At 65.1% G+C, this 182,348-nt stretch carries 160 protein-coding genes, 1 tRNA gene, 1 rRNA gene and 1 riboswitch (1 of these 163 cut by a window edge); of the genes, 78 read left to right on the plus strand and 84 right to left on the minus strand.

The features are described 5' to 3' along the window. Nucleotides 1-160 carry the 5' portion of an outer membrane protein gene (locus OUZ49_RS11910; protein ID WP_266150629.1) on the minus strand. It extends 425 nt beyond the left edge of the window, so only the first 160 of its 585 coding nucleotides appear in the window; it begins with the start codon at nt 158-160; its stop codon lies beyond the left edge, outside the window. A gap of 259 nt (nt 161-419) precedes the next feature. Here OUZ49_RS11910 and OUZ49_RS11915 point away from each other — a divergent pair, with 259 nt between their 5' ends. The 3 genes from OUZ49_RS11915 (at nt 420) to OUZ49_RS11925 (ending at nt 5,026) form a co-directional block, all read left to right on the plus strand. Beyond that, complete coding sequence (locus OUZ49_RS11915; protein WP_266150630.1) at nt 420-2,318, plus strand: M61 family metallopeptidase; 1,899 nt, start codon at nt 420-422, stop codon at nt 2,316-2,318. 246 nt (nt 2,319-2,564) lie between these two features. Further along, nucleotides 2,565-2,641 (plus strand) — tRNA-Arg (locus OUZ49_RS11920). 345 nt (nt 2,642-2,986) lie between these two features. Then, nucleotides 2,987-5,026 carry an MGH1-like glycoside hydrolase domain-containing protein gene (locus OUZ49_RS11925; RefSeq protein ID WP_266150631.1) on the plus strand — a complete coding sequence of 680 codons (2,040 nt, stop codon included), beginning with the start codon at nt 2,987-2,989 and terminating at the stop codon, nt 5,024-5,026. A 56-nt stretch (nt 5,027-5,082) separates the two neighbouring features. Here the strand turns inward: OUZ49_RS11925 and OUZ49_RS11930 are convergent, their stop codons facing one another. Continuing rightward, nucleotides 5,083-5,766: a TetR/AcrR family transcriptional regulator gene (locus OUZ49_RS11930; protein ID WP_266150632.1), complete on the minus strand. Its 684-nt coding sequence runs from the start codon at nt 5,764-5,766 to the stop codon at nt 5,083-5,085. An 87-nt stretch (nt 5,767-5,853) separates the two neighbouring features. On the opposite strand from OUZ49_RS11930, the gene OUZ49_RS11935 reads away from it, so the two are divergent. The 5 genes from OUZ49_RS11935 to OUZ49_RS11955 all read left to right on the plus strand — a co-directional run bounded on the left by OUZ49_RS11935 (nt 5,854) and on the right by OUZ49_RS11955 (nt 11,494). Next, complete coding sequence (locus OUZ49_RS11935; protein ID WP_266150634.1) at nt 5,854-7,482, plus strand: xylulokinase; 1,629 nt, start codon at nt 5,854-5,856, stop codon at nt 7,480-7,482. Further along, nucleotides 7,479-8,141, plus strand: a complete 663-nt coding sequence (locus tag OUZ49_RS11940) for a class II aldolase/adducin family protein (protein WP_266150636.1) — start codon at nt 7,479-7,481, stop codon at nt 8,139-8,141. The genes OUZ49_RS11935 and OUZ49_RS11940 overlap by 4 nt, the downstream gene beginning before the upstream one ends. Continuing rightward, nucleotides 8,138-9,610, plus strand: a complete 1,473-nt coding sequence (locus tag OUZ49_RS11945; protein WP_266150638.1) for an aspartate aminotransferase family protein — start codon at nt 8,138-8,140, stop codon at nt 9,608-9,610. Before OUZ49_RS11940 ends, OUZ49_RS11945 begins: the two co-directional genes overlap by 4 nt. Continuing rightward, nucleotides 9,607-10,236, plus strand: a complete 630-nt coding sequence (locus OUZ49_RS11950) for a class II aldolase/adducin family protein (protein ID WP_266150639.1) — start codon at nt 9,607-9,609, stop codon at nt 10,234-10,236. Before OUZ49_RS11945 ends, OUZ49_RS11950 begins: the two co-directional genes overlap by 4 nt. A 67-nt stretch (nt 10,237-10,303) precedes the next feature. Continuing rightward, nucleotides 10,304-11,494 (plus strand): MFS transporter, encoded by a 1,191-nt coding sequence (locus OUZ49_RS11955; protein WP_266150640.1) that lies wholly within the window; start codon nt 10,304-10,306, stop codon nt 11,492-11,494. Between the two features lie 205 nt (nt 11,495-11,699). Here OUZ49_RS11955 and OUZ49_RS11960 read toward each other — a convergent pair whose 3' ends face one another. From OUZ49_RS11960 to OUZ49_RS11990, 7 genes are read right to left on the minus strand one after another with little or no spacing between them, the layout of a single operon-like run. Further along, complete coding sequence (locus OUZ49_RS11960; RefSeq protein ID WP_266150641.1) at nt 11,700-13,091, minus strand: sugar porter family MFS transporter; 1,392 nt, start codon at nt 13,089-13,091, stop codon at nt 11,700-11,702. 59 nt (nt 13,092-13,150) lie between these two features. Then, entirely contained in the window at nt 13,151-14,065 is a 915-nt protein-coding gene (locus tag OUZ49_RS11965) for an SMP-30/gluconolactonase/LRE family protein (protein ID WP_266150642.1), read from the minus strand. Beyond that, nucleotides 14,062-14,826, minus strand: a complete 765-nt coding sequence (locus OUZ49_RS11970; RefSeq protein ID WP_266150643.1) for an SDR family NAD(P)-dependent oxidoreductase — start codon at nt 14,824-14,826, stop codon at nt 14,062-14,064. Before OUZ49_RS11970 ends, OUZ49_RS11965 begins: the two co-directional genes overlap by 4 nt. 2 nt (nt 14,827-14,828) lie before the next feature. Further along, a complete protein-coding gene (gene dgoD / locus OUZ49_RS11975; RefSeq protein ID WP_266150644.1) occupies nt 14,829-15,977 on the minus strand; it encodes a galactonate dehydratase in 1,149 nt (382 codons plus the stop codon). Beyond that, nucleotides 15,974-16,612, minus strand: coding sequence for a 2-dehydro-3-deoxy-6-phosphogalactonate aldolase (locus OUZ49_RS11980; protein WP_266150645.1), 639 nt, complete (start codon nt 16,610-16,612; stop codon nt 15,974-15,976). Before OUZ49_RS11980 ends, dgoD begins: the two co-directional genes overlap by 4 nt. Next, nucleotides 16,612-17,535: a 2-dehydro-3-deoxygalactonokinase gene (locus tag OUZ49_RS11985; protein WP_266150646.1), complete on the minus strand. Its 924-nt coding sequence runs from the start codon at nt 17,533-17,535 to the stop codon at nt 16,612-16,614. The genes OUZ49_RS11980 and OUZ49_RS11985 overlap by 1 nt, the downstream gene beginning before the upstream one ends. A 2-nt stretch (nt 17,536-17,537) precedes the next feature. After that, the gene (locus OUZ49_RS11990) at nt 17,538-18,257 is read right to left on the minus strand and encodes a FadR/GntR family transcriptional regulator (protein ID WP_266150647.1); all 720 of its coding nucleotides are present in this window, start codon (nt 18,255-18,257) and stop codon (nt 17,538-17,540) included. Between the two features lie 746 nt (nt 18,258-19,003). On the opposite strand from OUZ49_RS11990, the gene OUZ49_RS11995 reads away from it, so the two are divergent. From OUZ49_RS11995 to OUZ49_RS12015, 5 genes are all read left to right on the plus strand, one after another. Beyond that, nucleotides 19,004-21,478 carry a TonB-dependent receptor gene (locus OUZ49_RS11995; RefSeq protein ID WP_266150648.1) on the plus strand — a complete coding sequence of 825 codons (2,475 nt, stop codon included), beginning with the start codon at nt 19,004-19,006 and terminating at the stop codon, nt 21,476-21,478. Between the two features lie 85 nt (nt 21,479-21,563). Beyond that, complete coding sequence (locus OUZ49_RS12000) at nt 21,564-23,219, plus strand: GH35 family beta-galactosidase (RefSeq protein WP_266150649.1); 1,656 nt, start codon at nt 21,564-21,566, stop codon at nt 23,217-23,219. Between the two features lie 130 nt (nt 23,220-23,349). Then, nucleotides 23,350-24,558: a glycoside hydrolase family 27 protein gene (locus tag OUZ49_RS12005; RefSeq protein WP_266150650.1), complete on the plus strand. Its 1,209-nt coding sequence runs from the start codon at nt 23,350-23,352 to the stop codon at nt 24,556-24,558. Nucleotides 24,559-24,730: 172 nt separating this feature from the next. Then, nucleotides 24,731-26,584 carry a glycoside hydrolase family 35 protein gene (locus OUZ49_RS12010; RefSeq protein WP_266150651.1) on the plus strand — a complete coding sequence of 618 codons (1,854 nt, stop codon included), beginning with the start codon at nt 24,731-24,733 and terminating at the stop codon, nt 26,582-26,584. Between the two features lie 88 nt (nt 26,585-26,672). Next, nucleotides 26,673-29,132: a GH92 family glycosyl hydrolase gene (locus OUZ49_RS12015; RefSeq protein ID WP_266150652.1), complete on the plus strand. Its 2,460-nt coding sequence runs from the start codon at nt 26,673-26,675 to the stop codon at nt 29,130-29,132. A gap of 42 nt (nt 29,133-29,174) precedes the next feature. Here the strand turns inward: OUZ49_RS12015 and OUZ49_RS12020 are convergent, their stop codons facing one another. The 5 genes from OUZ49_RS12020 to OUZ49_RS12040 are packed head-to-tail and all read right to left on the minus strand — an operon-like array spanning nt 29,175 to nt 34,511. Beyond that, nucleotides 29,175-29,582, minus strand: a complete 408-nt coding sequence (locus OUZ49_RS12020) for a potassium channel family protein (protein ID WP_266150654.1) — start codon at nt 29,580-29,582, stop codon at nt 29,175-29,177. Nucleotides 29,583-29,641: 59 nt separating this feature from the next. Continuing rightward, a complete protein-coding gene (locus OUZ49_RS12025) occupies nt 29,642-30,616 on the minus strand; it encodes a DUF2955 domain-containing protein (protein ID WP_266150655.1) in 975 nt (324 codons plus the stop codon). Nucleotides 30,617-30,660: 44 nt separating this feature from the next. Next, on the minus strand, nt 30,661-31,785 hold the full coding sequence (locus OUZ49_RS12030) for an HlyD family secretion protein (protein ID WP_266150656.1): 1,125 nt from the start codon (nt 31,783-31,785) through the stop codon (nt 30,661-30,663). Further along, on the minus strand, nt 31,782-33,365 hold the full coding sequence (locus OUZ49_RS12035) for an efflux transporter outer membrane subunit (protein WP_266150657.1): 1,584 nt from the start codon (nt 33,363-33,365) through the stop codon (nt 31,782-31,784). The genes OUZ49_RS12030 and OUZ49_RS12035 overlap by 4 nt, the downstream gene beginning before the upstream one ends. Nucleotides 33,366-33,383: 18 nt before the next feature. Continuing rightward, nucleotides 33,384-34,511, minus strand: a complete 1,128-nt coding sequence (locus OUZ49_RS12040) for an AI-2E family transporter (RefSeq protein ID WP_266150658.1) — start codon at nt 34,509-34,511, stop codon at nt 33,384-33,386. Nucleotides 34,512-34,847: 336 nt separating this feature from the next. Between OUZ49_RS12040 and OUZ49_RS12045 the strand changes: the two genes are divergently transcribed. From OUZ49_RS12045 to OUZ49_RS12065, 5 genes are read left to right on the plus strand one after another with little or no spacing between them, the layout of a single operon-like run. Continuing rightward, nucleotides 34,848-35,786 carry a transporter gene (locus OUZ49_RS12045; protein WP_266150659.1) on the plus strand — a complete coding sequence of 313 codons (939 nt, stop codon included), beginning with the start codon at nt 34,848-34,850 and terminating at the stop codon, nt 35,784-35,786. Between the two features lie 50 nt (nt 35,787-35,836). Further along, entirely contained in the window at nt 35,837-36,274 is a 438-nt protein-coding gene (locus OUZ49_RS12050) for a YeeE/YedE family protein (RefSeq protein WP_323134932.1), read from the plus strand. Beyond that, on the plus strand, nt 36,271-36,702 hold the full coding sequence (locus OUZ49_RS12055; RefSeq protein ID WP_266150660.1) for a DUF6691 family protein: 432 nt from the start codon (nt 36,271-36,273) through the stop codon (nt 36,700-36,702). Before OUZ49_RS12050 ends, OUZ49_RS12055 begins: the two co-directional genes overlap by 4 nt. A 10-nt stretch (nt 36,703-36,712) precedes the next feature. Next, entirely contained in the window at nt 36,713-37,579 is an 867-nt protein-coding gene (locus OUZ49_RS12060; RefSeq protein WP_266150661.1) for an MBL fold metallo-hydrolase, read from the plus strand. Nucleotides 37,580-37,630: 51 nt separating this feature from the next. Then, complete coding sequence (locus OUZ49_RS12065; protein ID WP_266150662.1) at nt 37,631-37,984, plus strand: ArsR/SmtB family transcription factor; 354 nt, start codon at nt 37,631-37,633, stop codon at nt 37,982-37,984. 63 nt (nt 37,985-38,047) lie between these two features. On the opposite strand, the gene OUZ49_RS12070 is transcribed toward OUZ49_RS12065, so the two are convergent. Then, on the minus strand, nt 38,048-38,254 hold the full coding sequence (locus tag OUZ49_RS12070; RefSeq protein WP_266150664.1) for a CsbD family protein: 207 nt from the start codon (nt 38,252-38,254) through the stop codon (nt 38,048-38,050). A gap of 290 nt (nt 38,255-38,544) precedes the next feature. Here OUZ49_RS12070 and OUZ49_RS12075 point away from each other — a divergent pair, with 290 nt between their 5' ends. Then, nucleotides 38,545-39,096: an HdeD family acid-resistance protein gene (locus OUZ49_RS12075; RefSeq protein ID WP_266150665.1), complete on the plus strand. Its 552-nt coding sequence runs from the start codon at nt 38,545-38,547 to the stop codon at nt 39,094-39,096. An 81-nt stretch (nt 39,097-39,177) separates the two neighbouring features. Here the strand turns inward: OUZ49_RS12075 and OUZ49_RS12080 are convergent, their stop codons facing one another. Continuing rightward, complete coding sequence (locus tag OUZ49_RS12080; protein WP_266150667.1) at nt 39,178-39,777, minus strand: hypothetical protein; 600 nt, start codon at nt 39,775-39,777, stop codon at nt 39,178-39,180. A 158-nt stretch (nt 39,778-39,935) separates the two neighbouring features. Further along, nucleotides 39,936-40,760: an NADPH-dependent 7-cyano-7-deazaguanine reductase QueF gene (queF, locus tag OUZ49_RS12085; RefSeq protein ID WP_266150668.1), complete on the minus strand. Its 825-nt coding sequence runs from the start codon at nt 40,758-40,760 to the stop codon at nt 39,936-39,938. A 150-nt stretch (nt 40,761-40,910) separates the two neighbouring features. Here queF and OUZ49_RS12090 point away from each other — a divergent pair, with 150 nt between their 5' ends. Both OUZ49_RS12090 and OUZ49_RS12095 read left to right on the plus strand, forming a co-directional pair. Continuing rightward, nucleotides 40,911-42,878 carry a M1 family metallopeptidase gene (locus OUZ49_RS12090; RefSeq protein ID WP_266150669.1) on the plus strand — a complete coding sequence of 656 codons (1,968 nt, stop codon included), beginning with the start codon at nt 40,911-40,913 and terminating at the stop codon, nt 42,876-42,878. Between the two features lie 241 nt (nt 42,879-43,119). Further along, a complete protein-coding gene (locus OUZ49_RS12095) occupies nt 43,120-45,324 on the plus strand; it encodes a penicillin acylase family protein (protein ID WP_266150670.1) in 2,205 nt (734 codons plus the stop codon). A 51-nt stretch (nt 45,325-45,375) separates the two neighbouring features. On the opposite strand, the gene OUZ49_RS12100 is transcribed toward OUZ49_RS12095, so the two are convergent. The 3 genes from OUZ49_RS12100 to OUZ49_RS12110 all read right to left on the minus strand — a co-directional run bounded on the left by OUZ49_RS12100 (nt 45,376) and on the right by OUZ49_RS12110 (nt 48,618). Then, on the minus strand, nt 45,376-46,947 hold the full coding sequence (locus OUZ49_RS12100; protein WP_266150671.1) for a hypothetical protein: 1,572 nt from the start codon (nt 46,945-46,947) through the stop codon (nt 45,376-45,378). Between the two features lie 267 nt (nt 46,948-47,214). Further along, entirely contained in the window at nt 47,215-48,417 is a 1,203-nt protein-coding gene (locus tag OUZ49_RS12105; protein ID WP_266150672.1) for an FAD-dependent oxidoreductase, read from the minus strand. A 66-nt stretch (nt 48,418-48,483) separates the two neighbouring features. After that, the gene (locus OUZ49_RS12110; protein ID WP_266150673.1) at nt 48,484-48,618 is read right to left on the minus strand and encodes a hypothetical protein; all 135 of its coding nucleotides are present in this window, start codon (nt 48,616-48,618) and stop codon (nt 48,484-48,486) included. A 42-nt stretch (nt 48,619-48,660) separates the two neighbouring features. Between OUZ49_RS12110 and OUZ49_RS12115 the strand changes: the two genes are divergently transcribed. The 3 genes from OUZ49_RS12115 to OUZ49_RS12125 all read left to right on the plus strand — a co-directional run bounded on the left by OUZ49_RS12115 (nt 48,661) and on the right by OUZ49_RS12125 (nt 50,290). Continuing rightward, nucleotides 48,661-49,200: a DUF6630 family protein gene (locus tag OUZ49_RS12115; RefSeq protein ID WP_266150674.1), complete on the plus strand. Its 540-nt coding sequence runs from the start codon at nt 48,661-48,663 to the stop codon at nt 49,198-49,200. An 85-nt stretch (nt 49,201-49,285) separates the two neighbouring features. Further along, nucleotides 49,286-49,669, plus strand: coding sequence for a YidH family protein (locus tag OUZ49_RS12120; RefSeq protein WP_266150675.1), 384 nt, complete (start codon nt 49,286-49,288; stop codon nt 49,667-49,669). Nucleotides 49,670-49,759: 90 nt separating this feature from the next. Further along, nucleotides 49,760-50,290, plus strand: coding sequence for a DUF2501 domain-containing protein (locus OUZ49_RS12125; protein WP_266150676.1), 531 nt, complete (start codon nt 49,760-49,762; stop codon nt 50,288-50,290). An 89-nt stretch (nt 50,291-50,379) separates the two neighbouring features. On the opposite strand, the gene OUZ49_RS12130 is transcribed toward OUZ49_RS12125, so the two are convergent. The 4 genes from OUZ49_RS12130 to OUZ49_RS12145 all read right to left on the minus strand — a co-directional run bounded on the left by OUZ49_RS12130 (nt 50,380) and on the right by OUZ49_RS12145 (nt 52,988). Further along, nucleotides 50,380-51,261: a patatin-like phospholipase family protein gene (locus OUZ49_RS12130; protein ID WP_266150677.1), complete on the minus strand. Its 882-nt coding sequence runs from the start codon at nt 51,259-51,261 to the stop codon at nt 50,380-50,382. A 41-nt stretch (nt 51,262-51,302) separates the two neighbouring features. After that, entirely contained in the window at nt 51,303-52,031 is a 729-nt protein-coding gene (locus OUZ49_RS12135; protein ID WP_266150678.1) for a cytochrome c biogenesis CcdA family protein, read from the minus strand. After that, the gene (locus OUZ49_RS12140; protein WP_266150679.1) at nt 52,031-52,417 is read right to left on the minus strand and encodes a thioredoxin family protein; all 387 of its coding nucleotides are present in this window, start codon (nt 52,415-52,417) and stop codon (nt 52,031-52,033) included. Before OUZ49_RS12140 ends, OUZ49_RS12135 begins: the two co-directional genes overlap by 1 nt. A gap of 109 nt (nt 52,418-52,526) precedes the next feature. Beyond that, nucleotides 52,527-52,988 carry a DoxX family protein gene (locus OUZ49_RS12145; protein WP_266150680.1) on the minus strand — a complete coding sequence of 154 codons (462 nt, stop codon included), beginning with the start codon at nt 52,986-52,988 and terminating at the stop codon, nt 52,527-52,529. 295 nt (nt 52,989-53,283) lie between these two features. Here OUZ49_RS12145 and bufA2 point away from each other — a divergent pair, with 295 nt between their 5' ends. From bufA2 to OUZ49_RS12170, 5 genes are all read left to right on the plus strand, one after another. Next, on the plus strand, nt 53,284-53,559 hold the full coding sequence (gene bufA2, locus OUZ49_RS12150) for a BufA2 family periplasmic bufferin-type metallophore (protein ID WP_266150681.1): 276 nt from the start codon (nt 53,284-53,286) through the stop codon (nt 53,557-53,559). A gap of 50 nt (nt 53,560-53,609) precedes the next feature. Continuing rightward, complete coding sequence (bufB, locus tag OUZ49_RS12155) at nt 53,610-54,461, plus strand: MNIO family bufferin maturase (RefSeq protein WP_266150682.1); 852 nt, start codon at nt 53,610-53,612, stop codon at nt 54,459-54,461. Next, complete coding sequence (locus OUZ49_RS12160; protein ID WP_266150683.1) at nt 54,458-55,270, plus strand: HvfC/BufC N-terminal domain-containing protein; 813 nt, start codon at nt 54,458-54,460, stop codon at nt 55,268-55,270. Before bufB ends, OUZ49_RS12160 begins: the two co-directional genes overlap by 4 nt. 58 nt (nt 55,271-55,328) lie before the next feature. Beyond that, on the plus strand, nt 55,329-56,252 hold the full coding sequence (locus tag OUZ49_RS12165; protein WP_266150685.1) for an AraC family transcriptional regulator: 924 nt from the start codon (nt 55,329-55,331) through the stop codon (nt 56,250-56,252). A 404-nt stretch (nt 56,253-56,656) separates the two neighbouring features. Further along, nucleotides 56,657-57,520: a MipA/OmpV family protein gene (locus tag OUZ49_RS12170; RefSeq protein ID WP_266150686.1), complete on the plus strand. Its 864-nt coding sequence runs from the start codon at nt 56,657-56,659 to the stop codon at nt 57,518-57,520. Between the two features lie 95 nt (nt 57,521-57,615). Here OUZ49_RS12170 and OUZ49_RS12175 read toward each other — a convergent pair whose 3' ends face one another. From OUZ49_RS12175 to OUZ49_RS12185, 3 genes are all read right to left on the minus strand, one after another. Beyond that, nucleotides 57,616-59,193 carry an alpha/beta hydrolase gene (locus tag OUZ49_RS12175; RefSeq protein ID WP_266150687.1) on the minus strand — a complete coding sequence of 526 codons (1,578 nt, stop codon included), beginning with the start codon at nt 59,191-59,193 and terminating at the stop codon, nt 57,616-57,618. A 201-nt stretch (nt 59,194-59,394) separates the two neighbouring features. Continuing rightward, on the minus strand, nt 59,395-59,592 hold the full coding sequence (locus OUZ49_RS12180) for a hypothetical protein (protein WP_266150688.1): 198 nt from the start codon (nt 59,590-59,592) through the stop codon (nt 59,395-59,397). Between the two features lie 56 nt (nt 59,593-59,648). Then, a complete protein-coding gene (locus OUZ49_RS12185) occupies nt 59,649-60,281 on the minus strand; it encodes a glutathione S-transferase family protein (protein ID WP_266150689.1) in 633 nt (210 codons plus the stop codon). A 157-nt stretch (nt 60,282-60,438) separates the two neighbouring features. On the opposite strand from OUZ49_RS12185, the gene OUZ49_RS12190 reads away from it, so the two are divergent. Next, nucleotides 60,439-60,909, plus strand: a complete 471-nt coding sequence (locus OUZ49_RS12190) for an Lrp/AsnC family transcriptional regulator (RefSeq protein ID WP_266150690.1) — start codon at nt 60,439-60,441, stop codon at nt 60,907-60,909. A 42-nt stretch (nt 60,910-60,951) separates the two neighbouring features. On the opposite strand, the gene OUZ49_RS12195 is transcribed toward OUZ49_RS12190, so the two are convergent. The 10 genes from OUZ49_RS12195 to OUZ49_RS12240 form a co-directional block, all read right to left on the minus strand. Continuing rightward, a complete protein-coding gene (locus tag OUZ49_RS12195; RefSeq protein WP_266150691.1) occupies nt 60,952-61,572 on the minus strand; it encodes a DUF2894 domain-containing protein in 621 nt (206 codons plus the stop codon). Continuing rightward, complete coding sequence (locus OUZ49_RS12200) at nt 61,562-62,212, minus strand: OmpA family protein (RefSeq protein ID WP_266150692.1); 651 nt, start codon at nt 62,210-62,212, stop codon at nt 61,562-61,564. The genes OUZ49_RS12195 and OUZ49_RS12200 overlap by 11 nt, the downstream gene beginning before the upstream one ends. Then, nucleotides 62,209-64,305 (minus strand): DUF802 domain-containing protein, encoded by a 2,097-nt coding sequence (locus OUZ49_RS12205; protein ID WP_266150693.1) that lies wholly within the window; start codon nt 64,303-64,305, stop codon nt 62,209-62,211. The genes OUZ49_RS12200 and OUZ49_RS12205 overlap by 4 nt, the downstream gene beginning before the upstream one ends. Before the next feature lie 10 nt (nt 64,306-64,315). Continuing rightward, entirely contained in the window at nt 64,316-65,032 is a 717-nt protein-coding gene (locus OUZ49_RS12210) for a DUF3348 domain-containing protein (RefSeq protein ID WP_266150694.1), read from the minus strand. A gap of 150 nt (nt 65,033-65,182) precedes the next feature. Continuing rightward, nucleotides 65,183-66,631 (minus strand): DNA recombination protein RmuC, encoded by a 1,449-nt coding sequence (locus OUZ49_RS12215; RefSeq protein WP_266150695.1) that lies wholly within the window; start codon nt 66,629-66,631, stop codon nt 65,183-65,185. A 92-nt stretch (nt 66,632-66,723) separates the two neighbouring features. Further along, the gene (locus OUZ49_RS12220; RefSeq protein WP_266150696.1) at nt 66,724-67,926 is read right to left on the minus strand and encodes a DUF2252 domain-containing protein; all 1,203 of its coding nucleotides are present in this window, start codon (nt 67,924-67,926) and stop codon (nt 66,724-66,726) included. 21 nt (nt 67,927-67,947) lie between these two features. Continuing rightward, entirely contained in the window at nt 67,948-69,123 is a 1,176-nt protein-coding gene (locus tag OUZ49_RS12225) for a class I SAM-dependent rRNA methyltransferase (protein ID WP_266150697.1), read from the minus strand. Between the two features lie 48 nt (nt 69,124-69,171). Continuing rightward, nucleotides 69,172-69,609, minus strand: a complete 438-nt coding sequence (locus OUZ49_RS12230) for a hypothetical protein (RefSeq protein WP_266150698.1) — start codon at nt 69,607-69,609, stop codon at nt 69,172-69,174. Nucleotides 69,610-69,811: 202 nt separating this feature from the next. Beyond that, on the minus strand, nt 69,812-70,756 hold the full coding sequence (locus OUZ49_RS12235) for a serine/threonine protein kinase (protein ID WP_266150699.1): 945 nt from the start codon (nt 70,754-70,756) through the stop codon (nt 69,812-69,814). Continuing rightward, entirely contained in the window at nt 70,753-71,193 is a 441-nt protein-coding gene (locus OUZ49_RS12240) for a hotdog fold thioesterase (protein ID WP_266150700.1), read from the minus strand. Before OUZ49_RS12240 ends, OUZ49_RS12235 begins: the two co-directional genes overlap by 4 nt. Nucleotides 71,194-71,289: 96 nt before the next feature. Here OUZ49_RS12240 and OUZ49_RS12245 point away from each other — a divergent pair, with 96 nt between their 5' ends. Further along, on the plus strand, nt 71,290-72,348 hold the full coding sequence (locus tag OUZ49_RS12245) for a 2Fe-2S iron-sulfur cluster-binding protein (protein WP_266150808.1): 1,059 nt from the start codon (nt 71,290-71,292) through the stop codon (nt 72,346-72,348). Between the two features lie 50 nt (nt 72,349-72,398). Next, on the plus strand, nt 72,399-72,701 hold the full coding sequence (locus OUZ49_RS12250; protein ID WP_266150701.1) for a DUF3861 domain-containing protein: 303 nt from the start codon (nt 72,399-72,401) through the stop codon (nt 72,699-72,701). A gap of 30 nt (nt 72,702-72,731) precedes the next feature. Here the strand turns inward: OUZ49_RS12250 and OUZ49_RS12255 are convergent, their stop codons facing one another. The 3 genes from OUZ49_RS12255 to OUZ49_RS12265 form a co-directional block, all read right to left on the minus strand. Further along, nucleotides 72,732-73,181 carry a rhodanese-like domain-containing protein gene (locus OUZ49_RS12255; RefSeq protein WP_266150702.1) on the minus strand — a complete coding sequence of 150 codons (450 nt, stop codon included), beginning with the start codon at nt 73,179-73,181 and terminating at the stop codon, nt 72,732-72,734. Between the two features lie 80 nt (nt 73,182-73,261). Next, a complete protein-coding gene (locus OUZ49_RS12260) occupies nt 73,262-73,675 on the minus strand; it encodes a hypothetical protein (protein ID WP_266150703.1) in 414 nt (137 codons plus the stop codon). A gap of 52 nt (nt 73,676-73,727) precedes the next feature. Next, entirely contained in the window at nt 73,728-74,210 is a 483-nt protein-coding gene (locus tag OUZ49_RS12265) for a YiiD C-terminal domain-containing protein (protein ID WP_266150704.1), read from the minus strand. 105 nt (nt 74,211-74,315) lie between these two features. Here OUZ49_RS12265 and OUZ49_RS12270 point away from each other — a divergent pair, with 105 nt between their 5' ends. The 3 genes from OUZ49_RS12270 to OUZ49_RS12280 all read left to right on the plus strand — a co-directional run bounded on the left by OUZ49_RS12270 (nt 74,316) and on the right by OUZ49_RS12280 (nt 77,581). Continuing rightward, on the plus strand, nt 74,316-75,083 hold the full coding sequence (locus tag OUZ49_RS12270; protein WP_266150705.1) for a uroporphyrinogen-III synthase: 768 nt from the start codon (nt 74,316-74,318) through the stop codon (nt 75,081-75,083). A 138-nt stretch (nt 75,084-75,221) separates the two neighbouring features. Continuing rightward, nucleotides 75,222-76,328, plus strand: coding sequence for a uroporphyrinogen-III C-methyltransferase (locus OUZ49_RS12275; RefSeq protein WP_266150706.1), 1,107 nt, complete (start codon nt 75,222-75,224; stop codon nt 76,326-76,328). Further along, entirely contained in the window at nt 76,325-77,581 is a 1,257-nt protein-coding gene (locus OUZ49_RS12280) for a heme biosynthesis protein HemY (protein ID WP_266150708.1), read from the plus strand. Before OUZ49_RS12275 ends, OUZ49_RS12280 begins: the two co-directional genes overlap by 4 nt. 207 nt (nt 77,582-77,788) lie before the next feature. Here the strand turns inward: OUZ49_RS12280 and OUZ49_RS12285 are convergent, their stop codons facing one another. From OUZ49_RS12285 to OUZ49_RS12305, 5 genes are all read right to left on the minus strand, one after another. Then, the gene (locus OUZ49_RS12285; RefSeq protein WP_266150709.1) at nt 77,789-78,367 is read right to left on the minus strand and encodes an FUSC family protein; all 579 of its coding nucleotides are present in this window, start codon (nt 78,365-78,367) and stop codon (nt 77,789-77,791) included. A 34-nt stretch (nt 78,368-78,401) separates the two neighbouring features. Further along, nucleotides 78,402-80,597, minus strand: coding sequence for a DNA helicase II (gene uvrD, locus OUZ49_RS12290; protein WP_266150710.1), 2,196 nt, complete (start codon nt 80,595-80,597; stop codon nt 78,402-78,404). A gap of 53 nt (nt 80,598-80,650) precedes the next feature. Next, nucleotides 80,651-82,636 carry a serine hydrolase domain-containing protein gene (locus tag OUZ49_RS12295; RefSeq protein WP_266150711.1) on the minus strand — a complete coding sequence of 662 codons (1,986 nt, stop codon included), beginning with the start codon at nt 82,634-82,636 and terminating at the stop codon, nt 80,651-80,653. 88 nt (nt 82,637-82,724) lie between these two features. Further along, on the minus strand, nt 82,725-82,943 hold the full coding sequence (locus tag OUZ49_RS12300; protein WP_266150712.1) for a hypothetical protein: 219 nt from the start codon (nt 82,941-82,943) through the stop codon (nt 82,725-82,727). Between the two features lie 107 nt (nt 82,944-83,050). Beyond that, on the minus strand, nt 83,051-84,667 hold the full coding sequence (locus tag OUZ49_RS12305; RefSeq protein ID WP_266150713.1) for an alpha-glucosidase family protein: 1,617 nt from the start codon (nt 84,665-84,667) through the stop codon (nt 83,051-83,053). Nucleotides 84,668-85,169: 502 nt separating this feature from the next. On the opposite strand from OUZ49_RS12305, the gene OUZ49_RS12310 reads away from it, so the two are divergent. The 6 genes from OUZ49_RS12310 (at nt 85,170) to OUZ49_RS12335 (ending at nt 97,672) form a co-directional block, all read left to right on the plus strand. After that, complete coding sequence (locus tag OUZ49_RS12310; protein ID WP_266150714.1) at nt 85,170-88,085, plus strand: TonB-dependent receptor; 2,916 nt, start codon at nt 85,170-85,172, stop codon at nt 88,083-88,085. A gap of 181 nt (nt 88,086-88,266) precedes the next feature. Then, entirely contained in the window at nt 88,267-89,847 is a 1,581-nt protein-coding gene (locus OUZ49_RS12315) for an alpha-amylase family glycosyl hydrolase (RefSeq protein ID WP_266150715.1), read from the plus strand. Further along, complete coding sequence (locus OUZ49_RS12320) at nt 89,847-92,234, plus strand: glycoside hydrolase family 31 protein (RefSeq protein WP_266150716.1); 2,388 nt, start codon at nt 89,847-89,849, stop codon at nt 92,232-92,234. The genes OUZ49_RS12315 and OUZ49_RS12320 overlap by 1 nt, the downstream gene beginning before the upstream one ends. Next, a complete protein-coding gene (locus tag OUZ49_RS12325; protein ID WP_266150717.1) occupies nt 92,231-94,474 on the plus strand; it encodes an alpha-L-rhamnosidase-related protein in 2,244 nt (747 codons plus the stop codon). The genes OUZ49_RS12320 and OUZ49_RS12325 overlap by 4 nt, the downstream gene beginning before the upstream one ends. After that, entirely contained in the window at nt 94,471-95,970 is a 1,500-nt protein-coding gene (locus OUZ49_RS12330) for an MFS transporter (protein ID WP_266150718.1), read from the plus strand. The genes OUZ49_RS12325 and OUZ49_RS12330 overlap by 4 nt, the downstream gene beginning before the upstream one ends. Before the next feature lie 4 nt (nt 95,971-95,974). Beyond that, complete coding sequence (locus OUZ49_RS12335; protein ID WP_266150719.1) at nt 95,975-97,672, plus strand: alpha-amylase family glycosyl hydrolase; 1,698 nt, start codon at nt 95,975-95,977, stop codon at nt 97,670-97,672. Between the two features lie 77 nt (nt 97,673-97,749). On the opposite strand, the gene OUZ49_RS12340 is transcribed toward OUZ49_RS12335, so the two are convergent. Both OUZ49_RS12340 and polA read right to left on the minus strand, forming a co-directional pair. Next, nucleotides 97,750-98,778, minus strand: coding sequence for a LacI family DNA-binding transcriptional regulator (locus OUZ49_RS12340; RefSeq protein WP_266150809.1), 1,029 nt, complete (start codon nt 98,776-98,778; stop codon nt 97,750-97,752). A 430-nt stretch (nt 98,779-99,208) separates the two neighbouring features. Then, the gene (polA, locus tag OUZ49_RS12345) at nt 99,209-101,980 is read right to left on the minus strand and encodes a DNA polymerase I (RefSeq protein ID WP_266150720.1); all 2,772 of its coding nucleotides are present in this window, start codon (nt 101,978-101,980) and stop codon (nt 99,209-99,211) included. A 256-nt stretch (nt 101,981-102,236) separates the two neighbouring features. On the opposite strand from polA, the gene OUZ49_RS12350 reads away from it, so the two are divergent. Both OUZ49_RS12350 and OUZ49_RS12355 read left to right on the plus strand, forming a co-directional pair. After that, the gene (locus OUZ49_RS12350) at nt 102,237-102,746 is read left to right on the plus strand and encodes a DUF2782 domain-containing protein (RefSeq protein WP_266150721.1); all 510 of its coding nucleotides are present in this window, start codon (nt 102,237-102,239) and stop codon (nt 102,744-102,746) included. A gap of 57 nt (nt 102,747-102,803) precedes the next feature. Further along, nucleotides 102,804-103,235 (plus strand): EamA family transporter, encoded by a 432-nt coding sequence (locus OUZ49_RS12355; protein ID WP_266150722.1) that lies wholly within the window; start codon nt 102,804-102,806, stop codon nt 103,233-103,235. 6 nt (nt 103,236-103,241) lie between these two features. Here the strand turns inward: OUZ49_RS12355 and OUZ49_RS12360 are convergent, their stop codons facing one another. Together OUZ49_RS12360 and OUZ49_RS12365 are read right to left on the minus strand one after the other, a co-directional pair. Next, nucleotides 103,242-103,952 (minus strand): glutathione S-transferase, encoded by a 711-nt coding sequence (locus OUZ49_RS12360; protein ID WP_266150723.1) that lies wholly within the window; start codon nt 103,950-103,952, stop codon nt 103,242-103,244. A gap of 63 nt (nt 103,953-104,015) precedes the next feature. Further along, a complete protein-coding gene (locus tag OUZ49_RS12365; protein WP_266150724.1) occupies nt 104,016-104,915 on the minus strand; it encodes a LysR family transcriptional regulator in 900 nt (299 codons plus the stop codon). 94 nt (nt 104,916-105,009) lie between these two features. Here OUZ49_RS12365 and OUZ49_RS12370 point away from each other — a divergent pair, with 94 nt between their 5' ends. Further along, the gene (locus OUZ49_RS12370) at nt 105,010-106,017 is read left to right on the plus strand and encodes a bile acid:sodium symporter family protein (protein ID WP_266150725.1); all 1,008 of its coding nucleotides are present in this window, start codon (nt 105,010-105,012) and stop codon (nt 106,015-106,017) included. Between the two features lie 912 nt (nt 106,018-106,929). Here OUZ49_RS12370 and purH read toward each other — a convergent pair. The 12 genes from purH to OUZ49_RS12430 form a co-directional block, all read right to left on the minus strand. Continuing rightward, nucleotides 106,930-108,540, minus strand: a complete 1,611-nt coding sequence (gene purH / locus OUZ49_RS12375) for a bifunctional phosphoribosylaminoimidazolecarboxamide formyltransferase/IMP cyclohydrolase (RefSeq protein WP_266150726.1) — start codon at nt 108,538-108,540, stop codon at nt 106,930-106,932. A 164-nt stretch (nt 108,541-108,704) separates the two neighbouring features. Further along, the gene (locus OUZ49_RS12380) at nt 108,705-108,992 is read right to left on the minus strand and encodes a helix-turn-helix domain-containing protein (RefSeq protein WP_046970233.1); all 288 of its coding nucleotides are present in this window, start codon (nt 108,990-108,992) and stop codon (nt 108,705-108,707) included. 300 nt (nt 108,993-109,292) lie between these two features. After that, nucleotides 109,293-110,084: a zinc-ribbon and DUF3426 domain-containing protein gene (locus tag OUZ49_RS12385; RefSeq protein ID WP_266150729.1), complete on the minus strand. Its 792-nt coding sequence runs from the start codon at nt 110,082-110,084 to the stop codon at nt 109,293-109,295. A 245-nt stretch (nt 110,085-110,329) separates the two neighbouring features. After that, complete coding sequence (gene prmA, locus OUZ49_RS12390; RefSeq protein WP_266150731.1) at nt 110,330-111,235, minus strand: 50S ribosomal protein L11 methyltransferase; 906 nt, start codon at nt 111,233-111,235, stop codon at nt 110,330-110,332. Between the two features lie 61 nt (nt 111,236-111,296). Further along, nucleotides 111,297-111,656 (minus strand): DUF7716 domain-containing protein, encoded by a 360-nt coding sequence (locus OUZ49_RS12395; protein ID WP_266150732.1) that lies wholly within the window; start codon nt 111,654-111,656, stop codon nt 111,297-111,299. An 80-nt stretch (nt 111,657-111,736) separates the two neighbouring features. After that, the gene (gene accC / locus OUZ49_RS12400) at nt 111,737-113,107 is read right to left on the minus strand and encodes an acetyl-CoA carboxylase biotin carboxylase subunit (protein WP_266150733.1); all 1,371 of its coding nucleotides are present in this window, start codon (nt 113,105-113,107) and stop codon (nt 111,737-111,739) included. Nucleotide 113,108: 1 nt separating this feature from the next. Beyond that, the gene (accB, locus tag OUZ49_RS12405; protein ID WP_266150734.1) at nt 113,109-113,564 is read right to left on the minus strand and encodes an acetyl-CoA carboxylase biotin carboxyl carrier protein; all 456 of its coding nucleotides are present in this window, start codon (nt 113,562-113,564) and stop codon (nt 113,109-113,111) included. Nucleotides 113,565-113,632: 68 nt separating this feature from the next. Then, a complete protein-coding gene (gene aroQ / locus OUZ49_RS12410) occupies nt 113,633-114,094 on the minus strand; it encodes a type II 3-dehydroquinate dehydratase (RefSeq protein ID WP_266150735.1) in 462 nt (153 codons plus the stop codon). Between the two features lie 152 nt (nt 114,095-114,246). Next, the gene (locus OUZ49_RS12415; protein ID WP_323134933.1) at nt 114,247-114,792 is read right to left on the minus strand and encodes a peroxiredoxin family protein; all 546 of its coding nucleotides are present in this window, start codon (nt 114,790-114,792) and stop codon (nt 114,247-114,249) included. Beyond that, nucleotides 114,789-117,014: a protein-disulfide reductase DsbD family protein gene (locus OUZ49_RS12420; RefSeq protein WP_266150736.1), complete on the minus strand. Its 2,226-nt coding sequence runs from the start codon at nt 117,012-117,014 to the stop codon at nt 114,789-114,791. The genes OUZ49_RS12415 and OUZ49_RS12420 overlap by 4 nt, the downstream gene beginning before the upstream one ends. A 78-nt stretch (nt 117,015-117,092) precedes the next feature. After that, nucleotides 117,093-118,001 carry a DMT family transporter gene (locus OUZ49_RS12425; RefSeq protein WP_266150737.1) on the minus strand — a complete coding sequence of 303 codons (909 nt, stop codon included), beginning with the start codon at nt 117,999-118,001 and terminating at the stop codon, nt 117,093-117,095. Nucleotides 118,002-118,099: 98 nt separating this feature from the next. Then, the gene (locus OUZ49_RS12430) at nt 118,100-118,804 is read right to left on the minus strand and encodes a glutathione S-transferase N-terminal domain-containing protein (RefSeq protein WP_266150739.1); all 705 of its coding nucleotides are present in this window, start codon (nt 118,802-118,804) and stop codon (nt 118,100-118,102) included. Between the two features lie 123 nt (nt 118,805-118,927). On the opposite strand from OUZ49_RS12430, the gene pdxR reads away from it, so the two are divergent. From pdxR to OUZ49_RS12450, 4 genes are all read left to right on the plus strand, one after another. After that, the gene (pdxR, locus tag OUZ49_RS12435) at nt 118,928-120,379 is read left to right on the plus strand and encodes a MocR-like pyridoxine biosynthesis transcription factor PdxR (RefSeq protein WP_266150740.1); all 1,452 of its coding nucleotides are present in this window, start codon (nt 118,928-118,930) and stop codon (nt 120,377-120,379) included. 112 nt (nt 120,380-120,491) lie between these two features. After that, nucleotides 120,492-121,076, plus strand: a complete 585-nt coding sequence (locus OUZ49_RS12440; RefSeq protein WP_266150741.1) for a TetR/AcrR family transcriptional regulator — start codon at nt 120,492-120,494, stop codon at nt 121,074-121,076. Further along, nucleotides 121,060-122,514, plus strand: coding sequence for a nitrilase-related carbon-nitrogen hydrolase (locus tag OUZ49_RS12445; RefSeq protein WP_266150742.1), 1,455 nt, complete (start codon nt 121,060-121,062; stop codon nt 122,512-122,514). Before OUZ49_RS12440 ends, OUZ49_RS12445 begins: the two co-directional genes overlap by 17 nt. A 247-nt stretch (nt 122,515-122,761) precedes the next feature. After that, nucleotides 122,762-123,019: an FxLYD domain-containing protein gene (locus OUZ49_RS12450; protein WP_266150744.1), complete on the plus strand. Its 258-nt coding sequence runs from the start codon at nt 122,762-122,764 to the stop codon at nt 123,017-123,019. Nucleotides 123,020-123,113: 94 nt separating this feature from the next. Here the strand turns inward: OUZ49_RS12450 and OUZ49_RS12455 are convergent, their stop codons facing one another. Next, complete coding sequence (locus OUZ49_RS12455) at nt 123,114-123,662, minus strand: MarR family winged helix-turn-helix transcriptional regulator (RefSeq protein ID WP_266150745.1); 549 nt, start codon at nt 123,660-123,662, stop codon at nt 123,114-123,116. Nucleotides 123,663-123,747: 85 nt separating this feature from the next. Between OUZ49_RS12455 and OUZ49_RS12460 the strand changes: the two genes are divergently transcribed. Beyond that, on the plus strand, nt 123,748-125,253 hold the full coding sequence (locus OUZ49_RS12460; RefSeq protein WP_266150746.1) for a S41 family peptidase: 1,506 nt from the start codon (nt 123,748-123,750) through the stop codon (nt 125,251-125,253). 59 nt (nt 125,254-125,312) lie between these two features. Here OUZ49_RS12460 and cutA read toward each other — a convergent pair whose 3' ends face one another. After that, entirely contained in the window at nt 125,313-125,633 is a 321-nt protein-coding gene (cutA, locus tag OUZ49_RS12465; RefSeq protein ID WP_266150748.1) for a divalent-cation tolerance protein CutA, read from the minus strand. Beyond that, nucleotides 125,633-126,283 carry a class II aldolase/adducin family protein gene (locus OUZ49_RS12470; RefSeq protein ID WP_266150749.1) on the minus strand — a complete coding sequence of 217 codons (651 nt, stop codon included), beginning with the start codon at nt 126,281-126,283 and terminating at the stop codon, nt 125,633-125,635. Before OUZ49_RS12470 ends, cutA begins: the two co-directional genes overlap by 1 nt. A 258-nt stretch (nt 126,284-126,541) precedes the next feature. Between OUZ49_RS12470 and groES the strand changes: the two genes are divergently transcribed. From groES to OUZ49_RS12500, 6 genes are all read left to right on the plus strand, one after another. Beyond that, complete coding sequence (groES, locus tag OUZ49_RS12475; protein ID WP_049623107.1) at nt 126,542-126,835, plus strand: co-chaperone GroES; 294 nt, start codon at nt 126,542-126,544, stop codon at nt 126,833-126,835. Nucleotides 126,836-126,932: 97 nt separating this feature from the next. After that, nucleotides 126,933-128,579, plus strand: coding sequence for a chaperonin GroEL (groL, locus tag OUZ49_RS12480; protein WP_266150750.1), 1,647 nt, complete (start codon nt 126,933-126,935; stop codon nt 128,577-128,579). Between the two features lie 38 nt (nt 128,580-128,617). Then, nucleotides 128,618-129,877 carry a VirK/YbjX family protein gene (locus OUZ49_RS12485; protein ID WP_266150751.1) on the plus strand — a complete coding sequence of 420 codons (1,260 nt, stop codon included), beginning with the start codon at nt 128,618-128,620 and terminating at the stop codon, nt 129,875-129,877. Then, nucleotides 129,865-130,422 (plus strand): RNA polymerase sigma factor, encoded by a 558-nt coding sequence (locus tag OUZ49_RS12490; RefSeq protein ID WP_266150752.1) that lies wholly within the window; start codon nt 129,865-129,867, stop codon nt 130,420-130,422. The genes OUZ49_RS12485 and OUZ49_RS12490 overlap by 13 nt, the downstream gene beginning before the upstream one ends. Continuing rightward, nucleotides 130,419-131,411, plus strand: a complete 993-nt coding sequence (locus OUZ49_RS12495) for a FecR family protein (protein ID WP_266150753.1) — start codon at nt 130,419-130,421, stop codon at nt 131,409-131,411. Before OUZ49_RS12490 ends, OUZ49_RS12495 begins: the two co-directional genes overlap by 4 nt. A 191-nt stretch (nt 131,412-131,602) precedes the next feature. Further along, nucleotides 131,603-133,990 (plus strand): TonB-dependent siderophore receptor, encoded by a 2,388-nt coding sequence (locus OUZ49_RS12500; RefSeq protein ID WP_266150754.1) that lies wholly within the window; start codon nt 131,603-131,605, stop codon nt 133,988-133,990. Nucleotides 133,991-134,088: 98 nt separating this feature from the next. Here the strand turns inward: OUZ49_RS12500 and OUZ49_RS12505 are convergent, their stop codons facing one another. Then, the gene (locus tag OUZ49_RS12505; RefSeq protein ID WP_266150755.1) at nt 134,089-134,361 is read right to left on the minus strand and encodes a hypothetical protein; all 273 of its coding nucleotides are present in this window, start codon (nt 134,359-134,361) and stop codon (nt 134,089-134,091) included. 232 nt (nt 134,362-134,593) lie between these two features. After that, nucleotides 134,594-136,489 carry an LTA synthase family protein gene (locus OUZ49_RS12510; RefSeq protein ID WP_266150756.1) on the minus strand — a complete coding sequence of 632 codons (1,896 nt, stop codon included), beginning with the start codon at nt 136,487-136,489 and terminating at the stop codon, nt 134,594-134,596. A 207-nt stretch (nt 136,490-136,696) separates the two neighbouring features. Between OUZ49_RS12510 and glnE the strand changes: the two genes are divergently transcribed. Then, nucleotides 136,697-139,537 carry a bifunctional [glutamate--ammonia ligase]-adenylyl-L-tyrosine phosphorylase/[glutamate--ammonia-ligase] adenylyltransferase gene (gene glnE / locus OUZ49_RS12515; protein WP_266150812.1) on the plus strand — a complete coding sequence of 947 codons (2,841 nt, stop codon included), beginning with the start codon at nt 136,697-136,699 and terminating at the stop codon, nt 139,535-139,537. 12 nt (nt 139,538-139,549) lie between these two features. Here the strand turns inward: glnE and OUZ49_RS12520 are convergent, their stop codons facing one another. Beyond that, nucleotides 139,550-140,536, minus strand: coding sequence for a mitochondrial fission ELM1 family protein (locus OUZ49_RS12520; RefSeq protein ID WP_266150757.1), 987 nt, complete (start codon nt 140,534-140,536; stop codon nt 139,550-139,552). Between the two features lie 135 nt (nt 140,537-140,671). Here OUZ49_RS12520 and OUZ49_RS12525 point away from each other — a divergent pair, with 135 nt between their 5' ends. Together OUZ49_RS12525 and OUZ49_RS12530 are read left to right on the plus strand one after the other, a co-directional pair. After that, nucleotides 140,672-141,265, plus strand: a complete 594-nt coding sequence (locus OUZ49_RS12525; RefSeq protein ID WP_266150758.1) for a malonic semialdehyde reductase — start codon at nt 140,672-140,674, stop codon at nt 141,263-141,265. 58 nt (nt 141,266-141,323) lie between these two features. Then, the gene (locus OUZ49_RS12530) at nt 141,324-141,917 is read left to right on the plus strand and encodes a YceI family protein (RefSeq protein WP_266150759.1); all 594 of its coding nucleotides are present in this window, start codon (nt 141,324-141,326) and stop codon (nt 141,915-141,917) included. Nucleotides 141,918-141,982: 65 nt separating this feature from the next. Here OUZ49_RS12530 and OUZ49_RS12535 read toward each other — a convergent pair whose 3' ends face one another. Beyond that, complete coding sequence (locus OUZ49_RS12535; RefSeq protein WP_266150760.1) at nt 141,983-143,161, minus strand: Yip1 family protein; 1,179 nt, start codon at nt 143,159-143,161, stop codon at nt 141,983-141,985. Nucleotides 143,162-143,462: 301 nt separating this feature from the next. On the opposite strand from OUZ49_RS12535, the gene OUZ49_RS12540 reads away from it, so the two are divergent. The 5 genes from OUZ49_RS12540 (at nt 143,463) to OUZ49_RS12560 (ending at nt 149,888) form a co-directional block, all read left to right on the plus strand. Then, nucleotides 143,463-143,669 carry a zinc-finger domain-containing protein gene (locus tag OUZ49_RS12540; protein WP_266150761.1) on the plus strand — a complete coding sequence of 69 codons (207 nt, stop codon included), beginning with the start codon at nt 143,463-143,465 and terminating at the stop codon, nt 143,667-143,669. A gap of 98 nt (nt 143,670-143,767) precedes the next feature. Further along, nucleotides 143,768-144,892, plus strand: coding sequence for a glycosyltransferase (locus tag OUZ49_RS12545; RefSeq protein WP_266150762.1), 1,125 nt, complete (start codon nt 143,768-143,770; stop codon nt 144,890-144,892). A 56-nt stretch (nt 144,893-144,948) separates the two neighbouring features. Next, nucleotides 144,949-146,223: an O-antigen ligase family protein gene (locus tag OUZ49_RS12550; protein WP_266150763.1), complete on the plus strand. Its 1,275-nt coding sequence runs from the start codon at nt 144,949-144,951 to the stop codon at nt 146,221-146,223. Continuing rightward, nucleotides 146,220-146,990, plus strand: coding sequence for a glycosyltransferase family 2 protein (locus tag OUZ49_RS12555; protein ID WP_266150764.1), 771 nt, complete (start codon nt 146,220-146,222; stop codon nt 146,988-146,990). The genes OUZ49_RS12550 and OUZ49_RS12555 overlap by 4 nt, the downstream gene beginning before the upstream one ends. A gap of 606 nt (nt 146,991-147,596) precedes the next feature. Continuing rightward, complete coding sequence (locus tag OUZ49_RS12560; protein ID WP_266150765.1) at nt 147,597-149,888, plus strand: S53 family peptidase; 2,292 nt, start codon at nt 147,597-147,599, stop codon at nt 149,886-149,888. 62 nt (nt 149,889-149,950) lie between these two features. On the opposite strand, the gene lpxL is transcribed toward OUZ49_RS12560, so the two are convergent. Further along, entirely contained in the window at nt 149,951-150,868 is a 918-nt protein-coding gene (lpxL, locus tag OUZ49_RS12565; protein WP_266150766.1) for an LpxL/LpxP family Kdo(2)-lipid IV(A) lauroyl/palmitoleoyl acyltransferase, read from the minus strand. 163 nt (nt 150,869-151,031) lie between these two features. Here lpxL and waaA point away from each other — a divergent pair, with 163 nt between their 5' ends. Then, nucleotides 151,032-152,273 (plus strand): lipid IV(A) 3-deoxy-D-manno-octulosonic acid transferase, encoded by a 1,242-nt coding sequence (gene waaA, locus OUZ49_RS12570; protein ID WP_266150813.1) that lies wholly within the window; start codon nt 151,032-151,034, stop codon nt 152,271-152,273. 81 nt (nt 152,274-152,354) lie between these two features. Here waaA and OUZ49_RS12575 read toward each other — a convergent pair whose 3' ends face one another. The 3 genes from OUZ49_RS12575 to OUZ49_RS12585 all read right to left on the minus strand — a co-directional run bounded on the left by OUZ49_RS12575 (nt 152,355) and on the right by OUZ49_RS12585 (nt 154,890). Further along, nucleotides 152,355-153,695, minus strand: coding sequence for a TolC family outer membrane protein (locus OUZ49_RS12575; protein ID WP_266150767.1), 1,341 nt, complete (start codon nt 153,693-153,695; stop codon nt 152,355-152,357). 35 nt (nt 153,696-153,730) lie between these two features. Next, nucleotides 153,731-154,390, minus strand: coding sequence for a protein-L-isoaspartate O-methyltransferase family protein (locus OUZ49_RS12580; RefSeq protein WP_266150768.1), 660 nt, complete (start codon nt 154,388-154,390; stop codon nt 153,731-153,733). A gap of 164 nt (nt 154,391-154,554) precedes the next feature. Then, on the minus strand, nt 154,555-154,890 hold the full coding sequence (locus tag OUZ49_RS12585; RefSeq protein WP_266150769.1) for a hypothetical protein: 336 nt from the start codon (nt 154,888-154,890) through the stop codon (nt 154,555-154,557). A 98-nt stretch (nt 154,891-154,988) separates the two neighbouring features. Here OUZ49_RS12585 and OUZ49_RS12590 point away from each other — a divergent pair, with 98 nt between their 5' ends. From OUZ49_RS12590 to OUZ49_RS12600, 3 genes are all read left to right on the plus strand, one after another. Continuing rightward, nucleotides 154,989-155,639: a TetR/AcrR family transcriptional regulator gene (locus OUZ49_RS12590; RefSeq protein WP_266150770.1), complete on the plus strand. Its 651-nt coding sequence runs from the start codon at nt 154,989-154,991 to the stop codon at nt 155,637-155,639. Nucleotides 155,640-155,719: 80 nt separating this feature from the next. After that, nucleotides 155,720-155,814, plus strand: a riboswitch (TPP riboswitch). Nucleotides 155,815-155,945: 131 nt separating this feature from the next. Beyond that, nucleotides 155,946-157,823, plus strand: coding sequence for a phosphomethylpyrimidine synthase ThiC (thiC, locus tag OUZ49_RS12595; protein ID WP_266150772.1), 1,878 nt, complete (start codon nt 155,946-155,948; stop codon nt 157,821-157,823). 268 nt (nt 157,824-158,091) lie between these two features. After that, complete coding sequence (locus tag OUZ49_RS12600) at nt 158,092-158,274, plus strand: hypothetical protein (RefSeq protein WP_266150773.1); 183 nt, start codon at nt 158,092-158,094, stop codon at nt 158,272-158,274. Between the two features lie 105 nt (nt 158,275-158,379). On the opposite strand, the gene ppa is transcribed toward OUZ49_RS12600, so the two are convergent. The 6 genes from ppa to OUZ49_RS12630 form a co-directional block, all read right to left on the minus strand. Next, nucleotides 158,380-158,919 (minus strand): inorganic diphosphatase, encoded by a 540-nt coding sequence (gene ppa, locus OUZ49_RS12605; protein ID WP_266150775.1) that lies wholly within the window; start codon nt 158,917-158,919, stop codon nt 158,380-158,382. 158 nt (nt 158,920-159,077) lie between these two features. Continuing rightward, nucleotides 159,078-159,911, minus strand: coding sequence for a 2OG-Fe(II) oxygenase (locus OUZ49_RS12610; RefSeq protein WP_266150776.1), 834 nt, complete (start codon nt 159,909-159,911; stop codon nt 159,078-159,080). 45 nt (nt 159,912-159,956) lie between these two features. Next, complete coding sequence (locus tag OUZ49_RS12615; RefSeq protein ID WP_266150777.1) at nt 159,957-161,246, minus strand: FimV/HubP-related protein; 1,290 nt, start codon at nt 161,244-161,246, stop codon at nt 159,957-159,959. A 148-nt stretch (nt 161,247-161,394) separates the two neighbouring features. Next, complete coding sequence (locus OUZ49_RS12620; protein ID WP_380003776.1) at nt 161,395-163,512, minus strand: prolyl oligopeptidase family serine peptidase; 2,118 nt, start codon at nt 163,510-163,512, stop codon at nt 161,395-161,397. 248 nt (nt 163,513-163,760) lie between these two features. Continuing rightward, nucleotides 163,761-165,809 carry a sodium-translocating pyrophosphatase gene (locus tag OUZ49_RS12625; RefSeq protein WP_266150778.1) on the minus strand — a complete coding sequence of 683 codons (2,049 nt, stop codon included), beginning with the start codon at nt 165,807-165,809 and terminating at the stop codon, nt 163,761-163,763. Between the two features lie 201 nt (nt 165,810-166,010). Then, nucleotides 166,011-166,454, minus strand: coding sequence for an RcnB family protein (locus tag OUZ49_RS12630; RefSeq protein ID WP_266150779.1), 444 nt, complete (start codon nt 166,452-166,454; stop codon nt 166,011-166,013). Nucleotides 166,455-166,653: 199 nt separating this feature from the next. Between OUZ49_RS12630 and OUZ49_RS12635 the strand changes: the two genes are divergently transcribed. Next, on the plus strand, nt 166,654-167,424 hold the full coding sequence (locus OUZ49_RS12635; protein WP_266150780.1) for an alpha/beta hydrolase: 771 nt from the start codon (nt 166,654-166,656) through the stop codon (nt 167,422-167,424). On the opposite strand, the gene OUZ49_RS12640 is transcribed toward OUZ49_RS12635, so the two are convergent. Continuing rightward, nucleotides 167,414-168,685 (minus strand): 6-phosphofructokinase, encoded by a 1,272-nt coding sequence (locus OUZ49_RS12640; RefSeq protein WP_266150781.1) that lies wholly within the window; start codon nt 168,683-168,685, stop codon nt 167,414-167,416. The two genes, OUZ49_RS12635 and OUZ49_RS12640, sit on opposite strands and share 11 nt — an antisense overlap. Before the next feature lie 7 nt (nt 168,686-168,692). Next, nucleotides 168,693-169,121: a VOC family protein gene (locus tag OUZ49_RS12645; RefSeq protein WP_266150782.1), complete on the minus strand. Its 429-nt coding sequence runs from the start codon at nt 169,119-169,121 to the stop codon at nt 168,693-168,695. 225 nt (nt 169,122-169,346) lie between these two features. Between OUZ49_RS12645 and OUZ49_RS12650 the strand changes: the two genes are divergently transcribed. The 8 genes from OUZ49_RS12650 to OUZ49_RS12685 all read left to right on the plus strand — a co-directional run bounded on the left by OUZ49_RS12650 (nt 169,347) and on the right by OUZ49_RS12685 (nt 177,848). Then, the gene (locus tag OUZ49_RS12650; RefSeq protein WP_266150783.1) at nt 169,347-169,928 is read left to right on the plus strand and encodes an adenylate kinase; all 582 of its coding nucleotides are present in this window, start codon (nt 169,347-169,349) and stop codon (nt 169,926-169,928) included. An 86-nt stretch (nt 169,929-170,014) separates the two neighbouring features. Continuing rightward, a complete protein-coding gene (mpl, locus tag OUZ49_RS12655) occupies nt 170,015-171,370 on the plus strand; it encodes a UDP-N-acetylmuramate:L-alanyl-gamma-D-glutamyl-meso-diaminopimelate ligase (RefSeq protein ID WP_266150784.1) in 1,356 nt (451 codons plus the stop codon). Between the two features lie 234 nt (nt 171,371-171,604). Further along, on the plus strand, nt 171,605-172,207 hold the full coding sequence (locus OUZ49_RS12660; protein ID WP_266150785.1) for an LON peptidase substrate-binding domain-containing protein: 603 nt from the start codon (nt 171,605-171,607) through the stop codon (nt 172,205-172,207). Between the two features lie 79 nt (nt 172,208-172,286). Continuing rightward, the gene (locus OUZ49_RS12665) at nt 172,287-173,105 is read left to right on the plus strand and encodes an SDR family oxidoreductase (RefSeq protein WP_266150786.1); all 819 of its coding nucleotides are present in this window, start codon (nt 172,287-172,289) and stop codon (nt 173,103-173,105) included. Beyond that, a complete protein-coding gene (locus tag OUZ49_RS12670; protein ID WP_266150787.1) occupies nt 173,105-173,566 on the plus strand; it encodes an HIT family protein in 462 nt (153 codons plus the stop codon). Before OUZ49_RS12665 ends, OUZ49_RS12670 begins: the two co-directional genes overlap by 1 nt. Further along, nucleotides 173,563-173,982: a VOC family protein gene (locus tag OUZ49_RS12675; RefSeq protein ID WP_266150788.1), complete on the plus strand. Its 420-nt coding sequence runs from the start codon at nt 173,563-173,565 to the stop codon at nt 173,980-173,982. Before OUZ49_RS12670 ends, OUZ49_RS12675 begins: the two co-directional genes overlap by 4 nt. Before the next feature lie 346 nt (nt 173,983-174,328). Next, on the plus strand, nt 174,329-175,669 hold the full coding sequence (locus tag OUZ49_RS12680; RefSeq protein ID WP_266150789.1) for a sigma-54 dependent transcriptional regulator: 1,341 nt from the start codon (nt 174,329-174,331) through the stop codon (nt 175,667-175,669). Nucleotides 175,670-176,612: 943 nt separating this feature from the next. Beyond that, entirely contained in the window at nt 176,613-177,848 is a 1,236-nt protein-coding gene (locus tag OUZ49_RS12685; protein ID WP_266150790.1) for an acetylornithine transaminase, read from the plus strand. A 24-nt stretch (nt 177,849-177,872) separates the two neighbouring features. On the opposite strand, the gene OUZ49_RS12690 is transcribed toward OUZ49_RS12685, so the two are convergent. From OUZ49_RS12690 to thiE, 3 genes are all read right to left on the minus strand, one after another. Next, on the minus strand, nt 177,873-178,739 hold the full coding sequence (locus OUZ49_RS12690; RefSeq protein ID WP_266150791.1) for an ion transporter: 867 nt from the start codon (nt 178,737-178,739) through the stop codon (nt 177,873-177,875). Between the two features lie 149 nt (nt 178,740-178,888). Continuing rightward, nucleotides 178,889-180,175: a glutamate-1-semialdehyde 2,1-aminomutase gene (gene hemL, locus OUZ49_RS12695; protein ID WP_266150792.1), complete on the minus strand. Its 1,287-nt coding sequence runs from the start codon at nt 180,173-180,175 to the stop codon at nt 178,889-178,891. A 10-nt stretch (nt 180,176-180,185) separates the two neighbouring features. After that, nucleotides 180,186-180,809 (minus strand): thiamine phosphate synthase, encoded by a 624-nt coding sequence (gene thiE / locus OUZ49_RS12700; RefSeq protein WP_266150793.1) that lies wholly within the window; start codon nt 180,807-180,809, stop codon nt 180,186-180,188. Between the two features lie 99 nt (nt 180,810-180,908). Here thiE and OUZ49_RS12705 point away from each other — a divergent pair, with 99 nt between their 5' ends. Beyond that, nucleotides 180,909-181,106 (plus strand): rubredoxin, encoded by a 198-nt coding sequence (locus tag OUZ49_RS12705; protein ID WP_266150794.1) that lies wholly within the window; start codon nt 180,909-180,911, stop codon nt 181,104-181,106. A 231-nt stretch (nt 181,107-181,337) separates the two neighbouring features. Here the strand turns inward: OUZ49_RS12705 and OUZ49_RS12710 are convergent, their stop codons facing one another. Then, on the minus strand, nt 181,338-181,787 hold the full coding sequence (locus tag OUZ49_RS12710; protein ID WP_380003781.1) for a DUF192 domain-containing protein: 450 nt from the start codon (nt 181,785-181,787) through the stop codon (nt 181,338-181,340). 446 nt (nt 181,788-182,233) lie between these two features. Here OUZ49_RS12710 and OUZ49_RS12715 point away from each other — a divergent pair. Beyond that, a 16S ribosomal RNA gene (locus tag OUZ49_RS12715) occupies nt 182,234-182,348 on the plus strand; the annotation flags it as partial.

The following is a 182,348-nucleotide window of genomic DNA, read 5'->3' on the forward strand; positions in this document are numbered from 1 at the left end:
ACACGTCGGACTTATCGGAAATACCGCCGATGCGGTAGTTGCTCTGGCCCAGGTTGCCGGCCACGAAGAAGTTGTCGAGCTGGTTGTTTTCGTCGGCCTTGGCGGCGAACGGCGACACAGCGGCGACGGCCAAGACGGCCGCAAGAAGAGGCTTGTGCATGGAATGCTCCATTCTTTTTGTGATGCCGCCACGACGTCTAAGGGGGAGTGTCGTGGCAGTCCGCGTGGGGATCGCGGTCGCAAAAGCATACGGGTTTTTAACGCGTAGGTAGCGTTTCCAAAGCTTCGCGGGACGGGCGAGGTTCAGGCATCGCCATGACCTCTGGCAGGGGTTGCCATGCGCCATCGCCCACTAGCATCGCCTGTTTATGTTCCGCGTGGCTGCAGCGGCGGGGCACGGATTTCGTCAGGAGAAAACTTTGAAAGCCTCGCGTCTCGCTTCCGCCATCCTTGCTTCAGCCCTTGGCCTGGGCAGCTTTGCCGCTCTCGCCGATGTGGCTGCACCGCAGGACGTTCCGTTCAATGGCACGCTCAAGATCAACGTCGATGCCACCGACATCGCGCATCGCGCATTCCGCGTGCACGAAACGGTGCCGGCGCAGCCGGGTCCGCTGACCCTGCTGTATCCGCAGTGGCTGCCGGGCAATCATTCGCCGACGGGTCCGATCGACAAGCTCGCGGGCCTGGTGGTGACGGCGAACGGCAAGACGCTGCCGTGGAAGCGCGATCCGCTCAATGTGTATGCGTTCCATGTCGACGTGCCGGAAGGTGCGAGCAGCGTGGACGTCGAGTTCCAGTTCCTTTCGCCGCAGGACACGCGCCAAGGCCGCGTGGTGATGACGCCGGAAATGCTCAACCTGCAGTGGAACGCGGTGTCGCTGTATCCGGCGGGCTACTACGCCAACCGCATCAAGGCCGAGACCAGCGTGAAGTTCCCCGCCGGCTGGCAGTACGGCAGCGCACTGGAGCTGGCTTCGCGCGATGGCGATACCGTGCATTTCAAGCCGATCGACTATGCCAACCTGGTCGATTCGCCGATCTACGCGGGCAAGTACTTCAAGCGCGTGGACCTGGACCCGGGTGCGAAGACGCCGGTGTTCCTCAACATCGTCGCCGATGATGCGAAATTCCTTGAGATCAAGCCCGAGCAGCTGAAGGTGCATCAGAACCTGGTGCAGCAGATGTACAAGCTGTACGGCGCGCACCACTACGATCACTACGACTTCCTGTTCTCGCTCAGCGACAAGATGTCGGGCAATGGGCTGGAGCATCACCGCTCCAGCGAGAATGGCGTCGGCACCGGCTACTTCACCGAGTGGGACAAGAGTGCGGTGATGCGCGACCTGCTCTCGCACGAGTTCAACCACTCCTGGGACGGCAAGTACCGCCGCGGCGCCGATCTCGCCACGCCGAGCTTCAACGTGCCGATGCAGGACAGCCTGCTGTGGGTGTACGAAGGCCAGACGCAGTTCTGGGGCTATGTGATGGCTGCGCGCTCGGGCCTGTGGAAGGAAGACGAGGCGCGCGACATGCTTGCCCTGGTTGCCGCCACTTACGACAAGGGCCGTCCGGGCCTGCAGCAGTGGCGCACTATCCAGGACACGACTAACGATCCGATCATCGCGATGCGTCGCCCGCTGCCGTACCGCAACTACCAGATGAGCGAGGATTACTATTCCGGCGGCCAGATGATCTGGCTGGACGTGGACGGCAAACTGCGCGACCTCACCGGCGACAAGCGTTCCATCGACGATTTCGCCAAGGCGTTCTTCGGCATGGACAACGGCAGCTGGACCGTCAACACCTACACCTTCGAAGACGTGGTGAAGACGCTCAACGACATCGCGCCGTATGACTGGACCAGCTACCTGCGCGAGCGCCTGGATGGTCATGGCCCGCTGATCGGTGGCTTCGAGGCGAACGGCTGGAAGCTGGTCTACAACGACAAGCCCTCGGCCTCGGCGAAGGCGGTGGAAGCGCGCGTCGGCGGTGCCAACCTCACCTATTCGCTGGGCGTATCGTTCGGCAAGGGTGGCGACACTCTTGACGTGCTGTGGGACGGCCCCGCGTTCAAGGCCGGCCTGTCGCCGGGCATGAAGGTGATTGCGGTGAACGGCAAGGAGTTCTCCAACGATGCCATCAAGGACGCGGTCGACGCGTCGGCGAAGGACAAGAGCCAGCCGGTCGAACTGCTGGTGAAGAACTTCGACGAGTACAAGACCCTGCGCATCGACTACCACGACGGCCTGAAGTACCCGCACCTGGAGCGTATTGCCGGCAAGCCGGATCGCCTGAGCGAATTGCTCAAGGCACGTTGATTGAGCGCTTTTCCCTCTCCCCTTTGGGGACAGGGTAGGGTGAGGGGTCAATCTTGCGAGCGGCTGGATGGAAGCGGGCTTTCTAGCGAGCTTTTCGCGAGCACCCGCCCCTTACCCCCTCTTCGGGGCTCATCCCGGCCTTCTCCCCGAAGGGGAGAAGGAGAAGTGCGAGGCAGCCCCCAACTCCGCTATACTGCGCGTCCGCCGTGCGGCGTGGGTCTGCCCCCTGCACGTGCCGACGCTAATGCGCCCGTAGCTCAGCCGGATAGAGTAGTGGCTTCCGAAGCCATTGGTCGGGGGTTCGAATCCCTCCGGGCGCGCCACTTTCCACGCCTCAAGACGCCACCCGCGCCGGCTACCGGCGTCCGCGCTGACAGCGGAATGCGCTGCGCATCAGAACCTCAAAGCTTCATCGGGACAGCCGGTGGAGCTTTTTTGTTGCGGCATGCCTGGCGACGAGGATGTCGCACGGGCCAGCTTCGGTCCCGAGGCCCCTCCGCAATGGCGAGGTTGGCACGGTGGACCGATCTGCATAATCTCCATGGCAGGCACCCGGAGATATTGACGAGAGGCGTGAGGACGCTGCTCACGCTCGACACGCGGTCACGCCTTGCGCTACCTGTCGTATCAAGCCACTGCCGCACGTCGATGCCGAGGAGCTCCACCCCATGCACCCAGCCGTAAGATCCGTGATCCTTGCCTTGAGCCTCGGTGCATTGGCAGGCGGCAGCGGTCGAGCATGCGCCGATGCGACGGCAGATTCGCATGACACGGATGCGCGCTACTTTGACTTGCTCGATCTGCATGGCACGCCAAGGACAGCCTCGGATCGAAGCTTCAATATCTTTTTCGATGCCGGCTCCTGGCACGGTTACAGCCTGCCTCCCGTCGATGATCCGGCCACGGGCTTTACCGGACCGTTCGTGCACAGCTTGCGCGCCGGCCAGTGGGTCGGCCTGCGCATGGCCGAACTGCAACTGCAGGATGCGGCGACGCATCGGGACATCGCGCTGGTGCCGCTGGAAAGTCATGCAGCGCCCGGCTATCTGGTGCGCAGCTTTCAAGCCCCGGCCTTGGCGGTGAAGCAGGCGCTCTTCTTCGCCGATTCCTGGCATGCGCTGGTGCGTATCGAACTCACCTCATCGACGGCGCAAGACGTCGACCTGGGTATCGCAGGGCAGGTGATGCCGTCGCTGGCAGCAGGTCTCGCCCAGGAAGGCGATAGCGTGGTGCAGACGTTTCCCCGCTCCCGCTCCAGGCTGACCACAAGACTCCATGTTGATGACGCAGCCGCCTATCGCGTCACGCTTGCCGGCGCTAATTACCGCATCGACTCTACGCAGGCGATGCATCTGCAGCCGAACCAGACCGTCGTGGTGTTCGTCGATCAAACCTTGGTCTATGACGCGCAGGCGGAAACACCGCCGCCGGTCGATGACGCCAAGGCCTGGTTGCAGGATCGCGCACGCTGGGCGGATTACCTCAAGTCCATCGCAGCCAGCGAACGTCCCGACCTTGCCGATGACGTGACGCGGCGTGTCGCCGTCAAGGCGGCGATGACGCTGTTGGGCAACTGGCGAGCAGCGCGGGGCGATCTGCACCATGACGGGGTCATACCGTCCTATGCCAACCCCGACTTCAACGGGTTCTGGGCCTGGGACTCCTGGAAGCATGCCGCCGCGCTGGCGCAGTTCGCACCCGAGCTCGCACGCAACCAGATGCGCGCCATGTTCGACTACCAGGCGACCGACGGCATGGTTCCCGACTGCGTCTTTCTCGACCAGGCCGGCAACAACTGGCGCGATAGCAAGCCACCGCTGGCCGCGTGGGCAACGCTGGAAATCTTTCGCGCTACCGGCGACACGGCGTTTCTGGCCGAGATGTACGACAAGCTGGTGCGCTATCACCGCTGGTGGTTCCAGGCGCGCGACCATGATCACAATGGCCTGGCCGAATATGGATCGACCGACGGCACCCGCAAGGCGGCGGCCTGGGAAAGTGGCATGGACAATGCCGTGCGCTTTGATGGCATCCACATGCTGCAGAACGGCAGGAACGCCTGGTCGATCGACCAGGAGTCGGTCGATCTCAATGCTTATCTGTACGCGGAAAAGCGCGATCTCGCTCAGATCGCGGAGAAGCTCGGCCGTGGCCAGGAGCAAAAGCAATGGCTGGAGGAAGCCGCGGCCATGCGACGCGCCATCCAGACGCGCATGTTTGACCCGGCGGACGGTTACTTCTTTGACGCCAAACTTGGGCGCGATGAACGCGTGCGTGTCTATGGTTCGGAAGGCTGGGCTCCGCTGTGGGCGGGCGTGGCCGATGCCGATCAGGCCGCGGCCGTGGTGCGGGTGATGCTCGACCCGGGCAAGTTCGCCACCTTCCTGCCGTTTCCTACCCTGGCAAAGGACGATTCGAAATTCTCACCGATCAAGGGCTACTGGCGCGGGCCGGTATGGCTGGATCAGGCTTATTTCGGGGTCGAGGCGCTTCGGCGTTATGGCTATGAGCAGCAGGCGAACGAGATGACCCACCGGCTGGTGCTCCATGCGAGAGGCCTGACCGAACAGGCGCCGTTCTATGAAAACTACGATCCACTGACCGGTCAGGGCTACCAGTCACGCCATTTCAGCTGGGCCGCCGCCAGCTATCTGTTGCTGTTGCGCCGGAGTGCGAGTGGCGAGCACGGCGATCGTCAAATCGAGTAACGAACCGCGGCACTCGGTGGTCACGCCGCCCGTGGGCAACGGCCCGCGAAACCCGATCAGCGTTTGGACGTCTTCTTCGGCGACGAGGCCAGGCGTTCGACCTGGCTTGCCATGCTCGCGGCGACCACTTGCATGACGGCCATCGGATCCAGCGTCGGATCGTCGAACAGCATTTCCAGGGCAGCATAGGCCATGCTGTCGGCCACCCGGCTGAACAGCTTCATCTGCTCCGGATCAGCGCCAGGAAACGCTTCGGCCAGTTGTGCAGTTACCTGTGCGACCACCTCCCGTGCCGAGGCAAGGCGCACTTCCTGCAACACGGGTATGGCGCGTAGCGCGCGCATGATCCAGATACCGCCCGTGGTCTCGCGCGTGACCTGGAAGGTTGCCAGCAGCAGCGTCGTCAGCGCCTCGTTCAGTTGCCCGGTGGTGCCGCGAAAGGCGTCGGGCGTCAGTGACTCTGCGATCAGCGCATTCTGCTGTTCCATCAAGCGGCGACCCAGTTCGTGGAGCAGGGCGTACTTGTTCGGAAAGTAGCGATACAGCGCTGGCGGCGACAGCTTGGCGCGCTCGCACACCAGGTTGGTGGTGAGCTTCTCGAAGCCCACCTCCGCGAGGACCTGGGCCGCCACGTGCAGCAGGTGTTCGTAGGTTTCCGACGAACGCGCCTGCGCCGGCATCAGCTTCGGCGCTAGTTTGACCTTGGGGCGCTTGACGGCCCCGGAGCGGGACGAAGGCACGGGGTGTGGGTCTTTGAAAGGGGATTGCGCAAATTATAGCAAAAACTATATCGTAGCTAAAACTACCATTTTGACTTCGGATCGATCATGGCAAGCCGGCCGCCAGCAGAGGTGCCTTTGGAGAGCGAACGCCTCGTGCTGGCGGTCGACCTGGGCACGTCCGGGTGCAAGTGCGCCCTGGTTGGGCTGAGTGGCCGCGTGCATGCCTGGGCGTTTCGGCCGGTGCCGCTTTACCTGGTCGGTGAATTTGGCGTGGAGCAGGACGCCGAGGACTGGTGGCGCGCGTTTCTTGGCGCTGCCCAGGAAGTGCTCGAGGGTGATGCGGAGCGTCGCCGGCGCGTCGTGGCGGTTTGTGTTTCCGCCTTCGGCGAATGCACGGTACCGGTGGATGAGGCCGGGCGCGCGCTGGCGCGCGCGATGCTGTGGCTGGACATGCGCGGAGCCGAGTCGATCCGTCGGCGCGCGCGCAGCGGCAAGCTCAACGTGCAGGGCTACGGACCGCTGAAGCTGGCGCGCTGGCTGCGGCTCACCGGTGGTGCGCCGTCGCTGTCGGGCAAGGACCCTGCCGGCCACATCGCCTGGCTGCATGATCATCACCAGCCGCTGGTCGAACGCACGCACAAGTTTCTCAACGCACTGGATTTCATGAACCTGCGCCTCACCGGGCGCTACTGCGCGACGCACGACTCGGCGCTGACCACCTGGGCCACCGACAACCGCGATCTCTCGCGCGTGCGCTATGACGACAAGCTGTTGCGCTTGCTGGAAATCGATCACGAGCGCCTGCCGGAGCTGGTGTCGTCGACCGAGGTCATCGGTCATCTGATGCCGGCGGTCGCCAGTGCACTCGGCCTGGCACCGACCACCAAGGTGGTGGCCGGCGCGGTGGACAATTCCGCGGCGGCGATCGGTGCGGGAACCGTGCGTGACGGCGATTTGCATCTTTACCTTGGCACGTCGTCATGGCTTGGCGCGCACATACCCAGGAAGCGCACGCACCTGAGCGCGTTCATTGCGTCGGTGCCGTGCGCGCAGAAGGATCGCTACCTGGCCATGGCGATGCAGTCGGCGGCCTGCAGCAACCTGACCATGCTACGCGACCGCATCCTGTTCCATGCGGATGAGCTTTCCGGCAACCACGAGCGGCAGGATGACTATGCGCTACTCGATCGCATTGCCGAGCGTGTCCAGCCGGGCGCACGTGGACTGATCTATCTGCCCTGGCTGCAGGGCGAGCGCACGCCAGTGGATGATAGGCACCTGCGTGCCGGCTTGCTGAACCTCTCGCTGGAGCACACGCGGGAAGACATCATTCGCGCGTTCCTCGAAGGCGTGGCGTTGAATACACGCTGGATGCTGGAGCCCATGCTGCGTTTCGTCGGCAGCGAGAAGGGCAGCGCCATGACCATCGTCGGCGGTGGCGCCCAGTCGCAGGTGTGGTGCCAGATCATGGCCGACGTCACCGGCATGGTGATCCGGCAACCGCACATGCCGATCCAGGCCAATGCGATGGGTGCGGCCTTCATTGCCGGCGTCGGCCTGGGCGAATTGTCGTTCTCCGACGTGCCGTCGCTGTGCGGCATCGCCCGTACGTTCGAACCGCGCGACACCGTACGCGGTCTTTACGATGATCGCTTCGGCACCTTCAAGGAGCTTCACCGAAGACTCGCGCCTGTCTATCGCAAAATCCGCCGACAACTGGAGGCGACCGCATGAAGTTTCCGGAGATCCGCGAACAGGTGGTCAGGATGAGCGTGATGCTCGCCGACCACGGTTTCTTCGCCGCGACGGGCGGTAACCTCGCCCTGAAGGTCGACGCCGAGCATATCGCCGTCACGCCTTCGGCCGTGGACTATTACCAGATGGGTCCCGATGACGTGTGCATCCTGCGCTTGCGGGACCTGGCCAAGGTGGATGGTGAGCGCAAGCCGTCGGTGGAAACCGGCATGCATGCCAAGGTCTTGCAGGCACGCCCGGACTGCGCCGCCAGCATCCACACGCATCAACCGATCGCAAGCGCCTGCACGCTGATTGGCAAGCCGCTGCGCGTGACGGGGGCCGGACCGCGGGAGCTGCTTGGCGACAACGTGCCGATCGTGGGATACGCGCCATCGGGCACGTCCTGGTTGTCGAAGAAGCTGGCCAAGGCACTGCGGCCGGATGCAAACGCCTACCTGCTGCGTACGCACGGCGCGATCTGTTGTGGCACCAGCGCCGAGCGCGCCTTGCAGGCGATCGTCGCGCTCGAGGCGCTGGCCCTGGACTACTTGCGTGGCCGCATTGCCGCGCGTGCCGCCCTGCTGCCGCAAGAGGCCGCCTTGCAGCGCCTGCTGACAACGCTCAACACCGAACTCGTCCGGGATATGGTCCTATGAATTTCCACGATACCTCCAGCGCGCCGGCCCAAAGCGGCATCTCCCAGTGGCCCGACACGGATGCGCTGTACCCGCGCTTTGAAGCCTTGGTGAAACAGCCGCTGCGGCCGATCCGGCGCGCCGCGATGACGGACGTGTTGAACTACTTCGAACAGCGCTGCCAAGGCTCCGCGCGCCTGGCGGAGCAGGCCAAGGCGGTGATTCCCGGCGGCGTGCAGCACAACCTCGCGTTCAATTATCCGTTCCCGCTGGCCATCAAGGAGGCGCGCGGGGCGCATATGACGGATGTGGACGGCAATCGCTACATCGACTTCCTGCAAGCCGGCGGGCCGACCTTGCTGGGATCCAATCATCCCGTGGTGCTCGAACGGGTCAAGGGCCTGCTCGACGAATGCGGCCCCACCACCGGCCTCTTGCACGAGTACGAAGTCAAGCTGGCCGAGCTGGTTTGCCAGGTCATGCCTGGCGTGGACATGCTGCGCATGATGGGCTCCGGCACCGAGGCGGTGATGGGCGCCATCCGCCTCGCGCGCGCCTACTCGGGCAAGAAGCGCGTGATCAAGATCGGCGGCGGCTATCACGGCTGGAGCGACCAGATGGTCTACGGCATGCGCTTGCCCAAGACCGGGCGCATGGAGGCGATTGGCATCCCGCGCGGCGCCACCGCGGCCACGCAGGAGAGTCTGCCGAATGACCTGGAAGCGATCCGCCGCAAGCTGAAATGGAACCGCCTGCGCGGCGGTACCGCGGCGGTGATCGTCGAGCCGTTCGGGCCGGAAAGTGGCACGCGGCCGGTCACGCGGAACTTCAATGCAGCCTTGCGCAAGTTGTGCGACGAGTTCGACACCTTGCTCATCTTCGACGAAGTCGTCACCGGATTTCGCGCGGGCATGGGCGGCGCGCAAGGGTACTTCGGCGTTACGCCGGACCTCACCGTGCTCGGCAAGTGCCTCACCGGCGGTTACCCGATGGCCGGCGCGATCGGCGGCCGACGCGACATCATGATGATGCTGGTGGGCGGTATCGGCACCACCACCAAGCGCGCGTTCGTCGGTGGCACGCTGACCGCGAATCCGCTGTCGTGTGCGGCCGGCTATTTCGCCCTGCAGGAAATGCGGCGCACCGATGCGGCCTTCAAGGCCGGCCAGGCGGGCGATCGCATGCGCAACGGCCTCGAGCAAATCATCGAGCGCCTGGGCCTGCCCTATGTTGCCTACAACATGGGTTCCATCGTGCACCTGCAGACCTCGGGCGTCATGCTGCTCGACACCAGCAGCCTGCTGAAACTCGCGCGCGTGAAGAACGAGGCCAAGGAGCGCAAGCACATGATGGAGGAGATGGGCGCCGCCTACAGTGCGCATGGCGTGATCACCCTGGCCGGCAGCCGCATCTACACCAGCCTGGCTGACTCGGACGAGGTCATCGACGATGCGCTCAACCGCTTTGAAGACGTGTTGAAGCTGGTATGACGACCATGCCGATCGCCGCTGAGCTGCAGGACGCGATACGTCGATTGGACGGCAAGCATCTGCTTGGCGATGGCGCCAGCGTTTCCGTGCGCCTACCCGGCAGCGGGGCCATGCTGCTTGGGGTGCCAGACGGCGAGCCGCTACGCATCCTGCTCACCGACGATACGGATGCGGTGGCGCGACAGCACGCCGACGTCTATCGCGCGCGCCCCGATGTCGGGGCCATCGCGCTGGGCGCGGGCACCTATGGGCATCTGCTCCCCGACGTCGCCGGGGTCCTGCCGCAGGTGTTCGATGAACAGGCCAGGCATCTCGGGCGCACCGCACGCACGGCAAGCGGCCGGCCGGACGATATCAAGCGGAGCCTGGCCGACGGTGGCAACGCCTGGGTACATGGATCGAGCCTGCTGGTCTTTGGCACGACCCTGCATCGGCTGGTGTTGAATGCCGAACTGTTGGAGAAATGCGCGAAGGCCTATGTGCTGGCCGCCGGCACCGACGAGCCGTTGCACACCTTGCCCTGGTGGGTATGCCGCATTGCCAATGGGCGCTTGAAGAAGGACCAGAAGCGCGCGGCGGAACGGTTTGCACAAGGCTTGTTGCCGGAAGAAGTGAAGGGCTACTGACGCTCTGCCGCAACTGGGTGCCGGCCTTCGCCGGCTCGACGATCAACAGCGCTGAACCGGAGTGCCCGTGACGACATCCGCTTCGATCGATTTTCGATTCTCGGAAATAACCTCCGCGCTGGTGGTGGGCTGCGTCGCGCTGATGGTGCTTGGACTGCAACCGGCGCTGCTGGGCGACCTGATCGAGCAGCAGCGGATTTCCCTGGAGGGCGTGGGCCTGGTGGCGATGGGCGAAATCTTCGCCCTCGGCGTGGGCGTCGTGCTGGCCGAGAAGTGGCTGCCCCTGCACAGGATCCGCCTGGTAGCCGTGTTGAGCAGCCTTTACCTGGTGGCCGTCAACCTGCTGACCTTGCGCGTGCACGGGGATCTCGCGTGCACGGCGATGCGCGTGGCCGCCGGGCTGGGCGAGGCCAGCCTGTTCTGGATCACCACCGTCGTACTCGTCCGTTCCCGCCAACCCGATCGTCTCTCCGGCATCTTCCTGACCATGCAGACGTTGGCGCAGGCGCTGGTCGCCCTGATGCTGGCGAGGCTGACGATGCCGTTCCTTGGTGGACAGAAGGGCTTTGTGGTGCTCGCCGTCATTTCGGCGCTGCCGCTGCTGCTGGCAGCGCGCCTGCCGGCCACGGTGCCGCCGCATGAGGAGGCAACCAAGCCAGCGGTCGCCACGCTTCGAGGCTTTTTCAGCCTGTTGGTACCCTTCGCGCATTTGTCGGCCGTGGGCACCATCTGGGCCTATTTCGAGCCGCTGGAAAAAGCGGCCGGCGTGGCCGCCAGCCAGGCGAACCTGCTGGTGGCGCTGGTGCTGGTGATGCAGATAGCCGGCGGCGGCATGGCGGCGGTGGCGGTGCGCCATTGGCGCGCGCCACGCGTGGTCGCGGCAAGCGCGGTCGCGTTTGCCGCAATTGGCGTGTTGATGCATCTGCTGGCCGGACACAGTGTGCTGGTCTTCACTGCCTTGTGCGTGGCGTTCGGCTTTCTGTGGCTGTTCCAGATGCCGTTCCACTACCGCCTGGCCTTCGATGTCGACCCCCAGGGGCGCATCGCGATGCTGGTGCCGGCGGCGCAGCTGCTCGGCTCGGGCTTCGGGCCGCTGGCTGCCTCGTTCTTCGTGCGTGGCGAAAACGTGCAAGGCATTCCGCTGATTGCATCCGGGTTTGCTTCCTGCGCGCTGCTTGCCGTGATCCTGGTGGCATCCCGCGTGTTTCAGGGAACCGGGCGGGGCAGGACTTCGCCTTGCGAAGAGAGCCCGCACTGAGCAAGCGTCCAGGGCGGCGCCCGCGATGGGCGCGCGTCCGCTTCGATGGCCTGCAATGGCGGGTCGGCTAGAAGCGCGACCTCGCCATGACCTGTTCGCGCAGCTACCTGATGCTGCCGTTGGCAAGTGCGCGGCGAGGAGTGGTCCGCACCCGTTCAGCGATGCGTTCCGCTCGAGTCACGCGTCCGGCGAACCTGGCGCCGCATCAGCCGCCGATGTCGCGCAAGCGCTTGCCGTGCATCAGGTTGCGTTCGATTTGTTCCAGCGTCGCGCCCTTGGTTTCCGGCACCAGCCAGAACGTCACCACGATGAAGAGCAGGTTGAGCCCGGCGTAGATCAGGAAGGTGGACGAGTTGCCGATGCCGTTGAGCAGGCTGAGGAAGGTTGCGCCCACCACCATGTTGGCGATCCAGTTGGTGAAGGTGGAGCAGCCAATGCCGAAGTCGCGGCCCTTGAGCGGCTGGATCTCCGAGCACAGGGTCCACACCAGCGGTCCGGCGGACATGGCAAAGCCCACGATGAACACCAGCAGCATGCTGACGGTGAAGATCTGCGCGGCATGGCCGGCGATGCCGCCGTGCATCATCACGCCGACGACGCCAAGTCCGGTGGCCATGACCGCGAAGCCGGTGTAGAGAATCGGCTTGCGGCCCCAGCGATCGATCAGCGCAATGGCGATGAAGGTGGCCAGCATGTTGGTGATGCCGACCAGGGCGGTGAACCACATCTGCGCGCTGGTGTCGTAGCCCATCTCCTGGAAGATGCGTGGGGCGTAGTACATCACCACGTTCATGCCGGTGAACTGCTGCATCAGCTGCAGCAGCACGCCCAGGCCCACCGAGCGGCGAAAGTTCGCGTTCTCGAGAAACAGATGCCAGCCGCGCTGCGGCGTCTTGAGCTGCTCTTCGATATCGGCCGCTTCGCGCGCGACGACAGCGGCATCGTTGCGCAGGCGATGCAGGATGCGCATGGCCTCGTCGCGCCGGCCGCGCATGAACAGCCAGCGCGGGCTGTCCGGCAGCACCAGCACGCCCAGCAGGAACAGCACGCCGGGCACCGCAATGATGCCGAGCATCCAGCGCCATGCGCCGGAGTAGCTGAGCACGGTATCGGACAGAAACGCCACCAGGATGCCGACGGTGATCATCAGCTGGTAGGTGGAGATCATTGCGCCGCGGATCCGCTCCGGCGCCACTTCCGCCAGATACAGCGGAGCGGCGAAGGTGGCCACGCCAATGGCCAGGCCGAGCACGACGCGCGCCGCGATCAGCGAGGCGGGCGACCAGGCATAGCCGGAGAGCAGCGAGCCGAGCACGAACAGCATGGCGCCCAGCACGAGCGAGCGCTTGCGCCCCAGGGCTGCCGACAGCCACCCCGCCGCGAGGGCGCCGACCGCGGCGCCGAGCATCATGGCGCTGACGATCCATTCGACGATGTGATCGCTGACCTTGAATTCGGCCTGGATGAACTGGGTGGCCCCGGAGATGACGCCGATGTCCAGGCCGAACATCAGGCCTGCCAGGGCGGCCAGCAGGCAGGTGAAGACCACGGTGGCCCTGGATTGGAAAGTGGATGACGCGATGACTTCGGCGTTCATGAACAATGCTCCCCCGCTTGCTATGAAGAATGGTCTTTCGAGTGGTGCATCCGCGTCCGTCAGCTGGATGCGGTGGCGATGACGTGCTCCGGTGGTCCCGCAAAACGTGGCTCGGGCAGGCCGGCGACGTCGACCTGTGCCGCAAACAACGAGCCGGCCAGCGGCTGGGCCGCGAGCGACCTGGCGTCGAGGCCAAGGCGTGCACTGGTGATATAGAGCGTGGAGCGATCGGCGCCACCGAGGGCCATGCGCGTGGGTTGCGATGCCGGCACCTCGATGCAGCTATCGAGGCGGCCCTCCGGCGTGTAGCGAACGACACGTCCCAGCCCCCACTGGGCATTCCACAGTCCACCGGCGATGTCGACGATCGAGCCATCCGGTTCGCCATGCGCATCGTCGATCCGGGCAAACTCGCTGGTCGCGCCGCAGTCGTCGCCGTAGTCGCAGACCCGGATCACCGGCGTGGTGGAATCGCAGAAATACATGCGCTCGCCGCCGGGACTGAAGGCGATGCTGTTGCTGATCGCCACGCCGGGCAGGGACAGGCGTTCGAGCGAGAGATTGCGGTTGAGGCGATAAAAGGACCCGACCGGCAGGCGGGCGCCACCATCGGCCGGCTCATGGAACGTGCCGAACACGAAGCGACCGCTGCGGTCGCAGGCACCGTCGTTGATGCGCGTGGGCTGTTGCGCCTCCACCTCGGTGATGGGCGTCAGGGTTTGGCTAGCCGGGTGGAAGAACGCCAGCCGGGACGCCAATCCCAGCAGCAGCCAGCCGTCCACCTCGCATAGCGCAAAGCAGCCCAGTCGTTCCGGCAGCAGCCAGTGGTCGAGCGCACCTTCATCGATGCGATAGCGCCACAGCGTCGACGCCTGGATGTCGGTCCAGTACAGCGCCTGCTCCCGCTCGCACCAGACGATGCCTTCGCCCAACTCGTTCTGCAGCAGGACAGCGACGCCAGCGACGTCGTTCATGCCCAGCCGCCATCCACGATGAACTGTTGGCCGGTACACATGCGGCTGTCGTCGGCGGCCAGGAACAGCGCGGCGCGCGCGATGTCATCCGCCAGCAGGTAGCCCGGCAGGCATTGCAGCCGGGCGATGTCCGCCTCGCCGGCGGCATCGAGCCATAGTTCGCGCTGCTTCGGCGTGATCACCCAGCCGGGCACCAGGGCGTTGATGCGGATGCGCTCCTTGCCCAGCTCGCGCGCGAGCCCGTTGACGAGGCCGAGGATGGCGGCCTTGGCCGCGGCATACACCGGGTAGCCGGCGTTCTTCTTCATCCACCCGGTGGAGCCCAGGCAGATCACCGAGCCGGCGCCGAGTTCGCGCATGTCGTCGCGCACCGCCTGCGTGGCGAAGTAGTGGTGCCGCAGGTTGACGGCGATATTGCGATCGAAATCCTGTGGCGTGGTCGCGTCGAACGCGTGGCGCACATCATTGGCGGCGTTGTTGATCAGCACGCCGATGGGGCCATGCGCGGCGCGGGCGGCGTCGATGGCCGCCTTGAGGGCGTCAAGATCGGTGACGTCGCAGCTGAGGAATCGTGGTCGATGGCGTGCATGGCCGAGCGCATCGACGAGTAGCTTGCCGTTGGCCTCGTCGATATCGACGAAGCTCACCCGGCTGCCCTGGTCGGCAAAATGTTCCACCAGGGCCGCGCCGATCCCGCTGGCGCCGCCCGAGATGAAGACGTGCCGATCGACGAGGCTGGGGTAGGTCGCAAAGGGGCTCATGCTCACCACTCCGCCACGCTGCCGTCGGCGTGACGCCAGACGGGGTTGCGCCAGCGATGCCCCACGGCGGCCCGCTCGGCGACGTAGGCCTCATTGACCGTGATGCCGAGGCCCGGGCCGCCCGGAATCGCCACGCAGCCGTCGTGGTAGGCGAATACGCTGCGGTCCTCGACGTAGTCCAGCAGGTCGTTCGTCGCGTTGTAATGGATGCCCAGGCTCTGCTCCTGGATGAAGGCGTTGTGGCACAAGGCATCGAGCTGCAGATTGGCCGCCAGCGCGATCGGGCCGAGCGGGCAGTGAAACGCGACGGCCACGTCATAGGCTTCGGCCATCGCGGCAATCTTGCGCGTTTCGGTGATGCCGCCGGCGTGTGACGGATCGGGCTGCAGGATGTCGACGCCGCCCATCGCCAGCACGCGCTTGAAGTCGGTGCGGTGGTACAGGCGCTCGCCCAGCGCGATCGGCGCCGGCGAGAGCGCGGCCAGTTCGGGCAACGCCTCCAGGTGTTCGGACAGCACTGGCTCTTCGATGAACATCAGCTTGAACGGCGCCAGTTCGCGCATCAGCACCTTGGCCATCGGCTTGTGCACGCGACCATGGAAGTCCAGCCCGATGCCTATCTGCGGTCCTACCGCATCGCGAACCGCCTGCACGTTGGCCAGCACCTGCTCGACCTTGGCGAAAGTGTCGACATACTGCAGTTCTTCCGTGGCATTCATCTTCACCGCGGTGAAACCAGCGGCGACGGCCTGCTGCGCGGCGCGCGCCGTGTCGGCCGGCCGGTCGCCGCCTATCCAGCTATACACGCGTATGCGTTCGCGCACCGGGCCGCCCAGCAAGGCATGCACGGGCTGGCCCAGGTCCTTGCCCTTGATGTCCCACAAAGCCTGGTCGATGCCGGCGATGGCGCTCATCAGCACGGGGCCACCGCGGTAGAAACCGGAGCGATACATCACGCTCCACAGGTCCTCGATATGACGGGGATCCTTGCCGATCAGGTAATCCGACAATTCGTCCACCGCCGCTGCCACGGTGTGGGCGCGCCCTTCGACGATGGGTTCGCCCCATCCGCATAGGCCTTCGTCGGTGTCGATGCGCAGGAACAGCCAGCGCGGCGGGACGATGAAGGTGGTGAGGCCTGTGATCTTCATGCGGCATCGCCCTTGGCAGCGAGGTCGGACTGCCAGGCATCGGCGAAGGCGCGCGCGCGCAAGGCGACGTCGCTGGCTTGGCGGCCTGGTGCGTAGAGGGATGACCCGATGCCGAAACCAGCGGCACCCGCAGCCAGCCATGGCGCCATCGCGTCGGGCGTCACGCCTCCCACTGGCAACACGGCTGTTCCAGGTGGCAGCACGGCAAGCCATGCCTTGAGTGCGGCGGGGCCGATCTGTTCGGCGGGAAACAATTTGAGTGCGTCGGCACCCGCGGCCAGTGCGGCGAACGCTTCGGTAGGTGTCGCCACGCCGGGCACGCAGTACAGGCCGGCCCGCTTGCTTGCGCGGATCACCTCGCCATCGCCGTGCGGCATGACGATCAACCGTCCACCCACGGCGGCGACGTCATGCACCCGGGCGGGATCGATCACGGTGCCCGCGCCGACCAGCGCGCGCTCACCGAAGGCCTCGACCAGGCGGCGAATGCTTTCCACGGGCTCGGGCGAGTTGAGCGGCACTTCGAGCACGCGAAAGCCGGCCTCGATCAGCACGGCGCCGATGTCCACGGCCTCCTCGGGACGGAGTCCGCGTAGGATGGCGACCAGGGGAAAGGATGTCAGCCAGTCGTTCATCAGGTCATCGCGTGAGATGGGAGCAGTGAGGCCAGGCAGGCAAGGTGCCACAGGCCTGCCGCCGCCGTGTCCCCGGCGGCCTTGAGCAGGTGCAGGTCGAAGGTTTCCGCAGCGCGCTGGTAACGCGTGACGAGTGCTTCGTCGCCCACGATGTGCAAGGTGGCCTGCGGTTTCGTCCAGCCGGCAGCCAGCGCAGCGCGGAACTCCTCGCCAATCAACAGGCCGGAGAGGTAGTCGGCCACGGAGGTGGGTGCAAGTTCGCCATCGAGCATCAGCGTGCGGGCCAAAAAAATGCGCGACAACACGCCCGCCGCACCACTCTCCCGTGCCGTCAGCACGCCTTGCCGAAATGCCTGCTCATCGGTCGTGGGCGCCGGCAGCGATGCACCCAGCACCGAGTGCTGATACAGCAAGTGAAACAGCTCGCCGGTCATCGCGGTGGCCAGGCGCGCGACCTTGCCATGGCGCACGCGCACCCATTTGCTGTGCGTGCCCGGAAGGATGATGTCCGACTCGCGCACAGCGCCCGGCTCGCGCGCGAGTAGCCCCGCGATCTGGGTTTCCTCGCCGCGCATCACGTCGGGGCGCGCGGGATCGCGCAGGCCAGGGACGATGTAAAGCTGGCGTCCTTGCGCGGTAGACAGTCGCAGCAGGGACGCCGCCAGAGCGTCGGTGCTGGCCGGCACGTCCAGGTACGGCGCTTCGCGCCAGCCGTTACGACTGCCGACCATGCCGCAGGCGATCACCGGCGTTGGCGGCCAGCCGTCCACCGCCTCGGCGAAGGCACCCTCGAAACCGGTGTCGGGCAAGTGCGCGACACCCCAGGGCAGGGCGCGCGCCTCCAGCACCTCGCCACGCACACCGAGCCGATATGCCCGCAGTTGCGTGCTGCCCCAGTCGAGTGCGATGAGCGCGGTGGTCACGGCTAGGCCTTTTTGCGCTTGCGCTTGCGGTCGCGCTGCAGGCTCGCGTGCGAGTCGGCAATCATGGTCAGCATGGCCTTGCGCGCGGCTTCAGGCTGTTTGCGGCGAATCGCGTCCAGGACCTTCTGGTGGTGCGGCAGCGAATACTTGAAGTCACTCACGTTGCGGGCCGACAGCGTGAAGAACGTGCCGAGCGAAGACTCGACCACCGAGAACAGCGATTGCAGCAACTCGTTGCAGGTCGCGCGCAGCACGGCATCGTGGAACTGCAGGTCGGCCTCGGTCCATGCCTCGAGCGTCTGCGCCGCTTCCATGGCCCGAAACGCCTGCTCGATCTGGGCCAGCTGGGCGCTGGTGCGCCGCCGGGCTGCCGCGGCGGCCGCCGCCGGCTCGATGATTTCGCGCATCTCGACCAGCTTGTCGACGAAGTCGTCGGTGGGCATGGAGGCGCAGCGCCAGGCGAGCACGTCAGCGTCAAGCTGGTTCCAGTGCTGCTCTTCGAGCACGCGGGCACCCACCCCCGTGCGCGATTCGATCAGGCCCTTGGCGGATAGCACCTTGAGTGCTTCACGCAAGGCCGTGCGGCTGACATCGAGGCTTTCCGCCAGCGTCTCTTCGCGCGGCAGCACATCACCCGGCTTGACCTTGCCACTGACGATGCGCTGGCCGAGTTCGTGCATCACGTGTCCGTAAAGGCTGCGGACGGCGTTCGACTTCCTCATGAGATACCCCGGCTCCCCTGTTCCGACCATGCTCGATGTGCTGCGCAGCGCGCTGCTCGAAGCAATTGTCATACAAATTGACTATAAGCATCCGCAGGCGATCTGCCAAGCAATGCTTCGCGCTGCTTGTCATGACGCGATGGGCCCGCCGCGAGCGCGGCACGATCCCTGATGACGCACTGCGATAAGAGGCATCCATTCCATGGATCTCCCGTGTCGCGAACTTGCTGCTCACATCAGGCGCTGCGGTGATGGATCGCTCAGCGCGATCACCCGGTCATGCCCGTGCCGCATCGCACAAGCGGACTCGATCCCGTCGAAAGCTGCTTGCATGATAATCATACAATGTGATTGCATGCTCCCCGTCAGTCATGCGTCAGGGGGCGCTTGATGGATGCGCTACGCAGGGTCGCAGCGCGCGATGCCAGCTTGGTTGCGCCGTCATGTTGGCGCTCGACTGGCGGGCAGCCGGGTCTCCACGACGGAGGCCTGCTGCAGAACGTGAGTGCGGACAACGCCAGCCCGGGGAGGAGCACGCTGGCGATGTTCGGGGAGACGTCCCTCGTATCAGAACAGGGACCTGTCAACCCCGCTTTTTGAGGGGGGCGAACAAGCCGTGGGTAGTGGAAGGTGCGCCGTTGGATGGGGGCGAGGGGGACTTATGCGCCAAACGCCAGCTTCATCCGCATCAAGCCGCCGTCGTTCCAATCATGCGAACTGGCAAGTCAAAGGGGAGATTCTTGCTCATGCGTCAACGACTACTACCGGGATATCTGCGCAGCGTGCTCTATGGCGGCGTGGCGATCGCGCTTTGCGCGCCGTTCACCGCCAGGGCGGACGACACGGGGCAGCAGGCCAAGGGCGATACCGCCACCAGCGCCGCGCCGTCCTCCACGGCGCCTGATGCGAGCAAGGCCAAGCAGCTGGGCAAGATCGTCGTGACGGCGCAGACGCGCAGCCAGGAAATGCAGGAGGTGCCGATTCCGCTGCAGATCATCACCGCGCAGCAGATCCAGACGCTGGCCGCCACCGACCTGAGCAAGATTGCGATCTTCGTGCCCGGCCTGGGCGTGGACGGCAGCCAGCCGACCCAGCCTTCGTATTCCTTGCGCGGCATCAGCACCAGCAATTTCGGCGTGGGCACCGAATCGGCCGTCGGCGTGTACGTCGATGGCGTCTATGCCGCCCGCTCCGGCGGCGCCTTGCTGGCTTTCAACGATATTCAGCGCATCGAGGTGCTGAAGGGGCCGCAGGGCACCTTGTTCGGCCGCAATGCCGCCGGCGGCGCGATCTCGATCGTCACCAACGAGCCGTCCGACAAGTGGGAAGGCAATGCCGTGGTACGCGTGGGCAACGAAGGCCAGCGCTACGGCAGCGCGCTGCTCAACATCCCGCTCAACAACGACATGGCGCTGCGCGTCAGCGTGGTGGACAACCAGAGCGACGGCTGGATCAAGAACCAGGCGAACGGCCAGCGTTACGGCGGCAATGACGATTGGGGCAGCCGCATCGTCTATCGATGGAACATCACGCCGGATACGCGCGTGCTGCTGTCGTGGGACCACGAGCGGCTCGACCAGCTGCCGCGTCCGCAGATCGGCATCGTGCCGCTGTCGAGCGACGTCAATCAGCGACCGCCGTTTCCAGCCGATCCGTCGACGTTCCTCAACCCGCTGCATGCGCCGCTTTACAACGACGCGATCAACGCCGCCGAGACGCGCACGTTCAACGGCGCCAACCTGGTCGTCGACCACTCGTTCTCGTGGGGCAGCCTGACTTCGACCACCGCGTGGCGCGGGTTCGACACCTACAACGACATGGATAACGACGGCACCAACCACGTCGTCAGCTATCTCGATACGGCGAACATCGAGCACAACAACAGCTGGTACCAGGAATTCAAGCTGGCGGGCAACAACGACCTGATGGACTGGGTCAGCGGCGTGAGCTTCTATTCCGAGCAGGCGCGCCAGGGCAGCCAGGTCAATACCAATACCGACAGCCTGGATACGCTCGCGCAAAACGTGCAGGGCGTCGGCCTGCCGCTGACCGAGATCAGCCAGGGCCTGCAGGCCATGGGCCTGCCGTTCTCCTTCCTCGGTGACTCCTGGCGGGAGCAGATCAACAACGACGGCAGGTTCAAGGCCTACGCCGCGTTTGGCGACGTGATCTGGCACCTCAACGACACCTGGGACCTCACCACCGGTCTTCGTTACACCCAGGACCAGAAGTCCTTCACCTGGTACAACATGCCGCGCCAGGCACCAGCCTACGACCAGACCCTGGCCGCACTGCAGGCCAGCGGCATATACGACCTGCTGCCGCCGAGCGCGCAGCAGGCGCTGGGGGTGTTCAGCAGCAATATCGTGTTCCCGAATGCCGTTGGCCAATGGGTGCAGAGCAAGCGTACCTGGCATGACCTGAGCCCGCGCGTGGTGCTCAGCCACAAATTCACGTCCGACGTGATGGGCTACGCCTCGGTCACCAAGGGCTACAAGGCGGGCGGCTACAACAGTCTCGAGATCGGCTCGGTCTACCAGCCGGAAAAGGTCTGGAACTACGAAATCGGCCTGAAGACCGTGCTGCCCGACTACAACCTGCTGTTGAACGCGTCGGCGTACTACTACCGTTACTCGAACCTGCAGTCGAACGTGCTCAATCCGAACTACAGCGGGTCGGGCGTGCCGTTCTACATGGTCAACACGAGTGACCAGCACGCGCACGGCCTGGAGTTCGAGGCACAGTGGGTGCCGATCGACGCCTTGCGCTTCAACCTCACCGGCGCGTACATCAACGCCACCTACCTGAAGGGTCTGTCGAGCTCGGGCGTGGACCTGTCCGGCCAGCCCACGGGCGAGCCGTACTTCTCCGCCACTGCGGGCTTCGATTACACCGTGCATGGCGTCGCCCGCGGCGACCTGGAACTCAGCATGCAGTACGCCTATCGCGGGCCCACCCGCTGCAACGCGGACTCGGGCATCCAGGGCATCTGCTATTCGACCCCGGCCTTCACCATCGGCCAGTCGACCCAGCGCACCGATGCGCGGCTGGACTGGCATACGCCGGACCAGCGCTGGGGTGTGGGCCTGTACGGCAACAACATCTTCAACAAGCGCTATGTGCTCGGCGTGGGCAACGAAACGACCAGCGTGTTCGGCACGCCCTACGCCACGGTCACGCCACCGCGCACCTACGGCATCGAGTTCCGTGCGCGCTTCTAAGCGGATTTGCCTGGCCACGGTGGAAGCCGCTACGGCGGCTTCCACCTTTACAACATCTACCAGCCCTCGATAGGGAACGGCTCTCATGACTACTTACCTGCGCTCAACGAGCGTTCCCTCGCGACTGCCCAAGGTGGCCGCCATCGCGTCAGCCTTGCTTGCCCTCTTCGTGCTGACCACGGCCTGCGTCGCCAAATCCAGCGCTTCGCCCATCCCGACCATCGAGAAGAAGGGAGCGCAGGCGCATCTCATCGTGGATGGCGCGCCGTATCTGATCCTCGGCGGACAGGTGCACAACTCCGATACGTCCAATCCCGAGGACCTCAACAAGGCCATGGACGTGTTGGCTAGCTGGCAAGCCAATACCGTCGAAGTGCCGATTTATTGGGAAGCGCTCGAGCCCACGCCAGGACATTATGATTTCAGTTCGGTCGACCTGGCGGTCAATGCGGCGCGCAAGCACGGCCTGCGCCTGGTGCCGCTGTGGTTCGGCACCTGGAAGAACGGCGAGAGCCAGTATGTGCCGGATTGGATGAAGCAGGACCAGGCGACGTATCCCCGTGCCAAGGGGCTGCGAGGTGAGGTCACGTCCACCATCTCGCCGTTCAGCCAGGCAGCCAGGGAAGCGGATGCGCGCGCGTTCGCGGCCTTGATGCAGCACATCAAGAGCATCGATGAGTCCCAGCGCACGGTACTGATGGTGCAGGTGGAAAACGAGGCGGGCATCGTCAACACCGACCGTGACTATTCCGACGTGGCCAACAAGCAGTTCGAGGCAGCGGTTCCCGCTGAGCTGCTGAGCTACCTCGATGGCCATCGCCAGCAGCTCTCCGCACCGATGGCGGCGGCGTTGAGTCATGCGCCGAAGTCCGGCAACTGGACCCAGGTGTTCGGCGAGAAAGCGCCGGAAGTCTTCAGCGCCTGGGCCATCTCCAACTATGTCAACACGGTGGCCGCCGCCGGCAAGCGCGAGTACGCGTTGCCCATGTACGTCAACGTCTGGCTGATCGAGGGCGTGGAGCGTCCGGGTCGCTGGCCGAGCGGCGGCGCCACGGTCAATACGCTCGATGTGTGGAAGGCGGGTGCGCCAGTCATCGACATGTTGTCACCGGATATCTACTACCCGAAGTTCTACGACGTCGCGGCGCAGTACACCCGCTCCGACAATCCGTTGTACGTGCCGGAAACGAACTTCAATCCGTATTTCGCGGCGTTCGCCTATACAACGTTCGGTGACTTCAACGGCATGGGCTTCAATCCGTTCGGCATCGACGATGTGGTGACCAAGGGCGATATCGGTACGGCCATCGGGATGCGCTTCCAGGATACTTACAGCGTCCTGCGTCCACTGCTGCCGCTGATTGCCAGCAAGCAGTACACCGGCAAGCTGCATCCGGTGCTGCAGGGTCTGGCCAACGGCGAGGACTGGAAGCAGTCGGTGCGACTCACCGATCGACTGGCCGCGAATGTCGACTTCACGGCGACCTTCGACCCGGTCAAGGGCCGCGCGGCGGGCATGATCATCGAGTTGGCCCCGGACGATTTCATCGTGGTGGGATCGGGCTTCGACGTGGTTTTCCGCGAAATGCAAGGTCCGCTGCGCGACGCGGAGCTGATCTCGATCGAGGAGGGCACGTTTCAGGGTGACCAGTGGGTTCGAGCACGACGCCTCAACGGCGACGAGCGCCACGTGTCGCTGCCGGATCACTCCACCATCCTGCGCGTGCGCATTGCGAAGTGAGATGGCCGCCCGTTTCGATCCGTTCGAAACGGGCGTTGCCAAGGCGGTACCGCTGCCGCCATCCAGCCGTTCCATCAACTGACGATCGGTGCGTGATCTGGTTCGCGCGCCGATCAAGAGAGGAATAGTCATGCGTCTTTCGTATACCGCCTTGTTCGCAGCTACCCTTTGTCTCGCCCAGGGCGTCGCCCAGGCGACGGCGCCGATCGCAGCGACGCCACCCATGGGCTGGAACAGCTGGAACTACTTCGCCGACAAGGTCACCGACGCCGACGTGCGCGCGGCCGCTGACGCCATGGTGAGCAGTGGCATGCGCGATGCCGGCTATGTCTACGTGAATATCGACGATGCCTGGCAGGGGCAACGCGATGCGAACGGGGAGATCCACGCCAATGCGCGCTTCCCCGATATGAAGGCGCTGGCCGACTACGTGCATGCACGCGGGCTCAAGCTCGGCATCTACAGCTCGCCGGGCGAGAAGACCTGCGCCGGCTACGCCGGCTCGCTGGGGCACGAGCAGCAGGACGCAAAAACCTATGCCGCCTGGGGCATCGATTACCTCAAGTACGACCTGTGCAGTTTTGGCGAGCTGATGAAGCAACGCGCGCCCAACGATCCTGCGCAGCAGATGCGCATGATGCACGACGCCTATGCCACCATGCGTACCGCGCTCAACCAGGCGGGGCGTCCGATCGTCTACTCGCTATGCCAGTACGGCATGGATGCGGTGTGGGAATGGGCGGCCGACCCGAAGGTGGGCGCCAACCTGTGGCGCACCACCGGCGATATCGCGCCGCATGGTGAGTTCGTCTACGCGATCGCCACCATGCAGGCGGGCCTCGCACACTACGCTGGTCCGGGCCACTGGAACGATCCCGACATGCTGGAAGTGGGCAATGGCGACCTCACCGACGCTGAGAACCGCACGCACTTCAGCTGGTGGGCGATGCTGGCCGCACCACTGCTGGCGGGCAACGACTTGTCGCATATGAAGCCGGAGGTGAGGGACGTCCTCACGCGCCGTGAAGTGATTGCGATCGACCAGGATCCCCTGGGCAAGCAGGGTACCCGTGCCTATACCGACGGCGAGGTCGAGGTGTGGACCAGGCCCCTGAGCCATGGCGCGCTGGCCGTCGCGGTGTTCAACGTGGGCGACACGCGCGTCGCCGGCACGCATCCCTTCCACCTCGATCTCACGCGCCTTGGCCTGCACGGCAAGCAGCAGGGGACGGATCTGTGGAGCGGCAAGTCCGTGAGCATCGATGACCACCAGGCGATCGGGCTGGGGTCGCACGATGTCTGGCTGGTGCGCATCGACGCGCCCCAGGCTGCGCGCTGATCCGCGGCGCGAACAGCGGATGGGCCGGCCGAACGAGGCCGGGCCCTGCGAGCACGGCACCCACCAAGCATGCCGTCATGGCCACCATGAGGCGAGGACCACCCAAGTGACGTATGCCTTACTGAAGTCGATCAAGCTGACGCGGCCCCGCATGGGTGCGGGCGTCAGTCGGATGTCCCTCGGCCTCCGCGGCATCCTGGCCCTCTGCCTGGTCGCAGCATTCGCTTGCCCCGCGGAGCCAGTGCATGCGGCGACCTCGGCCAGCATCGCTATCGAGGGTGACCACTTCGTCCGTGCGGGCCGGCCGCACCAGATCATCTCCGGCTCGATGGATTTCCAGCGCATTCCTCGCGGGTACTGGCAGGACCGGCTGCGCAAGGCGCGCGCCATGGGCCTGAACACGATCACCACCTACGTCTACTGGAATGCGCTCGAAGCACAGCCTGGTCGCTTCGATTTCAGCGGCGACAACGACGTGGCCACCTTCGTGCGCATGGCGCAGCGCGAGGGCCTCGACGTCATCGTTCGCCCCGGTCCCTATGTGTGTGCCGAGTGGGAGGCGGGTGGGCTGCCGGCCTGGCTGTATGCCGATCCGCATCTGCGCGTGCGCACGCGCGATCCGAAATTCCTGCAGCGGGTCGAGCAGTATTTCGGCCGCCTTGGCCAGGAGCTCTCGCCGCTGATGGCTGCGCATGGCGGGCCGATCATCGCGGTGCAGGTGGAGAACGAGTACGGCTCCTACGGCGACGACCGCAGCTACATGGAAGATATCCACCAGGCGCTGATTCGCGCCGGCCTCGGCACCAATCTGATGTTCACCTCTGACGGCGCCGACGGCCTGCAGCACGACGCCTTGCCGGGCGTGCTCGCCGTGGTCAACTTCGGTACCGGCGACGCCAGCAAGGCGTTCGGCGCACTGAAGGCCTTCCGCCCGGGCCAGCCGATGATGGCCGGCGAGTACTGGGACGGCTGGTTCGACCAGTGGGGCGTGGCGCATGTGCACACCGACGCCGACGCGCAAGCCAGGGAGCTGGCATGGATGCTCGCCCAGGGCTACTCGGTGAACATCTATATGTTCGAAGGGGGCACCACGTTCGGATTCATGAACGGCGCGAACTTCCACGATGATGCGACCGATCACTACGCGCCCGAGACCACCAGTTACGACTACGACGCGGTGCTCGACGAGGCCGGCCGGCCCACGCCGAAGTTCGCGAGTTTCCGCGCGGCGATCGCCAAGGCGACCGGCGCCACGCCGCCGCCCCTGCCAGCGCCGACGCCGTTCATGGCGCCGCCCGCATTCGCGCTGGGCGAGCACGCTTCGCTATGGGACAACCTGCCGGCCCCGATCGCCGTCGATACGCCGCAGTCGATGGAGCAGTTCGGCCAGAACTACGGCTACATCCTTTACCGCACGGAGCTGGACGGACCGGCCGCCGGAAAACTCTACCTGGGCGAAGTGCGCGACTACGCGGCTGTCTACGTGGACCAGAAGTTGATCGGCACGGTGGATCGTCGCCTGAAGCAGGTCGGTGTACCCATCACGCTCGACGCCGGCCGACACCGCATCGACGTGCTGGTGGAAAACACCGGCCGCATCAACTACGGGCCACGCCTTGCCGACGGCCGTGCAGGCCTGGTCGATCCCGTGCTGCTCGACGGTAAGGAACTGCACGGCTGGCAGGTCTACCCCTTGCCGATGTCCTCGGTGGCGGCGATTCGTGGCTGGACCACGCAGCCGGTGAACGGTCCCGCCTTTCATCGAGGCAGCTTTCAGGCATCACAGCCGGCCGACACGTTCCTTGACGTAAGTGAACTGGGCAAGGGCCTGCTGTGGGTCAACGGCCACCATCTTGGACGCATCTGGGATATCGGTCCGCAGCAGTCGCTCTATCTGCCGGGGCCTTGGGTGAAGCAGGGTGACAACGCGGTGGTGGCTTTCGATCTGCAGACCCCGAACCAGCCCTCGTTGCGCGGGCTCACTCACGCGCTGTGGTCCAACCCGGCTGCGCAAGCCACCGAGTAACGGTGGATACCGCGCCGATGGGCGCCTGCTGAAGGCGCGCCAGCATCCTTGCGACACAACGAAAGCAACCGCTTGGGGAGAATGCAGCATGGTGTCTCGTCGTCAGTTTCTGCAAGGCCTGGGGGCACTCGGCGTGCTCGGTACGCCGCTGTCCGCGCTGGCCGAGGGCGTGCGGCTGGGCGCAGCGCAAACGCCGCGAGCCGGTGCGCCATCGCCAGCCGCAGGCCTGTCGCAGTACGTCGACGTCTTTGTCGGCACGGCGGGCCACGGCCATACCTTCCCGGGCGCTTCGATGCCGTTTGGCATGGTGCAGCTCAGCCCGGACACCAACGACGCCGATTGGGATGCGTGCGCGGGATACCACCAGCTCGATGGCTCCATCATGGGGTTTTCCCATACGCATCTCAGCGGTACCGGTGATGGCGACCTGCTCGACGTGCTGGTGATGCCGGCGCAAGGCGCCGTCATGCTGCAGCCGGGCAGTCGCGGCCTGCCTGACACGAACCACCACTCGCGCTACGACGGCAAGGTGGGTCCCACCGCCCTGCTGCCGCCGGATGCGACGCCGCATCCGGGCCCAGGCTATCGCTCGCGTTACGATCGCGCCTCCGAGCAGGGGCGTCCTGGTTATTACTGCGTCCAACTGACCGATCACGTCATTCGCGCCGAATTGACCGCCACGCTGCGCGCCGGCATGCATCGGTATACGTTCAAGCACAAGGGCGACGGCCACTTGCTGATCGACCTGGCGCATGGCTTCCACGATCATGCCGAGGTGCCGGCCGTCGTCAGCGACGCGCAGTTGCGCCTGATCGGCAACGACACCCTGGTAGGTGCACGGCGCGTGCATCAATGGGCCAAGGGCCGTTACCTCTACTTCGCCATGAAGGTCTCGAGGCCGCTGTCCCACGCCACGCTCTATGCGGACGATGTCGCCTTGCCGGCGGGTAGTACCGAAGCGAGCGGTGCGCACCTGAAGGCCGCGCTGCATGTCCGCGACATCGCCAGCGCGCCCTTGCTGGTGAAGGTCGGCATTTCCGCCGTCGATATCGAGGGCGCACTGCGCAACCTGGACAGCGAGATGCCGGACTGGGACTTCGGGCGCATCCAGCAAGCCGCAGCGGATGCCTGGGAGCGCGAGCTTGGCCGCATCCGCGTGCAGTCGCCGTCGGCGTCCATCATGCGCAATTTCTACAGCTCGCTCTATCACACCATGCTGGCGCCGACGCTGTTCAGCGATGTCGACGGCCGCTACCGCGGCATGGACGCCGTGGTACATCAGCTTCCCGCGGGGCAGCACAACTACAGCACCTATTCGCTGTGGGACACCTACCGCGCCTTGCATCCGCTGTTTACGCTGTACCAGCCCGAGCGCGTACCCGACCTGGTCAATTGCTTGGTGCGCATGGCGGTGGAAAGCCCCGATGGCCCACCGATCTGGCCGCTTCAGGGCGTGGAGACCGGCTGCATGATCGGCTATCACTCCGCCGTGGTGATCGCCGAAGCACTGGCCAAGGACTTCCAGGGGATCGACTTCGCGAGCGCGTGGCCGGTGTTCCGCCGCCGCGCGATGGAGGACGACTATCGCGGCCTCTACCACTACCGCAAGCTGGGCTACCTGCCCAGCGACAAGGAAGTGGAAGGCGTCAGCAAGACCCTGGAATACGCCTACGACGACTGGGCCATGGCGCAGCTGGCCGAGGCCGTCGGCGCGAAGGATGACGCGACGCAGCTGCGGCAGCGCTCGCGCAACTATCGGCAGCTGTTCGATAAGCGCCTGCAGTTCATGCGTCCGCGGGCCGAGGACGGTCGCTGGCTGGAGCCGTTCGACCCACGCGCGATGGGGCATGCATCGTCCTGGCGGGACTTCTGCGAATCCAACGCATGGCAGGCCACCTTCCTCAATCAGCACGATCTTTACGCCTACATGGGTCTGTTTGGCGGACCCCAGGCGTTCGAAAGCAAGCTGGATGGCTTGTTCACCACCAGCTCCGATTTGCCGTCGGATGCGCCGCCCGATATTGCCGGCATGGTGGGGCAGTACGCGCATGGCAATGAACCCAGCCATCACATGGCCTATCTCTACGCGTATACCGGTGCGCACCACAAAACCCAGCAGCGCGCGCGTATGCTGATGGAAACGATGTACGCGCCCGAACCCGATGGTCTTGCGGGTGACGAAGACTGTGGCCAGATGAGCGCCTGGTATGTGATGAGCGCGCTCGGCCTCTACGCCGTGGACCCGGTCAGCACGCATTACGTCTTCGGCAGTCCTCTGCTCGATGAGGCCGAGGTGGAACTCGCTGGCGGACGCAAGCTGGTGATTCGCACCAGCGGCAATGGGCCGGACCGGCCGTATATCCAGTCGGTGAGCTGGAATGGCCAGCCGTGGACACGCAGCTGGATCAGCCATGCCGAGCTGGCACAAGGTGGCGTGCTGGCCTTCCAGATGTCCGCCACGCCGAACCAGGCATTCGGCTCCTCGTTGGCCGACCGACCGCCGTCTTTCGGCGCGCCGGCCAGTGAGCAGCTCACGCTCAAGGGTTGATGGAGCGACCTGGCAGGCGCAGGGGCACCATGATCCGCGCGGTCACCGATGTTTGTCCGCCGCGTCGTCGCTTGCCCTGATATCGGCCTTGCGCGCTGCTTCCTGCACACCGCGTACGGCGGCGGCAATGACCAGTCCGGTCATCAACATGCCGAGCAGGCCGAGCAGGGTCGCGTCGAGGCGGCCGAACATCGTCGTCGGTACCACGTCGCCATAGCCGATGGTGAGCGCGGTGATGGTGCAGAAGTACACCGTCTCGCCGAGCGGCGAAGGCGCTCGATCCGACGTTTCGACCGGGCCGCCGAAGAAATACATCCCCGTGGTCAGCAAGGCGAACAGCAGCAGCAGGCCGAGCAGGATCGGTTGCAGGTACCACAACGTTGCCGTGAACTCCGCGAGCACGTCGCGGGCCTTCAGCTGGGCACTTCGCGATTTCCACCTCTTGAACATGCGGGACCTCACGATGTTGCATGGCTCGCCATGCGCGTTGTCGCCAACGACGAGACGCCTCAGCGCAGGCGGCGGGTATCGAGCAACTCGACCATCAGGCAGGCATACAGGGTGACGGCGACAAACAACCCCATGCGCACGGCGAACGCGGTATAGACGTCCTTGCCTGCCGCGCTGTCCTGCACCGACTGGCCCAGCAGGATGATCACCGTGACCAGGGTGTTGAGCCAGAAGCTGGGCGTGTAGCGGGTCGGCCTGAGCGAATACAGCTTGCGCGCCACCAGCAAGGCGAACAGCAGCATCCACAGGAAGAACATCCACAGGTGCACGAACCACTTGAGCGCGAACCAGAACAGGATCGCCAGCACGCCGCCGAGCAGGGTGGAGCCCAGCAGCTCGCGTGCCGCGCCGCGCGCGGAGGTGGTGCAGCTCTGCCTGCCCAGGCTGACCGACTTCATGATCACCGGCATATAGCTGGCCGGGTCGGCCAGCGCGAGCAGGAAGGCCGGCAACACCACCAGGGCAGCACGCAGCGCCAGGCGCATGATGTCGTCGTTCGGCAAGACCGGCGTGGCGGGACGAGCCGGCGCACGGGCAGGCTCCGGCAGCAGCCGGTGACAGATGGCCAGCACCAGCACCGCGAGCAGCAGACCCTTGACCAGCGCGCCGACGACCGTCATGGCGAGGTCGATGCTTGCCGTGCCGGCGGCGGAAATCATGGTGAGGCCAACCACCAGGAAGGTGGCGACCAGGTTGTTGCCCCCGCGCAAGCCGTAGCGAAAGGCCAGGAACAGACACAGGCCGATCAGCAACACGCCAGCCAGGGGGTAGTAGCGAAGCAAGGGCACCAGCAGCAGGCCGCTGCCCGTGGTCAGCGCGACCACCATGACCAGGCGCAAGCCGTCCTTCAGCGAAAGCGCCCGGTTGACCGTCACCAGCAGAAACGCGGCGAACACCGGCGCCACCACCGGAATCGGCAGATCCATGGCGAAGCTGACGGCGAGGCACAGCGCCGTGCCCGTGGCCAGGCGCAATGCGCGCTGTCCTCGTAGCCATCGTTGGTCGGCTGCCGTGGTCATCAGTAGAGATAGGAAAGCCAGCTCATCACGCGCAGGAAGAGGCGGCCCAGCGGATTGAGCGGGTTGCCCTGGGTGGGAAATGCCATCACTTCGGCCTGCCCGCCGACGCGGATATCACGAGGCGGCACGGCATCTCCCGGCGCAAACTCCACCACCACCGGAAAGCGCTGGGCCGGGCGCAGCCAGTCGCGACTGTTCTGCACGGTGGGCAGGCTGCCCGGCGGCGCGCTCTGGCCCACGCTGACGCCAAAGCCGATGCTGCGGATGCGACCGCTGTACAGCTCGCCCGGCCGGGAATCCAGCGCGATGGAAACCGGTGTGCCGGGCACCAGATGGCCCAGGTTGTTCTCGGTCATGTCCGCGCTCACCCACACATCGTGGATGGCCACCAGGGTCATCACCGGGCTGCCTGCCGCGGTGAACTGGCCGACCTCGGTGCGCAGATCGGTAATCAGTCCTCCCGTGCGCGCTCGCACGCGGGTATTGGCAAGATCCAGCTGCGCCTTCTCCACCGCGGCGGCAGCGCTGCGCAACTGTGCGTTCTCTGATTCGTTGCCGCCTTGCGTCTCCTTCGCGCGCTCCACCTCGGCACGGGCGCCGTTGACCTGGCTGACCGCCTGGTCGTGCGTGGCCCGCGCCACCTCCAGGCGCCGCAGCGATACCGTGCCCTGGTCCTCGCGATAAAGGCGTTCCAGGCGATCGCTGTCCTGGCGCGCCTTGATCTCGTTCGCGATGGCGGCACTCACGGCCGCCTGGGCCGAATCGATACCGGCGGTGCTCGCGCCAATCTGGCGGCGTGTCGATTCAAGATCGGCGCGCGCGCGGACCAGGGCGATCCGATACGGCTCCGCGTCCACTTCGAACAGGATGTCGCCGGCCTTGACCTCCTGGTTGTTGTGCACGAACACCCCGGTCACGCGCGCCGAAACCTCGGCAGCCACCGGGATCACGTAGGCCTGCACCCGCGCCTGCTGCGTATAAGGGGTGAAGCGGTCGGCCAGCAGGTACCAGACCAAGCTCACGCCGATCAGCACGAGCACCCAGCGCACACCCTTGCTCGAAGGCTCGGCGGCAGGCGGCTGCGCTGGCGGCGCGGCGGCAGCAGGCGACGGCGTGTCACTCATGGGGACGGGCCTCCGCTCGGCGGCGTGGCGGCGGGCGCTTGCGTCTCGTCGATCAGGTGGCCCCAATGGGTGCGCTGTTGCATCTGTTCGCGGGTGGCCGGATCCACCAGCGGTTGCTCGGTGTACCAGCCACCACCAACGGCCTTGTAGAGCGCGATCAGGCTGCCGACCGCATTGCTGCGGTTGACGATGTAGGCATCCTGTTGGGCAGCCAGCGCGCGCTGCGCGTCGAGCACGCGCTGGAAGTCGGAGTAGCCCTCGCGATAAATCGTGTTCGCCAGCGTCAGCGAGCGACCCGCCGCCTGCTCTGCATCGTGCAGGATGTCGTCGCGCTGCGACGCGGCCAGGAACGCGGTGGCGGCATCGTCCGCTTCGCGCGCCGCCTGGCGCACGGTGTCCTGGTAGGCCACGACGAGCTGTTGCAGGCGCGCGTCCTGCACGCGCACGTTGTTGACGATGCGGCCATGGTCGAACACGTTCCAGGTGACGCTGGGGCCGACGGCGAGGGCAAGCTTGCTGGGAGATCCGGCCACCTCACTGGCGCTGAGCAGCGAGCTGGGAGTTCCCGACGACGAATTCGCGCTCCAGGCAAGCGTGCCCAGCAGCGTCACGGTCGGGTAGAGGTCGGCCTTCGCCACGCCGATCAGCGCAGACTGCGAGGCCATGTGCAGTTCGGCGGCACGCACGTCGGGGCGACGCAGCAGCAGGTTGGCCGGCACATCCTGCAGCAAGGCGCGATCGACGATCGGGATCACCCCTTCCTTACCCGGCTGTTGATCCAGCTCGGGCAGCGGACCGGGAGGGCGTCCGATCAGGGCAGACAAGGCATGCCGCGCCAGCGTGATCTGGCTTTCGAAGCTGGGGATGCTGCTCAAGGTGCTGAGGTATTGGGTCTTGGCCTGTTGCAGATCCAGTTCATCGGTTTCGCCGCTTTTGAACAGCTTCTCGGTGATCTCGTAGCTGCGCTTCTGCAGCGCGGCGTTCTCGCGTGCGATGCGCAGGCGCGCCTCGGCCGTACGCATCGTGAAGTAGGTATCGGCCACCTGGGCATGCAGCAGCACCAGCACGGCTTCCCGGTTCGCCTGTGAGGCAAAGTACGCAGCATCCGCCGCCTCGATGGCACGCCTGAAACGGCCCCAGAAATCCAGCTCCCAGCCGATGTCGAAACCAAGGCCGTATTGCCACGAGCCACTCGTATTGCCCTCGCTGCTGCCGGAACGCCGGCTCTTGGTGTAAAGCGCATCGCCGCCGATCTGCTGCACTTGCGGGTAGCGTCCGCTCTGCGCGATGCCCAGTTGGGCGCGTGCCTCGAGCACGCGCAGCCCCGCGATCTTCAAGTCGGCGTTATGCGCATCGGCTTCCGCCATCAGGCGCTCGAGATTCTGGTCGGCGAAGACTTGCCACCACTGGCCTGCATCCGGTTGCGCTTGCTGCGCGGTGGCCTGCTCGACGGCCGGGCTGCTCCAGTGTTCGGCCCACTCCTCGTGTTGTGGATGAAAGTCAGGGCCCACCGTCACGCAGCCAGCGAGGCAGGCTGCGCAGGCCAGCCATAGCCGGAGGGGACCAGTGCGGCGCGACATGGCGGGTGTCCGGCAGCATCAAGGCTGCTTCGGCTCGACCGGCGTCGTGGGCACCACCACAGTCGGGACTTCGGCAGGTGGCTGGTCATCGACCCAGCGCCAGAACAGCTGATAGCCGACTGCCAGCACCACGGGGCCGATAAACAGGCCGATCACGCCACCGGTCACCATGCCACCGAGTGCGCCAATCAGCACCACCGGCATCGGCACGTCGACACCGCGCCCCAGCAACAGGGGCTTGAGCACGTTGTCGGCCAGTCCGGCGATGAAGACATAGATGGCGAACACGATTCCGGCCACGCTGAAGCCTTCCGTGGCGAAGACATAGATGATGACCGGGATGGTGATCAGCGTAGCCGGCAGCTGCATGATGCCGAGCAGCAAGATCGCCAGCGCCAGCAGGCCAGCGCCAGGGATGCCCTTCATCAGGAAGCCGACCCCGACCAGCAGCATCTGGATAAAGGCGATGCCGACGACGCCCTGGGCTACGGCGCGGATGGTGGCGGCACACAGCTCGGTGATCTTCGGGCCGGCCTCGGGGCCAAAGATGCGCGATGCAATGCGGACGGCGGCGTTCCTGGATTCCTCGCCGAAGGCCATGAAGATGCCCGAGATGATCAGCGCGAAGATGAAGATCAACAGCCCCGTGCCGACGCCGGCGGCGGTTTCCAGCAGGACCGCACCCGCCCCCTTGAGTTGCGGTGTCACCTTCTGGATCAGGCCGGTCAGGTCGGTGGACGCTTGCAACCAGAAGGCGTACACGCGCCCACCCACGAGCGGCCAGCCGGCCACCGATTCGGCGGGGCGCGGAATGCGGATGCCGCCGCTCTTGGCCATCTCCATGGCACGGTCGACTGAGTCGACCAAGGCGACACCCAGCAGATACATGGGTATCGCGAGGATGACGAGGGCCAGCACCACGATGAGCGTGGCCGTCAAACCGTCCTTGTTGGACAGGTGCTTGCGTAGTCGCAGATGCAGTGGGTAAAGCGTGACGGCAAGGATCAGCGACCACACCAGCAGGCTGCCGAACGGATAGAAGATCCGGAAGCAAACCACGGCGAGGATGGCGATCAGGCCCGCCCGAATCAGCACGTCGAGCATGCCGCGGGAGAGCGTCCTTTCGGAAATCGGCGTCGTCAGCATCGTTCATCTCCTTGCAAGTTGCAGCAGGGATATCCGAGCGGTAAGCCAGGCTATGGAGGTGCTCGGGAGGCCGGCCCCCGCAGCACGGCGCTCCGATGGTCGGTCACTCGGCGTGTTCGCCGTGAGAAGGTCGGGTTCGTCATGGCGGCGCCAAGGGCATAAGTAGATTTACTTAGCGCCATGCGCAGGCGCCAACCATCCGTCAACACTAGGAGGCGTTAAAGTAAGACCGCTGCCGAAGATGCGCCTGTCCGCTCCCGTGGAACGTGCGCATGACCTGAAGCGTTACTGCCACGCAACGCCTTTTGCTGCGCAAGTCGTCCGTTCGAGCCAACAATGAGCCGATACCTGATATACCCGGCCATGCTGCTGGCCGGCGTCTTCGGATTCCTGCTTCATGCGGGCATGGCGTCTGCGCAGGAACTGGAGCCGCGAACCTATTCGGCGTCGCCGATCGGCACGAACTTCATCGACGTCGGCTATACCCGCCTGACCGGCGACGTGCTGACTGACCCGTCGCTACCCATCACCAATGTCGAGGCGACGATCAACACCTATGCGCTCAGCTATGTGCGCAGCTTCGGGCTGGCCGGCCACTCCGCCTCGCTGGCCGTCGGGCTGCCCTATGTCGACGGCAACCTGCGCGGCAGCGTGATCGACGCCCCGACCGAACTGCATCGCTCCGGCATGGGCGACATGAGGATGCGCTTCGGCTTCAATCTCATCGGCAGTCCCGCCTTGACGCCGGAGGAGTTTGCACGCCGGACACCCACCGCCTCGCTTGGCGTGAGCCTGACCATAGCGGCGCCGACGGGCCAGTACTCGCCGGACCGACTCGTCAACATCAGCACGCATCGATGGGCGTTCAAGCCGGAGATCGGCATCTCGAAGCCGATGGGAAAGTGGTTCCTCGAGGCGTCCGCCGGCGTGTACTTCTTCACCACCAACCACGACTTCTACGGCGGCAACGTGCGCAGCCAGGACCCGCTGGCGACGGTGCAGTTGCATGGCGGCTACACCTTCCATCCCGGGTTCTGGATCGCTGGCGACGTCGGTTACGTGGACGGCGGCGGCTCCAGCGTCAATGGCGTGTCCAAGGCTGACCGGCAGTCGAACGCGCGTTATGGCCTCACGCTCTCGGCGCCGCTCGGCCGTGGCTGGCAGGCCAAGCTCGCATTGTCGAACGGACTGGTGACGCGCATTGGCGGCGACTACAAGTCGATCACGTTTGCGGTGCAATACCGCTGGTTCGATCGCCGCAGCAACGGCATTTGATTTCCTGGTGGTTCGGTTATATATTAGAAATATCGAATATATGAATATACGTGGGTGAGCCTGTGCATCCCTGGATTCTCTCGACGCTTGGAGGCGTGTTGATCGGCTTGTCGGCGGTGATGCTGATGGGCACGCTCGGCCGTATCGCCGGCATCAGCGGTATCGCCAGCGGCTTGTTGACCGGGGCCAGTGATCGCGGCTGGCGCGTGGCTTTCGTGCTGGGGCTGGTCGCTGCACCGCTACTGTTGTTACTGTTGCGAGGCGATGCCGGTATCGGCGCGCCGCAGGTCGGCTGGCCTCTGATGGCCGTGGCGGGCTTGCTGGTCGGCTTCGGTACGCGCCTGGGCAGCGGTTGTACCAGCGGCCATGGCGTATGCGGCATGGCCCGGCTGTCGCCGCGCTCCTTGCTGGCGACGCTCGTTTTCGTCCTGTCTGGCGTGGTCACGGTCTTCGTGATGCGTCATCTGCTGGGGAGTGGCGGCGCATGAAACTCGCGATGGCATGGCTGGCAGGACTATTGTTCGGACTCGGCCTGAGTCTGGGTGGCATGACACAACCGGCCGTGGTGCTGGGCTTCCTGGATCTGTTTGGCGCGTGGAATCCGCGCCTGCTCTTTGTGATGGGCGGTGCCGTGCTGACCACCGCCATCGGTTATCGATGGGTGTTGCATCGTGGCCGGCCGCTGCTTGAATCCACCTTCAAACTGCCGGCGGCGCGTCGGATCGATCGCCGTCTGGTCATTGGCGCAGCCTTGTTTGGCATCGGTTGGGGCGTGGCCGGCTATTGCCCTGGCCCCGCCCTGGCCTCGCTTGGCGCTGGCATGGCACCAGTGTTGTTGCTGGTCGCGACCATGGCCCTGGGTTGGTGGCTGGCGGCGCAATGGCCGGCGTCAGCCCGCTCCGCAGATACAACGTGAGATCGACAGCATGAAGCGTCCCGAAGTGAAGGCTTTCTTTGACGAGCCGACCAACACGTTCAGCTATGTGACCTGGGATCCCGCCACGCGCATGGCGGCCGTGATCGACAGCGTGCTCGATTACGACGCCGCTTCCGGCCGGACGCGTCACGATTCGGCCGATGCGATCGTCGATTTCGTGAAGGCGCAGGGCCTGAGCGTGGCGTGGGTGATCGATACCCATGTGCATGCCGACCACCTCTCGGCCTCGCCGTACGTGCAGGCTTGCGTCGGCGGCAGGACCGGCATCGGTGAACAAGTCCGCACGGTGCAGGATACGTTCGGGCGCCTGTTCAACGCAGGGCCGGGGTTTCCCCGTGACGGCAGCCAGTTCGATCATCTGTTCAAGGACGGCGAGACGTATCGCCTGGGCGATATCGAGGCGGTGGCGCTGCATACGCCGGGCCACACGTCGGCGTGCATGACGCATGTGATCGGCGATGCCGCCTTCGTTGGCGACACCTTGTTCATGCCCGACTTCGGAACCGCGCGCTGCGATTTCCCCGGTGGCGACGCGCGCATGCTTTACCGCTCGATTCAACGCATCTTTGCGTTGCCGGGCGAGACGCGCATCTTCCTTTGCCATGATTACAAGGCACCGGGCCGCAACGTCTTTGTCCACGAGACGACCGTGGGCGAAGAGCGGCGTACCAATATCCATGTGCATGACGGTATCGCCGAGGAAGACTTCGTCAGCATGCGCACTGCGCGCGATGCGACGCTCGCCGTGCCCAAGCTGCTGCTGCCCTCGGTGCAGGTGAATATGTGTGCCGGCAAGCTGCCTCCCGCCGAGGACAACGGCGTCAGCTACTTGAAGATTCCGCTCAATGCGTTTTGACCCTGCCGGCGCGCCGTTGCTGCCCGCCCATGGCAGCGCAGGCACTTGCCCATGAGCCGCTCTGTCAAGCCGATGACGGCGCCGGCGCGTCGCCGTAAAGCCGCGATGAGTGCAGACGCGATGTCGCGCCATGCCGATGATGCGGTTGCCGTGCTGAAGGCGATGGGCAGCCGGCATCGCTTGATGCTGTTGTGCCAGCTGCTGGAGGGCGAGCGCTCAGTCAACCAACTGGCCGATGCGCTGGAGCTGGCGCAAAGCGTGGTGTCGCAGCATCTGTCGCTGCTTCGACGCGATGGGCTGGTGGCGGGTCGCCGTAAAGGGCAGTCCATTTATTACGACATCCGCGATGAGCGCGTACGCGCCCTGATGGCGACGCTGTTCGAACAGTTTTGCGTTGACGATTGACGCCTGCGCTTGCCCAGAACCCTCTCCCCGCAACGGGGAGAGGGAAGAGGAGACGCGCAAGCGTCAGTGATGGCGCAACTTCTTCTCGAATTCCTTGACCTGCTTTTCGGCTTCGTCGCGTGCCATGCCATAGCGCTCTTGCAGCCGACCCGATAGATATTCCGAGTTGCCCTGGGCCACTTTCAGGTCGTCATCAGTGAGCTTGCCCCAGTGCTGCTTGATCTGGCCGCTGAGTTGCTTCCACTGGCCCTGAATGGTGTCTTGATTCATGACAATACCTCGTTGGGTTTCGTAGGGATGCAATGCGCATTGCGGGGCCGATTCGAACAGCGCCGAGGTTAAGGATGCGTGCCATTTCCGTAGCCTGGGGTCGGGACGATTCATCGGCGTATGATCCCGACTGATACGACATTCGCATTACGTCGACATCGATGATGCGTGGATGAACAGGCGGAATGGGGAACCCGGGTCCTGCGGGAGCGTGGCAACTCCAAAGCCGATGCTGTCTACCGCAGCGGGCCGACACCGGCTCGCCTCTCAACGTCACGGAGGGTCGCGATATGGCTTCAGTACTGCAGCAAGGGGTCGGCCGCGCGGGCTGGCTGTTGGTGATCTACGGCATCATCTCGGTGCTGTTTGGACTCAGCACCCTGGTCTGGCCAGGCAAGACGGTCGTCGCGTTGGCGTGGGCATTCGGCATCATGGCCCTGGCCGAGGGCATAGCCAGCCTGTTCCAGTTGTTCAAACGCAACACGACGATTTCGCGCGGCTGGGTCGCGCTATACGCGCTGGCCTCGATCGTGTTCGGCTTGCTTGCCATCGTGCATCCGCTCGCCGTGGTCAGTGTCTTGCTGTTGTTCCTGGCCGCCTGGCTGATCGTGGCCGGCATCTATCGCATCATCTTCGCCATCCGCGTGCGCAAGGAGATCAAGGGCGAATGGCTGATCGCCCTGAGCGGCGTGTTCGCGATCGTGCTCGGCTTCATGTTCGTGGCCTATCCGGCGGCCGCCTTGCTGACCGTGGCGGTGTGGATCGGCGCTGCAGCGCTGGTCTACGGTGTCCTGCAGATCATGGCCGGATGGCGCATGCGTCGCTGGAAGTCGCCGATGTGAGTGGGGCGCTCGGAACAGGGCAGGCATGGAAAAGGCGCCCTTGGGCGCCTTTTCCTCATGCTTGGCAGTGGGCCTCGCGCGTCAGCCGCGCACTTCGAAATTCTCGCTGGCGACGGCTTTGCCGTTGAGCGAGATCACCACCTTGTACTGGCCTACCGGCCACGCATTCGGGTTCTGCACCTTGAACGTGGTCGTCGCCGGCCCGTCCGTGGCAAGCGATTCGGTGGTGCTGCTGAACGGCTGTTCCTTGCCGTCCACATAGCTCCAGTCGGCGCTGAGCGATGCGCGGTCGGTGCTGCCCAGGGTCGTCACGCTGGCGTAGATCGCCTTGTCGGTCGGTGCAAAGCGGCGCTGCACCTTGCTGATGATGTGCGAGGCGTCGACCGCACTGCCGAGGGTGACCGCGGCGACCTTGATGTCATTGGCGGGTTGGATGCTCGCCGATTTGCCGCTGGTGCTCGCGGGAGCCGGCGTCGTGTTGGCCGGAGCTGGCGCGGTGGTCGCTGGCGTTGGCGTCGGCGTGGTCGCGGCCGGCGTCGGTGCGGTCGGTGCCGGAGCCGTGGTCGCTGGTGCGGCTGGCGTTGGGCTGGCTGCCTGCTCGTTCTTGCCGCACGCGCTGAGCATCAGCAGGCCGGCAAGGGTCGCGCAGTACAAAGCAGTGGTGCGTGCCTGAACGTTCATGACTGACCCCATGGCTGGTGGCGGAAAGCATACCCGGGCCGCAGCAATGCGGCCCGGATGGCGGAACACTTTCGAGGCTAGTCCCGCAGGACTGAAGCGTTGATTACTGCGCGGCCGCCTCGACGTAATCTTCACGTTGTCGGGCGTGCTCCGCGACCTTATTGGCGCGCACCGCGGGGATTGCCGGGCATCTCTGCGCTGGTGCTGCGATACGGGTTGATGTCCAGCCCGCCACGGCGCGTATAGCGCGCATAGACGCTCAGTTGCTCGGGTCGGCAGCGCTGCATCACGTCGACGAAGATGCGCTCCACGCATTGCTCGTGAAACTCGTTGTGATTGCGGAACGACACCAGGTAGCGCAACAGGCCGGCCGGGTCGATGGCGGCGCCGCGATAACGGATCTGCACGCTGCCCCAGTCCGGCTGGCCGGTCACCGGACAGTTCGAGCGCAGCAGGTTCGACACCAGGGCCTCCTCGACGACGTGCCCGCTGGTGTCGGCATGCAGATAGTCCGCACGCGGCGGGCCATAGTCGTCGATGTCCAGCGCCTGCTCGTCGATCAACTGGCCTTCCAGGTCGACGACCGCATGGCCGCGCGCGCGTGCATCGCTGAGGATGACGTCGACGGGTGCGCCCGCTGCCGCGGAAAGGTCGCGCACCAGGGTCGCCATCAAGCTGTCGACGTCGGCCACGCGTTCCTGCGAAAAACCATTGAGATAGAGCTTGAACGACTTCGACTCGATGATATGGGGCGAGTCGGCCGGCACGCGGAACTCGGCCAACGCCACCACCGGCTTGCCGCGGACATCCAGCCAGGACAGTTCGTAGGCGTTCCAGATATCCACGCCATGGAACGGCAGCGGCATGGACACGCCGATTTCCTCGCGCTTGGCCGTGCGTGGTATCGGAAACAGCTGGCTAGGGTCGTAACGGTCGGGATAAACCGTGCTTTTGCCCAGGGGAGAGTGTTCGGGAGTGCTCATGCGGCCATTCTACCGGCCCTGGGTCTCGGCCACCGCATGAAACTGCGGGGCCGTAGGGGTCGAACCATGACGACTTACCTAGGTCGCCCGGGCCCGGCCATCCCTATAGTGTCCGTTAGCCCCATACGTGGTCCGAAGGAATCCTCCCGCATGAAGAACCCCGCCTTGGCCTGCCGCTTCGCGGCCGGCCTGCTCGTGGCCGGCACGCTTAGCGCGCCGGTGTTCGCCGACAGCCCGGCCGGCGGCTACGATCCGCAGGCGTTGTTCGCCCCGCTCTCGCTGCCGGATGCAGCCAATGCGTTCCGTGGCGGTGCCGGCAAGCAGGGCCCGTTGTTCTGGCAGAACCGCGCGGACTATGCGATCCAGGCCGAGATCGATCCGGCCAACCATGCGCTGCGCGGCGAGGAAACCATTACCTATACCAACCACAGCCCCGACGCGCTCGACGTGCTGTGGCTGCAGCTGGACCAGAACATCTATCGGCGTGATTCGCGTGCCGCCCTGGGTTCACCCCGCCCGCGCGCGGAGGCCACCGACGGTTACCAGATCGATGCGGTGGAGCTCGACGGCAAACCGGTCCACTTCCTGGTCGACGACACGCGCATGCGCGTGGATCTGCCGCAGGCGCTGGAGAGTGGCGGCAAGCAGCTCAAGCTGCATGTGCGCTACCGCTACACGGTGCCGGGTCCGTGGGGCGGACGTACCGCCGTGACGCCGACGAAGAATGGCGACATCTACGAGATCGCCCAGTGGTTCCCGCGCATGGCGGTGTACGACGATCTGCGCGGCTGGGACACGCTGCCCTACCTGGGCTCGGAGTTCTACCTGGAATACGGCGACATCGACTACGCCGTCACGGTGCCGTGGAACTACCTGGTGGCCGGCTCCGGCGAGCTGACCAATCCGAACGAGGTGCTTACCGCCACCCAGCGCCAGCGCCTGGCGCAGGCCGCGCAGAGCGACCACACGGTGCTGATCCGCACGCCGCAGGAAGTGACCGATCCGGCCAGCCGCCCCAAGCAAAGCGGCACGCAGACCTGGCGCTTCCATATGGCGCACACGCGTGACGTCGCCTTTGCCGCATCACCGGCCTTCGTGTGGGATGCCGCGCGTATCAACCTGCCGGAAGGCAAGCATGCGCTGGCCATGTCGGTGTATCCGGTGGAAGCGGTGGGCAAGGACAAGTGGGACCGCTCCACCGAATACCTCAAGGGCGCGGTCGAGCACTTCTCCGCCAAGTGGTATCCATATCCGTGGCCGGTGGCGGTGAACCTGGCCGGTCACGGCGCCGGCATGGAATATCCCGGCATCGTGTTCGACGGCATCGAGGACAGCGGCCCGATGCTGTTCTGGATCAGCGCGCACGAAATCGGCCACACCTGGTTCCCGATGATCGTGGGCTCCAATGAGCGCCGCAACGCGTTCATGGATGAAGGCTTCAACACCTTCATCGATATCTACGCCTCCGATGCGTTCAACCACGGCGAATACGCGCCGAAGCGCGACAGCGAGTACGCGCCCAAGGGCGGCAACCCGGTGGACGAGATCCTGCCCCTGCTGGCCGATGCGCAGGCACCCACGCTGATGGCGCCGGCCGATTCCGTCGGCGAGAAGTACCGTCACCCGGTGAGCTATTTCAAGGGCGCGCTGGGCCTGGTGCTGCTGCGCGAGCAGATCCTCGGTCCCGAGCGCTTCGACCCGGCCTTCCGCAAGTACATCGCCACCTGGGCCTACCATCACCCCACGCCGTCGGATTTCTTCCGCTTCATGAGCAGCGAGACGGGTGAGGACCTGGCCTGGTGGTGGCGCGGCTGGTACCTCAACAACTGGCAGCTCGACATGGGCGTGAGCGGTGCCTCCTACGTCGACAAGGATCCGGCCAAGGGCGTGACCATCACGTTTGCCAGCAAGCAGAAGCTGGTGATGCCGGCGACCTTGCGCATCGACTTTGTCGACGGCAGTCATCGTGACGTGCGCGTGCCGGTGGAAATCTGGCGACAGAGCGCCACGCCAAGCCTGACCTTGAACACCAGTGCGCGCATCAAGCAGCTCACGCTGGATCCGGATCACAAACTGCCGGATGCGGATCGCAGCAACAACAGCTTTGTGATGCCGTGAGGATGCTTCGTCCGTTGCCAGGGATGCACCAATCACAACCCTCACCCTCAACGTCTCCACCATCCTCACCGTCATCCCAGCGAAAGCTGGGATCCAGCGACTTGGCTTGGCACGGAAGACACTGGATGACCAGCTTCGCTGTTGTGAAGCACCTCCAGCTTTCGCTGGGATGACGGACATTTTGAAGGGTAGGCGGTCTCCCACCGCCGGGCTCCGTAACAACCCGATAAAGAACGACCTGATGACCACCACCCTCAAGCCCCGCCTCCACGCACTATCCGTCGCCACCCTGCTCGCCCTGGGCCTGGTCTCCACGGCGCAGGCCAGCACACCCGACGAAACGCGCTGGCAGAACCAGGCAAAGGCCATCACCATTACCCGCGACGACTGGGGCATCGCCCACGTCCACGGCAAGACCGATGCCGATGCGGTCTTCGGCATGGCCTATGCGCAGGCCGAGGATGATTTCAATCGCGTCGAGACCAACTATCTCAACGCGCTGGGCTGGCTCGCCCAGGCCCAGGGCGAGGGTGAGTCGGCGATCTGGTCCGACCTGCGCCAGCGGCTGTTCGTCGACCAGGAGCAACTTAAGCAGCTCTACAGCAAGAGCCCCGCCTGGCTGCAGAGCTTGATGAACGCCTGGGCTGATGGCCTGAACTATTACCTGGCCACGCATCCCGACGTGCATCCGCGCGTCATCAAGCATTTCGAGCCGTGGATGGCCTTGAGCTTCAGCGAAGGCAGCATCGGCGGTGATATCGAGCGCGTATCGCTCAACGAGCTGCAGGCGTTCTATGGCCAAGCGGGCGAGCCGGTGGCGAGCATCGACACGCCATCGAGCTGGGTGGAACCCACCGGTTCGAACGGCATCGCCATTGCGCCCAAGCTCAGCGCCAGCGGTCATGCGCTGCTGTGGATCAATCCGCATACCTCGTTCTTCTTCCGCTCCGAACTGCAGATGACCAGCGATGCCGGCCTCGACGTGTATGGCGCGGCGACCTGGGGGCAGTTCTTCATCTACCAGGGCTTCAACCATCACATTGGCTGGATGCATACCTCGACCACGGCCGACGTGGTCGATGAATTCGCCGAGACCATCGCGCACAAGGATGGCCAGCTGTTCTATCAGTACGGCAAGGAACAGCGTCCCGTAGCCACGCGCAAGATCAGCGTACCTTTCCGTAAGCCGGATGGTTCGATGGCCGAGCGGACGTTCACCACATACGCCACGCATCATGGTCCGGTCGTGCGCGAACAGGACGGCAAGTGGATCGCCACGGCCTTGATGAACAAGCCCCTGGAAGCGCTGGAGCAGAGCTGGCTGCGCACCAAGGCCAGCGACTTCGCCAGCTTCATGAAGGTGGCCGAGCTGAAGGCGAACTCGTCGAACAACACGATCTTCGCCGACGACAAGGGTGAGATCGCGTATCTGCATCCGCAGTTCATTCCCAAGCGCGACAACCGCTTCGATTACACCAAGCCGGTGGATGGCAGCGATCCGGGCACCGACTGGCAGGGACTGCACGCACTCAACGAAGCACCGCATCTGCTCAATCCGGCCAACGGCTGGATCATGAATACCAACAACTGGCCGTACTCCGCAGCCGGTCCCGACAGCCCGAAACGCGAGAACTATCCGCGCTATATGGACAGCGTGGGCGAGAACCCGCGCGGCATCCACGCCACCATGGTGCTGAGCGGCCGCAAGGATTTCACCATGGCGTCGCTGACCAGCGCGGCGTTCGACTCGTATCTGCCGGCGTTCGCACGACAGATTCCGATCCTGGTAGCCGATTACGATGCGCTGCCGGCCAGCGATCCGCTGAAGCCGAAGCTGGCAGGCCAGATCGCCTTGCTGCGCCACTGGGACTATCGCTGGGGCATCACCTCGATGCCGACTACGCTGGCGGTATTCTGGGGAGACATCCTGTGGGACAAGGTTGACAAGTCCGATGTTTCCGAAGGCCTCTCCGTCTACGACATCATGGCGCAGCGGGCCGGCGCGAAGGCGCGCCTGGAAGCCCTGGCCGAAGCCTCCGATCGACTGGAGAAGGATTTCGGTAGCTGGGGCGTGCCGTGGGGTGAGGTGAACCGCTACCAGCGCATCAACGGCGATATCGTACAAGCCTTCAACGATGGCAAGCCCAGCATCCCGGTGCCGTTCACCTCATCGCGCTGGGGCTCGCTGGCGTCCTTTGGCGCGCATCGCTGGCCCGGCACCAAGCGCTATTACGGCACCAGCGGCAACAGCTTCGTGGCCGTGGTCGAGTTTGGCGAGAAGGTACATGCCCGCGCGATTTCGGTCGGCGGCGAAAGCGGCCATTCGGACTCACCGCATTTCGACGACCAGGCCGAACGCTATACCACCGGCAACCTGCGCGCGGTCTACTTCTGGCCGGAAGATCTCAAGGGCCATACCGAGCGCGTGTATCACCCGGGCTCGTAACGCTTCGCTCGTGCCCGTGGCCGCTCGCCTGGCGGGCGGCCACGGGAGCCATCAGTTGGCTGCCGCGCTCACCAGCTTCAGCACATCGTTCCACGGCGTCGGACCCTCGTGCATCGCGTAGACGGTGTCGACCTGCAGATGTTCGCGTTCGACGGCTTGCACGACTTCATGCATCAGCTGCGGGTCGTACAGGCTGTGATCCGCATTGAGCGCGAGCGTGTCACTGGCGTAGAGCAAGTGATGCTGCGGGAAATACACCATGTACTGGCGTTCCGTCGAGGCGCCGCGCAAGGGATATAGCACGACGCGATTGGCGCCTCGGCCAATCTCGGTCTTCTTCGCCACGTCGATCCAATGTGGCGCCCTGGGCTGGGTCTGCAAGGCGTCAGGATGGAGGCTATGCGGTGACGACACCAGCCGCGCGAGCAGCGGCCGGTTGAGATCGAGCGCATACACCGGCAGCCCCTCGGCGACGGCTTGGCGAACGCCGGCGATATGCGGCCAGGAATCGGAGGAGGTGAGCACGCCCTTGATGGGCGTATTCGGGTACTCGTCGTGGGCCTTGGCCAGGATCCCTTGCGCAAACGTGGACGAGATAGGTGCCTCCAGGACCAGCACGCCATCGTCCTGCTTGATCAGGGTCGTGCTCCACGAACCGCGGTAAAGCTCGATACCGGGTGCAAGTTCAATGCGGGACTTGTCGCTGAACGGGCGGTCCCAGCCCTTGGATTGGGCGCTCTTCGAGGCGACGGCGGCATCCATGGCAAACGATTTATCGTCCAGCTTGTTGTTGAAGTTCGCATCGACGATCTGGGTCGACTGCCACGGCACGTCGTTACGCAGCTCAACCAGGTTGGTCGGAAGCACGAGGCCCTGGAAAAGGTGCCAGTTGTCGAAATAGACGCGCTGCCTGACATCGCCCCAGGCGTACCAGAAGTCGTGGAAGGTCCGCGTGCTTTCCATCGCATCGGGCAGATGGTTGCTGGCATTGAGCAGCACGCGAATCGGCGCACCTTCCCAGGTGAACTCGACCACGCTGTGGGCTGTGCCACGCAACCATTGCGACGGCGCATAGTGCAGGTCCGATGCCGCGGAAGCATTGAGCAGAAGGCGTTCCGGGCCCAGCGCCAAGGCGTCGCGGGTGGTATCGAGGTCGGCCAGCGAGCAGGGGCTGTCGCCCTTTTCGCCGCGGTAAACGCCCGCGTGCGGCGTGGCGACCAGGGTCTGGGTGATTTCAGACTGATGCGGGTCCGATTCCGGCCAGGTGACATGAGCGACGCGAACGAGTCGGCCCTTGTCGAAATCCAGCATGAGGTCATCGCGCTCATACGCCGTGATGAAGGGCTGCTGGCGGTACGACTGCTCGGTTAGCGCGGTGTGGCCGGTAGTCTGGTAATGCACGTTGCCGATCGCACCGAGCTTTTGGCGTCCGCCCATGGCCGTGATGGCCTGGCCGACGCAGGCGCGCGCATCCATGCCATCGCAGCCCAGGTGTGATTTGCCGGGCACGGGATCTCCGTCATGCGGAGCCTCGGTGGCGATCGCCGGTGCGGCGAGCGCCAAGGCCAGGGTGCTGGCCAGGGAAAGGGGAGCGTTAGTGCGACTGCGCTTGCGACAATCCATGGCACATCACCCGATCGCACCCGGGAGTGGGTGTCGCGCAGCGTACGAGCTTCATCGGCGAACGCCGCCTGCGGGAAGTCATGACTGACTTTCGACCTATATCAGTGGCCCGGGGTTCACCTACCTATTTGCGCGAACCCCATGTAGGAGCGCACCCAGTGCGCGAAAATCCTGCGGAGTGGCAACGCTGAAGCGCCTATCGCGCACAGGGTGCGCTCCTACAAAAGAAGCACCGTCGTTTGCCGGCTCACGTTAAGCACGATCGCCTCAGCCGCGACGCATGCTCGCCACCAGATCCGCCAACTGCTTCACCGCGGCCTCCGATGCCGCGCGATTCGGCGTGACATCGCTATTGTTGAAATTGCCGGTCTCGCCAAAGGACTGCACCATCAGGCCATCGCTACGCGGCACCATGCTGAGGTTCCTGGTGGACAGGCCGTAAGTGACTTCAGGTTGGGGAATCAGCCGCGCGGTCTGGCCGCGCACGGGTATCACCGTGTCGTCATTGAACAAGGCGCGGGCGCCATAGCCCGTCGCGTTGATCAGGGTCGTTTCCGGTAGCGCCAGCAGCTCGTGCGGCTGGTGGAATTCGCGCACCTCGATCTTGCCGCCGGCAGCGAGGAAGTCGGCCATCAACAAGCGCGCATACGTGCTGATGTTGAACATCATGGTCGTGTAGCGGCGCACATACGGCTGCGCAAAGGGATGGTTGCCCGGCGGCAAGTCCACCGAGCGTGGCGTCAGGTCACGCACGCGCTCGTGGAAATCGCCGTACTCGGGTTCGTCGGCCACGTCGGTGTGGGACTGGCCCGCCGGCGTATCCGATAGCGCGTAACCCTCGATCCACTCGATCGGCTTGCCCGGCACCCCGAGCAGGCTCTGGTACTTGGCATGCGAGATACGCGTCATCTCCTCCCAGCGCTCGGCAAACGCCGCTGCATGCTGTGCGTCGCAGATGCGCGAGTCGGGCGTCCACAGACCGGACGCGCGCATCGAGTACACATCGGGTGGCAGTGCCTTGGCGTAGATGCGCACCGACATGCCGGCCCGTTGCGCCACCAGGGCCGAGGTGAGGCCCAGCGCGCCGCAGCCGATCACACCCAACTCGCGCACGCCGGTGCTCTGCGCCATGCGCACGGCCAAAGTGCTCGAACCCCAGGACAACGACCAGCCGCTGCCGCCATGCCCGTAGTTGTGCACGATCGCCTTGTGGCCGAGTCGCTCCAGCTCGATGCGTGGCCCTGCCGCACGAAACGGCCGCGTGCAGACGTAGACGCCGGTGATCCGGTCCACCTTCGCCTTGATCGGCGCAAGTTCCACGCCATCGGCAAGAAAGCCCGCGGCAGCGCATGCGCGGCCGCCAGCCGCAGGCGTCGGCACGACCGCTTGTTTCGCGCAGGCCGCCAGCCCTGCCGTGGAAGCCACGGCCAGCGTGGCGCCCGCCTGACGCAGAAATTGACGTCGCTGCATGAAGATTCCCCGGTCGTGAAAGAGTGGCTTGAGCTCCCATCCCGGAGGAATCGGGGGCGCTGGCGGCTACTTCTTATCGGACCCATCTTCCAAAATCAAATGAACCAGCAAGCCCATCACTTGGTGGAAGGAACCCGCCAGGGCCTTCGCCGTGCCCTGGCCTTGACGCGCCGCTTTCGCGGCAAGGCGGATAATGCGCATGGATTGGATATGATGCGCCGCAGCCAACGCCGAGATCCGCCCATGAACCCCTCCGACCACGACTTCGATGCCGAACATGACTTCGACGAGGGCGAAGAAGACGACAACTCGGTCGAGGCCCGCGTCTGGCAGCTGCTGCAGCTGATCAATCCGGGCGACGAAGAGTTGGCGCTGCAGCAGTTCGCGGACTACCGCGATGCCGTCGGCCACCAGGACGAGGAAGCGGTCGACCCGGTCGAGATTGTCTCCCGGGTCATCGACTGGCGCTCGGGCTTTGTCGTCGACGGCCAGGATACGCGGGCGCTGGTGCAGGCGATCGATGAGCTCGCTTCGCGCTGGAACCTGTCCATCGACTGGGATGGCGATCCAGACGACGACGACTTTCATGCCGACGTCGATGCCGCTTCGCTGTTCGCCACGGCGTACGATCGCCTCAATGAGCATGGCTATACCTTGTGGGCGCGCGAAACCGACGACGACAGCTACGCCGGCTGGATCACCCTGAGCCGCGATAACGAACCATTGCGTGAGCTGGCGACCGTGCTGGGCATCAATATGCGGCTGGGTAGTGAAGTCACCTGACAGCGCGGCGGTGGCCGAGGCCGGCCCGAAGGTGTAGATAGCAAGGTGGAAGAGATCCTCTCCACGCTGACCGGAACGGTGCCTCGTGATACCTCATTTCACTGACCATGCAGCGAACGAGCGTACTTACCTGGCATGGGTGCGCACTGCGATATCGGTCATGGCGTTCGGTTTTCTGCTGGAGCGTTTCGATATCTTCCTGACCTACGCGACGAGGGTGAGCGATCGAGCCGTTACCGGCCTGCATACGCGTGCCTCGGAATGGCTAGGTCTGGGGCTGCTCCTGGTTGGGGCGCTCATCATCCTGGGTGCCACCCAGCGCTTCTACCGGAACCGGCGCACCATCGAGGCCGCCGAGAGCTCGCCGTATGGCGACTACTGGATCGCCCGCGTGATGTCCGCTCTGCTGATCATCATGGCGCTGTTTCTGATGCTTTATGTCGCCCGGCAAATCGCCGCGCTCGGTTAGCGCAGGTTCAAGGAAGAATTTATCTACACGCGCTGACGTGGCCGTAACAAACGTTGGTGTTGAATGCGCGCATCTAACGGAGGGATGCTCATGAACATGCGTATTGGCGGCGTGACAACGATTGGCGTGGCAATCGCCCTCAGCCTCGCTTGTGGAACGAGCGGCGCTCAGGACCTGGGCAAGCTAGGTAGCATGATTCCCGGCGGCTCCCTGACATCGGGCAGCATGGGCAACGTGGCGGGGCTGTTGGAGTATTGCGTCAAGAACAACTATCTCGGCGGTAATTCGGGCGCTTCCGGCATCAAGGATCAGCTGCTTGGAAAAATGGGTGGATCGAGCAGCTCCACGGCGAGCAGCGGCGAGAAGTCTTCCAGCGCCAGTGACATGCTGGGTCAGCTGACCGGCAGCAAGGAGAAGCACGCGGCAAGCAGCTCGACGGGCGGGAGTCCGACCAGCGATGCGGGCTACCTTAGCGGTGCGCAGGGCATCCTGCAGGGCAGCGACGGCAAGACCACGGACCTGGCCAGCCTCGGCGGCGGCTCAAGCGACTTGAAGTCGCAGCTCACCACCAAGGCCTGCGACATGGTGCTGAAGCAGGGCAAGTCGTTCCTTGGCCACTGACCGGCACGCGTGAGGCACTGCCGTGGGCATTCACGCATTGGCGCGTTGCGCGCCGATGCGGTGCGCGAGGCCGCAATGACATACGCAGATCAATGATGGTGTTCCTGCAATGGACCCGGTATGTCACCCCGTTCCATGCCACCGTCCTCCAGCCACCGTTCCGTACATGCCTTTGACTGCGCGATGAGTGCGCGGGCCGACGAGTAATCGTAAGGCGATGTATGCAGCGGGCACAGGCTCGGCACGATGCGGAGCTCGACCTGGCTGTTGGCAAAATGCTCCGCGTCGTGCACCAGTTGGCGCGACACCAGCAGGCTGAGCGCATGCAGGGCGCGCACGATCGCGCCCGTGGGGATCTGTCCGATGGCACAGGCAAAACCGGTCGGCAGAACGACGACGCGGGTGGCACCGAGCTTGATCGCCGTCGAGATGGGTGTGTTGTTGGCAACACCGCCGTCGACCAGAAGGCGCGCATCGATGCGCACGGGAGGAAACACGCCCGGGATCGCTGCACTCGCCAGCACCGCGTCCACCACCGATCCGGATGACAGCAACACTTCTTCGCCCGTCAGCATGTCCGACGCCACGATGTGCAGGGGCAACCTGGCATCTTCCAGGCGCTCATAGGCGACATGTTTCTGCAGCAGGGACCGCAGTCCGTAGGAATCCACCAGATAGTCGCGGCGACGCAACAGGCCGATCACGCTGCCCAGGTTGAGCGGGAAGACATCTCGGCGTCGGATCACGCACCAGAGGCGCTCCAGCTTGTCCGCGCCATCGCGGGTGGGGTCTGCCGCAAAGTAGGCCGCATTGATGGCGCCGGCCGAGGCGCCCACCATGAACGACGGCGTCTCACCCCAGTCCAGCAGCGCCTGCAGCATGCCCACCTCGACCGCGGCCAGACTGCCGCCGCCTGCCAACACGAAGGCAGTCCGCCGTGGTGTGCTGCTGATGCTGTCGGTCAGGCTCATGTCCGTCACCAGGGTGCTGTCGCGTGCGCTCGAACATCAGGTCAGAAGGAGGTGGTCAACCGGGTCAGCCAGTCCGGGCTGATGGACAGGATGGCGGCTTCGAATTTTCGATCCAGCCCGGTCAGGATCAGTGCGCCGACCAGCACGAAGCAGCCACCCAGCACGCTCTTGGCGACGCCGCCCATCGATGCCAGAGAACCGCGAAGGCGGGTCATGGTCGCGCCGGATACCAGGCTCAGAGCCAGCAGCGGCAGCCCAGCACCGAGGCCGAACAACATCATCAGCAAGGCTATGTGACCCAGGTTTTTCCCTTGTGCCGCGAGCGTGGTGGCGGCACCGAGCGTGGGACCCACGCACGGGCTCCACACCACGCCCAGCAAGAGTCCAATCAGAAACTGGCTCAACAAGCCCTCGCCCTTGATCAAGCCAAGCGCACGCTGACCGCTGGAACCGACGCCCGCGCTGGCCCTGGAGAAGAGCACCTGCAAGCGTGATGACAGCATCACGATGCCAAAAGCCACCATGAGCGCCGCTGCCACTTGGCGGAAGGTGCCCGCGCTCAGGCCAATGGATGCGCCCAGCGTGGCAATGAAAATGCCCACCAGCGCAAACGAGAGACTGAGCCCGAATGCGAGCATGGTGCTGCCAAGCCGATGCCTGGAGAGCGCGGACGCGATCAGGATCGGCAGGATGGGCAGTACGCACGGCGACAACAAGGTGGCCGCGCCGGCCACAAAACCCAACACGTACGTGCCCAGGCCGAAGTCCATCAGAGTGCCTGTTCCAGCGTCGCGCGTATGGCCTTTTCCTGGGTCTGCCCGGTCGAGCGCGTGACCTCGTGCCCCTGTTTGAACACCACGAAGGTCGACTGCTGGTTCACCTTCAGCGCCTTCTCCAGCGCGGTCTCCTTGTCGAAATCCGCCACGAAGATGGTCACGTCCTTCAGCTGCGGCTCCTTCGACAGTTTGTCGACGATGGGTTGTTGCGCCCGGCAGGTCGGGCACCAGTCTGCATGCAGATAGACCACCACGGGTTTACCGGCGGCCACGGCCTGGTCGTATTGCGCCTGGTTGAATGGCACCTCGCCAGCGAACGCCGAACCTGCCAGCAACAGGCACATCAATCCTCCCAGATAGCTGAGTTTGTGCGCTTTCATATGGGGTCTTGCTCCGTCGTTGGATTGAGTGATGCGAGGCTTGCGCGATCGCGTTGCTTACCTGTTCTTCGCCGATCGCGGGGATGGCGTTACGTGTCACGCTTGTGTCTCACGCCGCGGTGCGAATGCCCAGCATGCGTGCCAGCAAAGTGTCCAGGCTGGCCTTGCCGGGGCCGGCGATCAGCAGCCAGAAGAAGATCAGGCTGTACACGACCTCATCGGCTTCAACATAGTCGTCCAGACCCATCAGGTTGCTGGACACGACCAGGGTCACCGCGACGGCCATATTGATCAGCATCGGGACGCATACCAGCCGCGTAAACAGGCCGAGCATCAGCAGCAGGCCGCCGAGCAGCTCCGTCCAGGCGGATAGTCCCGCACTGAACGCGGGATAGGGTATGCCCCAGCCCATGAAGCGCATGGTGAAGCCTTCGAGGTTCTGCACCTTGGCGATACCAGTCTCGAGCCAGAAATAGCCGAACACCACACGAACCGTGAGTGGTCCCAGCCATTCGATGGTGTGGAGCATCTGAAGCAGGCGCGAAGCGGTGCTGGCGATGAACTGACGCATGGTTGCAGGTCCCGGGGAACGAAGTGCAAACATCATGGGTATGTCGATGAGCCCTCGCCATGTTCGGGCGTCCGCGCTTTCTAGCCCGCCGTCCAATCCTGGGTTGGGCAAGCGCGGCCCACGGCCATGCCGGACGATCGGGCACAAGAACCGGATGCGCGGGAACAGTCAACGACCCCCCGGCTATTGAGAATGCGGGTGCTGGATCCATCGGCAAGATCGGTGTGCCGTATCCGGCAAAACGCTTCCAACGCCGCGAACCATGGCGGCTCTCATGACTTATCAGGAGTGATCCATGAAGACCCACAAACTCAACGGCGCGGCCATGGCGATGATGGTTGCCGGTCTGTTCGCCGTCACAACGATGTCCGCTTCGGCGGCCGACAAGACACCCGCCGGCGACTCCGCCACCGTCAAGTGCATGAACTCCTCATCGTGCAAGGGCCATGGCTCGTGCAAGCAGGCCACCAACTCCTGCAAGGGCCAGAATTCCTGCAAGGGCCAGGGCTTCACCATGCAGAAGTCCCAGCAGGACTGTGCGACCGCTCAGGCCGCTGCGAAGCAGAGCTGATGTGGACGGCGGAGCTTCCTGGTACGTCCGGGAAGCTCCGCACCTTTGTCATGACTATTGAATCGCATACCCACCAGCTTCCCTGTCTCGGCTATGGCCTGGGCCTGCGCGTCGATCACTACGAGGCGCTGCTGGAACACCCGGGCAACGTGGAATGGCTGGAGATCGTTTCCGAGAATTACCTGGTACCCGGCGGACGGCCGCTTGCGTGGCTGGAGAAGTTCCGCGAGCGCTTCCCGCTGGTCATGCACGGCGTATCGATGTCGATCGGCAGCACCGACCCGCTGGACCACGGCTATCTTGCGCGCCTGGCCGGATTGGCGCGCCATCTCGAACCCAGGTGGGTGTCCGATCACCTGTGCTGGACCGGCGTGCAAGGCGTCAACCTGCACGACCTGATGCCGCTGCCGTATACCGAGGAAGCGTTGTCGCACGTGGTGGACCGCGTGCGCCGCGTGCAGGACGTGCTCGGGCGCCGCATCCTGCTCGAGAACGTATCGAGCTACATCAGCTTCGCCCAATCACAATTGACCGAATGGCAATTCCTCGCCGCCGTGGCGGAACGTGCAGACTGCCTGATTCTGCTCGATATCAACAATGTCTACGTCAGCGCGCACAACCACGGGTTCTCGGCGCTGGACTATCTGGACGGTATTCCAGCGGCGCGAGTGCAGCAGTTTCATCTTGCCGGGCATGAGCATGGCGAGCGACTGCTGATCGACACGCACGACGCGCCGATCATCGACTCCGTGTGGGATCTCTACGTCGAAGCGGTGCGCCGTTATGGTCGTGTATCCACCATGATCGAGCGCGACGATCACATTCCACCGTTGGCCGAGCTGCAAGCCGAGCTCGAGCGCGCGCGCCTGCTGGCGGAACCGTTGCTGCGGGAGGCGGCATGACCGATCTGCAGGACCTTCAGCAGCATGTGTTGCAGGCGATGCTGGCGAACGCGCCGCCGCGCATGCGCGAATTGCGCGGCGATGATGCCGCCGATATTGCCAGCCGCCTGGCGGTCTACCGCAACGGCTACCGCATCCGCCTGCGCGATGCACTGGCGACGGAATACACGGGGCTAGCCTTGATGGCGGGGCCTCGCTTTGCCCACCTGCTGGATGGCTATGTGGCCGCGCATCCATCCGAGCACTACAACATCCGCTGGCACGGTGCGGGCCTGCCGGCCTATTTGGAACATGCCTTGCCCTGGCGCGACAAGCCCGAACTGGCCGATATGGCGCGCCTGGACTGGGCCATTTCCACGGCTTTCGACGCGGCCGATGAGTCGGTCCTGGGCGCGGCGGATCTCGCCGCCGTGCCCGCAGAGGCCTGGGCCGATTTGCGCCTCACCCCGCAGGGCCATCTGCAGATCCTGAGCAGCCCCTACAACCTCGATGCGTTCCGCCGCGCGGCCGACCGCGGCCTGAAACGACCGCGCCTGCGGCGCCTTGGCAAGCCCCGTCACCTGCTGGTGTGGCGCCAGTCGCTGGAAGTGCGCTACCGCCTGATCCAGGTCGACGAATGCGCGGCCTTGCACAGCGCCATGCGCGGCGAGGCGTTTTCACAGCTTTGTGAGCACCTGGGGGAGCAGAATGGTCAGTTGGCGGCACTGCCGCGCATGGCGGCACTGCTTTCGCAATGGCTGGATGAGGGGCTGATCGGCGGTTTGCGGGCCCCAGATTGGCCCGCCGTGGCGGGCGAGGTTGCCATGTAACCGCGGGAACCCATCCGGCGAAGTTCAGGTATCGAGCGAACCGTCGGAAGGAAGTCCCGTGTACATCGAACCGAATCCTGTGCTGTCCGCTGGCCCACGTCCCGTGCTCATCGAGCCGGCGCTTGAGTCCCTGCTCAACCACTCCATGCTGCGCGTCGAGGTGATCGCCGAGTTGCATCGCTGTGGCTCGTGGTTCCTCGACGAACCCCGCTATCCCCGTGGGCTTTTTCATCTGGTGGGCGTCGGTCGATGCAGGGTCGAGAGCCCCGCGATCGAACAACCGCTCGATCTGGAGAAGGGCGATCTCGTGGTGTTTCCGCACGGTGACCCGCATCGCCTGAGCGCGCTTGGTCACGCCGACGCCGAGCGTCCAGACCAGACCAGCCTGATCTGTGGCGAGCTTCATTTCATGGGGACGTCGCAACATCCGCTCAGCCAGGCGCTGCCCGCGTGCGTGGTGATTCGCTCGAGGGAGGCCAACCAGACGTTCCAACAATTGTCGAGCATGATGGTCGAGGTGGTGCATGCCGGCCTGGCTGGTCGGCAAGTGTTGTTGAACAAACTCGCCGATGCGCTGTTCACGCTCGCCGTCTGCGATTTCGCCCAACGTGCAGACGAACGCCGCGGGCTGTTTGCTTCGCTGGCCGATCCGCGCATCGCCAGGGTGATGCAGGCGGTCTATGAGAACCCCGGGCTTACCTGGACCATGCAGTCGATGGCGTCACTGGCCTGCATGTCACGCTCCGCCTTTGCCGAGCGCTTCACCCAGCTCATGAAGGTTCCGCCCGTGCAATACGTCACCCAGTGGCGCGTCAGCGTCGCGGAGCAACTTCTGCGCGACCGGCAGCAATCGGTGGCGGGCATTGCCCAGCAGCTCGGCTACAGCAGCGAAGCGGCCTTCCGTCGCCTGTTCAAACGGGTCAGCGGCATCTGCCCCGGGCGCGTCCGCGCGGACAGTTGCCGTGCTGCAGCGCTGAACTGAAAGCGCTTCGCGGCGCCCGGGGTGTGCCGGGCCTCGCCGAACGCGATGGGGCGCCTTGCAGGCCCGCCAACAAGTGTCGGCATGATCGACGTGTCCTCCGTAGTTTTGCGTGATTTTCCTAAGTAAAACTACGGAACCCATGCAGGCATCGCCGAGGCGGAATTGGCGCTGGCAGCCAGGCCCCATATTGACGCGGGACTGACATCTCCATCACTACCTTGGCGGCGCAGGGCCTCGCCAATCACCTGGACAGCGGTCGCTTGAATGTCCCTCCCGCACTGCGGCGGCGGCATTGAGCGGGCAATCGGATCTGGCCAGTCGGGTAGGGCGAGGCTCTGGAGCGTCCGACGGGAGTGCGGCCGCTGCCTTCGCACGTACGTCACCTTATCCACTGGGGATGCGCAATGAGCTCTCGATCGAAACGCCTGGGTATCAGTCTATTGACGGGCTTGGTGTTGTCAGGCGTTGCCGTCACGGCGATGGCGGACGACACGCTGGAGTTGTCAAACAGCATCTACGCACTCTCCAAGCCCCCCGAACCTCAGGGCGGCGAGTGGGACTTCTGGCGCTTCGCGGTAGGTGCCGGCGTGGTCAGCATGCCCACGTTCCCCGGCGCCCGGGACACCAAGGTCGACGGTCTGCCGATACTCAGTGCCGGCTATGGTCGCTGGTTCATCGGTGCGAATCCCGATGCGGGATCGCTGGTGTCGGCTGGCGCGTACCTGTATCACGACGATCACTGGCGGGCCGGCGTCGCGGTGACTTACGACTTCCTCGAACCGCGACAGGAATCCGACGATCCGCACCTGCGCGGCCTGGGCGATGTCAAGCGCACCACCCATGCCGAAGCGTTTGGCGTCTTCACCTATGACTGGTTCGAGGCGCGCAGCAGCGTGATATCGGATATCGGGGGGAACCAGCGCGGCACCGTGGTGACCCTGGACGCGATGGGCGCCTGGGAGGCGACCGAGCAGTGGTCCTTCTCGGCGGGGCCGGGCGTCACCTGGGGCAGCAGCCAATACAACCGGACATTTTTCGGTGTCGACGCCACGCAAAGTGCCCGCTCCGGCCTGGCACCCTACTCGTTGGGTTCGGGCGTCAACGAGGTGCGCGTCACTGTCGGCGCCGCCTATCGGCCCACCAGTCACTGGGTTCTGGGGGCCGATATCACGGCGGCCTGGCTCGAGAACGATGCGGGCGACAGCCCGATCGTGCAGAAGAAGAACCAGATGAGTTATGGCCTGATCGCGACCTACCTGTTCTTCTGACCACACGAGAGGCGTTGCGCCTCCACGCCGCACGCGTTTGATTCAAGGCCCCTCGCACTGAGGGGCTTTGCGCGTGGAAAGCGCGCTGCCTCTGCCTACCAAGGTATCTGGGCGCCGTTGCCATCGATATCGCCGGCTTCCTCGAACGCCTTCTCCATCGCCTTGCGTTCGGCGTCGGACGGCGGCTTTTCGCTGGCCGTTTCGCCATGGGAAGGCGGCGGCGCCGGGTTGGCGATGAGTTCGCGCACACGGTCGAGCACATAGGCGAAGAACGGGTTCGATGCCATGCGCATCATCGCATCGATGTTCAGTACCAACGCGCCGCGTTCGCCGCGGGGCGCCTGCGTGCCCAGATGCGTGCCATAGAACTCATCGGGATTGGGCGTGGTGCCGTAGAGCGAGTCGTCCAATGGGAACGGCAGCGATACGTGCGACATCGAAAACACACCCGGTGGATAGTGCAGGGACAAAGGGCGCGTATGCGATTCGGTGGAGTGCGCCTCGATCGTGGTCTCCACCATGGCGTCGTCCGGCGGCACGCTGCCAAGCACGGTGATGCGGAATCGTTGCGGTCTCGTGGGCAACACGCGGCTGAGTGCGGTCGATGACGAGGGACGCATGAGTACATCGAACGCATGGTCGCGATTCACATCGAACAAGACGATTTCACTGCCGTTGTCAGGCAGCAGCGCGTAGAGGGAGCGCATCACCGCGGCCGTGCTCACGGTGAAATCGACCACCGACTGGAAGGTCAGCACCGGCGCGATATCGCCAAGCTGGTTGCTTTGCCCGAGGCGCTGGAGCTGGCCTTGCAGCACATCGGTGAGCAGATAGGCCTGGCGCGCGCCGTTGACCGGGAAGGAGTTGTATTTGAAGGGATTGAATTCCGGTACCACGTCCAGCCACGAAGCGCGCGCAAACGCCGGCAACAGGGCAGGCAGGCCGGCGATCCCGGCGAAACGCGCAAAGCGCGTAATCCCGATCATGGGGGAAATCAGGATCAGGCGATCGGGGCGCGCGAGCTTTGGATCCTCGATGGCATCGAGCGCATATTTCATCGCCAGCGCCCCGCCATTGGAGAAGCCCACCAGATGCAATGGTGCATGCGGATCGGCATGGCTGCGCGCCTCGCGTACCGCCAGCCGCGTCGCGGCCATCCAGTCGGCCCATTGCACGTGGCTGAGGCCGGAGGGCACGGTGCCATGTCCAGGCAGGCGGATGGCAACGACAAAGAAGCCCTGGTTGCGATACACGCGCGCAATGTGACGAAGACTGTAGGGCGAGTCGGTCAGACCGTGCAGCATCACCACGGTGCCCACCGGTGGGCCATCGGGCGCCATCTGGTAGGAGCGATTCCAGTCGGTGGCAAAGCGTCCCGGGTAGATGGGCGCGCCTGCGTAGTAGCGATTGGTGGCGATCTGGTCCGCAGGCGGAAGCTTGTCCGTGACGTTGCGCTTCACCTCGTCAAAGAGCGCATTCTCGGCGGCCAGGTAGCCCTTCCAGTCGGTGGCATCGATCTGCGCCGCCGTCAGTTCATGCGGTTCGAAGGTATGCCATGTATGCAGCGGAGCGCCACGCCATGCATCCCAGGCGCGCATGCCGAGCACGCTGAGCAGAACCACCAGCACCAGGATCACCAAACGCTTGAGTGCCGTAAGTATCGGTCGATACATCGAACCACCCCACCGGTTTTGGCGCTGAGCAGAGCGCTGTCCGAGCGTATCTCAGCGGCATGCGGCGGACAATCGCACCGCACTGGACGCCTCTGTGACGCCTCGCAGCAGATGGCCTCGTTCACAAGCTCCCCACGGACGCATGCCTACGCTCGCTGTGGGGCGAATCGTCGATTGCCACGCGCCAGCACGACTAAGGACTCATTGCGTACGCAGCTTGCCGTCGCCGATACCCAGGCACAGACGCGCAGACCATGCGCGCAGCTTGTCGCCGGATGAAAGCTTGCGGCGATCGCCTTCGACGTCGCGCTGCCGCTTCGCCTGCGCCAGTCGACGCGCGAGCTTTGCATCGGTGATATGGCCATGCGGGAACAGCAGGTCGGTCCAGAGCGAGCTCATGCGAGCCTCCAGTGCAGGGGAAGGGATGGGGGACGGCTTGCGTCGCGTCGATGTGGTCAATCGACGGTTTCACCGACCAAGGGCGTGGCCAGCATGGACGGGCGTTGCAGAAAGGCGCGATACCATGCCGATAGATGCGGTCGTCCGTGTTCAAATGCCGGCAGCTCGCGAAACGCGAGCCAACTCAGCGCCGTAGCTACCGCAATCGCGCCAATATCAATGACGCGGGTTTCCGCGACGGTGCGGCTGGCGCATTCCCGCTCAAGAAAATCGTACGAGGCAACCAGCTTCTCGATCTGGCCGTCGCGCATCGCGGGGTAGCGATAGGGCGCGGGCCTGCGCACGGTTTCGTGGCGCACGCTGATGCCAGCCTCGCACATGCCTTGCGCCAGTGCCTGCCATTGCAGGCTGCGCCAGCGCGACGTCGGTGCGGCGGGAATCATCTTCGGCCCCTCATGCAGGCTGTCGAGGTATTCGCAGATGACGCTGGAGTCGAACAGCGCGCTGCCATCGTCGCGGACCAGCACGGGCACCTTGCCCAGCGGGTTCAGCTGAAACACCTCTTCATTGCGCAGGGTCGGGCTGGTCTCGTGGTGGATCACTTCGAGGCGATCGGCCATGCCCACTTCGTGGGCCATGACCAGCACCTTGCGCGCGTACGGGGAATGCGTCTGATAGAGAAGTTTCATGGGGCCCGGTCGTGGTTGGCTGGTTGGCTGCGATGCGCATCGCCGGCGCCCGAGGGCGAGCGATGGACCAGCATTTTGCCGAGGCGTCGCGCGGGGTAGCCGCGTATTTGTCTACCTTGCCGTTGCCTGGACGCATTTTTTCGCTTATCTATGCGGCATGACGACAAACTACGTGCTGGACGATTTCGATCGCGAGATCCTTCGCCGCGTGCAGCGGGATGCGCGGGTTACCGGCGAGGAGATTGGCGCGGACATCGGCCTGTCCGCCGCGGCGGTGCAGCGTCGACTCAAGCATCTGCGCAAGCTGGGGGTGATCACGGCCGAAGTGGCGCTGGTGAACCCGGCGGCCGTGGGCCAGGCGATGAGCTTCATCGTCGGCGTGGAGCTGGAGCGCGAGCGGGTGGACATGCTCGATGCGTTCCGCGTGGCCGCGCGCGCCGACCCCAATGTGCAGCAGTGCTACTACGTCACCGGCGAAGCCGACTTCGTGTTGTTCGTCACCGCCAGGGACATGGACGACTTCGAGGCATTTACGCGTCGCCTGCTGTTCGACAACGCGAATATCCGGCGCTTCACCACCAACGTGGTGATGGCGCGCGACAAGGTCGGGAGCGTGGTACCCGTCTAGCCACGCGCGGAACGCTGCACCCTGCCTGGCCGTGACGACTCGTCAGGGCGTGCGCGGTTTGGCCTTGGCGCGCTTCCTGGTACTTGCCGCTCGGGGCGCATCCTTGGCTGACTGGGCACGGGCGTCGTGCAGGCGCTCTATCCACGACAAGTCATCGACGTACGCCAGGAAGTGCTGCAGATACACCGGTGACAGTTCGCGCATGAGCGCGATCGCGCGGTGGGCAAGGGCGCCCGAGTTGAGCGGGCCTGCGTTCACGGGTACCGGCGTGAGCGACTGCCGCAGGTGGCTGTCCGTACGCAGCCTGGACCAGAGTTTTCGAAACGCGTCGAGCGCCGCCAATTCCGGATACGAAACGGGCAGGTCTTCGCCCGGCGTCGTCGGGCGACTGGCCAGGTGATCGACCAGTGCGCCTAGCGCTCCAACCGCGGGCTCACCGCACGACGTCGCCTTGCTCGTCGTCACTTCGACGAGATCGGCGGCATAGCCGTCCAGCAGTTTGGACAGTCGCTCGTCCAGCAGGCGTCGCACCTCGCCGTCGTGGCTGGCCGCGCGCCGCTCCAGTGCCACCATGAACTGGAAGCGCAGCGGATCCAGGCGATCGGCCTGCTGTTCGCGCCACGCATCCAACAGCGTGCCGGCGCGTGTTCCGCTAGGGCTCATGCGCCGTCACCGTGGTCGTCGATGGCTTCGGCACGGGTGCTATCTCCACCCGGCGGTTCCTGGCCCTGCCTTCGTCATCGGCATTGGAGCTGACCGGCTGCTCGGCCCCGAACGCTGCCGCAAATACCGAAGACGAGGAGACCCCGTCCGCGATCAAGGCGCGCGTCACCGTCAACGCGCGCTCGGCCGACAGTTCCCAGTTGTCGGCGAACTGGCGGTTGCCGTCGCGTACCTGTTGGTCGTCGGTGAAGCCGCTCACCATGAGGATTTCGTCGCGGGACTGCAGATAGTTGGCAAGCGGACCCGCCAGGCTCTTCAATACCTCGCGTCCCTCCGGCTGGAGCTGATCGGAATTCAGCGCGAACAACACGCTGCCGCGAATACCGATGCGTCCGTTGACCAGGGTCACGCGGCCCGCCGCCAGCGGGCCCGCAAGGGCCTGCTCCAGCGTCATGCGCCGCTGCGCCTCGGCCTGGCGCTGCTTGACCTCTTCATCCAGTCGGCTGGAGAGTTGCAGTTGCACGCCGATCACGCCGACCAGGATCAGCACGAACGCACCAAGCAATACCGACATCAAGTCGCCGAAGGCGGCCCAGATGGGTGCCGTCGACTCTGCTTCGACGTCAATCTCGTCGTTCATGCCGCTTCGATCTCGGCCGCCGCCCGTTGCCCGGCAAGCTGCTGTAGTTCCTCGATGATCTGCTGCTGCGAGAGCATGCTGAGGTCGATGACCTCCCGCGCCTGCGCCACGTAATACGCCAGCTGTTCGTCACTGCGTGCGAGCGAGTTGTCCAGCGCGCTGGCGACCTGCTGCAAGCGCTCCATCAAGGCCTCGTTGGACTGGCCGAACAGTTGTACCGCGACGCCGAAGGCATCGCCCAGGCTCGCCACTTCGATGGCACTGCCGGTGACCTGGGCGGCCACCGCGCCGAGCTTGCCGGTCTCGGCTTCGATATGGTCGCTGAAGCGGGTGCTGACGCGGTCCAGCAGATCCGCCGAGGTGGTGACCAAGGCATCGACCGCGGTCCGCTGCTCGGTGGACGCATGGTTCACGGCATCGAGCAGGGTTTCCACGGTGGCCAGCAGTCGGCTGCGCTCGTCCAGCATCGCGGTGTCGCGCACCATGCTGTCGGAGAGCTTCTGGCGCAGCTCGGCAATGACTTCGGCCGCCGCCTTGGGCGCTTCGGATGCCGCTTGCACGAGACGGGAGATCTCGCTGATCGTGTCGCTGGCATGTGCCCGCGACTGGGCGGCGATGTCGTGCGACGTTTGCGCGAGCGTGTCGCAAATCGCCTGTTGCTGGCCCGCGGCGTGTTCGCCTGCCTGCTGCCACTGCGCGCCCAAGGCGTCCGTCATCGAGGCGAATGCCGCGGCCCAGCTGGTCAGGCGGCTTTCATCACGCGATTCGAGTGCCGCCTGCAGGTCCGCATGCGATTGCTGCACGACGCGCACCAGCGACGCCGCATGCTCCTCGAACGTGCTGGCGGCAACGGCCAACGCTTGTTGGTTACGAGCGGCCAACGCTTCATTGACCGCATCCTGCCGCGACAGCGCCTGGTTCCACGCGTCCGCCGCGCTGCTCGCGCTACTGTCGAGTCGCGTCGCGACGCCATCCAGCAGACCGGCCGAGCTTTGCTCGAAGGTCTCGCTAAAGCGCTCCAGGGTGATGCGCAGATCCTGCGCAAGCGCCTCGTTCGATTGCCGCTGCGCGACCAGGGCCTGGTTCCAGATGTCCGCCACCGTCGTGGTGGTCGTCGCGAAGCCAGCCGACAGCCCCTCGAGTTGCCGCTGCACGGCCTGCGCGACGGCGTCGTGCAGCGCCGCGGTTTCGCGCGCGAGGCCGGCCATGGTGGACTCGACGACCGGTTGCAGCGCCGAACTCGCGGCGCGGGCGCTCTCGGCCACGCTGGATTGCAACGACTGCTCCACCGAGGCGGCGAGGCGCGTGTAGACGGTCTCGGTGTTGGCATGGAAGGCCGCCTGGCTGGTGGCCTGCCGTTCGCCCGCGGCCACACTGTGCTGCTCGATGGTCGCCATCATTGTCTGCAGGCGATCGATCAGCGCAGGCATCGCTTCGGTCTGCTGTTGCAGCAGCTTGAACGCCTGCTCGCGCTGATGGCTCTGCGAGAAGCCACGCAAGCTGGTGGCGATCTTCACGTCCAGCAGTTGCACGGCGTGCAGGCGCTCGCGCCTGCACAGGGCCGAGAGAAGCCCGAGCATGGCCGAGGTGGCTACGCCCGCAATCGAGGTGCCGAATGCAAATCCCAGCCCCTTCACCGGAGCGGCGAGCGAGCCGCGGATCGCCTGCAGGTCCGTTGCGCTTTCCAGCGCCATGCCGGTGCCCCTGAGCGTGGCCATCATGCCCAGCAGCGTGCCCAGCATGCCCAGCAAGACCAGCAAGCCGACCAGATACGGCGTCAGCGCCGGCGCCGGCATCGCCACGCGCTCACCCTCGATGCGCAGGCGCGTCGCGTTGCGCAGGCTGGGATGCAGGCGTTCGAGCCAGTCACCCAGGCTGGCGGGTGCGGCGGACAAGCCAGTGACGGCCTGATGCAGCGTGGTGGTGGCTTGGCGATAGCGATACAGCTCGAGCGCACCGGCGACGTAGCAGACGCCGATCAAGCCGGCGACGGCCGCGCCCAGCGGATTCGAGCCGACGTAGCCCGCGCCGATCCAGCACACGGCCGCCAGGCCAACAGAGAACACCGCGAGGTTGAGAAGATTTCTGAACATGACGACCCAGTTAGCGGGTGCGAAGCGCTGCAAGCAGGCCTTCGACCGGTTGAAAACGAACATCCAGTTCGGCGAGCAACACGCTCTGCATATCCTTGCGAAACACGTCCAGCCATGCGCCCGGCATGGCCGTTGAGGTGGTTTCCACGGCCGCTGCGTCGGCCAGAGCGATCTGCTCGGCCTGGCGCAGGCGTTCGAAGTGTTCCCCGAGTAAGGCGGGCACGCTGGCCAGCAGCGTTTGCTCGCGCGGACTCAGCGCCAGCTCCATCACGGCATCGACTTCCGCCAGCCGGGCCAGCTCGGCCGATTGCTGGGCGAGCCGGTCCCGCAGACGGCCGCGCAAGTTGCCGGTGGCGGCCTGCATCGTCCGCTGCAGCTGGAGATAGCGCTGGCGAAACACGGTGTAATCGACGGCCCCATCAGCGTCTTCAGCGGCAGACGCGCGCCGAGTCGCGCGCCGGGCTGAGACGGTCGCTTCAGGCTTGCTGGCAATCGCCTCCGCCAACGACGCGCGGAGGCGCGCGCACTCGTCTTCCTCCGAGCTGGCCACGGTGGGCATCTCGGCGGGCGCCGCCGAGGGCTTGCCGTCCAGCGCCGTGGACAGCGCGAGGGCATGCTTCCAGTCGAGCCACTGGCTCAAGCGGTCGGACAGCGATGCGTTCGATTGTGGGGCGTCAACGTCGCTGAGACGAGCAAGTAAGCGGATGAACGTTGGGCCGCGGACCATCGTCCGTCGAGGAGCTTGCACGATTCTGCTGGCTAAAAAACGACCATTTTACACGCGAATGGCGACAGAGCCCGCTGCGTGTCGATCAGCGGGCTGGCGCGGCGGCTGGACCCGCTCGCGGCGGGGCGTGGCCGGGCGTCATGGCGGACCTCAGACCTCGACGTCGTCTTCGCTGCCGTCATCGAGGGCAGGCAGGGCATCGCCCAATAGCTGCTGCGCGGCGTCGTCGGACAGGGTTTCCACGCCGCGCAGCTTGCGCTCGATCGCACGCGTGCGCTGGCCGGCGCTGTCGATGCTGTTGCGCACGGTGTCGAGTTGCTTGCGCGTCTTGTCGAGCACCGCGCCGAACTTGCCGAACTCGCTCTTGACCGCACCTAGCAGGGTCCACACTTCGCTGCTGCGCTTGGCGATCGCCAGCGTGCGGAAACCCATTTGCAGGCTGTTGAGCAAGGCGGTGAGCGTGGTCGGGCCGGCGACCGTCACGTGGTGATCGCGTTGCAGCGTCTCGAACAGGCCGGGGCGGCGGATCACTTCGGCGTACAGGCCCTCGGTGGGCAGGAACAGCACGGCAAAATCGGTGGTATGCGGTGGCGCCACGTACTTGCTGCGGATGCGCTTGGCTTCCTCGCGCACGCGCGTTTCCAGCGCGCGGCCGGCGATGGCGGCGGCCTCGGCATCCGCCGCCTCCTGGGCGTCGAGCAGGCGCTGGTAGTCCTCGATCGGGAATTTCGCGTCGATGGGCAGGTAGAGCGCTTCCTCATCGCCCGGGCCGGGCATGCGCACGGCGAATTCCACGCGCTCGTTGCTGCCCGGCACGGTGGCGACATTCGACTCGTACTGCTCCATGGTGAGCATTTGCTCGAGCAGGGCGCCGAGCTGGACTTCACCGAGGATGCCGCGCGTTTTCACATTGGTCAGCACGCGCTTCAGATCGCCCACCCCGGTGGCCAGGTTCTGCATCTCGCCGAGCCCGCGCTGTACCTGTTCCAGTCGTTCGGACACCAGGGCGAACGACTGGCCGAGCCGCGTTTCCAGGGTGTTCTGTAGCTTTTCGTCCACCGTGGCACGCATTTGTTCCAGCTTGGCGGCGTTGTCGTCCTGGATCGCCTGGAGCTTGGTTTCCAACGTGGCGCGCACTTCGTTGAGGCGCTTCTCGTTGTCCGCGGTGAGCGCGGCGAGGCGCTGTTGCTGCTGCTCGCCGAGGCGGTTGAGCGTGAGCGTGAGTTCCTCGCGGCTGCGGCGCGCGTCTTCGGTCAGCCGCTGTGCCAGCGTTTGCAGGCCGGTATCGGTGCGTTCGGTGAGCACATCGAGCCGTTGGCCGAAGTGGCCAATGCGTTCGTGCTGCTGCTCGCTCATGCCGCCCAACTGTTCCTGCAGCAGGCCCCGGAAGTGACCCAGCGACTGCGTCAGCTCGCCGCGTCCCGCGCGCTGTTCCTGTGCCAGGGCTTCGCGCAGATGGCGGTTGTCGTCCTTCAGGGCGTCCAGGCGTGCGGTCAGGCCGCCATCGCCACGCCCGCGCTGCAGTTGCAGGGTTTGCAGCACGATCAGCACCAGCACGGCGATGACGAGGACAATCAACAGGATTTCAGAAGCGGACATAACGTTCCCAAACAGCACTGGCTGGCAAGTGTACGCGCTGGCGTCTCAGAATCCGGGACGTCATCCCTGGGGGAAACGACGCTGATCAACGCTCAGAGCTTGAACGCGCCCTGGTCGTAGGCCTTGGCATAGGTTTTCCAGTCGCGCCGCACCTGCTTGGTCGCCTCTTTCGCCAGCGTCCGTAGTTGCGCGGGCCAGCGACGTTTTTCGCTGAACGCGATCAGCTCGTCGGTAGTGGCCGAGCCCTGGCGCCCACTGCTGCGCAGCTGGGACCACGCGGTAAGTTTGCCCATTGCGTCCAGCACGCCTTCGAGGCGTTCCAGTTTGCCATCCCACTCGGTGAGCGCGACGCGGTCCTGGGTGGGCTGCAAGCCACGCAAGATATACGATTTGCGCCCCATGTTGACGGCCCGGAAGAACGCTGGCGAGATGGCCTGCATGCGCCGCTGCACGCTGACCACGCGTTCGGCTTCGCTGTCCCACTTCGGTTGGGCGATGCTCAGGTGAGGCACCAGGGACGACGGCACGGCCTGCTTGAGATCGAGCAGGTAGTTGCCATCGGGTGAACCCTTGCCTTCGACCAGGATGGTATAGCGATCGGTGCCGAGGCTGCCGGTGCCGGCAATGCGGCGTGCCACGTCGAGGACGCGATAGAACTTTGGATCGTCCTCTTTCTTGCTGATCCGCTTGATCAGCGCCGTGACTTTCTCGCGCTGCTTGTCGGTCACCGGGAGGGCCCGTTTGCCATCGAGGCGCAACTTGCGTTGCTTGCCCTTGCGCTCGGTGCGGCTGTCGAGAAAGTGGGGGCGCAGACGCCCGCGCAGGCTGCCCAACAGGTCACCTACCATGCCTGTCGCGGTGTCGCGCTCGATCCAGCGCGCCTTGCCGACGCGCAGGGCAGCGACGTACGAGGTCATGAACTGCCCGCACAGACGATCGGCCTGTTCGGCGTTCAGCTGCAGGCTGTCGGCAGCGATATGCACGCTGCTGAGCAGTCGGATCAACTCCCAGGTACAGGGTGCGAGCGCCGCCTCGTCGAAATCATTGAGGTCGAAATAGACGAGTCGGTTGTCGCCCTTGTAGCTGCCCATGTTTTCCAGGTGCAGATCGCCGCAGACCCAGGTCGGCGGCGCCTTGGCCAGCACCTTGGAGTCCGGCAGGCGCGCATAGAACAGATGGCAGGTGCCGCGCAGGAAGGAGAATGGGTCGTGGCGCATGGCGGAGTACTTGCGTGCAAGCCGCTCCGGGTCGCGCTTGGCGTTGTAGCTGCGGATGGACTCGACGACATCGATCATGGCCCGCTCTCCTTCAGGGACTTACATCACGCGGCAGAACACCGCCTTCAAGTAACGGCCTTCCGGCACATCGCTGCGGAACGGATGGTCGGCGCCGGCGCCAGCCACATGCAGCACCTGGATCTCGCGCCCGGCATTGAGCGCCACGCGACGCAACATCTCCAGGAAGTCCGCTTCGCTCACCAGTCCGGTGCACGAACAGGTCAGCAAGAGGCCGCCCGGCGGGATCACGTCGAGCGCCAGGCGATTCATGGCGAAGTACTTCTTCAGCGCGTCCATGATCTTGCTGCGGTCGCGCGTGAGCTTGGCCGGGTCCAGCACGACCGCGTCGTACTGCTCGCCCTGCGCCACGGCATTGCGCAGCCAGTCGAAGATGTCGGCTTGCTCGAAGCGTGCGGCGACGTCATTGGCCGCGGCATTGGCGCGGGCGATCTCCAGGATGCCTGCATCCATGTCCACGCCCACGGCCTCGCTGGCACCGGCGGCCAGGGCGTGCACCGCGAAGCCGCCGGCGTTGCAGCACAGGTCGAGCACGCGCCGGCCCTTGGCCAGTCGCGCAAAGTGATGGCGGTTCTCGCGCTGGTCGGCAAAAAAGCCGGTCTTGTGGCCATAGCCCGGCGCCGCGTGGAAACGCAGGCCGTGCTCGTGCACTTCGACCGGCTCCGGCGCATCGGCCGAGCGGCAGTCGAACGACTCCTGCTTCTGCACATGGCTCTCGGCGAACCAGTACAGCCTTGCGCCGGGGAAGTGGCGCAGCAGCGCGTTATGGATCGCTTCGCGGAAGCGCCACATGCCGGCCGCGAAGTATTCGATCACCAGGATGTCCGCATAGCGGTCGACCACCAGGCCGGACAGGCCATCGCCCTCGCTGTGCACCACGCGCCAGGCGTCGCTCACCCGATCGAGCTGCAGCAGCTCCTGGCGCAGCGCGACGGCGTGGTCGATGCGTGCGGCGATCCAGTCGGCGTCGATGGCCTCGGCCGGGTCGGTGGTCAGCAGTCGCAGCGCGATGCGCGCGTGGCCATTCCAGAAGCCGCGGCCGATGAAGCGTCCCTTCGCATCCACCACGTCGACCACGCTGCCGGGCGGCAGGCGGGTTTCGGGTTTGTGCACCTGGGCGGACCACACCCAGGGATGGCCGGGGGCGCGGTCGGTCTTCAGACGGATGATGGGGAGGGAGGCATCAGGGGTACTCATTCGCCCATGATAACCGCTGCGGGAGGCCAGCCCCGATCCGCGGCTGGTCTAGCGCAGGCGCAAGGCCAGCCAGGACAGCAGGGCGAGCAGGTTGATGCCGATGCGCGACAGGCCAGGGCCGGCCACCGCCAGCACGAAACCCTCGCTGCCAAAATGCCAGTCCAGGCCCAGGCGGACGGGCAGATGCAGGGTGGCATAGACGTTCACGAACGCGCCGCAGTGCAGGGCATAGCTCAGGATCGGCGTGGCAATCAGCGGCAGCTGCAGCAGCTGGGCCCAGCTGGAGAACGCCACGCCGCGCTCGCTGCCTTCCAGCAGCATCACGCCAGCGATCAGCACGAAGCCGTACAGCAACAGTCCGATAACGGCGAGCAGCGATTCATGGGTGGAACCGAGCGGGAACAGGCGCCTCGCCATGTTGACCACGCCGTAGAAGCCGCCGGCCACTTCGAGGATGCCGATCAGTCGGAAGAGGAAGTTGCGCACGTGCCGGCCCTGAGTCGAAAGCGGCGAGCTTACTTGCTTCCTCTCCCCTTCGGGGAGAGGACCGAGGTGAGCCCCGAACAGGGGGTAAAGGGCGGGTGCGTGCGGGAAAGCTTCGACGAGGCTCACATTAGCCTTGGCGTTATCGCTCGACTGACCCCTCATCCCAACCAGTCCCCTCTGGGAAGAGGGGGCAGTCCCTCAATCACAACGCCTCGGCCAGCTCATGCAGGTCGGTGATGTGCTGCTCCCACCAGCGTGCCTCGGCGGCGAACGGAAACGCGGCAGGGAAGGCCGGGTCGTGCCAGCGGGCGGCGATCCAGCCGGCATAGTGCAGCTGGCGCATCGCGCGCAGGGCGGGCACCAGGGCCAGTTCGCTGAAGTCGAAGTCGCGCATCTGCTGGTAGCCGTCGAGCAAGGCGTTCATGGCCGACTCGTCATGGGCCAGCATCCACAGGTCCTGCACGGCAGGGCCCATACGGGCGTCGTCGAGATCGACGAAATGTGGCCCGCCGTCCGTCCACAGCACATTGCCAGGGTGGCAGTCGCCGTGCAGGCGCAACTGGCGCACCGGCCCCACGGTCTCCATGCGCGCAGCGACGGCGCTGTCCACGCGCTCGGCCGCAGCGCGATAAGCCGCGTGCAGCGCGGGTGGCAGCAGGGTCGAGGCGAGCACGGCCTGCATGGGTTGCTCGATCAGCGTGGCGCGATCGATGAGGCCTCGATGCACGAAGGACTGCCGCGCGCCCACGCCATGGATGCGTGCGATCAGGCGGCCCAGCCATTCCAGCTGTTCGTTCGATTCCAGCGATGGCGCGCGTCCGCCGCGCCGCGGTGTGAGCGCGTAGCGAAAACCGTCGTGATGCAGCAAGGTGCGCCCGCCGAACACCAGCGGCGCCACCACGGGCAGCTCGTCGGCGGCCAGTTCCAGTGCGAAAGCGTGTTCTTCCAGGATCGCCGCATCGCTCCAGCGATACGGGCGATAGAACTTGGCAATGACCGGCGCGGCGTCATCCAGGCCCACCTGCCATACGCGGTTCTCGTAACTATTGAGGGCGAGCAGGCGCCCATCAGGCCATAGCCCGCAGGCGGTAACCGCATCGAGCACGCGATCGGGATCGAGCGTGGCGTAGGGAGCTTCAGCGCTCAACGCGGTGCCACGGCGCGGGCGGGAATCACCGCCATGGTGATGCGCGAGATGCACACCAGCTCACCGCCCTCGTTCTCGATGCGGATTTCCCATACCTGGGTGGTGCGGCCCAGGTGCACCACGCGGGCGGTGCCGGTCACCGTGCCGCTGCGCACGCCGCGCACATGGTTGGCATTGATATCCAGGCCTACGGCCAGTTCCTGCGCCGGGTCGAGCGTCAGCATGGCGCCCATGCTGCCGAGGGTTTCGGCCAGCACCACCGACGCGCCACCATGCAGCAGGCCGTACGGCTGGTGGGTGCGATGATCGACCGGCATGGTGCCGCGCAGCCAGTCATCACCGATCTCGGTGAAGCGCATGCCGAGCGTCTCCATCATGGTGTTGGCGCTCCAGTCGTTGATGCGCTCGAGCGAAGGTTCTTGCTTCCAGATGGCCATGGCCGTTGATTCTTGGGGGTGGGGCCCGCATTGTCGGTCGACTACCGTGGCCGCGACAATGTGCGGCGGCACCCGCCGATCCAGCAGAGCAGCCCATTGTTTACCGTTACCCTCCAATCTTCCGATCGCCATTTCCCGGTCGCGCCGGGCGAAAGCGTGCTGGAAGCCGCGCAGCGCGCCGGCATCGCCTTGCCGTACTCCTGCCGTGCCGGCGTCTGCGGCAGCTGCAAGGCCAGCTTGCTGAGCGGGCATTGCGTTTATCCGCGCAACCCGCCCGTGGCGCTGAGCGGCACCGCACCGTCCCAGCACGCCATTCTGCTGTGCCAGGCGGTGCCGACCGAAGACCTGCTGATCGAGGCGCGTGAAGTCACCTCGGTCGAGGACATCATCCGCCGCCAGCTCGATGTCGTGGTGACGCGCAAATGGAAGTTGGCGCCCGACGTGGTCGGCCTGCAGCTGCAGCCCGCTGCAGGGAAGGCCCGCCTGCAATGGCTGCCCGGCCAGTATCTCGACGTGCTGCTCGACGACGGACGGCGTCGTCCGTTCTCCATCGCCAATCATCCGCAGGCGGATGGCGCCATCGAGCTGCACGTGCGGCACGTGGCCGGTGGTGGCTTTACCTCATGGGTGAACGATGGCTTGCAGCTGGGTGATGCGCTGCGCATCGAAGGCCCGTTGGGCACCTTCGTGCCGCGCGAGGACTCGGAACGACCGATGATCTTCATGGCCGGCGGCACCGGTTTTGCGCCGGTCAAGGCCATCGTCGAACACTTCATCGCGCTGGGTACGCGGCGCCCGATGCACGTGTATTGGGGCGCCCGCAGCGCGGCGGACCTGTATCTGCGCGAGATGGCCGAAGCCTGGTCGCGCCAGGCGCACGACCTCAGGTTCCAGGCCGTGCTGTCCGACCCGGAGCAGGCAGCAGGCAGCGGCCTGCGCATGGGACTGGTGCACGAAGCGGTGCTGGAGGATCAGCCCGATCTGTCCGGGCTCGATGTTTATATGAGTGGCCCGCCCGCGATGATCGATGCCGGTCGCAAGCTGTTCATCGACGCAGGCCTGTCCGAAAGCCGCCTCTATTACGACTCCTTCGACTATGCGCCGGATGTGTTGGCGCAGATTCTCTCGGGGCGCGCCGGCATAGCCGGCTTGTAAGCCGCGTGCGGGCGCCTTATCTCGGGGAGACCCCACCGCGGAGCACGCCCATGGCCAGGCATCATCGTTATCGCGTCACCGTCGAGCACCTCGCGCCTGCGAAAGAAGGCGATGCGCTGCATGCGCCCCTGCAGTTCGAGGCGACCAACCATGACGAGATCCTGGCCATCGCCGATCGTCTACGCACGCGGCTGGACTATGGCGACGACGAGGCCGCCCAGCTGGCGATAGGCCTGAAACTCTTTGGCGAAGTCATGCTGAAGCACCGCGAGGATGCGCTGTTTGCGCCATTGCGCGAGAGCTTCAGGGCATTCATCGGCGGCCTGAAGCAGCTGCCGGAACGCGAGGGCTGAGCGCCCCCGCGTGATGATTCAGCCGGGCCTTTACGGGTTCTTGCCCTTGGCCACCGGCAGCTGCGCCTGCTGCCATGCCAGTACGCCACCACCCAGGGTGTAGACCTTGGCGAAACCGGCCTTGACCAGGCGCTGTGCCGCCTTGCTGCTGGCGCCGCGGCCGTCCTTGTCGATCAGCACCACCGGTACGTCCTTGGCCTTGGCCAAGTCCTTGTGCTCGGGATCGAACTGGCTCATCGCCACATGGCGCGAGCCCGGCACATGTGCCTTCTCGTAGTCCGCATACGCCGACAAATCCACCATCAGCGGGCCCTCGCGGTTGATCAGCAGGGTCAGGCCGGCCGGCGTGAGTTCCTTGTACTTGCGGAACAGCGTGAGGATTTCCATCACGATGATCGCCAGCAGCAGGATCAGGAACAGCGCGGCGAGCGCGAGATGGTTGCCGATGAACTCGGGCAGCTTGTGCAGTACATCGCTCATTCGAAAGCTTCCGCAGGCGCGGCCACGGCCGCGCGGATTGAATAGAACGGGCGATTATACGGGCAGAACATCCCCAGGACTTATTGGTGGCTGATATCCGGCAGGCCGCTGACCAGCCACCAGTGCTTGGTTTCGGGGTCGTAGCGCCATTTCTGTTGGTCGACCACGGTGCGCTCGACCTGGGTGTGGATGTTCACCATGTTGATCTGGACGACCTGGGTGACTTCGTTCTCGGCGCCGGGCGCGGCACCCTTGCCCTCGTCGTAGCCGGTGACCTTGTACATGTCATAGCGCGCCATTTCGAGCGACGACGGTGGATGGGCCTCGCGGACCTTCGGATCGACAAACTGGTACGCCGAGGCGAAGTCGCCCCAGCGCACGACGCTCGCGTAAGCCGTAAGCGTGTTGGTAAGGGAATAGTTGCGCTGGTCGCTTTTGCAACCGCCGATGAGCAGCGCGGCAAGCGCAGTGAGCAGGATCAGGATACGGCGCATCAAGGCTTCCCCCAGGACAGTGGGTGCATTGTGCCGCAATCCCGGAGGCTCTTCATACGGCGTCGGCCGGCCGCCGCTTGGCCACAAAACGTGCTGCGAGCGTCGCCGCCGGGCGGTCGCCGGTGCCGGGCACGTGGCAGCTCACCTCGATGCGGGCGCGGCCGCGCGCGGCCAGGGTATCGAAGAAGGTGGCCCAGTTCGCGCCATCGGCCAGTCGCGCCTCGCTGTGGAAATCCGACCATACCGGCTCGAGATAGCGCACCGTCGACTCGCCCACGAACACATCGCAGTCCAGCCCGCGCATGCGCAGCTCCAACTCGACCAGGCCCCAGCCGGTAATCGTCATCACGCTGACCAGGCTGCCGCCGAAGGCGCAGCCCTTGTCGTTGACGTTGGGCACCAGCGGGGCGGCGATGGCCAGGTGCTGCTCATCGCAGCCCTGGAATTGCAGGTCCATGTTCATTGCCAGCGGGATTTCATCGCGTATGAAGCCGACCAGCTTGCGGGCCACGGTTTGTCGTTCGTTACTGCTCATCGGTATCGGGTGGGCTCAGGGGAACGCCTAGTGTACCCACCCCAGCGAAAGCATCCCCAGGGTCGCGCGGCCGCTACACTGCCCAGGCTTTCCAGGGAGGTGGCCATGAGCGTGCGACAGTCGACTTCGGAGCCCGCGCTGGGCGGGCACACGGTGGTCATCACGCGCCCAGCGGGTACCGGTTCGTCCATGGCGCGCCAGGTGCGCCGCTTTGGCGGGGTGCCGTTCCTGCTGCCGGGATTGTCGCTGCGCGAGGTGGCTGACCCTGCGCAGGCTGCCGTAGCGCTGGCCGCAGCGCTCCAAGACGACCTGCTGGTGTTCACCAGCCCCGCGGCGGTGCGCTTCGCCACCCGCCTGGCGTCGCTCCGTACGCATGCGACTGTGCTGGCGGTGGGACAGGGCACCGCGCGCGCGCTGCGTTTGCATGGGGTGAGCGAGCCATTCGCGCCGACGCAGCGGCAGGACAGCGAGGGGCTGCTGGATCATCCAGCCCTCGCTGATCTGCGCGGCAAGCGCGTCGCCTTGATTGGTGCGGCGGGTGGCCGCGGCGTGCTCCGCACCGAACTCGCGGCACGGGCTGCGCAATTGCGCGAGGTTCATGTGTACCGGCGTGCGGCGCCCCGCTGGCAGAAGCGTCAGCTCGGCGCGGTCGCAGCCTTGCCGGCCGATGCGCGCGTGCTGCTGTCTAGCGCCGAGGCGCTGGGCTGTTTGCGTGATGGCTTGCCCGCGAAGGCTTACGCGGCGCTGAGCAGTGCCATTGCGGTGGTCAGTAGCGAGCGGCTGGCCGAGGTTGCCCGCGAGGCGGGCTTCAAGCGCGTGGTGGTGGCTGCGTCGGCGATGGCAGCGGACCTGCTGGAAGCGGCGGCGCGCTGAGGGTTCGGCGCATGCCTTGCAAGGCTGCGCCAAGGCCACGAGTTTGTCGATCGACGACACGCGGTACGTCGATATGGACTCGCGCCTTCACGAACACTTGATTCGAGTCCCGCATCCCAGGCTGTTAGCATGTCGCGCATGAGCCAAGACGACTCCATCCCCAGCCACAGCGCGTCCGCAGGCCCTGCCGCGCCATCCTCGTCCTCCCGCGCCACGCGCGCCACGGCACCTGCACGCGGCGGCGGCACCCTCGCGGTCGCCCTGCTGCTTTCGCTGGTGGCGGTGGGTGGTGCCGGCTACGTCGGTTGGCGCCAGTGGCAGCAGGAGCAGGGCCGTGCGGCGGGCAGTGAAGCGATCGCTGGCATGAAGCAGCGCCTGGACAGCCTGGAAAGCGCCTTCACGGCAAGCGACAGCGAACGCAACTTGTTGCGCCAGCGCCTCGGCGATGCGGACCAGGTCAATCGTTCGCTGCGCGAGGAATTGCTGAGCCAGGCCGAGCGCACGCGCAACCTCGAGGATGCGGTGACCAAGCTCTCGGAAAAGACGCTTTCGGCCCATGACGCCATGCTGCTCGATGAAACCGAATCGCTGTTGCGCATGGCGAAGGAGCGTTACGAGTTGTTCCACGATGCACAGGGCGCGGCGGCGGCGTATGCGATTGCCGACCAGACCCTGGCGGCGGTGGACGATGGTGCGTTTTCCGGCCTGCGCCAGAGCATCGCTGCCGAACGCGAGGCGCTGGCGAAGAGTCAGCCGGTCAGTGTGAGCGCCTCGCTGGGGGCCTTGACCAGCCTGCGCGCGGCCATGACCGACCTGCCGCTCAGGCCACTGGATACACCCGCGTCGGGTTCGAGCAGCGGAAGCTGGACGCGCATCGTTGCCGCGCTCAATAACGTCGTGAAGGTGCAACGGACCAATGGTGCGCCCTTGTCGGTGGCGGACGCGCGGTTTGCACGCGAGCTGGCGGGGATCGATCTGGCCCAGGCCCAGGCAGCGCTGCTCGCGTCCGATCACGATGCCTATGTCGCTGCGCTCAAGCGCGCCGATGCGGGCATTGCTGCCCAGTTCGACGAGAAGTCACCTGCGGTGAAGCAGGCGCGCGAGCAACTGGCGAGCCTGATCGCGCAACAGCCGACCACGCCGGTGCAACTGGGCGCCGCGTTGAGCGAATTGCGCAACCTGCGTTCGGTACACGCGCTGAAGCCCGCCAGCGGCACCAGCGCGCCGGCCGGGGCCAAGCCATGAAGTTGTGGCGCTGGATCCTGCTGCTGGTGATCCTGGCGGCGCTCGCTGCATTCGGTTGGCATTGGGTGGCGGAAGACCCAGGCTACGTGATGGTGCAGTTGCGCGGCTGGCAGGCGGAAACCACCGTCGTCGCCGCGGTGGTCAGCTTGCTGGTAGCGTGGGGATTGCTGAGTGCGCTGTGGTTCCTGCTGCGCTGGCCGTTCGGTGCGTTTTCGCGCCGGCATCGCCGCATCAGCCGCCATCGCATGCGCGAAGGCCTGATAGCCCTGATGGAAGGCCGTCACGGCGATGCCGAGCGCGACCTGCATCGGGCCTCGCGACTGGACGCCTTGCGTGCACCGGCCCTGCTCGCTGCCGCCGAGGCCGCGTCCCGCCGCGGCGAGAACAGCCGTGCACTGGCCACGCTGGACGAGGCGGGCCAGGTCGCGCCGCGCGCCGCCCGCGTGCTGCGGGCCCGGGTGCTTCGACGCGACGGCAAGGCGGCAGAAGCGGTGAATCTGCTGGCCCCCGAAGCCGACAATGGCAATCTCACCCCGGGTGGCTGGCGCGAGCTGGCGCTGGCATCGCTGGCCAGCGGCGACACGCGGCGCGCCCGCCAGGCCCTGGAGCCGCTGCAGAAGAGCGGTGCGTTTGGCATCCGTGGCTTCGCCGCGCTCGAGGGACAGGTGCTTGCCGCCTCCCTGCGCGCGGCGCCGGATGCAGCAGCGCTCAATACCTTGTGGTCGCAACTGCCCAAGGCACAGCGACGAGTACCTGCGGCGATCGACGCGTATGCGCGTCGCGCGGCCGGCTTCGGCATGGTCTTGCCGGCGATGGACGAAGTCGAATCCGCGCTGCGTCGTGAATGGTCGCCGCTGCTGATCGAAACCTATGGCGCCCTGGGTGGCGACGACCTGGAAGCGCGCCTGCGTCGCGCCGAGTCCTGGCTGGATGCGCATCCCAACGATGCCGCGCTCCTGCTCACGCTCGGTCGCATGTGTGCGCGACTGAAACTATGGGGCAAGGCCACGTCCTTCCTGCAACGTTCGCTGGCGCTGTCACCGACGAGTGCTGCGTGGGAAGCGCTTGGTGATGTGCATGCCGGCCAGGACGATGCGGCGCTGGCCCAGCGCTGCTATCGCAATGCCTTGGCGCTGGCGCGCGGCGAATCGATCGAACCGCTGCCGCAGGACGGACGCTCCACCAGGTTGGACACGCGTCCCATCGCGGTGGAAGAACGCAGCGAGCACGGCGTGCCGCGGCTGCCCGAGTAAGGTCACCAAGGAGCCTGTTCAAAGGCTCCACAGCGCCAAGTGTCTGCAGCGCTTACGATGTGTTTGGGGCCCTTCCTCCTAGTCATCCCAGCGAAGGCTGGGGTCCCGCGACTTGCTCTGCTTTACCGCAACCCATCACCGTGCCAAAGGCACTGTATCCCTGCTTGACCAGCCGTTCGGCTGTTGAGAGCCGCTGAGATGACGGTACTAGGCATCAGACGCACGCGGGCGCATCCAGCGCGCCTGCAGGCGCTCGCCAATGCCCACGATCACCAGTGCGCAAGCGATGCCGAGCGCCACTTCGCCGATGCGGGTGAGCGCGATGATCCAGAACGTCCCGGTATGCGGCACCAGCATCACGATGGTGGTGGTGCTGCCGCTGAGCCGCCCGGCGCTGCCGACGCCGAACAACCAGCAGGCGGTGATGGCAACCACGATGGCTGCTGCGTAGGCCAGATAGGTTTCGCCGCCGATCAAGGTGGCGCCCAGGCCCGCGATACCACCGACCAGGGCGCCGATGATCTGGTCGCGCGACGAGGCACGGGTATCGAGATAGTTCTGCTGGGTCACCGCGATGCTGGTCAGTGCGGCCCAGAAAGCCTGCTGGGTATGCAGCAGCAAGCCGAGGCCGTAGGCCGAACTGGCGGCGATCAGTGCGAGCAAGGCCAGCCACAGGCCCTGCACCGCCCGGTGTGTCCACGGCAGGCGACGATAAATCGTCGCCACGCCTTCCTGAAAGCCCAGCAGTTGGCGCAGATTTTCGCGCAGGGACAGGTTGTCGCTCATGGTCACTCCGTGCCGCGCATGGATGGCAAGGTGGCTACACCGGCGTCAGGTTGGCATACGCGTAGACCAGCCACTTGCTGCCGCTGCTGGAGAAATTCACCTGGATGCGCGTATGCGCGCCGCTGCCTTCCGCGCTGACCACTACGCCTTCGCCGAAGCTGGGATGGCTGACGCGCTGGCCCAGTTGCAGCGGCATGCTTTCCTGCAGCGAGCTGGACGCCGCGCCGGGTCGTGCGCCGTACAGCGGGCGACTCACCTGCACGCGCGGACGCACTTCGTCGATCAGCTCCGGGGGAATCTCGGCGAGAAAGCGCGAAGGACGCGCCAGCATCTCGGTGCCGTGCATGCGGCGTGATTCGGCATGGGTAATGAACAACCGTTCGCGCGCGCGGGTGATGCCCACGTAGGCGAGGCGGCGTTCTTCCTCCAGGCGACCCTCGTCTTCCACCGAGCGCTGGCTGGGGAACAGGCCTTCCTCCATGCCGACCAGGAACACGATCGGAAACTCCAGGCCCTTGGCCGAATGCAGCGTCATCAGTTGCACGCAGTCATCCCAGGCTTCGCCCTGGCCCTCGCCGGCTTCCAGCGCGGCATGCGAGAGGAAGGCGGACAGTTCGCTCAGGCCGGCGTCGATATCGTCCTGGGTGAGCTCGAAACGACTGGCCACGTTGACCAGTTCGTCCAGGTTCTCCACGCGTGACTCGGCGTTGCCGCGGCTGTCCTTCTCGTAGAAGTCGCGCAGGCCGGTCTGGGTGATGGCGTGATCGATCTGCTCGGCCAGTGCCAGTGCATCGCCGACGCCGGTGCCGGCAAACGCGCGGGCCATGTCGTCGATCAGTACCAGGAAAGCCTTGACCGCATTCTTGGCGCGGCCAGCCAGTTCCTGGCCGCCGCCGAGTTCGCCCAGCGTGGCTTCCCACATCGAACTGTTTTCGGCGCGGGCGCGTCGACGCAGCACGTCGAGCGTGCGGTCGCCGATGCCGCGCGGCGGGGTGTTCACCGCGCGCTCGAACGCGGCATCGTCATGGCGATTGGACGACAGGCGCAGGTAGGCCAGTGCGTCCTTGATTTCCGCGCGGTCGAAGAAGCGCTGGCCGCCATAGACGCGGAAGCGGATATCGCGCTGCATCAGCTGTTCCTCGAAATTGCGCGACTGCGCATTCGAGCGATACAGGATGGCGCAATCGCGCGCATCGCCGTGTTCGGCAATGTACTCGCGGATGCGCTCGACCACGAAGCGCGCCTCGTCCTGCTCGTTGTACGCCGCATACAGGGCGATGCGCTCGCCTTCGCCGCCATCGGTCCACAGCTGCTTGCCGAGGCGGCCGCCATTGCGCGCGATCACGCTGTTGGCGGCCTTCAGGATGGTCGAGGTGGAGCGGTAGTTCTGTTCCAGCTTGATCGTCTTCGAGCCGGGGAAATCGCGCAGGAATTGCTGCACGTTTTCCACCTTGGCGCCGCGCCAGCCGTAGATGGCCTGGTCGTCGTCGCCGACCACGAAGACCTGGCCGGTGTTGCCGGCAAGTACGCGGATCCAGGCGTACTGCAGCGAGTTGGTGTCCTGGAATTCGTCGATCAGCAGATAGCGCCAGCGTTCGCGGTAGTGCTCGAGTACTTGCGGGTTGCGCAGCCACAGTTCGTGTGCACGCAGCAGCAGCTCGGCGAAATCGACCAGGCCGGCGCGGCGGCAGGCATCCTCGTAGGCCTGGTAGATCTGCACCAGGGTACGTGTCATCGGGTGATCGCGATGCTCGACATTGTCCGGTCGCTTGCCTTCGTCCTTCCAGCTGTTGATCTGCCAGGTCGCCTGGCGCGGCGGGAAGCGCGACTCGTCCAGCCCCAGTCCGGTGATCACCCGCTTGACGATGCGCTGCTGGTCGTCCGCGTCGAGTATCTGGAAACCCTCGGGCAGCCCTGCCTCGCGCCAGTGACGGCGCAGCAGGCGATGAGCGATGCCGTGGAAGGTGCCCACGGTGAGGCCTTGCGTACCGCCAGGGATCAGTTGATCCAGGCGCGCGCGCATCTCGCCGGCGGCCTTGTTGGTGAAGGTGACGGCAAGAATCGCCCACGGCGGCACCTGCTCAACCTGGGTGAGCCAGCCAATCCGGTGCGTGAGCACGCGGGTCTTGCCGGAGCCGGCGCCGGCGAGCACGAGGTAATGGCCGGGCGGGGCGCAGACCGCTTCGCGCTGCGCGTCGTTGAGCTTGTCGATCAGGTGCGAGACATCCATCCGGAGCATTGTACCGGGGTGGTCAAGCGGCGGGCTTTTTGGGTGGGGAAGCGTCAGTAGTAGAGGTGCAGGCTCAGCAGGTGCCACGAGAAGGTAAACCACACGGCAACCAGGGAGGCCACCAACAACGCCAGGCTACCCAGCTTGCACCCCCAGCCATCCGGCTCACGCCACGCATGCCAGGCATTCATCGCCACGGCCATCGTGCCGAGACAGGCGAGCAGGCCGATCAGCTGCAGCAGGCGCAGGCGCGTGTCGAGCTGCGAGGTGCCGGTCTCCAGGCGCGGCAACATGAGCCACCAACCCGCAGCAAACAGCAGCTGCAGGATGGCGGTGACGCAGCTCAGGCGATACCAGCGCCCGGCCCAGTCCGACCACGCCACCGGTTTGTTCAGAACACGGCGCAGCAACACTGCAACCGGCCACGACAGCGCAGCCAGGAGGAACACAGCGAGCACTCCACCCAGCAGCGGCTGCATACGCGTGGGCGACAGCCAGGCCGGCACCGGAAGAAAGACCTGGGTTGGTGCGAGCTCATCGATGGAGATCCAGCGGACCCTGCCATCCTTTACCTCGGCGCCGAGATGGCTGCCGCTGGCGTCGTCGACCCAAAGATACGGCTTCACTTCGCGCCAGTGCGCCGGGCCCACGAGCTGATCGAAGCCCGGCGTGCGCAACGTACCGTCAGCCGCCATGCCGACTTCCACCTGCGTAAACAGATTGCGCAGCGAGCGGAAGTTGCTCACGGACATCTTGCTGCCCAGATAGCGGCCCACGATCACGGCACCGTGGGCGGGTGCGGTCGCCAGCGTGGGTTGCCTGATCTGCGGCAACGGCGGGAAATAGCGATCGGCAAAGCGATTCAGCAGTTGCCGCCGCAAGCCGCCATCGTCGGCACCATCGACCGAGACAAACAAGCCGACATGCGGTTGCCTGAACAGCGCCAACGCGCTGTGGAAGTAGCGGGTGTTGCTGGTCTGGCCGATGATGTCCTGGCCATGGCGGTCCAGGTGATAAAAGCCAAGGCCGATCGCCCGCAGTCCGGGCACGCTGGGGCGCGCGTAGCTGTGCATCTGCTGGACGGTTTCGCCGCGCAGGAGTTGGGCGTCGCCGACACGGCCGTCCTGCAGATGGGCGATCATGAAGCGCGCCATGTCGTTGCCGCTGATCGACAACGCTCCCGCCGGAACCGCGGGCATCCATCCCGGCGGCAAAGGCGGCCCGTTGGGCGACAGGTAGCTTCCGGCCATGTCGGCCTGCAGCGAGGGCGGCAGCGGTTGCCTGAACGTCGCGTGCGTCATGCCCAGTGGCTGGAAGATGTGTTGCTCGATGTACGTCTCGAACGGCACTCCGGATACGCGTTGCACGATATAGCCGGCCAGCGCGGCGCCGTAGTTCGAATACGCGGCCACCTCACCGGCCGGGAAAATGCGTGCCGGTACCCAGCGCTTCAGCCACGCCTCGTTGCTGATCAGCGACGAGGCGTCAGGCACATACAGGTCTTTCACCACGTCCTCGAACCCGGCGGTATGCGTCATCAACTCGCGCAGCGTCACCGGCTTGCCGTCGCGCGACGGGATGCTGAAGTCGAGATAGCGATTGACGTCGGCATCCAGGTCGAGCTTGCCCTGCTCGACCAGTTGCATCACCGCGGTCGCGGTGAACAGCTTGGAGAGGGACCCCGCGCGGAACAGCGTCGTCGCAGGATCGACCGGTCGCTTCACCGCCACGTCGACATAGCCGTAACCCCTGGACCACAGGATGTCGCCGTCCTTGACCACCACGACCACCGCGCCAGCGATGGGCGCGCGCTTCATCGCGTCGGCCACCAGCGGATCCAGCCAGGACGCGGCGTCGGCTGCGGTCAACTCGTTCGCGCCCAGCGGCATGGCCGTCGCGCGCTTTTGCTCCTTGATGGGCGTGATCTGGATCTGTGCCTGCGCGGCGACTTGCAGCGACATCACGCAGAGTGCCAGCAACGCGAGCAGCCGAAGGCGAATAGGGGCGCGTTCCCACGCGGCGCGTGCTGGCCTGCTCATCGTCCGGTTCCCATCAATGCGATCCGGCCAGTATGACGGGGGAGCCGTCGTGTTCGATGTCAACGCCGGACTGACGGGTAGGTACGATTCAGCCTTTGCGCAGGAATCCGCCGAGCGCCAGCACCGCACCCACCACGATGGCGGCGATGCCCACCGATGGCGGCATCGTCTTGTCGTGCGTGGCGGTGATCTTGGCCGAACCGATCTGCACCAGCGTGTCGGTCTGCTGGTAGCTGCCATGGCCGAGCAGGACCCAGATACCCGCGGCGAGCAGGATGAGGCCGACAACGATCAGCAATGCGCGCATGGAAGCCTCCTGTGGACGAGGCTCCGATCATAGGCGGGACGGGGGCAAGGGAAAAGTCGACGGCGGCACGATGGAAGGCCGCCGTCGCTGGGGAAAGTCGATCGGTTTCAGCCGATGCGGGCGAACAGGGCACCGTGGCCCGGCAAGTTCAGCCGGCCGTTGCTCAGGTCACCATGGGCAAGACCGTGGCCGTTGATCGGTATCGCCGCGTCCATGCCCGCGAGCGAGGTTTCGACCGCTTCATGGGACAGGTTGAAGGCAGCGAGCAAGGTGTCGTTGCCATGGCGACGGGTAAACGCCAGTACCGGCTCGGGCGTGTCGAGGAAGCGGATATCACCCCAACGCAAGGCCGGTTGCGACTTGCGCCACGTCATGAAGGCGCGGAAACCATTCAGCGCGGAGTGCGGCTCGGCGTCCTGCAGCGCCACGGCCAGCGCGCGATGCTCGGCCGGCACCGGCAGCCACGGTTCGCCCACGCTGAAACCGGCGTTGACGCCGTCGTTCCAGGGGATCGGCGTGCGGCAGCCATCGCGGCCCTTGAAGGTGGGCCAGAACGTGATGCCGTAGGGATCCTGCAGGTCTTCATAAGGCACGTTGGCTTCGGTGAGGCCGAGTTCTTCGCCCTGGTACACGCATACCGAGCCGCGCAGCGAGCAGACCATCGCGCTCAGCATATTGGCCAGGCGCACCGACGCGTCGCCATTGCCCCAGCGACTGAGCACGCGCTCCACGTCGTGATTGGAGATGGCCCAGCACGGCCAGCCCTCGAGCATCTGCGCTTCAAGGTTCTGCACCGTGCTGCGGATGTAGGCGGCGTTGAAGTCGTTGGTAAGCAGCTCGAAGCTGTAACCCATGTGCAGGCGGCGGCCGCTGGTGTATTCGGCGGTGGTCGCCAGCGAATCCTCCGAGGAGATTTCGCCGATCGCCGCGACGTCCTGGTAGCGATCCATCAACGCACGCAGGTCTTCCAGGAACGCGAGGTTCTCCGGTCGCGTGTTGTTGTAGTAGTGGTACTGGAACGCGTACGGATTGTCCGGGCTGAAGCCCCGGCCCACGCGCTTGTCGGCGGGCTTGGGCGGGTTATCGCGCAGCTCACGGTCGTGGTAGCAGAAGTTGATCGCGTCGAGGCGCAAGCCATCCACGCCCTTGTCCAGCCAGAACTGCACGTTATCGAGCACCGATTGGCGCACGTCCGGGTTGTAGAAGTTGAGGTCCGGCTGCGAGGTCAGGAAGTTGTGCAGGTAGTACTGGCCGCGGCGCGGTTCCCACTGCCAGGCGCAGCCGCCAAACAGCGACAGCCAGTTGTTCGGCGGGGTGCCGTCGTCCTTCGCGTCGGCCCAGACATACCAGTCGGCCTTCGGGTTGTCGCGGCTTTCACGGCTTTCCTTGAACCAGGCGTGCTCGTTCGAGGTATGGCTGAGCACCTGGTCAATCATCACCTTCAGGCCCAGCTGGTGTGCCTTGGCGAGCAGGCGATCGAAGTCGTCCAGCGTGCCGAACAGCGGGTCGACATCGCGGTAGTCGGCGATGTCATAGCCGAAATCGGCCATCGGCGAGCGGAAGAACGGCGCGATCCAGATTGCATCCACGCCCAGTCCAGCCACGTAATCGAGCTTGTCGATGATGCCCGGCAGGTCACCAACGCCATCGCCGTTGGTGTCCATGAAGCTGCGTGGATAGATCTGATAGGTGACGGCCCCTCGCCACCACGGTGCATCACTCATGTCGCATTCCCGATGTTTCCGCCCAATGCCCGCGTCGCGAAGACCCGTGGCCAGCCCGAAGCGCGGGGGCAGCTTAAACGCAGAGCGGTGACGCAATGATTTGACTGCATACGTATTCAAAAAAGCACGATATTGCGGCGCAGCAGGACTCGGGAGGATCTTCGTGCAGCGAAAAAAATTGCGCGTATCACGGCGCGTGAGCGCGCGAAAAAGCCGCACAGATAAGGCACGCAAGGCGATTGGCGGTGGCATGCGGCGCGCGCGGAAGTGGGTGCTGCGAGGGCCGTGAACCGTTATCATTTTGTCAAAGGTGCACAAAAAAACGCGGTAATGAATACGTATGCATAGACCTGTTCGCGTTTTGGCGCAGCCCTACCATGGCCGCCACGCGACTGGGCCCTCCGAGCATCGGCATGCACTGGCGCGTAGCCCGCAGCAGTCTGTGGGGACTGTTGCGGCAACTACATAACAAGCAAGTGCAAACCCGTGGGAGGGGAAGACGGTGATACTGAAACGTAATGTGCTGGCCCTGGCGCTGGCGTCCGGCCTTTGTTTTACCGCCGGCATTCAAGCAGCGCCGGTTGATACGGGTGCGACGGCCGGTGGTTCCGCTGCCAATACGGGCACGGCCAACGACCAGACCACGCCCGCGTCTGCGCAGCAGACCGACCAGAGCAAGAAGGACAACAAGTCGGCTGACCAGTCCAAGCAGACTGAAGATCAGCAGCTGGCCAAGAGCCTGTCCACCATCACGGTGACCGGTTTCAACCAGGGCATGGAGCGGTCGATCGACTACCAGCGCTACGCCGACACCATCCAGAACGTCATCACCTCGGCCGATATCGGTGGTCTTCCCGACCAGTCGATCGCCGACGCGTTGACGCGCCTGCCGGGCGTCTCGGCCGAGCGCATTGCCGGCCAGGCCTCGCAGATCAATATCCGCGGCCTGTCGGGCAACTTCATCCAGACCACGCTCGATGGTCGCGAGCAGCCGTCGACCAGCGGCAGCAACTACATCAACTTCGACCAGTACCCGTCCGAGCTGATCAACATGGCCACGGTGTACAAGTCCTCGCAGGCTTCGCTGGTCACTGGCGGCGTGGGCGGCACCATCGCGCTGCAGACGGCGAACCCGCTGAACGCTCCGCAGGACCAGACGCTCAACGTCGACGCACGCGGCAGCTACAACGGCCAGGCGCATGACGTCGCCGGCGCCAACGCGCTCGGCTATCGCCTGAGCGTGGCCTACCAGGGCAAGTTCCTCGACAACACGCTCGGCGTCGGCATCGGCGTCGCGCAGATGTACCAGCCGCACGTGGCCGAGCAGTTCGTGGGCGAGGCCTCCGATGGCACGCTTTACCAGGTCACGCCGTCGCAGCAGGGCTACCTGACGCAGGGCATCCAGCTGCAGCAGAACGGCGGCACCGAGCGTCGCACGGGCTACCTGACGACGATCGTGTGGAAGCCCACCGACGAACTGCAAGTGACCGCAGACAGCTTCTTCTCGAAGTTCAACAACAGCTCGTTCGGTTACGGTTTCCGCTCGCAGAACTTCTACGGCAATAACGCCACCATCACCAACCCGGTGTTCAGCTCGCTGGGTACCATGATCGGTGGCACGGTGAGCAGCAATCCGCCGGGCGTTGGTGGCGACCAGTTCTCCAACGAGACCACGGCCGACAACTACTCCGCGACCACCTATGTGTTCTCCGGTGGCCTGAACGCGAAGTGGGATCACGATCGTTGGCATGTCGAAGCCGATGCGTCGATGTCGCGCGCGTCGAGCAACGAGATCAACGTCGATACCACGGCTGACCCGTACAGCGGCCTGGGCACCGCCAACCCGCAGCTGATGTCGCAGCAGGTGACCTATGCGCTGGCTGGTCGCCAGATCGGTACGGCGTCGTTCGCCAATCCGGGCATCTATACCAACCTCAACGACCTGGCCTTGTCGCGCTACGGTGTGTATCCGTACATCTATCACGACAAGATGAAGGCCTTCCGCACCAGCGTGAAGTACGACCTGCCGAACAGCTCGTGGCTGTCGGGGCTGGAAGCGGGCGTCTACATCAACAACCACGATTACCAGGCCGATCGCGAAGTCTACGTTTACGGCTCGGAGTGGAACACCTCGCCGGTGGCTGGCCAGCCGCCGCTGACCATCCCCAGCAGCGATGCATCGCTGCGCTGCTGGAAGGGTAATTTCTCCGGCTTCCCCTGCTTTATGCAGCTGAATGGTTCGGCCATCCTTGCGTCGCATGGCATCACGGCCACGCCGGTGAAGGACTGGAACAACAGCTGGTCGGAAATCCAGAGCGGCTCGGTGGACGAAAAGACCCGCGACCTGTTCTTCATGGCCGATATCGATGCGCAGGTGTTCGGGCATGAGCTGACCGGCAATGCCGGCGTGCGTGTCTCGCACCAGTCGCAGTACAGCACCGGCCTGCAGCAGGTGGGTAATGGCGCCGGCGTGCCGATCGCTGACGGTTACGGCGTGATCAGCACCGACTATGCCCCGCTCACCGTCGGCAAGACCTATACCGACTGGCTGCCGTCGATGAACCTGATCTATCACCTGACCGACGACGATCAGATGCGCTTCTCGGTGGCCAAGGTGCTGTCGCGTCCGCCGATCGACAAGATGCTGGCGGGTGCCGGTTCGTGGGTGTCCAACGGCCAGTACAACGTGTGGGGCGGTACCAGCCCGCTGCTGGACCCGCTGCGCGCGACCCAGTACGACCTGGGCTATGAGCACTACTTTGACGATTCGTCGGGTGCGGTCACCGCGGGTGTGTTCTACAAGCACATCCAGTCGTTCATCCAGAGCGTGACTTACGACAACTATGACTTCGCCGCGGCCGGTATCCCCGTGCCGATCGATCCGACCACCGGCAAGCCGTACCTCAATGGCCAGTTCCAGACGGCGTACAACGCCCAGGGCGGCAACGTTCGTGGTCTCGAGCTCGCCGCTTCGAAGAACAAGTTCCTGCCGGGTATCTGGGCTGGCCTGGGTGTGCAGGCGAACTTCGCCTTGACCTCGAGCACGGTGAGCAACCCGACCAACCTCGGTGGTCCGACCACCTACGTCGGCCTGCCGGGCCTGTCGAAGCGTGTGGCCAGCGCGGCGGTGTTCTACGACTACGGTCCGTTCTCGGCCCGCGTGTCCGGCAACTACCGTTCGTCGTTCCTGTCCGATTCGCAGATCGCAGTGAGCAACCAGCTGGTGACGTTTGCGGCGGAGACAGTGTACGACTTCCAGGCGTCGTACAACATCACCCAGCAGCTGAGCGTCGTCTATCAGATGCTCAACATGACGAACGAGCCGACGCGCACCTACTTCGGCGGCAATCCCCAGCAGACCGGCACGATCCAGTACTTCGGTCGTACCAGCTACCTGGGCCTCAACCTGAAGCTGTAATCCTAGATCGCGCCGGCGCCTCCGCAAGGAGCGCCGGCGCGATGCCTTAGGGGCTTTGCTACCGCAAGGATGCAAGGCACCGGCACACCGCGAGGCCTGGCGTGGCGGTTACCGGCCCCGGCGATGGCCGCGTCCGCGTACCGATCCGTCGATGGCCTGCGGCCCTCGAATGGAGCAAGGCATGTCGCGGTATCGCTTATTCACCCCTCTGGCTTTCCTGTTTGCGATGGCTTGTGGTTCGGCTGTCAGCACCACCCTCGTCACCCATGCGACCGATGCGCCAGCGGCGCCCGCTGCGACGGCTCCTGCCTCCGGCGTCTATTACGAAATCTTCGTGCGCGCCTGGTACGACACCAATGGCGATGGCATCGGTGACCTCAATGGCGTCACCGCCAAGCTCGATTACCTGAAATCGCTGGGCATCAGCGGCATCTGGCTGATGCCGATCAACCCTTCGCCCAGTTATCACGGCTACGACATCACCGATTACTACGGCATCAATCCGCAGTACGGCAGCATGCAAGACTTCCAGCACCTGCTCGATGAGGCGCACAAGCGCGGCATCGCGGTGACCATGGACATGGTGATCAACCACACCAGCCAGCAGCATCCCTGGTTCCTCGCCGCCCACGATCCCGCCGACCCGCACCACGACTGGTTCACCTGGGCCGGTGCACACCCGGACCTCAACGCGCAGAGCGCGCCGGGCGGCAGGATCTGGCACAAACTCGGCGACACCTATTACCTGGGCGATTTCGGCGGCGGCATGCCGGACCTCAACTATGACAATCCCGCCGTGCGCGCGGAGATGGTCAAGGTCGGGCAGTTCTGGCTGGCCAAGGGCGTCGACGGCTTCCGCCTGGATGCGGCCAAGCACATCTACGACGACTTCAAGTCGCGCGAGCACGATCCGGACATCGTCACCAAGAATGTCGCCTGGTGGACGGAATTCCATGACGCCATCGCCACGGTGAATCCGCGCGCCACCCTGGTGGGCGAAGTGATGGCCAAGTCGCCCGACGAGCTGGCACCGTATCTGAAGCCGCTGGGTTCGGTGTTTGACTTTCCGCTGGCCGAGCAGTTGATCGTCAGCGCCAAGAGCGAGCGTGTGGGCAAGCTCGACAAGCTGCTGGAAGACACCTACGCCGCCTATCGCGGCGCCGGGGATGTTCCGTATATCGACTCCACCTTCCTCTCCAACCACGACCAGGAACGCGTGATGAGTCGCCTCGACGGCGATGGCCAGCGCATGCGCATGGCCGCGGCGATGCTGCTGACCCTGCCGGGCCGGCCGTATATCTACTACGGCGAAGAGCTGGGCATGGAGGGACGCAAGCCGGACGAGAACCTGCGCGAGCCGATGCGCTGGCAGCGCGAGGCCGAAGTTGGCGAAACGCGGTGGAAGCCGTCGAGCGTGAATCAAGGCGAAGCGGTGTCGGTACAGGCCGAGCAGGACGACCCTGCTTCGATGCTGAATTTCTATCGCATGCTGATCAGCTGGCGCAGCCAGGTCGGCGCGCTGCGTGATGGCGACCTGCGGATGCAGGCCACCGGCAACTCGCACCTACTCGCCTATTGGCGCCAGGACGGCAGCCAGCGTGTGCTGGTCGTGCATAATCTTTCCGGCCAGACCGCCACATGGAAGCCGGCCAGCCAAGTGCTGCCCAAGGACGCCAGCGTGCTGTTGAAGAGCAAGTCCGATGTTTCGCTCACCGGCGATAGCTTGAAGCTCCCCGCCTACAGCAGCGTGGTGCTGCACTGATGCGCGCTCGCCTGCTCGCCTTGGGCCTGCTCGCCGCCATCACCGGCACGCCTGCGCTGGGCGCCGAAAGCCAGGCTGCGGTGACGACGGATCGTCTCTCCCTCGCCTTGCCGCACGGCGATCTGGAGTTGCGTCTGCTGGCGCCGGGCATCGTGCAGCTGCGCGTCGCGGGTGCCGCTGCGGCACCGGCCACGCCGGTGATCGATGCGCAGGCCAGCTTCGCCACGGTGACGGCGACGCTGGAACAGCAGGGCGACGAGCAGGTGTTGCGCTCGGATCAGGTGACGCTGCGCTGGAATCCTCGCCGCGCCGAGTTGCGTATGGAGGACCACGACGGTCGTCTGTTGCTCACGGCAGATCTTGCGCATGCCGTCGAGGGGCGCTGGTCGCTACGCCACGCCAAGGGTGAGCCGCAATACGGCATCGGCGGCCTGAACGCCTTCGATGCCGCAACCGGCGATTTGCTGCGCCAGGGCAAGCAGGTCGCAACGGCGGGCAATCAAGGCCACACTGGCGCGCCGCTGGTATGGAGCAGTGCTGGCTACGGCGTGCTTGCCGACGCCGAGCCAGCACGCTTCGATCTGTCGGATACCACGATCGGCATTCGTGCCGAGCATGCGACGCGCAAGGATGCGCTAGTGCCGCAGGCGCAGGATGCGCAGGAGCGGCCCGTGCGCACGCTTTATCTTCTCGCGGGTCAGCCGGCCGAGCTGTTTGCCGGCTTGCGCCAGCTGAGCGGCGCGGCACCGATGTTCCCGAAGTGGTCGATGGGCTTTACCAACAGCCAATGGGGCATCGACCAGCAGGAGGCGCTGGCGCTGGTGGACACCTATCGCGCCAAGCACATTCCGATCGACAACTTCACCTTCGACTTCGATTGGAAGGCCTGGGGCGAGGATAACGGCGAATTTCGCTGGAACACCGACAAGTTCCCCGGCGGTCCCGATGGCAGCTTGAAGCGGGCCATGGATGGTCGCGGCATGCACATGACCGGCATCATGAAGCCGCGCGTGCACGTGGACACGATCGAAGGTCGCGAGGCGACCGCACACGGCTACTGGCTGGCCCAGTCCAAGCCGGCACCGGACTACTTTTCGCACAAGACCGTGCGCGATATCGACTTCGACAACCCGGCGGCGCGCGCCTGGTTCTTCAACGATGCGCTCAAGCACTCCTACGACACCGGCATCGTGGGCTGGTGGAACGACGAGGCCGACGATAGCGGCATCGACACCCAGTTCCTCAATATGCAGCGCGCGCTATATGACGGCCAGCGTGCCCACAGCGCCCAGCGCGTGTGGTCGGTGAACCGCAACTTCTACCTCGGTTCGCAACGCTACGCGTATGGCGTATGGTCCGGCGATATCCAGAGCGGCTTCGCCAGCATGGCGGCGCAACGCCAGCGCATGCTGGCGGCGTTCGACGTCGGCGCGATGCATTGGGGCATGGACGGCGGCGGCTTCAAGGCGCCTCGTCCCACGGACGAAAATTACGCTCGCTGGATCCAGTTCGGTGCGTTCACGCCGATGTTTCGCGTGCACGGCGATTTTGGCCAGAAGCGTCAGCCCTGGGTCTATGGCCCGGTGGCGGAGAAGGCGGCCACGGAGGCGATCCGCCTGCGCTACGCGCTGATTCCCTATATCTACGCCTACGAATACCAGAACCACCTGCACGGCGTGGGCCTGGTACGACCGCTGCAGTTCGCCTATCCCAACGATCCCGCGCAGCGCGACCGCATCGATGCCTGGATGTTTGGCGATTACCTGCTGGTCTCGCCCGTGGTCGAGCAGGGCCAGACGAGCAAGCAGCTGGCCTTGCCCCCGGGGCGCTGGATCGGCTACGCCGACGGCAAGCGCTACGAGGGAGGCAAGACCGTCACGCTACCGGTCGACGCCAAGGCTTGGAGCGATATACCGCTGTTCATCCGCGAAGGCGCGATCATCCCGCAACAGGTGCCGATGGAGTATGTCGACGAAAAGCCGGTGACCTCGCTCGACGTCAACCTGTTTCCCGCCGGGCAGGAGACGCGCTTCGACTACTACGACGATGACGGCAACACGTATGGCTACGAGCAGGGCAGTTATTTCCTGCAGCCGTTGTCGGTCCAGCGCAACGATGCCGTGGTGACGTTCCACGCGGCCGCCCCGTCCGGCAGCTACCAGCCGGCACTGCGCCACTACGTGCTCGCATTTCACGGCGGCGTGGCAAGTGCTGTGAAGAATGACGGGCAAGCCTTGCCCAGGTTCGATGGCGTGGAGGCCTTGCGTGAGGCACCCGGCGAAGGCTGGGCGCAGGGCAAGGATCGCTACGGCGACGTGACCTATGTGAAGATCGCAGCGGGCGCGGACCGCCATGTGCAACTTACTTCAGCAGCCGACCAGCCATGAGCCTGCGTAAGACTTCCCGGTGGGGCCATCGCAGCGCCTTGGCGCTTGCCTGCGGCGCCTTGCTGTTTACCGGGTTGGCCCACGCCGATGCCGCCGCTCCCGGCGATACCCGGGCCAGCGTGAGCTGGCAGGGCAAGACGGCGAACATCAGCGCGGCATCCGATGGCAGCTACCTGCTGCGCTCGCCACAGGGCGAGCGCCGCATCCCTGCACAGAAGCTCACCGTGCACACCGCCAGCCCGTTGTTCGACGGGCTGTTTGCGATGGCGCAGGACGATTTGCGCCAGGATTCGGTGGCGGCGATCCGCGACGGCGCCTTCGACCACGGTGAGTCGATCGCCTGCAATTGCTTCGAGACCGGCGAGAAATGGCGTTACGTATGGACGCGCGACCTGTCCTATGCCGTGGATCTGGCCTTGTGGCGCATCGATCCGGCGCGTTCGCGCCAATCGCTGCGCTTCAAGTTGTCCGAGGTGCGCGAACCGTCCGCGCCGCAGGGACTTTATGTGATGCAGGACACGGGCTCGGGCGGCAGCTGGCCGATCAGTACCGATCGCGTGGTGTGGTTCCTGGGCGCGCGGCATCTGCTGGACGACCCGGCCTTTGCGGATGAGACCTGGCGGGCGCTGACCGATACGCTGGCCCAGGACCGCCTTTATGTCTTCGACGAGCGGCTCGGCCTCTATCGCGGCGAAACCTCCTTCCTCGACTGGCGCGAGCAGAGCTACCCCGACTGGACCGCGAAGGACGTGCGCTTCATTGCCGAGTCCTATGCGCTATCCACCAATGTGCTGCATTACCAGGCCTTGCAGCTGGCCGCTGGCCTGGCCGAACAGCGTCACGATGCGCTGGCGCCGGCGTATCGCGCCCAGGCCGAGGCGCTGAAGCGCGCGATCAACGCGCATTTCTGGCGTGCCGATCGTGGCATGTACATGAGTTACGTCGGCGCCGGAGCGATGCCGATCGAAGCGTATGACTTGCTCGGCCTGTCGCTGGCCATTACCAGTGGCGTGGCCGACCCGAAGCGCGCGCGGCAGGCGCTGGCCAACTATCCGGCCTGGTCCTCCGGCAGTCCGGTGATTTGGCCGGAGCGCGCCGACCAGCCGATCTATCACAACCGCGCCATCTGGCCGTTCGTTAGTGCCTATGCGTTGCGCGCTGCGCGCAGCGTCAACGATGCACCGCGCATCGCCCATGAGATGGACTCGTTGCTGCGCGGCGCGGCCTTGTCGGCATCCAATATGGAGAACTTCGAGCTGGCCACGCAGTCGGTGCACGTCGAGGACGGTGCCCTCAGCGGACCCGTGGTGGATTCGCCGCGCCAGTTGTGGTCGGTGGCCGGTTATCTCGACATGGTCCTCGGCGGCGTGTTCGGGCTTGGCGACGATGGCAGCATCGCGCCGAAACTGCCGGTGTCGTGGCTGCCGCAGCTGTTCGGTGAGAACAAGCAGATCAGTCTCGACCTGCCGGGCCAGCGCATCACCCTGGTGCGCCCGGAAACCCTGCATGGCGATCTGCTGGTGGCCAAATCGCAGCATCGTGACGGCGACGAAACGGTGGTGGAGCTGACCGCGATGGCATCGGGTGCGGCACCACTGCGCATGGATGCACCGCTGTTCGCGCCGGCCACGCCTGCTGCTCCGGTCGTGGTCGAAACGCCCCAGGGCCGGCAAGTCACGGTGGCCGAGAAGTCCGTGCTGTATGTCGATGGCCGGCGGCATGGCGTGGTGGATGGCAAGACCAGCTTGCCCACGCCTGCGTCCATGCAGTGTCTTCAGGTCGCGACGCTCGGCAAGGACGGGCTGGAGTCGCTGCCGAGCGCGGAAACCTGCAAGGGCCCGGAGATCCATGTCGACAGCGCGTGGCCGCGGGAATGGCAGGCCACGGCGACCGGCAAGTTCCGTGTGTCGCTCGCCTATCGCAACGACCATGGCCCGATCAATACCGGCATCACGGCTGGGGTGAAGCTGCTCGATATACATTGCGATGGTGCCGCGCCGCAGCGCTTCCCGCTGGCGATGCCGCATAGCGATGGCGTGCAGCGTTCCACCTCGGCCATATTCGCGGCGACTGCCGGCGCGCTGTGTCGCTTCAGCCTGGAGCAGGGGTTCAATATGAGTTTTCTGCGCAACAACGCGCATTACACCGGCGGGCAGGGTGGGGCCGAAGGTCCCGTGAACGACGCCACCATCGAAGGGCTGCTGATTGCGCCGGTGGCCAACGGAAACCCGACACCATGACGCGCAAGCCCGAATTGACGTTCTGGCAGATCTGGAACATGTGCTTCGGTTTTCTTGGCATCCAGTTCGGCTTTGCGCTGCAGAATGCGAATGTCAGCCGCATCTTCCAGACGTTGGGCGCCGATGTCGCCGACATTCCCGCGCTGTGGATCGCTGCGCCGCTTACCGGCCTGATCGTGCAGCCGATCGTGGGCTATCTGTCGGACCGCACCTGGACCCGCCTGGGCCGGCGCCGGCCGTACTTCCTGATCGGGGCGGTGCTCACCACGCTGGCCCTGCTGGTCATGCCCAACTCGCCGGCGCTGTGGGTGGCTGCCGGGCTGCTGTGGATCATGGATGCATCGATCAATATCTCGATGGAACCGTTCCGCGCCTTCGTTGGTGACCAATTGCCGCCACGGCAGCGCCCGCTCGGCTACGCCATGCAGAGTTTCTTCATTGGCGTAGGTTCGGTCGTCGCGTCGCTGCTGCCGTGGCTGCTCGCCAGGATCGGCATCAGCAACGTGGCGGGGACGGGCGGCATTCCGGATACGGTGAAGTACGCGTTCTACCTTGGCGCCGCCGTGTTGCTGGTGTCCGTGCTGTGGACCGTGTTGTCCACGCGCGAATATCCGTCCGAGCAGCTCGAATCGTTCGCCGACAACGTGGTGGAAACGCAGGCGACCGATGTGTCGGGCGCCTGGCGCGTCGGCCTGGTGCTGCTGGGCATCGGCGTGGTCTTGCTGGCGGCGATTCGTTTCTATGCGCTGGAGAAGGAGCTTTACCTGCTCGCCGGTGGCTTCACTGCGTTCGGCGTCCTGCTTGCCTGGCTCTCGGCCACGCGCAGCCAGGGCATGCTACGGCAAGTGACGGGCGACCTGTATGGCATGCCGGCGCCGATGCGGCGCCTGGCCTGGGTGCAGTTCTTTTCCTGGTTCGCGTTGTTCGCGCTGTGGATCTACACCACCGCCGCCGTGACGGCCGTGCACTTCGGCAGCACCGATACGCATTCGGCGGCCTACAACGACGGCGCCAACTGGGTGGGCGTGTTGTTCGCCGCCTATAACGGCTTTGCCGCCGTGGCCGCCATCGCGATTCCGTGGATGGTGCGCCGCTGGGGCCTGCGCTTGAGCCACCTGGTGAATCTGTGGCTTGGCGGCGCGGGCCTGCTTTCGTTCCTGCTGATTCGCGATCCGCACTGGCTGCTGCTGTCCATGGTCGGCGTGGGCTTTGCCTGGGCGTCGATTCTGTCCTTGCCGTATGCCTTGCTGTCGGACAACCTGCCGGCCGCGAAGATGGGCGTGTACATGGGCATCTTCAATTTCTTCATCGTGATTCCGCAGCTGCTTGCGGCCAGCGTGCTGGGTCTGTTGCTGCGCGTGTTCTTCCACGGCCAGCCGATCTGGGCACTGGCCATGGGCGGCGCCAGCCTGCTGGTGGCCGGCTTGTTCACGTTGCGCGTGAGCGAGCCCGCGCTCGAGCTCTCCGCCGCTTCTGCCAGCACAGGACGCCATTGACGCCATGCGTATCCGTTTGCCTCTCGCCTCCCTGATTGTTGGCCTCGCAGGCACCGCGCTCGCTGGTTCCGTGCTTGCGGTGGACCATGCGCCGCACGACTTCTACGGCACCGACCTGCCGTTCGCCGCCAACGCGATCTATTTCGTGATGACCGACCGCTTCGTCAACGGCGATCCGTCCAACGATCATCGTGACCAGGGTGGCGCACACCACACCTTCGACATTCCCGTGCAGGGGCCGAATGGCGAGACCGACAACATCGGTTATCTCGGCGGCGACTTCAAAGGTGTACTCGACAACGCCGCTTATATCCGCGGCATGGGCTTTGGCGCGGTGTGGATCACGCCGATCGTGGACAACCCGGATGAAGCGTTTACCGGTGGCGATCCGGTGACCTGGGGTGCTTCGCTGGCCGACCGTGGCAAGGCGGGCTACCACGGCTATTGGGGTGTCAATTTCTACAAGCTCGACGAACACCTGCCCAGCAAGGACCTGGACTTTGCCCAGTTCACGCAGAAGATGCGCGCGCAGGGGCTGAAGACCGTGCTCGACATCGTCGCGAACCATGGCTCGCCATCGTTCAGCATGCCGGTGGCGCAGCCGATGTTCGGCCAGATCTATGACAAGGACGGCAAGCTGGTTGCCGACCACCAGAACCTGGCGCCGTCCGATCTCGACCCGGTGCGCAATCCCCTGCATCGGTTCTATCACGCGTACGACGACCTGGCGCAGCTGTCCAACAACAACGATGAAAATCCGGCGGTGCTGGATTATTTCGTCGGTGCGTACCTGCAATGGGCAGACCAGGGGGCGGACGCGTTCCGCATCGACACCATCAGTCACATGTCGACCGCGTTTTGGAAGCAGTTCGCCACGCGCATCCGCGCCAGGCATCCCGGCTTCTTCATGTTCGGCGAGGCGTTCGACTACAACCCGGACAATATCGGCCAGTACACCTGGCCGCGTAACGGCGGCATCAGCGTGCTGGACTTTCCGCTGCGCCAGCGCGTCGCCGAAGCGTTCGAGCACCCGCATAGCGACTACGCACGCGTGGCCGAGCGCCTGTACCTGCGCAATGGTCCGTACGCGAACCCGTACGAAGTGGTGACGTTCTACGACAACCACGACATGGCACGCCTCAACGCCACCGACGACGGTTTCATCGACGCGCATAACTGGCTGTTCACCGCCCGCGGCATTCCGGCGGTCTACTACGGCTCGGAAGTCGGCTTCATGCGTGGGCGCGCCGAGCACCAGGGCAATCGCAACTACTTCGGCCAGGCGCGCATTGATGCCGCGCCGAAGAGCCGCATCTACCAGCAGCTGGTGCGCATTGCCCAGCTACGCGCGCGCACCCCGGCCTTGCAGAAGGGCTTGATGTTGCCGGTGCAGTTCAAGGGCGACCAGGCGGCGTTCTATCGCGTTTACCAGAAGGGCAATGAACACCAGATCGCGCTGGTGCTGCTCAACAAGGGCGATGCACCCGCGTCGTTCGAGATTGCGGACCATCTGCAGCCCGGCACATGGAAGGCCGCCTTGGGCGGTCCCAACGTCGAGGTGGCCGCTGGCGGTGCGCTGCACGCCACGGTGGGCGCGCATGATGTGCAGGTCTATCTATTGGATGCCGCGGCGACGCGTCCCGACTTCGTCGCGGAGCTCACCCGGCTGATGAATGAGCGCGGCCATCCCGGCGCGGGCTAGGTAGGAGCGCACCCAGTGCGCGATCACGGGGTCACCGCTCCGTTGGCTTTTTGCGCACTGGGTGCACTCCTACAGGTTCAACCCTGGCGCAAGCTGGACCGGCGCACGATCAGCCGCGCCGGCAGCATGGCGCTCTCCGCCGGCTCGCCGCGGATCAGCCGCAGTAGGTTGTCGACCAGGATCTCGCCCGCCTGCTTGGTGTCCTGCAGCACCGTGGTCAGCGGCGGATTGACGAAGCTGGCCATGGTGATGTCGTCGAAGCCGGCCAGCGCGACATCGTCCGGCACCTTCAGCCCGTGATCGGCGAGCGCACGCATGGCGCCGATGGCGATCAGGTCGCTGGCGGCGAATACGGCATCGAAACTGACACCGTGACTGAGCAGCTTCTCGAGCGCGTCGTAGCCCGAGCGTTCGGTGCTCTCGGCGTTCACCTGCAGCAGGGGCTCGGCTTCCAGCCCCGCATCGCCAAGCGCCTTCACGTGGCCGCGGTAGCGGTCGAAGAATTCCGGGTAGTGACTTGAGGCGTCGCCAAGAAAGGCGATGCGCCTACAGCCTTGTGCGATGAGATGAGTGGTCACCGCCTGGCCACCGCTGACGTTGTCGCAACCGACCGATACGTCCGGCTGGTCGTGCAGCACGGCACCCCAGCGCACGCAGCAGGTGCCCTGGTCCACCAGTTTCTGCAGTTTGTCGCGGGTGGCGAGATAGTCGCCGTAGCCCAGCAGGATGATGCCGTCGGCTTTCTTGCTATCCGCGTAGTCCGCATGCCAGTCGCGCGAAAATTGCTGGAACGAGATCAGCAGGTCGTAACCGCGCTGCGCGCTGGCGCGCGTGATCGAGCCCAGCATGGAGAGGAAGAACGGGTTGATATGCGAATCATCCGCGGTCGGGTCCTCGAACAGCAGCAAGGCCAGCGTGCCGGTATGTTTGGCGCGCAGGCTGGAGGCGTTCTTGTCGACCTTGTAGTTGAGTTCGTCCACCGCCGCCTGGATGCGTCGGCGCGTTTCCTCGTTCACTAGCGGGCTGCCGCGCAGCGCGCGCGACACCGTCGACTGCGAGACGCCAGTCAGGTGGGCAATATCGAACGAAGTGACTTTTCCCTTGATCTGCACGCAGCCGTAACCCTTGAGGCAATGACGGCCGAGCTCCCTGTGGCCAGACAAGTTGTTCGCGGCATCCTAGCTGCTTTACGTGGTTCCCGCGCGTCGCGCCGCGACTTTGGTCCGGCGCGTGTCCTAGGCAAAAAAAGCCCCGAGGATTAGGGGGGAATCCTCGGGGCCGGGGTGGAAGCGAAACCCAGGGGAGAGGTTCGCTTACCGGGTGGCTCATCCAGGGAGGTGGTCTGAGCCGGTGGACGCCGTTGCGTGCATCCGAGTACTAAGAACGCACCACGCGGCAAAAGTTGCACTCACCAGGTCAGTTTTAGTTAGCGACGATTCATTTGAAGAAAATCAAACACTTCGCCACCGCCACCGCCACCGCCACCGCCACCGTCGTCGCAGCCGAGGCTGGGACGAGGCCGCTGGGAACAGGCTCTCAGTGCGCCTCGTCCCAGTTCGCTCCCACGCCCGCTTCCACCAGCAGGGGCACGGACAGTTCCGCCGCCCCCGACATGCGTTCGATCACGCCTGCGCGCACCGCCTCGACTGCGTCCTGGCGCACTTCGAAGACCAGTTCGTCGTGCACCTGCATCAGCATGTGCGCGTCGTCCCGCTGCTGCAGCCAGGCATGCACGGCCAGCATGGCGCGCTTGATGATGTCCGCGGCGGTGCCCTGCATGGGCGCATTGACGGCGGCGCGCTCGGCGCCGGCGCGCAAGGCCTGGTTGCGCGAGCTGAGGTTTTCCAGGTACAGCCGGCGACCGAACAGGGTCTGCACATAGCCGTCGCGATGGGCCTGCTCGCGGGTGGCGTCCATGAAGGCGCGCACGCCCGGATAGCGCGAGAAGTAGCGCGCCATATAGTCGCTGGCTTCGCCACGATCCACGCCGAGCTGCCGGGCCAACCCGAACGCGCTCATGCCGTACATCAGGCCGAAGTTGATCGCCTTGGCGGCGCGGCGCTGGTTGGCGCTGACTTCCTCAGGCTTGAGCCCGAACACTTCGGCGGCGGTGGCGCGATGCACGTCGCCGCCTTCGTGGAAGGCCTTGAGCAGCCCTTCGTCGCCGGAGAGGTGGGCCATGATGCGCAACTCGATCTGCGAATAGTCCGCCGCCAGCACCACCCAGCCTGTCGGCGCCACGAAGGCCTGGCGGATGCGCCGGCCTTCCTCGGTGCGCACCGGGATATTCTGCAGGTTGGGATCGGACGAGGAGATGCGCCCCGTCGCCACTGCGCCCTGGTGATAGCTGGTATGCACGCGACCGGTACGCGGGTTGACCATCTCGGCGAGCTTGTCGGTATAGGTCGAGCGCAGCTTGGCCAGGCCGCGGTAGTCGAGGATCAGGCGGGGCAGCGGGTGGTCATCGGCGATGGCGTCCAGCGCTTCCTCGTTCGTCGACGGCTGGCCGGTGGGCGTCTTCAGCTTGGCCGGCAGACCGAGTTCGTCGAACAGGATGGCCTGCAACTGCTTGGGCGAATCGAGATTGAATTCGCGGCCGGCGTTCTTCCAGGCTTCCTGCTGCAGTTCCAGCATGCGCTTGCCCAGCTGCTGGCTTTGCATGCGCAGCTCGTTCACGTCGATCAGCACGCCGCGCTGTTCCATCGCGGCGAGCACGGGTACCAGCGGAATCTCGATATCCTGGTAGACCGCGCGCAGGGCAGGGATGCTTTCCAGCTTTGGCCACAATGCGTGATGCAGGCGCAGGGTGACGTCGGCATCCTCCGCGGCGTAGCGGCAAGCGGTGTCCAGGTCGACCTGGGAGAACGAGATCTGCTTGGCGCCCTTGCCGGCGACCTGCTCGTACTTGATGGTTTCGTAGCCCAGGTACTTGCGCGCCAGCGAATCCATGTCATGCCGCGTGGCGGTGGCGTTCCATACATAGGACTCCAGCATGGAGTCGTGTTTGAGCCCCTGCACGGTGATGCCGTAGTGCGACAGGATGTTGATGTCGTACTTCGCGTGCTGGCCCAGCTTGGGTCGGCTGGGGTCCTCGAAGAACGGCTTCAAGGCCGCCAGCACCTGATCGCGCGGCAGCTGCGCCGGTGCCCCCGGGTAGTCGTGGGTCAGCGGCACGTAGCAGGCATGTCCCGGTTCCACCGACAGGCTGAGGCCGACGATATCGGCCTGCATGGCGTCGATCGAGGTGGTCTCGGTATCGAACGCGATCAGCGGAGCGCTGGCGATCTTCGCCAACCAGCCATCGAATTGAGCCTGCGTGGTCACCAGTTCGTACCGGCCTTCCATCGCCAGATCCGGTGCAGGCGCCTGCTGTAGGAGCGCACCCTGTGCGCGATGCTCTTCAGTGGAGACCGCGGAACCTGGATCGCGCACAGGGTGCGCTCCTACAACAACAGGGGCGGCGGCATCGTTATCGAGCTCCTTCAACGCGGCCTTGAATTCATAGCGCGTGAACAACTCGCGCAGCTGCTCCAAGTGGCGTTCGTGCAGGGCGAGATCCGTCACCGCCACATCCAGCGGCACATCGGTCTTGATTGTCACCAGTTCGCGCGACAGCGGCAGTTGCGGCAGCGCCGCGCGCAGGCTCTCGCCGATCTTGCCGCCGACCTTGTCGGCGTTCGCGATGAGCTGGTCCAGGGTGCCGTATTCGGCCAGCCACTTCGCGGCCGTCTTGGGACCGCACTTGGGCACGCCCGGCACGTTGTCGACGGTGTCGCCGGTGAGTGCGAGGAAGTCGACGATCTGCGCCGGCTCCACGCCGAATTTCTCCATCACGCCCGCGCTGTCGGTGGTCGTGTTGGTCATGGTGTTGACCAGGCTGACGCCGGGTCGCACCAGCTGGGCGAGATCCTTGTCGCCAGTGGAGATTTCCACCTCGATGCCTCGCGCATGCGCCTGCTCGGTCAGCGTGCCGATCACGTCATCCGCTTCCACGCCGCTCACCCGCAGGATCGGGAAGCCCAGCGCGGCTACGATGGCGAGCATGGGATCGACCTGGGCGCGCAGGTCGTCCGGCATCGGCGGGCGATTGGCCTTGTACTGGTCGTAGAGCGCGTTGCGGAAAGTCGGCCCCGGCGCGTCGCTGACGAAGGCGACATGGTCGGGCTTGGCCTTCAGCGTCGCGCGCAGCATGTTGACCACGCCGAACAGCGCACCAGTGGGCTCGCCCTGCGAGTTGCTCAGCGGGGGCAGCGCGTGGAAGGCGCGGTAGAGGTAGGACGAACCGTCGATGAGTATGAGCTTGGCCATGCGGGGGATTGTCGCACGCGAGCGGTGGTAGCCTGCCGCGCCTGGTTTCGGCGTGGGTCACGGGGCGGGGAAAGGGTAGCGGAGGCGTCCGTTGCGGTTCGGTGCAAGTTCGCGAACTTTCACGTGCATTCGCTGCCGCGCGCGGCACCCGGGATTTGCGCCCCTGCTACTGATCCCTCGCCCTATGACCCACCGCGGTTCACGAGCCGCATCGCCACGCGCTGCTATGCTCTGATTTCATCAGGAGGCCGTCATCATGAAACCTGTCGCGTTGCTTATCGTTCTCGGCGCCGCCGTCACATCCCAGGCGTTCGCCCAGACTGCAGGCTTCCCACCCGCGCCGCCGCCGCCGGGCATGAATGATCCCGGCGTGAAAGCCGTGACACCGCCGGCACCGGCACCGGCATCCGCAGCACAGTCCGCTCAGCCTGCCCAGCAAGCACAGGGCGCGTCGAACAGTGCAGCCGCCCGCCCGGGCCAGCCCGCCCTGCCGGCCATGCAGGAGCCGCGTGACGCGACGGGCCAGGCACCGCCGCAGGTGACCGTGCGCAAGCAAGGCGACGACACCATCCAGGAGTACCGCCGTAGCGGCCAGCTCTACATGGTGGTGGTGACGCCGAAGAACGGCATCTCGCAAACCTATATGGTCGACCAGAAGGGCGCCTGGACCAATGCCGGCGGCGAGCCGGTAAAGCCGGTGATGTACAAGGTGCTGGAGTGGGGCAAGGGCAAGTCCGCCGAGGACCAGGACAACGGCGGCCAATGAGCCGCCTGCTGGCACCGATGGACGCCGGTCCATGACGCTTCGCGCGGTGGGCCGGCCGTGAACCTGCGCGAAAGCTGGCTGCTGTTCGCCCTGGGTTCGGCGTTCTTCGCCGCGTTGACGGCGCTGTTTGGCAAGTTGGGCGTGGCGGGGATCAATTCGAATCTCGCCACCTTCATCCGCACCATCGTGATCCTGCTGGTGACGGCCGGCATCCTCAGTTTACGCAATGAATGGGCTCGTCCCACCGGGTTGCCGAACAGCAGCTGGGTCTTCCTGGTCCTCTCGGGCATCGCTACCGGCTTGTCATGGCTTTGCTACTACCGCGCACTGCAATTGGGGCCGGTAAGCAAGGTGGCGCCCATCGACAAGCTCAGCGTGGCCATCGCCATCGTGCTTGGCGTGCTCTTGCTCGGCGAGCAATTGAGCTGGTCACTGGTGATCGGCGGTGGCCTGATCGTTGCCGGCGCCATCGTCATTGCCGTGTTCTGAGCATCCCTAGACATCATCCAATTCCGGATAGTGACGGAAGATGTCGTCCTTGTTGAACGGGACGCGCCGCGACGAGGCGAGATAAGCGGCAAGCCGGGGCCTCGCGGCGACACGCTCGCTCAGTAAGCGCAGTCGTGAGGTGTGCCGGCGAAGTCGATGCATGGCGAGGGGAAAGGCATAGTCCAGCCCCGCCATCAGCTGGAACAGGGATATGTCCACATACGTGTGGTTGCGGCCAACCGCATGCTGCCCGTCGCCGCGCGCCAGCACTTGTTCGAAGTAGTCGATGAACTTCGGCAGCCGCTGCGTGCGAAACGATGCGGCGCGTTTGCGCGCCTCGATCCGCTGGTCCTCGAAGTACTGATCCACGGCAATCGGATGGTGTGTGTCGTGCACCTCCCCGACCAGGTCGGCGATGGTGAGCTGCAGCTGCAGCGCAAAACACTTGCTGGCGACCGATGAGGGCACCAGGCCGTGCCGCGGCGCAAGAAAAGCGAGGATGTTCGGCGTCTGCGCAAGCACCAGCTTGCCCGCCTGCAGAAAGGGAGGAGCGAATGGCAGCGCGCCTGGTTGTTCGCCAGCGAGAAACCTCGTCATGACGCCATCCCCCTGGTCGCGTGCGACATCGACATAGGTCGCACCCGCATCTTCCAGGGCCAGGCGCACGAACTCGCCACGGCCCTGGATACCCGTCCAGTAGAACAGTTCGTAGCGCATCGTCCGGCCCGATGGTGTCGGAGCCCGCAGGCTAATCCTGGCGCATTCAAGCCCGCGTGAGCGTTACCCGACAGGCGCCGCCGGCGACGCGGCCGCGAGTGCGCGCAATCGCTCCCACACCAGTGCCGCGAGCGGAGACAGCGAACGCTGGCGCCGCTTCAGCAGCACGACGTTGCGATGTTCCGTCGGCGTCAGTGGACGCGTCACCAAGGTATCCGGCGCTGGTGACAACGCCGGACTGACACTGATGCCGAGACCTGCCTCCACCATGCGAAACGCCGTGAGGGTATGGCCGGTCTGCTGCACGATGTCGACCTCGATGCCGCGACTGTCGAGTGCATGATCGATCAGTCGACGGCTGCCGGAGGAATAGTCGAGCAGCACCAGGCGCTGGCCGCGCAGCTTGCGCCACGGCACGCGCTCCAGCCGGGCCAGGGGATGGTCGGGCCGGCACACCAGCACGAAGGGGTCGCGCAGGATCAGCTCGCTGTCGAATTCGCCGGTCGCGGGCGGATCGATGGCGAGGCCGAAATCCACTTCGCCGCCGCGCACGCTGTCCAGCACCATGGTTTGCGCTTCGTCATGCAGCTGGATGGTCAGATCGGGATAGCGCCGGATGCAGTCGGCAATGCATTGCGGCATCAGGCCCGCCGACAAGGTGGGTACGGATGCCACGTGCACCTTGCCATGGCGGCGTTCGCTTTCCGAGTGGACATGGCTGAGCACGCCTTCCAGTTCGTCCAGCACCCGGCTGATCGCGTTCTCCAGATAGCGCCCTGCATCCGTGGGCACCACTTCCCGCGTGTTGCGGTCGAACAGCTTCAGGCCCAGCTCCGCCTCCAGCTCGGCCACGTGCCTGCTCACGGCAGGCTGGCTCAGGTGCAGGCTCTCCGCCGCACGCCGGAAATGCTGCTGCTGGGCCACGGCGAGGAATACACGAAGCTGGCGCAAGCTGATATTCATAACGCAATCATATCAATGAATCCGATAATACGAATTGATTAATGAATCGGGCGGCGTTCCAATAGCGCCCTCCCGCGTCATCCGACTCCCGGTCATGTCACTGCGTCGCTTCCTTCCCGATCGCTTCACCTGCGCCCTGGTGGTCACGGTCACCCTGGCCAGTCTGCTGCCGTGTCGCGGCCACGCGGCCAGCGCGTTCGAGGTGCTGACCGACCTGGCCATTGCGCTGCTGTTCTTCCTGCACGGCGCCAAGCTGTCGCGCGATGCGGTGGTGGCCGGCATGACGCACTGGCGCCTGCACCTCACCGTGCTCGCCAGCACCTTCGTGCTGTTTCCCGTGCTGGGCCTGTTGTTGCGTCCGGTGCTGTCGCCGCTGGTGACGCCGGCGCTGTACCTGGGCGTGCTGTTCCTGTGCACCTTGCCTTCGACCGTGCAATCGTCGATCGCCTTCACCTCGATGGCGCGCGGCAATATCCCGGCCGCGATCTGCGCTGCATCCGCGTCCAGCCTGCTTGGCATCTTCGTCACGCCTTTGCTCGTGGGCGTGATGCTGGAGTCGCACGGGCAAGGCGGCATGAGCTGGGATGCCGTCGGCGGCATTGTGCTGCAGCTGCTGGTGCCCTTCGTGGCGGGCCAGGTGGCGCAGCGCTGGATCGGGCCGTGGGTAAGCCGCAATCGTGCACTGCTTGCCTACGTGGACCAGGGATCGATCCTGCTCGTGGTGTACACGGCGTTCAGCGCGGCGGTGCTGCAAGGCCTTTGGAAGCAGATGCCGCTGCCGGTGCTTGGCGGACTGCTGGTGGTCAACGCGGTGCTGCTCACCATCGCCTTGCTGGTGACGCGCTACGGCGCGCGCGCGCTGGGCTTCGATCGCGAGGACGAAATCACCATCGTGTTCTGTGGCTCGAAGAAGAGCCTGGCCAGCGGCGTGCCGATGGCGAAGGTGTTGTTCGCTGGTCATCCGCTGGGCGCGATCGTGTTGCCGATCATGTTGTTCCATCAGATCCAGCTGATGACTTGCGCGGTGCTGGCGCGGCGTTATGCGGAGCGGGCGCGGAAGATTGAACTGGAATTGGAGGCGGATAGCGCTACGCGCGCTTGAGTCGTACGTTCAAAAAACGCCAACCGATTCCATCACCGTCGTTTCCCCACACCGTCATCCCCCGCGAAAGCGGGACAAGCGCGAAGCGCGCAGAACGCCCGTAGGGCGGCCCCGAAGGGGCGAGCGCAGCGAGTCATCCAGCGCCTTTCGCTCTGTCTTGACGCTACCGTGATCGGGCTCGCCTGCGGCGGGCTTCCGAGCCGCTGCCGCGGCCCGGGTTACTTCTCTTTGCGTGGCCAAAGAGAAGTAACCAAGAGAAAGGCCACCCCGATGGCGCGCCTTCCGGGCTACGCCCTCCAGGTGCGCGGGTGGGTTACGGAGGTTTGTCGACAGGGCGTCCTGCCCTGACGACAAACTGGCCGGCATCCTTGCCGGCCACCCTGCGGGCTTTTTCCTCCACCCACCCGCCGCGCCATAGGGGACCCGGAGAGCGGCAGAGCAACCCCCAAGGCCAAAGCCAAAGACAAAGGCAAAGGCAAAGCGAAAGCGAAAGCCAAGTGCGATGAGCAGCGCATCGCGCTGCTCGAGCCTGGTGCTTTTGACGTATGGGGCCCCTGTGCGGCGGTGAGGGGCGGACGATCAGGCCCGACAGGGGGATCGGCATGGATGCCGATCCCTTTTCGTCAGGGCAGGAGCCCTGTCGAAAAGCCCGGCCGACCCTCACGGACTTGCCGAGCGTGAGCTCGGCAAGCGCCAAGCGGGGTGCCTTTTCTCTTGGTTACTTCTCTTTGGGCAAGCAAAGAGAAGTAACCCGACCGTCGGCAGACGGTCGGAAGCCCGCCGCAGGCGAGCAAGCTGGCGCGAAGGCATCAAGTAAACAAAAAAGCCAACAGAATGATCAGCGTTGTCGCGAGCACCCACCCCTCACCCCAACCCTCTCCCCGAAGGGGAGAGGGAGCTGTGGGGCGTCGATCAATGACGGAAGTGGCGAATCCCGGTAAACACCATCGCCATATCGTGCTCATCGGCCGCGGCAATCACTTCCGCATCGCGCATCGAGCCACCCGGCTGGATCACGGCGCGAATGCCTGCGGCGGCGGCGGCGTCGATGCCGTCGCGGAACGGGAAGAACGCGTCCGAGGCCATCACCGAGCCACGCACTTCCAGCTTCTCGTCGGCGGCCTTGATGCCGGCGATCTTCGCGCTATACACGCGGCTCATCTGGCCGGCGCCGATGCCGATGGTCTGGCGGCCGCGGGCATAGACGATGGCATTGCTCTTGACGTACTTGGCCACCTTCCATGCGAAGATCAGGTCGTCGATCTCGGTCGGCGTCGGCGCCCGCTTGGTGACGATCTTCAGATCGTCGGCACCGACCATGGCGCGGTCGGCGGTCTGGATCAGCAGGCCGGAACCGACACGGCGCGTATCGTTGCCCGGATGCGGCTTGGTCAGGTCGCCATCGGCCGGCGGCGGAATCTCGAGCACGCGTACATTGGTCTTCTTGGCGAAGACCTTCAACGCCTCGTCTTCATAGCCGGGTGCCAGCACCACTTCCACGAACTGGCGCTCGACGATGGCGCGCGCCGTAGCTGCGTCCACCGCGCGGTTGAACGCGATGATGCCGCCGAAGGCGGACGTCGGATCGGTCTGGTAGGCGAGATCGTAGGCGCGGCCGATGCCTTCCAGGCTCACCGCGACGCCGCACGGGTTGGCATGCTTGACGATCACGCAGGCCGGCTTGGTGAAGCTGCGCACGCATTCCCACGCGGCATCGGAGTCGGCGATGTTGTTGAACGACAGTTCCTTGCCCTGCAGCTGGCGGAAGGTGGCCAGCGTGCCCGGATGCGGATACATGTCGCGGTAGAACGCGGCCTGCTGGTGCGGGTTCTCGCCGTAGCGCAGATCCATCATCTTCACGAAGCGGCCGTTGGCCTGGGCCGGGAAGGCGTCGTGGCCGGCAATGGCGTCGTAGCCATCGTTGAGCTGCAGCGCGGACAGGTAGTCGCTGATGGCGCCGTCATAGTTCGACACGCGGTTGAACGCGGCGACGGCAAGCTTGAAGCGCGTGGCGCGGGCCAGGCCGCCGTTCGCCTCGATCTCCGCGAGTGCGTCCTCGTACTGGTCGGGCGAGGTCAGCACGCCGACGTCGTTCCAGTTCTTCGCGGCCGAACGCAGCATGGCCGGGCCGCCGATATCGATGTTCTCGATCGCGTCTTCCAGCGTGCACTCCGGCTTGGCCACCGTCTGCTCGAACGGATACAGGTTGAGCACCAGCAGGTCGATCGGTGCGATGCCCAGTTCGGTCATCACCGCGTCGTCGGTGCCGCGCCGGCCGAGCAGGCCGCCATGCACCTTCGGGTGCAGCGTCTTGACGCGACCGTCCATGATCTCCGGGAAACCGGTGACGTCGCTGACGTCCTTGACCGGAATGCCGGCGTCGCGCAGCGCCTTGGCGCTGCCGCCGGTGGAAAGCAGCTCGACGCCGGCCTGGTGCAGCCGTTGACCCAGCGCAATCAGTCCGGTCTTGTCCGAAACGCTGAGCAGCGCACGGCGGATGGGGGTAACGGCAGGGGCAGACATGGCGGCTTCCAAAGCGGGAGAGCCGAGCATTATAGCGGGCTGGGCCGCAACCGGCGGAAAGCGCGGCTTCGACCTGGATGGATGGCTAAATGAAGGGCGGTTGCGTGCTTGCTGACCCGAACGCGAGGTGCGTACGGGGCCGAGTCGCGATGATTTCGTGAGGCTTACAGCAGGCCGTGGGCGGCCAGCTTCTTGCGCAGCGTGGCGCGATTGATACCGAGCACGGCGGCGGCGCGGCTCTGGTTGCCGTCATGCCAGGCCAGCACTTCGCGCAGCAGGGGGCCTTCGACCTCGCGAATCACGAGCGCGTGCAGACCCTCGTCGCATTCGGTATCGCCAATGTCGGCGAGATAGCGGCGTACGGTGCGACTGACGCATTCGCTCAATGCGCTCTGCGACGAAGTCTCCTTAGGGGACTCGCTGGCAGGCAGTCTGACGGCGTTCACTGGCATTTCCCCTCACGTTCTAATGCGGCGGCTGCGTTGGCCACTGCAATTGTTTATGGCAATACCGCGGGCGGCGGCTCGCATGGAACGCCGGGTGCAGCACAAGACGAAGGACCGAGTTTACCCGTGTATGCCGATAATTTTAAGTCCCTTGCATCGTACGAATGGTGAGACTTTGTGCCATCGGTATTTGTCCTATGGACAAATTCGGTGGCGCCTTGACGGGGGCGTGCGACGCCCGCTTCGAACGTATGGATGCCAGCCGGCGATCGCCAGCACGCCTTGTTGCTACAAAGAGTTGGACGGCTATTCGAAGCCGAATTCGAATGCCACGGCCTTGCCGTCGGGGTCTTCCACCTCGAGCACGATGGCCGTACTGCCGCCTGGCGGCAATCCACGTTGTAGCGTGGCCATGTCGCCAAGATATTCGGCGGCACGCAGGCGGCGCATGGCCAGGCGTTTGCCATTGACGTCCGACAGCGTGATGGCCACGACGGGATAGGGCTGGGCAAAGCCGGCGTCGTTGCGCAGGTTGGCGGTAATCAACAAGGCGCCAGGTACCGAGGGATGCGCCTGAACGTCGCGGGCGAGCAGGCTTAATTGTGACGTGTCCTGAACCAACGGTAATTGGCATCCCATGCTGTTGCAGGCTTGCCGCAGCATCGGCCCGATCGTCGGGTCGCTGATCAGGGCATCGCGCTTGGCCCAGGCGATTTGTGCGCCGAGGGCGGATAACAGCAGGACGCACGCCGTTACCCATGGCCAACGCCGCCCGTTGCGTTCCTTGCCGCGCGCAAAGCGGGGTGCAATGACCAGGTTGCTGAAGTCCTCGATCTCGTCCCGCGCGTCGGCCCTGGTTTCGGCAATGGCCGGTGTTTCGGGGCGCGGTCGGTAAACCGCCAGGTCCAGCCGAGGCGAGGCCGCCTGCGTGCGGGGCGACAAATGCTGGAAAGGTTCAGGCGGTAACTGATCGCTGAGGCTGGCCAGCGCATCGAATTCGGTCTCGCAATGACCGCACACGACCAAGCCTCGCGCCTGCGCAAGCGTTTCCGTATTCAAGGAGAACACGGTCAGGCATTCGGGACATTGGGCGTACATGCAGGCCGCTCTATCGAACTGTGGCAAGCCTAGTGCAGCGGCGGTCACAAATCATCCGCGGCGAAGGCGAGATCGTGATCAGCCTCTCAGGGGGCTTCAAAAAACTCGTCATTCCCGCGGCTCTCAACAGCCGAAGGGCTGGTCAAGCGGGAGGCGCTTTACAACAGCGAAGCTGGTCATCCAGTGCCTTTGCGTCAGCGCGTTCCTGCGCGTCGGCCGCTCCTGCGCATCCTGCGCCCGCGGCACTAGCGCGTCCCTGCGCGTCGCCCGCTGATGCGCACCCAGTCTTCCTGGGTGTCGACGCGCAGTTCGTCGAACCATTCGGCGTAGCGTTGCAACAGTTCGTCTTCCTGGCCCTTGAGGATGCCGGAGATGGCGAACGGAGCGCCGGGCTTGGCAGCCTTGGCGAAGGCGGGGGCCAACTCGCCCAGCGGGCCGGCCAGGATGTTGGCGACGAAGATGTCGGCGGGTTCGGCGTCGAGGTCTTCGGGCAGGAACAGGGCGAGCCGGTCAGCCACCTCGTTGCGTTCGGCGTTGTCGGCCGATGCCGTAAGCGCCTGCGGATCGTTGTCCACGCCGATGGCGCTGGCGGCGCCAAGCTTGAGTGCGGCGATGGCGAGGATGCCCGAGCCACAGCCGAAGTCGGTCACGGTCTTGCCGGCAAGATCCTGCCCATCCAGCCAGGCCAGGCACAGCGCCGTGGTGGGATGCGTGCCGCTGCCGAAGGCCAGGCCCGGGTCCAGGCGCACCACCACGATGTCCTCATCGGTCGGCGGCTCGATGTTCCACGGATAGATCCACAGCCGACGGCCAAACGCCATCGGCTTGAACTGGTCCATCCACGCGCGCTCCCAATCCTCGTCGGCGACGTCGCGGAACTGCATATGGTCCGGTTCCAGCCACGGCAGCAGCTCGCTCAGCGCCTCGCTGAGGCCGCGGCGATCGGTTTCTGCTTCGAACAAGGCATTCAGCGTGATGGTCGGCCACAGCGGCAACTCGCCCACACCCGGTTCGAAGATGGCTTGCTCGTCCGGCGTTTCCGCATCCGCGTCCTGCAACGTGATGGACAGCGCGCCGATATCGTCCAGCGCCTCTTCGACGCGAGGCTGCTGTTCGGCGCGGACGGTGAGCGTGAGTTCAAGCCAGGGCATGGGTGGGGAGTCCTGCGGAAAGCATGCATTGTCGCCGAAGTGGTGGCGAGCGGGAGAGGCGTTACAAGGGTGGCGATGGCATGCCGAGGAAGGCATCGTGGCGGCGGTAGTGGTCCAATGCGTTGGCGAAATCGCGCACGCCAGAATCGGGTTCGCGACGCCGTTGCACGAACAACACCTCGGCGAAGTCGGCCGCCTCAAGAAAATGGTGGAGGTGATGTTTGGCGGCGAAGGCAGGCATGGCCTCGCCGTTGTCATCGATCAGCGAGTCGTCCTCGTCCGCCACATGCGAAAGGTAGAGACGGCACGCGGGATCGGTGATCTCGCCGCGGCTATACACCCACGCATAGCGATCCCAGCCATCGCCTTCGTCGAAGGCGTCGGTAATGGCCTCGATGGCTTCTTGCAGGGTCAATAGCATGGACGTCTGGCGCGGTGTGGGCGAGCCGTGTCGCGGCTCGCCCGTTTCGTTCGATGGCGTGTCGTTCGGCAGCCGGTCGATCAGTGACCGCCAGCAGCCTTCTCTTTCTGCTCGGCCATGCGCTTCTCCAGGTAGTGGATATTCTGTCCACCCTGCTGGAAGCCGACGTCGGCCATGATGCGCTGTTGCAGCGGGATATTGCACTTCACGCCTTCGATCACTGTCTCGGCCAGCGCCAGGCGCATGCGCGCGATGGCGGTTTCGCGATCCGGACCGTGCACGATCAGCTTGCCGATCATCGAGTCGTAGTTCGGCGGAATGCGATAGCCGTCGTACAAGTGCGTGTCCACGCGTACGCCCGGGCCACCTGGTGCCTCGAAGCGCTTCACCGTGCCCGGCGAAGGCAGGAAGGAATCCGGGTCTTCGGCGTTGATGCGGCATTCGATCGCATGGCCGTGGATCTGGATGTCTTCCTGGCGGATCGACAGCTTTTCGCCACCGGCGATCAGCAGCTGCTCGCGCACCAAGTCGATGCCGGTGATCAGCTCGGTCACCGGGTGCTCCACCTGGATACGGGTGTTCATCTCGATGAAGTAGAAGCGACCGTCCTCGAACAGGAACTCGAACGTGCCGGCGCCGCGATAACCGATGCGCAGACAGGCTTCCACGCACACCTTGCCGATCTGCTCGCGCAAGGCCGGCGTGATGCCCGGAGCGGGCGCTTCTTCCACCACTTTCTGGTGACGACGCTGCATGGAGCAGTCGCGCTCGCCGAGGTGGATGGCATTGCCCTGGCCGTCGGCCAGTACCTGGATTTCGATGTGGCGAGGGTTCTCCAGGAACTTCTCCATGTACACCTGATCATTGCCGAAGGCCGCCTTGGCCTCCTGCTTGGTCATGGTGATGGCGTTGCCCAGATGTGCCTCGGTGCGCACCACGCGCATGCCGCGACCACCGCCGCCACCGGAGGCCTTGATGATTACGGGATAACCGATCTCACGCGCGATGCGGATGTTCTCGTCGACGTTGTCGCCGAGCGGGCCACCCGAGCCGGGCACGCAAGGCACGCCGGCGGCCTTCATGGCGCGGATCGCCTCGACCTTGTCGCCCATCAGGCGGATCACGTCAGCGGTCGGGCCGATGAAGATGAAGCCGCTCTGTTCCACCTGTTCGGCGAAGTCGGCGCGCTCGGAGAGGAAGCCGTAACCCGGGTGGATGGCCTGGGCGTCGGTGATCTCCGCCGCGGCGATGATGCGCGGGATGTTGAGGTAGCTGTCGGTCGAGGGGCCGGGGCCGATGCAGACCGACTCGTCGGCCAGGCCGACATGCTTCAGGTTGCGGTCCACGGTGGAGTGCACCGCCACGGTCTTGATGCCGAGACTATGGCAGGCGCGCAGCACTCGCAGGGCGATTTCGCCGCGGTTGGCGATGACGACTTTTTCGAGCTTCATGTCAGGCGATCACGAACATCGGTTCGTCGAATTCGACCGGCTGGCCGTTCTCGACCAGGATGGCCTGCACGACGCCGGAAACCTCGGCCTCGATCTGGTTGAACATCTTCATGGCCTCAATGATGCCCAGCGTCTCGCCGGCCTTGACCTGCTGGCCGACCTTGACGAACGGCGGCGCACCCGGGGTGGCCGAGGCATAGAAGGTGCCGACCATCGGCGCCTTGAGCACGTGGCCGGCCGGCAGCGCGGCGACCGCCGGGGCGGCCTCGGCCACCGCTGCGACCGGCGCGGCGACGACGGGTGCGGGCGCGGCCATCACCGGCGCCGGAGCGACGGTCACCGTGCCCTTGGGCACGCGCGACAGGCGCACGACTTCCTCGCCTTCCTTGATCTCAAGTTCCGCGAGGTTGGATTCCTCAAGCAGGTCGATGAGCTTCTTGATCTTGCGCAGGTCCATTGTTCAAACCTTTTCGTGGGTGCCGCCAGCGGCGGCAGGATGTGGAATGGGTGGCCGGTGGCCGTGAATCAGGCGGTGGTGGATGCCGCGGCCCGGTCGAGCCGGTGCAGGGCGGCATCCAATGCCAGCCGGTAGCTGTCCGCGCCGAAGCCGCAGATCACGCCAACGGCGATGTCCGAGAGGTACGAGTGCTGGCGGAAGGACTCGCGCGCATGCACGTTGGACAGGTGCAGCTCGATGAACGGGATCGCCACTCCCGCCAGCGCGTCACGCAAGGCGATGCTGGTATGGGTGAAGGCACCCGGGTTGATCAGGATGATCGCCGTGCCATCCAGCCGCGCCTGATGGATGCGCTCGATCAGGCCGTGCTCGGCGTTGGACTGCAGCGCGACGAGGGTATGGCCGGCGGCCTGCGCGCGGGATGCCAGCAGGGCGTCGATATCGGCCAGGGTCTCGCGGCCGTAGATCTCCGGCTCGCGCACGCCCAGCAGATTGAGATTGGGTCCGTGCAGGACCAGGATCTTCGCCACGCCACTACCCTTGGGTCGAACCGGCTAGGCCGGCTTCCGGCGCGGAGTGTGCGCGTCCTCGCCGATGTTGTCCAGTTCGGCGCAGTTCGGCGATGTTTGAAGGAGAAGTTAACGTTAAGCCGTGCGCAGACGTATGGTGAGGCGAAACCGCATCAGCGCGCGGCTGGCGCCAGCCATTGCTGCAACTGCGTCACGTCCAAGGCACCCCGGCGGCTGGCCAGCACACGGCCGTTCTCATCCAGAAGCACGCTGTAAGGCAGCAATTCGCCGACGTTGCCCAGCTGGAGCGAGGTGCTGGGGCTGTCGAGCCGGCCCAGCAGGACCGGATAGTTGAGCGGATGGCTGGCCAGGAAGGCGCGCACGCGCTCCGGATCGTCCATGGCGATGCCGACGACGATCGCCCCTTTTTCGCCGACGTTGGCCTGGGCTTTGACCAGGGCCGGCATCTCCTGCAGGCAGGGGCCGCACCAGGTCGCCCAGAAGTTCAGCAGCACCCGGCGGCCGCGGTAGTCCGCCAGGCGATGTGGCTTGCCGTCCACATCGGTCAGGGTGAGGTCGGGCGCAAGGTCGCCGTTTTCGGCTACCTGCACGCCGGCAGGAATGTGCGCGCGCTGGCTGGCGTGCTGCATCCAGCCGCCCGCGGCGGCGACCAGCACGGCGAAACCAAGAATGGTCCAGTTGCTGCGGCTCAACATCATGGAGTGGCGGCGACCGGCGTACCCGCCGCCCTGGTCAGGGCGCTTTCGACCAGCGAGGAAGTCAGGACGGTCGGCAGCTTATTGCCGTCGCCGCCGTCCCTCGGGAACACCACATAAAGCGGTACGCCCGGTGAGTGATATTGCTGCAGGAAGGCGGCGATGGTCGGGTTCACGTCGGTCCAGTCGCCCTTCATGTAAACCGCGCCGGTGCGCTTGAGTAGGTCGCGGAAGGCGTCGGTATCGAGCACGGCGTGCTCGTTGGCCTTGCAGGTCACGCACCAGTCGGCGGTCATGTCCACGAACACCGGCGTGCCGGCCTTGCGCAGCTCGGCGAGCTTTTCGGGCGAGTAGGCCACCACGCCATCCTCGGCCACGGCCACGGCGGTGGGCGCGGGGACATGGGCCAGGTAATACAGCGGCACCAGGGTGGCCAGCGCCAACAGCACAACGGCAACGCGCGACAACGCGCCGTGGGAACGGCTGCGCTCGAACCACCACAACGTCATCGCCAGCAGCACGGCAGCCACCAGCACCAGGCCCACCGCATCGGCGCCACGCTGGTGCGCCAGCACCCACACCAGCCATACGGCGGTGAGATACATCGGGAACGCCAGCACCTGCTTGAGCGTTTCCATCCAGGCGCCCGGCCGCGGCAGCAGTCGGCCCAAGGCGGGCACGAAACCGATCAGCAGGAACGGCAGCGCCAGGCCGATGCCCAGGACCAGGAAGACCAGCAAGGCGTTGAGCATCGGCGCGGCGAAGGCATAGGCCAAGGCAGTACCCATCAGCGGCGCCGTGCATGGGCTGGCCACCGCCACGGCGAGCACGCCGGTGAAGAAGTCGCCGGCAGGGCCCGAGCGCGATGCCAGCGAGTTGCCCACATTGCCCAGTGAGGTGCCGAACTGCACGACGCCCGACATCGACAGGCCGACGGCCAGCATCACGCAGGCGAGCACGCCCACCACCAGGGGCTGCTGCAGCTGCGCGCCCCAGCCCAGCGCGTGGCCGGCCGAACGCAGGGCGACGATGGCAATGCCGATCAGCATGAAGCTGCTCAGCACGCCAGCGGTATAGAAGAGTGCATGTTTGCGCACCCTCACCGGGTTCTCGCCGCTTTCCAGCAAACCCACCGCCTTGATCGACAGCACCGGCAGCACGCAAGGCATCAGGTTCAGCACCAGGCCGCCACCGAGGGCGAGCAGCAGGGCGGTGAACAGGCTGACTTCGAGGGCCGGGGCGGCCGGCGGCATTTCCGGCGCCGTTTCGGCCGTTGTGCCCGTGCTGGGCGTCGAGCCGGCGAGATCGATGCTCAGCGCACGCGTCATCAGCGGATAGCACAGCCCGCCGTCCTGGCAACCCTGGAAGCTCGCTTCCAGCGTAAGCGTCTGGCGGCTAGAGGTATCGCCCTGGATCGTCACCGGCAGCTCGACCTGGTCGAAGTACACCGTGGTTTGGCCGAAGTGCGGGTCGTCGTGCATCACGCCGGCTGGCCATGCGGGCGTGGCCAGGGTCAGGCCCTCGGCGTCTTTCAGCCGCAGCGTGGTCTGGTCGCGATACAGGTAATAGCCCTTGGGCAGGGTCCAGCGCAGCAGCAGGTGCTGGCGGTCCTTGGCCAGGGCCTCGAACTTGAAGGCCTGTTCGGCCGGCAGCGGGGCGCTCTCCATGCCCGCCGGAGCGGCCTTGCTGGCAGCCCCCAACTTGCCCAGCGCAGCACCGAGCGAGCCGCTGGCTCCCGTGGCGGCAACGCCACCAGCGGGCAGTGCCAGATCCAGGTGCTCGGTGTTCGGCGGATAGCAGATCTTCGGGTCGACCTCGTGGCAGCCCTGGTACTGCACGCTCAGCTTCAGGCGTGTAGCGCCGGCCGCGAGTGTGTAAGGCACGGTGGCGTCGATGCCGTGGTGATAGGTCTCCACGTCGCCCAGGTATTCGTCGTGGTGCTTCTCACCGTCGGGCAGCTGCGCCTCGCCCAGGGTCACGCCGTCACCGCCCTTGAACTTCATGCGGCCACGGTAGAGGTAGTAGTCGGGCGCGATGGTCCAGTGCAGCTTCACCACGCCCGGGGTCGAGGTGTCGGCACTCAGCTTGTACGCCTCGGTCACCGGCAGCAGGCCATCGGTGTCGTCCTGCGCCAGGGCAGGCAGGGCACCTAGGCAGAGGGCGATCCGCAGGAATAGCAGGACAGAGAATCGAGCGGCCACATGGCCGGGGCGGATCGGACGCATTGCAACTCCAGCTAGGAGGAGCCCGCGTGGGGGCGCAGGCGAAGCACGATTATGGCTCAGCTGGCTGGAAGCCGTTGTTCAGCCTTCATTTGCGGCGGCGACCTTGGTCCCGGGGAAGCGGAATCGCACCAGCCCGGTGGTCAGCGCCACGCCGAGCAGGATGATGATGCAGCCGCCCGCCATGGCCACGGTCACCGGTTCGTGCAGGAAGACCAGCCCCCACAGCACGCCGAACACCGGAATCAGGTAGAGCACGGCCATGGACTTGGTGGCGCCAATACGCGACATCAACCGGTAGAACAGCACATAGGCGATCGAGGTGCAGACGGCGGCGAGGCCGAGCATCGCCAGCCAGGCCTGCACGCCCGGCATCTTCGCCGGCCACAGCCAGACGGTGAACGGCAGCAGCAAGACGGCCGCCGCCACCTGGCTGCCCGTCGCCACCGATAGCGGCGCCACCCCACGCAGGCGTCGCTGGCTGTAATGGGCGCCAAAGGTGTAGCAGACATTGGCGCCGACACAGGCCGCCATGGCCCAGCCGGTCGAGCCGCCGCCATGCTCGAAACCGACCGTGCCGGCGACCAGCCAGACCACGCCGGTGAGGCCTATCACCAGGCCGCTGGCACGCGTGGCATCGAGCCGCTCACCGAGCCACATCCAGCCGGAGGCGGCCACCAGCAGGGGGGCGATGGCATCGGAAATCGCCGAGACACCCGACGGCAGGCTTTGCGCGGCATACGAGAACAACACGAACGGCAGGGCGGAATTGGCCAGACCCACGATGGCGATCGGGCGCCAATGGGTGCGCATCTCGGCCAGTCGCCGGCGCGACAGCAGCAGCGGCAGCGAGCACAGCGCCGCGCCGATGGCGCGCATGCCCGCCAGCGCCATGCCGCCGAACTGGTCAGCGCCCATGCGCATGAACAGGAACGACGCGCCCCAGATGGCACCGAGCAGGAGCAGGGCGGCGAGGTCGGATTTCTTCATGACGGGGGACTCGTGGGGTCTTGCTGCAAGGTAGTGCAGGGTAGTGACGGGATCTGTCAGCAGTCTTTGCGGGGCTGCCGTGGGGCCGCATCAGACACTCAACGGGCCCCAGGGTTTCCGCCCTGGCCGAACAGCACGCGCCGTTCCTCGTCGGAGATGTCCTGCTGGCGGGCGGCATAGACGTTGGCCACGCCCTCATAAGCGCGCAAAGTGGCCGGCCGCTGCGACATCGCCACGAACCAGCGTTCCAGATGGGGGAAATCGGCTAGCGTCTGGCCGTGCGCCTCGTGCGGCACGATCCATGGGTAGCAGGCGATATCGGCGAGGGAGAACGCGCCCGCGATGAACTCGCGATCGGCCAGGCGCTGGTTCAGCACGCCATACAGGCGGGCGGTTTCACGGGTATAGCGATCGATTGCATAAGGCACCTTTTTCGGCGCATACACGTTGAAATGCCCGATCTGCCCGGCCATCGGTCCCAGCCCCGCCATCTGCCAAAACAGCCACTGCAACACCTCGGCACGGCCGTGGATGTCGGTCGGGATCAGGCAACCGGCCTTCTCGGCCAGGTAAAGCATGATCGCGCCCGACTCGAACAGGCTGATCGGCGCGCCGCCGCCTGCCGGGGCGTGATCGACGATGGCGGGAATCTTATTGTTCGGCGAAATGGCCAGGAATTCCGGCCTGAACTGCTCGCCTTTGCCGATATTCACCGGCGTGACGAAGTACGGCAGCCCGGCTTCCTCCAGGAACAGCTTCAGCTTGAGGCCGTTCGGCGTGGCGGCGAAATACAGCTCGATCATGACGGGACTCCTGCAGGTGGCTGAAACGGGCGATGGCTTAGTGTCGATGGTCCACTGGTCTTGAAAAAGATCCAGATAAAGCGAAATCTTTAGGTCCAGTGAGGCAGCCCGGCCAACCCCGCCATGGATCAGCTTTTTGCTTTCCCGCTTGAGATTCCGGCGCGCGGCCGCCTGCAGGCGCTGCACGGGCAGTTGCGTGCGGCGATCCTGGATGGGCGGCTTCGGGGCGGTCAGACCCTGCCTTCGACGCGCGCGCTGGCGGGGTCGCTGGGAGTGTCGCGCAACACCGTGGTGTCGGCCTATGACCGGCTGCTCAGCGAGGGCTACGTGTCGGCACGGCAGGGAGCGAGTTATGTGGTCGCCGATGTCTTGAGCAGCCGCACCGCTACGCCGCATGCGCGGCCGGCTGGCGGTGATTCGCGGCTGCATCCGCGTTGGCGCGAGGTGACCCTGCCGATACCGATCAGCGCCGTGACGCCGGCGCGCTACGACCTGCGGGTGGGCCTGCCCGACACCTCGCGTTTTCCGTTCGAGATCTGGCGGCGGTTGTCCGCGCGGGCGCTGCGCACGCTGTCGCGTACGCCTGCCATCTACGACGCGGCCGAGGGACGCCTGGCGCTGCGTGCTGCCATTGCCGGCCATATCTCGTTTACGCGCGCCGTGGCCTGCAGCGCGGACGACATCATGGTGACCAGCGGCGCGCAGCAGGCGTTCGACCTGCTGGCGCGCGTACTGGTGATGCCAGGCCGCACCGTGATCGCCGTGGAAGACCCGGGCTATCCACCCTTGCGCGCGGCGTTCGAGGCGGCAGGCGCCCGCGTGGTGCCGGTTCCGATCGATGCCGAAGGCCTGGTGGTGGAGCGCATTCCTGCCGAGGCGCGGGTGATCTACGTGACACCCTCGCACCAGTTCCCGCTGGGCATGGTGATGTCGCCTGCGCGTCGCCTGGCGCTGTTGGCATTTGCGCGCCAGCATGGCGCCGTGGTGATCGAGGACGATTACGACGGCGAATTCCGCTACGGTGGTCGTCCGCTTGACGCGTTGCAGACACTCGATCGCGATGGCGTGGTGTTCTATGTGGGCACCTTCTCCAAGAGCCTGTTTCCGGCCTTGCGCCTTGGCTACCTGGTGACGCCGCCGTGGGCGATGGCGGCCCTGGCTCGCGCGCGGCAATTGAGCGACTGGCATGGCGATGTGCTGGCGCAGGACACGCTGGCCTTGTTCATTGCCGAGGGTCATCTCGCACGGCATGTGCGCAAGATGCGACGTATCTACGGCGAGCGCCGCGAAAGCCTGCTCGAGGCCTTGTCGCGGCATGCGGGGGGCATGCTGCTGCCGCTGGCAGCCGACGCCGGGCTGCACCTGGCCACGACGTTGTGCGCACCGACCAGGATCGACGCACTGATCGGTCACGCCGCAGGGCAGGGGCTGCGCATCGAATCGCTGCGCGACTACGCAATGGGCGATGGTGCACCGGACGGTCTCGCCTTTGGCCTCGGCATGATGCCGACAACGCGCATCGAGGAAGCGGCGCGCCTGCTCGGCCGCCTGCTACGTGCGCATCCGGACGCCTGAGCGCATCGACCGCGACGAAGCGGCGTGCGCCGCCTTGCCTGGTTCCTGATCGGCGACAACTAGCCCAAAAGGCCCATTGCGCCGCCGCGGCCATCAAGTATACGGTGTATACATGACTCGCCTGACCACCGCCGAGAAAATCCTCCGGGCCGCGCACAAGCTGTTCGATAACGACGGCGCCGACGCCGTGACCATGCGCCGCGTCGCCGATGCGGTGGGCATCACGCCGATGGCGATCTACCGCCACTTTCCCACCCGCGATGCGCTGCTGAAGCGGCTCTCCGACGACAGCTTCAACGCGGTCGCGCATGAGTGGGAAACGCGCCGCACGCGGCATCGAGACGTGCTGCATCGATTGATGGCACTGGCCGAGCCATATCTGGACTATGCGCTGGCCCATCCGCACCTGTTCGATCACGCGTTTTCCGTGCCTCGAGACGACGCGCGGCGATTTCCCGAGGATTTTCGCGCCGGCCATTCACCCACCTTCAATGTCGTGGTCCATGCCGTGGTCGAGGGCATGGACCAGGGCGTGTTGAAGCAGGACGACCCGTACGACGTGGCGATGGCCATCTGGGCCCAGCAGCACGGCTTGATCGCCCTCTATCGCGCCGGGCGCTTCAGTTGCGACGAAGCACAGTTTCGTGCCTTCTACCTGCAATCGCTGAGGAGATTGTTCGATGGCATCAAGGCCTGATCGTCTCGCGCCGCTGGCATGGCTGGTCGCCACCGCACTGACTGCGCTGGGTTGGTGGTTCGGCAGCGGCGTGCAACCGCTCTGGTGGGTGACCTGGCTCGCGCCCTTGCCCGTGCTATGGCTGGCCCCGCGGGTACCTGCACCGAGGGCAGCGCTGGCGACCTTGCTCGCCTTCGCGCTCGGCGGGCTTAATCAGTGGACTTATTTGCACGCGCATATCGGCTTGCCGATGCCGATCATCGTCTACCTCATCGCCATGCCCAGCCTGGTAATGGCGTTATGCGTGCTGTTGTTCCGGCGCCTGCTCCTGCGTGGCCGTCACCTGGCGGCGACCTTGGCGCTGCCAACGGCATGGGTCGCCGCCGAATACATCAACAGCCTGACGTCGCCGCATGGCACGTTCGGCAGCCTCGCCTATACGCAGATGAATGCCCTCCCGGTCATCCAGGTGGCGGCGATCGCGGGCATCTGGGGTATCACCTTTCTCGTGTTGCTGTTGCCGGCTGCCATCGCCACGCAACTTGCACCGCATGTGGCGAAGCGTGATCGCATCCCGGTGGCAGTGACGGCGGCTTTTTTGATCATCGCTACAGTCGCCTACGGCAGTTGGCGGCTGGAGGCGCCAGCCACGACGACCATGCGCATCGGCTTGGTCTCGCTGGAGAAACCAATCCGACCCGCCTTGGACGATGCGGATGGCCAGGCGCTGGTAGCGCGCTACGTCGAAGCGATCACTCGGCTCGCGAACGCTGGCGCCCAGGCTGTGCTGATCCCGGAAACCTCCTTCGCCACCTCCGCGTCGACCGTGCCAGCCTTCGCCGCGCTGGCGAGGCAGCACAAGGTAATCGTAGGTGTCGGCATCGATTTCAAGGGCGATCCACGCGCTGAACGCAACATGCTGATGGTGTTCCCATCGGGCGCCACGGCGCCGGCTACGTACAGCAAACGGCATCTGATCCCTGGTTTTGAAGATCATTACACGCCAGGCGACAGCTACACCCTGCTGGCTGGCACGCCACGCATTGGATTGACGGTGTGCAAGGACCTGGATTTCCACGATATCGGTCGCGCCTATGCAGAGCGCCATGCGCAACTGCTGCTGGTGCCCGCGTGGGACTTCAGCATGGACGGCTGGCTACACAGCCGCATGGCGATCATGCGCGGTGTGGAAAGCGGTTTCGCCATCGCTCGCGCGGCCCGCTCCGGCCGTCTGACCTTGAGCGATGACCGTGGTCGCGTCGTGGCCGAAGCTTCCAGCGAACAGCATGACGCCGACGTCGTGGGCGATCTGCCGCTGCGTGACACGCGCACCCTGTATGCGCGCTGGGGTGACTGGTTTGCTTGGCTCAGCCTGATGGCGTTGACGGCGTGGCTGGCGCTGGCGTTTCTGCCACGCCGTGCACCGCGATGGATCGAAGCGCCGCTGTCGGCGAGCTAGCCGCAGTTTCCATCAGGGCAGCTCTCGCGCGAAAATTGCGCCAGCGCTGCCCCGTGCGGCGATCAATAGCCGGCCGCAGCGTAGCGCGCCGGTATCTGGAGGTTTGGTGGAAGGTAAGACGTTAGATTCAAATGAGTGGCGCTCGCGGCGCTGGAAGGTTGTTGGTCGGGTTGCGCTGGCGCTGCTTGGCGTCGGTTTGGCGACAAGCGCGACGGCTGCAGCGGCAAGCAAGCCATTGAGGCACGCGGTGCAGATAGGCTCGTATCGCGTGGAGCGCGACGTGACACCAGGGCGCAACAAGGTGGTAGGAACGCTGACCAACGTAAGCCGCGTGCGGATCCACGCCACCCGCGTCAGCTTCCGGTTGTTCGATGCGAAGGGGCATGCCATTGGACGCGCGGTTGACGAGGTGCATGACCTTGGACCTGGCCAGACCTGGAAATTCCATGCCCGCGCGCGTGGCAATGTGAGCCGGGCTCGACTGTTGCGCGTCGAGACCGAGTAGCGCCCCAGCGGGGGCGCTACTCGCTTTTGGTCGAACTTAGGTGTGGCTGCCTAAGCGATGGGAATCGCCTGCGTTCGATCCAGACGCACTTATCTCAAACCACGGGGCGTGGCCTCTTGGGCCCTTGCGGGCCGGCTGACTTTTTCGACGCACCCACGCTGGGTTCGGAAGAAAGTTTCTGTCGCATGCGTTCGTAGAGGGAGGCCTTCTGCAAGGCGAGATCCAGCCGATCAAGGGCCTCGACGACATTGCCGGCTTCGGCGTTGAGTTCAGTCGAGATCGTATTGAGCGCTTCCCACAGGGGTTCCAGGCGCCGAACCAGGTTCTTGCCCAGCGGTGACAGGCGCAGCCGGCGACTACGGGCATCGACCGGGTCAACCTCGGAACTCACCAGGCCGGACTCTTCGAGCGAACGACGCGTCTGACTCACGGATGCATGGCGGATGCCGAGAGCGGCCGCCAATTCGCCGACGGATAACGAGCCATGCAGGGCCAGTTGTTCCAGGATGCCCACCCAGCGTTGCTGGAAGTCGATGCCGAGCTCGGCATAGATTTTTCCGGCGTCCTCGTCGATGACTTCCGAAAGTCGCCGCAGCCGTGCGCCGATGGCGGCTGGCCCGAAGCTGGATGTGGCATCAGTCATGGGTGGAATCTCGCTGGTTGCCGTTGAATGTATGTAGGCGCCTACATAATATGTCGGCCTATCGTGGATGAAAAGGCAGGCCGATATGCGCAGGGCATGGCTGGGAGCGCTTCTCGCAGGCTGGTTGACCGCGGCGGGCGGGGTTGCGGCCCCGCACGGCGGGCAGGCGGCCGATCATGCCGCCGACAAGGATCGGCTATACACGCCTGCGCAGCTGCGCGCTGATTTCGAGCACATGTACCGCGGACTTCAGTCCGCGCACGTCGACCTGTATGCATTTACGTCCAGGCAGGCACTGGACCAGCGCTATCGGCAGTTGTACGCGCAATTGAACCAGCCCTTGACCCTGCTGCAGGCGAAGACCCGGTTCGAACTGTTTGCCGCCGACGTGCGCATGGGCCACACCCGTATCGACTCGCCGGCCTCCGATTGGCGCAACTACCGCGCGGCGGGTGGCAAGGGATTTCCGCTTGAGATCCGCGTGGTGGATGGGCGCGTATACGTTGCCGCGAACCTCAGCGGTGTGGACGCCATCAAGCCGGGCGACGAAATGGCGAGTATCGACGGGCAGAGCGTCCAGCATTGGCTGAAACGCACGGAGCAGCACGTTTCGGCCGAGACATCGTATATGGCGGACTCCCTGATGGAGTACGACTTTGCGATCTATCTATGGATCGAGCTCGGCCCCGTCGACGGCTTCGATGTGGTGCTACAGCGTGACGGATCGGAACCGCAGAGCGTGCGCGTGCCGGCGCGCACCAGCGCGCAGATGGAATCGTCGCGCGCACAGCAGCCACCTTCCCTGGATCTCGAAACGCCTCTGCGCGCGGCGAAGATGCTTGACGACCACGTGGCCTACTTGCGGCCGGGGCCGTTCTACAACGTGGAGGCGAAGACCGAGGCCGAGGGTTGGGATGTGTCGGCATTCCAGCAATTCATCGATCGCTCGTTCGAGAGCTTCCTCGATGCTCATGCGGACAGCCTCATCATCGATTTGCGCGGCAATCCAGGCGGCGACAATCTTTTCAGCGATGTGATGGTGTCCTGGTTCGCGACGCGCCCGTTTCGATTCGCCTCGCAGTTCAAGATCAAAGTAAGTGAGGAATCCACCGCCGCCAATGCGGATCGGCTTGCCAACGACGCAGCGGCGGCGGGACCGATCTCGCGCAAGTTTGCCGAGCTCTATGCGCGATCGAAGGTCGGCGACGTAGTCGACTTCGACATTCCGCTTGCCTATCCGCGTGAGGGCCGGCGCTTCACCGGCAAGGTGTTCGTGCTGGTCGACCGGCACTCCTATTCGAACGCCGTCTCCGTTGCCGCGCTCGTGCAGGATTACAAATTCGGCGTCGTCCTCGGCGAAGCCACGTCCGATATGGCGACGACTTACGGCGCCATGGAGCAGTTCAGGCTGCCCCAGACCGGACTATCCGTTGGCTATCCCAAGGCAAGAATTGTCCGGCCCAACGGCGATCTGGGCGCCAAGGGCGTGACGCCGGACATAGCCATCCGCATCCCGGTCATCCAGACACCGGCGGATGACGTGCTGCAGCAGGCTCAGGCGATCGCACGAGGGAGCCGGCAGGGAGGATGACCGTGCGCCGCATCGGCGCCCTTTTCCGGGACGGCAGGCGGTCTGGCAAGCGTTGCTGATCAGCCCACGCTCGCACGCACCCAATCCAGGTAAGCGGCATGGCCCTGGGCCACCGGCACGGCGATCAGTTCCGGTACTTCGTAGGGATGCAGGGCCAATAGGCGCTGCTTGAGCGCCGCAAAGCGACTTTCGGTGGTCTTGATCAGCAGCAGGACCTCGCTCTCGGTGACTACCTTGCCTTGCCAGCGATAGGTGGAGCTGACGCCGGGCAGGCGGTTGACGCAGGCAGCCAGGCCGTCGCCCACCAGGGCATCGGCCAGCTTTTGCGCGCTGGCGGCATCGGGGCAGGTGCAGTAGCAGATAAGGACCGGGTCGGACATCACGGCCTCGGCGCCATCAGGCCGTAGCTGGCGAATTTTTCCAGCACCTGGGTGACCTCGTCTTCGGTCAGCCGCACCGGCGTGCCGACCTGCAGCGCCAGCGCGTATTGCCTGGCCAGGGTTTCGACCTCGACGGCCCGCCACATCGCCTGCGCCATGCTGGTGCCGGTGGCGATCATGCCGTGGTTGGCCATCAGGCAGGCCAGACGCCCCTCCAGCGCCTGCACGACCGCATCCGAGAGGGCCTGGGTACCGTAGGTGTGGTAGTCCGCGCAGCGGATCGAGTCGCCGCCGCCCACCGCGATCATGTAGTGGGCCGCCGGAATCGCCATGCGGCACATGGCCAGAGCCGTGCTGTAGGGCGGGTGGACGTGGACCACGGCCTGGATATCGGCGCGCGCGGCATAGATATCGCGGTGGAAGCGCCACTCGCTCGATGGGCGCAGCCCTGGATCCCAGTGGCCATCCAGGTCGACCAGGACGACGCTTTCCGGCGTGATGGCCTCGTACGGCGTGCCGCAGGGGGTAATCAGGAAGCCCGGCCCGCAGCGGATGCTGAGGTTGCCGGAGGTGCCCTGGCTCAGGCCGGAGGCGGCCAGTTTGGCGCCCTGGGCGACGATGTCCTTGCGTAGCGTCAGCTCGTCGGTCACGGCGGTCGATGGCCCTGGGGGTGCTGGACCGTCATCGTCGTCGCTCCCGGGGTCGGTGTCGATGGGGCCGCCACCCTTGAAAGGCCAGCCGCTCCCCCCCATTGGAAGAGTCAGCCACCGGACCGGCGCCTCTTGCATGGGGGCTTTGCGTCGTTAGAATTGGCACTCACCTCCGGGGAGTGCTAACAAGCGCCAGTACAGGCGCCGCTCCGGGGTCCCCAATTCGTTCAACCCATCCAACCAAGCTGGAGCCCACCCATGAGCAAACTGCGTCCGCTGCACGATCGCGTCATCGTCAAGCGCCTCGAAGAAGAGCGCGTCTCCGCTGGCGGCATCGTCATTCCTGACAGCGCCACCGAAAAGCCGACCCGCGGCAAGGTCATCGCTGCCGGTACCGGCCGCATCCTGGAAGACGGCAACGTGCGCCCGATGTCGCTGAAGGAAGGCGACGTGGTGCTGTTCGGCAAGTACGCCGGCCAGGAAATCAAGATCGACGGCGAAGAGCTGGTCTTCCTGAAGGAAGACGACATCGTTGCGGTGATCGAAGGTTGATCGGTTCGACGGGGGCTTTAGCGCGATAGCCGCGCTTTGTAGCCATCCCGTCGCCAGCTTTCCCATTCTTATTCAAAATTTTTGAGGCAAAAATTTTATGGCAGCTAAAGAAGTCCGCTTCGGCGAAGATGTACGTGCTCGCATGCTCAAGGGTGTCAACACCCTGGCCAATGCGGTCAAGGTCACCCTGGGTCCGAAGGGCCGCAACGTGGTGATCGAGAAGAGCTTCGGCGCACCGACCGTGACCAAGGACGGCGTGTCCGTGGCCAAGGAAATCGAACTGGCCGACAAGTACGAGAACATCGGCGCCCAGATCGTCAAGGAAGCCGCTTCCAAGACCTCCGACGTCGCCGGCGACGGCACCACCACGGCGACCGTGCTGGCCCAGGCGTTCATCCAGGAAGGCCTCAAGGCTGTGGCCGCCGGCATGAACCCGATGGACCTCAAGCGCGGCATCGACCTGGCCGTGTCCACCGCCGTGGGCGAGCTGAAGAAGCTCTCCAACCCCACCGCTGACGACAAGGCGATTGCCCAGGTCGGCACCATCTCGGCCAACTCCGACGCCAACATCGGCGACATCATCGCCACCGCGATGAAGAAGGTCGGCAAGGAAGGCGTGATCACGGTCGAGGAAGGCTCGGGTCTCGAGAACGAGCTCGACGTCGTCGAAGGCATGCAGTTCGACCGCGGCTACCTGTCGCCGTACTTCATCAACAACCAGCAGTCGCAGCAGGTTGAGCTGGACGACCCGTTCATCCTCATCCACGACAAGAAGGTCTCCAACGTCCGTGAGCTGCTGCCGGTGCTGGAAGCCGTCGCCAAGGCCGGCAAGCCGCTGCTGATCGTGGCCGAGGAAGTCGAGGGCGAAGCCCTGGCGACCCTCGTGGTCAACACCATCCGTGGCATCGTCAAGGTTGCCGCCGTGAAGGCGCCGGGCTTCGGCGACCGTCGCAAGGCGATCCTGGAAGACATCGCCATCCTCACCAATGGCGTGGTGATCTCCGAGGAAGTGGGCCTGGCTCTTGAGAAGGCCACCATCACCGATCTCGGCCGCGCCAAGCGCGTGGTGATCACCAAGGAAAACACCACCATCATCGACGGTGCTGGCGAAGCCGAGCGCATCCAGTCGCGCATCGGCCAGATCAAGGCGCAGATCGAAGAGACCTCGTCGGACTACGACCGCGAGAAGCTGCAGGAGCGCGTGGCCAAGCTGGCTGGCGGCGTGGCGGTCATCAAGGTTGGCGCTGCCACCGAAGTCGAGATGAAGGAAAAGAAGGCCCGCGTCGAAGACGCCCTGCACGCGACCCGTGCGGCGGTGGAAGAAGGCGTGGTGCCCGGCGGTGGCGTGGCGCTGATCCGCTCGCTGAAGGCGCTCGAAGGCCTGAAGGGTCAGAACACCGACCAGGACCTGGGCATTGCCATCACCCGTCGTGCGCTGGAAGCCCCGCTGCGCGCCATCGTGGCGAACGCTGGCGACGAGCCGTCCGTGATCCTCAACAAGGTGAAGGAAGGCAACGGTAACTTCGGTTACAACGCGGCCACCAGCGAGTTCGGCGACATGATTGCCTTCGGCATCCTGGACCCGACCAAGGTGACCCGTTCGGCCCTGCAGTTCGCCGCCTCGGTGGCTGGCTCGATCATCACGACCGAAGCGGCCGTGACCGAAGTGCCGAAGAAGGACGAAGGTCATTCGCACGGCGCGCCGGGCGGTGGCATGGGCGGCATGGGCGGCATGGACTTCTAAGTCCGGCCCTCAAGCCTGCTGTACCGGAAAACCCCGCCTTGTGCGGGGTTTTCTTTTATGGCGACTTTTTTTCGTCATCCATTTCCCTTTTTGCTTTCCCGCACGTCGTAGAGAGGTCACAGCCACTACGCAGATCGCGCGCCATGCAGCAACGGAATCTCTTGTCACGGAATGACATCCTGGACGCGGACCTGGTTTTCGCGGCCAGCGGTTGCGCCTTGGCGGCGCAGCAAAGCCTGGAGCGTGAGCTGCGCGTGGTGGCGGGCGCCTCACGCCCGCACGTGACCGTGCCGTTGAAGGAGCCGGGAGCCAGGGATGGCCTGTTCAAGCCCGCCTTGTGGCTGGGGTCGCTGCGGGATCGCAGCGATTGGGTCGGCAACGGCGTCCAGCGCGCCGTGATGGCCGCGAAATACCTCGTGCGCGCGTCGTCCCTGCCGCGACAGCATCAGCGCTTTCTCGCCTTCGCCGCAGCGCATCCACGCATGCGCGCCTGCATCAAATGCGATCCACGCCTGCTGGAGCGCCATCTGCATCGCTTCATCAACCGCCATTGGCACCGGGCGGCCCGCCTGCGCAGCTTGCAGTGCCACTACCGCCACATGCTGCACCGCTTGCCCGCGACCTTGTTTGACGACATCTATGTGCGCGGGCGCGCCACCCTCGGTCAGTTGACCTTGAAAGACGGCAGCCAGCTGGCGCTGCACCTTCGCCCGCCCGTCTTCATGGGCTGCGAGGGCGAGCTGTGCATCGAGCTCAGCGAGATGGATGGGCGGCCGCTCTATCGCCTCGTCATGACCCTCATCGATGAATCGACGCTTGCGATTGGCTGTCTGCAGGGCCCGGACGGCGTGCACGCGCGTGACCGGGTGCGCGAACTGACGCGCCACATGCATGGCTTGCGTCCCAAGCAACTCATGCTGACGCTGGCTTATGCTTTTGCCGCGCAATGCGGCGTCCGCCGCCTGCTGGCGGTTGGCAAGGCCGGCCATCCCTTGCGTGGCCGGGACCGGTTTCACGCCGATTACGATGGGTTCTGGCGGGAGCAGGGCGGTATGCCGGTGAGTGGGGATTGGTTTCTGATGCCTGCGGCGCCGCCCCACCGGACCGAGTCCGGAGTGCCGAGCAAGCACCGCGCGCTGCACCGCCGCCGCGCCGAACTGCGCCGCCAGGCCGAGCAGATGTTGGCTGATGCCCTGGGCGGGGCGCCGCGGCGCGTCGACGCGCCCGCTGCCATCGCCACGTTAGAATCCAAACCGTCCCTTCCAGGCGTACCTCGGGAAGCCGCGTGGACAAGCTAGTCAAAACCGAAGGGAGTCGTGGCGAGAGCACGGTGGTCCCCGCCCATGCCGCGCAGATCGCGGCGCTGTTTCGGGATCACAACCGCGCCCTGGTCGCGTTCCTGCAATGTCGCCTCAATTCGCTTTCCGATGCGCAGGAAGTGGCGCAGGAGGCGTATATCCGCATGTTCACGCTGGAACACCCGGAGCAGGTGGATTCGCTGCGCGCTTATTTGTTCCGGACGGCATCGAACCTGGCGGTGGATCGCCTGCGCATGCGCAAGGTACGTAATGACCATGCGATCGAGCCGCCGGTCGAGGACGTGCATCTGGCCCCGATTCCCGAACGCCACGCCTCGGCCACCGAGCAGTTGCACGGCCTGCACAAGGCCTTGCGCGAGCTGCCGGCCAAGACCAGCCGCGCCTTCGTCATGCATGTCATCGACGGTTGCGACATCGGCGTTATTGCACGCGCCATGAAAATCAGCGAGCGCATGGTGCGCTATCACGTTGCCAACGCCTTGTCGCATTGCCGGGCGCGGGTGGACGAACTGGAGATGCCATGATGGCCGAAACTCTCAATGAGCAGACCTTGCACGCCGCCGCGGATTGGTGGGTGCGTCTGCGTGATCCCGCTGCTGCCGAGCAGACCATCGAGCAGTGGTTGGCGTGGACCTCGGCCGACGCCAGCCATCTGCGCGCCTTCGAATGGATCACGGAACTGGCTGAGCGACTTGGCACGCTGGGCGAAGTGACGCGTGCGCAACTCGTCGCCGAGTTCGCGCCGGTCGAGGCCGTACGCCGACGCTGGCTGCCGCTCGCGGCTGCGGCGGCGCTGGTGGGCGTGGTGTTGATGAGTGGCTACGCGGCGTGGACCCTGCGCAATACCGAGCTGGCGCCACAGGTCTACAGCAGCGAAGTGGCGGCCAGGCGCGATATCACCCTGGTCGATGGCACGACCGTGACCCTGGGTGGCGCGACCAGGCTCACCGCGCAATTCAGCCGGGATCATCGCCAGGTGGAGCTGGCGCGAGGCGAGGCCTTCTTCCAGGTCGCGCACAACGCCCAGCGTCCGTTTGTGGTGAATGCCGGCAAGCTGGCGATCCACGACGTCGGCACGGCCTTCGATGTGCGGCGCACCGGCGATCACGTGACGATTTCGGTGACCGATGGGCGCGTGCGCATCTTCAATCGCGCCGATCGCACGGGCGACGGCCTGGAGGCCGTGGCAGGGCAAAGGGTCTCCTACGATCCCGGTCGCGCCGCCTTGAGTGTGTCGAGCACCGACCTGGCACGCGCCACGGCCTGGCAAAGCGATCGCCTGGAATTCGACAACGAATCGCTGGCGGTCGTGGTCGCCAACATCAACCGCTACCGTGTGCGGCCAGTCCGTATCGAAGATGCGCATCTCGAGTCGCTGACCTTCACCGGCACGGTGAAGACGGATGCCATTGACGATTGGCTGCACGCGCTGCCGCAGGTGCTGCCCGTGCAGGTGCGCGACGCGGCTGGGCAGACGATTCTGTCCGACGCCGGATCCACCAGTCGCCGCTAGGGCGACAGCGCGGGCACGCTGCTATCGACTGCATTTGCTCAACGGTGGCAGGCTTCGTGAGATGCATTGATGATGTTGACCTTGAGCATCGCAAGGTCAGCGACAGCCATCGTTCATCGCGTCAATACGCTGCCAAAACATACCGGACGCATGTCACACTGCCGGTTTTCGCTTAGGGAGAAGCGGAGACCATGACGGTGCGTGCGCAGCTGCTTTTCTACGGCAGCGTCGCCATGGCGATGACCTTGCTGGCGCCCGGCGCCGCGATGGCGGTGGCGCATTCGGCGCCAGCCGACACACGCGTCGAATTTGCGATTCCCGCGCAATCGCTGGCGGCCGCGCTGATTGCTTTCGGCAAGCAGGCCAATGTGCAGGTGCTTACCGCTGGCGGTGCCGTCGCCGGATTTCGTTCGCCTGGTGTGAGCGGCAGCTATTCGGTCGAAGCTGCATTGTCACGCCTGTTGCAGGGCAGCGACCTGAACTATGAGTTCACTGACGCCGGTACCGTAGTGGTGAGGCCGCGTGACGTTGCTTCGCCAACGCAAGCTGCCGATGCTTCCCAGGTCAAGGAGCTGGCGCCAGTACGCACGGATGCGATGGTCGATCGCGACGTGGGCTTCATGGCCGATCTCAGCAGCCTGGCGACACGCAACGATGCCTATCTGATCGACGTGCCGCAATCGATCAGCGTGGTCACCCGCGACCTGATCGATTCGCAGCAGATCCTTACTGTCGCCGATGCCGTGCGCAACGTCGCCGGCGTGCAGTACATCGACGGCTCGGATGGTTTGCCGCTGTTCCAGATTCGTGGCTTCTACACCGGCAATGGCTTGACTGACGGCATGCCCAACAGCATTGCCGGATCGGGCGATTATCCGCCGCTCGTCGGCGTGCAGCGGGTGGAAGTGCTGAAGGGACCGCAGTCGATCCTGGGCGATACCACGGGCGGCAGTTTCGGCGGCCTGGTCAATATCACGACCAAGCAACCGCAAAGCGAGCCCGTGCATCAGCTCAGCTATGCGCTGGGCGAGCGGGGCGAGACGCAGGCGGGACTGGACCTGGCCGGCCCACTTGGCAGCACGCCGGGACTGACGTATCGGCTCGTGTTGTCCGGCGAGTATGCCGACCACACGCCGCAGGGTTATGGTCATCGGCGCAGTGCGTATATCGCGCCGTCGGTCGGCTGGCGCGGCCGCACCACCAACCTCGTCGTTGGCGTGCAGCGCATCGACCATCGCCTGCCGATTCCCGATCACGTGGTGCTGTTGAACGGCAGCTTGTCGTCCGCCTCGCCGTTCGGCCTGCTGACAGGCAGCCCGAGTGACTACGCCAGCTACCAGTCAGACCGGCTGTACTACCTGCTCGACCAGCAACTGGGCGATACCTGGGCCTGGCGCAGCCGTGGCCAGTACGTACAACAGCGAAACGACCAGCAGAGCTGGACGTTGTACAACCCTGCAGCGAATGGAAACGCCGACCCGATTGCCGAGGCCTACCGGTACAGCGATGCCTACTACTCGCTGCAGAACGATCTCGTCGGCGTGTTCGGCGCGGGGCAGGTGACGCACACGGTGACGCTCGGTTTCGACTACTCACGCTCGCGCCTTGGGCACAGCGACGATTTCCTGCATGCGTACGACGGTGCACAGTTCAACCTGTTCACCAGCGCCCCGCTGCCCTCGGTGGCGTCGGTGATCCAGCCGGCCGACAACCTCCCGCTCGGCGGTACGCCGTGGTCGATCGACAGCGGCCTGTTCCTGCAGGACCAGCTCGCGCTGGGCGAGCACTGGAACGTGCTCGCCGCCGTGCGCCGTGCGGCTTACGAGGTCGCCACCGTCGACACGGCCGGCAATCCCTGGAATCCGCGCCGCACGAAGTGGGTGCCCAATGCCGGGTTGGTCTACAAGCTCACCGCTGATGTCGCGCTCTACAGCAGCATGGCCAGCGGCTTCCAGCCCGTCTCCTTCCTCGGCGAAAACGGTCGACCGCTGGTGCCGGCACTGTCGCGCCAGTTGGAGGCGGGGGCCAAGTTCAACCTGTTCGACCAGCGTGCGCGGCTCACCTTGTCGCTGTACCGCATCATGCTCGACCACAGCTATGTGCTGGTATCGCCGCAGCCGCCGAATTTCGCCGAGCTGGGACCCGGTCAGACCAATCGTGGTGCGGAGCTGGAACTGGCAGGGCAGCTCGCGCCGGGGCTGGATATCAGCAGCAGCTATACCTTCGCGCAGATCAGCAACCACGATGGTACGGCGGCGACGGGTGCCCCGCGCCAGCGCTTCAACCTGTGGGCCAGCTACTGGTTCCAGGGCGCGGCCTTGCACGGCTGGGGCGTGGCCGGCGGCGTGCTGGCCCGCAGTCATTCGTTGGGCCAGAGCCTGGATGGCCTGACCTACTTCTCCATTCCCGGCCAGGCCGAAGTGGGAGCCAACGTGTCGTATCGCTCCGATCGCTGGCGCGTGACGCTGGGACTGAAGAACCTGCTGGCGCGGCGTCTTTACGCGGATGACTTCGACGAAACTTTTGTGCCTGTACGGACGCGGCGAACCTTCCTGCTGACGGGCACTTACGACTTCTAGGATCGCGCTGGCCCGGCGCGCTGAAGTGAGCCTCCGCGCGCCACAAAAAAGCCCCGGGAGTTGCCTCCCGGGGCTTGGGCTCGATCAGGCGTGGAAGATTATTCGCCGCTGGTCTTGGCGCCTGCTTCCGTCTTGGTGGCGTCGCCCGCAGCAGCCTTGGCCTTGTGGCTGGTGTGCTTGGTGGCTTTGTGGGTAGCCGTGTCCGCCGCCTTGGTGGCGGTCTGGTCGGCCGTCTTGGCAGTGTCCTGCGCTGTCGCGCCGGCGGTCGTGCTGGCTTCGGTCTTGGTCGCGGCGGCGGTCTGGGCGAAAGCCGGCATGGTCAGGACGGAAGCAGCGGTGACGAGCAGGGCGGCAAGCATGGTCTTACGCATGAGGTAAACCTCCAATGGGGATGTGCCGTCGAAGACGTTGCTTCGGGGCTGGGACCAACGCTAGACGCCACTCGCCTTACCGAACCTGAACGAAACTGGCCGCCTTAAGCAAGCAGACAGTTCGCTGAATTTTCGCCTTGCGCCGCATCTGTTGCGTGCAGTGGACCACTTGCAAAGCCCGGAGAACGGCCGCCACGCTCGATTGTATGGACGTCCAAACCACGGCGGCCCATTACAGCTGCGCGCCGACCGCATCGGTGGGCGCGCCCGGCATGCCGGATTCGACCTCGCCGACATCGACGGTCTGCCGCTCGTCCTTCGGCAGCATCGGGCCCAGCTTGCCCATGAAGCGCAGGAGGGCGACGTGTGCCATGTCCTCGTCAGCCGCCTTGCTGTCACCCTCGCGTTCCTGCGGCACCGCGCCTGGAGCTTGCGTCAGCGTCGCCAGCGGCGGGGCGATGACCTGGGTAAGCGCGAAGTAGGCATCGTCACGGATACCCGCCTGGTCCAGCAGCCTCCCGGGCAGCATCCACGCCGCCAGCGCCTGCTGCTTCGCCGGATTCGGATGGCGCGGGTTGACGAGTAGCCAGGTGCTGGCCTGGCTCAGCATGTCCTGGCCATCGACGAAGCCGGTGGCGTGGTACGTGTCGGTGAGCGCGGGCAGGTGGTCGCCATAGAACAACAGCAAGGTGGGGCGTTCGCGCGCGGCGAGCTGGTCGGCCAGTCGGCCCAGCTCGCGGTCGGCATGCTGCAGGTGATACAGGTAGTTTTGCAGCTCCCGCTTGTTCGTGCCGGTGACGCCGGCTGGTACGGCAATGGCGTCGCGCGCGGCGACGTCCGTGGGCGTGATGTCGTAAGGCCCGTGCGCCTCGATGCTGATGGCGAACAGGAACTGCGGCGGCCCGACGTCCTTGAGCTGGGCCATGATCGCGTCGGACATGGCGCTGTCGGCCATGTACTGGCCGTCCGTGGCGGCCTCGGCGGGAAACGCCTCACCCGATTCGAAACGGTCGAAGCCGATGGCGCGGAATGCCGTGCGGCGATTCCAGAAGCCCGGATCATTGCCATGCAAGGCGATCGTTTCGTAGCCGTGGGCGCGCAACGTGCGCACCATGCTCGGCACGACCTTGTTGTTCATCTGCAGATAGGGAAATTGCAGATCGTCGAAGTAGCGCAACGAGAGCCCGGTCAGTACTTCGAACTCGGTGCGAATGGTGCCGCCACCAAAGGTGGGAACATGCAGGGGGCCGCTCTCACCCTGCGCGGCGAGCCGCCGCAGATTGGGTATGAGGTCGGCGTGCTCATAACCCTTCATGATGGAAGGATCGAAGAACGACTCGCTTTGCACGACGACGATATCCGGCGTTTCCCCCAGCTGTTGCGATGCCGGCTGCAGGCGTGCGCGCAAGGCGACATCGGAACCCTGGATCAGCCGCTGCGCGGCCGTCGCGTCGGCATGCCTGCGGGCATGGCCCTGCTGTAGGTGAAACATCAGCAAGGAGCTGATCAGGCCGGAATGCTCGGCGGTCGCCGCAGCCGACCACGGTTCCAGCCATAGGTGGCCGCCGCCATAGATCTTCTGCCAGCCCGGCATGCCGGCGAACAAGGTGGCCAGCAAGGCAAGCAAGCCCAGGCCCGACAGCAGCCGCTTGCCACGTGTGTGCCGCGCGAACAGCGGCGGCTCGATACGCCAGGCGATCACCATCACGATGAGCGCGCCAAGCACGCCCAGATAAGGCCAGGGAGTGGCGGGCAGGTAGCTGCCCAGCAAGGCCAGCCCGCCACGGCGCAACTGGCCGACCATGTGGAAGTCGGCCGGCATCAGCGGCGTGCTCAGGTGGATCACCTTCAGGCGGTTGATGCCGTAGACCAGCATCTGCAGCACGAAGGCGAGGCCGAACGACAGCAGCGCGCGTCGACTGAGCACCAGCAAAAACGCCGCCAGCAGCAGGCCGGGCAGCGCGTTGGCGAGCAGGAAGTTGGGTTGGTCCAGCGCTTGCGCAGGGCTCACCCCCACGCCGCCGTCCACGAGGCCGGTCAACAGCGTGAACACCAAGGCCAGCACGGCTGGCACGGCCAGGCGAACACAAAGGGAGCGCGCACCGGGCGCGGGCGGAGTCGCTGACATGGTCACGGCGTCCTGCTGATGGCTGTCATGGCTCGGACATCGCAATGTAACGACCTGGATATGAACGAATCATGCAGCGCGGTGGGCCGGCTGCTTGCGTAGGAATCGGCGCACAGAGCCAAGGGGTGACGGTGGGTGTCGCCCGACGCGGGCGGCCCGCTTGCCGGGGTGTCGGCAGCCAGCGCGCTACTACGGCACAATGCGCCGATGCCTGCCCTGGAATCTCCCGCGCTACGAGCGCTGATCGACGATCGCTACGCTGAACTGGCTGCCCGTTGCCGCACCATGGGCGTGCCATTGCACGATGACGCCGGTGTCGCCGAGCGCATCCGGCGAACCCTGCTGGCCAGCGATTTTGCCTTCGATACCTGGTTCCGTCAGCCGCAACTGCTGGCGCCGCAAGGCCTGGAGCGACTGCGCGCGGGCAGTGACGCGAGCGCGCGCATCGACGCCCTGAAGCTGACTGAGGATGAGGCGACCTGCCTCATGGAGCTGCGGCGTTTTCGCCATGCGGAGGCGTTGCGGCTGGTGTTTCGCGACGTCAATGGCCTGGACGAACTGCCCGAGACGCTGTCCGCCACCAGCGTGCTGTATGAAGTCCTGCTGGGTGCCTCGCTCAGTTGGTCGGAACGCGCCATGGCCGCGCGCTATGGCCATAGCCGTAGTCACGATGGCGTGCTGCAGCGCATGGTCGTGGTCGGCTTCGGCAAGCTCGGTGGCAGTGAGCTGAACTTCTCGTCCGATATCGACCTGGTATTGGCCTATCCGCATGGCGGGCAGAGCGACGGTGCGCGCTCGCTCGACAATAGCGAGTACTTCGTGCGGCTGGCGCGTCAGCTTGTGCGCCTGCTCAACGAACCGACCATGGATGGCATCTGCGCCCGCGTGGATCTGCGCCTGCGACCCTTCGGCAATGCCGGGCGCCTGGCGCTGCCCTTCTCGGCCATGGAGCAGTATTACCAGAGCGAGGGGCGCGACTGGGAGCGCTATGCCTGGATCAAGGCGCGCCCAGTGGCGGGCGATCGCCATGGCGGCAAGCAGCTGCAGGAGCTGCTGCGGCCGTTCGTCTATCGCCGCTATCTCGACTACACCGCGTTCGCCGGCCTGCGCGAGATGAAGGCGCTGATCGACGCCGAGGTGGCGCGCAAGGATCTCGCCGACAATCTCAAGCTGGGGCCGGGAGGCATCCGCGAAATCGAGTTCGTCGTGCAACTGGTGCAGCTGATTCGCGGTGGCCGCGAGCCCAGCCTGCGCGTGCGCGGCCTGCTGCCCGCGCTCGCTGCTTGTGAGGCGCGCGGCCACATCAGCATGGCGCAGGCGCGCGCATTGCGCGAGGCGTACATCTTCCTGCGCCGCGTGGAAAATCGCGTGCAGATGTTGCGTGATGCACAGACGCACGATATTCCCGAGGACGCGTTGAGCCGCGAGCGCATCGCGCTGGGACTCGGTCATGCCAGCTGGGAAGAACTGGAGCTGCAGCTGGCCCAGCATCGCGCCCATGTCAGCGAGGAGTTCGCCGAAGCGCTGATGCCCCAAGGCGGTCGCACGGCCAGCGCGCCGGTGGCAGATGTCGCCCTGTGGCAGCAGGCCTGTGCGGAGACGCTCAATGCCGGTGCCATGGAGGCCTCGGGTTTCACGCCCGGCACCGAGGTGGCCGAAGCCGTGCAAAAGCTGTCGCAGGCGGCCTCGGTGCGCGCCATGTCGCAACGTTCGCGCGAGCAGCTCGACCGCCTCATGCCGCAGTTGCTGGCCGTCGCGCGCGACAGCGCCGCGCCGGCAGCTTGTCTGCTGCGCTTGTGCCGCCTGGTGCAGGCGGTGGCGCGTCGTTCGTCCTACCTGGCCTTGCTGGAGGAACAGCCTGCGGCGCGCCTGCGACTCGCCCGCTTGTTCGCCGAGAGCGCTTTTCTTGCCGAGCGCGTGATTGCCCAGCCATTGCTGCTGGACGATGTGCTCGACCCGCGCATCGATCAGCTGCCGCTCAAACGCGCGGATATCGGCGCCGAAATCAGCCGCGTGCTCGCCACCCTGGACGAGCGCGAGGCCGAAGCGGAACTTGAGCGTCTCAACGAATTCAAGGCGAGTGTCGCGTTTCGCCTCGGCCTGGCCTTCAACGACGGACGCGCCGATGCCGTGGCCACGGCGCGCCGCCTGGCGGTGCTGGCCGAGTCGATCGTGCTGGCGGTGACCGCGCTGGCCGAGCGCGAGCTGGTCGCGCAGCATGGCCGCTTGGCCGGCGCGGGGACCGGTTTCGCCGTGCTCGGCTACGGCAGCCTGGGCGGCGAGGAACTCGGCTTTGCGTCCGACCTGGATCTGGTATTCGTCTACGACGGCAAGCGCGCGCACCTGATGAGCGACGGCGCGCGACCGCTGGAAGGCTCGCGTTGGTACCAGCGGCTGGCGCAGAGAGTGATGAACTGGCTCACCGTACTCACGCGCGCGGGGCGTCTGTATGAAGTGGACACGCGCCTGCGTCCGGACGGCTCCAAAGGCTTGCTGGTAAGCAGCCTGGAGTCGTTCACCGGCTACCAGAAGAGTCGCGCGTGGACATGGGAGCACCAGGCCCTGCTGCGGGCGCGGCCGGTGGCGGGAGATGCCGCCCTGCACGCCGAGCTGGCGGCCGTGCGGCGCGACGTACTGGCGGCACCGCGCGATCGTGCCGCGGTGTTGCAGGAGGTCAGCAGCATGCGCCAGCGCTGGCGCGCCGAGCGCGATCGCTCCGATGCCGCGCAGCTGGATCTCAAGCAGGGGCCGGGCGGTCTGCTCGATATCGAGTTCGCCTTGCAAGGCCTGGTGCTGGCGCATGCGGCCGAACAGCCGGCCCTGCTCAACATCACCGCCAATGCGGGCCTGATCGAGGCATGCCGCCAGGCGGGCCTGCTCGACGGTCGCCAGGCGGCCATGTTCGCCGAAGCCCATGCCGAGCTGCTGCATCGCGCGCTTGCCTGCACGCTCGACCTGCGCTCGCGCATTGCGCCGCGCGACGCCGAGCTGGATCGACTGTGCAGCGGGGTAACCGCGATCACGCTGGAACTGGGTTTCGCGTTCTGACCGCGCCAGCCCTCACGGCGTTGGCGATGGCAGCTGGTGCGCCGCGATGCGCTGGCACAGGGTGGCGGCTATGGCCCCGGTTTCGCGCAGGGGTTGTGGCGGCGGTGCGGCCACGTCATCGAGCCCATGCAGGCGCCCAGCTGCGCGCAGTGCACGGTGGAAACGTTCGATTTTTGCCGGTAGCGGTGACCTGACCAGGGTATGCACGGCGCAGCCGACGGCGCAGGCTTCGGACAGCATGTTGACCGAATCGGGCGTGACCACGAGGCGATCGGCCCAGCCGAGCACGCCCGGATAGGGGTTGCCGCCATCGTCCGGGCCGGTCCAGGTCAGGCCAGGCACGCTGGCGAGGCGATCGCGCATCACCTCGCCCAGCGCCGATGGCGTGCGCCGTGACGCCAGCACCAGCAGGCTGCCGCCTTCGACGCGCTGGCGCGCCAGCAGTTTCGCCATCAGTTCCTCGACGTAGCCAGCATCCAGTGCGATGCCCTTGCGGGGCCCGCCCAGCAAGACGCCGACACGCGGGCGTGGCAGATCGACGAAGGCGGGATTGGCCTCGCGACCGTCTTCGAGCCAGCCGTCGTCGACCGGGTTGAGCGATCCCAACGGACGCAGCACATTCGGCCCTGCCAGTCCGTCGTGTTGCGGGGCAATGACGGTGTCCCAGTGCGACGCATCCATGCGCGGGTCCAGGATCTGCACCGTGTAGCAGTGACCTTGGCTCAGCGGTCGCAGCAGGCGGGTATACAGTGCCGATATTCGCCCGCAGCCGATGGCGACGGTGGGCCAGGGCGGGGCAAACTGCCGCCGCTGGGTGTCGGAGAGCGCGATGCTTGCGCCCAGGCCGAGGCGGGGAGCCAGCCAGGACCACGGCGCGCGTGGTTCGAGCTGCAGGTGGCGTACGGGCATGCCGAGCAAGTTGGCCAATGCCAGGGCCTGCCGCTGGTTTCCGCTGGCGCTGTCGGTGATCACCCAGCAGTCGCCGTACTGCTTCACCATGCACGTCGCGCCCAGGGCATTGTTTCTCGAAACAGCACAGTACGTTCCATTCGCCGGGGTCCTGTTTACTCGCGCCCGCCCTTACACTGTGCGCAGTTGCGCCAAGTAGGGCGTGCCACGATCACAAGGATACCCATGAGCGAGATGCTTTCCGAGGCCGCCCTCGACCAGTTGTTCCGCAGTGCCCGGACCTTCAATGCCTGGCTGCCGAAAGACGTCAGCGACGCGCAACTGCACGCGCTGTATGAGCTCGCCAAGTTCGGGCCGACCAGCGCGAATTCTTCGCCCATGCGGCTGATCTTCATGAAGTCGAAGGAAGCGAAGGAAAAGCTCTCGCCGTTCCTGTCCGAAGGCAATCGGGCCAAGACCATGGCGGCGCCGGTCACCGCCATCGTCGCCACCGACCACGCGTTCTACGAAAAGCTGCCGCAATTGTTTCCGCATGCCGACGCACGCAGCTGGTTCGTCGACAACCAGCCGCTGATCGACGTCACCGCGTTCCGCAACGGTACCCTGCAAGGCGCCTACGTGATCATTGCCGCGCGCGCGCTCGGCCTCGATTGTGGCCCGATGTCCGGCTTCGATGCCGCCGGCGTGGACGCGGCGTTCTTCGCGGGCACCACGATCCGCGCCAATTTCCTGATCAACATCGGCTATGGCGATGCCAGCCGAGACCTGTTTCCGCGCAGTCCTCGACTTTCGTTCGACGAAGCCTGCCGGATCGTCTGAGTACCGCGTACTCGCAGTCGATGAAGTGCATTCCCCAACCCCTTTGGAGATCAGATTCATGCGTGCATTCCGTTATCTCGTTCTAGCTGGCCTGCTCGGCGCAGCCGTCACCGCCCAGGCCGCCCCGGTGACCTACCAGATGGACCCGCACCACACCCAGGTGCTGTTCAGCTGGAACCACTTCGGCTTCTCCAACCCGACCGCTGCCCTTGGTCTGGGCAACGGCACGATCGTGTTCGACGAAAAGGATCCGGCCAAGTCGTCGGTGGACGTGACCTTGCCGCTGGCCAATCTCGATACGCACGTCAGTGCGCTGGACGAGCACCTGAAGAAGCCGGATTTCTTCGACGCCGACAAGTTTGCCGTCATCACCTTCAAGAGCACCAAGGTGGAGCCGGCGGGCGCTAACAAGTACAAAGTCACCGGCGACCTGACCGTTCATGGCGTGACCAAGCCGGTGGTGCTCGACGCCACGCTCAACAAGAGCGGCATGCATCCGATGATGAAGGTGCAGACGGTGGGCTTCGACGCCACCGCCACCCTGAAGCGTTCGGATTTCGGCGTGGGCGCCTATGTGCCGAACGTCAGCGACGAGATCCAGGTGCGCATCACCACCGAGGCTTCGGTGCCGAAGGCCGTCGCCGCAAAGTAAGCGCTGCCGCGGACGCAAAGCCCGCGCCAGGGACGGCGCGGGCTTTTTGGTGGGCGCTGCGCCGATCAGTTCGCCGTCGTGCCTGCGTTCTTGAGCGATTCGAGCTTGCCCAGATCGACCCCGTTCACCACCTGCTTCAGCTGGTCGATGCTCTCCGCATTGCCGCTGGCCTTGACCGCGAAACGCTGGGCCACGATGACGCCATATTCGCCGCTGTGGGTGTCGTTGTTCCAGGCCTCGTGGATCAGGCGTCCCTGGCTGGTATAGGTCTTCTCGTAGCCGTGCTCGGTCTGCTGCTCGGAGTCCGGCGCCAGCGCGCTGGCGGCGGCCATCATGCCCCGCATGCTGCCGGTATCGCCCACTTCCAGGCGCACGTTGTGGCCATGGTCGTCGCTGTAGTTGGCACGGGCCGAGGTGAGCTGCATGCCCACCGTGCTGTTGCGCTCGGCGGACAGGTCTTGCCGCTTCATGCCGGCGAGCGTATCGGGCAGGAAGGTCTTGATGGTATCGGTCGGCAATGACTGCACGTGGTTGTCGACGGGCTTCTGCACGGCCTCGAGGGCCTTGCTGGCCTGAGCGGCCGTCGTGCTGCTTGCCTCGGTCGCGGCGTGGCGGGAATCGCCACCGAGTTGCATGCTGCCCATCCTGGCGCCGGTAAGCGCCGCGGTTCCAATCAAGGCCGCCACGATCAAGCTGACGATCCAGATCAGCACGATGGTGATGATGACCGTGACGGCGGTATAGCCAGCCGCCTTGTCTGCAGGGCAGCGCATGGTATGCGGCAAGCCCAGGTAGAGCAGGTAAATGCCATAGATCAGGCTTGCCAGCGCGACCAGCCAGCCCAGCCACGGAATGATCACCGCGATGCCGCCGACCCAGCCGGCCGTCCACGCATAGGCCACCGTCTTCAGGGCCTGCACCGGATCTTTCTGGCCGCCAAACATGGGTGCCATGGCATCGACGAGCAGGGCGACTAAATAGGTCACCGCCAGGCTCAACAGGTAGTACACGACCATGCCAAGCAGGCCGATGCCCACCGGCGTACGCAGATGCATGCCCCAGCCGCCGTAGCCGATCAGGCTGTGGCGGATGAAGTGGGCGATCACCGGGAGCGCCGCCACGATCAGGATGTAGTTGCGATAGAGGCCATGCACCGTGGCCGGCTCGCCGGCAATCACCGGCCATTCGGTTTGCGGCGTGGTCAGGATGGCTTTGATCCGGGCGAGCAGGTTTCCGAGGTCCATGACTATCCTTCCTGACTAGGCGGTCGATGGGCGGTGCCCCGAATGGGTCATCGGCGGGTGGATGGAAACATCAGCCGAAGCGACCGGCCCGGCCGCTGGGCGCAGCTGGGTTTCTGCTGCCTCTGCACAGGCCGGACAGCGCTCCGCTGGATTCTCAGCCTGTCGTAGATTGGCTCCCATTCGTCGCATGGGCTATGCCCTTCGGCTTGCGTGGGTGGCACGGGAAGGGTGGGCAGGCCCCATGTTCACCAGGGAGGCCTGTTAACATGGCGGACCCGGTGCCTTGATGGAGTTTTCCCCCATGTCGCGTTCCCCTGCGGCTGCCGCATTGATCCCGGCGAATGCCGAAAATCGTTATGAAGTGACGCGCGCGGACCTTCCGCTTTCCTGTCCGATGCCCGGTATGGCGCTTTGGAATTCCCATCCGAAGGTCTATCTGCCGATTGTCGAGGATGGTGGCGAGTCCACATGTCCTTATTGCGGCGCACATTACGTCCTGCGGGACTAAGTCCTCGGTCCCGATCGAACCCATAAATCCTCGCGAGAGCCGATTTAGGCACGATTGCTGCTTGCCTATCAGGGATGAAGGCACCTTTTGAACAAATCATGTCAGCAGTCGCCACCCCAGCCAGGTCACTGACCGTCGTTCAGCTGATCCCCGGCCTCGATTCGGGCGGGGCGGAGCGTTCTGCGCTGGAAATCGCGCGGGCGCTGGTCAAGGCTGGCCACCAGTCCGTCGTGATCTCGGCGGGCGGCCGCATGGTGCCGCAGCTGGAAGCCGAAGGTAGCCGTCACATCGTCCTGGACGTGGGCCGCAAATCCTTGAGTACGCTCATGAAAATGGGTGAACTCCGGCGGCTGCTGCGCGAGCTCAAGCCCGATATCGTGCATGCCCGTTCGCGGCTGCCGGCGTGGATGGCCTGGTGGGCCATCAAGGGCCTCAAGCCGAAGCCCCATTTCGTGACTACCGTTCACGGGCTCAATTCGCCGGGTCGCTATAGCGCGATCCTGTTGCGTGGCGAGCGGGTGATCGCGGTGTCGCAGACCCTGCGAGATTTCATGCTCAGCCACTACCCGTGGCTGGAGCCGGCGCGGGTGCGGGTGATACCTCGTGGTATCGATCCGGATGCGTTTCCGTACGGCCATCGCCCCGACGACATGTGGCGGAAGGCCTTTTTCGCCGAGTTCCCGGCACTCGCGGGCGCGCCATTGCTGACCTTGCCCGGTCGTGGCACGCGGCTGAAGGGGCACCACGATGCGGTCGAGCTGCTGAGCGAACTGAAGCGTCGCGGTATTGATGCGCGCCTGTTGCTGCTTGGCGTGATCGAGCCCGGGCGTGACGCCTATATCGAGGAACTGCGCCAGCTGATCCGCGCCCGTGGCCTGGAGTCGCAGGTGGTGCTGACCCCGCCGCGCAGCGACGTGCGCGACATCTATGCCATCTCGTCCCTGGTGCTGCAACTGTCCAACAAGCCCGAATCGTTCGGGCGCACCGTGATCGAGGCGCTGTCGCTGTGCCGCCCGGTGCTGGGCTATGCGCATGGTGGCGTCGGTGAGTTGTTGGCCGAGCTGTATCCGGCTGGTCGTGTGCCGGTGGCCGACCGCGAGCGCCTGGTCGAACGTGCCGCCGAATTGCTGCGCGTGGCACCTCCCATCCCGATGCTGCAAAGCTATCGGTTGACCGACATGCAACAGGCTACGTTGGCGCTCTACGACGAACTGACCGCCTGATAGTTGCGGTTCGTGGCTCACCTACAATGCGTGAGCCATGATCACCTGACGTCTGCATGAGTTCACTCACCGTTTCACTCAAGGCCGCCCTGCGCTCGCCCCTGCTGCCGTTCTGGCTGGTGATCGCCTTGCTGTCGCTTGGACGCAGCTCGGAGCTGGGCACCTTCCTGTGTCTGGTCGGCGTCGTCCTGCTGTTTGCCCGCCATCCTTCTGCGTTGCGTGAACATGCGGGCGCCAGGCTGCTGTTGTGGTTGCTGGGTGCCTACGTGGGTGCGGCCTTGTTGTCGGCGGTCGACTCGCTGGCGCCGGGCAAGAGCTGGTCGACGGTGGCGGCCTTGCTGCGTTACGTGCCGCTGGGGCTGTATGCCTGTTTTGCGATCCGCCGCGAAGAGAAGCTCAGCGCACTGTATACGGCGGTTGCCGTGGTCGTGGGCCTGTGGGCACTGGATGCCTGGGTGCAGGCGTTGACGGGCTGGAGCCTGGGTGGACATGCTGATGCCGAGCGCATCTCGGGCATCTTTGGCGCCACCAATCTCAAGCTGGGTCCCACGCTGGCGGTGTTGTCGCCATTCGTGCTGTGGGCTGCCCACCGGCACGGAGGAAGCAAGGGGCTGCTGGCGGCTTTCCTGTTGTTGCTGGTGCCGGTGCTGTTGTCGGGTTCGCGGGCGTCGTGGCTGTGCTATGCCCTGGTGATGCTGGGTTTTGCCTGGCACCTTGCGCGGACGCCGCTGCGTTTTCTCGCCATCGTCGCAGTCGGCATGGCCTTGATGGGTCTTGCAGGTGGTGTCGCCTGGAAAACCTCCGATCGCTTCCAGTTGCGCATGGAGCGCAGCCTGCAGGCGCTCCACGGTTCCGATCAGTCCGTCGACACCGCCCTCAGCGGACGCCTGGATATCTGGCGCACCAGCGTGGCGATGTTCAAGGCGCACCCGATCAATGGCGTGGGCGTGCGTGCTTACCGCTTTGCCTATCCGGCGTTCGCGCCGGCCAATGATCACTTCGTCGTCGCCGAGAGCTGCGGCGAGGGCGAGGGTGCCTGCCATGCGCATCACTGGGTGCTGGAAGTGCTCACGGAAACCGGCACGCTCGGCCTGTTGCTGTGGCTGGGCGCCATCGGCATGGCGGTGGCCGCGTGGCGACGTGTTGGCGCGCAGGCGCGCGCACGGGCTTTTCCTGTCAGCCTGGCGCTGGGCGTCATGCTGTTCCCGCTCAATACGCATTTGGCCTTCTATTCCGCCTGGTGGGGCTTGCTGTTTGCCTGGTTGCTCGGGCTTTGGTGTGCGGCGCTCTACGTGCAGCCGAACGCAGCGCACGGGGACGTCCGGGCATGAAGCGTGAACCGCTGTCGGTCGTGGTGATCACCTACAACAATGGCGGGACGCTGGAGGCCTGCCTCACTGGCGTCGACTGGGCGGACGAGATCCTGGTGCTGGATTCGGGTTCCACCGATGACACCGTGGATATCGCCAGGCGCCACGGGGCCCGCGTGGCCGTCCATCCCTTCGACGACTTTGGCCCGCAGAAACAGCGCGCCTACGACATGGCCAGCCACGACTGGGTGTTGAATCTCGATGCGGACGAGCTTCTCTCGCCCGGAACCCGCGAGGTCATCGAGCAGGCCCTGGTGGCGCCGCGCTATGCGGGTTTCCGTCTGCCGCGTCGCGAGCGCCTGTTCTGGACCGTGCAGCACCGGCGCGGCCGTCGCAATGGACTGCTACGCCTGTTTGATCGCCGGCGCGGCCGCATGAACGATGTCGAGGTGCATGCGGCGGTTGAGGTGGACGGGCCGGTCAAGACCTTGTGGCGCGCGGACTTCATCAATGACGGCGATCGCGACATCACCACGCGGATGGACAAGATCAACCGCTATACCAGCAGCATGGTGGCGCATAAGTTGCGCAGGAAGCAGCGCTACACCGGCCTGCGCATGGTGTTCTACCCGCCGGTGTATTTTCTGCGGCAGTACCTCGTGAAGCGCTACTTCCTGGACGGATGGGCGGGCTTCATCGCCAGCGCGACGGGCGCGTTTTATGCGTTTCTCAAGTACGCCAAGCTACACGAAGCGCGTGAGCAGGCGGCACGCAAAGATCCACACTGAAGCGCGGTGAGTGCGGTCCCAGTTCGCCAATGACGCAATATCACCGGCGATAGCGAGCAGTGTTGTTCAGTGACCATTTAGAAAGTGGTCTGGTGGCAAGGCAATTTCTTGCTGTGGCGAAATTCCTTTCCTGCCGGGTAAAGCGCGCCGCTGGGCCAATATCCCTGGATCAGAGTCGCCCGGCGACGAATGGCGAAACATCTTGCGCATGCGAGCCGCCTACATGAATTCGTGATGCGCATCGTAGAAAACCCCTACGCGCCGCGGCTTGTCCGGGTTTTTCCACGATGTGACGACAACGTCAACTTGCGCCTGCTGATGTCGTTGCCCTGACGGACCCGCTGTTTCTACACTCCGTCGAGTTGTGGGGTGCGTCATCGCGGCAGGCGTCAGGGGCTGCCTTCCGCTTCAAGCGTAAGTTTTAGGGTGGGTTTTCAGGGCCAATTGAGCACGCTGTCAATGCGACCGCGTGACGCGTCGTTTCGTTTTTTCTCAACCACGTGCATCGGAAAGGAGGTCACGCACTTACTCGGTCTTTGCTGGCGGGACGATTTCATCACAGGGGGCCTAGCCTGTTTTCGATGGAATATCTCCAGGAGACATTGCATGAGAAACGAGCACCTGTATCTGTGCGCCGCCGTAGCCCTCGCGCTCGCGGGACTACCTGCCATAGCGGCCGCGCAATCATCCACGGCGCAGAACGCGGCGCTGGCGGACGTCAATACCGCGGAAGCGCCGCGGGTCACCCAGACGATCAACAACAAGGTCGTGTCGCCCCTGCAGCGTAGCCACGTTGCCGCGGTGGACAGCGTCAAGCCCACGCAGAGCGTGGCCGATAGCCAGCCCATGAACCACATGCACCTTGTGCTTCAGCGCAGTGCATTGCGGCAGTCCGCCTTGGATGCCTTAATCACGGCCCAGCACGATCCCAGCTCGCCCAAGTTCCACCAGTGGGTCACGCCGGAACAGTTCGGCGAGAAGTTTGGCGTCAGCGACGCCGACATTGCGGCAACCACCGCATGGCTGCAGTCGCAGGGCTTCAAGGTCAACGGCGTCTATCCGAACAAGATGCAGATCGACTTCAGCGGCAACGCGGGCCTGGTCAAGCAGGCATTCCACACCCAGCTCAATCACTATGCCCTGGGCAAGGCAAGCCACATCGCCAATGCCACCGACATCAGCGTTCCGTCGGCCTTGAAGAATGTGGTCGTAGGCGTTGCCGGCATCAACGACATCCACCCGCAGCCGCAGCATGTGGCGACCAAGGTGTCGCAATACGACGCTTCCACGCACAAGTTCATGATCAAGGAACCCGCTGGCTCCACGCCTGCCACGGTGAACCCGCAGGCGATTGGCTTCACCAACGGCGCGCGTGGCCTCGTACCCTATGACATGGCCAAGATCTACGGCGTCGATCAGCTGCGCAGCAGCGGACTGACCGGCACGGGCATCACGCTTGCCGTGGTCGAGGATAACTCGATGGTGCCTGCGGACTGGACGAACTTCGTCAGCCAGTTCAGCCTCGGCAGTTTTGGTGGCACATTCACGCAGTTCCAGCCGCAGGCCACCGGCTTCACCAACTGCATTGATCCCACCATTAACTTCCCCGGCGAGGATGATGGCGAGACCTTGCTCGATGCGGAATGGTCGACGGCGATGGCACCCGGCGCCAACATCTGGGTGGCCAGCTGCGATGATTCCAATTCCAACAACTTCTTCGGTGGCGTCTTCACCGCGGCGACGAACCTGATCAACGGGGCGAACCGGCCCAACATCATCAGTGCGAGCTATGGCTACGGCGAAGGCTACACCGACGCCGCCAGCAAGACGGCCATCGACCTGATGTGGGCGCAGGCGGATGCCGAGGGTATTTCGGTGTTCGTATCGAGCGGCGACTCGGGTTCCAACCCCAGCTTCAACGGCTTCATCATCAACGGCGTCGGCATTGACGCGAACGCGTTCGGTACCTCGCCGAACGACACCGTCGTCGGCGGTACCGACACCGCGGATGTGCTCGATGGCACCACCAAGAAGTACTTCGCCTCAACCTACAACGCGGTCTATGGCTCCGCGCTGTCGTACGTGCCGGAGATCCCCTGGAACCAGTCGTGCGGCAACGAAGTGGCCGCCAAGTCGCTGGGCTTCGCCAGCTCGCTGGCGTTCTGCAAGGAATACATCAAGCTCGATCCCAACGGCTATTACCTCACCTCCGAGGCGGGCAGTGGCGGTCCTTCATCCGTCGACAGCAAGCCGGCATGGCAGCGACAGGTACACAATGCGGCCAAGGACCAGTCGCGTGACGTGCCTGACGTGTCGCTGTTCGCGGGCTCTTACGGTGGCGATACCTGGGTTATCGTCTGCACGTATTACTATCCCTGCCAGCCGGGCTTCCCTGGACTGATTGCCCTCAGCGGTGGCACCTCGCTTTCATCCCCGATGTTCGCGGGCATCCAGGCCTTGATCGACCAGGGCCTGGCGGCCAAGGGGCTGTCGCCGAACCAGGGCAATGCGGCGCCGACGCTGTATGCGCTGGCTGCTGACGAGTATGGCGGCGCCAAGGGCGCACCGCCCGCCAGCCTCGCTGCCTGCAGTGCCGACAACGGCACCAAGGGGACCGGCAAGTGCGTGTTCCACAACATCACGCGTGGAAGCATCGCCACCCAGTGCATCCAGCAACTGCCCGCGGTGGTCACGCCGGACTGCTATTTCTACGGCAACCTGCCCAATTCGTACTTTGGACCGCTCCAGGTTGGTCTGACCTCGACCAATATCAACAAGTACAACGCCAACACTGAGGCCTATGCCGCCGAGGCTGGCTGGAGCTTCGCCTCCGGTCTTGGCTCGGTCAACGCAAACAACCTGTTCAATGCGTGGAAGGCGTTCGTCAACGTGCAGTAATCGAAGAGCCGTGTGTCCTCGGCGGTCGTGAAGGCCGCCGGGGATTCTTCCGGACGCGCGGTTCAATAGATCGACGGATAGCCTTCAGGCCGCGTCTTGAAACGCTTGTGTACCCATAGGTACTGCTCGGGCGCAGCGCGCACCATCGCCTCGATGCAGACGTTGACGCGGGCCGTGTCGTCCAGCACGTCGGCGCTCGGGAAATGTTCCAGTGGCGCATCGAGTCGCAAGGCGTAGCCGGCGTTGCCGGGTAGACGACGATGGTGGAAGGGAATCACCACGGCGCCTGACATGCGCGCGAGATGATGGGTGGCGGTAATGGTTGCCGCCGGCACGCCGAAGAACGGCACGAACGCATTGTCCTTGCTGCGCATGTCCTGATCGGGTGCGTACCAGAGCGTGCCGCCGCTGCGCAGGTGCTTCACGGTGCCGCGGATATCGTCCTTGTCGAACATCGCCTCGGCGTAGTCGAGGCGCGCGCGCAGCACGGCCCATTCGAACACGCGCGAATCCATCTTGCGGTACATGCCCGAGATGCGGATGCGTTGCGAGACCAGCCGCGCGCACAGTTCCAGGTGCGAGAAGTGGCCGCCTACCAGCAGGACGCCCTTGCCTTGCGCGCGGGCGGCTGCGAGATGCTCGAGCCCTTCGATGGTGATCGGCACGCGCGAGATCGCGCGTTCGCTACCCATCCAGCCGAGCGCGAACTCCATCATCATCAGGCCGATATCGCGAAGGTGCGCGTTCACCAGCGCCGCTTGTTCGGCCTTGGAAAGCTCGGGGAAGCACAGGGCGATATTCGCCTCGGCGATGTGCCGGCGCGGCGAAGGCACGCGTTGCACCAGTGCGCCCAGCAGTCGGCCGAGGCCCATCAGTAGCGGACGGGGCAGGTGGGCAATGGTCCAGATCGCGCCGACGCCCAGCCACGCTGGCCATTGCAGCGGTGCGAGCAGGGAACGGGTAAACGGGGGGCGGGGCATGCCTGGCATCGCCGGCATTGTAAGGAACAACCCAAAACGTGGCGAGCAAGGCGCGTGATGCGGGATGCCTGACCCATCGCGACAGTCGGGCCGTCGTGCCGAGCCGATATACTGGCGCACCGGATTCCAGGGCTTCCCGTTGCGCTTCTTCTATACCCTCGTCATGTACCTGGTGACGCCACTGATCATGCTGCGCCTGTTGAAGCGCGGCGTGCGCTACGGTGATTACCACAAGCGTTGGCCGGAACGCTTCGGTTTCTTTGACGGGGCACGCGTCAGGGAGAGCCTGTGGGTGCATGCGGTATCCGTGGGCGAAGTGAACGCTGCCGAGCCCTTGATCAAGGCCCTGCGCGGGCGCTACCCGGACGCACCGCTGGTCGTCACCACCGTGACCCCCACCGGCTCCGAGCGGGTTCGCCAGCTGTTTGGCGACAGCGTGTTCCACGTCTACCTGCCGTACGACCTGCCGTTCGCGGTGACGCGCTTCCTGCGTCATGTGCGACCGCGCATGGCCATCATCGTGGAAACCGAAATCTGGCCGAATCTCTACCTGACCTGCCGGCGGCGTGGCATTCCCTTGATGATCGCCAACGCGCGCCTGTCGGAACGCTCCCTGCGGGGCTACCGGCCGATGGGCAGCCTGGTGCGTCGGGCGCTGCGCTGCGTGCGGCTGATTGCCGCACAGTCGCGCACGGATGCGGAGCGTTATCGCCTGCTCGGCGCCGACCCTGACAAAGTCGTCGTGACGGGCAACATGAAGTTCGACATGCCCGTGCCTTACGACGCCGAACGCCAAGGCCAGGAGCTGCGCCTGCAATGGGGGCAGCTTCGCCCCGCATGGATTGCCGGCAGCACGCACGAAGTTGAAGAGCTGCAGGTGCTCGAGGCACATCTTGAGGTGCTCAAGCGTTTGCCCGATGCCCTCTTGCTGATCGCGCCGCGCCATCCGGAACGTTTCAAGCTGGTCGAAAGCGCCGCCCGTAGCCTGGGCCTGAGCGTCGGCACGCGCAGTGCCGACCAGGTTCCATCCACGGCGCACCAGGTGTTCGTGATCGATGCGATGGGCGAATTGATGCCCTTCTATGCCGCAGCCGATCTCGCGTTTGTTGGCGGCAGCCTCGTGCCCATCGGTGGCCACAACGTGCTCGAGCCGGCAGCGCTGGCCACGCCGGTGCTGGTGGGTCCACATACGTTCAACTTCCAGGAAATCACCCTGACCCTGATCCAGGAAGGCGGCGCCGCACGCGTCGGCAGCGTCGAGGAGCTGGCATCGGAAGTCGTGCGACTGCTGGGTGATGCAGCAGGGCTTGAGCGCATGGGCGCGGCGGCGCGGACGGTGTTCGACAGCGAGCGCGGGGCCGTGAAGCGGGTGATAGGAATGATCGACGACCTGCTGCGGGAATAACTGCCCCATCATTCCTTGCAGAAACAACAAGGCCGGGACATGCCCGGCCTTGTTGTTTTGAAGTGCGACGCTTTTGCTGCGTTACTGCAGCATCGCGTTGACCATCTCCATATCCTTCAGGTCGATGGAACCGGCGGCTTCCTTGAGCTGCAGCTGGTCGAGCACCAGCGCGTGGCGCGACTGCGAATAGCTGTTCTCGGCCTCGGTGAGGGTCTGGATCGCGTTGAGCACGTTCAGCATGGTCTGCGTGCCGACGTCGAAGCCGGCGCGGGTGGCTTCGAGTGCCTTCTGGCCCGATTCCACCGAGGCCTTGTTCGCTTCCACCTGGCTGATACCGGCGATCACCGAGCGATAGAAGTTCAGCGTGTTGCGAACGACCTGGCGGCGCGTGGACTCCAGCGAGTCCTGGGCTTCGTCACGCTGGTAGATCGACTGTCGAACGCGCGATTGCGTAGCGCCGCCCGAGAAGATCGGAACGTTCACGGTAAGACCAATCGTGGTGCCGTAGTTGCCGTTCAAGCGATTGCCGCTGAGGTCGGCGTAGCTGCCGTTTTCCAGCCAGGACGTGGTCTTGCCGCGCGTGACGGTCGCATTCAAGGTCGGCAGATGGCCGGCGCGCGCCGCGTTGATGCTGTGCTCGGCCGATTCGACCGAATACTGGCTGGCCTGGATGGTGGCATTCGAGGTCAGCGCCGCCTTCACCCATGCGTCCGGATCGGCCGGGGTGGGCGGGGTCAGCGGCAGGTCCTCGCGCAGCTTCTTCAGCTCGCCAGCCGGCTTGCCGGTGATCTGGGTGAGCGCTTCGCGGGCATCGTTGAGCGTGTTCTGCGCAGCGATCGTCTGTGCCTTGGCCAGTTCGTAGTTCGACTTGGCCTGGTAGACGTCGGTAACCGCGGAGAGACCCACCTTGAAGCGCTGGTCCGCCTGTTCGTAGGCTTCCTTGAAGGCGTCCTCGTTGGCCTTGGCGAAAATCAGCGCATCCTGACTGGTCAGCACGCCGAAGTAAGCCGTCGTGACGCGCACATACAAGTCCTGCAACGCCGCCTGATAGGTGGCGTCTTGCGAGGAAGCGCTCGAGCGGGCCGCCGACAGGTTGGCCCACTGGCTGAGATCGACGACGGATTGATTCAGGGTGGCGGAAAGCTGGCGCGAACGCGAATGGTCGGAACCTGCCAGGACGCCGTTCGTTGCGGCCGAGCCAGCCGGCTGCTGGTTGAGCGAGTAGGCGCCATTGAGCTGGGGCAGCATCAGGGCGCGGGCCTGGGTGACGCCTTCGCCGACGGCCAGACGTGTGGCATCCGCTTGTGACAGCACCGGGTCATTGGCGCGTGCTTCTCGGTATGCATCCAGCAAGTCCTCGCTGTGGCCGGCCAGCGGGAGCGCCGACAGGGCCAGGGCGAGGGTCAGAAGCTTCAAGCGCATGGGTTGCCTCATGTATGGGAACGGGATCAGCAGATTCAGAATACGAAGCGGCGCGGTGGCTCCGCGTGCTTCAGGTACGGCAGATCGGTTTCGAACAGCACTTCTTCGCGGTAGCGGCCGTTGCCCTCGTGGGTCAGCAGCAGCACCTGCTGCACCGGCGATTCGCCACGCACCACCAGCAAACGGCCGCCAGGCTTGAGCCACGACAGGAAGCGCTGCGGAATCTGGTACACGGCACCGGTCACCACCAGCGCGTCGAACAAGCCGTCGGGATGCCATGCCGTGATGGCTTCGCCCACCTCCAGCTTTACATTGGCAATGCCTGCATGGGCAAGGCGCTCGCTGGCGGCGGCAATGAAATCGGCGTGGATGTCCAGGCTGGTGACGCCAGCCGAGAGCTTGGCCAGGCAGGCAGTCAGAAAGCCCGAACCCGTGCCGATCTCCAGTACCTGGTCGGTCGGCGTCAGTTCCAGCGCCTGCAGCACGCGGCCTTCGACCACCGGCTTCATCATCACTTCGTCGTGGCCGAGCGGCAGGCACAGGTCGGCGAACGCCAGCTTGCGATGCTCGGCAGCGACGAAATCCTCGCGGCGCACGCTGCTGAGTACCTCGAGCACGCGCCCATCGAGCACCTCCCAGGGGCGCACCTGGTTTTCCACCATGTTCTGTCGCGCCTGTTCGAAGTTCATCGCCATCTTGCTGACATCCTATGCGGATCGAAAAAAAGGCTAAAAAGGATAAGCGCTTAGCCATCTTCCGACAATGTGCAAAGCCTGCGGCCTGGCCCAGTGGCTACGAAGTGCCGGAAGTCATCGCGCCGGGTTGACGGAAGTCATGCGTGGCGCGGTGTCCGCGGACACTATGCGCTTCGACGATGTCGTTGCGAGGTCACTTCAAGCATACCGGCGGGCAGCCTTTGCAGCGCATCTTGCACGGCCTGATGCAAGGACGCGTCAAGATGCCGGATGCGACCCTCAGGCGAAGCCACGCCACGGCTACGGGCAGCCACGGCGAGCCAGGCCAGCCAGCGCGCCAAACGGCTACGCTCGGTGGCATCCAGGCCTACCAGAGCGGCACGCACGGCAAACGCTCCCTGGCGCGCGCCGAGCTCGCCACGCTCAAGCCAGGTGGCAAGCGTGCGCTGGGCATGGCGATATACCTTGCTGAGGGAAAGTTCTGCGATAGTGGTGGACATAAGGTAAGCCGTGTATCGTGGCCGTGGAAAATAACTAAACCGTCGCGTATACTAAACCGGCGTTATCCATTTGTGAAGCCAGTCAAGAAGGTGTTGCCATGAGCACGATCCCGCAAACCAAGCCTCAGGGACCCGGTCGTCCCAAGGACATGGAAAAGCGTGCGGCGATCCTCGAGGCAGCCAAGGCCCTGTTTATCCGCAACGCCTTTGCTGGCACCAGCATGGATGCGGTGGCCGCCGAGGCGGGCGTGTCCAAACTCACGGTCTACAGTCATTTCGGCGACAAGGACAACCTGTTCCGCGAAGTCATCCGCGCGCGCATCCAGGACCTGATGCCGGAAGATACCTACCAGTACGACCCGGGCGAGGATGTCCGCGAGACGCTGGAGCGCATTGCCTTGCACCACGTCCGGCTGGATTGCGACGTGCAGAACGTGGGTACCTTCCGCGCCATCCTCAGCGACTGCCGCCAGGGCAACCCCCGCTACGGCAAGCTGCTGTGGGAGGAAGGCCCGGACCGCACGCACGGTCTGATGAAACGTCTGCTGCAACAGGCCGTTGACGACGGCAAGCTGGATATCCCCAATGTGGGCCGTGCCGCCGGCCAGTTCATCTCGCTGATCAAGGGCGAGATGTTGCTCCGCCGCATGTTCGGCTGCGAGGAATGCGCCTTTTCCTACGCCGCCGAGCTGGAACAGACCGCTCGCGATGGCGTGGACATGTTCCTGCGCGCTTACCTGAAGCGCTGAATTCCCCCATTCATGACGTCGTTGACGGCTGCTTGCGGCGGCCAAGCTCGCGGCAAACCCCGCTTCGTGCTCAAATAGCGCCTTGGAAGCGGGGGTGCCGGCGGCAGTCGGCTGAGAGAGTCCCTTCGAACCTGATGCGGCTAGTACCGCTGTAGGGAGCTTCGCCGCACGACCACCATCGTGCGACCGGCGCCATCGCTTCGTTGCCTGTCTGCGAATCCTTTCGCAACAACCCGCACTCCCCTGTGCGGACTCCTCAACAAAGCGCGTCCCTCCGTGGACATTGCTAGCACCGGACGAATGCTGATGAACGCTCTGCCCACCGACCTCGCGCGCGCCGCGCAGGAACTCTCCGAAGCCGTGACGCGCCCGATTCCGGGTTCGCGCAAGATCCATGTGCAGGGCAGCCGTCCAGACCTGCGCGTGCCGCTGCGCGAAATCGAGCAGGCGCAGACGCCGACGCTGTTTGGTGGCGAAGTGAACCCGCCGATCACCGTGTACGACACCTCGGGCCCGTACACCGACCCTGACTACCAGGTGGATCTCGCTGCCGGCCTGCCGGCCTTGCGCGCGGCCTGGATCGCCGAGCGCGGCGACACCGAGCAGCTGGACGGCCTCAGCTCGGCCTTTGGCCGCCAGCGCGCCGTCGACGCCAAGCTCGACGCGTTCCGCTTCACGGCGACCCGTGCACCGCGTCGTGCCAAGGCCGGCGCCAACGTGACCCAGATGCATTACGCGCGCCGCGGCATCATCACGCCGGAGATGGAATACATCGCTATCCGCGAGAACCAGAAGATCGAGGCGCTGCGCGACAGCGCCTTGCTCAACCAGCATCCTGGCCAGTCGTTTGGCGCCGCCTTGCCCAAGCTGATCACGCCGGAATTCGTGCGTGACGAAGTGGCCCGTGGTCGCGCCATCATTCCGGCCAATATCAATCACCCGGAAAGCGAGCCGATGATCATCGGCCGCAACTTCCTTACCAAGATCAACGCGAATATCGGCAACTCCGCCGTGTCGTCGGGCATCGCCGAGGAAGTGGAGAAGCTGGTGTGGTCGATCCGCTGGGGCGGCGACACCGTGATGGATCTTTCCACCGGCAAGCACATCCACGAGACGCGCGAGTGGATCATCCGCAACTCGCCGGTGCCGATCGGCACCGTGCCGATCTACCAGGCGCTGGAAAAAGTCGATGGCGTGGCGGAGAACCTGACCTGGGAAATCTTCCGCGACACCTTGATCGAGCAGGCCGAGCAGGGCGTGGATTACTTCACCATCCATGCCGGCGTGCTGCTGCGCTTCGTGCCGCTCACCGCCAAGCGCGTGACCGGCATTGTGTCGCGCGGCGGTTCGATCATGGCCAAGTGGTGCCTGGCGCATCACAAGGAAAACTTCCTCTACACGCACTTCGAAGACATCTGCGAGATCATGAAGGCGTATGACGTGTCCTTCAGCCTCGGCGATGGCCTGCGTCCGGGCTGCATTGCCGACGCCAACGACGCGGCGCAGTTTGGTGAGCTCGACACGCTGGGCGAGCTGACCCAGATTGCCTGGAAGCACGATGTGCAGGTGATGATCGAGGGCCCCGGCCACGTGCCGATGCACCTGATCAAGGAGAACATGGAGCGCCAGCTGGAGAAGTGCGCCGAGGCGCCGTTCTATACGCTCGGGCCGCTGACCACCGACATCGCCCCGGGCTACGACCACATCACCAGCGCCATCGGCGCGGCGATGATCGGCTGGTTCGGTACGGCCATGCTCTGCTACGTCACGCCGAAGGAACACCTGGGCCTGCCGAACAAGCAGGACGTGCGCGACGGCATCATCGCCTACAAGATCGCCGCCCACGCGGCCGATCTGGCCAAGGGTCATCCGGGCGCGCAGGTGCGTGACAACGCGCTCAGCAAGGCGCGTTTCGAGTTCCGCTGGGACGACCAGTTCAACCTCGGCCTGGATCCGGAGAAGGCCAAGGAATTCCACGACGAGACCTTGCCGAAGGATGCGCACAAGAGCGCCCACTTCTGCTCGATGTGCGGTCCGAAATTCTGCTCGATGAAGATCACCCAGGACGTGCGCGACTACGCCGCCGAGCACGGCACCGGCGAGATCGAGGCGCTGGAAGAGGGCATGGCGGAGAAGTCGGCCGAATTCCTCGCCCAGGGCGCCGAGGTCTACCACAAGGCTTGATGCCGTAACGACCAGCGGGTTGGACTAGCAAGCCGTGCGCCCTAGTGGCGCGCGGCTTTTTTTCATCCGCGTTTCGCGCGCGGCACCGTATGGTGCTGGCCGTGGCGGCGTCGTGCCCGTGCATGGTCAAAGGAATGCTCGCCTGGCGCGAGGATCCTGCGGAGGATCTTGCGGCGAGGCCCGCCGTGATGGGCAGGCGCCGAGGGCATCGGTCAGCCAAGTCGGGATATCAGCGTTATAGGCAGAACGTGGCCTCTAGGAGTCGCCCATGTCGACGCCGGACAATCTTGGTCGGTCCAGTCATCTGATGCTGCGCGCGGTGCTGGTGGCGGTCGCCATCGGCGTGCTGGTCGCGTGCGCGTTGATGTGGTGGTGGGTCAGGGCGCCGGATATCTACGATCCAGCCGCTGACCTCTCCAGCCATGCGCAACAGGCGCTGTCGCTGGCCTGAGCGCGACGGGCCGTCTCGCGACGAGCGGACACAAAAAAAGCGCGCCGCCTGGTGGCGACGCGCCTTTTCAACCGTGATCAATCAAGTCCGATCCATTCGGGCTGATCAGCCTTTCTTGTCAGCCTGGTAGCGGTCGATCCCGGCCAGGATTTCGGCCTTGGCCTCGTCGGCGCCGACCCAGCCCTCGACCTTGACCCACTTGCCCTTCTCGAGATCCTTGTAGTGCTCGAAGAAGTGGCCGATGCGCTCCAGCCAGTGGCCGGAAACGGAACCGATGTCCTTGATGTGGGCGTAGCCGGCGAAGATCTTCTCCACCGGAACCACCACCAGCTTCTCGTCGCTGCCGGCCTCGTCGGTCATCTTGAGCATGCCGACCGGATGGCAGCGGATCACCGCGCCCGGCACCAGCGGCAGCGGCAGGATCACCAGCGCGTCCAGCGGGTCGCCGTCGCCGCCCAGGGTGCCCGGCACATAGCCGTAGTTGCACGGGTAGCGCATCGGCGTGGACAGGATGCGGTCGACGAAGATCGCGCCGCTTTCCTTCTCCACCTCGTACTTGACGGGCTCGGCGTCCTTGGGGATTTCGATGATGACGTTGATTTCGTCCGGAACCTTGCGGCCGGCGGAAACGAGGTGCAGACCCATGGGGGTGTCCTTAGGCTTGGTCAAAAACAAAGACCTGAAAGCATACGGCAAAAGGTGGTGCATCGCAGCAGCCGGCGGGTGCGACGAGTCAGGTGCGGTTGGCTGTTCGGTGGGATGGGGGGGCGGGCGCGTCGGAATGCGTTCGGCTGGGCCGTTTTTCAGGGCTTGAAGGGCCGCTCCCGCAGCCATTTGGTGGCGATCCACTTGTCGCCGCGGGTCACCGGCAGGCCCGCATGCAGCGAGGCCTCGTCGCCCGTCTCATAGGCGAAATAGACGGCCGAACCACGCAGGGCGGTGACCGTGAGCCCCAGCGCCGGAAACGACGTGCCACCACCTTCCTCGGGCGTGTTGAGATACATCACCACGCTGGCGATGCGCTGGCCGCCCCGGGCCGTGATGGCCTCGAAGCCGGGCTGGCTGGGGTCGAACCAGTCGTAGTGCGGCTCGTATTCCTGGCCGGGCAGATAGTGCAGGATCTGCAACCCCTCACCGTGATCGGTGGGCATGTCCAGCAAGCTGGCGATGCGCTGCTCGATGCGCCGGACCAGCGGCGTCTCGCCATTGCGAAAGAACATGCCCTGGCTGGTGCGTCGTTCGTCCGTCTGGTGGCGGCCATCCACATCGACCGTCAGTGAACGTTGCAGGCGCGGCTTGGCTTGGGCGATCAGCTCATCGCATTCATCCAGGGAAAGCAGCCCTTCCAGCACGCGGATGGCTGGTGCGTCCACGCTGAGCGCCACGCGAACGGTCTGCCCGTCAATCACCTGTTGCGGTGCGGCCGGGTGACGGCTGCGCCGTCCATCGCTCCGCTGGTCGATGGCGGTGAGCACGCTCAGGGGAATGTTCAGTACGTGCGCGACCATGCGCCTGGCCAGCGGCACGGCATAGCCGGCCTCCTTCATGAGACGCACCACCTCGTGCGGGCCGTGCCCAGCGAGGGTGGTAGCGTTTATCCATTCGCGCAGCTCGGGGCGGATCTTCGGGTCACTCATCACGAAAGCATAAGCCAAGCCCGTCGCGCCGATCCAACGTGTCCGTCAGCTGGAGCGGCGCATGTTGTCGAGCAGGCTATCAGTGAGCCCAGAGGCGTCGATCCACATCGGCGCGGCGCCAGTGAGCGGTTTGTTGAGCGCCCCAGGATCATTGCCACTACCGCGCGCAGCGTCCAGGCCATACAACGCGAGCCGTGCCGGGGCTACCGATGGTTCGCCGGAACGCCAGCGGGCTGCATCTTCTCGACGCGGCGGACGCGCGCGCACGTGGAGATACACGCTGCCTGCCAGCGCGCCCGTCAGTGTGGCGATGGCAATCCAGAACGAAGCGCTGCTCTGGTGCGGTGTGGTGGTGACGGCGCTAGGGACGGCCTGGATGGCCGGTGTAGCGGCGTCGCGCGTCGCCGCCCGAGGTGTGCCGGATGCCGGCGCCGGGTTCGGCGTGCTGGGAGCCGATGGCGCTAGCGGGCTCGCCGCCGTGGGCCCGCCGGTTGCTGGCTCGCTTGCGCGATCGTATGCGACCGCCGATGAGCTCGATGAGACGGCTTCCATGCTTGATGCTTGGTCAGGATCCGTCGACTCCGGAGCCGCGACCGGTGCGTTGTCCGGCGTGCCGAGCAGACTGTTCAACTCCGAACTCAGGCCGCGCAAGACGTTCCCGCGCTCCTCGAGCTGGGCTTGCGCGGCCGCGGTGATGGCGGCGACGTTCTCACGCTGTCGATCGATCGCCGCGAGTTGCGCGCGTTGGCGATCCAAGAGCGACGCCTGCGCCGCCAATGCCTGCCGCTGTTGCTGCACGAGTGCGGTGATGCGGCGGGTCTCCTCGTCCAGTCGTGCGTTCATGGCCGCTAGCGTGTTTGCGGTGACGCGTGGGGCAGGTTTCGCCGACTTCGTTGGCGCGGGCAGCGCGTCCGCCGTTGCATCAGCGTTCGCCTCTTTCGGCGCGGGCTTCACCGGCATTTTCAGCTGGAACGTCCGCGAGGCTTTGCCATAGGGACTTTCCACCATCATCCATACCGTCAACCGACTGGCCTCGACGGGCGCTGTGCTGGTGAGACGCACAAAATGCTGGCCACTTTCGTAACGACGTATCTCGTGGGAGAAGCCAAGCGCATGATCCTCGCCGCTCCCCGTGGCGTCGGTGATGGAACCGGTCGCGATCGTCTTGAGCTGGCTGGACTCGCCCTTGCCTTCCATCACCAGGGGGACATCGATCACGACGATCTGGCCGCGATAGGAACGCACGCGGGCCTGGCCGAGATCGGCAGCGGGCAGCGGACCGGATAGCAGGGCCGACACGGCGGTCGCCATGCAGATCGCGGGGACTTTATTCATGGTTCCTGTCCTTGGGACTCGACGCGTGTCGCCGGGGAGGGCGTTTCGCGTAGCACCGCGCTGGCCCGGCGGGACGACGTCGCCTGGCTGCGGCTCCCGGGAGAGCGGCATGGCCACCATCCCGCCCGGGAATCCTAACGGCTGGAACTTATTTCACGTGTTCCCAAATGTAAGTGTAGGCCAGTGCATTCATGTAGGCGGATTGCTTGTTGTCAGCAGCGGCGCCATGGCCACCCTCGATGTTCTCGTAGAAGCTGGTGTCGTGGCCCAGGCCTTGCAGCTTCGCGTACATCTTGCGGGCGTGGACCGGGCCCACGCGATCGTCGCGCGTGGACGTGGTGAACAACACCGGCGGATACGGCTGGCCCGCCTTCGCGTTCGCGTACGGCGAGAAGGTCTTGATCCACGACCATTCGGCCGGCTTGTCCGGATCACCATACTCGGCAATCCACGAGGCGCCGGCCGATAGGTGGGTGTAGCGCTGCATGTCGAGCAGGGCCACCTGGCTGACGATGGCACCGTACAGTTGCGGGTACTGCGTGAGCATATTGCCCATCAGCAAGCCGCCATTGCTGCCGCCCATGGCGCCCAGGTGCTGCGGCGAGGTGATTTTCCGGGCGAACAGATCTTCGGATACGGCAGCGAAATCCTCGTAGGCACGCAGGCGGTTCGCCTTCAGCGCGGCCTTGTGCCAGCGCGGGCCGTACTCGCCGCCGCCACGGATATTGGCGATGACGTAGACGCCGCCCTTCTCCAGCCAGGCACGGCCCACGTTGCCGCTGTAGTTCGGCTGCAGCGAGATCTCGAAGCCGCCGTAGCCGTACTGCAGGGTCGGGTTGCTGCCGTCGGCCTTGAGGTTCTTCGGGGCAATCTCGAAGTAGGGCACGCGGGTGCCGTCCTTGGAGGTGGCGAAGTGCTGGCTGACCTCATAGCGCGAGGCATCGAAGAAACTGGGGCTGTGCTTGATGGCCTGTGCTTCGCCCTGGCCGAGCGTGCCGTAGTACAGCGTGGTGGGTTGCAGGAAGCCCGTGACGGTGAGGAAGTAGTCGTCGCCGTGGTCCTCATCCACCGCGCCCGCGGCGATGGTGGAAAGCCTGGGTGCGCCGCCAAGGCTTTCGCGTTTCCACTCGCCGGCCTGGGGTGTGAGCACTTCCAGCTTGTTCACCACGTTGTCCATCACATTGAGGATCAACTGGTGGCGTGTCCACGAATAGCCGTCCAAAGCCGTGTTGTCGGTAGGCTCGAACAGTACGGTGAGCTCACGCTTGCCGGCCATGTAGTCGTCGAAGCGCGCCGCCAGCAACGAGCCGGATTTGTAGGTCTTGCTGCCGACCTTCCAGTCGTTGCGTGGCTCGATCAGCAGCCATTCGCGATGCACGTCGGTGTTGGCGTCGGTCGGTACGTCGATCTTGCTGAGCTTGCCGTCCTTGCCGCGAACGAAGGTCTCGCTGTCGTAAAACGCAATCTGCCTAACCACGAAATCGCGTTCGAAGCCGGGCGTGTTGTCGCGAGCTGCCGACACGCTCATGTCATCGCTGCGGGCTTCGTACACGGTGGTGGCGCTGGACAACGGCGTGCCGCGCTTCCATTCCTTGACGATGCGCGGATAGCTGGACGTGGTCATCGAGCCGGGGCCGAAGTCGGTGGCGACGTAGAGGTGATCCTGGTCCATCCAGGCAACACGGCTCTTGGCCTCGGGCAAGGCGAAGCCACCCTGGACGAACTGTTTGCCGGGCAGGTCGAACTCGCGTACCACGTCGGCATCCGCGCCGCCGCGTGACAGCGAGATCAGGCAGCGCTGGTAAGCAGGCTTCAAGCACTGGGCGCCGTGCCATACCCAGTTTTCGTTCTCGGTCTGCGCCAATGCGTCCAGATCGATCACGGTTTCCCAGGCTGGCTGGTCCTTGCGGTACTCGTCCAGCGTGGTGCGGCGCCACAGGCCCTTGGGGTGATCCTTGTCGCGCCAGAAGTTGTAGTAGTGGTCGCCGATCTTGCTCACCATCGGGATGCGCTCATTGGAATCGAGCACTTCGAGCAGGCGCGCATCGAGTTGCTTGAACTCGGCGCTGTCGGCGTATTTCTTCACCGTCTCGGCGTTCTGCTGTTTGACCCAGTCGAGCTGCTTGGCCCCGTCGATACTTTCCAGCCAAAGGTTGGGATCATTGCTTGCCGGCGCAGCCGGCATGGTTTTGTCAGTTGCGTGCGTCATGCCGCCTAGTGTGAGGCCCAGCGCCAGTGCCAGCCAGAGTGAGGTCTTGGGTGTCATGGAGGTTCCTTTCTCCTGCTCCCTCTCCCCCTTGGGGAGAGGGCTGGGGTGAGCCCCTAAAAGGGGGTAAAGGGCGGGTGCTTGGGGGATGCTGGCTAGAGGCGAGCTCTTGGCGGCGACTAGCGCTGCAAAAGCAGGACCGAGGCCAGCGTAACCCCTCACCCCAACCCTCTCCCCGAAGGGGAGAGGGGGCAAACGTGCCGTGCGGGTTCGCCCGATGACTGATGAGGCAACCGGGCGCCCTGTGGTTAGAGCAGAGGTATCAGTAACAGGGCCACGATATTGATGATCTTGATCAGCGGATTCACCGCCGGTCCGGCCGTGTCCTTGTACGGATCGCCCACGGTGTCGCCGGTGACGGCGGCCTTGTGTGCTTCCGAACCCTTGCCGCCGAAGTGGTCGTCCTCGATGTACTTCTTCGCGTTGTCCCACGCACCGCCGCCGGTGGTCATGGAAATGGCGACAAAAAGGCCGGTGACGATGGTGCCGATCAACACGCCGCCAAGCGCCTGTGCACCGGCTTCCACGCCACCGAGCCACTTGAAGCCGAACAGCACCAGGACCGGCACCAGCACGGGCAGCAACGAAGGCACCAGCATTTCCTTGATTGCCGACTTCGTCAGCATGTCCACCGCACGCGAGTAATCCGGCTTGGCGGTGCCCTGCATGATGCCGGGGATATCGCGGAACTGGCGGCGCACTTCCTCCACCACCGCACCTGCGGCGCGGCCCACGGCTTCCATCGCCATCGCGCCAAACAGATACGGGATCAGGCCGCCGATCAGCAGGCCGATGATCACGTAGTGGTTGGAGAGATCGAAGCGGAAATCGCTGACGTTGAGATGCTGGTTGAGGTTATGCGTGTAGTCCGCAAACAGCACCAGCGCAGCAAGTCCGGCGGAGCCGATCGCGTAACCCTTGGTCACCGCCTTGGTGGTGTTGCCGACCGCGTCGAGCGGATCGGTGATGCCGCGCACTTCCGGCGGCAGGTCGGCCATTTCGGCGATGCCGCCCGCGTTGTCGGTGATCGGGCCGTAGGCATCCAGCGCCACGATCATGCCGGTCATGCTGAGCATGGCGGTTGCGGCGATGGCGATACCGTAGAGGCCGGCCAGTGAAAAGGAGCCCCAGATCGCTGCACACACGGCGAGCACCGGCAACGCGGTGGACTTCATCGAGACGCCGAGGCCGGCGATGATATTGGTGCCGTGACCGGTGGTGGATGCCTTGGCGACGTGCTGCACCGGGCCGTATTCGGTGGCGGTGTAGTACTCGGTGATCACCACCATGGCGCCAGTCAACACCAGGCCGATCAGGGCGCAGCCGTAGACGTGACCTACGCCGTAGGCCGAATCGGCCATCAGGTGGTTGGTGATCGGCCAGAACGCGATGGCGGCGAGTACCGCCGAAACGGCTACGCCGGCATACAGCGCATTCATGATCTTGGGACCGCGGGCCTTCACGAAGAAGGTGCCGATCACCGAGGCCACGATGGAAGCGCCACCCAGCAGCAGCGGGAACAGCACGCCATTGCTGCCGGTCTGCTCGGCCATCACGCCGCCCAGCAGCATGGTGGCGATCAAGGTCACCGCGTAGGTTTCGAACAGATCGGCGGCCATGCCGGCGCAGTCGCCCACATTGTCGCCCACGTTGTCGGCGATGACCGCCGGGTTGCGCGGGTCGTCCTCCGGAATGCCGGCTTCCACCTTGCCGACCAGGTCGGCGCCCACGTCCGCACCCTTGGTGAAGATGCCGCCGCCCAGGCGCGCGAAGATCGAAATCAGCGAGGAGCCGAAGGCCAGTCCGACCAGGGCATGCAAGGCATGCATGGTCTCGTAGCCCATCTGGCGCAGCATCAGGTAGTAGCCGGTGACGCCGAGCAGGGCCAGGCCGACCACCAGCATGCCGGTGATGGCGCCGCCGCGAAACGCCACGTTCAGTGCCGCGGCCAGCCCGTTGCGGGCCGCTTCGGCGGTGCGCACGTTGGCACGCACCGAAACGTTCATGCCGATGTAGCCGGTAGCGCCGGAGAGGATGGCACCGATCGCAAAACCAATGGCGGTCCCCCAGTCCAGCGCGAAACCAATGATCAGAAACAGCACGACACCCACGCCGCCAATGGTGGTGTATTGGCGATTGAGATACGCCTTTGCACCCTCCTGGATCGCCGCGGCGATCTCCTGCATGCGCTCATTACCCGGTGATTGCGCCAGGACCCAGCGCACCGAGAGCGCGCCATACAGAACTGCCAAGACCGCACATGCCAGCACGATCCACAAGCCAAACTGCTGCAGCATCGGAGCCTCCCCATGAGTGGTAATACCTACATCGGGACCGCCTCCGGCAGCCCGACACGGCGACCGCCCTGTGCGGGCGGTCCTGGGGAGTATAGGCAGAGGTTGACGACAGTCGTGTTGTGCGTCGCAGCGCATGGCGGGCTGCGGTCACAAAATGGGCGATACCTCACGGCATCGCCCCCCGGACGGCCGACGCAGCGCTCAGCGGATGGCGACGTCCAGGATCATGTTGTCGCCGATCGACACGAGCACGTAGCTGCGGTCGTCACGCACCCAGCGGTAACCATACGGCGGCGGAGCCAGGCGGTAATCGACGTAGTCGTTCACGATATACATCGGCCCGTCATAGCGGACGCCACGTTCCCAGTGGCGCGGACCGGCGTAGTAGCGATCGGCACGGTCATAGCGGACGCCGTAATAGCGGCGGTCGTCCCGATGGTGGTCCCAATCGCCGCCACCACGACGGTAGTCGCGGTCGTAGCCGCCACGGCGGTCGTCGCGATCGCGGTGGTCATCGCGATCATGGTGTTCGGCGTATCCATGCCCGCGGTCGTGTCCTTGGTCGTCGTGGTCGTGATCGGCCAGGACGGCGCCACTGCTCACGAGCAGGGACAGGGCTACGAGTACGCTGGAAAGGGCCTTCATGGGATCCTCCTCGGTTGGCCAGCCGACGCCGCAGGCGTTGGTCAGGCAATGCCATCGTAGGAATCCGTATCTGAACGCCGAGGGTGATTTCCTGCGAAGGACGTGAGAGCTTTCAGCGATCGCTCATTCACGCGCGATGCATCCGCGTGATGGCGTGGGTTTGGGGGCTGCCGGTGGTTCGTGCACGGAGGAGGGGGCGATGTTCCTGCGGGTGATGGCTGGGTTCGTCTTGCTTGCCGCGCTGCTCTACGGCGCGCTCTGCCTATGGCTGTACCTGGGGCAGCGTCAGCTGGTCTATCACCCCGAGGCGACGTGGCTGGTCAGGCAGCGACCGGACTTCGCGCTGAGCCGCGATGGCGTCACCTTGCATGGATGGGTGATGAATCCGGGGCAGCAGCGGGCGTTGCTGTACTTCGGTGGCAACGCCGAGCGTGTCGAGGACGCTCGCGTCGAGTTGGCGTCGTGGTTTCCCGAGCGGACCATTTACCTGCTGCCTTATCGCGGCTATGGCGCCAGCGAAGGCGTGCCGACCGAATCAGCACTGGTCGCGGATGCGGTCGCCTTGTTTGATCAGGTGACGCCACGGCATGTGTCGGTTGCGGTGATCGGCCGAAGTCTGGGCAGCGGCGTGGCGGTCCAGTTGGCGGCACAGCGGCCGGTCGAGCGGCAGGTGCTGGTGACGCCGTTCGACAGCCTGGTGCGGGTGGCCGCGTCTTACTACCCATGGGTGCCGGTGAACGCCCTGCTGCGCGAACGCTTTGAATCGTGGCGCCACGTGGCTGCCATTCATGCCCCGGTCTTGCTGATACGCGCCGGGCAGGACGAAATCATTCCGGCCGAGCGCACGACGGCGCTCGCCGCCGCCTTCCCCGTGGCGCCCGCACAACAGGTCGTCGTCGATGCGGGCCATAACACGATCCAGGACTACGCGGATTACCGCGCGAGCATGACCCGCTTTCTCACGCCTTGAACGAGGGCAGCTTGCGCGGGAGGGCTTCGTTCCTGAGCGTCACGTATTTCGGCAGGCCGTCCTTGCCGTACGGCAACGCGGCTTCGCCCTGGATCAACGGGGCGAGATAGCGTCGCGCTGCCGCCGTAATGCCGAAGCCGTCGCGGGTGAGAAAGCTTGCCGGCATTTTCTTCTCGCGATTGGCGATCTTCAGCAACGGTGCGGCTTCGATTTTCCAGCGGTAGGGCGCGTCACTGCTGCGCACGATCACCGGCATCACGGCATTCATGCCGGCCAGTGCGTAGTCGACGGCGGCCTTGCCAACCGCGTAGGCCTGATCGGCGTCGGTCTTCGAGGCGAGGTGGCGAGCCGAGCGCTGCAGGTAATCGGGCAGGGCCCAGTGATACTTGTAGCCCAGTTTTTCCTTCACCAGGGCGGCCAGCACCGGCGCCACACCGCCCAGTTGGCTGTGGCCAAACGCATCGCGCGTGCCGGCTTCCGCGAGGAACTGGCCTTGCGCATTGCGGATGCCTTCGGAGGCGACCACGGTGCACCAGCCCACGCGTTCCACCGTGGCCTTCACCTTGGCCAGGAAGGCGGCCTCGTCGAACACGCGTTCGGGGAACAGGATGAGATGCGGGGGCGCGTCGGCGCCTTCGCCGGCGAGGCCGGCGGCGGCGGCGATCCAGCCGGCATGGCGGCCCATCACTTCCACGATAAAGACCTTGGTCGACGTATCGGCCATCGAGGCGACGTCGAGGCTGGCTTCCAGCGTGGACACCGCCGTGTATTTCGCCACCGAACCGAAGCCCGGGCAGCAGTCGGTCACGGCCAGATCGTTGTCCACCGTCTTGGGCACGCCGATGCAGCGAATGTCGTAGCCCATGGCCTTGCCGAGCTGGGAGATCTTCAGTGCCGTATCGGCGGAGTCGTTGCCGCCGTTGTAGAGAAACCAGCGGATGTCATGGGCCCGGAAAACATCGATCAGGCGTTCGTACTCGGCCCGGTTCGCGTCCAGCGACTTCAGCTTGTAGCGGCACGAGCCGAACGCGCCGCCCGGTGTATGGCGCAGCGCGGTGATGGCGGCCCTGGATTCCTTCGAGGTATCGATCAGGTCCTCGCGCAGCGCACCGAGGATGCCGTTGCGCGCCGCATAGACCTTCACGCCCTTGGCGCGCGCGGCCTCGATCACGCCAGCGGCCGTGGCATTGATCACGGCGGTGACGCCGCCGGACTGGGCATACAGCAGGCGACCCGAGGGTTGGGATGTCAACTTTGTCATGGGCGTATCAGTCCGGTAGGGCGAGGTTGCCTCGCGCATCAAACACGAAGAACGGGTTGAAAGCGAACTCCCACAAATGGCCGTCCGGATCCGCGACATAACCGGAATAGCCGCCCCAGAAGACCGCCTGCGGCGACTTGATGGCCGTGGCGCCTGCGTTGACCGCGGCGTTGAACCATTGATCCACCTCGGCCTTCGAGCTGGCATTGCGTGCGATCGAGATCGCGGCGAATCCGCTGGGCCGGTCTTCGAGCTGCGCATCGTCAGCCAGCGCCTGGCGTCCATACAGGGCCAGGACGCCCGCGCCACCTTTCAGAAAGACGATGCCTTCATTGCTGGCGGACGACGCCTTCCAGCCCAGGGCTTCGTAAAACCGTCGTGAGCGTGCCAGGTCGCTCACGCCTAGCGTCACGATATGAATCCGGGGAATTGACATGGCAGATCCTTTCGTCGGTCGGCATTTCGGGCCTGTCGTCGGCCGTCGATGCGTGCATCGTGGCCATCGTGTGCCGTCAAGTATCCGTTTTGTAACAATGACTTGCCGCGATATGTCGGCGATGCTCGTTTGACGGAACAGCCCGCAGAAGCTAATTTGCAGGCCACTATGTTGAATCCGATGGGCGCCGCAGCGTGCGGTGGCTCGTGGATACCTTGGAGCATTATGCGACTCGTCCTACTCGGTCCGCCCGGCTCGGGCAAAGGCACCCAGGCCGCGCGGCTGAAGGTGGAACTCGGCGTACCGCACATCTCGACCGGCGACATGCTTCGCGCGGCGGTGGCGGCTGGTACGCCGCAGGGCCTGAAAGCCAAGGAAGTGATGAACGCCGGCAAGCTGGTGTCCGACGACATCCTGCTCGGCATGCTGGAAGAGCGTCTTGCCCAGGACGACGTCAAGAACGGCTTCATCCTCGACGGCTATCCGCGCAACCTGGCCCAGGCCGACGCGCTGGATCATCTGCTGGCCAAGATCGGCCAGCCGCTGGATGCCGTGGTGAAGCTCGACGTGCCGAACGAAGTGATCATCGGCCGCTGCGAGATCCGCTTCAAGGCGGAACACCGCCATGACGACGATCCGGAAGTGGTACGCGATCGCCTGCATATCTACGCCGAGCAGACCGCACCGGTGGCGGATTTCTTCGCCCGCCGCGGCAAGCTGCAGGTGGTCGACGGCGTGGGTGAGCTCGACGAGGTCACCTCTCGCGTCAAGCGCGCGCTGTCCAGCAAATCGGCCGCCATCGGTTGAGGTTCCGGGCCGCCGCAGGGCGGCCCGATGTTTTTCGGGGCGGGTCATCGCTTCGCCGCCCCCAGGTTCCAGCGAACAGGTTACTCATGCGTCTGCATATCCTCGGCATCTGCGGCACCTTCATGGGCGGCGTCGCCGCGCTGGCACGTGAGCTGGAACTCACCGTCGAAGGCTCCGACGCCAACGTCTATCCCCCCATGAGCACCCAGCTGGAGTCGCTTGGCATCCGCTTGATGGACGGCTACCGGGCCGACTACCTCAAGCCAGCCCCGGACCTTGTCGTGGTCGGCAACGCGATGACGCGTGGCAACCCGGCGGTCGAATACATGCTCGACGCGCAGCTGCGCTACATCTCCGGCCCGCAATGGCTGGGCGACACCTTGCTGCAGGGACGCGAAGTGCTGGCCGTGGCCGGCACGCATGGCAAGACCACCACCACCAGCCTGCTGGCGCACCTGCTGGAAACGGCGGGCATGGCACCGGGATTTCTCATCGGCGGCGTGCCCGGCAATTTCGATGTCTCCGCCCGCGTCGGCAGCGGCAAGCCGTTCGTGATCGAAGCGGACGAGTACGACAGTGCCTTCTTCGACAAGCGCTCGAAGTTCGTGCACTACCGTCCGCGCATCGCGATCCTCAACAATCTCGAATACGACCACGCGGATATTTTCCCGGACGTGGCTGCGATCCAGCGGCAGTTCCATCACCTGGTGCGCACGGTGCCGGGCAATGGCCGGCTGATCGTCAACGCACACGACCAGCATTTGTCCGAAGTCCTGGCGATGGGCTGCTGGACGCCGGTGGAAACCTTCGGCATTGGCAAGGGTGACTGGCAGGCGGACTTGCTCGCCGCCGATGGCTCGGCATTCTCGGTGCGCCACAACGGCGAGTTGATCGGCGAAGTGCGCTGGTCCTTGCTGGGCAACCACAGCGTAATGAATGCGCTCGCCGCATTGGCTGCCGCGACGGCGGCCGGCGCGGATCCGCGCACCTTGCTGCCGGCCTTCGCGAGCTTCGACAGCGTCAAGCGACGGATGGAAGTAGTGGGCGAGGTGGGCGACGTGCGCGTCTACGACGACTTCGCCCATCACCCCACGGCCATCGCCACCACGCTGGCTGGTCTGCGCGCCAAGGTGGGTGCATCGCGCATCCTGGTGGCGCTGGAACCACGCTCCAATTCGATGCGCCTGGGTGCCCACGCAGAGGCACTGGCCCCTTCACTGGCCGACGCCGATGCGGTGGTGTTCCTGCATCGCCCGGAGCTGGCGTGGGACGCCGGTCGCGTCACCGCCGCCTTGCATGGCCGCGGCAGCACGGTGCCTACGGTGGATGCGCTGATTAGCGCGCTGCATGGCCAGGCGCGCCCAGGCGACCACGTGGTGTTCATGTCCAATGGCGGTTTCGAAGGCGCACCCAGGCGCTTCGTGGAAGCGCTCAAGGCATAGCGGTCTTCGCCTTAGCTTCCTCTCCCCTCCGGGGAGAGGACTGAGGTGAGGGGCGGGTGCTCGCCGGAACGGTGATGCGTGCTCGCTCGTTGCCTTGGCCTTGGCAACGTTCCCGCGAGCACCCGCCCCTCATCCCGGCCTTCCTCGCTCCTCAAGGCCGGCGCCATCCATGGCGCCTCTCCGCGTACTCCCCAAAGGGGAGAAGGAGACGGGCAGTGCCGCTAAACTTCCCCCATGGCGGCCCAAACGCATCTCATCGACCTGCCCTTGTTTCCGCTCGGCACCGTGCTCTATCCCGGTGGCCAGCTGCCGCTGCGCATCTTCGAGCCGCGCTATCTGGACATGGTGCGCGAGTGCGCGCGCACAGGCAGCCCGTTTGGCGTGTGCCTGATCCTGCAAGGGCACGAGGTGGGCGAACCGGCCATGCCGGCTGCCGTTGGCACCTTGGCGCGGATCACCGACTTCCACAATCGCGAAGATGGCCTGCTGGGGATACTCGCGGAGGGCGGTCAACGGTTCCGCGTGGCCAGGACCCGCGTGCGGTCCGACGGCCTGGTGCGCGGTGAAGTCGATTTGTGGGCGGACGAGTCGGCGCACATGGTCCCGGTGGAGTTCGCGCTGCTGCAATCCATCCTGGAGCGCCTGATCGAGACCATGGCGCCGCATTGGCGGAGTGCGCCGCGGCATCTGTACGACGACGCCAGCTGGCTTGGTTTTCGCCTGGCGGAACTGCTGCCACTGCATGACGACGAGCGCCAGCGCATGCTGGAATTGACCGACCCCGTGCGGCGACTCGGTGAGCTGCGCGATATCCTGCCGCGGTTCCAGAAGGCTTGATCATCGACGCCGTGGACGCTTGCGTGGCTGTCACGGCCTGACGTTCTACACTCTTTCCTTTTTCGCGGAGACGCAGCTCATGGGCAGTCTGGCAGGCAAGACCTTGTTCATCACCGGTGCTTCGCGTGGCATTGGCCTGGCGATCGCGCTGCGTGCCGCGCGTGACGGCGCCAACATTGCCATCGCGGCCAAGAGCAGCGTGCCCAACCCCAAGTTGCCCGGCACCATCCATAGCGCGGCGGCAGAGATCGAGGCGGCCGGCGGCAAGGCCTTACCGATCAAGTGCGATATTCGCGAAGAGGCCGAGGTAGAGGCCGCTGTCGCTGCCACGGTTGAGGCGTTTGGCGGTATCGACATCCTGGTCAACAACGCCAGCGCGATCTGGCTGGCCGGCGCGCTCGACACGCCCATGAAGCGCTTCGACCTGATGCAGCAAGTGAATGCGCGCGGCAGCTTCCTGTGCGCACAGGTGTGCCTGCCGCACCTGCTCAAGGCGGCCAATCCGCACATCCTCACGCTGGCCCCGCCGCCATCGCTCAAGCCCAAGTGGTGGGCACCGCATACCGGCTATACGCTGGCCAAGATGGGCATGAGCTTCGTCACCCTGGGCCTGGCCGCTGAGTTTGGTGCTAAGGGCGTGGCAGTCAACGCGCTGTGGCCGCGTACCATCATCGCCACCGATGCGCTCAACATGATTCCCGGCGTGCCGCTGGATCGTTGCCGCAAGCCGGCCATCATGGCCGACGCCGCGCACGCGGTGCTGACCCGTCCCGCCGCGGGTTTCGCGGGCCATTTCCTGATCGATGACGAGGTGCTGCGCGAGGCCGGCATCACGGACCTTTCGCCCTACGCGATGGATCCGACGCAGTCGCTGCTGCCCGACCTGTTCCTGGACTGATGACCGTGGTGTGTCCGTTCTGCGCCATCGCGGCGGGCCGGTTGCCAGCGAGCGTGGTGGCGGAAACGGATGCTGCGTTGGCTTTTCTCGATCTGCGCCAGGCAGTGCCGGGACACGTGCTGGTCGTGCCACGCCAGCACGTGGAGGACATCTACGCCATCGACCCCGCGCTCGCGGGCGAGGTGATGCAGCTGGGCGTGCGTGTCGCGCATGCCTTGCGTGTGGCCTTCGATCCGCCCGGTCTCAACCTATGGCAATCCAACGGTCATGCGGGTGGCCAGGAAGTGGCGCATTTCCACCTGCACGTCCAGCCACGGCGCGTCGCCGATGGCCTGCTGCGCGTCTATCCCCACGGCGTGCCCGCGCAGACACCACGCGATGCGTTGGATCGCATGGCCGAGCGCATTCGCTTTTCCCTACCGCCTGACGGCGTATCCCCGACGCCACGGAGTGCTACATGAAATACCTGCATACGATGATCCGCATTCGCGATATCGACGCCAGCCTGCGCTTCTTTTGCGAAGGGCTGGGCTTGAAGGAAAGCCGCCGCATGGAGAATCCGGCCGGCAAGTTCACGCTGATCTTCCTGGCTGCAGCGGAGACACCAGAAGCCGAAGTCGAGCTCACCTATAACTGGGGTTCGACCGAGGATTACGGCAGCGCGCGCAACTTCGGTCACCTGGCGTTCCGCGTGGACGATATCTACGCCACTTGTGCCCGCCTGCAGTCGATGGGCTACACCATCAACCGCCCGCCGCGCGATGGGCACATGGCCTTCGTGCGCTCGCCCGACCTCATTTCCGTTGAATTGCTGCAGGAAGGCCACCTGCCGGCGCAGGAGCCCTGGGCTTCGATGCCCAATACGGGCGTATGGTGATCGACTGACGACGTCGGGGCGGCCTGAGGCCTGATCGACGTCGTCGTGTCATTCCTATCACGCGCCTTGCGGTATCTCGAGGCGCTTGCCTGTACGTGGTGCTTCCGCGAAAAACTCCTAGGCCATAGGTCTTAGCCCATCGCCCGACCTTAGGCTTACGTTCGACGGATATGCGCCATTTGTCGGGTGACTGTCATGCGCATAGTTGTATATTGTGTGACGCACATCACATATTTCCATCGGTCGCGGCGTAAGTTCCGCGGCGGACGTGGTAACCGGGGCTAGCCAATGACGTGGCTGCGCCCGGCCGAAACCTGTGACCCTTATAGGGGAGGGGGAGGGAGCCATGGCTGTTTTGAGGGAGGAAGCCAGACGCTGTGTCGTCTGGTTTGGGCAGCCTGCCAGCGAGGAACGCGCTGGCCTGGCGAAGGCAGGATGGATCATCCGCGTGGCCGATGCCGGCACGCAGAGCGGTGTCGGCATGCGCAACAACGACACGGTGGTTGCGCTGGCGGACCTGCGTCACGGCGACTCCGTGTCAGCCCAGGCCATGGCCCGGCTCATGGCGGATCATCCCTGGTTGCCATGGGTGGCGCTGATTGCGCCCGACATGCCAACCCACGACCCCCTGATCGATCGCATCCTCGAGGCCAGCATCGAGTACTTCACCACGCCGGTGGACGTCGATCGCCTGCTCGAGTCGCTGGCACGGATTGGTGGTGACCAGCCGCTCGTCGCCGAGCCCAGCGACATTGGCGTGACCGGGCGCAGCGCCGCCATCTGCACGGTGGTAGCGAGCATTCGCAAATATGCGCCGGTGGAACTGCCGGTGCTGATCACCGGTGAGACAGGTACAGGCAAGGAAGTCGCCGCGCGCGCCCTGCATGGCCTGTCGGCGCGTGCCGACCGGCCGTTTGCGGCGATCAATTGCGGGGCCTTGCCGCCGAACCTGGTGCAGTCGGAACTGTTTGGACACGAGCGCGGCGCCTTCACCGGCGCCAATGCACGCCGCATCGGCCATTTCGAGACCGCCGCCGGCGGCACGGTATTCCTCGACGAGGTCGGTGATCTGCCGCTAGACGCGCAGACCAGCGTGCTGCGTTTCCTGCAGGAAGGCACGCTGGAGCGCGTCGGCAGCAGCCAGCTGATCAAGCTGGACGTGCGCGTGCTGGCCGCCACCCATGTGGATCTGGAGAAGGCCGTCGAGCAGGGCCGTTTCCGTGAGGATCTGTACTACCGCCTCAATGTGTTGCGCCTGCGCATGCCTGCGCTGCGCGAACGCGAAGATGACGTGGTGACGCTGGCGCAGCGTTTTCTCGATGCGTTCCGCGAGCAGCACGCCAGCCGTGCACGCTCGTTCAGCGCCGCCGCGCGGCGCGCCATGCTCGATTTCGCATGGCCGGGCAATGTGCGCGAACTGCTCAACCGGGTGCAGCGCGCCGCCGTGGTTGCCGAGGATGCCTTGATCAGCATGGACGACCTGGACCTGTCCGATGTGCTGACAAAACGCTCGGCGCATTCCAGCCTCGGCAGCACGCGGGTGGCGGCCGAGCGCGATGCGGTCATGGCCTGCCTGCGTGAAAGCCGCTTCAACGTGAGCGAGTGCGCGCGCCGGCTCAAGGTGTCGCGGGTCACTATCTATCGCTTGTGCAAGAAGCACCAGCTCGCCCTCGACGAGCTGCGCTGAGTAGCGCCTCGCCCCAAAATGTAGGAGCGCACCCTGTGCGCGATCGGCTACCCCTCGGTTCCCTCAACCATCGCCCACGTCCGATGGCCCGCTAGCGGCCGCGCTGGGAACAGGGGCAAGCACCGGTCGCGCACAGGGTGCGCTCCTACACCAGCACGCGTCCGCGGAGATTCGGCGCTAATCAGGCCCAGCGAGGGGAGCGGCGGGCGCTCGCGAAAGCAGGGCTGGTTCGGCGCCGACCCAGCCGGGTCACTACAAGCACCCGCCGCTCACCTCATGGCCTGGAAGAGGAAGGCCCCCGGCCCGCAGGGGTCGGACCGGGGGCTTCCATTGGTGCCCCGGCCACAGGGGTTGCCGGGTTACCGCCCACATGACCGCCTCTCGGCGGAATCTCGCTCGGACCACGCCTTGCCCGGGCGTGGTCGTTGATAACGGGATGGAGGGACGACCATTGCCAGCTGCGAGGCTCGCGCCGACGTTGCCCTGGGCCTCCCAAAGGCGTTGCCAATCCGCCGCCGTGGATCTCCCTGCCACGGTGGTCGGTGCGTTGTCGCAGCTGGCCTTTCCCCCTTCCCCGCCTGTACGAGTGAAAGAGAGCAAGCGCCGTGCCAATGCCTGCAAACGCATCAACGGTGCGGGTTTGCGGCGCGCATGCGGGCTCCATCCCGTGTGCATGCCGTGTTGATGGCGTTACACCGGGATCGGCCGAAAATCGATCCAAGCGCTTGTGAGCCGCATGGTTGTGCGCTTTTCGAGCAGGTGTAACCCGCGCGATACAGGTTGCGGAGGTGGTTGACACTCCTGGCGGGCCGCGCCGATGCCGTGCAATCACCTGGCACAGGGCTTACGATGCGTGCTGCGTCGCACCAGGCTTGCGGCCTTCCCCGACATCCATTCCCACCTTGCCATGGCGCCGTCCCTCCGACGACGCCCGGAGTACGACATGCATTCGCACGACCCTTCCGCCCAGTCCCTGATCGATCTCGGCAAGCGCTACTGGCTGCCGGTGTATCGACCGCGCGATGTGGTGCTGGATCACGGCAAGGGCGCGCGCGTGTGGGACACCCAGGGGCGCGAATACATCGATTTCGGCGCCGGCATCGCGGTGAACGCCTTGGGTCACCAGGACCCCGATCTGCTGGAGGCGCTCACCACCCAGGCGCACAAGCTGTGGCACACCAGCAACGTGTTCTACAGCGAGCCGCCGCTGCACCTGGCCGAAGAACTGGTCGCTGCATCGGGTTTTGCCGAGCGTGTCTTTCTGTGCAATTCCGGCACCGAAGCGAATGAAGCGGCGATCAAGCTGGTGCGCAAATGGGCCTCGTCGCAGGGCCGCGAGGCCGACAAGCGCGTCATCGTCACCTTCCGCGGCTCGTTCCACGGCCGCACCCTCGCTGCGGTCACCGCCACCGCGCAGCCGAAGTACCAGGAAGGCTATGAGCCGCTGCCAGGTGGCTTCCGCTATCTGGACTTCAACGACGTCGGCGCGCTTGAAGCCGCCTTCGCTCATGGCGACGTAGCGGCCGTGATGCTGGAGCCGGTGCAGGGTGAGGGTGGCGTGCTGCCGGCCGCCCCAGGCTTCATCAAGCGCGTGCGCGAGCTATGCGACCAGTACGGCGCGCTGATGGTCCTCGACGAAATCCAGTGCGGCATGGGCCGTACCGGTTCGTTGTTCGCCTATGTGCAGGATCAGGCGATTCCGGACATCGTGACCCTGGCCAAGGCGCTCGGCTGCGGCTTCCCCATCGGCGCCATGCTGGTCGGCCCCAAGGTCGCCGAGACCATGCAGTTCGGCGCCCACGGCACCACTTTTGGCGGCAACCCGCTGGCCGCCGCCGTGGCGCGGGTGGCGCTGCGCAAGCTGTCTTCGGCAGAGGTGCTGGCCAATGTGCAGCACCAATCGCAGGCGCTGCGCGATGGCCTGGCGCACATCAACGCATCGCTGGACCTGTTCGACGAAGTGCGCGGCCGTGGCCTGATGCTGGGCGCGGTGTTGAAGGATGCCCACAAGGGCAAGGCGGGTTCGGTGCTCGATCATGCCGCGGCGCATGGTCTGCTGCTGCTGCAGGCCGGGCCGGACGTGCTGCGCTTCGTGCCGGCGCTGAATATCGGCGACGCCGATATCGCCGAAGGCCTGCAACGCCTCGAAGCCGCGCTGCGCTCCTACCTGGCGACCTGAGCGTCGGTTGCGGCGGTTGCCGCGCTACTCCGGTGCGCGCGTCAGCTCAGCCCCGCAGCGGCGGCAGTAGCGTGCATCGGGGTGGTGCTCTTCAAGCTGGCAGCTTGGGCAAATGATGCGTTGGCGCGCTTCGCGGATGCCGGCGGCCAGTTCCGCCGCAAAGATGCCGGTGGGCACGGCAATGATGCTGTAGCCCACCAGCATGATCAGCGAGGTGAGCACCTGCCCCAGGACGGTATGTGGCGTGATGTCGCCAAAGCCTACCGTTGTCATGGTCACGATGGCCCAGTACATCGCGCGTGGAATGCTGGTGTAGCCGTTCTGCGGCCCTTCGATCACGTACATCAGCGCACCGAAGATCAACACCAGGGTCAGGATGGTGCTGATGAAAATGAAGATCTTGTGGCGTGCACGCTGCAGCGATGCCCACAGCAGGTCCGCTTCGCCCACGTAACGCGTCATCTTCAGGATGCGGAAGATGCGCAGGATGCGCACCGCACGGATCACCAGCAGATATTGGCTGCCGGCGATGAACAGGCTGAGATAGGTCGGCAGCACGGTCAGCAGGTCGATGATGCCGAAGAAGCTCAGCGCGTAGCGGCGTGGCCGCGCCACCACGGCAAGGCGCATCAGGTATTCGAGCGTGAATGCGATCGTGAAGATCCATTCCAGCACATAGAACGCCGTTTCGAATCGCGCATTCAGGTCGACCACCGTGTCGAGCACGGCCACCACGATGCTCGACAGGATGACGATGATCAGCACCAGGTCGAACAGGCGCCCCGGCGCATCGTCATGGCCGAAGATGATGTGGAACCAGCGGGCACGCCATCCGCTCTGCGTCGCGGGAGCGACGGAAGACTCACTCTTAAGCGGCCTCGGCTGGCTCATGCGTGTGGCATCCCTTACGCGCGATGGGACGCAGCATAACGCCGGTGTGTACTTTTCCGCGTGACCGTACCGGGCTTCCCGGGCCTGGCCCGAACATGCGATCGCGCTGCATGCCGTCCGAGGCGGAGGGCAGGCAGCGCGTGTCGCGGTTATCCGGCGCGGGCGGCGCGCATGGCGGCCCGTGCCGCTTCCAGCGTATCGGCGATGTCCTGCTCGGTATGCGCGCTGGAAACAAAGCCGGCTTCGAAGGCCGAGGGCGCCAGGTACACGCCGCGCTCCAGCATGCCGTGGAAGAAGCGGTTGAACAGGGCCGTATCCGCAGCGGTGGCCTGGGCGTAGGTGTCGACTTTCTCGCCGGTGAAGAACAGCCCGAACATGCCGCCGACGCGGTTCGTGCTGAAGGCCAGCCCTTCACCGTCGGCCACGGCCTGCAAGCCGTCCGTGAGCAGGCGCGTGCGGGCGGCAAGCTGCTCATAGAAACCCGGCGCCTGGATCAGCTCCAGCATGGCCAGGCCAGCCGCCATGGCGACCGGGTTACCCGACAGCGTGCCCGCCTGATAGATCGGGCCGGCAGGGGCAATCTGTTGCATCAGTTCGCGACGACCGCCATAAGCGCCCACCGGCATGCCGCCGCCGATGATCTTGCCGAAGGTGGTGAGGTCCGGCGTAACGCCGTAATGCGCCTGCGCACCGCCCAATGCCACACGGAAACCGGTCATCACCTCGTCGAAGATCAACAGCACGCCATGCTTCGTGCACAGCTCGCGCAGGCCTTGCAGGTAACCTTCTTTCGGTGGAATGCAGTTCATGTTGCCGGCGACCGGCTCGATGATCAGGCCGGCGATATCGTTGCCGTACTCATCGAACAGCGCGCGCGCGGCATCCAGGTCGTTATAGGCCAGGGTCAGCGTGAGGTCGGCATTCGCCTTGGGCACGCCGGGCGAAGTGGGGACGCCAAACGTCAGCGCGCCCGAACCTGCCTTCACAAGGAAGCTGTCGCCGTGGCCGTGGTAGCAGCCTTCGAACTTCACGATCTTGTTGCGCCCGGTAGCGCCGCGGGCGAGGCGGATGGCCGACATCGTCGCCTCCGTGCCTGAATTGACCATGCGCACCATATCGATCGACGGCACCAGGCGCGTAATCATCTCGGCCATGGTCACTTCGGCGGGGCAGGGCGTGCCGTAGGACAGGCCGTTCTTCACCGCGCGTTCCACCGCCTCGCGCACATGCGGATGGTTGTGGCCCACGATCATCGGGCCCCAGGACCCGACATAATCGATATAGCGCTTGCCTTCCACGTCCCACAGATAGGCGCCGTCCGCGCGTGCGGTAAAGAATGGCTCGCCGCCCACCGATTTGAAGGCGCGCACCGGCGAGTTCACGCCGCCCGGCATCAACTGTTGTGCGCGCTGGAAGAGTTCGTGGTTGGTGGTCATCGGGAAAGTCTCAAAGCGATGGGAAGAGTCGAGCGAAGCGTTCGGCGGCAGCCTGCACGTCCGGAGCCCCAAATACGGCCGAAATCACGGCCAGAAAGTCCGCGCCGGCCTCGATCAGGGATCCGCCATTGTCCGGGGTGATGCCGCCGATCGCCACCCGCGGCACGCCCAGCGCGGCGCTCTGTCGCAGCAGCTCAGGCGCGGCACGCCCTGCGTTCGGCTTGGTGGGGGAGGGGAAGAAGGCGCCAAAGGCGACATAGTCGGCGCCAGCGGCGGCGAGCGAACGCGCCCGTTCCAGCGAGTCGTAACAGGACACGCCAATGATCGCCTGCGGCCCCAGCGCGCTGCGTGCGGCCACGACATCGCCATCGTCCTCGCCCAGGTGCACCCCGTCGGCGCCCGCAGCCCGGGCCAGCTCGATATCGTCGTTGACGATCATCGGCACGCCGTGGCGGGCGCATAACGCCTGCAGGGCCATGGTTTCGGCGAGCCGGCGCGCGCCATCCGTCGTCTTGTCGCGGTACTGCACCAGCCGGGCGCCGCCGGCGATGGCCTGTGCCACCACATCCAGCAGGTCGGGGCGGGGGCCATCGGTAATCACATAGAGGCCGCGGCCCCGGAGTCGAGCATGCATCGGGTTCAATCCTGCAATAAAGGAGGCGCCATACGCTTTCGCATCGGCAGGGGAGTTGCGAGAATGCGCCTCTTATTCTCCATATCAAGCAGTCCAGCGATGAATCAGAGCTCCAACGAAACCGGCACCCTGAGCAAATGGATGTGTGTCGTCTGCGGCTTCATCTACGACGAAGCCCTGGGTCTGCCTGACGAGGGCATCGAGCCAGGCACGCGCTGGGCCGATGTGCCCGATACCTGGACGTGCCCGGACTGCGGCGCGACCAAGGAAGACTTCGAGATGATCGAAATCGACTGATTTCGCTCTCCGCGCTGCCCTCAAACGGCCCGATTCCGTCATCGTACGGACCGGGCCGTTTGCTTTAATGCTCCTGTGCACCACCAAGCGGTGCGCACACGGCAGGAGCCGCACCATGCAACAGTTCATTCCTTTTGAAGACGACTGGGACGCCCTGGAACAGCTGCGCCCCGACTTGCTCGTCCCTTATCACGTCGGCGTCCCCTGCCGGCACGACTTATCGGCCACGGCTTATTGCACGGCGCCGACCGTCCCCTCGATCGTCAGCTCATCGCCGACCTGGGCGCCGAGCTTCGCCGCCGTGCCGCCCGCCAGCTCCAATACGTAGCGGGCCGGCAGGTCGCTGGGATAACTGGGGCAGGGATCAGCCTTGCAGGGCGGCACGTTCGCCTGCACCGACACCAGCTTCCGCTGGCCGTCGAAGTACAGGATGTCCAGCGGAATAAGCGTGTTCTTCATCCAGAACCAGCGCGGCGCGTCCTCCGGGAACACAAACAGCATGCTGTGATCGGCCGCCAGCTCGGTACGCATCATCAAGCCCCGCTCACGGCTCGCGTCATTGGTGGCGAATTCCGTCGTAAAGCGCTTGCCGTGCAACTGCACGGCGGGCGCGCTCGCCTGGGGTGCGGCAAAAGCGCCGGTGACAAAGACCATAAGCAGAGGGGCGAGCAGTCGTTTCATTGTTGTGTGGGCTCGTTTTGGAGAGGTGTTGGCGAGTGTAGCGGCGGGTGCGTTTGTCATCGCAGTGAAAAAAATGTCGTCATACCCCTTCCCAGGTTCGTGGTTGGGCGCTATAGTTCCGCTCCTGCCAACGAGACGCTCTTCGTTGGACGGTTTCCACCACAACCCGACAGCAAAAAATATTTCGCTGAAGGTGTTGACGGACTAGGAAAACGATGTAAGATGAGCGGCTCACTCGGAACGAAATGTTCCGGCGCGAAAACGGCAACGGTTCGCAAGTGATTGAGATCTTTGACAGTGTGCGCAGGTGACTTGTGTGGACGCCTTGCAGTGGACGGAATGACTGTCCAAAGCAATGCAAGGGTCCAACATATAAGTCAGCAATGACGTTTTACGTTGGGACATACCCTTCAGAAAGATAGATCATCTTCGGATGGTCGAAAACTTAAGTGAAGAGTTTGATCCTGGCTCAGATTGAACGCTGGCGGCATGCTTAACACATGCAAGTCGAACGGCAGCACAGCAGTAGCAATACTGTGGGTGGCGAGTGGCGGACGGGTG

The sequence above is a fragment of the Dyella halodurans genome, from assembly GCF_026283925.1.
Lineage (GTDB): Bacteria > Pseudomonadota > Gammaproteobacteria > Xanthomonadales > Rhodanobacteraceae > Dyella > Dyella halodurans.

What these genes read in the sequence shown, in the direction of transcription:
- OUZ49_RS11925 (WP_266150631.1), top strand. Translation starts at nt 2,987, where the DNA reads ATGCACCCAGCCGTAAGATCCGTGATCCTTGCCTTGAGCCTCGGTGCA.
- OUZ49_RS11935 (WP_266150634.1), top strand. Translation starts at nt 5,854, where the DNA reads ATGGCAAGCCGGCCGCCAGCAGAGGTGCCTTTGGAGAGCGAACGCCTC.
- OUZ49_RS11940 (WP_266150636.1), top strand. Translation starts at nt 7,479, where the DNA reads ATGAAGTTTCCGGAGATCCGCGAACAGGTGGTCAGGATGAGCGTGATG.
- OUZ49_RS11945 (WP_266150638.1), top strand. Translation starts at nt 8,138, where the DNA reads ATGAATTTCCACGATACCTCCAGCGCGCCGGCCCAAAGCGGCATCTCC.
- OUZ49_RS11950 (WP_266150639.1), top strand. Translation starts at nt 9,607, where the DNA reads ATGACGACCATGCCGATCGCCGCTGAGCTGCAGGACGCGATACGTCGA.
- OUZ49_RS11960 (WP_266150641.1), bottom strand. Translation starts at nt 13,091, where the DNA reads ATGAACGCCGAAGTCATCGCGTCATCCACTTTCCAATCCAGGGCCACC.
- OUZ49_RS11965 (WP_266150642.1), bottom strand. Translation starts at nt 14,065, where the DNA reads ATGAACGACGTCGCTGGCGTCGCTGTCCTGCTGCAGAACGAGTTGGGC.
- OUZ49_RS11970 (WP_266150643.1), bottom strand. Translation starts at nt 14,826, where the DNA reads ATGAGCCCCTTTGCGACCTACCCCAGCCTCGTCGATCGGCACGTCTTC.
- dgoD (WP_266150644.1), bottom strand. Translation starts at nt 15,977, where the DNA reads ATGAAGATCACAGGCCTCACCACCTTCATCGTCCCGCCGCGCTGGCTG.
- OUZ49_RS11980 (WP_266150645.1), bottom strand. Translation starts at nt 16,612, where the DNA reads ATGAACGACTGGCTGACATCCTTTCCCCTGGTCGCCATCCTACGCGGA.
- OUZ49_RS11990 (WP_266150647.1), bottom strand. Translation starts at nt 18,257, where the DNA reads ATGAGGAAGTCGAACGCCGTCCGCAGCCTTTACGGACACGTGATGCAC.
- OUZ49_RS11995 (WP_266150648.1), top strand. Translation starts at nt 19,004, where the DNA reads ATGCGTCAACGACTACTACCGGGATATCTGCGCAGCGTGCTCTATGGC.
- OUZ49_RS12000 (WP_266150649.1), top strand. Translation starts at nt 21,564, where the DNA reads ATGACTACTTACCTGCGCTCAACGAGCGTTCCCTCGCGACTGCCCAAG.
- OUZ49_RS12005 (WP_266150650.1), top strand. Translation starts at nt 23,350, where the DNA reads ATGCGTCTTTCGTATACCGCCTTGTTCGCAGCTACCCTTTGTCTCGCC.
- OUZ49_RS12010 (WP_266150651.1), top strand. Translation starts at nt 24,731, where the DNA reads ATGTCCCTCGGCCTCCGCGGCATCCTGGCCCTCTGCCTGGTCGCAGCA.
- OUZ49_RS12015 (WP_266150652.1), top strand. Translation starts at nt 26,673, where the DNA reads ATGGTGTCTCGTCGTCAGTTTCTGCAAGGCCTGGGGGCACTCGGCGTG.
- OUZ49_RS12020 (WP_266150654.1), bottom strand. Translation starts at nt 29,582, where the DNA reads ATGTTCAAGAGGTGGAAATCGCGAAGTGCCCAGCTGAAGGCCCGCGAC.
- OUZ49_RS12030 (WP_266150656.1), bottom strand. Translation starts at nt 31,785, where the DNA reads ATGAGTGACACGCCGTCGCCTGCTGCCGCCGCGCCGCCAGCGCAGCCG.
- OUZ49_RS12035 (WP_266150657.1), bottom strand. Translation starts at nt 33,365, where the DNA reads ATGTCGCGCCGCACTGGTCCCCTCCGGCTATGGCTGGCCTGCGCAGCC.
- OUZ49_RS12040 (WP_266150658.1), bottom strand. Translation starts at nt 34,511, where the DNA reads ATGCTGACGACGCCGATTTCCGAAAGGACGCTCTCCCGCGGCATGCTC.
- OUZ49_RS12045 (WP_266150659.1), top strand. Translation starts at nt 34,848, where the DNA reads ATGAGCCGATACCTGATATACCCGGCCATGCTGCTGGCCGGCGTCTTC.
- OUZ49_RS12055 (WP_266150660.1), top strand. Translation starts at nt 36,271, where the DNA reads ATGAAACTCGCGATGGCATGGCTGGCAGGACTATTGTTCGGACTCGGC.
- OUZ49_RS12060 (WP_266150661.1), top strand. Translation starts at nt 36,713, where the DNA reads ATGAAGCGTCCCGAAGTGAAGGCTTTCTTTGACGAGCCGACCAACACG.
- OUZ49_RS12065 (WP_266150662.1), top strand. Translation starts at nt 37,631, where the DNA reads ATGAGCCGCTCTGTCAAGCCGATGACGGCGCCGGCGCGTCGCCGTAAA.
- OUZ49_RS12070 (WP_266150664.1), bottom strand. Translation starts at nt 38,254, where the DNA reads ATGAATCAAGACACCATTCAGGGCCAGTGGAAGCAACTCAGCGGCCAG.
- OUZ49_RS12075 (WP_266150665.1), top strand. Translation starts at nt 38,545, where the DNA reads ATGGCTTCAGTACTGCAGCAAGGGGTCGGCCGCGCGGGCTGGCTGTTG.
- OUZ49_RS12080 (WP_266150667.1), bottom strand. Translation starts at nt 39,777, where the DNA reads ATGAACGTTCAGGCACGCACCACTGCTTTGTACTGCGCGACCCTTGCC.
- queF (WP_266150668.1), bottom strand. Translation starts at nt 40,760, where the DNA reads ATGAGCACTCCCGAACACTCTCCCCTGGGCAAAAGCACGGTTTATCCC.
- OUZ49_RS12090 (WP_266150669.1), top strand. Translation starts at nt 40,911, where the DNA reads ATGAAGAACCCCGCCTTGGCCTGCCGCTTCGCGGCCGGCCTGCTCGTG.
- OUZ49_RS12095 (WP_266150670.1), top strand. Translation starts at nt 43,120, where the DNA reads ATGACCACCACCCTCAAGCCCCGCCTCCACGCACTATCCGTCGCCACC.
- OUZ49_RS12100 (WP_266150671.1), bottom strand. Translation starts at nt 46,947, where the DNA reads ATGGATTGTCGCAAGCGCAGTCGCACTAACGCTCCCCTTTCCCTGGCC.
- OUZ49_RS12105 (WP_266150672.1), bottom strand. Translation starts at nt 48,417, where the DNA reads ATGCAGCGACGTCAATTTCTGCGTCAGGCGGGCGCCACGCTGGCCGTG.
- OUZ49_RS12110 (WP_266150673.1), bottom strand. Translation starts at nt 48,618, where the DNA reads ATGCGCATTATCCGCCTTGCCGCGAAAGCGGCGCGTCAAGGCCAGGGC.
- OUZ49_RS12115 (WP_266150674.1), top strand. Translation starts at nt 48,661, where the DNA reads ATGAACCCCTCCGACCACGACTTCGATGCCGAACATGACTTCGACGAG.
- OUZ49_RS12125 (WP_266150676.1), top strand. Translation starts at nt 49,760, where the DNA reads ATGAACATGCGTATTGGCGGCGTGACAACGATTGGCGTGGCAATCGCC.
- OUZ49_RS12130 (WP_266150677.1), bottom strand. Translation starts at nt 51,261, where the DNA reads ATGAGCCTGACCGACAGCATCAGCAGCACACCACGGCGGACTGCCTTC.
- OUZ49_RS12135 (WP_266150678.1), bottom strand. Translation starts at nt 52,031, where the DNA reads ATGGACTTCGGCCTGGGCACGTACGTGTTGGGTTTTGTGGCCGGCGCG.
- OUZ49_RS12140 (WP_266150679.1), bottom strand. Translation starts at nt 52,417, where the DNA reads ATGAAAGCGCACAAACTCAGCTATCTGGGAGGATTGATGTGCCTGTTG.
- OUZ49_RS12145 (WP_266150680.1), bottom strand. Translation starts at nt 52,988, where the DNA reads ATGCGTCAGTTCATCGCCAGCACCGCTTCGCGCCTGCTTCAGATGCTC.
- bufA2 (WP_266150681.1), top strand. Translation starts at nt 53,284, where the DNA reads ATGAAGACCCACAAACTCAACGGCGCGGCCATGGCGATGATGGTTGCC.
- bufB (WP_266150682.1), top strand. Translation starts at nt 53,610, where the DNA reads ATGACTATTGAATCGCATACCCACCAGCTTCCCTGTCTCGGCTATGGC.
- OUZ49_RS12160 (WP_266150683.1), top strand. Translation starts at nt 54,458, where the DNA reads ATGACCGATCTGCAGGACCTTCAGCAGCATGTGTTGCAGGCGATGCTG.
- OUZ49_RS12170 (WP_266150686.1), top strand. Translation starts at nt 56,657, where the DNA reads ATGAGCTCTCGATCGAAACGCCTGGGTATCAGTCTATTGACGGGCTTG.
- OUZ49_RS12175 (WP_266150687.1), bottom strand. Translation starts at nt 59,193, where the DNA reads ATGTATCGACCGATACTTACGGCACTCAAGCGTTTGGTGATCCTGGTG.
- OUZ49_RS12180 (WP_266150688.1), bottom strand. Translation starts at nt 59,592, where the DNA reads ATGAGCTCGCTCTGGACCGACCTGCTGTTCCCGCATGGCCATATCACC.
- OUZ49_RS12185 (WP_266150689.1), bottom strand. Translation starts at nt 60,281, where the DNA reads ATGAAACTTCTCTATCAGACGCATTCCCCGTACGCGCGCAAGGTGCTG.
- OUZ49_RS12190 (WP_266150690.1), top strand. Translation starts at nt 60,439, where the DNA reads ATGACGACAAACTACGTGCTGGACGATTTCGATCGCGAGATCCTTCGC.
- OUZ49_RS12195 (WP_266150691.1), bottom strand. Translation starts at nt 61,572, where the DNA reads ATGAGCCCTAGCGGAACACGCGCCGGCACGCTGTTGGATGCGTGGCGC.
- OUZ49_RS12200 (WP_266150692.1), bottom strand. Translation starts at nt 62,212, where the DNA reads ATGAACGACGAGATTGACGTCGAAGCAGAGTCGACGGCACCCATCTGG.
- OUZ49_RS12205 (WP_266150693.1), bottom strand. Translation starts at nt 64,305, where the DNA reads ATGTTCAGAAATCTTCTCAACCTCGCGGTGTTCTCTGTTGGCCTGGCG.
- OUZ49_RS12210 (WP_266150694.1), bottom strand. Translation starts at nt 65,032, where the DNA reads ATGGTCCGCGGCCCAACGTTCATCCGCTTACTTGCTCGTCTCAGCGAC.
- OUZ49_RS12215 (WP_266150695.1), bottom strand. Translation starts at nt 66,631, where the DNA reads ATGTCCGCTTCTGAAATCCTGTTGATTGTCCTCGTCATCGCCGTGCTG.
- OUZ49_RS12220 (WP_266150696.1), bottom strand. Translation starts at nt 67,926, where the DNA reads ATGATCGATGTCGTCGAGTCCATCCGCAGCTACAACGCCAAGCGCGAC.
- OUZ49_RS12225 (WP_266150697.1), bottom strand. Translation starts at nt 69,123, where the DNA reads ATGAGTACCCCTGATGCCTCCCTCCCCATCATCCGTCTGAAGACCGAC.
- OUZ49_RS12240 (WP_266150700.1), bottom strand. Translation starts at nt 71,193, where the DNA reads ATGGCCATCTGGAAGCAAGAACCTTCGCTCGAGCGCATCAACGACTGG.
- OUZ49_RS12250 (WP_266150701.1), top strand. Translation starts at nt 72,399, where the DNA reads ATGGCCAGGCATCATCGTTATCGCGTCACCGTCGAGCACCTCGCGCCT.
- OUZ49_RS12255 (WP_266150702.1), bottom strand. Translation starts at nt 73,181, where the DNA reads ATGAGCGATGTACTGCACAAGCTGCCCGAGTTCATCGGCAACCATCTC.
- OUZ49_RS12260 (WP_266150703.1), bottom strand. Translation starts at nt 73,675, where the DNA reads ATGCGCCGTATCCTGATCCTGCTCACTGCGCTTGCCGCGCTGCTCATC.
- OUZ49_RS12265 (WP_266150704.1), bottom strand. Translation starts at nt 74,210, where the DNA reads ATGAGCAGTAACGAACGACAAACCGTGGCCCGCAAGCTGGTCGGCTTC.
- OUZ49_RS12270 (WP_266150705.1), top strand. Translation starts at nt 74,316, where the DNA reads ATGAGCGTGCGACAGTCGACTTCGGAGCCCGCGCTGGGCGGGCACACG.
- OUZ49_RS12275 (WP_266150706.1), top strand. Translation starts at nt 75,222, where the DNA reads ATGAGCCAAGACGACTCCATCCCCAGCCACAGCGCGTCCGCAGGCCCT.
- OUZ49_RS12280 (WP_266150708.1), top strand. Translation starts at nt 76,325, where the DNA reads ATGAAGTTGTGGCGCTGGATCCTGCTGCTGGTGATCCTGGCGGCGCTC.
- OUZ49_RS12285 (WP_266150709.1), bottom strand. Translation starts at nt 78,367, where the DNA reads ATGAGCGACAACCTGTCCCTGCGCGAAAATCTGCGCCAACTGCTGGGC.
- uvrD (WP_266150710.1), bottom strand. Translation starts at nt 80,597, where the DNA reads ATGGATGTCTCGCACCTGATCGACAAGCTCAACGACGCGCAGCGCGAA.
- OUZ49_RS12295 (WP_266150711.1), bottom strand. Translation starts at nt 82,636, where the DNA reads ATGAGCAGGCCAGCACGCGCCGCGTGGGAACGCGCCCCTATTCGCCTT.
- OUZ49_RS12300 (WP_266150712.1), bottom strand. Translation starts at nt 82,943, where the DNA reads ATGCGCGCATTGCTGATCGTTGTCGGCCTCATCCTGCTCGCCGCGGGT.
- OUZ49_RS12305 (WP_266150713.1), bottom strand. Translation starts at nt 84,667, where the DNA reads ATGAGTGATGCACCGTGGTGGCGAGGGGCCGTCACCTATCAGATCTAT.
- OUZ49_RS12315 (WP_266150715.1), top strand. Translation starts at nt 88,267, where the DNA reads ATGTCGCGGTATCGCTTATTCACCCCTCTGGCTTTCCTGTTTGCGATG.
- OUZ49_RS12320 (WP_266150716.1), top strand. Translation starts at nt 89,847, where the DNA reads ATGCGCGCTCGCCTGCTCGCCTTGGGCCTGCTCGCCGCCATCACCGGC.
- OUZ49_RS12325 (WP_266150717.1), top strand. Translation starts at nt 92,231, where the DNA reads ATGAGCCTGCGTAAGACTTCCCGGTGGGGCCATCGCAGCGCCTTGGCG.
- OUZ49_RS12330 (WP_266150718.1), top strand. Translation starts at nt 94,471, where the DNA reads ATGACGCGCAAGCCCGAATTGACGTTCTGGCAGATCTGGAACATGTGC.
- OUZ49_RS12335 (WP_266150719.1), top strand. Translation starts at nt 95,975, where the DNA reads ATGCGTATCCGTTTGCCTCTCGCCTCCCTGATTGTTGGCCTCGCAGGC.
- polA (WP_266150720.1), bottom strand. Translation starts at nt 101,980, where the DNA reads ATGGCCAAGCTCATACTCATCGACGGTTCGTCCTACCTCTACCGCGCC.
- OUZ49_RS12350 (WP_266150721.1), top strand. Translation starts at nt 102,237, where the DNA reads ATGAAACCTGTCGCGTTGCTTATCGTTCTCGGCGCCGCCGTCACATCC.
- OUZ49_RS12360 (WP_266150723.1), bottom strand. Translation starts at nt 103,952, where the DNA reads ATGCGCTACGAACTGTTCTACTGGACGGGTATCCAGGGCCGTGGCGAG.
- OUZ49_RS12365 (WP_266150724.1), bottom strand. Translation starts at nt 104,915, where the DNA reads ATGAATATCAGCTTGCGCCAGCTTCGTGTATTCCTCGCCGTGGCCCAG.
- OUZ49_RS12370 (WP_266150725.1), top strand. Translation starts at nt 105,010, where the DNA reads ATGTCACTGCGTCGCTTCCTTCCCGATCGCTTCACCTGCGCCCTGGTG.
- purH (WP_266150726.1), bottom strand. Translation starts at nt 108,540, where the DNA reads ATGTCTGCCCCTGCCGTTACCCCCATCCGCCGTGCGCTGCTCAGCGTT.
- OUZ49_RS12380 (WP_046970233.1), bottom strand. Translation starts at nt 108,992, where the DNA reads ATGCCAGTGAACGCCGTCAGACTGCCTGCCAGCGAGTCCCCTAAGGAG.
- OUZ49_RS12385 (WP_266150729.1), bottom strand. Translation starts at nt 110,084, where the DNA reads ATGTACGCCCAATGTCCCGAATGCCTGACCGTGTTCTCCTTGAATACG.
- prmA (WP_266150731.1), bottom strand. Translation starts at nt 111,235, where the DNA reads ATGCCCTGGCTTGAACTCACGCTCACCGTCCGCGCCGAACAGCAGCCT.
- OUZ49_RS12395 (WP_266150732.1), bottom strand. Translation starts at nt 111,656, where the DNA reads ATGCTATTGACCCTGCAAGAAGCCATCGAGGCCATTACCGACGCCTTC.
- accC (WP_266150733.1), bottom strand. Translation starts at nt 113,107, where the DNA reads ATGAAGCTCGAAAAAGTCGTCATCGCCAACCGCGGCGAAATCGCCCTG.
- accB (WP_266150734.1), bottom strand. Translation starts at nt 113,564, where the DNA reads ATGGACCTGCGCAAGATCAAGAAGCTCATCGACCTGCTTGAGGAATCC.
- OUZ49_RS12415 (WP_323134933.1), bottom strand. Translation starts at nt 114,792, where the DNA reads ATGATGTTGAGCCGCAGCAACTGGACCATTCTTGGTTTCGCCGTGCTG.
- OUZ49_RS12420 (WP_266150736.1), bottom strand. Translation starts at nt 117,014, where the DNA reads ATGCGTCCGATCCGCCCCGGCCATGTGGCCGCTCGATTCTCTGTCCTG.
- OUZ49_RS12425 (WP_266150737.1), bottom strand. Translation starts at nt 118,001, where the DNA reads ATGAAGAAATCCGACCTCGCCGCCCTGCTCCTGCTCGGTGCCATCTGG.
- OUZ49_RS12430 (WP_266150739.1), bottom strand. Translation starts at nt 118,804, where the DNA reads ATGATCGAGCTGTATTTCGCCGCCACGCCGAACGGCCTCAAGCTGAAG.
- pdxR (WP_266150740.1), top strand. Translation starts at nt 118,928, where the DNA reads ATGGATCAGCTTTTTGCTTTCCCGCTTGAGATTCCGGCGCGCGGCCGC.
- OUZ49_RS12440 (WP_266150741.1), top strand. Translation starts at nt 120,492, where the DNA reads ATGACTCGCCTGACCACCGCCGAGAAAATCCTCCGGGCCGCGCACAAG.
- OUZ49_RS12445 (WP_266150742.1), top strand. Translation starts at nt 121,060, where the DNA reads ATGGCATCAAGGCCTGATCGTCTCGCGCCGCTGGCATGGCTGGTCGCC.
- OUZ49_RS12455 (WP_266150745.1), bottom strand. Translation starts at nt 123,662, where the DNA reads ATGACTGATGCCACATCCAGCTTCGGGCCAGCCGCCATCGGCGCACGG.
- OUZ49_RS12460 (WP_266150746.1), top strand. Translation starts at nt 123,748, where the DNA reads ATGCGCAGGGCATGGCTGGGAGCGCTTCTCGCAGGCTGGTTGACCGCG.
- cutA (WP_266150748.1), bottom strand. Translation starts at nt 125,633, where the DNA reads ATGTCCGACCCGGTCCTTATCTGCTACTGCACCTGCCCCGATGCCGCC.
- groES (WP_049623107.1), top strand. Translation starts at nt 126,542, where the DNA reads ATGAGCAAACTGCGTCCGCTGCACGATCGCGTCATCGTCAAGCGCCTC.
- groL (WP_266150750.1), top strand. Translation starts at nt 126,933, where the DNA reads ATGGCAGCTAAAGAAGTCCGCTTCGGCGAAGATGTACGTGCTCGCATG.
- OUZ49_RS12495 (WP_266150753.1), top strand. Translation starts at nt 130,419, where the DNA reads ATGATGGCCGAAACTCTCAATGAGCAGACCTTGCACGCCGCCGCGGAT.
- OUZ49_RS12500 (WP_266150754.1), top strand. Translation starts at nt 131,603, where the DNA reads ATGACGGTGCGTGCGCAGCTGCTTTTCTACGGCAGCGTCGCCATGGCG.
- OUZ49_RS12505 (WP_266150755.1), bottom strand. Translation starts at nt 134,361, where the DNA reads ATGCGTAAGACCATGCTTGCCGCCCTGCTCGTCACCGCTGCTTCCGTC.
- OUZ49_RS12510 (WP_266150756.1), bottom strand. Translation starts at nt 136,489, where the DNA reads ATGTCAGCGACTCCGCCCGCGCCCGGTGCGCGCTCCCTTTGTGTTCGC.
- glnE (WP_266150812.1), top strand. Translation starts at nt 136,697, where the DNA reads ATGCCTGCCCTGGAATCTCCCGCGCTACGAGCGCTGATCGACGATCGC.
- OUZ49_RS12520 (WP_266150757.1), bottom strand. Translation starts at nt 140,536, where the DNA reads ATGGTGAAGCAGTACGGCGACTGCTGGGTGATCACCGACAGCGCCAGC.
- OUZ49_RS12525 (WP_266150758.1), top strand. Translation starts at nt 140,672, where the DNA reads ATGAGCGAGATGCTTTCCGAGGCCGCCCTCGACCAGTTGTTCCGCAGT.
- OUZ49_RS12530 (WP_266150759.1), top strand. Translation starts at nt 141,324, where the DNA reads ATGCGTGCATTCCGTTATCTCGTTCTAGCTGGCCTGCTCGGCGCAGCC.
- OUZ49_RS12535 (WP_266150760.1), bottom strand. Translation starts at nt 143,161, where the DNA reads ATGGACCTCGGAAACCTGCTCGCCCGGATCAAAGCCATCCTGACCACG.
- OUZ49_RS12540 (WP_266150761.1), top strand. Translation starts at nt 143,463, where the DNA reads ATGTCGCGTTCCCCTGCGGCTGCCGCATTGATCCCGGCGAATGCCGAA.
- OUZ49_RS12545 (WP_266150762.1), top strand. Translation starts at nt 143,768, where the DNA reads ATGTCAGCAGTCGCCACCCCAGCCAGGTCACTGACCGTCGTTCAGCTG.
- OUZ49_RS12550 (WP_266150763.1), top strand. Translation starts at nt 144,949, where the DNA reads ATGAGTTCACTCACCGTTTCACTCAAGGCCGCCCTGCGCTCGCCCCTG.
- OUZ49_RS12555 (WP_266150764.1), top strand. Translation starts at nt 146,220, where the DNA reads ATGAAGCGTGAACCGCTGTCGGTCGTGGTGATCACCTACAACAATGGC.
- OUZ49_RS12560 (WP_266150765.1), top strand. Translation starts at nt 147,597, where the DNA reads ATGAGAAACGAGCACCTGTATCTGTGCGCCGCCGTAGCCCTCGCGCTC.
- lpxL (WP_266150766.1), bottom strand. Translation starts at nt 150,868, where the DNA reads ATGCCCCGCCCCCCGTTTACCCGTTCCCTGCTCGCACCGCTGCAATGG.
- waaA (WP_266150813.1), top strand. Translation starts at nt 151,032, where the DNA reads ATGTACCTGGTGACGCCACTGATCATGCTGCGCCTGTTGAAGCGCGGC.
- OUZ49_RS12575 (WP_266150767.1), bottom strand. Translation starts at nt 153,695, where the DNA reads ATGCGCTTGAAGCTTCTGACCCTCGCCCTGGCCCTGTCGGCGCTCCCG.
- OUZ49_RS12580 (WP_266150768.1), bottom strand. Translation starts at nt 154,390, where the DNA reads ATGGCGATGAACTTCGAACAGGCGCGACAGAACATGGTGGAAAACCAG.
- OUZ49_RS12585 (WP_266150769.1), bottom strand. Translation starts at nt 154,890, where the DNA reads ATGTCCACCACTATCGCAGAACTTTCCCTCAGCAAGGTATATCGCCAT.
- OUZ49_RS12590 (WP_266150770.1), top strand. Translation starts at nt 154,989, where the DNA reads ATGAGCACGATCCCGCAAACCAAGCCTCAGGGACCCGGTCGTCCCAAG.
- thiC (WP_266150772.1), top strand. Translation starts at nt 155,946, where the DNA reads ATGAACGCTCTGCCCACCGACCTCGCGCGCGCCGCGCAGGAACTCTCC.
- OUZ49_RS12600 (WP_266150773.1), top strand. Translation starts at nt 158,092, where the DNA reads ATGTCGACGCCGGACAATCTTGGTCGGTCCAGTCATCTGATGCTGCGC.
- ppa (WP_266150775.1), bottom strand. Translation starts at nt 158,919, where the DNA reads ATGGGTCTGCACCTCGTTTCCGCCGGCCGCAAGGTTCCGGACGAAATC.
- OUZ49_RS12610 (WP_266150776.1), bottom strand. Translation starts at nt 159,911, where the DNA reads ATGAGTGACCCGAAGATCCGCCCCGAGCTGCGCGAATGGATAAACGCT.
- OUZ49_RS12615 (WP_266150777.1), bottom strand. Translation starts at nt 161,246, where the DNA reads ATGAATAAAGTCCCCGCGATCTGCATGGCGACCGCCGTGTCGGCCCTG.
- OUZ49_RS12620 (WP_380003776.1), bottom strand. Translation starts at nt 163,512, where the DNA reads ATGACACCCAAGACCTCACTCTGGCTGGCACTGGCGCTGGGCCTCACA.
- OUZ49_RS12625 (WP_266150778.1), bottom strand. Translation starts at nt 165,809, where the DNA reads ATGCTGCAGCAGTTTGGCTTGTGGATCGTGCTGGCATGTGCGGTCTTG.
- OUZ49_RS12630 (WP_266150779.1), bottom strand. Translation starts at nt 166,454, where the DNA reads ATGAAGGCCCTTTCCAGCGTACTCGTAGCCCTGTCCCTGCTCGTGAGC.
- OUZ49_RS12635 (WP_266150780.1), top strand. Translation starts at nt 166,654, where the DNA reads ATGTTCCTGCGGGTGATGGCTGGGTTCGTCTTGCTTGCCGCGCTGCTC.
- OUZ49_RS12640 (WP_266150781.1), bottom strand. Translation starts at nt 168,685, where the DNA reads ATGACAAAGTTGACATCCCAACCCTCGGGTCGCCTGCTGTATGCCCAG.
- OUZ49_RS12645 (WP_266150782.1), bottom strand. Translation starts at nt 169,121, where the DNA reads ATGTCAATTCCCCGGATTCATATCGTGACGCTAGGCGTGAGCGACCTG.
- OUZ49_RS12650 (WP_266150783.1), top strand. Translation starts at nt 169,347, where the DNA reads ATGCGACTCGTCCTACTCGGTCCGCCCGGCTCGGGCAAAGGCACCCAG.
- mpl (WP_266150784.1), top strand. Translation starts at nt 170,015, where the DNA reads ATGCGTCTGCATATCCTCGGCATCTGCGGCACCTTCATGGGCGGCGTC.
- OUZ49_RS12660 (WP_266150785.1), top strand. Translation starts at nt 171,605, where the DNA reads ATGGCGGCCCAAACGCATCTCATCGACCTGCCCTTGTTTCCGCTCGGC.
- OUZ49_RS12665 (WP_266150786.1), top strand. Translation starts at nt 172,287, where the DNA reads ATGGGCAGTCTGGCAGGCAAGACCTTGTTCATCACCGGTGCTTCGCGT.
- OUZ49_RS12670 (WP_266150787.1), top strand. Translation starts at nt 173,105, where the DNA reads ATGACCGTGGTGTGTCCGTTCTGCGCCATCGCGGCGGGCCGGTTGCCA.
- OUZ49_RS12675 (WP_266150788.1), top strand. Translation starts at nt 173,563, where the DNA reads ATGAAATACCTGCATACGATGATCCGCATTCGCGATATCGACGCCAGC.
- OUZ49_RS12680 (WP_266150789.1), top strand. Translation starts at nt 174,329, where the DNA reads ATGGCTGTTTTGAGGGAGGAAGCCAGACGCTGTGTCGTCTGGTTTGGG.
- OUZ49_RS12685 (WP_266150790.1), top strand. Translation starts at nt 176,613, where the DNA reads ATGCATTCGCACGACCCTTCCGCCCAGTCCCTGATCGATCTCGGCAAG.
- OUZ49_RS12690 (WP_266150791.1), bottom strand. Translation starts at nt 178,739, where the DNA reads ATGAGCCAGCCGAGGCCGCTTAAGAGTGAGTCTTCCGTCGCTCCCGCG.
- hemL (WP_266150792.1), bottom strand. Translation starts at nt 180,175, where the DNA reads ATGACCACCAACCACGAACTCTTCCAGCGCGCACAACAGTTGATGCCG.
- thiE (WP_266150793.1), bottom strand. Translation starts at nt 180,809, where the DNA reads ATGCATGCTCGACTCCGGGGCCGCGGCCTCTATGTGATTACCGATGGC.
- OUZ49_RS12705 (WP_266150794.1), top strand. Translation starts at nt 180,909, where the DNA reads ATGAATCAGAGCTCCAACGAAACCGGCACCCTGAGCAAATGGATGTGT.
- OUZ49_RS12710 (WP_380003781.1), bottom strand. Translation starts at nt 181,787, where the DNA reads ATGAAACGACTGCTCGCCCCTCTGCTTATGGTCTTTGTCACCGGCGCT.